Origin of the sequence: Salmonella sp. 32070601201500089SM, assembly GCF_017573605.1 — a bacterium.
GTDB lineage: Bacteria > Pseudomonadota > Gammaproteobacteria > Enterobacterales > Enterobacteriaceae > Salmonella > Salmonella enterica.
On sequence record NZ_JAGETK010000001.1, the window covers coordinates 115,343 to 346,028 of the forward strand.

A 230,686-nucleotide genomic window follows, 5' to 3' on the forward strand; every position below is an offset into this window, starting at 1 on the left:
CACCGGGGATTTAATGCGCCTCCGGTTCCTGCGCGGCGCAAGCTTCTCAACGAGTCTCTCTGCGCTTAATGCATTCATTGCCTTGCAGGGCGTAAAACGACTGAGACAGGATGGGTGTGCGCTGAAGGCAAGTTTTGATCGCAATGTCACGCCTTTGGCGTGAGAGCCTGAATGCACTGGGTTTTGATACCGGGCAATCGTCTACCGCTATTGTCCCTATCCTGTGTACCGACTCAGCGGCAGTTACGGCGTTGTTCCAGCGAGTCCTCGATCTTGGTGTTTATGCACTGCCAGTCTCACCCTTGTGGTCGAAACGGGTGCATGCAGTGAGAACTTCCGTGACGTCAGCTCATGAGCCTGAACGCTTGCGGGATGTTGTCGTGCGCTTCACCGTTGACATTTAATATGTTCTCAAGAGAATACAGGACGTTGCAATGTTCTGCGGCTGTTTAAAACCTTAGCCGCTTTGCTAATAAAGCCTTGTCGGGCGTCCATGTCCGGCAGATATTATCAGAAGTGAATACGATCCTGGCGCTGAATATGGAAGGCAAAAAAGAACTCCCGGGCCTTTATCTGTCTGAGAGTGAAGGCGCAAACTTCTGGTTATCTGTATTAAGCGACCTGCAAAATCGTGGTGTGGAAGATAGTCTGATCGCCCTGAATGTCGGGGCTTGTCGCGCACTGGATCAAAACACCATAAAGCGTTCATGGCTGAGCTGAAGTCCGTATATCATGCGGTGTCAAAAGAGGCGGCAGAAACAGCTCGGGATGAGCTGGAGGAGAAATGGGCCAGCAGTATCCTGTGGTGCTTCAGTTGTGGCGACGCAAGTGGAAAAATCTGTCAGTATACTTCCGTTATTCAGCGAATATCCGCAAAGTCATTTACACCACGAATGCTATCGAATCGATACATCGCCAGTTCAGGAAGCTGACGGAAACCAAAGGAGCTTTCCCGACCGAATAAAAACAGCCACCTGAAACTGCTATATCTGGGGCTGATGAATGCACAGGATAAATATCAAATTCCAGCTCCAGAGCTGGAATTTGATATTGTCGCAGTTAGCCATTTATTTTGAAGGGCGACCGAATAATGTGATGACGCTGTAGAATTTTTAACGTGAGTCGGATAAGAGAGCCGCATTTCTGCGACTCCCTCTCCTCAGAACCGTGCATGCACGTTTCCCCGCACACGGCTCAGGCCTTCACAAAGCCAGATAAATTCCTGACCCGGCAACCTCCTGCTGTGGAGGATATTTCCGCATTCGCTCTTTAAAGTAATCGACGTATTCCACATCGTAAGGATTGGCGGCTGAACGGATTTGTCTGTGACACCTGATTGGTGTCGCAGAAGCCCGTTGCAGGCTGATATCCCTGACTTCGCCATTTTTCGTGCACCAGATGGCGTGAAAGATCCAGCGACGCAGCCCTCTATTACCGTAGTACTTTCGGTAAAGCCAACGTTTTGATTTCTTGCCGTGTTTCCGCCTTATCATACGGTAAAGAGCCCAGAAGATGGCGGTGTCGATTTTACTGAAGACAGCTTTTGCCACAACATGCCGGTAATAGTTTACCCAACCCGTTATTTTACGATTGAGCAGAACTATTAATGCTGCTGTGGGCAGAGTTATACCGACCTTGATCTCTTTTCGAATAACGTCCAGGAAAGATTTGATACTGCTTTTCGCTGGTTTTATCAGCAGTTTCCTGCCGTATTTACGAATACTAAAACCAAGAAAGTCAAATCCCTGTGATATCGAAACGATCGCGGTTTTTTCTTCAGATAGTGTCAGCCCTCTTTCCCGCAAGAATATCGTTACCGCGGGTTTGATTCTGTTTTCCAGTAGCTCTTTCGAACTGCCGGTTATCACAAAATCATCGGCGTACCTGACCATGTGAACCTTGTCGGCAGGTCTCGTCATGCTTTTCAGCATTGATTCCATTCCGTCCAGAACTCCGTTAGCCAGACCGGGGGAGATAATTCCTCCCTGCGGCGTTCCTGCTACGGTGGAGAAAAGCTGTCTTTTCTCAAGAAAGCCCGCCTTCAGCCACTGTGCGAGTATCTTACGCTCGATGCAGAGATGCCTTAACATCCAGTCGTGGCTGATGTTATCGAAACAGCCTTTAATATCCCCTTCGAGGATCCATTGTGCCGATGACCTTTGCGCCAGCACCACAAAACACCGTTCTATTGCATCTGCGGCTGAGCGTTTTGGCCGAAAACCATACGAATGGTGATCGGCTGTGCTTTCAGTCATGGGTTCTGTTGCTAACAGAAAGAGTGCCTGCATGGCGCGATCGTGCATAGTAGGGATCCCCAACGGCCTTGTTTTGCCGTTCTTTTTGGGAATATGTATACGTCGTAAAGGTTGTGCCCGATAGCCCCGACAGGACAGAGACATAGCGGCATGCCACTTTTGTTGCGGATTTATCCATCGCGTTCCGTCGATGCCCGGCGTGTTACGTCCCCGGTTCGATGTCTCGCGCCTTACAGCCAGCAACTTCGCCTGATGGGATCGGGTGAGAAGTCGCTGGAGCACATGCACTTTATTCCAGCGCTGTGCTTTGGTTGCCTTAGCGATACGCATCTGGAAGCGAAATACATCATCTTCAACCTGTTGCCAATTAATTGATGACCACAGAGATGATGCTGAAGGCGCACCGCACTGGTTACTGGCCTGTTGCGTCATTTGCGTTCCCTCATAATGTCGATTTACCAGACTTTCTCGCCAGAGAAGACCCACCGGACGTCAGCCCCTTTTCAGGCCGGTAAAAAAAACCGTATATCGTTCATTACAACCGATCATTCGCTTCTTCCGGCGTCCCGCTCCCGCACAACCATTGTTTGTCCTCACGAACTCACTATCTTGCGGAGTTGTACGGGGTTACCACGTTCCGTTCCTGTGACTCAAGGGGACAGGTCCCCCGTTAACACCGGCGATACAACACTCACGATGCCCCATCTGTGAGAGGACATACCTGCTCGCGTGCCTTTTGGCTGAAGCCTGACAGCCGTTTTGGCTTCTTACATATTACGATGCTTACCGGGATTTGCTTGTGCTGACCATACCCTCATCCCTTGCGCCTTCACCGCCTTCGGCTGGCAGTTTCGGATTGAGCCTCACGGCTCGCTCTTACGGATAATCCGTGGCTACGTTGTCCCCGACGCTTTGCACCCTGAAATTACTCTCAACGCACAGTCGGGTAGGGAACTGCTGGTGAGACAGCAGGTTTCTTCGCACTTCTTACTACATACTGGCTGAAACAATCACAGGAACAGCCTCGTGTCGCACCACAAATTTCTATACAGATCCAATCCTATCCATGTACTTCCATATATCTCCTGTAGATTTCATATGCAAAAGAACTAACTTTTATTGTCCCTGCAGGGACAATCCATTAACGAAGGCTCGTGTGATATTTTGTGGCCGCGTTATAGCTCCACCGACAACAATGGAGTGAGCCCCGCAGCGCAGCGCACAGGCCGCCTGTTCCGGTGTATTTATTCCCCCCTCAGCCAGTATCGGCAAAGCAACGGCATGACATAATGCTTTCAGATGTGCGTAATTATCATCAATGAGGTGCTTCCCTTTACTCTCCGGAGTATAGCCATACGCCGCAGTAGTGATGCCATCATAACCCAGATCTTGTGCCAGAAGAGCCTCTTCAAGCGTAGCCACTGCCGCTAACAGTAATACCCTGGGGTAATGCGTGCGGATTTCCAGAAGCACATCTTCCAGTCGTTCACCACCAGGCCGGTGCCGAAAGCCGGTTTCGATGGAAATGAGGTCCGGCTCCGCAACCATTAATCCGTGAATATCTGCCACCGTCGGTGTCAGGCATACCGTGGAGTCGCTATAATGGCGATTCAGAACACCAATCACCGGTAAGGTAACCTGTGCCTTGATGGCCACGATATCCTGCGCACCGTTGGCAACTATCCCACCCGCTCCGCCAAGGTATGCCGCATTTGCCATTTTCGCCATCACCGAAGCACCATGTAACGGTTCATCGGGTAACGCCTGGCAGGAGACGATTAGCTTGCCTGCCAACAAATTTAACAGACCCATTATACCTCCGGTTTTGGTACAACCAATTGGGCAAGGGCGACGGAAACTCGCCGATCCTCTTTGGTCTGCAGCCAGCTTTCTATATCCAGCAACCACCAGTCATTGATAAGAAGTTCGTAAAAACGCCGCGGGCCATCACCATAAAACTCGTGTAGCGGCAACTGCCAGCGAGAACGTTCTAAGGCATCGGGAAAATTGAGTCGATAATAATCCTGATGGATACGTTCACACTCACTCTGTGGTATTTCCCGCGCGTTGCCGGTAAATTGCGCACCATCCAGCCCTAACGGAGACGTCTCCTGCATGTCATAACGAAACAGAGAACCGCTGACCTCGGTGCGATGACAAATATTCCTAGAATGTCTGGCAATTCTCATCGAATACCACACCAGCCTTAAGGGTTCGAACAACGGCACATAATTGACAGTAGAAGCCCAGGGTAAGCCATCTCCCTGTTGACTGGCAAGAGTAAAAAAACGTGCGCTGTTGAGTAAATACAGACTCCTCTGCACCAAATTCATGTTATCTTCCTGAAGAGATAAAAGGCGCATCGTTCAACAGGCTCGAATCAAGAATATCCCACCACAATTCTTGTTCGGAGCGGATCTTTTCCCATTCGGGTATTTGGCTGAGTGCTGATACGGCTCTACGGTACTGTCCCCAGGCAGACTCATCGGCGAAAGTAACATAATGTTCCAGACAATGGACGTTATTGCCAATAGTTCGAACATACCAGCGTCGTTCTCCTGCCATTTCCAGTGTGCGATAGAACCATTCATCGCGTTTCTCGACCCAATGCCAAAATGCGGGCATATCCTGATGGGCTTTATGAGTCGGTTTTAATAAATACATCAGATGTAGCATAACATTTCCTTTAATTAAGTTGTGTCCAGTGAGCGGACAGGTGGGCACCATACTGTTGCTGGTATTCATGATAAAAGAGACGGTTATAGTTTTTACATTCGTGGGTTGACGGAATGGCCGTGTTTTCATTGTCGAATAACAGCAGTGCTGCCAGCGGCTCTATTTCAGCACCACGCAATGACTTGGCCCGGAGAGAAGAAACAGAAAATCGATATTCGCGGATACTATTTCTCACCGCATAATCTAATGAGTGGTAATAACTCAGCACAAAATAACGGAAATCGTTATCATCAATCAGATAATTTGAGCCGTAATAGCGAAAATGTAACGTATCACCAAATCGATAGAAGATAGTTATAGCCAGAATTGTATTGCCACGTATGGCTATAACAGCAACGGCGGAGTCAATAACCGCAGATTTTTTTTGTCCATCAAACATACGCCGCATCCAGTCAATACTTTGATGGTTACCGTATTTTGTCCTGTTGTTAGTTATTAGCTCTGCGGCGAGTTCCAGCAGGTGATCATCCAATCGGCGCCATTCCACTCTGTTGCCAAAGCGGGAAAAAGCAGCTAACTCCACTTTAGTTCTTCTTCTGCGTTGATAGTCCATGCGTTGTAATTGCGAAATCAGTCCACCTTCAGGGATGGTCATCGCTGCCTCCGCTGAGTGCATCAGAACACGAGCATTGGGACAATAACGAGCAACTTCCAGTGCCTGACACAGTGGCATAAAAGGGACTATGGTAGCGTAACGTTTTCTGGTCCTGGCCAACTGCGCCAACATGTTACCCATCGCTGACAAGGCTTCACCGCGTCTCAGCCCACGTACACAGGGGATTTCATTGTGTGTAGAGCGACGAGCGCCAACCCACAGAAAAGGCTGTTGCCACGGGCCTTTCAACCCGGGGAAGTAGTCTGGCAGGTAGAACAATCCAGGTTTATTTTCTCCATCCCAAAGAGCACAACCACCTAACAACCCACTACTGCCACGCAGAGTAAAAATATCCGCTTTACCCAAGGCGTGATCCAGTGCGGCTAACCAACCATGGCTATGAAAAAAATCATGATCAGTAACCAGCCCATCCCACTGATGCTGGTCAATATGTTCAATACCAGACACAAAGGGAATCACAGACCGGTTCGGGAAAGGGGATAACATAATTATTCCTTGATGCATTCAATGATTGCGGAATGGGGACATTGGAGATAGAGGGAAAGTTCGAGTGATAAGGGTTTTGAGGGAACACTTAATGATTTCCAGTTTACTATCTGAAATCCCACCTGATATAGCACACTTTCCAGTGTCTGACGTGACCAATAGTAGGCCTGTATATTGACATCGTAAGGAGGCTGACAGATATGAAGCCGAACTTGGCTACCATCCGCGCGGGGTTGTTCTTCAATCAGGCGAAGACCAACAGACCGATAATATTCGGGATCTAAATTGAATTCAGGGTGCATAGGCAGTGTGATTAGCCGCCCTCCAGGCTTTAACATCTTGATCATCGTCTGACTCATTGTCAGTAGATCTTCACTGTGGGATATATAGGGCATAACATAGACTGCAAGGACAATATCGAAATGTTCCTCATATTTTTCATTAATCTCAGTAAAGTAATCAATACCGAGTTGTTCTTTTTCCTCACGTCGGCGAGCATAATTAATCATACCTTCAGAAATATCATAACCGACAATAGATTTTGCTCCCAGGGCGTTCAACCATCGCGAAATATTACCTGGCCCGCAGCCAAAATCCAGTACATTAAGACCAGATAGATCACCCAGTAACAGTTCTAATGTAGGAAGTTCTAACTCTTTACGATAGGGCCAGGACAACATTTCCTCATAGAGACCCGCGTATTCATCAAAGGTCGCAGAATCAAACTGGGATAACTTAGCCAGGTTTTCCCTAGCAGATGATGAGTCTGAACATTGTGTAGAAAGCATAACGTATCACCACCTAATCACAATAACATAATGAATTAAAAATTTAATTTTTCTGTTTGCCTTACTTTTTAGACAAGGCAGACAGAAAAGAAAAACTGTTATCACTTCCCGAAAAAATAAATAAAAGAGAAGCTAAGTTACTTTTTAATGATGTGCCAGTTATATGACTATCCACTGTATACTAAGCTAGTATATGATATTAATATTTTCAATGGATGAATTAAAATATAAAAATATCATTTATTTATTAATTAGTTATATCCTATCCCAATAGTATTTTATTCCAGACAATGACACCACAGACAAAATGCAGCATCGCTTCATAATTTTCGAATTTCTTCTCCCGGCGCGTCAAAACTCGACGGTAGCGGTTCATCTTTCTACAACCCAGCCGCGAGCTCAGCCTGTATGAATCGCAGCTCTATAACTGGCGTAGTAAACGGCAACAACCGCTATCATCCTCTGACCGCGAAAATGCCCCGCCCACGCTGAACGCATTATCTCCTGACCCATACATAAAAATGGGTGTTATATGAATTTACGTGCAGGCATGCTTGTGCGGCTTTATCTGAAAACCATCAGCAGACATACAGTGTTGAGCTGGGTGCTTCCCGTATTATTTATCGGCTTAATGGCAAAACTCCGCCGTCTGGGCTGTAAACAATCAGGATTACCCCGTTCTTGTTAAAAGTCAGGTTCTGCTTGCAGGTGTGCATTGAGGAAATACGGCCTGTTCCAAATTTATGCAGATGATAGCAGGAGTTGCGTGGCTATCAGCGAGATGTGCAGGAAAGGTTGAGTGGATAATCAATACAACGGTCAATGTTGATTATTTGCCTGCGGGATTATTCATACTTACATTGACAGAATGAGCTAAATCGATGGTTTGCATAAAAGCGCGAAGGTAAACGGAAGAGAACGGTAAGTACGAAAAGTATTCAACCTGGAGGTTGCGTACTGGTGCAAAACAGTCCTAAACTGTCCGAAGCAGGGCGATACTGTCCTGTGAAAGCCGGATGGTATTGGCATACCCGATGGCATACTCCGGATTGCAGATAAAGAAAAAGCGCATGTAACTCAGTAACATGCGTTCAGAATATGGCGGTGAGGGGGGGATTCGAACCCTCGATACGTTGCCGTATACACACTTTCCAGGCGTGCTCCTTCAGCCACTCGGACACCTCACCATATTGTATTGCTGCCTGACCACTTGGGGGGCAACGGGGCGCTACTATAGGGAGTTGCGCTAAAACGGTCAAGCAGAATTTACATATTCACTGTCGTTTGCTCATGCAATAGACATAATCCCCGCCCAAACTGGCGCGGGGAGGCAAATTAGCGCTGTGAATCCAACATTTCGTTGTTTTTCACCACATCCTGCGCTTTGCTGTAGCTTTCGATCAGCAGTTGATAGGCCGGGAATACCTGAGTATAAACGTCGGCCCACGCGGCGGCGTCTTCACGGTTCCAGGTGCCTTGCAGCTCAGAGGCGACTGCGGCAGTATCCATCGGTACGACGCCAGCCTGTACGATACGCGCCAGGGTGATCTCCTGCGCCATCTTACTGTAGGTGCCGGATGCGTCGATCACGGCAAATACCTTATAACCTTCCGCTACCGCGCTAATGGCCGGGAATGCCATACACACGCTGGTAATCGTCCCGGCAATGATCAGCGTCTTACGACCCGTCGCTTTTACCGCCTTAACGAAATCTTCGTTATCCCAGGCGTTAATTTCACCTTTGCGCGCAATGTACTGCGCATGTGGCGCATTAGCGTGGATCTCCGGGATCAGCGGGCCGTTCGGACCTTGCGGTACGGATGCCGTGGTAATGACCGGCATTTTCGCTAACGTCGCCATCTTCGCCAACGCCGCGGCGCGAGCGCGTAATTCCGGCATTGGCATATCGCCTACGGTCTGGAAAAGACCGCTTTGATGATCGATTAAAAGCATCACGGAATCGTTAACATCAATTACCGGGCGCAAACCATTAAAATTAGCAGGACTTGACATCGTGTTCTCCTTCATGTTTTCAGATTTGGCCAAAACGGCCGGAGTTGAAATCGCGGACTGCTTCTGCGATCTCTTGTTTCGTGTTCATAACAAATGGGCCGTAACCCACAATCGGTTCATTCAGCGGCTCGCCTGATAACAGCAATACGCTGGCGTCGCTGCTGGCCTCAAGGTGCAGCGTTTTCCCTTGCTGGCTCAATACCACCAGTTGCGCTTCGTTGACCGGCGTCGTGCCGTTCACCGTGATATTGCCTTTCAGTACCACCAGCGCGGTGCTCCATCCTTCCGGCTGTGCTAATGTAAGCTGGCGATTGCGTTGCAGGCGCATATCCCAGACATTGAGCGGCGAGAAAGTGTGCGCCGGGCCTTTTGTCTCTTCATAACGCCCTGCGATGACCCGCACGACTCCGGCGTCATCCGGCAACGTAACGGTCGGGATAACATCGTGGGTAATGCTTTGATAACCCGGAGTGGTCATTTTGTCCTTCATGGGAAGGTTAACCCACAACTGCACCATTTCCAGTTCGCCGCCCCGACGGGTAAACGCGTCGGAGTGGAACTCTTCATGCAAAATGCCTGCGCCTGCGGTCATCCACTGAACGTCGCCCGGGCCGATAACGCCGCCGCGACCGGTAGAGTCCCGGTGCTCGACTTCGCCACTATAAACAATCGTCACGGTCTCGAAACCGCGGTGTGGATGCTCTCCAACGCCGCGTTTTTCATTACCCGGCGTAAAGGTGTGTGGCCCGGCATAATCCAGCAGCAGGAATGGACTCAACTGCTGCGCATGTGACTGATAAGAAAAGAGTGAACGAACCGGAAATCCATCGCCAACCCAGTGCGGGCGAGGTGCGGTATAGACGCCTGTAATCTGTTTCATGGTGTTCTCCTCAGTGGCGTTGTCTTGATGTGAATAAGCTTATATTCATGACAAAAGGTTCGGTAGTGGCTAAAATGGCTCATACCGTTCCATTAATAGGACAATGTAATGATAAAAACGGATCTCAATGATTTTGCGTGGTTTGTGCATGTGGTCGAAGAGGGTGGGTTTGCCGCGGCGGGGCGTGCGCTTGATGAACCAAAATCAAAACTGAGCCGGCGTATTGCGCAACTGGAGGAACGGCTGGGCGTGCGATTGATTCAGCGAACCACCCGGCAGTTTAACGTTACCGAAGTGGGACAAACATTCTATGAGCACTGTAAAGCGATGCTGGTGGAAGCTCAGGCGGCGCAGGATGCCATTGCCGCATTGCAGGTAGAACCTCGCGGTATCGTGAAGCTGACCTGCCCGGTGACGCTGCTGCATGTACACATCGGCCCAATGCTGGCGAAGTTTATGGCGCGTTATCCTGATGTTTCGCTACAGCTTGAAGCGACCAATCGTCGGGTGGACGTCGTAGGGGAGGGGGTGGATGTGGCGATTCGCGTCAGGCCGCGCCCGTTTGAAGATAGCGACCTGGTGATGCGCGTCCTGGCTGACAGAGGGCATCGCCTGTTTGCCAGCCCGGATCTTATCGCACGGATGGGAATCCCTTCCGCGCCGGCGGAGTTGAGCCATTGGCCAGGGCTAAGTCTTGCATCCGGCAAGCATATCCACCGCTGGGAACTTTACGGCCCGCAGGGCGCGCGTGCGGAAGTCCATTTTACCCCGCGTATGATTACCACCGACATGTTGGCGCTACGCGAGGCGGCGATGGCGGGCGTGGGGCTTGTGCAGCTACCTGTCTTAATGGTGAAAGAACAACTGGCCGCCGGTGAACTGGTCGCGGTGCTGGAAGAGTGGGAGCCCCGGCGGGAGGTTATTCATGCTGTGTTCCCATCCCGGCGAGGATTATTACCTTCCGTACGTGCGTTGGTCGATTTTTTGACGGAAGAGTATGCGCGAATGGTGGAAGAGTAACCTGCTCGTCATTCATCAACTTAATGGACGCAAAAAAGGCCGGTTAAACCGACCTTTTATCCAGCCGCCCTTCAGGGCGTGAGGAGACAATTAGCGACTACGGAAGACAATGCGGCCTTTGCTCAGGTCGTACGGGGTCAGCTCAACGGTCACTTTGTCGCCCGTCAGGATGCGGATGTAGTTCTTACGCATTTTACCGGAGATGTGTGCAGTAACCACGTGACCGTTTTCTAACTCTACGCGGAACATGGTATTAGGTAACGTTTCGAGAACGGTACCTTGCATTTCAATATTGTCTTCTTTGGCCATCTAATCCTCTGGGGTATCACTACCATAATTTGAACCGGCAAGATAATGCCGAACTTCTTTTGATAAGTAAAGATTTGTGCGTTTAAAACACAGCAAACCAGGTTTAGCACATGATTCCGCGACACACGACAACGCCGCGTTATACACCTTTTCCCTGATACTACCGCCTGATGTATCGACATAAGCGCAACATATAAGGGAACGGTGAAATAAACGATGGGCGTTACCTGACAACGGGCTGCGGGATAATGAGCTAAACCAATTCTGCGGCAGCAATTATAACACCCCAATAAAAAATGTGCCGAAAACATTCACTTCCGGGGCAAAAATAATGTCCGCGGCACCCAAAAACGGGAGGCCAGCGGCTGTTGGCGTAAGGCCGCGAGGTGATCGAGGTAGTCACGACGTGGAATTTCAATGGCGCCGAGCGAGGCGGTATGACTATTAAGTACCTGACAATCAATAAGTTTACCGCCGTGACGGGTAAATTCAGCGCAAAAAACCAGCAGTGCGGTTTTAGAGGCATTCTCCTGACGGCTAAACATCGATTCGCCGCAAAACAGCGCCCCCTGCGAGACGCCATACATCCCGCCGACCAGTTCCCGATCGCGCCACACTTCAATGGAGTGCGCGTGGCCCAATTCATGTAATCGGCGATAGGCTTCCTCAATACCACGCGTTATCCAGGTGCCTTCGTCACGGTGATTGGCGCATCCATCAATGACCCGATCGAAAGCGTAATTGAGCGTCACGCGGTAAGGGGATGCGTTGTGAAAGCGCTTCATACTGCGACTGAGGTGAAACTTTTCAGGCCACAGCACGGCGCGAGGATCGGGCGACCACCACAGAATCGGGTCGCCCGGCGAAAACCACGGAAAAATCCCGTGCTGGTAGGCCATTAACAACCGGGCAGGGCTGAGATCGCCGCCCAGCGCCAGTAAACCGTTAGGCTCGCGTAAAGCGCCTTCCGGCGAAGGGAAGGCGATAGAATGTCGGGAAAGCTGAACCAGACGCATGACGGCGAAACTCCAGTACGCAAGTCGGATCGTTCAATAATAGCTTACAGACGTTGTTTAAACTGATAATAGCGCCCTTGTCCGGCTAACAATTCTGCATGAGTGCCTCGCTCAATGATGTGCCCGTCGTCCATTACGATGATTTGATCAAAACGGGCCAGGCCGCGCAAACGGTGAGTCACCATCAGGACGGTTTTCTCGCGCATCACATCGGCAAGTAATTCCAGCATTTCGCTCTCGGTGGTCGCATCCAGCCCCTCAGTAGGCTCATCCAACAGCATCAACGGGGCATCGTGCAACAGCGCGCGGGCGATGGCCAGACGACGAAGTTCGCCGCCGGATAGCAGACGACCGCCTTCGCCGAGCCAGCTATTAAGCCCACTATCTTCGAGCAGATTTTCGAGGCCGACGCGACGCAGCATGTCGGAAAGGGCTTCGTCGCTGGCATTGGGCGCCGCCAGTAATAAATTATCACGCAGCGTGGCGCTGAACAGGTGGACACGCTGCGGCACCACGCTGATAGTCCGGCGTAAGGCGGATTCGCTCAGCGAGGATAGCGGAAGATCGTTGAGCAGAATTTCGCCTTGTTGCGGGTCCCAGGCGCGGGTGAGTAGCTGCAACAGCGTTGATTTTCCGCAGCCGGTACGCCCCAGAATAGCGACATGCTCGCCAGGATTAGCCTGTAATGAGAGGGCATTGAGCGCATTAATCGGCTGGTCGGGATAACGAAACGAAACGTCCCGCAGGGTGAGTGTGACCTTTTCCGGCGCGGGAGTTTCTGCTTGCGGAAAGGTCACCTCCGGTTTTTGCTCCGTTAATTCAGTGATACGAAGCGCAGAGGCGATAACCTGCCCCAGATGCTGGAATGCGCCGGTAACGGGCGCAAGCGCCTCGAAAGCCGCCAGCGCGCAGAAGACAAACAGCGCGATGAGCGCGCCGGGCTGCGTATTGCCGCCAACGCCGCCGGAGGCCATCCACAACATTAACATCACCGCCAGCGCACCAATCAGCAGCATTAACGCCTGCGATAAGGCGGTGAGTTCAGACTGTCGGCGTTGGGCCTCATGCCATTGTAATTCGGTGGCTTCCATTTGCGCCCGATAGCGTTTGCTGGCGCCAAAAATGGTGAGTTCCGCCTGGCCCTGTAACCATGACGTGAGCTGCTGGCGATACTGACCGCGTAGATGCGTCAGATTTTGGCCGGTATTTTTGCCGGCGCGATAAAACACCGGCGGCATAATAAACAGCGTCAACAGCATAATGCCGCCCAGCGTGATCGCCAGCGTCACGTCGAGAACGCTAAGCCCCAGGGTGACAATCATAATCACTACAAAAGCGCCGACCAGCGGGGAGATGACGCGCAAATAGAGATGGTCCAGCGTGTCGACGTCGGCAACGATGCGGTTCAGCAGTTCACCTTGCTGATAACGCGCCAGACCCGCGGGGGAGAGTGGTAGAAGTTTGCTAAAGGTATAAATACGCAGATGTTGCAGTACGCGGAACGTGGCGTCATGACTTACCAGACGTTCAAAATAACGACCAGCGGTACGGGTAATGGCCGCGCCGCGCACGCCGGCTGCCGGGAGCATATAGTTAAAACTGTAAATTCCCGCGAAGCCTGCGATAGCGGACGCGGACAGGAACCAGCCGGAAAGCGTCAGCAGCCCGATACTGGCAAGCAGGGTCAGGATTGCCAGCGCAATTCCCAGCGTTAGCATCCATTTATGGCGTTTATAAAGCGTCAGATAAGGGAGTAGCGCGCGCATTTAAATATCCTCCTGACGATGAGCCAATAACGTCGCAAAAGCGCCGTTGGCGGCGCTGAGTTCGGCATAACTGCCTTGTTCGACAATCGCGCCATCTTGCATAACCCAGATAGCGTCCCAGTCGGCGAGATCTTCCAACTGATGCGTCACCATTAATGTGGTCTGGCGTTTTGACGCCGCTTTTAACGCCTGCATGACGCGTTGCTCGCTGTGAGCGTCCAGGCTTGCCGCCGGTTCATCCAGCAGTAGCAGTTGACAGGGATTAAGTAGCGCACGGGCGACCGCTACACGCTGTGCCTGGCCGACGGAAAGTCTGCTGGCATGATTGCCGAGCGGGGTGTCTACTCCCTGCGGCAGCAGCGGTAAAAACTCGCTTACCCATGCGGCGTCAAGCGCGGCATAAAGTTCCTGCTCGCTGGCGTCCGGGCGCGCCAGTAATACATTTTCGCGTAGCGTCGCCGCAGGTAATTGCGGGTTTTGCCCAACCCAGGAGAGATGCTGGCGCCAGGATTCCGGCGAGAGATCGCGAAGCTCGACACCGTTAATACGCAAAGATCCCTGATAGGAGAGAAAACCGGATAATACATTCAACAGAGTGCTTTTACCGGAACCGCTGCGTCCTACCAGGACGGCGCGTTCTCCTGCCGCTAATGAGAAATTCAGCGGCCCGGCAAGCGTTTTGCCTTCTGGCGAGGTGATAATAAGATTGACTGCGTCAATGGTTACAGGTTCGTTTTCCGCCAGCTCAACTTCGCCGCGCGCCGGGTGGGCGAGGGGCGTTTCCAGAAACGTCTTCAGACTATCCGCCGCGCCAACCGCCTGCGCCTTAGCATGGTAAAACGTGCCGAGGTCGCGTAACGGCTGGAAAAACTCCGGCGCGAGGATCAAGGCGAGGAACCCGGCGGCGAGCGTCACACCGGTACCGTAATGACCAAAGTTCAGCTCGCCCAGGTAAGAGAAGCCAAAATAAACGGCGACCAGCGCAATAGAAAGCGAGGTGAAAAACTCCAGCACGCCGGAAGATAAAAAGGCGAGGCGCAGTACTTCCATCGTGCGCTGACGAAAATCCTGCGATGCTGCGCGAATGCTCTCGGTTTCCGCTTCTCCACGACCGAAAATTCGCAGCGTTTCCATCCCGCGCAGACGGTCAAGAAAATGGCCGCTTAGCCGGGCAAGCGCCAGGAAATTGCGGCGGTTGGCGTCAGCCGCGCCCATTCCTACCATCGCCATAAATAGGGGAATGAGCGGGGCGGTGCCCAGCAGAATCAGCGCCGCCGCCCAATTTGACGGGAAAATCGCCGCCACGATTAAGAGCGGTACGCAAACGGCAAGCGCCATTTGCGGCAGATAGCGCGCATAATAGTCATGCATATCGTCAATCTGTTCCAATACCAGCGTCGCCCAGCTACCGGCGGGCTTGCCCTGAATCCAGGCTGGGCCGGCTTGCTGCAGACGATCCAACACCTGACGGCGGATCTCAAAGCGAATATGTTGTCCGGCATGAAAACCGACGCGCTCGCGCAACCACACCACCCAGGCGCGGAGGACAAAGACCAGTATCAGCAGGATAAAAGGGAGCAACAGCGCTTCCCGTGGAATGTTCTCCATGATCATATGTTGCAGGATACGCGCCATGATCCAGGCCTGAGCGACAATTAATACGCCACTCATGAACCCCAACAGGCGGGAAATATTCAACCACCGTTGGGAGATTACGCTTTGCTGTTTTAACCAGCGGGTCAGCTCTTTTTGACGGGTTTTATTCATTGCACGCTTAGCAGGTGAGTTATTGGAATTTCAGGCAGGGCAATGTTACAACGACGCAAAAATAAAGGCGACTTATAGTCGCCTTTTTTACTTTTGTTACTGATTTGTAAAAACTATTTACTCGCGTCGGCCAGACCATCGAGATAGCGTTCAGCATCCAGCGCCGCCATACAGCCCGTACCTGCAGAGGTGATCGCCTGACGGTAAATATGATCCATGACGTCACCCGCCGCGAATACGCCAGGGATGCTGGTTTGTGTGGCGTTGCCATGGGTGCCGGACTGAACTTTGATATAACCATTTTCCAGCTCAAGCTGGCCTTCGAAGAGCGCCGTGTTTGGGCTATGACCGATGGCTACGAAAAGTCCGGCGATGTCCAGCGTCTCGATATTATCGCTCTGCTGCGTGTCGCGAAGACGCAGACCAGTAACGCCCATCTGATCGCCGGTCACTTCTTCCAGCGTCCGGTTGGTGTGCAGGATGATATTGCCATTTTCGACTTTATCCATCAGGCGCTTAATGAGAATTTTTTCAGCGCGGAAACCGTCACGGCGATGGATAAGGTGCACTTCCGAAGCGATGTTGGACAGATAAAGCGCTTCTTCAACTGCGGTGTTGCCGCCGCCGATCACCGCCACTTTCTGATTGCGGTAGAAGAAACCGTCGCAGGTTGCGCAGGCGGAAACGCCGCGCCCTTTAAAGGCTTCTTCCGATGGCAGCCCCAGATAGCGCGCGGAAGCGCCGGTCGCAATGATCAACGCATCACAAGTGTACTCTGCGCTGTCACCTGTCAGACGGAACGGACGATTTTGCAGATCCACTTTGTTGATGTGATCAAAAATTATCTCGGTTTCAAATTTTGCCGCATGTTCATGCATGCGTTCCATCAGCAGCGGGCCGGTCAAATCGTTTGGATCGCCGGGCCAGTTTTCCACTTCCGTCGTGGTAGTCAGTTGACCGCCTTTTTCCATACCGGTAATAAGTACTGGCTGTAAATTTGCGCGCGCGGCATACACCGCCGCGGTATATCCCGCCGGTCCTGAGCCCAGAATAAGCAGCTTACTGTGTTTGGTCGTGCCCATGAGATCCCCATAGTTGTTGGCAGACAATGAGCAGAATTGTAGGGAATTTACAGACGTAAAAAAAGAGCATAACGATTTTGTTAACAATATGTGTAATAGCATGAACCGATGAACGACCGCGACAGCGACATTATCATCACAAATTTTACTTAAAATCGGTAACTTATAAGGTGACGAAATGACAGTTTACCGCCCTCTCTAATGAATAACTGGCATGTTGTACTAAAAATCGATGTTTTGCTTTGACAATCACCTGCTGTTTTGCGAAAACATTCGAGGAAGAAAAAAACTGTGTTATGTATGTGCTGCATAATCATGCATGTAAATACCATGTTTACCGGGCTAGTGAAATCTACGCATGGCGTGGACAGACGCCATTCGTGATGTCGATAGCTGCCGCGAGGCAACGGTCTTCTCACCATAGACCAGGCATTGCGCGCCGTTAATCCCTCTGGGTTTCGGTCTATTGTGATGGGCAGCGACTCTGAACAGTGATGTGAGTAGAGTCAGGCAGGAGTAGGGAAGGAATACAGAGAGACAATAATAATGGTAGATAGCAAGAAGCGCCCTGGCAAAGATCTCGACCGTATCGATCGTAACATTCTTAATGAACTGCAAAAGGATGGGCGTATTTCCAACGTCGAGCTTTCTAAACGAGTAGGACTTTCGCCGACACCTTGCCTTGAGCGTGTGCGTCGGCTGGAGCGACAGGGGTTTATCCAGGGCTATACGGCGCTGCTGAACCCACATTATCTGGATGCGTCACTTCTGGTATTCGTTGAGATTACCTTAAATCGCGGCGCGCCGGATGTGTTTGAACAGTTTAATGCCGCCGTGCAAAAGCTTGAAGAGATTCAGGAGTGTCATTTGGTTTCCGGCGATTTCGACTACCTGTTGAAAACCCGTGTACCGGATATGTCAGCGTATCGAAAACTATTGGGAGAGACGTTGCTGCGCTTGCCAGGTGTGAACGACACCCGAACTTACGTAGTGATGGAAGAGGTAAAACAGAGTAATCGTCTGGTTATTAAGACACGCTAACACGGAACAGGTGCAAAATCGCTGTAGTTTGATTACACTCCTGTTAATCCATACAGCAACAGTGCCGGGGCAACCCGGTGCTGTTGTTCGTTTTAGCATCGGGCGGGAAAAGCCTGGAACCTGGAGAGCCTTTTTTGAGCCAGGAATATACTGAAGACAAAGACGTCACATTGACGAAGTTAAGCAGCGGGCGCCGACTTCTGGAAGCGTTGTTGATACTTATTGCCCTTTTTGCCGTCTGGTTGATGGCGGCCTTGTTGAGCTTTAACCCTTCGGACCCCAGTTGGTCGCAAACCGCCTGGCATGAACCCATCCATAATTTAGGCGGCGCGCCGGGCGCGTGGCTGGCCGATACACTGTTCTTTATTTTTGGCGTAATGGCCTACACTATCCCTGTCATTATTGTCGGCGGGTGCTGGTTTGCGTGGCGTCATCAGTCTACGGATGATTACATCGACTATTTTGCTGTGTCGCTACGCCTTATCGGCGTGCTGGCGCTGATTCTCACTTCCTGCGGTCTGGCGGCCATTAATGCCGACGATATCTGGTATTTCGCCTCCGGCGGCGTAATTGGTAGCCTGTTAAGCACCACGCTGCAGCCGTTGTTGCATAGTAGCGGCGGAACGATAATGCTTCTCTGTATTTGGGCTGCCGGGCTGACGCTCTTTACCGGCTGGTCCTGGGTCAGTATCGCCGAAAAATTAGGCGGCTGGCTGCTTAATATACTGACCTTCGCCAGCAACCGTACCCGGCGTGATGATACGTGGGTTGACGACGAAGAGTATGATGACGAATACGATGAAGAAACCGACGGCGTGCAGCGTGAATCTCGCCGGGCGCGTATTTTGCGCGGCGCGTTGGCGCGTCGTAAGCGACTGGCTGAAAAATTCAGCAATCCACGGGGCCGTCAGACCGATGCCGCGCTCTTTTCCGGCAAACGGATGGATGATGACGAGGACATTCAGTATAGCGCGCGCGGCGTCGCTGCCGATCCCGACGACGTTCTGTTTTCGGGCAACCGTGCGACGCAGCCGGAATATGATGAATATGATCCGCTGTTAAACGGCCATTCTGTCACCGAACCGGTCGCCGCCGCTGCGGCTGCAACTGCCGTCACCCAGACGTGGGCAGCGTCCGCCGATCCCATAATGCAAACGCCGCCCATGCCTGGGGCTGAGCCGGTTGTCGCGCAACCGACCGTGGAGTGGCAGCCCGTACCGGGGCCGCAAACCGGCGAACCGGTTATCGCGCCTGCGCCGGAGGGGTATCAGCCGCATCCGCAATATGCTCAACCGCAGGAGGCGCAAAGTGCGCCGTGGCAGCAACCTGTGCCTGTCGCTTCCGCGCCGCAATACGCCGCGACGCCAGCGACCGCAGCAGAATATGACTCTCTTGCGCCGCAGGAAACACAGCCGCAATGGCAGCCGGAGCCGACCCATCAGCCGACGCCGGTTTATCAGCCGGAGCCGATAGCGGCTGAACCTTCCCACATGCCGCCGCCGGTTATCGAACAGCCGGTTACCACCGAGCCTGAACCTGACACAGAAGAGACCAGACCCGCCCGTCCTCCGCTTTACTATTTTGAAGAGGTGGAAGAGAAACGCGCCCGTGAGCGTGAACAATTGGCGGCATGGTATCAACCGATTCCGGAGCCGGTAAAAGAGAACGTGCCGGTCAAACCTACGGTATCTGTCGCGCCGTCCATACCGCCAGTGGAAGCGGTAGCCGCCGCCGCGTCGCTTGACGCAGGTATTAAGAGTGGAGCCCTGGCAGCAGGCGCCGCGGCCGCGGCGCCTGCATTTGGTCTGGCTACCGGCGGCGCGCCGCGTCCGCAGGTGAAAGAGGGAATTGGTCCACAACTGCCGCGTCCGAACCGCGTTCGCGTGCCGACCCGACGGGAACTGGCATCGTACGGTATTAAGCTGCCGTCACAGAGGATTGCAGAAGAAAAAGCCCGCGAGGCGGAGCGCAATCAGTACGAGACGGGCGCGCAGCTAACCGATGAAGAAATAGATGCAATGCATCAGGACGAGTTAGCCCGTCAGTTCGCGCAGTCGCAGCAGCATCGTTATGGTGAGACGTATCAGCACGATACTCAACAGGCAGAAGATGACGATACCGCTGCGGAAGCTGAATTAGCCCGCCAGTTTGCCGCTTCGCAACAGCAGCGCTATTCCGGCGAGCAACCCGCTGGCGCGCAGCCGTTCTCACTGGACGATCTGGATTTCTCGCCAATGAAAGTATTGGTTGATGAAGGTCCGCACGAACCGCTGTTCACGCCGGGTGTCATGCCCGAGTCAACGCCTGTTCAGCAACCGGTAGCGCCGCAACCGCAGTATCAGCAGCCGCAGCAGCCGGTAGCGCCTCAGCCGCAGTATCAGCAGCCGCAACAGCCGGTAGCGCCGCAGCCGCAGTATCAGCAGCCGCAACAGCCGGTAGCGCCGCAGCCGCAGTATCAACAGCCGCAGCAGCCGGTAGCGCCGCAGCCACAGTATCAGCAGCCGCAGCAGTCGGTAGCGCCTCAGCCGCAGTATCAGCAGCCGCAGCAACCGACAGCGCCGCAGCCGCAGTATCAGCAGCCGCAACAGCCGGTAGCGCCGCAGCCGCAGTATCAGCAGCCGCAGCAACCGACAGCGCCGCAAGACAGCCTGATCCACCCGCTGTTGATGCGTAACGGCGACAGTCGTCCATTACAGCGTCCGACGACGCCGCTGCCTTCGTTAGATCTTTTGACGCCGCCGCCGAGCGAAGTTGAACCGGTAGATACCTTTGCGCTGGAACAAATGGCGCGTCTGGTTGAAGCGCGCCTGGCGGATTTCCGCATTAAAGCTGATGTGGTGAACTATTCGCCAGGCCCGGTCATTACTCGTTTTGAACTGAATCTGGCCCCGGGCGTTAAAGCAGCGCGTATCTCCAACCTTTCCCGGGATCTGGCGCGCTCATTGTCAACGGTAGCCGTACGCGTTGTGGAAGTCATTCCAGGCAAACCTTACGTAGGGTTGGAATTGCCGAACAAGAAACGGCAAACCGTTTATCTGCGCGAAGTGTTGGATAACGCCAAATTCCGCGAGAATCCGTCGCCGCTTACCGTGGTGTTAGGTAAGGATATCGCGGGCGATCCGGTAGTGGCGGATCTGGCGAAAATGCCTCACCTGCTGGTGGCCGGTACGACCGGTTCCGGTAAGTCGGTCGGGGTTAACGCCATGATCCTCAGTATGCTGTATAAAGCGCAGCCGGAAGACGTTCGCTTTATCATGATCGACCCGAAAATGTTAGAACTTTCGGTCTATGAAGGTATACCGCATCTGCTGACGGAAGTTGTTACCGACATGAAAGACGCGGCTAACGCGTTACGCTGGAGCGTCAATGAGATGGAGCGTCGCTATAAGCTGATGTCCGCGCTCGGCGTGCGTAATCTGGCTGGGTATAACGAGAAAATCGCCGAAGCGGCCCGCATGGGGCGTCCGATTCCGGACCCGTACTGGAAGCCGGGCGACAGTATGGATGTTGAGCATCCGGTTCTGGAAAAACTGCCGTATATCGTGGTACTGGTTGATGAATTTGCCGACCTGATGATGACCGTCGGTAAAAAAGTTGAAGAGCTGATCGCGCGTCTGGCGCAGAAAGCGCGCGCCGCGGGGATTCACCTGGTACTGGCGACGCAGCGTCCGTCGGTCGATGTGATTACTGGTTTAATTAAAGCCAACATTCCAACCCGTATCGCTTTTACCGTATCCAGTAAGATCGACTCCCGCACCATTCTTGATCAGGGTGGCGCTGAGTCGCTATTGGGAATGGGGGACATGCTCTATTCCGGACCAAACTCCACCATGCCGGTACGTGTCCATGGGGCGTTTGTGCGTGACCAGGAAGTCCATGCGGTGGTGCAGGACTGGAAAGCGCGCGGTCGTCCGCAATATGTGGATGGCATTACCTCCGACAGCGAAAGCGAAGGTGGCGGTGGCGGTTTTGACGGCGGCGAAGAATTAGATGCGCTATTCGATCAGGCCGTTAATTTCGTCACCCAGAAGCGTAAAGCGTCCATTTCCGGCGTTCAGCGTCAGTTCCGCATCGGCTATAACCGTGCGGCGCGTATTATCGAACAGATGGAAGCGCAGGGTATTGTCAGCGCTCAGGGGCATAACGGTAATCGTGAAGTGCTGGCTCCGCCGCCTTTTGAGTAAACCTGTAAGCCGGATGGCGCTGTGCAGGCTGCCATCCGGCAACAAAATTCAGTATTTTCTTCTTTCCTCATGCTGATTTTTGGCCTGGAATAGAAAGCAAAAGGAGCTCCTGGTCGGGAGTGTCGAAACCTGAGGAATAATGATGAAAAAAATGGCAATCGCCTGTGCATTACTTTCAAGCGTTGTAGCCAGCAGCGTATGGGCTGACGCCGCCAGCTCTCTGAAAAGCCGTCTGGATAAAGTGAGCAGCTTTCATGCCACCTTTACTCAAAAAGTCACCGATGGCAGCGGTGCCGCGGTGCAGGAGGGACAGGGTGATTTATGGGTTAAGCGGCCAAATCTATTCAACTGGCATATGACGCAACCTGACGAGAGTATTCTGGTTTCTGACGGCAAAACGTTATGGTTCTATAACCCGTTTGTAGAACAGGCTACCGCCACGTGGTTGAAAGATGCCACCGGAAATACACCGTTTATGCTGATTGCCCGCAACCAGGCCAGCGACTGGCAGCAGTATAATATTAAGCAGGATGGCGATAATTTTGTGCTGACGCCGAAAGCCAGCAACGGCAATCTGAAACAGTTCACCATCAATGTGGGACGCGACGGGACTATCCACCAGTTTAGCGCCGTAGAACAAGACGATCAGCGTAGCGCCTATCAGCTAAAATCCCAGCAAAACGGCGCTGTTGATCCGTCAAAATTTACGTTTACTCCGCCGCAAGGGGTAACGATAGACGACCAACGTAAGTAGAGGCGATGAGTGAGCAATCTGTCGCTCGATTTTTCTGATAATACGTTTCAACCGCTGGCCGCGCGAATGCGGCCGGAAAATTTAGCGCAGTATATCGGCCAGCAGCATTTGCTGGCCGCAGGTAAGCCGTTGCCTCGCGCTATTGAGGCCGGGCATCTGCACTCCATGATTTTATGGGGGCCGCCAGGGACGGGGAAAACCACGCTCGCTGAAGTGATCGCCCGCTACGCCAGCGCCGATGTCGAGCGTATTTCCGCCGTCACTTCTGGGGTAAAAGAGATTCGCGAAGCTATCGAGCGCGCCCGCCAGAATCGTAATGCCGGTCGCCGTACCATCCTGTTTGTCGATGAAGTGCATCGCTTTAACAAAAGCCAGCAGGACGCCTTTTTACCGCATATCGAAGATGGCACTATCACCTTTATCGGCGCGACCACGGAAAATCCCTCTTTTGAGCTGAACTCAGCGCTCTTGTCGCGAGCGCGGGTCTATCTGCTGAAATCGTTGACCACTGACGATATTGAGCAAGTACTGGACCAGGCGATGCAGGACAAAACGCGTGGTTACGGCGATCAGGATATCGTGTTACCGGATGAGACACGGCGAGCGATTGCTGAGCTGGTCAATGGCGACGCGCGGCGCGCCTTAAATACGCTGGAAATGATGGCTGATATGGCGGAGGCGGATGACAGCGGCAAACGCGTTTTATTGCCCGCCTTGTTGACCGAGATCGCCGGCGAGCGCTGCGCGCGTTTTGATAACAAAGGCGATCGCTTCTACGATCTTATTTCCGCCTTACATAAATCAGTGCGCGGCAGCGCGCCGGATGCCGCCCTCTATTGGTATGCCCGTATCATTACCGCGGGAGGCGATCCGCTGTACGTGGCGCGTCGCTGCCTGGCGATTGCCTCGGAAGATGTGGGTAATGCCGATCCGCGCGCGATGCAGGTCGCCATTGCCGCATGGGATTGTTTCACCCGCGTCGGCCCGGCTGAAGGCGAAAGGGCGATCGCGCAGGCTATCGTTTATCTCGCCTGCGCGCCGAAGAGCAACGCCGTCTATACCGCCTTTAAGGCTGCGCTGGCCGACGCGCGCGAACGTCCTGATTATGACGTTCCTGTCCATCTGCGTAATGCGCCAACCAAACTGATGAAAGAGATGGGCTATGGCCAGGAATACCGCTATGCCCACGATGAGCCCAATGCCTATGCTGCGGGTGAAGTGTACTTCCCGCCGGAAATCGCGCAAACGCGCTATTATCATCCGACAAATCGTGGTCTGGAAGGTAAGATTGGCGAAAAGCTCGCCTGGCTGGCTGAACAGGATCAAAATAGCCCCACAAAACGCTACCGCTAGTGTAAACGTTGCGGTAAGGTTATCTCTAAATATGATGCTCCAGGTATCATGGCGTTGATGATGAACCTCGTTATGCCTGATAGCACGTTGCTTATGAGATCCGCGGGTATAGCGCAATGGATGCGTTGTTGCTGTCGTCGGTCAGGTAAGGCGAAAACGTCGCTATTACGTAAACGCGGTTTACGTTCATCAATACAATCAGAGGCGATCATCAATTGATCGCGTTTCCTTTTATTATTCGATAAGCACAGGATAAGCATGCTCGATCCCAATCTGCTGCGTAATGAGCCAGACGCAGTCGCTGAAAAACTGGCACGCCGGGGCTTTAAGCTGGATGTAGATAAGCTGCGCGCTCTTGAAGAGCGTCGTAAAGTTTTGCAGGTCAACACGGAAAACCTGCAGGCGGAGCGTAATTCTCGATCGAAATCCATCGGCCAGGCGAAAGCGCGCGGGGAAGATATTGAGCCTTTACGCCTGGAAGTGAATAAACTGGGCGAAGAGCTGGATGCGGCGAAAGCCGAGCTGGATACCTTGCTGGCGGAGATCCGCGATATCGCGCTGACCATCCCAAACCTGCCTGCGGATGAAGTGCCGGTAGGTAAAGATGAAAACGACAACGTTGAAGTCAGCCGCTGGGGTACCCCGCGTGAGTTTGATTTTGAAATCCGCGATCACGTCACCTTAGGGGAAATGCACTCCGGCCTCGACTTTGCCGCCGCGGTTAAGCTGACCGGCTCCCGTTTTGTGGTGATGAAAGGACAGATTGCGCGTATGCATCGCGCATTGTCGCAGTTCATGTTGGATCTGCATACGGAACAGCACGGCTATAGCGAAAACTACGTGCCGTATCTGGTTAACCACGACACGCTGTATGGCACCGGTCAACTGCCGAAATTCGCAGGCGACTTGTTCCATACCCGTCCGCTGGAAGAAGAAGCAGACAGCAGCAACTATGCTTTGATCCCGACGGCGGAGGTTCCGCTGACCAATCTGGTACGCGATGAAATCATCGACGAAGATCAGCTGCCGATTAAAATGACGGCGCATACGCCTTGTTTCCGTTCTGAAGCAGGTTCTTATGGTCGTGATACCCGTGGCCTGATTCGTATGCATCAGTTTGACAAAGTGGAAATGGTGCAGATCGTTCGCCCGGAAGATTCTATGGCTGCGTTGGAAGAGATGACCGGCCACGCGGAAAAAGTGCTCCAGCTACTGGGACTGCCGTACCGTAAAATCATTCTGTGCACTGGCGATATGGGCTTCGGCGCCTGCAAAACCTATGACCTCGAAGTCTGGGTTCCGGCGCAGAATACCTACCGCGAGATCTCTTCCTGCTCTAACGTCTGGGACTTCCAGGCGCGTCGTATGCAGGCGCGCTGTCGCAGCAAGTCCGACAAAAAGACCCGTCTGGTCCATACCCTTAATGGTTCTGGTCTGGCGGTAGGTCGTACCTTGGTGGCCGTGATGGAAAACTATCAGCAGGCTGATGGCCGCATTGAAGTGCCGGAAGTATTACGTCCGTACATGAACGGACTGGAATATATCGGCTAATCCTCGCTTTCTCCTCTTCTAAAAAGCGCCTTCGGGCGCTTTTTTTATGCCAGTTTGATACCGGACAATAATCCCTACCCTATTAGGGGTAATACTGATTTCGAATGAAGGTCAGTTTTTAACACTATTTTTCTACTTTTTCGATATATATCAGACTTTATAGCGATGCTATCGCTATATAAAATTCTATACATCGTTTTATTGTTTTTTTTATTGTGAGCAGCAGAGTGAGCCCTTATGAAAACTAAGATCCCTGATGCCGTGCTGGCAGCCGAGGTGAGCCGTCGTGGTTTAGTCAAAACCACCGCGATAGGCGGCCTGGCGATGGCCAGTAGCGCATTTACCCTGCCATTTACCCGCATCGCTAACGCCGCAGAGGCGATAAGCCCGACGAAAACCGGCGAGAAAGTCGTCTGGAGCGCCTGTACGGTAAACTGTGGCAGCCGTTGTCCGCTACGTATGCATGTTGTGGATGGCGAAATCAAATATGTAGAAACGGATAATACCGGAAACGATGATTACGATGGCCTGCACCAGGTTCGCGCCTGCCTGCGCGGTCGTTCTATGCGTCGTCGCGTCTATAACCCGGATCGGCTCAAGTATCCGATGAAGCGCGTCGGCGCGCGCGGCGAAGGTAAATTTGAGCGTATTAGCTGGGACGAAGCCTACGATATCATTGCCACCAATATGCAGCGTCTTATCAAAGAGTATGGCAACGAGTCCATTTATCTGAACTATGGCACGGGTACGCTGGGCGGCACTTTGACACGTTCATGGCCGCCAGGAAAAACGCTGGTCGCTCGTCTGATGAACTGCTGCGGCGGTTATCTTAACCACTACGGTGATTACTCTTCCGCGCAAATCGCAGCGGGTCTGAACTACACCTATGGCGGCTGGGCGGATGGCAATAGTCCATCCGACATTGAAAACAGTAAGCTGGTGGTGTTGTTTGGTAATAACCCTGGCGAAACCCGCATGAGCGGGGGCGGTGTAACCTATTACCTTGAACAGGCGCGGCAGAAATCAAACGCGCGGATGATCATTATCGATCCTCGTTACACCGACACCGGCGCCGGTCGCGAAGATGAGTGGATTCCGATTCGTCCAGGTACCGATGCGGCGCTGGTCAATGGTCTGGCATATGTCTTAATCACCGAGAACATGGTCGATCAGCCGTTCCTGGATAAATATTGCGTTGGTTATGACGAAAAAACCTTGCCTGCCAGCGCGCCGAAAAACGGTCACTACAAAGCCTATATTCTGGGCCAGGGTAAAGACGGTATCGCGAAGACGCCGGAGTGGGCGGCGCAAATTACCGGTATCCCGGCGGATCGCATTATTAAGCTGGCGCGAGAAATCGGCAGCGCTAAACCCGCCTATATTTGCCAGGGATGGGGACCACAACGTCATGCTAATGGAGAAATCGCCACGCGCGCCATCTCGATGCTGGCGATCCTGATGGGTAATGTTGGGATTAACGGAGGTAACAGCGGCGCGCGCGAAGGGTCTTATGCCCTGCCATTTGAACGTATGCCCACGTTAGAAAACCCGGTTGAAACCAGCATCTCCATGTTTATGTGGACCGATGCCATTGAACGCGGCCCGGAAATGACGGCGCTGCGTGATGGCGTGCGGGGGAAAGATAAGCTGGACGTGCCGATTAAAATGATCTGGAACTATGCTGGCAACTGTTTGATTAACCAGCACTCTGAGATTAACCGCACCCACGAAATCCTGCAGGATGACAAGAAATGCGAAATGATCGTCGTTATCGACTGTCATATGACCTCGTCGGCAAAATACGCCGATATTCTGTTGCCGGATTGCACTGCTTCTGAGCAGATGGACTTTGCGCTGGATGCCTCCTGCGGGAACATGTCTTACGTTATCTTCACTGACCAGGCAATTAAACCGCGCTTCGAGTGTAAGACGATTTATGAGATGACCAGCGAACTGGCGAAACGTCTTGGCGTGGAGCAACAGTTTACCGAAGGACGGACGCAAGAAGAGTGGATGCGTCATCTGTACGAACAGTCGCGTAAATCCATTCCGAATCTGCCCACCTTTGAGGAGTTCCGTAAGCAAGGCATCTTCAAACAGCGCGACCCCGAAGGCCACCATGTCGCCTATAAAGACTTCCGCGAAGATCCGCAAGCGAATCCACTTACAACGCCATCGGGCAAGATTGAAATCTATTCACAGGCGTTGGCGGATATCGCCGCTACCTGGGAGCTGCCGGAAGGCGACGTGATCGATCCATTACCGATCTACACGCCAGGTTTTGAAAACTATAACGATCCGCTAACGGATAAATTCCCGCTGCAGTTGACGGGTTTCCACTATAAAGCGCGTGTGCATTCCACTTATGGCAACGTAGACGTACTGAAAGCCGCCTGTCGCCAGGAAATGTGGATTAACCCAATGGATGCGCAGAAACGCGGTATCAACAATGGCGATAAAGTCCGCATCTTCAACGATCGCGGCGAAGTTCATATCGAGGCTAAAGTGACGCCGCGCATGATGCCGGGTGTGGTCGCCCTGGGAGAAGGCGCATGGTATGACCCGGATGCAAAACGCGTGGATCAGGGCGGATGTATTAACGTACTGACGACCCAACGTCCTTCTCCGCTGGCGAAGGGGAACCCGTCACATACGAACCTCGTTCAGGTTGAAAAGGCGTAAGGAGTAACCGATGACAACCCAGTATGGATTTTTTATTGATTCCAGCCGTTGCACCGGTTGCAAAACCTGCGAACTGGCCTGCAAGGACTACAAAGATTTGACCCCGGATGTCAGCTTCCGCCGCATTTATGAGTATGCGGGTGGCGACTGGCAGGAAGATAACGGCGTCTGGCACCAGAACGTCTTTGCCTACTATCTCTCCATTTCATGCAACCACTGCGAAGACCCGGCCTGTACCAAAGTCTGCCCGAGCGGCGCGATGCACAAGCGCGATGACGGTTTTGTGGTGGTGAATGAAGAGGTCTGTATCGGCTGCCGCTACTGCCACATGGCCTGCCCTTACGGCGCGCCGCAGTACAACGCGGCCAAAGGTCATATGACCAAGTGCGACGGCTGTTATGACCGGGTGGCGGAAGGCAAGAAACCGATTTGCGTGGAATCCTGCCCGCTGCGGGCGCTGGATTTTGGCCCGATAGACGAACTGCGCAAAAAACACGGTGAGCTGGCTGCCGTCGCGCCGTTGCCGCGCGCGCATTTCACGAAGCCGAATATTGTGATTAAACCCAACGCCAACAGCCGCCCGACCGGGGACACCACCGGTTATCTGGCTAATCCGAAGGAGGTATAAGATGGGAAGTGGATGGCATGAATGGCCGTTGATGATCTTCACGGTCTTTGGTCAGTGCGTGGTCGGTGGTTTTATTGTTCTGGCTTTGGCGCTGATGAAGGGCGACCTGCGCGCGGAAACGCAGCAGCGGGTGATCGCCTGTATGTTTGGTCTGTGGGTGCTGATGGGGATTGGCTTTATCGCCTCGATGCTGCATCTGGGCTCGCCGATGCGCGCGTTTAACTCGCTTAACCGCGTAGGTGCTTCCGCACTGAGCAATGAAATTGCCAGCGGCTCGGTGTTTTTTGCGGTCGGCGGGATTGGCTGGCTGCTGGCGGTACTGAAAAAGCTGCCGCCGGCACTGCGCACACTCTGGCTGATTATCACGATGGTACTGGGCGTCGTCTTCGTCTGGATGATGGTACGCGTCTATAACAGCATCGATACAGTACCGACCTGGTATAGCGTCTGGACGCCGCTGGGCTTCTTCCTGACGCTCTTTATGGGTGGCCCGCTACTGGGTTATCTGCTGCTGCGCATCGCGGGCGTGAACGGTTGGGCGATGCGTTTGTTGCCTGCGGTTTCGGTGCTGGCGCTGGTGGTTATTGCCATTATGGTGGCCATGCAGGGCGCGGAACTGGCGACGATTCATAGTTCCATTCAGCAGGCGTCTGCTCTGGTGCCGGATTATGGTTCGCTGATGGCCTGGCGTATGGTGCTGCTTGCGGCGGCGTTGTGCTGCTGGATTGTGCCACAGTTAAAAGGGTATCAACCTGCGGTACCGTTGCTCTCTGTCGCCTTCATTCTGATGCTGGCGGGGGAATTGATTGGCCGCGGCGTATTCTATGGGCTGCATATGACCGTGGGCATGGCGGTAGCCAGCTAACGCGTTGACGCGCATTCGGCCTGCAGAACGTGCAGGCCGAATTCGCCTTTAGCCGCCATCAATCTAAGGAATATAACCGGGGCGGAGAAGGCGCATATAAATCTATAGAGAAGAAAACGAAGCTAAAGGAACCATGAAATTTTTCGACTGAACAAAACGCCGATTTTGCAGGTCAGATCAATAAAAACAAGGGGATGAATTTTTAGCCTTTCAATATATTCACGTGCATAATAAGTAAATCAAATCGATAGTCTCAAAACTTGCGGATCGCCCATGCGGAGCCGATTGACAATGTTTTTGGCGATGGCATGATGCGCATGAAATTTGAACTTCCTCACGGTTTTTATTCATGTCCACCTATACCCGTCCCGTCATGCTTTTGCTGTGCGGGCTACTTTTGTTGACTCTGGCCATTGCGGTACTGAATACGCTTGTGCCGCTGTGGCTTGCTCAGGCAAACCTTCCGACCTGGCAGGTGGGGATGGTCAGCTCGTCTTATTTTACCGGCAATCTGGTCGGGACGTTATTTACCGGGTATTTAATTAAACGCATTGGGTTTAACCATAGCTATTATCTTGCCTCGCTGATCTTCGCCGCGGGTTGTGTCGGGTTGGGGGTGATGGTGGGGTTCTGGAGCTGGATGAGCTGGCGTTTTATTGCCGGCATCGGCTGCGCCATGATTTGGGTGGTTGTCGAAAGCGCGTTGATGTGCAGCGGAACCTCGCATAATCGCGGGCGCCTGCTGGCTGCCTATATGATGGTCTATTACATGGGGACCTTCCTTGGACAATTATTGGTCAGTAAAGTATCTGGTGAATTGCTGCACGTCCTTCCCTGGGTGACCGGAATGATTCTGGCGGGAATTCTGCCGCTACTCTTTACCCGAATTGTAAATCAGCAAACGCAGGCACGTCATTCCTCTTCTATTAGCGCCATGCTGAAGCTACGCCAGGCGCGTCTTGGCGTGAATGGTTGTATTATTTCCGGCATTGTTCTTGGTTCATTATATGGCCTGATGCCGTTATATCTGAAGCATCAGGGGATGGCTAACGCCAGCATCGGTTTCTGGATGGCGGTGCTGGTGAGCGCCGGCATTTTGGGGCAATGGCCAATGGGACGTCTGGCGGACAAATTTGGTCGCTTGCTGGTGTTACGCGTACAGGTATTCGTTGTCATACTCGGTAGTATTGCCATGTTAACCCAGGCGGCGATGGCGCCAGCTCTGTTTATTCTGGGGGCGGCGGGTTTTACGCTTTATCCCGTTGCAATGGCCTGGGCCTGTGAAAAAGTCGAACACCACCAGCTTGTGGCAATGAACCAGGCGCTGTTGTTAAGTTATACGGTAGGGAGCCTGTTGGGGCCGTCTTTTGCTGCGATGTTAATGCAGAATTATTCAGATAATCTGCTGTTTATTATGATCGCCAGCGTATCGTTTATTTATCTGCTGATGCTGTTACGTAACGCCGGCCAGACGCCTAATCCTGTCGCCCACATCTAACTGTTCTCTGAATCGTATGCAGGACGTGAGTCTTGCATACTCTTTGTTTATGTTTTACGTAAAATAATTGACCTGCATAATTTTCTTGCTTTACTGAAAAATAAAATGTGCCGAAGGTTATAATTTTGCGCTCCTCTATTTTCTCTCTTCGTCTTTACCGCGCATAATCCCCCGCTTCATTTATAGTAATAGCATTGTGTTCACGAAGGATCGCGTTATGCCGAATGTGCAGGAAAAACAGTTGCGATGGTACAACATCGCCCTGATGTCGTTTATTACCGTTTGGGGATTCGGCAATGTTGTCAATAACTATGCTAACCAGGGGTTAGTGGTTGTCTTCTCCTGGGTGTTTATTTTTGCGCTCTATTTCATTCCTTATGCCTTAATCGTGGGGCAACTGGGCTCAACCTTCAAAGAGGGAAAAGGGGGCGTCAGTACCTGGATTAAGCATACGATGGGGCCGGGGTTGGCTTACCTTGCGGCATGGACCTATTGGGTCGTGCATATTCCCTACCTGGCGCAAAAGCCGCAGGCGATACTCATTGCATTGGGATGGGCTTTAAAAGGCGACGGCTCGTTGATAAAAGAATATACCGTCGTTGCCTTGCAGGGGCTGACGCTGGCATTGTTTGTTTTCTTTATGTGGGTTGCTTCCAGGGGGATGAAATCGCTAAAGGTTGTTGGGTCTGTGGCCGGGATTGCCATGTTTATCATGTCAATTTTATATGTTGTGATGGCAGTGACCGCGCCAGCAATTACAAACGTTGAAATTGCGACCACTAACATCACCTGGCAGTCATTTATTCCTCATATCGATTTTACCTATATCACCACCATCTCTATGTTGGTCTTTGCGGTTGGTGGGGCAGAGAAGATCTCGCCTTATGTCAACCAGACGCGGAATCCAGGAAAAGAATTTCCGAAGGGGATGCTCTTTTTAGCCGTCATGGTTGCGGTCTGCGCTATCCTCGGTTCGTTGGCGATGGGAATGATGTTTGATTCCCGGCATATACCTGACGATTTAATGACCAATGGGCAATATTATGCATTCCAGAAATTGGGTGAGTATTACCATATGGGTAATTCATTAATGGTGATTTATGCCATTGCCAATACTCTGGGGCAAATCGCCGCGCTGGTGTTTTCTATTGATGCGCCACTGAAAGTTTTACTGGGTGATGCAGACACTAAATATATCCCGCAGCGCTTATGTCGTACTAACGCTTCAGGTACGCCTGTTAACGGTTATTTGCTGACATTAGTGTTGGTCGCTATCTTGATTATGTTGCCAACGCTTGGCATCGGCGATATGAACAACCTGTACAAATGGCTGCTTAATCTCAATTCAGTCGTTATGCCGCTGCGCTATCTGTGGGTATTTGTCGCCTTTATTGCCGTCATTCGACTGGCGCAAAAGTACAAACCCGAATATGTGTTTATTCGCAACCGGGCGTTGGCGTTAACTGTGGGAATATGGTGTTTTGCCTTCACCGCGTTTGCCTGCCTTACCGGTATTTTCCCCAAAATGGAGGCGTTCACGCCGGAGTGGACATTCCAGCTGACGTTGAACATCGTGACGCCTTTTGTCCTGGTCGGGTTGGGATTAATTTTCCCACTGCTGGCGCGTAGAAACACATAACGACGCTCTTTTCCACGGCGCTCCTGTCAGGCGAGCGCCTTTTAAGGTTACAGGTGCCTGGGTTCCAGGCGGAGACCACGGTATTAACAGGCGCCGGGGGCAGCAATAGTTGTCAGACCTTCAACCCAGCAGCAGATAAGCGACTCTGTATTTAATACCTGGTTAGCGCAATATTGTTAACCATGCCTGTCTGATGGCGGGGTCGGGTATTTTAGCGGTAAGAGCGTTATCCAGACAGCAAAACGGCTACCGTCATGGGTAGCCGTTTAAAAGCGGGTAAGATAGCAGGCGATTAATACATCACTTTATGACCATACTGCTCAAGAATACCCTTTACACGCTCCATGGTCTCTTTTTTAGGCGGCTTCACGCCATCCAGTTTATATTCTTCGCCCATTGCCACCCATTTATGTTTGCCCAGCTCATGATAGGGCAACAGTTCGATTTTTTCGACATTACCCATATCGCGGGTAAACTCGCCCAGGCGATGCGCGGAATCATCGTCGTCAGACCAGCCGGGAACGACAACGTAACGGATCCAGACCTTCACATTTTTCTTTGATAAATACTGCGCGAATTCCAGCGTCCGGTGATTAGAGACACCGACCAGATTCTGGTGGATCTCATCATTCATCTGCTTGAGATCGAGCATCACCAGATCGGTAACGTCCAACAGTTCATCAATCACCGGGTCATAACGGCGCACAAAGCCGTTGGTGTCGAGACAGGTGTGGATACCTTCTTTTTTACAGGCGCGAAACCAGTCGCGTACAAATTCTGCCTGCAAAATGGCCTCGCCGCCGGATGCCGTCACGCCGCCGCCAGAAGCATTCATAAAATGCCGATAGGTCACCACCTCTTTCATTAAGTCTTCAACGGTGATTTCTTTACCGCCATGCGTATCCCATGTGTCGCGGTTATGGCAATACAGGCAGCGCATCAGGCAGCCCTGAAAAAAGGTAATAAAGCGGATGCCTGGGCCATCAACGGTGCCACAGGACTCAAAGGAGTGAATGCGACCAATAACCGGCTTTTTATCAGCAGTTACTGCAACACTTTCATTTGTAATACAATCGGTTAAGTTACTCATATCGCTTCGGCTAGCTCTAAATAACATGGGGTTTATGGACACATTCCGGGCATGTTGAGCACCCTGGTAAGGGGGTTGCATCCTGTAAAAAAGCGGTACTGCGAGCGTAAATTTTGGACTACAGAATGTGTGGCTGTTCCAGAATGTGCTGCAATGGAGCTATTTTACCTCTATTCAGTATAAAATATACGGCAAATCTATGCTGCATAACTCGCACCGCCAGAAATTCTGGCTCATTCATCAGCCCGGTACCTCTGTTTAACGCCCAAACCGCAATACATACTGCAAGTGTATCATCCATAGCGTCCTGGTTTTGCTGTTTATGATCCGCCTCTTTTTTCGAATGGTTGGCGCCGTTTTGTTGTGGTCAGAACGAAAATAATTCTCAACATAATTCAGATGTGTCCAAAGAACGTTATGCGCTGTCCAGCGCCTGGCGTCGCATTCAACGCGCAATCAGGTGTAAATCTGATGTCATTTCTAAACCCAGGCTGATTCAATCTCTTAAATAGAGTGTGGTTTTAATCAAAAAATGAGAGCAACGGATTGGATCTTGCTTTCGCGGTAAATAATCAAGGGAGTTATTATGCCAGTTACGTTAAGTTTTGGTAATCGTCATAACTATGAAATTAATCATTCACGGCTAGCCCGTTTGATGAGTCCTGATAAAGAAGAAGCGCTATACATGGGGGTATGGGATAGATTTAAGGACTGCTTCAGAACACACAAAAAACAAGAGGTGCTGGAGGTATTATATACACTCATCCATGGATGTGAACGTGAAAATCAAGCTGAACTTAATGTTGATATAACCGGCATGGAGAAGATACATGCCTTTACACAATTAAAACAATATGCTAATCCATCTCAACAAGACCGCTTTGTTATGCGTTTTGATATGAATCAGACACAAGTTTTATTTGAGATTGATGGCAAGGTTATTGATAAATGTAATTTGCATCGTCTCCTCAATGTTTCAGAAAACTGTATTTTTAAAGTGATGGAAGAAGATGAAGAAGAGTTGTTTCTTAAAATATGTATTAAGTATGGAGAAAAAATTTCTCGCTATCCAGAATTATTAGAAGGATTTGCTAATAAACTTAAAGATGCAGTTAATGAGGATGATGACGTTAAGGATGAACTTTATAAGCTTATGCGATCTGGAGAAGATCGAAAAATGGAATGTGTTGAATGGAATGGTACTCTTACTGAAGAGGAGAAGAATAAACTACGCTGTCTTCAAATGGGGTCTTTTAATATTACTACCCAATTTTTTAAAATAGGTTACTGGGAATTAGAGGGGGAAGTCCTGTTTGATATGGTTCATCCAACACTTAGCTATCTGCTACAAGCATATAAACCGTCATTGTCATCTGATTTAATAGAAACTAACACCATGCTGTTTTCTGATGTATTAAATAAGGATTATGATGATTATCAAAATAATAAAAGAGAAATTGATGCTATTCTAAGAAGAATATATAGATCACATAATAACACTTTATTTATAAGTGAAAAGTCGAGTTGTCGCAATATGCTTATATAAAAAGTCATTAAAAAGGCCCCACTGATATGGAGCCTTTTTTGTACGCTTTTTATGGCGTAATTTCAGTCAAACCCATTACATGGTCTGCGTGAAGGTACGAGTAATAACGTCCTGCTGCTGTTCTTTCGTCAGGGAGTTAAAACGTACTGCGTAACCAGATACACGGATGGTCAGCTGCGGATATTTTTCCGGATGTTCCATCGCGTCCAGCAGCATTTCACGGTTCATGACGTTGACGTTCAGGTGCTGACCGCCTTCGATGGACGCTTCGTGGTGGAAGTAACCATCCATCAGACCTGCCAGGTTAGTCTTACGAACTTCGTCGTCTTTACCCAGTGCGTTCGGAACGATAGAGAAGGTATAAGAAATACCATCTTTCGCGTAAGCAAATGGCAGTTTAGCAACGGAGGTCAGAGAAGCGACAGCGCCTTTCTGGTCACGACCGTGCATCGGGTTAGCACCTGGTCCGAACGGCGCGCCAGCGCGACGACCATCCGGGGTGTTACCGGTTTTCTTACCATACACAACGTTAGAAGTAATGGTCAGAACAGACTGCGTCGGGATAGCGCCACGGTAGGTGGTCAGTTTCTGAATTTTCTTCATGAAACGTTCTACCAAGTCAACCGCCATGTCATCTACACGAGCGTCGTTGTTACCAAACTGCGGGTATTCGCCTTCGATTTCGAAGTCGATAGCCAGACCATCTTCGTCACGAATCGGTTTAACTTTCGCATATTTGATGGCAGACAGGGAGTCAGCAGCAACGGACAGACCTGCGATACCACACGCCATGGTGCGGATAACGTCACGGTCGTGCAGCGCCATCAGAGAGGCTTCGTAGCTGTACTTGTCGTGCATGTAGTGGATAACGTTCAGCGCGGTGACATACTGTTTAGCCAGCCAGTCCATGAAGTGATCCATGCGGTCCATCACTTCGTCGAAGTTCAGAACATCGCCTTTGATCGGTTCGGATTTCGGACCAACCTGCATTTTCAGTTTTTCATCAACGCCGCCGTTGATAGCGTACAGCATGGTTTTCGCCAGGTTTGCACGCGCGCCGAAGAACTGCATTTGTTTACCAACGATCATCGGGCTTACGCAGCATGCGATAGCGTAGTCATCGTTGTTGAAGTCCGGACGCATCAGGTCATCGTTCTCGTACTGCAGAGAAGAGGTGTCGATGGAGACTTTAGCGGCGAATTTCTTGAAGTTCAGCGGCAGTTTTTCAGACCACAGAACGGTGATGTTCGGCTCCGGAGACGGCCCCATGGTGTACAGGGTGTTCAGGAAACGGAAGCTGTTTTTGGTGACCAGAGTACGGCCATCAACGCCCATACCGCCGATAGATTCGGTTGCCCAAATCGGGTCGCCGGAGAACAGTTCATCATATTCAGGAGTACGCAGGAAGCGAACCATACGCAGTTTCATGACCAGGTGGTCAATCATTTCCTGTGCGTCTTGCTCGGTGATTTTGCCTGCTTTCAGGTCACGTTCGATGTACGCATCCAGGAAGGTGGATACACGACCGAAGGACATTGCTGCGCCGTTCTGAGATTTAACCGCAGCCAGGTAACCGAAGTAAGTCCACTGGATTGCTTCCTGAGCGTTAGTCGCCGGACCAGAGATATCGCAGCCGTATTTAGCTGCCATTTCTTTGATCTGACCCAGAGCGCGGTGCTGTTCAGCGATTTCTTCACGCAGACGGATAGTCGCTTCCAGATTTACGCCGTTTTCCAGATCGGATTGCAGAGACGTAAACTGTGCGAATTTGTCTTTCATCAGGTAGTCGATACCGTACAGCGCTACGCGACGGTAGTCACCGATGATACGGCCACGGCCATACGCATCCGGCAGACCGGTCAGAACGCCGGATTTACGGCAACGCAGGATGTCCGGAGTATAAACGTCGAACACGCCCTGGTTGTGAGTCTTACGGTATTCGGTGAAGATTTTTTTGATCATTGGGTCCAGCTCGCGATTGTACGCTTTGCAGGAACCTTCAACCATTTTGATGCCGCCGAACGGGATAATCGCACGCTTCAGCGGAGCTTCAGTCTGCAGACCAACAATTTTCTCAAGCGCTTTGTTGATGTAGCCAGCGTCGTGAGAAGTGATGGTGGAAGCAACGGAGGTGTCAAAGTCAACAGGCGCGTGAGTGCGGTTTTCCTGTTTAACGCCTTCCATTACGCTGTCCCACAGCTTGGTGGTCGCGTCAGTAGCGCCAGCCAGGAAGGACTCGTCACCCTCATACGGAGTGTAGTTTTTCTGAATGAAGTCACGGACGTTTACTTCATTCTGCCAGTCACCTTTGGTAAAACCTTCCCAGGCTGTGGCTAACTTTTCATTAAGCTCGGACATGTAACACCTACCTTCTTAAGTGGATTTTTTATTTACTGCGTGTAATGGGCATCAACAGATTAATGATGCTCGTTACCACGCAGGTAAATGACCCAGTATGTCAACCCGACCAACAAACCGCCGCCGATAATATTACCGATCGTGACCGGAATCAGGTTATCAGTGATGAAGCTCATCACGGTCAGGTGAGAAAAACTTTCCGGAGACGAACCAACCGCGGTCCAAAACTCCGGTGTAGCAAAATCGCGTATTACAATACCCATAGGAATCATAAACATGTTTGCGATACTGTGCTCAAAACCGCTGGCGACAAACATGGCGACGGGCAGTACCATGATGAACGCTTTGTCCATCAGGCTACGACCTGAGTAGCTCATCCACACGGCCAGACAAACCATCAGGTTCGCCAGAATACCGAGGCAGACAGCTTCAATAAAAGTGTGGTGCATTTTGTGGTCGGCGGTTTGCAGGACGTTAAGTCCCCATTGACCGTTGGCAGTCATATACTCGCCGGAAAGCCACATCAGTAACACGAAAAGCAGAGCGCCAATCAGGTTACCAAAATAGACGTTTAACCAGTTTTTAGCCAGTTGCCCCCAGGTGATGCGACCGCTAGCTTTAGCTACAACGATCAGAACAGTAGAGGTAAAGAGATCAGCGCCGCAAATAACACAGAGAATCAGTCCCAAAGAGAAACAGATACCCCCGATAAGTTTCGCCATGCCATAAGGCATCGCGCCAGTACCGGTTGTCGCAGTAATATAAAAAACAAAGGCAATTGAAATGAATACGCCGGCGGTAATCGCCAGATAGAAAGTCTTAAGCGGATGTTTCGTTGCTTTATAGACGCCTGCTTCTTCAGCCACTTTGGCCATTGCTGCAGGGAGTAAAAGGTCAAAAGGGTTGTCAGCTTTCACACTAACTCTCTCTTTATTAAGTCGGCGACGAGATACTAACAAAGCATTATAGATGAGAATTTGATATAGATCATATCTCGCCTGGCTTATAGGCCCGTAAGTCGCATGGCTTTTATGCAATTGCGGTGTAACTTTTTGATTATCCTAATAAAAATAAATTTTAAAAATTATAAATAGAGTTGAATTTTTTCCTGACTCCTCCTGCTGCACGGTTAATTAATATGGAGTAATCAACAAATAAAGTAACATCACTATGTCAATTAATTTAATATCAACAACCAATATTTAACCTTGTTATTACATTTTTCGCCGTTTAGCGAAAATAAATAAAACGGGGCCGCAAAGGCGCCCCGTAATATAACGCAGCCGAGAGGGTAAACCTACCCTAAGTCACTCATATGGCCTTATTTTGACCAGTATGCCGCTTTCGCGCGCTGTAATTTATCATACGCTTTTAACAAGGACTGATGCGCCGGGAACGCTTGTAGATCGTGGTCGACAGCCGGTAGTCCATAAAAAGCCGCTTCACCGCTAAGCGCGGCGCTGGCGGCCTCTACAGCCTCTGCGCCATACATTTTTATAAAAGCATTGAGATATTGCAGTGGCTGACGCGCATCTTCTTGCGACAGGAGCAGCAGAGTTTGCAGGCAACGGTAATAGTTTGCGCGTGCCGGACTAAAGACCGACGAATTGAACTCCATCGTCCATTCTGTCCAGATTAGCGCCTGCTCCAAATCGCCGCCCGCTAACGCTAACATTGCTTTTAATTCGCCGACGCGCAGTGTATACCAACCATTGTCCGCTCCGGTCGCCAGACCCAACAGTTCACGCACGCGGGTGAAATCGTCAAAACCTTCTTCATCCAATTGTTCAATCAGATTGAGATAATCTTCTTTATTCCAGGCGCTACCGGGCAGCGAAAGCAGAGTCTCACGAAGATGGCTACCCATATTGTTGTTGGCCAGCCACAGATCTTCGGCAGGATAAATATCAGACATTCCCGGTACGATAATACGACAGGCGTATACGCCGAGATGCTCGTAATCGGCAATGTAAACTTCTTTATCTTCAGCAGCAAAGATGGCCATCAGCGTGGCGAACTCTTCTTCGGTAGTGCCGGAAAAACTCCAGTCCGTGAACGGATAATCGGCGTCCTGTTTGAACAGATCCCAGGAAATCAGGCCGCTGGAGTCGATGAAGTGGGTCTCCAGATTAGTGTGCTCCGCGACTTCTTCATCATCGAACGTTGGTGGCGTGAAGACATCAAGATCTTTCAGACCGCGTCCCTGGAGTAGCTCGGTCACTGTACGCTCCAGCGCAACGCCAAAGTCAGGATGGGCGCCAAAAGAAGCAAAGCAGGTACCGTTAGCCGGGTTGAACAGCACGACGCAGATAACCGGATACTTACCGCCCAGCGAGCCGTCATAGGCGAAAATCGGGAAACCCTCGGCTTCCAGCGTGGCGATTGACTCCATTACCGCCGGATAACGCGCCATCACCTCTGCGGGAATCTCCGGCAGACTGATACTTTCCGCAATGATGCGATTTTTCACATAACGCTCGAAGACTTCCGACAGTCCCTGAACGCGGGCTTCATTACGCGTATTGCCGGCGGACATTCCGTTAGAGACGTACAGGTTGCCGATGATATTCATCGGAATATACACGGTCTGGTTATCGGACTGACGGGTAAATGGCAGGCCGCAGACGCCGCGAGCTTCATTGCCGGACTGAAGATCAATTAACTGGCTTCCGGTGAGTTCATGTTCCGGATCGTAAAACGCGCGCAGACGGGCATCAAGCAAGCCTTCCGGTACGTCGTCATTTTCAGTCAGCGGGAACCACTTTTCGTTCGGGTAATGCACGAATGGCCCATTGGCGACCGTTTCGCCCAGCCAGAAATCAGCAAAGAAGTAGTTGGTTGACAGACGCTCGAAGTATTCGCCCAGCGCCGAGGCCAGCGCCGCTTTTTTGGTCGCGCCTTTTCCGTTGGTAAAGCATAACGCGCACTCTTTATCGCGAATATGCACTGACCAGACGTTTGGCACCGGGTTCAGCCAGGAGGCCTCTTCGATGTGAAAGCCGAGGTCGAGTAACTTTTGCTGGAAGCGGGCGATGGAGTCTTCCAGCGCGGCGTCTTTGCCGGGAATAAATGTTTGCGTCATGAAAATCACTTTTGTCGTACGGAAAGCGCGCAATGATACGGGTTTTATGTGACGGGCGCTATCTCGCCGGGACATCGGCGGAAATAAAAGTATTGGCTATGCTTTTACACTGGCATTCACAGGAAGAGCATAAAAAATGAAAGCATTTGATTTGCAACGAATGGCGCTGGATAACGTGCCGGTAGCGTTTTTGGGGGAAGTGGCGCTGCGTAGCTTTTACACCTTTGTTCTGGTGTTTCTTTTCTTAAAGGTGACAGGACGACGCGGCGTACGGCAAATGTCGCTTTTTGAAGTGCTGATCATTTTGACATTGGGGTCGGCGGCAGGCGACGTCGCGTTTTATGATGACGTTCCGATGCTCCCTGTTCTGGTGGTATTCATCACCCTGGCGCTGCTCTATCGCCTGGTCATGTGGCTGATGGCGCATAGTGAAAAGTTGGAAGATCTGCTGGAAGGCAAGTCGGTGGTCATTGTTGAAGACGGCGAACTGGCGTGGGAAAAACTGCAGCGCTCGAACATGACGGAGTTTGAGTTTTTTATGGAGCTTCGCTTGAATGGCGTTGAGCAACTGGGGCAGGTCAGACTGGCCATCCTGGAGACAAACGGACAAATCAGCGTCTATTTCTTTGAAAATAAAGACGTTAAGCCGGGGTTAAGCATTCTTCCTGAGCACTGTACGCCACGCTTTATCGTGGCGCCGGAGGCTGGCGACTATGCCTGCGTACGTTGCAGTGAAGTGATACGCATGAATATCGGGGAAAAGCAATTATGTCCGCGCTGCGCAAATCCAGAATGGACGAAGGCAAGCCGGGCTAAACGCGTTGTTTAACAGCGAAAATATCGGATTTATACGGTTAATCCGGAAGATTCTGTTGTGTGACGCATGCCGCATTTTCTCCTCGCATTGTTTTACCCATTGCGGCGCGTGTCACTGAATGATAAAACCGATATTCACATGAATAACGTTTGCCTGATGTCTGTCAGGCAGGAAACAATGCAGCGTGGTGAGGGGAAATGGCTCAGGTCTTTAATTTTAGTTCAGGTCCGGCGATGCTACCGGCGGAAGTACTTAAACTGGCGCAACAGGAACTGCGTGACTGGCACGGTCTTGGTACGTCGGTAATGGAAATTAGCCATCGAGGCAAAGAGTTTATCCAGGTCGCTGAAGAGGCGGAGCAGGATTTTCGCGATCTCCTTAATATCCCCTCCAACTATAAAGTCTTATTTTGTCACGGCGGCGGTCGCGGGCAGTTTGCTGGCGTGCCGCTCAATCTGCTGGGCGATAAAACCACGGCGGATTATGTCGATGCTGGTTACTGGGCGGCGAGCGCCATCAAAGAAGCCAAAAAATACTGTGCGCCGCAGATTATCGACGCCAAAATCACCGTGGACGGCAAACGTGCCGTAAAACCGATGCGCGAGTGGCAGCTTTCCGATAATGCCGCTTATTTGCACTATTGCCCGAATGAGACCATTGACGGCATCGCCATCGATGAAACGCCGGATTTTGGCCCGGAGGTGGTCGTCACGGCGGACTTTTCTTCTACCATCCTGTCTGCGCCGCTGGACGTCTCTCGCTATGGCGTAATTTATGCTGGCGCGCAGAAGAATATCGGTCCGGCAGGACTGACGCTGGTTATCGTCCGGGAGGATCTGTTAGGCAAGGCGCATGAGAGCTGCCCGTCCATCCTCGACTACACCGTCCTGAATGATAACGACTCGATGTTTAATACGCCGCCGACTTTCGCCTGGTATCTTTCCGGTCTGGTGTTCAAATGGTTGAAAGCGCAGGGCGGCGTGGCGGCGATGCACAAAATCAATCAGCAAAAAGCGGAGTTGCTGTACGGTGTGATTGATAACAGCGATTTCTACCGTAACGATGTCGCACAGGCCAACCGTTCGCGGATGAATGTTCCGTTCCAGTTAGCGGACAATACGCTGGACAAGGTCTTTCTGGAAGAGTCTTTCGCCGCCGGTCTGCACGCCTTAAAAGGGCACCGTGTTGTTGGCGGTATGCGCGCCTCTATCTATAACGCCATGCCGATTGAAGGGGTAAAAGCGCTGACCGATTTCATGATCGATTTTGAGCGTCGCCACGGCTAATACGTTTCTTTTTTCATCCCCACGGCCAGTCTGTGGGGTTTTTATTTCTGTTTTTTGAGAGTTGAGTTTCATGGAATCCCTGACGTTACAACCCATCGCGCGGGTCGATGGCGCCATTAATTTACCTGGCTCCAAAAGTGTTTCAAACCGTGCTTTGCTCCTGGCGGCTTTAGCTTGTGGTAAAACCGTTCTGACGAATCTGCTGGATAGCGATGACGTCCGCCATATGCTCAATGCCTTGAGCGCGTTGGGGATCAATTACACCCTTTCTGCCGATCGCACCCGCTGTGATATCACGGGTAATGGCGGCGCATTACGCGCGTCAGGCGCTCTGGAACTGTTTCTCGGTAATGCCGGAACCGCGATGCGTCCGTTAGCGGCAGCGCTATGTCTGGGGCAAAATGAGATAGTGTTAACCGGCGAACCGCGTATGAAAGAGCGTCCGATAGGCCATCTGGTTGATTCGCTGCGTCAGGGCGGGGCGAATATTGATTACCTGGAGCAGGAAAATTATCCGCCCCTGCGTCTGCGCGGCGGTTTTATCGGCGGCGACATTGAGGTTGATGGTAGCGTTTCCAGCCAGTTCCTGACCGCTCTGCTGATGACGGCACCGCTGGCGCCTGAAGACACAATTATTCGCGTTAAAGGCGAACTGGTATCAAAACCTTACATCGATATCACGCTAAATTTAATGAAAACCTTTGGCGTGGAGATAGCGAACCATCACTACCAACAATTTGTCGTGAAGGGCGGTCAACAGTATCACTCTCCAGGTCGCTATCTGGTCGAGGGCGATGCCTCGTCAGGGTCCTATTTTCTCGCCGCCGGGGCGATAAAAGGCGGCACGGTAAAAGTGACCGGGATTGGCCGCAAAAGTATGCAGGGCGATATTCGTTTTGCCGATGTGCTGGAGAAAATGGGCGCGACCATTACCTGGGGCGATGATTTTATTGCCTGCACGCGCGGTGAATTGCACGCCATAGATATGGATATGAACCATATTCCGGATGCGGCGATGACGATTGCCACCACGGCGCTGTTTGCGAAAGGAACCACGACGTTGCGCAATATTTATAACTGGCGAGTGAAAGAAACCGATCGCCTGTTCGCGATGGCGACCGAGCTACGTAAAGTGGGCGCTGAAGTCGAAGAAGGGCACGACTATATTCGTATCACGCCGCCGGCGAAGCTCCAACACGCGGATATTGGCACGTACAACGACCACCGTATGGCGATGTGCTTCTCACTGGTCGCACTGTCCGATACGCCAGTTACGATCCTGGACCCTAAATGTACCGCAAAAACGTTCCCTGATTATTTCGAACAACTGGCGCGAATGAGTACGCCTGCCTAAGTCTTCTGTTGCGCCAGTCGACGGGCTGGCGCGCCGAGTCCGTATTCGCACTATTTTTATAATTATGACTAATGCTAATTTGTTGATGATTTAACACATTGATTTATGTGTTTTTTATAATAGTTATCAACGGAAGATTAGTATGAAAAATAAATCATTACTACTGGCGGTGGCGATTTCCGCCACGCTACTGGCAGGATGTAAAAATGGCGTGAATGGCAATTTAATCGCCAGTTCAGGCATGTCAGCCTACAAAGCCGCCACACTGTCCGATGCGGATGTTAAGGCATTATCTAATAATGCCTGTAAACAAATGGACAGCGAGAATCAACTGGCAGGTTCGAAAAGCAAATACACCAAACGTCTGAGCAAAATCGCCAAAGCGCTGGGTAACAACATTGACGGTACGCCGGTTAGCTATAAAGTCTATATGACCAGCGATATCAACGCATGGGCGATGGCGAACGGTTGCGTTCGCGTATACTCCGGCCTGATGGATCTGATGACCGATAATGAAATTGAAGGCGTACTGGGCCATGAACTGGGCCATGTCTCTTTAGGGCACTCTCGCAAGGCAATGCAGACCGCTTATGCCACGCTGGCGGCTCGCGATGCGATTTCCGCCACCAGCGGCGTCGCAGCGCAGCTTTCCCAGTCTCAATTGGGCGATCTGGCGGAAGGCGTCATCAATTCGGCGTTTTCTCGCAGTCAGGAGTCGGATGCGGATGACTTCTCTTACGATCTGCTGAAAAAACGCGGGATTAACACCCAGGGCTTAGTCACGGCATTCGATAAATTCGCCACAATGGACGCAGGTCATGCAAAATCATTGATGGACTCCCACCCGGCTTCAGCCGATCGCGCGCAGCATATGCGCGACAGAATTGCCGAAGATAAAAAGTAAATCATTGTCATCTTTCGGGCTGGTTTCTCGCCGGCCCGCTATAATTGCGCAATTATTCCGCATCTGATTACAGACAAAACTGGTTTTTGCACGCAACGTTAACGGTCGCGAGCGTTGGCGCGTATAATGCGCGGCGTTTACGTTAACGGTACGCCTGTTTAAGGAGATAAAGATGACGGCAATTGCCCCGGTAATAACCATTGATGGCCCAAGCGGTGCAGGTAAAGGCACCTTGTGCAAAGCAATGGCGGAAGCATTGCAATGGCATCTGCTGGATTCCGGCGCGATATACCGCGTACTGGCGCTGGCGGCATTGCATCACCATGTCGATCTCGCCTCTGAAGATGCGCTGGTGCCGCTGGCGTCCCATCTGGACGTGCGTTTCGTCTCAACGGACGGCAACCTGGAAGTTATCCTGGAAGGCGAGGACGTTAGCGGCGAAATTCGTACGCAGGAAGTCGCGAACGCGGCATCCCAGGTGGCGGCATTCCCACGCGTGCGTGAAGCGCTTCTTCGCCGCCAACGTGCATTCCGCGAAGCGCCTGGTTTAATCGCCGATGGACGCGATATGGGGACCGTGGTCTTCCCGGATGCGCCGGTAAAAATTTTCCTTGACGCCTCCTCGGAGGAACGTGCGCATCGACGTATGCTACAGTTGCAGGAGAATGGCTTTAGTGTTAACTTTGAACGCCTTTTGGCCGAGATCAAGGAACGCGACGATCGCGATCGTAATCGCGCTGTAGCGCCGTTAGTTCCTGCTGCTGATGCATTAGTTTTGGATTCTACCCGATTAAGCATTGAGCAAGTGATTGAAAAAGCGTTACAATATGCGCGCCAAAAATTGGCTCTCGCTTAAATGCGACCGAATTTGTAGTACCCCCGTTGCAAAGGATTGACAGCGGGTATGTTAAACAACCCCATCCGGCACGGAGCCAGGTGGACGTTAAATATGAAACCTGAAGATTAAACATGACTGAATCTTTTGCTCAACTCTTTGAAGAATCCTTAAAAGAAATCGAAACCCGCCCGGGTTCCATCGTTCGTGGTGTTGTTGTTGCTATCGACAAAGACGTAGTACTGGTTGACGCCGGTCTGAAATCTGAGTCTGCCATTCCGGCTGAGCAGTTCAAAAACGCCCAGGGCGAACTGGAAATCCAGGTTGGTGACGAAGTTGACGTTGCTCTGGATGCAGTAGAAGACGGCTTCGGTGAAACTCTGCTCTCTCGTGAGAAAGCTAAACGTCACGAAGCATGGATCACGCTGGAAAAAGCTTACGAAGATGCTGAAACTGTTACCGGTGTTATCAACGGCAAAGTTAAGGGTGGCTTCACTGTTGAGCTGAACGGTATTCGCGCGTTCCTGCCAGGTTCTCTGGTAGACGTTCGTCCGGTGCGTGACACTCTGCACCTGGAAGGCAAAGAGCTTGAATTCAAAGTAATCAAGCTGGACCAGAAACGTAACAACGTTGTGGTTTCTCGTCGTGCCGTTATCGAATCCGAAAACAGCGCAGAACGCGATCAGCTGCTGGAAAACCTGCAGGAAGGCATGGAAGTTAAAGGTATCGTTAAGAACCTCACTGACTACGGTGCATTCGTTGATCTGGGCGGCGTTGACGGCCTGCTGCACATCACTGATATGGCCTGGAAACGCGTTAAGCATCCGAGCGAAATCGTGAACGTTGGCGACGAAATCAACGTGAAAGTGCTGAAATTCGACCGCGAGCGTACCCGTGTATCTCTGGGCCTGAAACAGCTGGGCGAAGATCCGTGGGTTGCTATCGCTAAACGTTATCCGGAAGGTACCAAACTGACCGGTCGCGTGACCAACCTGACCGACTACGGCTGCTTCGTTGAAATCGAAGAAGGCGTTGAAGGCCTGGTTCACGTTTCCGAAATGGACTGGACCAACAAAAACATCCACCCGTCCAAAGTGGTTAACGTTGGCGACGTAGTGGAAGTGATGGTTCTGGATATCGACGAAGAACGTCGTCGTATCTCCCTGGGTCTGAAGCAGTGCAAATCTAACCCGTGGCAGCAGTTCGCAGAAACCCACAACAAGGGCGACCGCGTTGAAGGTAAAATCAAGTCTATCACTGACTTCGGTATCTTCATCGGCCTGGACGGCGGCATCGACGGCCTGGTTCACCTGTCTGACATCTCCTGGAACGTTGCAGGCGAAGAAGCAGTTCGTGAATACAAAAAAGGCGACGAAATCGCTGCAGTTGTTCTGCAGGTTGACGCAGAACGTGAACGTATCTCCCTGGGCGTTAAACAGCTCGCAGAAGATCCGTTCAACAACTGGGTTGCTCTGAACAAGAAAGGCGCTATCGTAACCGGTAAAGTCACTGCAGTTGACGCGAAAGGCGCAACCGTAGAACTGGCTGACGGCGTTGAAGGTTACCTGCGTGCTTCTGAAGCATCCCGTGACCGCGTTGAAGATGCGACTCTGGTTCTGAGCGTTGGCGACGACGTTGAAGCTAAATTCACAGGCGTTGATCGTAAAAACCGCGCAATCAGCCTGTCTGTTCGTGCGAAAGACGAAGCTGACGAGAAAGATGCCATCGCAACTGTTAACAAACAGGAAGATGCAAACTTCTCTAACAACGCAATGGCTGAAGCATTCAAAGCAGCTAAAGGCGAGTAATCCTCTGAAACTTCGGGTCTTTTAGTCCGAAGTATAACGAGATTACTTGACAGATTGCAGGTTTCGGCCTGTAATCAAGCACTAAGGGCGGCTACGGCCGCCCTTAATCAATCTCACGGCTGCAGCCAATTTGCCTTTAAGGAACCGGAGGAATTATGACCAAGTCAGAATTGATTGAAAGACTTGCAACCCAGCAATCTCACATTCCCGCTAAGGCGGTTGAAGACGCGGTAAAAGAGATGCTGGAGCATATGGCCTCGACTCTTGCGCAGGGCGAGCGTATTGAAATCCGCGGTTTCGGCAGTTTTTCTTTGCATTACCGCGCGCCTCGTACCGGACGTAACCCCAAGACCGGCGATAAAGTGGAACTGGAAGGAAAATACGTTCCTCACTTTAAACCGGGTAAAGAACTGCGCGATCGCGCCAATATTTACGGTTAAGTTTTAACGCAAAACTTGAACCCGAAAAAAGCACCGTCAGGGTGCTTTTTTCATTTATACGCCGTCAGGCGCAAACGCTATTCGACCGAAAACTGGAAAACGTTTCGCATTTTTTGCTGCGTCTTACATTTATCAGGTAAAAAACCTGGAATCCGCGCCGTATAGCACAAAATCCCCTCCAGACAATGGCGTCCTGAACCTGCACACTTTCCCGCACAGGGAGGTGTCTATGAAGATAACGACGGTCAGCGTATGCGTAGTATGCGGCATACTTCCGCTCATGATATTGCCAGTATTACCTGATACGTGGATTCTCGCGGTGCTGTTTTGTCTGGCATGTTTGCTTTGCCTCATACCCCATCACTATGCGCGCTACGCGGCATTAACCTTGCTCTTTTTCATGTGGGGGATATTTGCCGCCAGGCAGGCCATCTGGGCGGGAAACGTCCTGCCTGCCGCGACGCAGGAGGCGACAGTCGTCATTACTGCCACCGATCATATGACCACTCATTATGGGCGAATCACCCATTTGCGCGGAAAGCCGCTCTTTCCTGCTGTAGGGATTGTCCTGCATGGCCAGTACTTACCCACGGAAGTGTGTGCCGGGCAACAGTGGGCGATGACGCTGAAGGTCAGAGCGGTACACGGACAGCTTAACGAAGGCGGTTTTGATAGCCAGCGTTACGCGCTAGCGCAGCACCAACCGTTGACCGGGCGTTTTCTACAGGCTAAAGCGATTAACCCTGAGTGTAGCTTGCGTGGGCGCTATCTTGCTTCGCTTCGCGCTACGCTTGCGCCTTATCCGTGGCAGCAGGTTATTCTGGCGTTGGGAATGGGGGAGCGGGGAGCGGTGTCGCAGGAGGTGAAGGCCGTTATGCGCGACACGGGAACTGCCCATTTGATGGCGATTTCCGGCCTGCATATCGCTTTTGCTGCGTTATTGGCTGCCGGATTAATCCGTGGCGGACAATTCTTTTTGCCGGTCAGATGGATTCGTTGGCAGACGCCATTGCTGGGCGGCATTCTTTGCGCGATATGTTATGCCTGGCTTACCGGCTTACAACCGCCTGCGCTGCGCACGGTGGCGGCACTGAGCGTCTGGGGAGGATTAAAATTAAGCGGACGACAGTGGAGCGGCTGGCAAGTCTGGTGCTGCTGTCTGGCCGCGATTATTTTCGCCGATCCTGTGGCGGTTATATCACAAAGTCTTTGGCTGTCAGCATTTGCGGTTGCCGGCCTGTTATTCTGGTATCAGTGGTTTCCTGCGCCAAACGGAAATTTTCCACGAGGCTTACGCTGGTTGCTTAACCTGCTTCACCTACAGGCAGGCATTACACTTCTGCTTTTGCCTCTCCAGGTGGCGCTTTTTCATGGCATAAGCGTTACCGCAATGCTGGCGAATCTTTTTGCCGTACCCTGGGTCACATTTGTGATGGTTCCGCTCATCCTGGCGGGAATGATTCTGCATTTAACCGGGCCGTTTTTTCTTGAAGAGTGGGTATGGTACCTGACCGATCGCGCGTTAGCCGCGCTATTTTACCTGTTGAATGCTTTACCGCAGGGCTGGGTGAATATTGATAACCGTTGGCAGTGGCTGACGTTTTTGCCCTGGCTAATGCTTATCGCGTGGCGATTAAACGTCTGGCGTACCTGGCCGGCGGCCTGTTTATGCGGGTTATTGTTGATGAGCTGGCCACTCTGGCGGCCGATAAACGCCAGTGGATGGCAGGTGCATATGCTGGATGTTGGTCAGGGGCTGGCGATAGCGATCGTCAGGGGCGATAAAGTAATACTCTACGATACCGGTCGGGCATGGCCGGAGGGCGACAGCGGGCAACAGGTTATTATTCCCTGGTTGCGCTGGCATAATCTGACGCCGGAGGGCGTTATTTTGAGTCATGAGCATCTGGATCATCGGGGCGGGCTGCGTTCGCTACAGCAGGTCTGGCCGTCAATGTGGATTCGCAGCCCGTTAGGCTGGCAGGGACATTTGCCCTGTTTTCGCGGTGAGCAGTGGCAATGGCAGGGGCTAACGTTTCAGGCGCACTGGCCGTTACGCGAAAGTGCCGATCGAGGAAATAACCGCTCCTGTGTGGTCAAAGTGGATGACGGCGTACATAGCATCCTGCTCACGGGCGATATTGAAGCGGGCGCTGAACAAAAAATGCTAAGTCGTTACTGGCGACATCTTGCGGCGACGTTTATCCAGGTGCCGCATCATGGTAGTAATACGTCGTCGTCGCTACCATTTATTCAGCGCGTACATGGTGAAGCGGCGCTGGCGTCCGCATCGCGCTATAACGCATGGCGGCTGCCGTCCCGCAAGGTAAAACAGCGCTACCGACAGCAGGCGTATCAGTGGTTTGATACACCCCACCAGGGGCAAATTTCACTGCGGTTTTCTCCGCAGGGCTGGCGCATACAAGGCTTACGGGATCAAATTTTACCTCGCTGGTATCATCAGTGGTTTGGCGTGTCCGAGGATAACGGGTAGAATATGCGGCTATTTCAACAAATGCTGGTTTTTTGAATGCATAACGATAAAGATCTCTCTACGTGGCAGACCTTCCGCCGACTGTGGCCAACCATAGCGCCTTTTAAAGCAGGTCTGATCGTGGCGGGCATAGCGTTAATTCTCAACGCAGCCAGCGATACCTTCATGCTATCGCTCCTCAAGCCATTACTGGATGATGGTTTCGGTAAAACGGATCGCTCAGTGTTGCTGTGGATGCCGCTGGTGGTTATTGGGCTGATGATATTACGAGGCATCACTAGCTATATCTCCAGCTACTGTATTTCATGGGTGTCAGGCAAGGTGGTAATGACCATGCGCCGTCGCCTGTTTGGCCATATGATGGGAATGCCCGTCGCCTTCTTTGATAAACAGTCTACCGGTACGCTGCTGTCGCGTATTACTTACGATTCAGAACAGGTTGCCTCTTCTTCATCTGGCGCGCTGATTACCGTGGTGCGTGAAGGGGCATCGATCATCGGATTGTTTATCATGATGTTCTATTACAGCTGGCAGCTGTCGATCATCCTGGTTGTTTTAGCGCCGATTGTGTCGATTGCGATTCGCGTTGTCTCAAAGCGGTTCCGCAGCATCAGTAAAAATATGCAGAACACGATGGGACAAGTGACTACCAGCGCTGAACAAATGCTGAAAGGACACAAAGAGGTACTGATTTTTGGCGGTCAGGAAGTCGAAACTAAACGCTTTGATAAAGTCAGCAATAAGATGCGACTGCAAGGCATGAAAATGGTCTCTGCCTCGTCAATTTCCGATCCTATCATTCAGCTCATTGCCTCGCTGGCGCTGGCGTTTGTCCTCTATGCTGCGAGCTTCCCAAGCGTAATGGATAGCCTGACGGCAGGGACCATCACCGTGGTGTTCTCCTCCATGATCGCGCTGATGCGTCCATTAAAATCGCTGACAAACGTTAACGCGCAGTTCCAGCGTGGGATGGCGGCTTGTCAGACGTTGTTTGCGATTCTGGACAGCGAACAGGAGAAAGATGAAGGTAAACGTGTCATTGACCGCGCGACCGGCGATCTCGAATTCCGCAATGTGACGTTTACTTACCCGGGCCGTGAAGTGCCGGCATTGCGTAACATCAATTTGAAAATTCCTGCCGGGAAAACCGTGGCGCTGGTGGGGCGTTCCGGATCGGGTAAATCAACTATCGCCAGTCTGATCACCCGTTTCTACGATATTGATGAAGGACACATCCTGATGGATGGTCACGATCTACGCGAATACACTCTGGCCTCTCTACGTAATCAGGTGGCGCTGGTTTCGCAAAGCGTGCATCTGTTTAACGACACGGTCGCTAATAACATTGCTTATGCCCGGACGGAAGAATACAGCCGCGAGCAGATTGAAGAGGCGGCGCGCATGGCCTATGCCATGGACTTTATCAACAAGATGGATAATGGCCTGGATACCATTATCGGCGAAAACGGCGTACTGCTTTCCGGCGGTCAACGCCAGCGTATCGCGATTGCCCGCGCCTTACTGCGCGACAGCCCGATTCTGATCCTTGATGAAGCTACGTCCGCGCTGGATACCGAATCTGAACGTGCGATTCAGGCGGCGTTAGATGAGTTGCAGAAAAACCGTACCTCTCTGGTGATTGCGCACCGTCTCTCCACCATCGAACAGGCGGATGAGATCGTTGTGGTCGAAGACGGTATTATCGTTGAGCGCGGCACTCATAGCGAGCTGCTGGCGCAACACGGCGTTTACGCCCAGCTACATAAGATGCAATTTGGCCAATGATTGCGCGTATCTGGTCGGGTGAATCCCCGCTATGGCGGTTACTGCTGCCGCTCTCCTGGCTGTATGGCCTGGTGAGCGGGGCGATTCGTCTGAGCTATAAGCTTGGTTTTAAACGCGCCTGGCGAGCGCCGGTACCGGTGGTTGTGGTAGGGAATCTTACGGCTGGCGGTAACGGTAAAACCCCCGTAGTCATTTGGCTGGTGGAAAAGCTGCAACAGCGTGGCGTGCGCGTGGGGGTCGTTTCCCGCGGCTACGGCGGGAAAGCTGCCGCTTATCCGCTACTTCTGACGCCGGAGACGACAACCGCAGAAGCGGGAGATGAACCGGTATTGATTTACCAACGGACCGGCGCGCCTGTCGCGGTGGCGCCTGAACGCGCCGCGGCGGTGAAAGCGATTCTGGCGGCGCATAATGTGCAGATTATTATCACCGACGATGGGTTGCAGCATTACCGACTAGCGCGAGATATTGAAATTGTGGTGATTGACGGGGTGCGCCGTTTTGGCAACGGCTGGTGGCTTCCTGCCGGCCCTATGCGCGAACGCGCCAGTCGCCTGAAAACCGTGGACGCCGCTATCGTGAATGGCGGCGTCGCCCGGGCGGGTGAAATCCCCATGCAGCTAGCGCCTGGACTGGCGGTGAACTTACGTACGGGAGCGCGTTGCGATGTGGCGCAACTGAGCAATATTGTGGCGATGGCGGGCATCGGTCATCCGCCGCGCTTTTTCGCGACGCTGGAAGCCTGTGGCGCGCATCCGCAAAAGTGCGTCCCGCTGGCCGATCATCAAACGCTCGCCCCTGCTGACGTTCAGGCGTTGGTCGGTGAAGGACAGACCCTGGTAATGACGGAAAAAGACGCGGTGAAATGCCGTGCTTTTGCCGAAGATAACTGGTGGTTCTTACCGGTTGATGCGCGTTTGTCCGGTGAGCAGCCTGATAAGTTGCTTGAACATATCACCTCGCTGGTTCGCTAGCGTCCCCCAATGCAGCGGCAGTGATGAATTTATGGAGTCATGAATGTCATTGCCGTACCTTTCTCTTTCCCAGGCCCGGTGTCTTCACCTTGCTGCGCAGGGGCTATTGAAAAAGCCACGCCGTAACGTGCTGCCTGGCGATGTTCTTGCCGCCATCTCACGCATGGCGTTGCTGCAAATTGATACCATCAATGTTGTCGCACGTAGCCCCTATCTGGTGCTGTTTAGCCGTCTCGGTTCGTACCCGCAGGCCTGGATGGATGAGGCGCTGCGACGCGGCGAGTTAATGGAATACTGGGCGCATGAGGCCTGTTTCTTACCACGCCGCGACTTTAAACTTATCCGCCATCGTATGCTGTCGCCGGAAAAAATGGGCTGGAAATATCGCGCGGCATGGATGCATGAGCACGCGGAAGAAATAGAACAGCTGGTGCGGCATATTCAGGAGCACGGTCCGGTGCGTTCTGCCGATTTTGAACATGCGCAGAAAGGCGTCAGCGGCTGGTGGGAATGGAAACCACATAAACGCCACCTTGAGGGTTTATTTACCGCCGGAAAAGTCATGGTTGTTGAGCGGCGTAATTTTCAACGCGTATATGATTTAACGCCCCGTGTGATGCCGCACTGGGATGATGAACGCGATGGACTGTCACAGCCGCAGGCGGAAAGCCTGATGCTGGATAATAGCGCGCGCAGTCTGGGGATTTTCCGTGAACAGTGGCTGGCGGATTACTACCGCCTGAAACGTCCTGACCTGAAGGGATGGCGGGAGAGCCGGGCGGAACAGCAGCAGATTATTCCGGTCGAGGTGGAAACGTTGGGGCGGATGTGGCTTCATGCCGATCTTCTTTCGCAGCTGGAACCGGCGCTGAATAACGCCTTAAAGGCGACCCATAGCGCAGTACTGTCGCCTTTCGATCCTGTGGTATGGGATCGCAAGCGGGCAGCGCAGCTCTTCGGATTTAGCTATCGGCTGGAATGTTATACGCCCGCGGCGAAGCGCCAGTACGGTTATTTTGTGCTGCCGCTATTATACCAGGGCCGTTTAGTCGGGCGAATGGATGCCAAAATGCATCGTAAAACAGGGGTGCTTGAGGTTATCTCGCTGTATCTGGAGGACGATATCCGCCCTGGCGTTAGTCTGCAAAAAGGAATCTGGCAGGCTATTAGCGCGTTTGCTGCCTGGCAACGGGCATCGCGCGTGACGCTGGGACAATGTCCGCCAGGCCTGTTTAGCGCCATGCGTCATGGCTGGGAAATAGACCCTGCACCATAACCGATTATGTTAATATTGAAGGATTCACAATCCGGTCCATCTGGAGGAACTATGGATCATCGTCTGCTTGAAATCATCGCCTGCCCGGTATGTAACGGCAAACTCTGGTATAACCAGGAACAGCAAGAATTAATTTGCAAACTGGACAATCTCGCTTTCCCGTTACGCGACGGCATTCCTGTATTGCTGGAAAATGAAGCTCGCGCCCTGACATCTGATGAGAGTAAATCATGAGTTTCGTTGTCATCATTCCGGCCCGTTTTTCATCTACCCGACTGCCAGGCAAACCATTAGTGGATATTAATGGTAAACCCATGATTGTTCATGTCCTGGAGCGGGCGCGCGAATCTGGCGCGGAACGCATTATTGTCGCGACCGATCATGAAGACGTGGCTCGTGCGGTAGAAGCGGCTGGCGGCGAAGTGTGCATGACGCGCGCCGATCACCAGTCCGGCACCGAACGGTTGGCGGAAGTGGTAGAGAAGTGCGGATTCAGCGACGATACCGTTATTGTGAACGTTCAGGGCGATGAGCCGATGATCCCGGCGGTTATTATTCGCCAGGTCGCGGAAAATCTGGCGCAGCGCCAGGTTGGCATGGCGACGCTGGCGGTGCCGATTCACAGCGCCGAAGAAGCGTTTAACCCGAATGCGGTAAAAGTCGTGCTGGATGCTGAAGGCTATGCGCTTTACTTTTCCCGGGCGACGATTCCCTGGGATCGCGACCGCTTTGCAAAAAGTCTGGAAACGGTAGGGGATACTTGCCTTCGTCACCTGGGCATTTATGGCTATCGCGCGGGATTTATCCGCCGTTACGTGAGCTGGCAACCCAGCCCGCTGGAACATATTGAAATGCTGGAGCAACTCCGTGTGCTGTGGTACGGCGAAAAAATTCATGTCGCCGTCGCCAAAGCGGTGCCCGGCACGGGCGTAGACACCGCCGACGACCTGGAGCGCGTACGCGCTGAAATGCGTTAACATGATCCTGTTCATGATCGTCTTAGACGGTCATGAACAGCGCGGTATGATAGCGCAAAGATGAATACTCACGTCTGCTCATCAGTGGCGGCTTTCTCGTACCGTTACGATTTTCCTCATTTTTCTTTTCTTCCCTTGATCTGATACGGGTGACATCTGTCCATACGACGCTCATTATTAAAGCAGTAGCACTAATGGGGGTAATCTGGAATGGAGCAGTTGCGGGCCGAACTCAGTCATTTGTTGGGTGAAAAACTTAGTCGTATAGAGTGCGTGAATGAGAAAGCGGATTCCGCATTGTGGTCATTATATGACAGCCAGGGCATTCCGATGCCGCTGATGGCGCGAAGTTTTACCACTCCCGGCGTTGCGCAGCAACTGGCATGGAAAACCTCAATGCTGGCGCGTAGCGGTACGGTGAGGATGCCGGTAATCTATGGCGTATTGACGCATGAAGAGCATCCTGGTCCGGATGTGCTGCTACTGGAACGACTGCGCGGCGTGCCGGTCGAGGCGCCGGCGCGCACTCCGGAACGCTGGGAACAGCTAAAAGATCAGATTGTCGAAGGATTGTTAGCCTGGCATCGGCAGGATAGCCGCGGTTGCGTTGGCGCCGTAGACCATACTCAGGAGAATATCTGGCCTTCCTGGTATCGTCAGCGGGTGGAGGTGCTGTGGACGACGCTAAATCAGTTCAGCAATACCGGTCTGACGATGCAGGACAGACGCATTCTGTTTCGTACCAGAGAATGTCTTCCTTCGTTATTTGAAGGGTTTAACGACAACTGCGTACTGGTGCATGGCAACTTCTGCCTGCGCAGTATGCTTAAAGACGCCCGTAGCGATCAGCTTCTGGCGATGGTCGGCCCCGGGCTGATGATGTGGGCGCCGAGAGAGTTCGAACTGTTTCGCCTGATGGATAATCCATTGGCGGAGGGATTGCTTTGGCATTATCTGCAACGCGCGCCAGTGGCGGAGTCCTTCATCTGGCGGCGTTGGCTCTATGTGCTGTGGGACGAGGTTGCGCAATTGGTCAATACCGGACGTTTTAACCGTACCAATTTTGATCTGGCGGCGAAATCATTACTCCCCTGGCTTGCCTGATATGCCTTTCAGCCATTGCCAAAGTCTCCCTAATGTTTCATACCCAGCGCGATCGCTGTGCATCAGCCAGACCGGGGACGGAATTGCCCGCTCCCAGGGATTGAGCGGCGAATCGATCGCCAACTGATTCGCCGGCGCGGGAAGCGGATTCAGCCCGGCATGCTGAAAGAAAATCATCGCACGCGGCAAATGCGAGGCGGAGGTTACCAACAGGAAAGGGGCGTCGCCGATGGCCTGTTTAACGGCGGCGGCTTCTTCTTCCGTATCTTTTGGTTTATCCAGCGTAATAATATCGCTACGTGGTACGCCCAGCGACTGCGCCACCCGTGCACCGACTTCCGCCGTGCTTACCGTATTGGTTTTTGCTACGCCGCCGGTAAAAATCAGCCTGGCTCCCGGATTCGCGCGCCACAGCCGGATGCCTTCGGCCAGCCGCGGCAAGCTGTTGTTAATTAAATTAGAGCTCGGCGCCCACTGCGGGTTCCAGGTATAACCGCCGCCGAGAACCACAATATATTCCACCTTTTGCGGACCCTGCCAGGTAGGGTAGCGGTTTTCTATCGGACGCAGCAGATGGTCAGAGACGGGTTGCAGGCTTAAAAGCAATAGCGCCAGCCAACCTACGCTGATAAATACTTTTCCGGTCTTCTGAAAGCGGCTAAACCAGAGCAGCGCCAGGCCGACGCCAATGATCAGCAACATCAGCGGAAGCGGCAATAACATACCGCCAATCACTTTCTTTAGCGTAAAAAGCATCCTTTTTGGTTCCTTTTTTAACCATATAGCGGAGGATTAACGGTGATATTACACCAGACAGGTTCATTCTGGCCGCGGCTGTGACAAAATAGCGGTTTTATCAGATAACGCCTGAGCCAGCCTGTGGAGAGTCCGATGCAGGATCGCAATTTTGATGACATTGCTGAAAAGTTTTCCCGTAACATTTACGGCACGACCAAAGGACAACTGCGGCAAGCCATTCTGTGGCAAGACCTGGATCGCGTGCTGGAGGAGATTGGCGGGCGAAAACTGCGGGTACTGGATGCCGGCGGCGGCGAAGGGCAAACGGCGATTAAGATGGCGGAACGCGGCCATCAGGTAACATTATGCGATCTGTCTGGCGAAATGATCGCCCGCGCGCGGCAGGCGGCCGAGGCAAAAGGTGTGAGCAAAGACATGCATTTTATACAATGCCCGGCTCAGGACGTCGCTTCGCATTTGGAAAGCCCGGTTGATCTGATATTGTTTCATGCTGTGCTGGAGTGGGTAGCCGATCCTGTCGGCGTATTAGAAACGCTCTGGTCAGTATTGCGCCCTGGCGGCGTGCTGTCGTTGATGTTCTATAACGCTAACGGTTTGCTGATGCACAATATGGTGGCGGGTAATTTTGACTACGTGCAGGCGGGGATGCCTAAACGCAAGAAGCGCACGCTGTCGCCTGACTACCCGCGCGACCCCGCGCAGGTGTACCAGTGGCTGGAGGCGATTGGCTGGCAGATTACCGGTAAAACCGGCGTGCGTGTGTTTCATGATTATCTGCGTGAAAAACACCAGCAGCGTGACTGTTATGAGACCCTGGTCGAACTGGAAACGCGTTATTGCCGCCAGGAGCCGTATATTAGCCTTGGGCGCTACATTCATGTCACCGCGATTAAAAGCCCGGCGCTAGCCGCAGATGCAAGGATAACCTATGAGTGAATTTTCCCAGACAGTCCCCGAACTGGTTGCCTGGGCCAGAAAAAACGACTTTTCCATCTCGCTGCCGGTAGACAGACTTTCCTTTCTGCTGGCGGTCGCCACGTTGAACGGCGAACGCCTTGACGGCGAGATGAGTGAAGGCGAGCTGGTGGATGCATTCCGCCATGTGAGTGATGCGTTTGAGCAAACCAGCGAAACCATCGGCGTGCGCGCGAACAACGCGATTAACGATATGGTGCGTCAACGTCTGCTGAACCGCTTTACCAGCGAGCAGGCTGAAGGCAATGCGATTTACCGATTAACCCCGCTCGGGATTGGCATCACCGATTACTACATTCGTCAACGCGAATTCTCTACGCTGCGTCTTTCTATGCAGTTGTCGATTGTGGCCGGCGAATTGAAGCGCGCGGCGGATGCGGCAGCGGAGGGTGGCGATGAGTTCCACTGGCATCGCAACGTTTACGCGCCATTGAAATATTCGGTGGCGGAGATTTTCGACAGTATCGATCTCACCCAGCGCATCATGGATGAACAGCAGCAGCAGGTGAAAGACGATATCGCACAACTGCTGAATAAAGACTGGCGGGCGGCGATTTCCAGCTGTGAACTGCTGCTTTCTGAAACGTCCGGTACGCTGCGCGAGTTGCAGGATACGCTGGAGGCGGCGGGCGATAAGCTGCAGGCTAACCTGCTGCGCATTCAGGATGCCACGATGATGCACGACGATCTGCATTTTGTCGACAGGCTGGTGTTTGACTTACAAAGTAAACTCGACCGCATTATCAGTTGGGGTCAGCAGTCTATTGATTTATGGATCGGCTACGATCGTCACGTGCATAAATTTATCCGTACCGCGATCGATATGGATAAAAACCGTGTCTTCGCCCAGCGGTTGCGCCAGTCCGTGCAGACTTATTTTGACGATCCGTGGGCGCTAACCTACGCGAATGCCGATCGTCTGCTGGATATGCGCGATGAAGAGATGGCGTTGCGTGACGATGAAGTCACCGGGGAGTTGCCGCCGGATCTGGAATATGAAGAGTTTAACGAGATCCGCGAGCAGTTAGCGGCCATCATTGAGGAACAGCTGGCTATCTACAAAACCAGACAAACGCCACTGGATCTTGGGCTGGTGGTGCGCGAGTATCTGGCGCAATACCCGCGCGCGCGTCATTTCGACGTGGCGCGTATTGTTATCGATCAAGCGGTACGTCTTGGCGTAGCGCAAGCAGATTTCACCGGACTGCCAGCCAAATGGCAGCCGATTAATGATTACGGAGCCAAGGTACAGGCGCATGTCATTGACAAATATTGAACAAGTGATGCCGGTTAAGCTGGCGCAGGCGCTGGCGAATCCGTTATTTCCGGCGCTGGATAGCGCATTACGTTCGGGCCGCCACATCGGGCTGGACGAACTGGATAATCATGCCTTTCTGATGGATTTTCAGGAATACCTGGAAGAGTTTTACGCGCGTTATAACGTGGAGCTGATTCGCGCGCCGGAGGGGTTCTTCTACCTGCGTCCGCGTTCTACCACGCTTATCCCGCGCTCGGTGTTATCCGAACTGGATATGATGGTCGGTAAAATTCTCTGCTACCTCTATCTTAGCCCGGAGCGTCTGGCCAACGAAGGGATCTTTACTCAGCAAGAGTTGTACGACGAGCTGCTTACCCTTGCGGACGAAGCCAAACTGCTAAAGCTGGTGAATAACCGCTCGACGGGATCTGACGTTGATCGTCAGAAACTGCAGGAAAAGGTGCGTTCTTCTTTAAACCGCCTGCGTCGTTTGGGCATGGTATGGTTTATGGGCCACGACAGTAGCAAATTCCGCATTACCGAATCGGTCTTCCGCTTTGGCGCGGATGTCCGCGCCGGCGACGATCCTCGCGAGGCGCAGCGTCGTCTCATCCGCGACGGGGAAGCGATGCCCATTGAAAACCATCTGCAACTTAATGATGAGACCGAAGAGAGTCAGCCGGACAGTGGAGAGGAAGAATAATGATTGAACGCGGTAAATTTCGCTCGCTAACGCTGATTAACTGGAACGGTTTTTTTGCCCGCACTTTTGACCTGGATGAACTGGTCACGACGTTATCCGGGGGCAACGGCGCCGGGAAATCCACGACGATGGCGGCGTTCGTCACGGCGCTGATCCCGGATCTTACATTACTGCACTTTCGTAACACCACGGAAGCCGGCGCCACCAGCGGTTCGCGCGATAAAGGTCTGCACGGTAAGCTGAAGGCGGGCGTCTGTTACTCCATGCTCGACACCATTAATTCCCGCCATCAGCGGGTGGTGGTCGGCGTGCGTCTGCAGCAGGTCGCTGGGCGCGATCGCAAAGTGGACATCAAACCGTTCGCTATCCAGGGGCTGCCGATGTCGGTACAGCCGACACAACTGGTGACGGAGACATTAAACGAACGTCAGGCGCGCGTACTGTCGCTTGCTGAGCTGAAAGACAAGCTTGACGAGATGGAAGGCGTGCAGTTTAAGCAGTTTAACTCCATCACCGATTATCATTCGCTGATGTTTGACTTAGGGATTATCGCCCGTCGTCTGCGCTCCGCTTCCGATCGTAGTAAATTCTATCGTTTGATAGAGGCCTCGCTGTACGGCGGGATCTCCAGCGCCATTACCCGATCGCTACGCGATTATTTATTGCCGGAAAACAGCGGCGTGCGCAAGGCGTTCCAGGATATGGAAGCGGCGCTGCGCGAGAACCGACTCACGCTGGAAGCGATTCGTGTTACCCAATCCGATCGCGATCTGTTTAAGCATTTGATCAGCGAAGCCACCGATTATGTGGCGGCGGATTATATGCGCCACGCCAATGAGCGTCGGGTTCACCTTGATCAGGCGTTGGCGTTTCGACGCGAACTGTACACATCGCGCAAACAACTGGCGGCGGAGCAGTACAAGCACGTCGATATGGCCCGTGAGTTGGGCGAACATAACGGCGCCGAAGGTTCTCTTGAAGCGGATTACCAGGCGGCGAGCGATCACCTGAATCTGGTGCAAACCGCGCTGCGCCAGCAGGAAAAAATTGAACGCTACGAAGCGGATCTTGAAGAGCTGCAGATTCGACTCGAAGAGCAAAACGAAGTGGTGGCGGAAGCCGCCGAAATGCAGGACGAAAATGAAGCGCGTGCCGAAGCCGCCGAGCTGGAAGTCGATGAACTCAAAAGCCAGCTTGCGGATTACCAGCAGGCGCTGGATGTACAGCAAACGCGCGCGATTCAGTATAACCAGGCGATATCAGCGCTCGCCCGCGCTAAAGAACTTTGCCATCTGCCGGATCTAACGCCGGAAAGCGCCGCCGAATGGCTGGATACTTTCCAGGCAAAAGAGCAGGAAGCTACGGAAAAACTGCTGTCGTTGGAACAAAAAATGAGCGTGGCGCAAACCGCGCACAGCCAGTTTGAGCAGGCTTACCAGCTAGTAGCGGCGATCAACGGCCCGCTGGCGCGTAGCGAAGCCTGGGACGTGGCGCGCGAGCTGTTACGGGACGGCGTGAACCAGCGTCATCTGGCGGAACAGGTACAGCCGTTGCGGATGCGCCTGAGCGAACTGGAACAGCGGCTGCGCGAGCAGCAAGAGGCGGAACGTCTGCTGGCTGAGTTCTGTAAGCGACAGGGCAAAAATTTTGATATTGACGAACTGGAAGCGCTGCATCAGGAGCTGGAAGCCCGCATAGCGTCCTTGTCTGATAGCGTGTCGTCAGCCAGCGAACAGCGTATGGCCTTGCGTCAGGAGCAGGAGCAGCTTCAGTCGCGTATTCAACATCTGATGCAACGCGCTCCTGTCTGGCTGGCGGCGCAGAATAGCCTGAACCAGCTTAGCGAACAGTGCGGCGAGGAGTTTACGTCCAGCCAGGAAGTGACCGAATACCTGCAACAGCTACTGGAGCGTGAGCGCGAAGCCATTGTCGAACGCGACGAAGTGGGCGCGCGTAAAAATGCGGTTGATGAAGAGATCGAACGTTTAAGCCAGCCGGGCGGCGCGGAAGACCAGCGTTTGAATGCGCTGGCGGAGCGTTTTGGCGGGGTACTGCTGTCGGAAATCTACGACGATGTCAGTCTTGAAGATGCGCCGTACTTTTCCGCACTGTATGGCCCGTCGCGCCATGCGATCGTCGTACCGGATTTATCGCAAATAGCCGAACAGCTTGAAGGTCTGACCGACTGCCCGGAAGATCTGTACCTGATCGAAGGCGATCCGCAGTCTTTTGATGACAGCGTATTCAGCGTTGACGAGCTGGAAAAGGCGGTGGTCGTGAAAATTGCCGACCGTCAGTGGCGTTATTCGCGTTTCCCGTCGCTGCCTATTTTTGGCCGCGCGGCGCGCGAGAACCGTATTGAGAGTCTCCATGCGGAACGGGAAGTGCTTTCCGAGCGCTTTGCCACGCTCTCGTTTGACGTGCAGAAAACCCAGCGTTTGCACCAGGCGTTCAGCCGTTTTATCGGTAGCCACCTTTCCGTTGCCTTTGAGGACGATCCGGAAGCGGAAATTCGCCGACTGAACGGGCGTCGCGTCGAACTGGAGCGCGCGCTGGCGACGCATGAAAGCGACAACCAGCAGCAGCGCCTTCAGTTTGAGCAGGCCAAAGAGGGCGTTTCCGCGCTTAACCGTTTGCTGCCGCGGCTGAATTTATTGGCCGATGAAACGCTGGCCGATCGGGTCGATGAAATTCAGGAGCGGTTGGATGAGGCGCAGGAAGCGGCGCGATTTGTGCAGCAATATGGAAACCAGTTAGCCAAACTGGAGCCAGTAGTTTCCGTTCTGCAAAGCGATCCGGAACAGTTTGAGCAATTAAAAGAAGACTATGCATGGTCGCAGCAAATGCAGCGCGACGCGCGCCAGCAGGCTTTTGCTCTGGCTGAAGTTGTCGAACGTCGGGCGCATTTCAGCTATTCCGACTCGGCGGAAATGCTGAGCGGCAACAGCGATCTCAACGAAAAGCTGCGCCAGCGGCTGGAGCAGGCGGAAGCCGAGCGTACCCGCGCCCGCGAAGCGCTGCGCAGCCATGCCGCGCAGTTAAGTCAGTACAGCCAGGTTCTGGCCTCGCTAAAAAGCTCTTACGACACGAAAAAAGAGCTGCTTAACGATTTGCAGCGCGAATTACAGGATATTGGCGTTCGCGCCGACAGCGGGGCGGAAGAGCGCGCCCGCCAGCGTCGGGATGAACTGCACGCTCAGTTGAGCAATAACCGTTCGCGTCGCAATCAGCTTGAGAAAGCGCTCACCTTCTGCGAAGCGGAGATGGAGAACCTGACCCGTAAGCTGCGCAAGCTGGAGCGTGATTATCATGAAATGCGCGAGCAGGTCGTGACCGCGAAAGCTGGCTGGTGCGCAGTCATGCGGATGGTGAAAGACAATGGCGTGGAACGCCGTCTGCACCGTCGTGAGCTGGCTTATCTGTCGGCGGATGAACTGCGCTCCATGTCGGATAAGGCGTTGGGCGCGCTGCGCCTGGCCGTCGCGGATAACGAACATCTGCGCGACGTATTGCGTCTGTCGGAAGATCCGAAACGCCCGGAACGTAAAATCCAGTTCTTTGTGGCCGTTTACCAGCATCTGCGCGAGCGTATTCGTCAGGATATTATTCGTACCGACGATCCGGTTGAAGCCATTGAACAAATGGAGATTGAACTGAGCCGTCTGACGGAAGAGCTGACATCGCGTGAGCAAAAGCTGGCGATCAGTTCCCGCAGCGTGGCAAACATTATCCGCAAGACTATCCAGCGTGAGCAGAACCGTATCCGTATGCTGAACCAGGGGTTGCAAAGCGTCTCGTTTGGCCAGGTGAATAGCGTGCGGTTAAACGTCAACGTGCGTGAAACGCATGCCACCTTGCTGGATGTGCTTTCAGAACAGCAGGAGCAGCACCAGGATCTGTTTAACAGCAATCGTCTGACCTTCTCCGAAGCGCTGGCGAAACTGTACCAGCGTCTGAATCCGCAGATCGATATGGGGCAACGCACGCCGCAGACCATCGGCGAGGAGCTGCTGGACTACCGTAACTATCTGGAAATGGAAGTTGAAGTTAACCGTGGGTCCGACGGCTGGCTGCGTGCGGAATCCGGCGCGCTATCAACGGGGGAAGCTATCGGGACCGGGATGTCAATTCTGGTGATGGTGGTGCAAAGCTGGGAAGACGAAGCGCGCAGACTGCGCGGGAAAGATATTTCGCCATGTCGCCTGCTGTTCCTCGATGAAGCGGCGCGTCTGGATGCGCGCTCTATCGCCACGCTGTTTGAACTATGCGAACGTTTGCAGATGCAGCTCATCATCGCTGCGCCGGAAAACATCAGTCCGGAGAAGGGCACGACGTATAAACTGGTGCGTAAAGTGTTTCAGAATACTGAGCATGTTCATGTTGTCGGGCTGCGTGGCTTTGCGCCGCAGCTTCCGGAAACGCTTCCCGGTACGCAGACGGAAGATACGCCTTCAGAAGCGAGTTAAACACGGCAGAAACGATGAAGTGCCCGATGGCGCCTCGCTTATCAGGCAAGGCCGGATAAATCGGTTACGCCGCCATCCGGTACAACAAGTTCTGTTTTATCATTAGCCTGGGGCGGCGAAAGCCGCCTTTTTCTTTATCTGAAAAATCTCTCCGGGTAGTGCATTTTCTTTAAACTTCTTTACATTAGGTTAGGCAAAAACGTAACGAACTTTATATACTGGAGTTAAGCCTGACGAGTGAGCAGGCTGACTCGTCATACTAAACAAAAGCATTGGTTGCGGTTGACCCGCGCTGCGGGCAGCGCAGTCATGCGGAGTATGATAACGAAAACAGGGGGCAAGGGATGTTGCTTAATAAGATGTGTGGTCGTTGTCTGTCGGCAATCAGTTTATGCCTGGCCGTAACATTCGCTCCACTGTTCAATGCGCAGGCCGATGAGCCTGAAATGATACCTGGCGATAGCGCCGTTGCCGCGACGGATCAGGCTGGGCCGCAGAAACAATCAGCCGCGACGGCGATTATGGCCGGGATTCAGCCGCTGCCGGAGGGCGTTTCAGCCGAGAAAGTCCGGGCTGATTTACAGTCGCAGCTTCCTTCCGGCTATACGCCGGTCTATATGAGCCAGCTGACATTGCTGTATGCCGCGCGCGACATGAAGCCCATGTGGGATAATCGCGATGCGGTGAAAGCCTTCCAGCAACAGTTGGCGGAGGTGGCGATTGCCGGATTCCAGCCGCAGTTTACCGCCTGGGTGGCATTGTTGACCGATCCCGCCGTAAACGGTATGGCGCGCGATGTTGTGTTGTCAGACGCCATGATGGGCTATCTCCATTTCATTGCGAATATCCCCGTCAAAGGCCAGCGCTGGTTATATAGCAACAAACCTTACGCATTGGCGACGCCGCCAGTCTCGGTGATTAACCAGTGGCAAATCGCGCTGGAAGAGGGCCAGTTGCCGATGTTTGTCGCCAGCCTGGCGCCGCAGCATCCACAGTATGCGCCCATGCATGACGCGCTACTGAAGCTGGTGGCAGACTCTCGCCCATGGCCGCAGTTGGCCAATACCGCAACGCTGCGCCCGGGGCAATGGAGTAACGATGTGCCTGCGCTGCGCGAAATATTACAGCGTACGGGGATGCTGGATGGCGGTCCAAAGATAGCCTTACCCGGCGATAACACTGCTGATAGCGCCGTCGTCAGCCCCTCCGCCGTGGTCGACGAAACATCGGTGGCGCAGCCGGTCGACGAACCAACGGCCCGCCGTAGTAAGCCGGCTCCGGCGATACGCGCCGCCTACGATAATGAACTGGTCGAGGCGGTAAAGCGTTTTCAGGCATGGCAAGGGCTGGGGGCGGATGGCGTTATTGGCCCGGCGACGCGTAACTGGCTTAATATGACCCCCGCGCAACGCGCAGGCGTACTGGCACTGAATATCCAACGTTTACGCCTGCTGCCGGCGGAACTCTCTACCGGTATTATGGTAAACATTCCCGCTTATTCGCTGGTCTACTATCAGAATGGCAACCAGGTGCTGGCTTCAAGGGTGATCGTCGGGCGTCCCGATCGTAAAACGCCGATGATGAGCAGCGCGCTGAATAATGTGGTGGTGAACCCGCCGTGGAACGTTCCGCCCACGCTTGCGCGTAAAGACATTTTACCGAAGGTGTGGAATGACCCAGGCTATCTGGAGCGCCATGGCTACACCGTGATGCGCGGCTGGAACAGCAAAGAAGCGATCGATCCGTGGCAGGTTGACTGGGCCACCATTACGCCATCGAATCTTCCGTTCCGTTTCCAGCAGGCGCCAGGCGCGCACAATTCGCTGGGGCGTTATAAATTTAATATGCCGAGTTCAGATGCTATCTATCTGCACGATACGCCTAACCATACTCTCTTTCAGCGTGACGCCAGGGCGTTAAGTTCCGGCTGCGTGCGGGTCAATAAGGCCTCTGAGCTGGCGAATATGCTCTTGCAGGATGCTGGCTGGAACGATGCGCGGATCTCAGGCGCCCTGAAGCAAGGCGACACGCGGTATGTCAATATCCGGCAGAACATTCCAGTAAATCTTTACTATCTGACCGCATTTGTCGGCGCAGATGGACGTATGCAATATCGTACAGATATTTACAATTACGATCTCACAGCGCGATCCAGCGCACAAATTGTGCCAAAGGTTGAACAATTAATCAGGTAAATGAAGAAGTTCTGGTAAATATGTTGTCCTAATGTTTGGCTTCAACGGGGCGTTTCGCTGTAGACCCCCGTTGTGGCTGGGGGAGGGCCATCTTGACGCGGGCTTTATCGGCAGTTAAGGTGCCTTTCGTGCGCCAGAAGTGCATATACAACAACCTTTAAGTCGACCGGGCCGTTCAGAAGTCTGTGCCAGCCGGTATCATGTCTGCTTAAAGGTAGAAGTGTATTAACGATAACATTGACCTGTAGACCTGATTATCATGGACAAATTTGACGCTAATCGCCGCAAGCTGCTGGCGCTTGGTGGTGTCGCTCTCGGCGCCGCCATCCTGCCCGCGCCAGCGTTTGCCACACTCTCGACCCCACGCCCGCGCATTTTGACGTTAAACAATCTCCATACCGGAGAGTCAATCAAGGCGGAGTTTTTCGATGGAAGAGCCTACATTCAGGATGAATTAGCAAAGTTAAACCATTTTTTCCGTGACTATCGCGCGAATAAAGTCCGAACAATCGATCCCCGCCTGTTTGACCAACTTTACCGACTCCAGGGTCTGTTAGGGACGCGTAAACCTGTGCAGCTCATCTCAGGCTACCGTTCTCTTGATACCAATAATGAATTACGCGCCCGTAGCAGCGGCGTAGCGAAAAAAAGCTACCATACAAAAGGGCAGGCGATGGATTTTCATATTGAGGGCGTGGCGCTGAGCAATATTCGCAAAGCGGCGTTATCTATGCGCGCAGGTGGTGTAGGATATTACCCACGTAGTAACTTTGTGCATATTGATACCGGGCCGGCGCGGCACTGGTAATCAGCGAGGCTTAATCAAAGGAGCAGTATGAACTATCGTATTATTCCGGTCACCGCGTTCTCCCAGAACTGTTCATTAATCTGGTGCGAACAAACCCGGCTGGCGGCGCTGGTCGATCCGGGCGGCGACGCGGAAAAAATTAAACAGGAAGTGGACGCCAGCGGCGTGACGTTGATGCAAATTTTACTCACGCATGGGCATCTCGATCACGTCGGCGCGGCGAGTGAACTGGCGCAGCATTACGGCGTTCCTGTTATCGGTCCGGAAAAAGAAGATGAGTTCTGGCTGCAAGGACTGCCGGCGCAAAGCCGCATGTTTGGTCTGGATGAGTGTCAGCCGCTGACGCCTGATCGCTGGCTGAACGACGGCGATCGCGTCAGCGTGGGGAATGTGACGTTACAGGTGTTACATTGTCCGGGACACACGCCGGGACACGTGGTTTTCTTTGATGAACAGTCGCAACTGCTGATCTCCGGCGATGTGATTTTCAAAGGTGGCGTCGGGCGCAGCGATTTTCCTCGCGGCGATCACACCCAGTTGATTGACGCCATTAAGCGTAAATTATTGCCGCTTGGCGATGATGTGACCTTTATTCCTGGCCACGGCCCGCTCTCTACGCTCGGGTACGAGCGTCTGCATAATCCCTTCTTGCAAGATGAGATGCCGGTCTGGTAAGCAGAATGAAAAAGCCTGCACATTGCAGGCTTTTTTATCGGTCACGCCAGTCGGCAGCTTTTTACAGTACCGCGACAATGGCTTCGCACAGTGGCGCCATATTATCCGGGGTCATGCCCGCCACGTTCACGCGACCAGAAGCCACGGCATAAACGCCGAACTCTTCACGCAGACGCAGCACCTGATCTTTGGTCAGACCGCTGAATGAGAACATCCCGTTCTGCTTGATAATAAAGCTGAAGTCACGGTTCGCGCCTTTTTCCTGCAAGGTATTCACGAACAGTTGACGCATACGCTGGATACGCTGGCGCATGTCCGTCAGTTCCTGTTCCCAGATAGCGCGCAGGGCGTCATTACTCAGGATAGTCGCGACGATGGACGCGCCGTGCGCTGGCGGGTTGGAGTAGTTAGCGCGAATGGCGGATTTCATCTGGCTAAAAGCGCGATCCACGGTTTCCGCATCGGCGGCAACGAGGGTGCAGGCGCCGACGCGCTCATTATATAAGCCGAAGTTTTTGGAGTAGGAGCTGGCGACAATAAGCTCTTTATGCAGCGCGGCAAAGGCGCGCAGACCTTCCGCATCTTCTTCCAGGCCGCGGGCAAAGCCCTGGTAAGCGAAATCGAATAGCGGCAGCCACCCTTTTTCAACGGAAAGCTCAGCCAGAACCTGCCACTGTTCCAGAGTAGGGTCAATGCCGGTTGGGTTATGACAGCAACCGTGGAACAGAACCACATCGCCGGCCTGTGCTTCGCTCAGGCTGGCTTGTAGCGCTTCAAAATCCAGCGTGTGATTTTCCGCATCGTAGTAAGCGTACTCCCGAACTTCCAGGCCGGCAGCGTTAAACACGCTTTTGTGGTTCGGCCAGCTGGGGTTGCTCACCCACACCCGTTTTACCGGAGTATTTTTTGCCAAAAAGTCGGCGGCAATGCGTAACGCGCCGGTACCGCCCGGCGTTTGCGCCGTGCGTGCACGCTTATCGTTAATCAGCGCGCTGCCTTTGCCGAACAGCAGTTCCTGAGTGCAGCGAGCAAATTCCGGAATCCCGTCAATGCCGAGATAGTTTTTCGTCGTTTCATTTTCCAGTAAATACTGCTCGGCTTTTTTAACGCTGGTGAGCACCGGTGTTTTGCCGGTTTCATCTTTATATACGCCAATGCCAAGGTTAATTTTCCCTGGACGGTCATCGGCGCGAAACAGATCGGCCAGGCCCAAAATCGGGTCGGCAGGAGCGGCGGTTATGTTCTCAAACATGACGAGGTTCCATTATAGTTACAGAAGGGAAATCCGCTATCAGGTTAACGGCAGATTTACAAAATGCCAACCGTTAGCGCTAAAAAGCCCGCCTGTTTTTGAAAGACGCACATTTTCTCTAAGAGAGATAAAAAAACAGGACCGAAGTCCTGTTTTTGAGGCATAAAACAAAGGGGTCTGCTGATCAGAACTGGTAAGTAATACCGACAGCCGCCTGATCGTCGGTGCCAACGTAGCTGGAGCTGTAGTCGTTTTCGTCCAGCAGGTTGAAACGGTAGTCAACCCATACGTTCATGTTTTTGTTGAAGTAGTAAGTCGCGCCCGCCTGAATATATTTCGCCAGATCGGCCGAGCCGTCGGCGCCGTTCAACTGCTTACCTTTACTCTGCACATACGAGATTGCCGGACGCAGGCCGAAGTCAAACTGGTACTGAGCGACCACTTCCAGGTTCTGCGTTTTGTTTGCCATTTCCACGGTATCGGTAACCGTATTTTCAACAATGCTCATATTGCGGGTTTCAGCATATACGGCAGCCAGGTAGACGTTGTTTGCATCATATTTCGCGCCAACGGCCCATGACTCTGCGCGATCGCCATTACCATCGCGATCCTGCTGATCGTTAGTACGCTTGCTGTTGCTGTACGCTGCGGTGACGCCAAAGCCGTCGAACTCATATGCCATGGTGTAACCTACGCCATCGCCATTCTGAGAGTTAATGCTGTGGTTGTCCTGATTTTTACCCTGATACTGGATACCGAAAGAGAGACCGTCCACCAGACCAAAGAAGTCAGAGTTACGGTAGGTCAACAAACCGCCAGCACGGCTGGTCATGTAGTTATCAGTATAGGCGCCGCCCCAGGTTTCGCCGGAGAAGTAGGGGGCCATATCGGTATAGGATTCAACATCGTAAACGATACCGTAGTTACGACCATAATCGATTGAACCCACTTCCGCGTATTTCAAACCCGCGAAAGCCAGACGTACCAGATTCGAGTTCTGCTGTTCGCCTTCAGCGCGGTCTGCTTTAGTACGGTATTCCCACTGACCGAAACCGGTCAGATCGGTGTTAATCTGCGTTTCCCCTTTAAAACCAATCTGGGCATAAGTCTGGTCGGCATTTTTACTATCGCCGGTCGTTGTCCATACGTGACGACCCACGGCTTTACCGTACAGATCCAGCTTATTACCATCTTTATTATAAATTTCTGCTGCGTTTGCGGTTGCAGCAGCCAGCAGGGCAGGGATCACCGCTGCCAGGATTTTGCGCTTCATCATTATTTATTACCCTCATTGGTTTTTTTATATGACACCTGCCACTGCCGTCAATAAATTCCGTCAATAAAACTTTACAGAAATATTGATGAGAGTTTGGTGTCTTTATGTGTCTGACAGGCATCTTTCCATTCAAACTAACGTTTCGCTACCGTGAAAGTGCTACAAATATAAATATTTGGTTTCAAAATAAAAAAATATGTAAACAAATGTTATTTTTGCGGAACTTTGTGAACAACGTCAAACTTCCCCTGAGTTCTCGCTTTGATTTGATCGTTTTTCTTTTATCACTATGATTTTATTGTAATTATTGGCTTGTAGCACCGTTGTGCCTGAAAAAGCAGCAGACGAGCTATTTCATAAAAATAGCCATTTAGAAGTCTTGATGTCCGAAATTGTGGTGAAAAATTGTGCTATTAGAGCAGAAAAATCTAATCCGCAATAAAATTAAGGATTAATTTTTATGTGTAAATATTTTCGTGAAATATACAGTAACAAGATGTGGTAATTCAGATGGTTGTAATTAAATTTATTTACTTATTGATAATAAAACTGACATTCAGGCGAAAAAAAGGCCAGCATAGCTGGCCTTGAGTGTGACGTAAAAATCAGAAGCTGGCGTTGCGTGGGGTCCGTGGGAACGGAATAACATCACGCACGTTTTGCACACCCGTGACGTAAGCGATAAGGCGTTCAAAGCCCAGGCCAAAGCCGGAATGCGGTACAGTACCGTAGCGACGCAAGTCGCGATACCACCAGTAATCCTCTTTATTCAGCCCCATTTCGGCCATACGGGCATCCAGCACATCCAGACGCTCTTCACGCTGGGAACCACCGATGATTTCGCCGATTCCCGGCGCCAGCACATCCATGGCCGCCACGGTTTTGCCATCTTCGTTAAGGCGCATGTAAAACGCTTTAATTTCTTTCGGATAGTTTTTCACCACTACCGGCGCTTTGAAATGCTCTTCCGCCAGATAACGTTCGTGTTCGGAAGAGAGGTCGACGCCCCAGAACACCGGGTTTTCAAATGTCTTACCACAGCGTTCCAGAATGGCGACCGCATCGGTGTAATCCACCTGAGCGAAGTCGGTGGAGACAAAACGCTCCAGACGAGCGATAGCGTCTTTATCCACGCGTTCGGCAAAGAACTTCATGTCATCCGCACGCTCTTCCAGAACCGCCTTGAAGACATATTTCAGCATGGCTTCCGCCAGACGGGCGTTGTCTTCCAGATCGGCGAACGCCACTTCCGGCTCCAGCATCCAGAACTCCGCCAGGTGGCGGCTGGTGTTGGAATTTTCCGCGCGGAAGGTCGGCCCAAAAGTATAGATTTTGGACAGCGCACAGGCATACGTTTCACCGTTGAGCTGGCCGGAGACGGTCAGGAATGATTCTTTGCCAAAAAAGTCTTTGTCAAAATCTACTCTGCCCTGGTCGTTACGCGGCAGGTTTTCCAGATCCAGCGTTGAAACGCGGAACATTTCGCCAGCGCCTTCGGTATCGGAAGCGGTAATCAGCGGGGTAGAGACCCAAAAGAAACCCTGCTCATCGAAGAAGCGATGCAGCGCCTGCGCCAGAGTATGGCGGACGCGCGCTACCGCGCCAATCAGGTTGGTGCGCGGGCGCAGATGCGCGACTTCACGCAGATACTCAATGCTATGGCGTTTTGCCGCCATCGGGTAGGTATCCGGATCTTCCACCCAGCCTGCGACCTCTACTTTCGTGGTCTGGATTTCGAAACTTTGCCCCTGTCCCGGCGACGCGACAACCTTACCTGTTACTACCACGGAGCAGCCTGTCGTCAGGTGTAATACTTCTTCATTATAATTGGGCAGAGAATTATTAATGACAGCCTGTACAGGATCAAAGCAGGAGCCGTCATAAACGGCGAGGAAGGAGATGCCAGCTTTTGAATCTCGGCGGGTACGCACCCATCCGCGCACGGTGACTTCTTGGTCAACGGCTACGCGGCCCTGGAGTACGTCGGCTACAGGCACAACGCTCATAATATTCTCTCTAGTTAATAGTCGGAAAAAATAAACACTTGTCCACCCGAAATGGGGGTATTCCTATGTTACCTGGCATCTGCAATCAGACAAGCAGAAATCGCATCTGGAAGCAGGTTTTCAGAAAGAAACCTGTAAAAAGTTCGCACCTGCTCGCGAACCATTGAGAATTTAGGCTGGTTTTGCAAGCTTTGCGCACGTTACTCGATCAGGACGCGCATCTCTTGCTTGGCGTTTTGCATCACGACAATCGTTTTAAAAGACTTTATATTGCCTGAGGAAAAGAAAAGCTCACGGGTAAGCGCTTCATATTCCGCCATGTCACGAACATTGAGCACCAGTAAAAAGTCGAAATCGCCCGTTACGTAGTAGACCTGCTGCACCTGCGGGCAACTGACAAACCGTTGACGAGCCTCTTCCAGTAAATTGAATCGCTCGTTTTCGATCACCACCTGCACCACAATCGTGACCGGGCGTCCCACTTTGCCAGCATCAATAAGGCTGACATTGCCTTTAATTATGCCCGCCTCCTCCAGTGCCGCGATACGACGATTCACTGCCGAAGGTGAAAGATTGACCTGTTCGGCGATTTCCCGCTGAGAAAGACGATTATCGCGCTGCAATAATGTCAGAATGTTTTTATCCCAGGCGTCAAGCTTCATATCGCAAATAACCTCTTTAATGTGATGACTATCACTGTGCGCAATTTTGCCGCGTCCAGGTCGTTAAAAAAAGGTGAAAATTGCACGACGATGGGCATTTTCGCGCCATTTAACAGCAATAAGCATAGTACTATCATAATCAGTGGAATAAAGAAAAGGACGTAATAGATATTGTGCGACTCTTTTATCAGTACGGTTTATTAAAGTGAGGATAACCACTACTACAGCCACAAAACGCGAGTTCTTTACTTGTTTCTACTCAATAATTGCCAAAAACATATTATTTCAATAAATAAACTTTAACAAAAGGTATCATTATGCATGAACTTATTAAATACCAGTTTAATACACGTCGGAAAAAATATGGTACAGGAGCGGCCTTAAGTTTGCTTAACGGAAATGTTGGGCGTGAGGTGTTAGCATTTCATAAAAAATTACCCAATTATGCCGTCACGCCGTTACATAATCTGGCGCATCTAAGCCGGCGGCTTGGACTAGGGTCCATCCATATTAAAGATGAATCCTGGCGTTTTGGTCTGAATGCTTTTAAAGGTCTGGGCGGCTCTTATGCTGTAGGAAAATATCTCGCTGATAAATTGCAATGTGATATTAACTCGTTAAGTTTTGCTGCCCTTAACACTCCTGAGATTAAAGAAAAAATTAAGGATTGTGTTTTTGTTACCGCGACGGATGGCAATCATGGCCGTGGTGTGGCGTGGGCGGCGGAGCAATTAGGTCTAAAAGCCGTCGTTTATATGCCTAAAGGATCATCGTTAATCCGGGCAGAGAATATTCGCCATCATGGAGCTGAATGCACCATCACCGATCTGAACTACGATGATGCAGTGCGACTGGCCCATAGAATGGCGCAAACAAAAGGCTGGGTGCTTTTGCAGGATACAGCCTGGACAGGGTATGAAGAGATCCCAACGTGGATTATGCAAGGCTATATGACACTAGCGGTTGAAGCTTATGAGCAGCTCGCAGAAACAAACAGTCCGTTGCCAACCCACCTTATTTTACAAGCGGGGGTGGGATCATTTGCTGGCAGTGTTATGGGTTATTTTGTTGAAAAAATGCAGGAAAATATCCCTAATATTATTGTGGTTGAGCCGCATCAGGCCAACTGTCTTTATCAATCCGCAGTTATGGATGATGGTCAACCTCACTGCGTCACTGGCGATATGGCGACGATAATGGCCGGGCTTGCGTGTGGGGAGCCGAATATTATCAGTTGGCCTATTATTCGGGACAACACCAGTTGTTTTATTTCCGCTGATGACTGTCTGGCGGCTAAAGGTATGCGCATTTCTGCCGCGCCGCGTCCAGGCACTGATACGCCTTTTATTTCCGGCGAGTCCGGAGCTATTGGCGTAGGATTACTTTATGAGTTGATGAACAATATGCATTATCAGGATCTTGCTAATCGCTTACAGCTTGATGCCAGTGCTCATGTTCTGCTTATTAGCACCGAAGGCGATACGTCCCCAGATATTTATGAAGATATAGTCTGGAACGGACGCAGTGCTTAAACATTACGACTAAAAAATTAGATAATAAAGGCAGCATGTAAAAAACGCGTTTTTTATACGCATAATAAACCTAATGCAGGAAGCAAAACTTCATAACAATATACCATTAAAACGGCATTTAGTGAGTAAGGGATGCTCCTACCCGCTGACTTTCCAGTTTAGTGTTGTTGGCAAAATTCAGGATTACGCTGAACTGGAAAGATTATTACTGAGACTGAACGAATTAATTTAAATCCGAGGTCATTATGTTAGAGCAACTTTCACAACTCTTTGAATTTCTATGGGGTGGCCCATTATTTTTGTGTGTCATCGGCATTGGCTTTTATTTTACAGTACGCCTCAAATTTTTCCAGATTATCAATTTAAAAGAAATTTACCGTAATACAATTGGTACACTTGCCGGAAAAAATAAACAAAACACTACTGGCGAGGCAGCGTCTAAAAAATCCTTAAAATCAATAGAGGTGGCTGCCACTGTGCTATCCGGCTCATTAGGCGCGGGAACGATCGCAGGTGTTGCTGCGGCTATTGCGGTTGGCGGACCTGGGGCAATTTTCTGGATGTGGATCATTGCGGTCGTGGGTATGATGACCAAAATGGTTGAAGTGACGCTGGCGGTGAAATACCGAAGTAAAGGTGAGAATGGCGAATATTATGGCGGCCCAATGCATTATATTAAGAAAGGGCTCAATAAAAAATGGCATCCCCTGGCAGGATTATATGCGTTTGCATTAATGATTCTGGTTATTACGGATGCCTGTTTTGTGCAAACTAATACGATGGCGGCGGTCATTCACTATACGTTTGACATCCCAACAAGCGTCATTGGGGGATTTATTGTCATCGTAGGCGCGTTGGTTATTTTAAAAGGACTCGCCAGTCTTGGTAAATTCTGTACGATTGCACTTCCACCGATCACCATTGCCTATTTCATTGGTGCCGCTGGTGTAGTGGTATTGAATATCGAGGCTATCCCACAGGTTATAAAAAGTATTTTCTATTATGCCTTTGCCCCTGCGCCAGCAGCCGGTGGCTTTGTCGGGTCAACCATCATGATGGCCATCAGTAAAGGAGCCAGTCGCGGAATATTCACTAACGAAGCCGGCATGGGTACCTCGGCCACAGTACATGCTACTGCCAACGTGGATTATGCTTTCCGTCAGGGAATGTGGGGGGCAGTGGAAGTTTTTTTTGTCTCAATGATTACCTGTAACTTTACTGCATTTGCTGTACTTGCTTCTGGTATGTGGACAGACGCCAGTTATCAAGGTATTCAGATTATCTTTGCCGCCTTAAAAGAAACATGGCATCCGATTATTGTTCAGGTTCTCTGTCTCGGTGTGGCGTTGATTCTGTTTACTTCTTATCTTGGCTCATATATTAAATTTCGCACTTCGATAAACTATATCTTTGGCGATAAGCTAGAACGCATCATTAAATGGCTATATTTTTTGCCGCCACTGATTGCCGTTAATATGGAAATCCCGGTAATCTGGTTAATGGCTGATATTGCTGTCGGTTTTCTGGTTATCCCCAACGTAATTGCTCTGTTCTTGCTGCGTAAAGAATTTATTAGCGAATTCAATTTATTCAGAACGCGTACACAGCGGGACACTAATTCTGAAAAAACAACGCAAATTACGCACGTAAATATGTCGAAGAGTGAAGGGGAAGAATAGTCACCATCGCGGCCAGAACAGGTAAGATGGTCAGGAGAGTAACAAAGCGCCCACTTTCCGGGCGCTTCGCACAGGCATGGTTAACTTGCTTTACGCACCTGCGGGAGATCGAACGCTTTACGCAGCGCGCGCACAAACGCTTTATCATGACAGATCGTTTTACCGGGGCTGTCGGAAAGTTTAGCCACCGGCTTTCCGTTACATTCCACGAGTTTAATCACGATATTGAGCGGTTTTACCTGAGGGATATCGCAGGTCAGGCGGGTACCGATGCCGAAGCTTAACTGCACGCGAGAGGCGAAATGGCGATAGAGCTCGACCGCCTTTGGCAGATCAAGGTTATCTGAAAAGACCAGCGTTTTTGTCAGCGGATCAATCCCCAGCTTTTCATAATGGGCAATCGCCTTTTCGCCCCATGCGACAGGGTCTCCTGAGTCGTGGCGTAACCCCTGATAACGGCTGGCGAATTCAATGCCGAAATCGCGTAAAAACGCATCCATTGTAATGCAATCTGTCAAGGCGATACCAAGCTGGTCCGGATATTCGTTAAGCCAGGCGGCCAACGCGGCACGCTGGCTGGTCGCCAGGTCCGGACTGATTTGTTGATGCGCCTGGAACCATTCGTGCGCCTGAGTGCCCATCGGCGTCAGCGCCAGGCGACGCGCGAGATCATAGTTGCTGGTGCCGACGAACCATGACTCCTGCTGGAGACGTTTAACTATCGCCTGCTGCACTTCACGAGAGAAACGGCGGCGGGTGCCGAAGTCCATCAGGTGGAAGCGGGACATATCGAGATTGGCGGTTAACGCAGTGAAATCAACCAGCTTACTTTCCAGCGCGTCGAGCGCCTGATCAACGCCCGCGTTTGGCGAGCGGTAGTGATGAACCAGCTCACTGATCACGGCCAGCAGCGGCACTTCCCACATAATGACTTCACGCCACGGGCCGGTTAAGCGAATATTCAGCTTGCCGTTATCGTTGGTGACACAGACTTGAGCTGGGTTATAGCGAAACTCGCGTAACCAGTTCAGATAATCCGGTTTAAAAAAGGGCAGGCCGGAGAGCCACTGGAACTCGTCCTCCTGGAGGCGCAGGTGCTGCATCGCGTCCACCTGCTCGCGAATAGCATCGGCATAAATACCCAGCAGGTCGTCGCCACGGCAACGAAACTCAGCCGCTACCTGCACATCATAGTAGTGGTGAAAAACGGCTTGCTGCATATGCAACTTATAAGCATCTGTATCCAGCAACGAGTGCAGAACAGGAGAAGCGAATTGTGTCATAGGTGCGCTGTTGCGTCCTCTCACGGGAGCGTTTAGTACAATAAACAACTAAGAAAACCGCTGGAGTATACCTTGTTTAGCGATTTATTGAACCCCGATCACACCATAAGCTGTCTTTAGGGTCGAGCGCATTTCGTGCCCCATGTTATAAAAATGTAGCGATGCGACTGCTAACCCCTTGAATTTAAGGATTTCTACTGCGCTGCTACCATGCTTTGGGGCAGTGATGGGGCATAGCGGGAAAGTGCCTGGTTGAGCAGAGAAACCTGTTCTGCGCTCTTCTCTGACATCCACTTTCCATACACCTTGTAAACCATCTGTGCATCGGTATGCCCCATCTGCGTTGCTATAAAGTTTGGGTTAGCACCAGCTGATAATGACCAGCATGCATAGGTATGTCGTGACTGATACGCGTTACGGTAACGAATGCCGGCACGCTTGATTATCGGGCCCCAAATTTTATTAATGGAATTAACCGCGTAGTGATATCCTGTGCGAGGTCCACGTTTGACGCATTGAGGGCTGAATACGAACGTGCAGGGCTGAATGACAGATTGTCCATATTCCCGCAACTTCACTTCAACCTCAAACTGCCGGCCAAGGCGTGTCAACTGGGCCTGATTCCTCAGGGCATCAATAGCTGGTTGAATGAGATATATCACCCTGTCAGTACCTGCGTCGGTTTTTGGCAGGGTGAACTCATCCGTCTGGGTAAGGTTGCGCTTCACAATGATCGTCCCGGCATGCAGATCGATATCTTCCCAGGCCAGACCGCACAACTCCCCATGCCTCATTCCGGTATAGACTGCCAGTGACCAGAGATTTCTCATCTGCTGGTGGCCGCATGCCTGGATAAACCTGATGAACTCGTCTGTCGTGAGTGGATCTGGTTCCCCTTTCGCTTTCTTGAGACGGTTAATTCCGCTAAACGGGTTTTCCTTTGCATAGCCGTTATCTGTTCCAAACTGGAAGATCTCGGTCATCAGCATCATGTAATTATTCACTGTGGACGATTTCCGGCCTTTAACCTGAGTCCGGTGATCCTTCTTCATTACCTGAAAGCCCGTCAGCAACTCCTTCCTGACATACAGCAAATCCTCAGTAGTCACCGCAGAAACCATTTTGTTTTCGCCGATGAGTGGAAGCATGTTTTTTATGATAGATTCGTACCTACTCATGGTATTAGAGCTGATCTCCATTCTCTTCAGCTCGGACCATCTTTCGGTAAGCTCCAGCACAGTAATTTCCTTTCTATCCTGACCGAACCGGGCAAGGTTCGGTGAGTTTGGGAATTTTTCCACATAGTTAAAATTCCCCATCCTTATCGCAAAACAAACCGAAGAACGCAGTTCGCCAGCTATCTTGCGATTTTTTGCAGTGTCAGGGACACCAAGGTTTTCCCTGACACGTTTACCTTTATACAGAAACCAGATGCGGAGCGAACCGCCGTGGTTTTCGACGCCTGTCGGGTATGATGCATTAGCCATTAATCCCTCCTGACGTCCAGGAGCATTGACGAGTGTACTGCTTTTCATGTTGTCTTCGCACCTGGTTGATTTTTTTTCTGCGCCTCGATCCACTGATCAACGGCTTCTCTGTTGTATATGCATTCGCTCGAAGGCTTCGGATTTCCGTCTGGTGAAATGTGCAGGTACTCGCGGCCCAGCATCCAGGATTCTTTTCTGGCGCGGGTAATGGTTCCGGGCTTAAGCCCGGTAACCGCAATCAGAACTTTTTCGCTAACCCACTTGTTTGGCGTCAGTTGGATAATGTTGCTCATCGTTTTCTCCAGTGGCCCCGCAGTGGTTTCACCCGATACGCGAGGGGCAGATCGTTTGCTCGTACCAGTGCGCCAGCGCCGTCGGCAAAGAACAGACCAGAAAAGCTCGCGAAGCCGCGCAACGTAAGGCGCAATCCCTTCAGCGCGCCGTTGAGAAAAAAGAACGCGCCGCCTGGCGCCAGCGGAAAGCCGCGGTTAAGCCGCTGAAGCACTGGATTGACTTGACGCAGCGCGCCGTAAATGACATTTGCCGCGAAGGCGGTTTATGATCTGGGTAAAAAGGCGGCGGCTGATTTCGTGCAGCAGCAGGGGCGTGACGGCGGCAGGCTGAGCGGGGCATATCGATGATGAAAACCTTTCACTGGAAAGTTGACCCGGACATGGGGGTGGATTCGGAACCACAGGTGTCGGTGGTGAGGTTCGGTGATGGCTACGAGCAGCGGCGTGCATCCGGGATCAATAATGACCTAAAAAAATACAGTGTGACTATCCGCGTTGACCGGGAGGATGGTCCGGCACTGGAGGGCTTTTTGTCACAGCATAACGGTGTGAAGGCGTTTTTGTGGACTCCGCCTTACGGATACCGGCAGATTAAGGTTGTCTGCCGGAAATGGAGTGTGAAAGCGGGATTGCTGAAAACAACATTCACCGCGACATTTGAGCAGGTTATTTCTTAGTATTTTTGATCGAAACGATCGATAAATATGATTGAACTTTCTAACCTGCTGCTGTTTCACTGAGCCCGCACAGTCAATAATCAAAAAAAGAAATGTTATGAAAAAGATTGTCGTGGCGGTTTTAGTTGGTCTGGCGTTAGGTAGCATCGGCGTGGCTAACGCAGCAGGGTATAAAAATACCGTTTCAATTGGATATGCCTACACAGATTTAAGCGGCTGGCTTTCCGGTAATGCGAACGGTGCCAACATCAAATATAACTGGGAAGATCTGGACAGTGGATTCGGGGCGATGGGTTCAGTTACATACACCTCGGCTGATGTTAATAACTATGGGTATAAGGTAGGTGATGCTGATTATACCTCCCTTCTTGTTGGTCCTTCATACCGTTTTAACGACTATCTGAATGCTTACGTGATGATTGGTGCAGCAAACGGACATATTAAGGATAACTGGGGAAATTCTGACAATAAAACCGCCTTTGCTTATGGGGCAGGTATTCAGCTTAACCCGGTTGAAAATATTGCCGTTAATGCGTCTTATGAGCATACAAGTTTTTCCACTGATGCTGACAGTGACGTCAAAGCTGGAACCTAGGTGCTTGGCGTAGGTTACAGCTTCTGACCTTTAACATCGATACAGATTTAATGCCCTCCAGTGAGAGGGCTTTTTTATGGGTAAAACGAAATTATGACGATATGGCTATGTTGCTGTTATTTCTCAATGACACCACAGGCAAAACGTGCACCGCCACCACCCAGTGGAGCAGGTTTATCGGAGTAATTGTCACCGCCTTTATGGATCATCAATGAGTGACCTTTCAGTTCTGACAGTGATTTAAGGCGTGGTGCCAGTAACGGATACGTGGCTGTACCATCTGCATTGACAACCAGTCCAGGCAGATCCCCCAAATGCCCTTTGTCATTATATGGGCCAAGATGTTTCCCGGTTTTTTCGGGGTCAAGATGTCCTCCGGCCATGAGCGCCGGAACCTCTTTACCGTCTTTCATTCCCGGCATACAGCTTGGGTTTGTGTGGACATGGAAGCCGTGAATTCCTGGCGTAAGACCATTTAGGTGAGGAGTGAAAAGCAGACCGTAAGGTGTCTCTGAAACTGTGATTTCACCTATGTTTTCTCCTGTTCCGCTGGACAGGGCATCGTTCATCTTTACAGTCAGGGTATTCTCTGCCATTGCTGAACAACTGATGAGCGCACCAGCTACCAGCGACAATATTGTGTATTTCATTAGTTACCTCGTTTTTTGGTTGTATCGTAAATACCATTAATAAAAGCAGGTATATTTTTGCAAGATAAATAATAAAGGATCTCTCATATATGCAGGATATACCACAGGAAACCCTGAGCGAGACCACCAAAGCGGAGCAGTCCGCGAAGGTGGATTTGTGGGAATTTGATTTAACCGCGATTGGCGGTGAGCGCTTTTTCTTCTGTAACGAACCGAACGAAAAAGGCGAGCCGTTAACCTGGCAGGGGAGGCAGTACGAACCGTACCCGATACAGGTACAGGATTTTGAGATGAACGGGAAAGGCGCATCTCCCCGCCCGAACCTCGTTGTTGCCAATCTCTTTGGTCTGGTCACGGGGATGGCGGAGGATTTGCAAAGTCTCGTCGGCGCGTCAGTGGTAAGGCATCAGGTTTACAGCAAGTTTCTTGATGCGGTGAATTTCAGTAACGGCAATCCGGGCGCTGACCCGGAGCAGGAGGCGGTAGCGCGCTATAACGTGGAGCAGTTGTCAGAACTGGATTCATCAACTGCTACCATTATTCTGGCATCACCGGCAGAAACCGACGGTTCTGTGGTGCCGGGGCGTACCATGCTGGCGGACTCCTGTCCGTGGGATTACCGGGATGAAAACTGCGGATACGACGGCCCGCCCGTGGCCGATGAGTTCGATAAGCCCACCTCAGACCCGAAAAAGGATAAATGCAGCCACTGCATGAAAGGCTGTGAAATGCGTAACAATCTGGTGAATGCCGGATTTTTCGCTTCCATCAACAAACTGTCTTAACAGGTTCCCATGATTAACGATGACATTCTGGCACATGCCCGACAGTGTGCGCCTGCGGAATCGTGCGGTTATGTGGTCAGAACGGCACAGGGAGAGCGGTATTTTCCGTGTGAAAATCTGTCTGCTGAACCCACGATGTATTTTCGTATATCCCCGGAGGATTACCTGAATGCCCGGAACCGCGGCGACATCGTGGCGCTGGTACACAGCCATCCTGACGGTAAGCCCTGTCTCAGCAGTGCGGATCGTACCCTCCAGATACAAAGCGGGCTGGACTGGTGGCTGGTCTGTGATAACAGGATACATAAATTCCGCTGCGTGCCACACCTGACCGGGCGGCAGTTTGAGCATGGCGTGACGGACTGCTACACGCTGTTTCGTGATGCCTACCATCTGGCCCGGATTGATATGCCGGATTTCGATAGGGAAGATGACTGGTGGAGTCAGGGTAAAAGCCTCTATCTGGATCACCTGGAGGCGGCGGGATTTTACCGGGTGAATCCGGAGGATGCGCAGCCCGGCGACGTGCTGATTTGCTGTTTTGGTTCACCGACGCCCAATCATGCGGCGATTTACTGCGGCAACGGTGAACTGTTGCACCATATTCCGGAGCAGTTGAGTAAACGAGAGGGGTATAACGACAAATGGCAACGACGGACACACTCAATATGGCGGCACCGGCAATGGTGCGAATCTGCCTTTACGGGGATTTACAACGATTTGGAAAGCGCATCAGCCTCAGCATAAAGACAGCGGCGGAAGGCATACATGCGCTGGCGATACAACTCCCCGGATTCCGGCAGCGAATGAATGAGGGCTGGTATCAGGTCCGGATTGCCGGGAGCGATATGGCGCCGGATACCCTTACTGCCAGACTGAACGAATCGTTACCGCCGGGGGCAGTGGTTCATATTGTACCGCGTATGGCGGGAGCGAAAAACGGTATCTGGCAGGTGGTAGCCGGGGCAGCGCTGATTGGCGCGTCATTTATTCCCGGTCTGAATGCTGTAGCGGCGGCAGTATTGTTTTCCGCAGGAACCAGTATGGCGCTGGGTGGTGTGGCGCAGATGCTGACACCTGTACGGGAACGCCGGTACAGAACTGCACCATTCAGCTGAAGGCCAGCCGGACCAGTACGACGGTGGTCGTGAATACGGTGGCATCGGAAAATCCGGATGACGCCGGGCGCTACAGCATGGAGGTGGAGCAGGGGCAGTACACTGTCACGCTCCTGGTGGAAGGATATCCCCCGTCACATGCCGGAGTTATTACGGTCTACGATGATTCAAAGCCGGGCACCCTGAATGATTTTCTGGGGGCCATGACGGAAGACGACGTCCGCCCGGAGGCGCTGCGGCGTTTTGAGGCGATGGTGGAAGAAGTTGCCCGCCAGGCATCGGAGGCATCGCGGAATGCCACCGCCGCAGGGCAGGCATCTGAACAGGCGCAGACATCAGCAGGTCAGGCAGCGGAAAGCGCCACGGCAGCAGTGAATGCAGACGGAGCGGCAGAAGCATCAGCCACACAGGCAGCCTCATCCGCAGCATCTGCGGAGAGCAGCGCAGGTACGGCGACCACAAAAGCCGGGGAGGCATCAGCCAGCGCGGCGTCGGCTGACACAGCCAGAACGGCAGCAGCCGCATCGGCAGCCGCAGCGAAAACATCTGAAGCGAATGCAGATGCCTCCCGTACTGCCGCCGGCGATTCAGCTGCTGCCGCAGCCGCCAGCGCGACGGCGGCGCAAACATCAGCAGCGCGCGCCGGAGCATCCGAAACCGCCGCGAAGACGTCAGAAACGCAGGCGGCTTCCAGTGCCGGTGATGCAGGTGCGTCAGCCACTGCGGCGGCAGCGTCGGAAAAGGCGGCAGCCGCATCGGCAGCCGCAGCAAAAATATCTGAGACAAACGCAGCAACGTCAGCAAGTACAGCAGCGGCCAGCGCAACAGCCGCCTCGTCATCAGCATCGGAGGCATCCAATCACGCCGCCGCATCTGATACCAGCGCATCACTGGCGGCGCAAAGCAGTACTGCTGCCGGAGCAGCAGCCACCAGAGCAGAAGATGCCGCAAAACGGGCAGAAGACATCGCGGACGTGATTTCCCTGGAAGATGCCAGCCTGACGAAAAAAGGTATCGTTAAGTTAAGCAGCGCCACGGACAGTGACAGCGAAGCGCTGGCAGCCACGCCAAAGGCGGTCCATGCTGTCATGGACGAGGTACAGACCAAAGCGCCGCTGGACAGTCCGGTATTCACTGGAACGCCGACCACACCGACGCCGCCAGATGACGCTAAGGGACTTCAGACTGCAAACGCTGAGTTTGTTCGTAAACTGATTGCTGCACTGGTCGGTTCCGTACCTGAGTCGCTGGATACGCTGCAGGAACTGGCGGACGCGCTGGGTAACGATCCGAACTTTGCCACCACTGTACTGAATAAACTGGCGGGCAAGCAGCCGCTGGACGATACACTGACGGCGCTGTCAGGAAAAAGCATTGAAGGTCTTATCGAATACGTTGGTTTACGGGAAACGATAAATCACGCCGCCGATGCGTTACAAAAATCACAGAACGGCGGCGATATTCCGGACAAAAAACAATTTGCGAGAACTATCAGCGCGGTAACGTCGACTACCATTACACTTGGTGAATCGGGATGGTTCAAAATCGCCACGGTTTTCATGCCGCAGGCCACATCGACAGCAGTAATTAAGCTTTACGGAGGTTCGGGGTATAACGTTGGATCATTTGAGCAAGCGGCTATCAGTGAACTGGTTCTGCGTGCCGGTAATGGTTCGCCTGTTGGAATAACCGCCACATTATGGATGCGTTCACCTTCTTCTGCTAACGAGGTCGCATGGGTTAATACATCAGGCGACACCTACGATATTTATATTAATATCGGCCAGTATGCGTACTGGTTAATTGCGCAATATGATTACACCGGTAATGCAAATGTCACATTATATAGCGCTCCAGAATATTCAGAAACAAAGCCTGCCAACGCTACGAACGGTCAGACATATACGCTGTATAACAGCATGATGAAACCCACAGCCGGTGACGTTGAGGCACTGTCAGTTAATGGAGGACGGCTAAACGGTGCGTTAGGCATTGGTACTGATAATGTGCTGGGTGGAAGCTCAATTGTATTTGGCGATAACGATACCGGGTTTAAACAGAATGGCGACGGGATACTGGATACGTTTGCGAATAGCCAGCACACCGTTCGTGTCGCTCCCGGTGAAATGCAGGTTCTGGGGGCCATTCGCGCAGGCAATGCCAAACGAATGACCATGACTAGCTCAAATAACTCCGTGCTGAATGCTCAATTTAATTTGTGGGGTGACGGAAATCGACCAACGGTTATTGAGCTGGATGACGACCAGGGATGGCATTTATACAGCCAGCGTAATACCGATGGCAGTATTCAGTTTGTTGTTAATGGACAAGTTATTCCGGATAATTACGGTAATTTCGACGCCCGTTATTTAACATCAGGAAACGTATATACAAAAGGCGAATCAGATAATCGTTATGTCCAGAATATCCAGCGTGGCGCCCCAGTATGGCCGGGCAAAGTAGATGAATATGGACCTGCAGAAGCGCCTGCTGGTTGCTTTTTAACACAAGCCAGACATGACCCAACAACAGCATACGGTGTGACATTTGCGTATCGACCGTTGCAAATGTGGGTGGGTAATGGCTGGCGTACAATTAATGGATGATTAAGGAAACTATAATGGAATTAAAAAACGTAACCAGATACACTCCTGATGACCCGGATTATGATAACAACTTTCTGTATTTTCGTAGTGAAGATGGTCAGGATTTTTATGAGTCGCTGAGTAAATTCACGAAAAAATATAAGTTGTGTATTGACTCCGAAAATATAATCCGTTCCGTATCAGAAGATGTCTCTCGTCTTTATCCGGCTGGTTTTTCAGTTGTTGAGGTTAACAAGTTACCTGCAGGATTTAATATCTATGGCGACTGGAAATATTCGAACGGCGCTGTTGTCGCTGTTCCCGTTGATTATCATGCAAAAGCCGAAACCACACGTCAGAAGCTACTTACCGATGCTAACAGCACCATTGTCGACTGGCGAACCGAACTGGCGTTGGGGGATATCAGCGACGATGATAGGGCAAGCCTGACTAAATGGATGGTCTATATCAGGGCGCTGAAAATGCTGGATTTGAGCGATGTGAAAGATGAGGCCACCTTCACAGCAATCAGGTGGCCTGCATTACCACAGTAATAACTACTGGCTGGCTGGTTTCTCAGGAGGCATGGGCCAGTAAGTCAGTAATATGACGTTGTGAAAAAACAGGCTGGCGTTAATAAAATACACCAGCCTGAAGTAATATTCAGTTCAGGAGGAACTGATGAAGCATAATAACCAGATATACCATCAGTACTGATATGGTTGTTACAGCCTTCTGTAAAAATTAACAACCACAAATCTGACACCACTCCGGTGGTTTTTCTATATCTGGTGGCCAGTTGTCACACCAGGGGGGACGAATAAATGGGGCGGGTATTGGCGGCAGTCCACTGGAGGCGGATTTTGTATTATCTGGTGGGGGGTTTTGTATCACTAGCGGCCATCGCCGATGCCGAAAAGGCTGTAGCCGACAACACCAGAAGCAATGGGGAAAATATACGATGTCTCATAATATCACCCGTGAATATTCAGACTATCCTTACTGTTGACTTCCTTCATTTCCAGCATAGTTCATACTTCATTGTCATTGAATAAACAACTAAGTTTATTGAGCGAAAATTTACTTAAAGAAAAAATAATAAACATTAATATTTTTGCAATATTTCAACTCAGCCAGAATGAATGTGTGTAGATGACCTAAAAATGATGAACAGGAATATCGATAGCCAGTAAATCACTCCTGTGGTAATGCAGGCCACCTGATTGCTGTGAAGGTGGCCTCATCTGAAACACCTGTTAAGTCCAGCGATTTAAGAACATTGATATAATTCATCCACAGAATTAAAGCCGCTTTATTTTCATCACTGATAATCCCCAGCGTTAATTCTATGCGCCAGTCCTTAATGGCATTATCTGAATCGTTAAGTAATTTCTGCCGGGTGACTTCTGCCTGCCAAAATTGAACGCCGGGCGTTGATACCGGATGATCTGGTCATCGTGGAAAGCGACCCTGAAAAAATCGACACTTTAGCTGTAAAATGACAGCCCCGCCATCCGGTCATCATAACGGATTTTTCTTCTGCACCTTCTGAAGCCCGCCATGGCAGGACGACCATGAATCCGCCGATAACCTTATTGTAAAATTAAGACCAGGAAGAGATGATGTCTGTCGGACAGATACTATATGTAAATTTATAAAGGTTTTTTGTTATGCCCTTTCATATTGGAAGCGGATGTCTTCCCGCCATCATCAGTAACCGCCGCATTTATCGTATTGCCTGGTCTGATACCCCCCCTGAAATGAGTTCCTGGGAAAAAATGAAGGAATTTTTTTGCTCAACGCACCAGACTGAAGCGCTGGAGTGCATCTGGACGATTTGTCACCCGCCGGCTGGAACGACGCGGGAGGATGTGGTCAGCAGATTTGAACTGCTCAGGACGCTCGCGTATGACGGATGGGAGGAAAACATTCATTCCGGCCTGCACGGGGAAAACTACTTCTGTATTCTGGATGAAGACAGTCAGGAGATATTATCAGTCACCCTGGATGACGTCGGGAACTATACCGTAAATTGCCAGGGGTACAGTGAAACACATCACTTAACCATGGCAACAGAACCGGGAGTGGAACGCACAGATATAACTTACAACCTAACCAGTGATATTGATGCTGCGGCCTATCTGGAGGAATTGAAACAGAATCCAATTATAAATAATAAAATAATGAATCCGGTAGGGCAGTGTGAGTCATTAATGACTCCTGTAAGCAATTTTATGAATGAAAAAGGGTTCGATAATATTCGTTATCGAGGTATATTTATCTGGGATAAACCAACAGAGGAAATACCAATAAATCATTTTGCAGTGGTTGGAAATAAAGAAGGAAAAGACTATGTGTTTGATGTTTCAGCCCATCAGTTTGAAAATAGAGGTATGAGTAATCTGAATGGCCCATTAATTCTTTCAGCAGATGAATGGGTGTGTAAATATAGAATGGCAACAAGAAGTAAACTTATTTATTATACTGATTTTAGTAATTCAAGTATAGCAGCTAATGCCTATGATGCATTACCACGAGAATTAGAATCAGAATCTATGGCAGGGAAAGTTTTTGTTACATCACCGAGATGGTTTAATACCTTTAAAAAGCAAAAATATTCCTTAATAGGTAAAATGTAAGCGCACCGTGGAGGACGTCTGTCAGAACCCTGTCAATCCGGCGATGATAGTGTCCACTTAAATTTTGATGGACACTATCACAGATGACAGAGTCCACAGCCCGGCGCAAACACGGCTGTCGGTCAGGAAAGAGAAAAGCCAGTCGCTGTACGACTGGATACAGGCGCAGTTGAAAACGTTGTCGGTGCATGCGGAGATGGCGAAGGAGTTCGGTTACATGCTGAAGCAGTGTGATGCGTTGAGCGTGTCCTCTGCAGCGACGGTCGGGTGGAGATCGACAACAACATCTGTGAAAACGCCTTACGGTGCGTGGCGCTGGGCCGACGTAACTATCTGTTCTTCGGCTCAGACAGGAGCGGCGAGGCAGCGGCGATCATCTATAGCCTGCTGGGTACGTGCAAACTAAACGACGTGGAGTCCGAGGCATGGTTACGCGACGTGCTGTGGAAAATCAGCGACTGGTCATCGAACCGGGTGCACGAACTGCTGCCCTGGAACCTCGAAACCGTAAAATAATCCTTACGCTACGTCCTAAACGGGACGCTTACTGAGTTATGAGGGTGAGGTGGTTTTCTTGATGAGCATCTGAACGCCGGTTTGTGGGATAGGGCAGGTGGGACGGATTCGGGACAGTCATCCGTTTTTAACTATTGGCATGGATTGGTATCTTTTCGCATCATGGGACGTGTGAGCGCAGGTATGACGCGGTATGTTATTGACTTAGAATGTGGTTCCAGGAACTGGCGCATCCATACCCGAGCAGTTTCCGGTGTCAGTGCCAGCGGGCGACGATCGTGAATGTCTACCAGGCCTTTATCGGCTGCGGAGGTAACAATCAGAAATCCCTCTGCTTCATCACCGCGCTCAAACGGCGTACTGCCAATGGCAGCCATGAATATCGGCTTCCCGTCCTTTCTGTGAATGAAATACGGCTGTTTTTTGTCGCCTTCCTTCTTCCACTCGAACCATCTATCGGCAAAACAGATAGCCCGGCCATGCTGCCATAGTGGCTTAAACATTCTGCTGGAGGCCGCTGTCGCGACACGGGCGTTAATAAGTGGAGCTTTATCCCACCATCCGGGAGCGTAACCCCAAATCACCGGGTCGAGATGTAATTGCTCGTCGCGTTCGCTCAATAGCAGGACTTTAGTCCCGGGCGCCACGTTATACCGGCCTATAGGCTGAGGGTCATAAGCAATATTACGATCGGCTTCGTCGGCCAGATATGCCAGATATTCTTCACGGGTCTGTGCTTGTGCAAAGCGTCCACACATATGAAACCTCCAGTCGTCAGGCTGAAAGTATAGGGCAGGGGGAAAATGTGGCGCGCTCCGGTAATGATTTACAGGGAATTTATACAGTAATTCGAAATGAAAATTTGTGTATTGATGAATTCCGAAACTGAGCAGTGAGCAAACTGATGAATCAATCGCAAATTGCGTCGAATCTCGACGGCTTTATTCCCCAGTTTCACCCCATAGCTTCCCCGTAGGAAATTGAGCCATAAAAAAAACAGCCCTGACAGGCTGGTTTTTAAGGGGAATTTTGGTCGGCACGAGAGGATTTGAACCTCCGACCCCCGACACCCCATGTTGGCGGTAGCCTGAATAATTATCTTGGTAAAGGTTAACTATCATAAAATGGTACACCAGTCTTTCCAGGAGGAGGAGTGTAAAGGTTTTGGCTCATAAACACCGTCATAGTAAAGACCACAAATACTGCAATCTTCATTTTTATATTTATCATTGAATGCTAAGGTAAGCTTGTCATAGACATCAATATTTGATTGCCATTCAGGTGAGGTATTCATTGAATCATAAATTAATACTTTTTTCACTTCACTATCATAGCCTACAATGCACTCTGCATGTAGACATTCCGAGCCAAGTGAAGGCCTGATCAACATCAGTGGTCCATGGTTTTGTAATTCGTAAGAAATAAAACTCTCAAAGTCATCTTCTACAGTACTATTGAAAACTTCTGCCTGTAAAGCTTCTTTAATGTTTGTAAAAAGAGAGGATTCAGGTATTTTTTGCACATTCATTTCTTTTAATAAATTCTCACATTCTATTATATCAATACCCTCTAATATATTATTAAACGCTTGATTATCAGAAGTGATGTCCTCTAATGCACTATAATTATTGCCATCTCTGGATTTGATAACATTTAATGAGCAAACCCAGCAATTATTGTAGAGGGTGTTGCCTGTGGTATCAAACTGGCTTTGAAAGTTACGATGGTGAATAATCTGACCCTGAGGAGTTGCTGTATTACTTCTGTAAACGCTGCCTAAACTATTTTGAATGTGTCTTAACATAATATACTCGCCGAATAGTAATTTTGTTAATGTAATTATATACTACAGTGTGGATATTAATACAATTCTTTTGTTGTTAATTATTATTTATGAAATTAATTGAAAGTGAATAAGTTAGAGGTGTTTGTTGGCCTTAAAATTACATTTGTTGAGGGGGCTTATATGATATGTTTTTATTGTATTGTCGCATTTTTCTTAAGCTGAATCCGGATTTTGGGGAGGTGGCTAAATGTAAATGACGTGGTTTAAGATAAATCTATTTTTAATAAGCTATCTGTTCAAATTTTCGCGATCGCTTTTGTTGGTATCACTATTCAAGCAGTTTGCCTGCATCGGCTTCACCCTCACTTCGGCATCAGGGAAAATCTGGTGCACCTGCTTCGTCAGTTCGGCCAGAATGATCTCGCTGGCCCCTTCGAGTCCTTCAACATTACGCTTGTCATAAACCAGTTCTACGAACATACGTGTTTCGCTAATAACTGTTTGTATATACAGTATTTTTGCTTTGGCGGTTTTGTCTGTCAAGGCATGAACCACTTGTTTTTAAATTTTGGGGAACATACTGCGGGCGTGTTTGTTATCGATTTTCCCTGAAGGGCTGATGGGGTCTGGCGTTGACTAAAATTATGTGTGGGGCATGGATGGGGCAAAAGTGGTCTGTGAAGTTCGTTAAAGTTCGTTAATCAAGCTTCATCTCGATCTCGCTCATCCCTTGTTTAAAGCGCTCCTGGACGATCTTTATCGATTTTAAAAACTATGAGTACATATTATAAAAATGTAGCAAATAGGCCGTTTGTGCCTGAAAAGATGAACATTCTGCGTAGCGCGATTTGCGCAACAGGAATAGACTGGAGTCGACACTCTACACAAAGATGCGAAAGGTTTTTTATGACACAACAGCCACAAGCCAAATACCGCCATGACTATCGCGCGCCGGATTACCAGATTACTGATATTGACTTGACCTTTGACCTCGATGCCGAAAAAACCGTGGTCACCGCAATAAGCCAGGCTGTTCGTCATGGCGCGCCTGATGCGCCTCTTCGCCTTGATGGGGAAGATTTAACGCTGGTATCTATCCACGTCAACGATGCGCCGTGGACAGCATATAAGGAAGAAGAGGGCGCGCTTATCATCAGCGACCTGCCAGAGCGTTTTACGTTACGCATTGTCAACGAGATAAGTCCGGCGGCGAATACGGCGCTGGAAGGATTGTACCAGTCCGGCGATGCGCTCTGTACCCAGTGTGAAGCGGAGGGCTTCCGCCATATTACCTGGTATCTTGACCGCCCGGACGTACTGGCGCGATTTACCACCAAAATTATTGCCGATAAAAGCAAATATCCGTTCCTGCTTTCCAATGGCAACCGTGTTGCGCAGGGTGAACTGGAGAATGGCCGTCACTGGGTTCAGTGGCAAGATCCGTTCCCGAAACCGTGTTATCTGTTTGCGCTGGTGGCCGGTGATTTTGACGTGCTGCGCGATACCTTTACCACCCGCTCCGGGCGTGAAGTCGCATTAGAACTGTACGTTGACCGTGGCAATCTGGATCGCGCGCCGTGGGCAATGACCTCGCTGAAAAATTCCATGAAATGGGATGAAACGCGTTTTGGGCTCGAATATGACCTCGACATCTATATGATTGTCGCGGTGGATTTCTTTAATATGGGCGCGATGGAGAATAAAGGTCTCAATATCTTTAACTCCAAATACGTGCTGGCGCGAACCGATACCGCGACGGATAAAGATTATCTCGATATTGAGCGCGTGATAGGTCATGAGTATTTCCACAACTGGACCGGCAACCGCGTCACCTGCCGCGACTGGTTCCAGTTGAGCCTGAAAGAGGGGCTAACCGTGTTCCGCGATCAGGAGTTTAGCTCTGATTTGGGGTCACGCGCGGTGAACCGCATCAGTAACGTGCGTACCATGCGCGGTTTACAATTCGCGGAAGACGCCAGCCCGATGGCGCATCCTATCCGCCCGGATAAAGTAATCGAAATGAATAACTTCTACACCCTCACCGTTTATGAAAAGGGTGCGGAAGTCATTCGCATGATCCACACGTTGCTGGGTGAGGAAAATTTCCAGAAGGGGATGCTGCTTTATTTTGAGCGCCATGACGGCAGCGCCGCGACGTGTGATGACTTCGTACAGGCGATGGAAGATGCTTCTAATGTCGATTTGTCCCATTTCCGCCGCTGGTACAGTCAGTCCGGCACGCCGATTGTAACGGTAAAAGATGATTATAATCCGGAAACCGAGCAGTACACGTTGACCATCAGCCAGCGTACTCCGGCGACGGCGGATCAGGCGGAGAAGCTGCCGCTGCATATTCCATTCGCCATTGAACTGTACGATAACGAAGGCAACGTCATTCCGTTGCAAAAAGGCGGTCACCCAGTCAACGCCGTGCTGAACGTCACGCAGGCGGAGCAGACATTTACCTTTGATAATGTCTATTTCCAGCCTGTTCCGGCCTTGCTGTGCGAGTTTTCAGCGCCGGTGAAACTGGAATATAAATGGAGCGATCAGCAGTTGACGTTCCTGATGCGCCATGCGCGCAATGATTTCTCCCGTTGGGATGCGGCGCAAAGCCTGCTGGCCACATACATTAAACTGAATGTGGCGCGTCATCAGCAGGGGCAACCGCTATCGCTTCCGGTGCATGTCGCTGATGCGTTCCGTGCAGTACTGTTGGATGAGAAAATCGATCCGGCGTTGGCCGCAGAAATTTTAACGCTGCCTTCGGCCAATGAAATTGCGGAGCTGTTTGAGGTCATTGACCCGATCGCCATTGCGCAAGTTCGTGAAGCGCTAACGCGTACGCTGGCGGCAGAACTGGCGGATGAGTTCTTAGCTATCTATAACGCCAATCATCTGGATGAGTATCGTGTTGATCACGGCGATATCGGTAAGCGCACGCTGCGCAATGCTTGCCTGCGCTTCCTGGCGTTCGGCGAGACGGAGCTGGCTAATACGCTGGTCAGCAAACAGTATCGCGACGCCAATAATATGACCGATGCGCTGGCGGCCCTGTCTGCTGCGGTGGCGGCGCAGTTGCCGTGCCGCGATATGCTGATGAAGGAGTATGACGATAAGTGGCATCAGGACGGCCTGGTGATGGATAAATGGTTTATCCTGCAATCCACAAGCCCGGCGGAAAATGTACTGGAAACCGTACGCGGCCTGCTCAAACACCGTTCTTTCAGTATGAGCAACCCGAACCGCATCCGTTCATTAATTGGCGCGTTTGCTGGCAGCAACCCGGCGGCGTTCCATGCGCAAGACGGTAGCGGATACCAGTTCCTGGTCGAAATGCTGACCGATCTGAATAGCCGTAACCCGCAGGTAGCATCTCGCCTCATTGAACCGCTGATTCGTCTGAAACGTTATGATGATAAGCGTCAGGAGAAAATGCGCGCGGCGCTGGAGCAGTTAAAAGGGCTGGAGAATCTTTCCGGCGATCTGTACGAGAAGATAACTAAAGCGTTAGCCTGACAGTATCCGTTATAAAGAGGTAAGACATGCCCGGTAAGCGTTAGCGCTGCCGGGTATTTTTTTGCCGGACGATGACGCTCGCTGGCGAAACGTGAAGTGAGAATGAAGGAAAACGATTGCTATTTATTGCCGTAGGTCAATTCCCTTTTGCCTTGTTATCGCCCATAATACGCCCCCGGTTTGCACACCGGGAATCCAGGAGAGTTCATGTACTATCCCTTCGTTCGTAAAGCCCTTTTCCAGCTCGATCCAGAGCGCGCTCATGAATTTACATTTCAACAATTACGCCGCATTACAGGTACGCCGCTGGAAGCGCTGGTGCGCCAGAAAGTACCGACAAAGCCGGTTACCTGCATGGGACTTACCTTTAAAAATCCACTGGGGTTGGCTGCCGGTCTGGATAAAGACGGGGAGTGCATCGACGCGTTAGGCGCGATGGGGTTTGGCTCCCTGGAAATCGGCACCGTGACGCCGCGCCCACAGCCGGGTAACGATAAGCCGCGTCTTTTTCGTCTGGTGGATGCTGAAGGTCTGATCAATCGGATGGGCTTTAATAATCTGGGCGTCGATAACCTGGTCGAGAATGTTAAAAAAGCCCATTTTGATGGTATTCTGGGAATTAACATCGGTAAAAATAAAGATACGCCTGTCGAAAATGGCAAAGATGACTACCTGATTTGTATGGAAAAAGTCTATGCTTATGCGGGTTATATCGCCATTAATATTTCTTCGCCGAATACGCCAGGGCTACGTACGCTCCAGTATGGCGATGCGCTGGACGATCTGTTAACTGCCATTAAAAATAAGCAAAACGATCTTCAGGCGATCCACCATAAATATGTGCCGGTGGCAGTAAAGATCGCGCCGGATCTTTGTGAAGAAGAATTGATCCAAGTTGCCGATAGCCTGCTTCGTCATAATATTGATGGGGTGATTGCGACAAATACCACCCTCGATCGTTCTCTGGTACAAGGAATGAAAAATTGCCAGCAAACGGGGGGATTAAGTGGCCGGCCATTACAATTAAAAAGCACAGAAATTATTCGCCGTTTATCCCAGGAGTTAAAAGGACAATTGCCTATTATCGGCGTCGGCGGCATTGACTCAGTTATCGCCGCGCGCGAGAAGATAGCGGCAGGAGCTACGCTGGTACAAATTTATTCCGGCTTTATTTTTAAAGGCCCGCCATTGATTAAAGAAATCGTAACGCACATCTAAACTTTACCCTTTATCAGACAACCAGGGCTTTATTTCCGGCGCTGGTTGTTTTATATTTCTCCACTGTTGCTTATTTAGACATTTTAGGCTTTTATTATTGGGGTAATAAACGAAGCGGCAAAAGGACAATGCTGTTACGAGTTGCTTAAAAGCGGGAGAGAGGTAATGCGAATTAAACCTGACGATAACTGGCGCTGGTATTATGATGAAGAGCACGATCGTATGATGCTCGATCTCGCCAATGGTATGCTTTTTCGCTCGCGCTTCTCTCGTAAAATGCTTACGCCGGACGCGTTTTGCCCGACCGGTTTTTGTGTGGATGACGCTGCGCTCTATTTTTCCTTTGAAGAAAAATGCCGGGATTTCGAATTAACCAAAGAGCAACGCGCGGAGCTGGTGTTGAATGCGCTGGTGGCGATTCGCTATCTCAAACCGCAGATGCCAAAAAGCTGGCATTTTGTGGCGCATGGCGAAATGTGGACCCCAGGAACGGGCGATGCCGCAAGCGTCTGGTTAAGCGATACGGCGGAACAGGTTAATTTGCTGGTCGTTGAGCCGGGAGAAAATGCCGCGTTGTGTCTGCTGGCCCAGCCGGGCGTGGTGATAGCAGGCCGAACCATGCAGCTTGGCGATGCGATTAAAATTATGAACGACAGGCTGAAACCGCAGGTTCACTGTCACAGTTTCAGCCTTGAACAAGCGGTTTAATTCTCCAGTCGTAACGCGGTCTTAGGCACGCAGCTACAGCTCAGAATCGTACCATCGTCACCCATAGCCGATTTTTTCAGCGGACTTACTTCGCCTTCCAGCAAACGTATCCGGCAGCAACCACAGATACCAGCCCGGCAAGAATACGGAATACGAATTCCCTGATTCTCCAACTGTTCCAGTAGCACCTGTTGATTATTCCCGCAGAAGGTTTGCCCCTGCCAGTCGATGGTTACACTCCCGTCCGGATGTTTCTCTGGCGTAACGCTGTCGTCGAGCGTTGTGGCGCCATAAGCTTTTGCCGGCGCTGTCGCCAGTATCTCCACCTCATCGCCGACGCGAATGACGCCGCTATTGCGGGCAATCAAATTCTGACCGAAATCCACATCGCCATTGTCCTGGGCGGTACGAAAAGCTTGCAGTGTCGCCAGCGGTTCGCCGGAAGGATGTTTTTGCCCCTTTTCAGGGCTGACGGTCGTAAAAATACAGCGGCTACAGGGCTTCACGACGTCAAAAATCACATCGCCAATGCGAAGCACTTTCCAGCTATCTTCCTCCCAGGCCGCTACGCCGGAAACCACTAAGTTTGGGCGAAATTGTTCCATTTGTACGCCTGCCGGACAACGCTGTTGCAGATCGCGCAGCGAGGCTTCGTTGGTCAATAAATACGGGTAGCCATCGGCAAATCCCAGCGGCACCGCGTTATGTCGTTTGACCCGGCGTGTCAACTGCGGCCCAACCCAGCGCAACTGGACATCGCGGGAGAAAAAGCCGCTCAACCATTGATTAATCGCCGTCGGGGCGACGCGAGCGGTAAAATGGTTTCCCCAGACCTCGGTCGGCGCATCCTGCGGGGTGAAATCCGTAAAGCGAACCAGCGCGCTACTGCCGTCTGGCGCGGTCAAATGGAGGCCGTCGTGTAAGGGAGAGGGGGTAAAACGTACCATTTGTGGAAACTGGCGGGCGGTAATAAATGTGCCGTCAGGCTCGGTCACCATGAAGATGCGATCAAAAGCCAGGCCGCTGATATCTGCCAGCGCATGAGTCAGGCCAATGCCGCGCATGGATTTGACCGGATGAATAAAGAGCCGTGATAACGTCGCCACCGTACAGTCCCTCAAATGAAAATAAGCCTTCAACTTTATGACATGGGCGTGAGATTAGCTATAATGCGCAACAATTTTCTTAGCGTAAAAGTGACAATATGAATTCTCTGTTTGCCAGTACGGCCCGCGGGCTGGAAGAGCTGTTAAAAACTGAACTGGAAAAACTGGGCGCCGTAGGGTGTCAGGTTGTTCAGGGTGGGGTCCATTTTCAGGGCGACACGCGGCTTATTTACCAGAGCCTGATGTGGAGCCGCCTGGCCTCGCGTATTATCCTGCCGATGGGTGAGTGCAAGGTCTACAGCGATCTCGATCTTTACCTCGGCGTTCAGGCGATAAACTGGACAGAGATTTTTAATCCTGGCGCGACGTTTGCGGTGCATTTCAGCGGCCTGAACGACACCATCCGTAATAGTCAGTATGGCGCGATGAAAGTTAAAGACGCGATTGTCGATGCGTTTACGCGGAAAAATCTTCCGCGTCCAAATGTGGACCGCGAATCGCCGGACCTCCGTATTAACGTCTGGCTGAATAAAGAAACTGCCAGCATTGCGCTGGATCTCAGTGGTGATGGCCTGCACCTGCGCGGTTATCGCGATCGCACCGGGCTGGCGCCAATTAAAGAGACGCTGGCGGCAGCGATTGTTATGCGTTCCGGCTGGCAACCAGGTACGCCGCTGCTCGACCCTATGTGTGGTTCGGGGACACTGTTGATTGAGGCCGCGATGTGGGCGACCGATCGCGCGCCGGGACTGCACCGTGGTCACTGGGGATTTAGCGGCTGGGCGCAGCATGACGAAACTATCTGGCAGGAAGTGAAAGCCGAAGCGCAGACCCGGGCGCGTAAGGGACTGGCGGAGTATTCCTCTCATTTCTACGGTTCCGACAGCGATGCGCGCGTCATTGAGCGGGCGCGCAGCAACGCCCGTCGCGCCGGTATCGGCGAGCTTATCACCTTTGAAGTGAAAGATGTGGCGCAACTGAGTAATCCATTGCCGAAAGGCCCGTATGGTACGGTGATCAGTAACCCGCCTTACGGCGAACGTCTGGACAGCGAACCGGCGCTGATTGCGTTGCACAGCCTGCTGGGCCGTACCATGAAAAATCAGTTTGGCGGCTGGAACCTGTCGCTGTTCAGCGCTTCGCCCGATTTGCTGGGCAGCCTGCAATTACGTGCCGACAAACAGTTTAAAGCCAAGAATGGCCCGCTGGACTGCGTGCAGAAAAACTATCATATTGCGGAAACCACGGCGGACAGTAAGCCGGCGACGGTGGCGGAAGATTACGCTAATCGCCTGCGTAAAAATCTTAAAAAGCTGGAGAAATGGGCGCGACAGGAAGGGATTGAATGCTATCGCTTGTATGATGCCGACCTGCCGGAATATAACGTGGCGGTAGACCGTTACGGCGACTGGGCGGTGATTCAGGAATATGCGCCGCCGAAAACGGTGGATGCGCAAAAAGCGCGGCAACGTCTGTTCGATATTATTGCGGCAACCTTGTCAGTGCTCGGTATTCCGCCGAATAAACTGGTGTTAAAAACCCGCGAACGGCAAAAAGGAAAAAACCAGTATCAGAAAATGAGCGAGAAGGGCGAGTTCCTTGAGGTCAGCGAATATAATGCGCGCTTATGGGTAAATCTGACGGATTATCTCGACACCGGTCTGTTCCTCGATCACCGTATTGCCCGCAGAATGCTGGGAGAAATGAGCAAAGGCAAAGATTTCCTGAATCTCTTTTCTTATACCGGCAGCGCCAGCGTACATGCGGGTCTGGGCGGCGCGCGCAGCACCACAACGGTGGATATGTCCCGCACCTATCTGGAGTGGGCCGAACGTAATTTGCGTCTGAACGGACTGAGCGGCCGCGCGCATCGCCTGATTCAGGCCGACTGCCTGGGCTGGCTGCGCGAGGCGAATGAACAGTTCGATTTGATCTTTATCGATCCGCCGACGTTCTCTAACTCAAAACGTATGGAAGAGTCGTTTGATGTTCAGCGCGATCATGTCGCGTTAATGAAAGATTTAAAACGTCTGCTGCGTAAAGGCGGCACCATCATGTTCTCAAATAATAAGCGCGGATTCCGTATGGATCTGGAAGGGCTGGCTGAGCTGGGGCTTACTGCACAAGAAATTACGCAAAAAACGCTCTCCCCGGATTTTGCCCGTAACCGTCAGATTCATAACTGCTGGCTGATCCGCGCCGCGTGAAAGGAAAAGTAAATGTCATTAATCAGTATGCATGGCGCATGGCTGTCGTTCAGCGACGCGCCGCTTCTCGATAACGCAGAGTTGCATATCGAAGATAACGAACGCGTCTGTCTGGTGGGGCGTAACGGCGCCGGGAAATCCACCTTGATGAAGATCCTCAACCGCGAACAGGGTCTGGACGATGGGCGTATTATTTATGAGCAGGATCTGATCGTCGCGCGTCTGCAACAGGACCCGCCCCGTAATATTGCGGGTAGCGTCTATGACTTTGTCGCCGAAGGTATCGAAGAACAAGCGGAATACCTCAAGCGCTATCATGAGATTTCCCGTCTGGTGATGACCGATCCCAGCGAGAAAAACCTCAATGAAATGGCGCGCGTACAGGAACAGCTCGATCATCATAATCTGTGGCAGCTGGAAAACCGTATTAATGAAGTGCTGGCGCAGCTTGGACTCGATCCTAACGCCGCGCTGTCGTCGCTCTCCGGCGGCTGGTTGCGTAAAGCCGCGCTGGGTCGGGCGCTGGTCAGCAATCCGCGCGTATTGTTACTGGATGAACCGACTAACCATCTGGATATCGAAACTATCGACTGGCTGGAAGGGTTTCTGAAAACCTTTAACGGAACGATTATTTTTATCTCTCACGATCGTTCGTTTATTCGCAATATGGCGACCCGCATTGTCGATCTCGATCGTGGCAAACTGGTTACTTATCCGGGAAATTACGATCAATACCTGCTGGAGAAAGAAGAAGCGCTGCGCGTAGAAGAATTACAAAACGCGGAATTTGATCGCAAACTGGCGCAGGAAGAAGTCTGGATTCGCCAGGGTATCAAGGCGCGCCGCACCCGTAATGAAGGGCGCGTGCGGGCGTTAAAAGCGATGCGTCGTGAACGCAGCGAGCGCCGGGAAGTGATGGGCACGGCGAAGATGCAGGTCGAAGAGGCGACGCGCTCCGGTAAAATCGTTTTTGAGATGGAGAATGTCGATTACCAGGTAGAAGGAAAACAACTGGTAAAAGATTTCTCCGCTCAGGTACAGCGCGGCGACAAGATTGCGTTAATTGGCCCGAACGGCTGCGGTAAAACCACGCTACTGAAACTGATGCTGGGACAGCTTCAGGCTGACAGCGGGCGCATCCACGTAGGAACGAAGCTGGAAGTCGCCTACTTCGATCAGCATCGCGCCGAACTGGATCCGGAAAAAACCGTGATGGATAACCTGGCGGAAGGCAAGCAAGAGGTGATGGTAAACGGTAAGCCGCGCCATGTACTGGGCTATTTGCAGGACTTCCTGTTTCACCCCAAACGGGCGATGACACCCGTCCGCGCGCTTTCCGGCGGCGAACGTAACCGTCTGTTGCTGGCGCGACTGTTCCTCAAGCCGAGCAATCTTTTAATTCTCGATGAACCAACGAACGATCTTGACGTCGAAACGCTGGAACTATTAGAAGAATTAATTGATGGCTATCAGGGCACGGTACTACTGGTCAGCCACGATCGGCAATTTGTCGATAATACCGTGACGGAATGCTGGATTTTCGAGGGCGGCGGCAAAATCGGACGTTATATTGGCGGCTACCATGATGCGCGTGCGCAGCAAGAGCAGCATCTGGCGACGAAACAGCCGATGGCGAAAAAAAATGAGGAAGTTATTGCCCCTAAAGCAGAAATTGTAAAACGTGGCAGTAGCAAACTAAGCTATAAACTGCAGCGCGAGCTGGAGCAGTTACCCGGTCAGCTTGAAGACCTGGAAGCGAAGCTGGAAGCGCTACAGGCGCAGGTTGCGGATGCGGCCTTTTTTAGCCAACCCCATGAGCAAACGCAGAAAGTTCTGGCCGATTTAAGTCAGGCGGAGCAAGAACTTGAGCAAGCCTTCGAACGTTGGGAGTATCTTGAAGGCCTGAAAAACGGGGCATAACGAAAGGAGCGCCTATGTGTGAACATCACCATGCTGCGAAGCACATATTGTGCCCGCAATGTGACATGCTGGTGGCTTTACCCCGCCTCTCGCATGGGCAAAAAGCAGCATGTCCACGATGCGGCGCAACGTTAACGACCGAGTGGGACGCGCCCCGGCAGCGTCCTACCGCCTATGCGTTAGCGGCACTATTTATGTTGCTGCTTTCTAACCTTTTTCCCTTCGTGAATATGAATGTCGCGGGCGTCACCAGCGAAGTCACGCTTCTGGAAATCCCCGGCGTCATGTTTTCTGAAGATTACGCCAGCCTCGGCACGTTCTTTTTATTATTTGTCCAACTGGTGCCGGCATTTTGCCTGGTGACTATTCTATTACTTGTCAACCGCGCCAGTCTGCCGTTGTCGGTAAAAAAAACGCTGGCAAGGATCTTTTTCCTCCTCAAATCGTGGGGAATGGCGGAAATATTTCTCGCCGGGGTGTTGGTCAGTTTTGTTAAGCTGATGGCCTACGGCGATATCGGCATCGGCAGCAGCTTTATTCCCTGGTGCTTATTTTGTCTCGTTCAACTGCGGGCGTTCCAGTGTGTCGATCGCCGCTGGCTGTGGGATGATATCGCCCCGCAGCCTGCACTGGCGCAGCCGTTAACGCCGGGGATTACCGGTATCCGGCAGTCTTTGCGTTCTTGCGCCTGCTGTACGGCGATCCTGCCTGCGGAGAGTCTCGTCTGTCCGCGTTGCCATACGAAAGGCTATGTCCGGCGTAAAAACAGTTTGCAGTGGACGCTGGCGTTATTATTTACCTCGATCATGCTTTATCTGCCCGCCAATATTTTGCCGATTATGATTACCGACTTACTGGGCTCGAAAATGCCGTCGACCATTCTGGCTGGCGTGATTTTGCTGTGGAGCGAGGGGTCTTATCCGGTGGCGGCGGTTATCTTTCTCGCCAGTATTATGGTGCCGACGCTAAAAATGATCGCCATTGCTTGGCTTTGTTGGGATGCGAAAGGCCACGGTAAGCGCGACAGTGAACGGATGCATTTTATTTATGAAGTAGTGGAGTTTGTGGGGCGCTGGTCAATGATTGATGCCTTTGTCATTGCCGTACTCTCTGCGCTGGTGCGTATGGGAGGGTTAATGAATATTTATCCTGCGATGGGTGCGTTGATGTTTGCTTTAGTCGTCATAATGACAATGTTTTCTGCGATGACCTTTGATCCGCGTCTGTCGTGGGATCGTGAATACGAACCAGGCCATGAGGAGTCCTGATAGCATGGAACCTAAAAAAGGGGAAGCCAAAGTACAAAAGGTGAAAAATTGGTCGCCTGTCTGGATATTCCCGATTGTTACTGCGCTTATTGGAGCCTGGATTCTGTTTTATCACTACAGCCACCAGGGACCGGAAGTTACCTTAATTACCACCAATGCGGAAGGCATTGAAGGCGGAAAAACGACGATCAAAAGTCGCAGCGTGGATGTCGGCGTGGTTGAAAGCGCGACGCTGACTGACGATCTGACCCATGTACAAATCAAGGCGCGGCTTCATTCCGGTATGGAAAAGTTGCTGCATAAAGACTCGGTATTTTGGGTCGTAAAACCGCAGGTAGGGCGTGAAGGCATCAGCGGGCTTGGGACGTTGTTATCAGGCGCGTATATTGAACTACAACCAGGAAGTAAGGGCAGTCAGCCGGAAAGCTATCAGCTTCTTGACTCACCGCCGTTGGCGCCGCCCGATGCCAAAGGTATTCGTGTGATTCTGGACAGCAAAAAGGCCGGTCAGCTCAGTCCTGGCGATCCCGTTCTGTTCCGGGGCTATCGGGTAGGATCCGTTGAAACCAGCTCTTTCGATCCGCAAAAACGGACAATGAGTTATCAGTTATTCATTAAGGCGCCAAACGATCGATTGGTCACCAGTAATGTCCGATTCTGGAAAGATAGCGGTATCGCTGTGGATCTGACATCGGCGGGAATGCGCGTGGAAATGGGATCGTTGACGACGTTGTTTGGCGGCGGCGTGAGTTTTGATGTGCCGGAAGGACTTGAGCAGGGGCAACCCGTCGCCGAAAAAACGGCGTTTAATCTCTACGACGATCAAAAAAGTATTCAGGATTCGCTGTATACCGATCATATCGATTACCTGATGTTCTTTAAAGATTCGGTGCGCGGATTACAACCCGGCGCGCCGCTGGAGTTCCGCGGTATTCGTCTGGGGACGGTAAGCAAAGTGCCTTTCTTTGCGTCTAAAATGCGCCAGGTATTTAACGACGATTACCGTATTCCTGTGCTGGTGCGCATTGAACCGGAGCGTCTGAAAGCGCAATTGGGAGAAAATGCGGATGTTGGCGCGCATTTGACGGAACTGCTTAAGCGCGGTTTACGCGCTTCGCTTAAAACCGGTAACCTGGTGACCGGGGCGCTGTATGTCGATCTGGACTTTTATCCTAAGGAGCCGCCGATTACCGGGCTACGCGAATTTGATGGTTATGAAATTATTCCCACCGTCAGCAGCGGCCTGGCGCAAATTCAACAGCGACTGGTGGAAACGTTGGATAAGATCAACAACCTGCCGCTGAATCCGATGATTGAACAAGCGACCAATACGCTGTCTGAAAGCCAGCGTACTATGCGTCGGCTGCAAACCACGCTGGATAATATGAACAAGATTACCTCCAGTCAGTCGATGCAGCAGCTTCCGGCGGATATGCAAACGACGTTACGCGAACTTAACCGCAGTATGCAGGGCTTCCAGCCTGGATCGGCGGCGTATAACAAAATGGTGGCGGATATGCAGCGTCTCGATCAGGTGCTTCGTGAGTTACAACCGGTGTTGAAAACTCTGAACGAGAAGAGCAACGCGCTGGTATTTGAAGCGAAGGATAAAAAAGATCCTGAGCCTAAGAGGGCGAAACAATGAAAAAATGGCTAGTCGTGATAATGGCGTTCTGGCTGGCGTCATGTAGCTCCGGCGGAGAGAATAAAAGCTATTATCAGCTCCCGATAGCGCAAAGCGGTGTGCAAAGCACCGCAAGCCAGGGCAACCGTCTCTTATGGGTAGAGCAGGTTTCCGTACCTGACTATCTGGCAGGTAACGGCGTGGTGTATCAAACCAGTGATGTTCAGTATGTGATTGCCAATAACAATCTGTGGGCCAGCCCGCTGGACCAGCAATTACGTAACACGCTGGTGGCGAATCTTAGCGCCCGGCTTCCTGGCTGGGTCGTCGCTTCCCAGCCGTTGGGAACCACCCAGGATACGTTAAACGTTACCGTAACCGGATTCCATGGACGCTACGATGGTAAGGTTATCGTCAGCGGGGAGTGGTTATTAAACCACAATGGACAGCTGATTAAGCGGCCTTTCCATATCGAAGCCAGTCAGCAGAAAGATGGCTATGATGAGATGGTCAAAGTACTGGCAAGCGCATGGAGTCAGGAAGCAGCCGCTATCGCAGATGAGATAAAGCGCCTTCCCTGAGATAAAAGTAATGTAAATTTAACCGCTTCAGGTCGTGCGCCTGAGGCGGTTTTTTTATTTTTGACGCCGGAAAAATAGTTGTTATGGCTCACATTTTTTGTACAAATGATTTACCGTATAGCTCACAAATATGACATTGGTGTGAATTTTGCGCATTGACGGGCGATCCATTTAGAGGTATTCGTGTAGTGTGATTGCACATTTTGTAATCACTGTTTTCTTTTCCACCAGATACAAATATGAGGGAAACGAGGCATGAAGAGACAAAAACGAGATCGCCTGGAACGGGCACATCAACGTGGATATCAGGCCGGCATCGCCGGACGATCAAAAGAAATGTGTCCCTATCAGACGCTGAATCAACGGTCATACTGGTTGGGAGGTTGGCGACAAGCCATGGAGGACAGGGCGGTAATGGCCTGATTCTGTCTCTTTAGAAAAAGAAACCTCCGCAGTGCGGAGGTTTCGCCTTTATGGGCTTTGCAAGCATGATACCGATAGCGCGGAATATCAATTCAACACTTAGAACGCGGAAGTATCCTGGAACAAACCGACTTTCAAATCGTGTGCGGTATAGATCAGACGACCATCCACCAGAACCTCACCGTCCGCCAGGCCCATGATCAGGCGACGGTTTACGATACGTTTGAAATGAATACGATAGGTGACTTTCCTGGCTGTCGGCAGAACCTGGCCGGTAAATTTCACTTCGCCCACGCCCAGAGCGCGGCCTTTGCCTTCGCCGCCCAACCAGCCCAGGTAGAATCCCACCAATTGCCACATAGCATCCAGACCCAGACAACCGGGCATCACCGGATCGCCGATAAAGTGGCATCCGAAGAACCATAGATCCGGATTGATATCCAGCTCGGCTTCGACATAGCCTTTGTCGAAATTGCCGCCCGTTTCGGTCATCTTAACGACGCGGTCCATCATCAGCATGTTCGGTGCAGGGAGTTGCGGCCCTTTAGCGCCAAACAGTTCACCACGACCAGAGGCAAGAAGGTCTTCTTTTGTATAGGATTCGCGTTTATCTACCATGTTTTATGTAAACCTTATTTTATTGAAGCACGCAGGATAGCTAACACGTGTACGCTGAACAAGTCCGATCAGTTCGGAATAAAAGCGTTCAGCCAACGTAATGGCCACGGGAAACGATGACGGCCTTCCTGTTGCGTCGCCTGCGCGATACGCTCCTGGATAGTCTGCATCAACGTCGTTTGACCTTCGCCATCCCACACCAGATTTAACAGTAGCGGTAAGGCGTCGGTCACGTCGTCTACCGCCCAGATAGTGAACTTCTCTTCTTTAACCGCTTGCAGCAGTTCAGATTTAAGACTGAGATGGCGGACATTGGCGGCAGGGATAATCACGCCCTGTTTACCGTTTAATTCCCGCTGCTCGCAGATGGCGAAGAAACCTTCAATTTTTTCGTTTAGCCCGCCCACCGGTTGCGCGCGACCAAACTGATCGACCGAGCCGGTAATCGCAATATTTTGATTCACTGGCACATTGGCCAGCGCGCTGATGAGCGCACATAATTCCGCCATTGAGGCGCTATCGCCATCCACTTCGCTGTAGGACTGCTCAAAGGTTAACGAGGCAGAGAAGGGAATTTGTTGCTCCAGCTGCAACTCCGACATCAGGAAGGCCTGCATAATCATCATTCCCTTAGCGTGGATATTCCCGCCAAGTTCGGCCTTGCGCTCAATATCGTTAAATTCGCCATCGCCGATATGCACAACACAGCTAATTCGCGACGGTTCGCCAAAGGCGCGCGGATGCCCGGGAAATTCAATGACGGAAAGCGCATTGATTTGTCCAACGCGTTCGCCTTCGGTTTCAATCAGGATCTGCTCTTGCAGAATCTCATCCTGCATCCGTTCCGCCAGAAAGCCTTCTCGCCATTCGCGTCGGGCAAGCATCAGGCTGAGCGCTTCTGCGCCGCAGGTATCGCCTTCGCATAAAGGCGATGCCTCCTTAAACTGGCGGGCTATCCACAGTGGGCAAAGAGGCAGCGTATCCTGTTCGCCGGTATAGCGCACAGCCTCGCGTATCAGAACGGGCCAGGCATCCGGTGCCGGGGGCGGCAAATTATCGCGTAAAGCGATACGCGTCACCCATTGACACCACAGGGTCATAGCTTCTGCGTCCGCTATCTGTAAATTGTCTTCAAATTCACTGTAGATAGCCTGTTCCGCGAGCTCCGGTTCCATCTCCTGAAAATCAGCCAGTGATTCACGTTCGCCAACCAGAATCACCTTCAGTTTGAGCGGCATTGATGGCACGGAGACCGGTAATGGACGCGACTCGTCAAAGGCCACCCAGTCAAAACGCTCGCGGCTAACGATGGCTTTCAGACGCATCCACAGTAACGGCTGCGCCAGAAGGGTTCGTAAGGAAATAATCAGCACGCCGCCGTTCGCCTGATGAACCAGTCCCGGCTGCAGGGTAATGTCGCCGTTATACTGCCGCAGGCAACCAAAGAGCTGCTCGGCTTCGACCCAGTCCGCGCTGACGACTTGTGTGACGGTGGCAAAGTTGTCTTGCGCATTCTGCGCGGCGCGGTAATGAACAGTATGCCCGGAAACGTCATAATGTCCGCCGGTTAATTGTCCGGCATCGGTTTGCAGAGCGCGGACGGCATCTGAAAGTAAAGTGAGATACTCTTGCTCTTCAGGCGCTTTAGTCAGCATAAAAGAGGATGATGCCCACGGCTGTATAAGTTGCTCAAGCGCAAATTGCAGTCGTGGCTGAGTATCACTGAGTAAGGTGTCGTTTTCGTCAGTCGCGTGTGGCTGTGCAAATATCTCCTGATAGCTTTCGCTATCCGGAACCAGATCACGCCATGCAAGTTTCGTAATGGTCAAAGTTGAGGTTTTTTAGTCTGTTGTAAAAGGGGGGATTATAGCCTAACCCGTCACGCTGCACACGCGGAAAGCGAATGCAAAGTAATATGAAGACGTGTAACCATTCACAGGTTCGAGATTCTTTTCTTCAGATGGCTAAAAAACTGATATTCTGATAACAGTTACACGGTAACGTTGGGATCGCAATGAAATATCAACAACTTGAAAATCTTGAAAGCGGTTGGAAATGGAAATATCTGGTGAAAAAGCACCGCGAAGGGGAGCTGATCACCCGCTACGTGGAAGCCAGTGCTGCCCAGGAAGCCGTCAATTTGTTGTTGGCCCTCGAAAATGAACCGGTGCGGGTAAATGTCTGGATAGACAGGCATATGAATCCTGCCTTGCTTAATCGGATGAAACAAACCATTCGGGCAAGACGCAAACGACACTTCAATGCGGAACATCAGCATACGCGCAAAAAATCTATCGATTTAGAGTTTATGGTCTGGCAGCGTCTGGCGGGCCTTGCGCAGCGACGCGGTAAAACATTATCCGAAACGATAGTGCAACTGATAGAAGACGCGGAGCATAAAGAGAAATATGCCACGCAAATGACCACGTTAAAGCAGGATTTACAGGCGTTATTAGGCAAGAAGTAACGCTGAAAGGCGTTGTCACCCAGACCAGAGCAAAAAACCCCGCGACGCGGGGTTTTTTATCAGACGGAAACTTAAGCCTGCGGCTGAGTTACCACGTCTTTAACGCCTTTAACTTCGATCTCTACGCGACGATCCGGAGCCAGGCAATCGATCAGGGCAGCGCGAGGTTTCACGTTGTCACAGGTGTTGCCGGTAACCGGGTTAGATTCGCCCATACCACGTGCGGAGATTTTGTCAGACGGAATACCTTTGGAGATCAGGTAATCAACAACAGACTGAGCACGTTTCTCGGACAGACCCTGGTTGTAAGCGTCAGAACCGATACGGTCAGTGAAGCCCAGAACGACAACGGAACCGTCTTTCGGATCCAGGTTGCTCAGCTGGCTGTACAGCTGATCCAGAGCCTGCTGGCCTTCCGGCTTCAGGGTAGATTTGTTGAAGTTGAACAGTACGTCAGACTTCAGAGTGAAGTGCTTGGTCTGTACTTCCGGAGCCGGAGCCGGTGCCGGAGCTACTACCGGAGCAGCTTCTTGCTGGCCGAAACGGTAGGAAACACCTACGCTCAGCAGGCCGTTGTCCGGACGGGTGCCGATGGTGTTGGCATCACCGATGTTGTTAGTCCACTGGTATTCCAGACGGGTTGCGATTTCAGGGGTGATGGCATACTCGATACCGCCCGCGAATACCGGGGAAACGCCGGTGTCGTGGTCTTTAGTAGACGGGCCGCCAGGGACGTTAGACTTGGTGTCTGCACGCCATACCATACCACCCAGACGGGTATAAACGTCCAGATCGTCAGTGATTGGATAACCCAGTTTAGCGGTCAACTGAACGCCCTGAGCTTTATAAGCGCCATTGATGTTGTCGCCTTTGTACGGCATACGGCCTAACCAGTCGTAGCCCATTTCAAAGCCAACGTACGGGTTAACCTGGTAACCACCAAAAGCACCTGCGCCCAGTTGGTTTTCATGAGTCGGGCCATCATTGTTAATGAAGCCGGTGTCATGGTACTGAGACCAGCCCAGTTTAGCACCAGCGTACCAGGTGTTATCTTTCGGAGCGGCCTGCGCTACGGTAGCGAAACCAGCCAGTGCCACTGCAATCGCGATAGCTGTCTTTTTCATTTTTTGCGCCTCGTTATCATCCAAAATACGCCATGAATATCTCCAACGAGATAACACGGTTAAATCCTTCACCGGGGGATCTGCTCAATAGTTACTCTACCGATATCTACGGCTTATGCTGAGCACCCCTGGCGATGTAAAGTCTACAACGTAGTTGGAAACTTACAAGTGTGAACTCCGTCAGACATGTGAAAAAAACATGACGGATATACACATCATTTAACAGTTTCAGATGATAAATCGTACAGCAAAAATTGCGGAAACCGCTTCTGGCAAGCGTTCTCGCAAAAAAAACGTTAGCACTCAAAGGAGATACGTTCGCGTAAAAAAAAGTCCAGGATAAATCCTAATTTTACTTAATGATACAAATTAGAGTGAATTTTTAGCCCGGAATGCTGTCTCCTGGGTAAAGCGTGCGCACGTACAGGGCGCATGATAAACCCTACCGCATTACCTACCTTCGCTGCTTCAACCAGGCTGGCATGTTCTTCTTCTGTCAGTTCTTCAGTCATCCAACCAATTACCACGCTGTAATTTCCTGTACGCAAAGCGCGGATCATCGACTCCAGCGTATGACGAGGCGCAAGCTGGCTAATTTGCATCACTTTCGTTAATGGCAAACCTGAAGACTGTACCCATTCACGGCTGAGCTTTTGCTGCGGCGTGAGCCAGAGCTGCCAGCGTGATTGTTGGCCTAACTGACGGAGTAAAGGCAAAAGCAGGAGTTGCGCCATCATGGGCTGGTCTTCGTGGTAGACAACTTCACTGACCAGTCCTGCCGCGGCATTTTCCGTAGCGGTGCGCGCAGCGTTGTGGGTAGTGGTAGGAAATGACGAAGAACGATTTGCATAACCTGAAGTGTACATAATCAATCCAGCCCTGTGAGTTACTGTATATTCATACAGTACCCCTGTGGCGATGAAAGATCAACTCTATTTTCGGAAACTGTCTCGCAATTTTTATTCTTAGTGGCGTCAAAAATAAAAATCATCTTGCTCGCGGAGTATAAGTTGCCTATTTTCGTCATTAACGGATCCGTTACTGCAAATCATTCTTTTACTTTATGATTTAAAAGGAATTTTATGAGAGCACTCTCTTATGACAGGATCTATAAATCGCAAGAATATTTGGCCTCTTTGGGGACGATCCAGTATCGATCTTTATTCGGTAGCTATAGTCTGACCGTGGAGGATACCGTCTTTGCGATGGTGGCTAATGGCGAGCTTTATCTCCGCGCCTGTGAAGAAAGCGTACCCTACTGTGTGAAGCATCCCCCCGCCTGGCTCATGTTCATGAAATGTGGACGTCCCGTTATGCTCAACTATTACCGGGTGGATGAAAGCCTGTGGCGCGATCAGCAGCAGCTGGTACGTTTATCGAAGTATTCGCTTGACGCGGCAATGAAGGAAAAACACAGCCGTATTTTACAGCACAGACTCAAAGATCTCCCCAATATGACCTTCCATCTGGAAACATTGCTCAATGAGTCAGGGATAAAGGACGAAAATATGTTACGCATACTGGGCGCTAAAATGTGCTGGCTAAGGTTGCGACAAAGCAATCCCTTGCTGACGGTGAAAGTTTTGTATGCCCTGGAAGGCGCAATTGTCGGCGTACATGAAGCGGCGCTCCCGGCGAGTCGTCGCCAGGAGCTTGCCGACTGGGCTCATTCGCTTACGGCTGGGTAATTAATGTAGAAGTCGGCGGTGAAATTTGCCGTTGCAAGCGTCCAATCTCGGGCAGTAAGGCAATGAGCAAACCAATTTGTTGAACAACTAGAGGTTCTTTGCTGTCCGGACGTGTTTCCAGCGACTGAACTCGCTGCTTTAAACCCTCCAGCGCCTGGTGTACGCGCTGTTCGTCTTCAGGCTGATGATGAAGCGCATCATCAACGTAGCAGACCGCGTCATCCAGAAGCCCCAACACGTCCGGATTACTGAGCTTTTCGCGGTGCGCGCCGAGGGCGGAGATATAGCTGGTAAAAGTGTGATTGAGGCAAAGCAGCCTGAACGCCGCCTCCCGGGTTTCAGCCGTGACGTCGGGTTCGCTCGACATATTAGAAACCACGGATGCCAGTTCTGCATCGCGGTTGTGCGCGTCGCGTCTGGCAATGCGATAGGCCAGGCGGTTATCCCGTCCCTGGTGATATTGCTCAAGGATCGCGTCAAGGTAGCGGCAATTAGCATCGGTGGCGCGCTGGAGTACCCGGGGAAGGTTGCGAAAGCGCCAGTCCGGCCAAATAAAGCTGACCGCAGCCCAGGCGATAGCGCAGCCAATTAACGTGTCGATGACGCGCGGTAACGCAACCTCAAAGCCTTCGCCCAGGAGGTTAAAGCAGAGTAATACCAGCAGGGTGATGAACATCGTCGCATGGGCATACTGCACATTACGGAATGCGAAGAAAAGCACGCCGGTAATCACCAGCAGAACTAACTGTCCTTCAAGCGAAGGGACAAACCATAAAATCGGCAGGCCGATCGCAACGCCTACCAACGTACCGATAATCCTGAGCGCAAGGCGATGGCGGGTCGCGTTATAGTTAGGCTGGCAAACGAACAGGCTGGTGAGCAATATCCAGTACCCGTGGCGCATCCCGGTAATTTGGATGAGAGCATAACCGATGCACAATACCAGTGACATGCGTACCGCATGGCGAAAGAGAGCGGACTCCGGGGTAAAATTACGGCTCAGACGCAGCCAGATGTCGCTAAACCCGTGCAGGCTATCATCAGCCAACTGGTTTTCTGACTCATTGCGCGGCATTGCCTGGGCCTGCTCCGACTCGATCGTCGCCAGTTGCGCATCAATAGCGCGTAGGTTGGTTAATAAGAACCCAAGCGTATTTAACAGCTCTAAAGAAGCGCCGCTGGCGCGCATACGTTCAAGCGCGGCGTCAATGTGGGTAAAGACGCGTTCAAAACGCGGATCATGCTGGTACGGCGTACGCAGTAAGATACAGCGCGCCAGCTGCGTACAGGCCTGCGCCTGCATCGACATCAGACGCTGAAAGCGGAACATGACGTCGCTATGGCGAAAATAATCGCGCAGCGTCTGGTATTGAATATGCGAAGAACTGGCGCGTTCATGAATATCCTGCGCCACAAAATAGTAATGGAGGGTGCGGCGCGTACCGCGTTGACCGCGATCGCCGCGCAGGCGACTCAATAACGACACTTTCGTTTGGTTCAGCGTCGCCATTAACTGCCCGTTCGCTAACGCTAAATCATAGAGCGGCGCCTGGCTTTCATCTTCAATATCAGGATCAAACAGACGTGATTTCAGTTCCAGATAGTGCGCTAACTGTTCGTAACTGCGTGCCAGATTATCCTGCAACGGACGGATCGGAAATAGCAGATGCCCGGTTAGCGTCAGTAGGTTATACCATACTGCGCCTGCCAGCAGGAGCAGTGGTTGCTGATACCAGTGATCGTATAAAGAGGTACCCAGCATCGTATAGATGGCAATGAGTAACGCGCCGAACGCGATGGTGGCATAGCGTTGCCCCAGTCCTCCCAACAGAATAAACCCGCTGGTGGATAACGTTAAGCCCAACGCAAATAGCCACGGCCAGGGAAAGAGCAGCTCCACAGAAGCCGACGCGATAAAAAAGCAAATTAAGGTAATGATTAAATTACGCAAGCGTCCGGCAAGGCGATCGTCGAGATCGGTTAGCGCCGCGGCAACCATACCGAGCGTGAGCGGGATGGTCAGTTTGACGTCGCCCAGCCACCAGGGCAGGGCGGTGGTGCCGCACAGAGCGATAAAAATGCGGATGTAATACAGCCAGGTACTGTTCCAGGTATAACGGCGAATCAACGGACTTAACATAAAGGCTATTTGTCCCGATCATTCAAAACGGCGGCGCGCGTTAGCTTCTCGCGCGGCGCGAGCGGTTTCTACAGAGACGACGCGGCGACCGACAGGCCAAAGCGCAATCGCGGCAATTTTAAAGTTCGCAATACCGACAGGTATCCCGATGATAGTGACACACTGAGCGATACCGGAGGCAATGTGCATCAGGCATAGCCACCAGCCGAAAAAAAGTAACCAGAAAATATTCAGCAAGGTACCGCCAGTATTCATTAATACGCTTTTCGCCGCCGGATTAAGTTCGTCAACGTGAATGGCTTCATTACCGTAAGGGAACAGGGACAGTTTGGTTATCTCCCAGCAGGAGCGGGTCAACGGCAGGGTAAAAATAAGCACAATACTGACAAGCGTCGCCAGCAGCCAGGCCAGCGTAGTGGCAAAGCCGCCCAGTACAAAGTTTAAAATATTCAGAACGGTACGCATAAACCCTCAGTTCATTCCGGTTTTCTATCACTGCGGGCAATTGTAACGTTTTTTTAGACTGGAGCACGTTTTCTCTGGCGGTTACACTGATAAGCACATCTTTACGTCTGGATTCGCTGAGTCATGGAACTGAAAGCTACTTCTCTTGGAAAACGTCTGGCGCAACACCCGTATGATCGTGCCGTGATCCTCAACGCTGGGGTGAAAGTGTCTGGCGACAGGCATGAATATCTTATTCCATTCAATCAGTTATTGGCGATTCACTGTAAGCGTGGGCTGGTATGGGGCGAGCTGGAGTTTGTCCTGCCGGAGGATAAAGTCGTGCGTTTGCACGGTACCGAGTGGTCGGAAACCCAGCAATTCCATCGCTATCTGGACGCGCACTGGCGTCGCTGGAGCCAGGAGATGAGTGATGTCGCCGCGCAGGCATTACAGGAGCAATGGGCGCGTATTAGTGAGCGAACGGGCGAAAACCAATGGCTTACCCGTGAACGCGTTCGGGGGCTGGAACACGAAATTCGCCAGACGTTTGCCGCCTTACCGCTGCCGGTCTCACGTCTGGAGGAGTTTGCTCACTGTCGCGAGATATGGCGTAAGTGTCTGGCATGGTTACAGGATAGCGAGGGAAGTCGGCAGCAGCATAATCAGGCGTATGCCGATGCCATGCTGGAAGCGCATGCCGACTTTTTTACGCAGATAGAATCCTCTCCGCTTAATCCTTCCCAGGCCAGGGCGGTGGTTAACGGCGAATCATCGTTACTGGTACTGGCGGGCGCGGGAAGCGGTAAGACCTCGGTGCTGGTGGCGCGCGCGGGTTGGCTGTTGGCGCGCGGACAAGCCGATGCGGGGCAAATTCTTTTACTGGCGTTTGGTCGCAAGGCGGCAGAGGAGATGGATGAGCGTATCCGCGAGCGCTTACATACGGAAGAGATTACTGCCCGTACGTTCCATTCGCTGGCGCTGTATATTATTCAGCAAGGCAGTAAAAAAGCGCCGGTTGTCAGTAAGCTGGAAAGTGACGCCACCGCGCGGCATCAGCTATTTCTGCACACCTGGCGTCAGCAGTGTAGCGAGAAAAAAGCGCAGGCCAAAGGCTGGCGTCAGTGGCTGGAAGAGGAGATGCAGTGGGTAGTGCCGGAAGGTAATTTCTGGGACGATGAGACATTACAGCGGCGTCTGGCCCCTCGCCTGGATCGTTGGGTCAGTTTGATGCGTATGCACGGCGGCGCGCAGGCAGAAATGATCGCTGGCGCGCCAGAGGAGTGCCGCGAGCTGTTTGGCAAACGCATTAAGCTGATGGCGCCGCTGCTAAAGGCCTGGAAAAGCGCGTTGAAAGCGGAAAATGCCGTTGATTTCTCCGGGCTGATCCATCAGGCAATGGTGATCCTCGAAAAAGGGCGTTTTATCAGCCCGTGGAAGCATATTCTGGTCGATGAATTTCAGGATATTTCCCCGCAACGGGCGGCGCTGTTAGAGGCGCTGCGCAAGCAGAATAGCCAGACTACGCTGTTTGCCGTTGGCGATGACTGGCAGGCGATTTACCGTTTTAGCGGGGCGCAGCTCTCCTTAACGACGGCGTTTCATCAGACGTTCGGCGAGGGCGAGCATTGCCACCTGGACACCACGTACCGCTTTAACAGTCGGATTGGCGATATTGCCAATCGCTTTGTACAGCAGAATCCGCACCAACTTAAAAAACCGTTAAATAGTCTGACCCCAGGCGATAAAAAAGCGGTGACGTTATTGGATGAAAGCCAGTTGGACGCGTTACTGGATAAATTATCCGGCTATGCGAAGGAAGATGAACGTATCCTGGTGCTGGCGCGCTATCATCATCTGAAACCCGCGAGTCTACAAAAAGCGGCGACTCGCTGGCCGAAGTTACAGATAGACTTCATGACTATCCATGCCAGCAAAGGCCAACAGGCCGATTACGTGATTCTTGTCGGATTGCAGGAGGGTAACGACGGTTTTCCCGCCCCGGCGCGAGAATCCATTATGGAAAGTGCGCTTCTTCCTCAGGTTGAGGATTTTCCGGACGCTGAAGAGCGGCGTTTGTTATATGTGGCGTTGACGCGCGCGCGTGCGCGGGTCTGGCTGCTTTTCAATAAAGATAATCCCTCGCGCTTTGTGGAGGCGCTTAAACAGCTGGATGTGCCAGTGGCGAGGAAGCCCTAAAGCGCGGGCGGTACAGCATCCCGCCCGCGTAGCGGTTATTTCAGGCGCTCGGCCAGATAACGCGCATAATCCGGAATAAGAATATCTACAGCGTCATTAAAATGCGGGGACTGGATGATAAAGTCCGCCGTTGAGACGTTAGTGGCGACAGGGATATTCCATACGGTGGCCAGACGCAGTAGCGCTTTGACATCGGGGTCGTGCGGTACCGCGTTAAGCGGGTCCCAGAAGAAAATCAACACGTCGATTTTCCCTTCTGAAATGAGTGCGCCAACCTGCTGGTCGCCGCCCATCGGGCCGCTCAGCATCGCATTAACGTCCATACCGGTTGCGCGCTGGATCAGATTCCCCGTCGTGCCGGTTGCATAAAGAACGTGTTTTTCCAGCAACGGCTGATGGCGTTCCACCCAGTTCATTAACATCTGTTTGCAGTGGTCGTGAGCAACCAACGCGATATGTTTGCGCGTCGGCAAGGTGCGAGTCGTCAGTTCCATAATTCGATTCCGTAGTTAACCTGTCTACAGATTACTGGAAGCGCTTGATGCTGCAAGAGAAAGACAAAAAAATTGCGCGCTGGGACAACTCATATCAAGAGGGCGGCTGTTTTTCCGCCCATTGCAGAAAATGATGGCGTGTCTGCGGGTCGGCCAGTCGGAACCAATATTTCAGCCGCTGTTCTGTCAGGGTTTGTGATTGCGGCGGTACGGTATCAAGCTCTGAGACGTCGGAAAGTAATGTGCTGTCGTCTGCCATCATCGTGGCGAACTGAGGAAGCGAGGCGCGTTTCGCCGATTTATTATAACGCTCGGTCTCTATTTCATAATCGACCACTTTAGCCGTAGAAGTAATGGCCAGAATATCGAGTTTTACCGGAATGGGCATGGCGTCGCCGTCCAAAAGCGCCAGACGCGGCGCCGCGTTAAAATGCGAGGCTTCGCGCTCGTTTTCCAGCCGCGGGAGCTGGAAATTGACCTGACTTATCAGTTGGGTATCGAAACTTATCACCAGCGGCGGAGAAATATAAAGCCGCTCTTCATTACCGGGTAGGCGGATGGTTTTTTCCACCCGGAAAACGAGTTGATGCGGCCCGTTTTCCAGTTCAATGCTCTCTGCACCGCGTAATAAAGAGCTGGATACCTTTTTGCCGTCCAGCACCAGCAGATCAACCTCATTAGACAGACGGAGCGTTGTGGCAAAAACAGTCACCGGCAAACAGAGAGCAAGGAAGGTGGTTAGCGCGCCGGTTTTCATAAGGTTCTCCTGTCCAAAGGCCGTCTGGCTAATAATGTATCGAAATTTTTCTTAGATCATGTTTACTAACATATAGACATATTTTGGCGTTTTGCTCTCATACATCGGTATGGGATGAATGGTTGCTATGTCAGGTTTGTCGTACACTTTGCAAAACAGCCAGGAGAAAGATGATGAAAGAGACCGATATTGCTGATGTTTTGACGTCCACTCGCACTATCGCGCTGGTAGGAGCGAGCGATAAACCCGATCGTCCAAGTTATCGGGTAATGAAATACCTGCTTGAACAGGGCTACCATGTGATTCCGGTTGCGCCAAAAGTCGCGGGTAAGACATTGCTGGGGCAACAGGGGTATGCCACGCTGGCTGACATTCCCGAAAAAGTCGATATGGTGGATGTTTTTCGCAACTCTGAAGCTGCATGGGGCGTCGCGCAGGAAGCTATCGCCATCGGCGCAAAAACGCTGTGGCTACAGCTTGGCGTGATCAACGAACAGGCGGCGGTGCTGGCGCGGGATGCAGGCATGACCGTGGTGATGGATCGCTGCCCGGCGATTGAGATCCCTCGCCTGGGGCTGGCGAAATAAAAGTTTAAATGGCCGGATATCGCTTTCCGGCCTTTTAAATACAATCAGTTACGTAGTCGCGGCGCCTGAAGCTGCTTGCGAATGGTACGCGCCAGTTCATCCATCGATGGCTGTTCTGGATGCTCGTCCCGCATTTCGCTTCGCAACTGGGCCTCGGCCAGATAAGTATGCACTGGCTGACCATCATCATCTTCCATTACCACGTGGTACCACGGAGCGGCGCGAAGTTCGTCGTTAACCGCCAGTTCATCAGGCGACGGCTCATCAAGCGAATATTCCGGGTCGATATCGACGACCACTCCGAGGTAACCTAACAGGGAATGGCGGACCTGTTGGCCGATACCGAATTTGCTGGCTATCATAGTCACCTCCCGGGAAATAGATACCCTTTATATGAGGATACTATTCCACTTTTCAAGTTACATGACGCGACAGGCAAACCCTTTCAGATACAGCCCTTCCGGGTAGGTGGCGATCACCGGGTGATCGGCGGCCTGACGGAACTGCTCTATAAATTGTACATCACGACCGGCATCTATTGCGGCATCGGCAATGATTTTCTGAAATAAATCGCTGGTCATCAGTCCGGAGCAAGAGAATGTCAGCAGTATGCCGCCCGGATTGAGCAGTTGAATCGCTAACATGTTAATGTCTTTATAGCCCCGGCAGGCACCCATTAACTGGCTTTTATTTTCGACGAATTTGGGCGGGTCCATGATGATGACGTCGAATTTTTCGCCGTGTTCACGGTAAGCGCGCAGCAACTTAAACACGTCATCGCGCACGAATTCGGCTTTGCTCAAGTCCAGTTGGTTCAGTTCAACGTTTTGCCTGGCGATATCCAGCGCATCCTGTGAGGTATCCACGCTGACAACCTGGCGACAACCGCCCATTAATGCCGACACGGCAAAACCGCCGGTATAAGAGAAGCAGTTCAGTACCCGCTGATTTTCCACGTAGCGGCGCGTCGCCAGACGACTGTCGCGCTGATCAAGATAATAACCGGTTTTGTGGCCGCCCTGGATATCGACCAGTAATTTCATACCGTGTTCTTCAATTGGCAGAAGCGCAGGCGGCAGTTCGCCAGTGACCGGACCTTGCGTCAGCGCCATCCCTTCTTTTTTCCGCACGGCGACGTCGCTGCGATCGTAAATAGCGCAATCCGGATAGCATGTTTGCAGAGCGCTAATTAATGCGGCACGTTGATATTCGGCCCCGGCGCTGAGCAGTTGCAGCACCAAAAAATGACCAAAACGATCGATAGTGACGCCAGGCAGGCCATCGGACTCACCGGCGATCAGACGATAGCTATCCAGGCCGTCTTTTTTCGCCAGCCAGTCGCGCCACTGCTGCGCCTGGCGCAGGCGGCGGGTGAAAAACGCAATATCAATGGATTCTGCTTTATCAAATGTCCAGACGCGCGCGCGGATCTGGGAGGCTGGTGACCAGGCGCCGCGTGCTAACCACTTTCCCTGATGGTCGACGATATCGATAGTTTCACCGAGGTTGGCTTTGCCTTCCAGACGGGATACGGCGCCGGAAAAGACCCATGGGTGGCGGCGGAGTAAAGATTTTTCTCGCCCTTTGCTGAGGACTAAACGGGGATATTGCGGAAATGTAGATTCAGTCATGCGGAGTAACCTCTCACAAACAGTGACGCGGGCCGGATGATAGTTCCAGCCTGGGACCGTGAAAACGAAATGGCGCGTAGGGTAGCACAGATGAGAGGGGCAATCACCAGCGTATGGTGGTGAGCGTTTCTGCACAAAATAGAATCGTAAAGGCACAGTTTCTTCAGCGGACGCTTTTTATAGTGTTATTTCTTTACATGAAGAAGGAAATACAATGAAAACAGTCTTCTCTTTGACCGCAGCCGCAATGATGGCATTGAGTGGCGGCGTATCTGCCGCGTCGGCGTTTAGCCTCAGTAGCGCGGATATTCCGGCGGATTTTCGTTTAACGCAACAGCACGTCTTTAAAGGATTTGGTTGTAGCGGAGAAAATATTTCGCCGCAGCTGAGCTGGCGCAATCCGCCTGCCGGAACCAAAAGCTACGCTATTACCGTCTTCGATCCTGATGCGCCCACCGGAAGCGGCTGGTGGCACTGGACGATGGTGAATATTCCTGCGCAGATTCACGACCTGCCCACGGGGGCTGATAAAAAAACGTTACCCGCCGGAGTGGTGCAGGGACGTAATGATTTCGGTTATGCTGGCTTTGGCGGCGCCTGTCCGCCGCCGGGCGATAAGCCTCATCGCTATCAGTTTACTGTGTGGGCGCTGAATACGGCAACACTGCCGCTCGACAGTGAGTCGAGTGGCGCGTTGGTAGGGTTTATGCTGAACGCGCATGCGATTGCGAAAGCACAATTCACGGCCACATACGGAAGATAAAACAGAGGACGGCACGGTGCAGGAGATGCATATTCGACATCAGGATCTTACGACGGCAGAGGTGCGTTCCAGTCATCTGCACCGTTTGCATCGTGTTACGCTTTTTTCCGCCGCTATCTGCCATATTACGCAGGGCAGTAAAGTCATCATTCAGGATGATAGCCGCCTTGTCGCCGGGTCGGGCGAGTTGATTATTATTCCGGCGAACACGCCGCTGGAGATTATTAATCAGCCTGCGCAGAACGGTTTTCGCTCCGACCTGTTGTTACTTTCACCGGAGATTATTGCTCGCTTTAAAACGATGTACGTTCAGGATTATCCACCGGCAAACCTGACATCGCTGTGTACCCCGATGAGCCGTAGCCTGACATTTATGTGGGAGAACGTGTTGGATGCTGTGCGCCAGGGCTTACCTGTCGGGCTACAGGAACATCAGGCGATGGGGTTACTGTTAGCGCTTTTGCATGATGGCGCGGCGGGACCGCTGCTTATTGAACGGCGTTACACCCTCACGGAGCAGGTGCGGCAACTGATTATGCTCTCGCCTGCTAAGCTATGGACAGCCCAGGAGATAGCCCGCCGTCTTGCTATGGGAACATCGACGCTGCGTCGGCGTTTGCAGCGCGAATCGCAGAGTTATCGACAAATTGTTGAAGAGGTGCGCATGTCCTGCGCGCTTTCTCAACTGCAATCGACGACGCTGCCGATCGGCGAAATAGCGCTACGGTGCGGCTACCTGTCGGGGTCGCGGTTTACGGCCAGATTCCGCCAACATTATGGGTGTCTGCCCAGTCAGGTACGTTAAGTATGTCCTGTATGAGCCTCCACCACTGATTATGAAAGGAGAACCATCATGTCGAACGTCTGCATTATCGCCTGGGTTTATGGTCGCGTTCAGGGCGTCGGGTTTCGCTATACCACGCAGCATGAGGCGCAGCGGCTGGGGTTAACCGGCTATGCGAAGAATATGGATGACGGAAGCGTAGAAGTGGTGGCCTGTGGCGACGCGGCGCAGGTGGAAAAGCTCATCAAGTGGCTGAAAGAAGGCGGACCGCGCTCTGCTCGTGTGGACAAAATCCTCACTGAACCGCACAGCCCTCGCGAGACGTTAACAGGCTTCAGTATTCGGTATTAAATACATTTTACCGGCTTGGGCAGACCGGCGATTTTGGTCGCTTGCTTTGCCGGGCCTTTCGGGAACAGACGATACAGATAGCGGCTGTTGCCTTTTTCTTCGCCGAACTTATTCGCCATCGCTTTTACCAGCATTCGGATGGCGGGAGAGGTATTAAACTCCAGGTAAAATTCGCGCACGAAGCGCACGACTTCCCAGTGTTCCGCAGAGAGCTCAATGCCTTCATTGGCGGCGATAGCGACTGCCAGCGCTTCACTCCACTGCGTCGTCTCTTTCAGATAGCCTTCGCTATCAGTACTGATTTCTTTACCTTCAAAGATCAACATAACGTTTCACTGCGTAATCAACACGGACGGCAGTGTAGCAAAAAATAAAGCCCTGCATAAGCAGGGCTGGAAGAGGGGAATGTCGATTAGTCGCGGCTGGTGAAGCCCAGAATGCTGAGCAGGCTGACAAAGATGTTGTACAGCGAAACGTACAGACTGACGGTCGCACGAATATAGTTGGTTTCACCGCCGTGAATGATGTTACTGGTTTCATACAGGATAGCGCCCGAGGAAATCAGGATAAACACCGCGCTAATCGCCAGGTGCAATGCAGGCAGTTGCAGGAAAATATTCGCCACCATACCAATCAGCACGACGACGATCCCGGCCATTAACATACCGCCCAGGAAAGACATATCCTTACGGGTGGTCAGAACGTAAGCGGAGCAGCAGAAAAATACTAACGCGGTACCACCCAGCGCCAGGCCAATGACATCGCCCATGCCTGCTGACAGATAGGCGTTAAGAATCGGGCCCAGGATATACCCGAGGAAGCCGGTAAACGCAAAAGCAGACAGGATACCGACCGGCTTATTGGCGGTTTTATAGGTCAGGAACATCAGCCCATACATACCGACCAGCGTCAGAATCAGGCCGGGGGAGGGCAGCATTAGTACCGTACTGGCTGTCGCGGTAATTGCGGAGAAAGCCAGCGTCAGGCTCAACAGAAAATAGGTGTTGCGCAGTACTTTGTGCGTACTCAGTAGCGAGCTACGATCACGCGATGATGTAATGATACGATCCATTAGTCACTCTCTTATGACAGATGTAATTAATAAAGGAGAATAATAAAAACAGTCACTGTCACCCAGTGGTTTTACCCATCTTTACGCATTCGTTTACGTTTAGTTTCCTTTAGAGATTTCAGGTGATTACCGTCGTTAAAACGGTCTGCTCATGCCTGGCGCTACGCCATAAAACAGGCGGCAGCGCCTACCACGCGTTACCGATAAAAAAATCGCTAATCACAGCGGTGAAACAGTGGAGGCGATCAATACGTATTCAGCCAGTTTTGTGTTGAAGAAATGGTCAATGTGCCGCTATTTCAGGCAATTAACGAAATTTTGCCTGTTTTTCACGCAAACGAACACATTCGGTCTTTACATGACGCACCGGGATGTTTATAGTGCGCCTCATTCCGGAAGTGTGGCCGAGCGGTTGAAGGCACCGGTCTTGAAAACCGGCGACCCGAAAGGGTTCCAGAGTTCGAATCTCTGCGCTTCCGCCAGATTAAACAAGGGGTTAGCAATAAGCTAGCCCCTTCGTTTTTGAGGCGAAGAATAAAAAAAGAATATTCTCAGAGAATATCGTATCTTTCCATTTGAATAAAAATTCACTTTTCCCCAATAACCGGACGATCCAGTGTCGGGCTGATTTGTACCTTCCTGTCGTAGATAAGCACCTGGCTTTCTGTTTTGTGGCCGCTGAAAATCTGCTTATCCCTGCTACTACCCTCAAAATCTGAAATAGCTTTTGCCTTGATATCGTGGAATGTGTAATCCAGTTGTCGGCCCAGTTCACTTTGTGCGGCGCGTACAGCTTTTAACCAGCGATTATTGAACGTCTTGCGGATGAACTGACCACGATCGTTGTTGTAGAGAACCAGCGCGTCAGGTGACAGTTTTGGACATTCTGTCTGTGCTGTTTTCAGCGCTTGCTGAAGGCGAGGTGTCCAGACCTTAATCTGTTTTTTTCCGGTCTTTCCTTGCTGGATAAAAATCCCCTTATCAGAAACTTGCATCCAGCGCAGAGCGAGTACGTCAGCTTGCCTGGCGGCGCACAGGTAAGAAATTTCCATTGCTGCCCTGACAACGTGATCAGCATGCTTATAAATAGCCAGGTAGTCTTCGTCAGTGATGTATTGCTCGCGAGCCTTGAGAGAGAATTTACTGACGCCGGCACACGGATTTCCCTTAACGTAACCGCGTTCATACCCCCAGCGGTAAACACGTGACATGCTGCTCATCTCCTGGTTAGCCTGGTTTTTACTTTGCAGTCCACGACGATCCATAAACTGACGCACATCTTCTGGCTTTATTACATCAGCTTTAACTTTACCAAACACGGCAAGCAATTTTTTCTGATGTTGCAAATAATCCCGCTGGGTTCGTATTGCAAGCTCGGTGTAGTAGGCGCTTTTAAGAAACATTCCCCAGAGCTTTTCGAACGTCATTACATCCGAGTAATTGCGCCGTTCTTCCTCGTACCGTTTCCATAATGCCGACATAGTGAGAGTGATTGGCCCCAGTGTCACAGTTTCCCGCGACGTGGGTTTGTAGTAGTAACGGGTTCTGGTTTTTGATACGCGTGGGGGGAGCTTGACATCGCCCAGATCTTTTCTTCTGCGCCCCATTTAAATTGCTCCGAAATCGGGTTTTGTTTCTGTAGATTGCTGCACGATGATCTGTCCGTTCAGTACAGCGTTGATATGAGTCCAGGTTACCATGGGGCGCCCCTCCCGATCGGGAATGTAAGAAACGCCGCCACGGTCCAGTATTTCCCGTTGTTTGGATGGTTTCTGATAACCGGTAAATTCAATAAGTTCAGCGTCTGTTAGCAGATCGTTTTCTCTGGTCATGTTGGTCTTTCCTCATCATCCGGTACACGGCGTCGTCAGCATCACTGCAGGCGCGTTCGATGTCTGACTGGGTCAGTGTCTTCTTTCGTACGCTTGCCGATAACCGGCCAATCTTTATATCGAAATCTGTGAGTAGGGTAGCTCCGGGTTGCCATCGCAGCATTGCGGTCTCCTGTAAATAGTGAGACCACAATGCTAGCGGTGCCGGCGGTTTATTTCTGATTACGCTTAATCAGGTTTTCGGGGAGGAATGCGCCTTTCTCGCGCGTAACCTTTACATTTTTTGGCAGGTGCATACCCAGTTCACAACGGCTGCGTGCTTCAATAATCCCGTTACTACCGTCCGCGAATACGACGTGGACGGCATCGCCGCGTTTAAGTGATAGTTTCAGCATTGTTAGCGTACCTGTAGTGAGCGTTCGCCGATCTCAAGATGGGCGCCCGGTACCGGATTTAACAGTTCGGCAGGTACTTCTCCACCGTCAGCAGTGATTTGCGCTGCGGCAGCTTCCGCAGCTTCGATCGCTTCTTTGATGGCTTTTTTGTCCGGGGCGATAATCGTCTGAACAGTAACCAGTTCGTCTGGCAGTAGCTTCTCGTTATCGATGACAACACTGATGCTACCTTTTCTGACGGAAAAGGTATTTTTAGACGTCTTGAGCTTATCCAGATTAGCGGTCATCAGGCACGACAGAATATATTTACGTAATGCTTTATCTTTATTTTCGAAATGCTTTTTACGTTCCGCCAGGCGCTTTATTTCTTCATCGCAGGTTTTAGCATGACCGAGATTATTGCGGGCGATTACCATGATGGCATCCAGCTTATCATCGAGTTCACCCTTAATGCTTTCCAGCGTATCGGCGATCATTTCCGGAGTCAGTTCATCAGAGCTTTCCAGCAATTGCAGCAGACTGGTATAGTCGGCAGCTAACGCGATTGCAGTAGTCATTCTGCTTTCTCCTGCGCTTTGTTCAGTTCGGCGATACGTTCATCTTTAATGGTTGTCAGCCGCCGCAGACGCCCACCTAAGTAACGCGCGTGCTGTGTATCACCTTTCGCCTCTGCATCCTTGCGATGCACTTCCGCTTCGCGGGCAATCGAAGAATAAACCTTGTTGATCTCGTTCTCTGACACAGCTGATGCAAGGGTGTTTGCGACTCGGGTCAGTTTGTCGTCCAGTTCCTGACGAACGCGGGCTGCATCTTCCGCGTTTTCGCTGGCGTTTTTGAGCGCGAATTCAGCTTTATTTTTCTGGCGATACTCCTGGTTGTCGTACAGGCCCATGAAAATATCAGCGCAGAAACCAAGCGCAGACAGCGCTTTTTTGGTTGCGTCAGTCAGTGATTTTTTTGTCGCTTCACCATCACAAATAAGGCCATGTTTGCTGCTGTAGATATATGGGGTACACCCGAAAGAAATCTCCTCACCGCGTACACCGTTGCGGATGTACCAAAGTCTGATTTTGATAATGTGATGTTTTTCTGTCAGGATGCCGCCGACACCGTCGGGGATGAGTTCCCACGTGTTGTTACCGTCAGTGCCTTTGACTGTGCGAGTAATTGGCGCGCCATTGTCAAAGCGCTCTTCCAGAATATCGACACCCCAGCCGATACCTTTTGGACCAAATTCGCGTGTAGCGATCATGGTCATGTAGGTACCATTGATTGAGGTTCCGCCTCCGTTCACAGAGAACGCAGTAGTAAAACGCTCGTCTGTTTTGAACACGTCTTTCCACAATTCCAGGTTGTCGCTTTCTCCAGCCTGCATTTCATTAATGCTCTTAACCAGTTCTGACGCCTGAGGGAGCTGTTCTTCACGCTTAACGCGATCGACGAGCTGATCCGCATCCTGAACAATTTTTTCCACTTTATCGCTCAGATTTTCATTCTGTTGGTCAGTTGTGTCTTGGCTGGTTGCATATACTCCGTAACCCATATTATTTAGCGTTTCACGAGCCTGCTCCGCCTGGTCTTCTGTAACTGTTTCCTGTTCTGCCACTTCCGTTTTTTCACCTTCATTTGAGGCGGTTTCAGACATCAGATTATCAACGGAGAACATTCCATTGCCGAGGTTTGATACCTGTGGTTGGGTATCGGTTTTAACCCATTTCGGATCGTTAGGGTCACTGAGCAGCTTACCGGTCCTCTCCGCATCGGATTCAGGACATTCGAACTGACCATGCTCAGTCAGCCATGAATCAATATGGCGCCGAAGAGACTCAGGGAAATGGTAAGTATCTTTGGCTGGCGTGTTCTGTATAACGCCAAAAATACTCGGTCGGTCATATCTGAGGATCTTCTCAGTGGTACGCAGGGCCATTGACCAGCGTTTAAAATCCTCCCGGTCTTCTGCAATGATTTTTTCCGCATCGCGAAGATTTCCTGAAAGCACAGGTGTGTCAGGAGATATAGGTAGCAGGGCGACGGCGATCTCCTGGTCCAGTGTTGCGTAGGTGTGCTTATAACCGCGTAGGGGGGCTACTTTAGGACCCTTTATATGATCGCTGGTGTTAAGTGAAGATGTCTTGCTAGGTACCATTTCTTCACGCTTACCCGGATTCTCCAGCCAGCGTTTGATAAATTGCGAAATAGCAGCCTTGCCCGGTGTCTGGTCTTCAAATTTAGCGAAGATGGCCTGAATAAGATTGTTTAACCCTTCAACATGCATATGACGAACGGGCTCGTTATTGTGCAGTGCATGAAGGATATTTGAATTAATCCGATCGTCATCATCAAAGGGTTCAGTGTTATTTTCCAGATTATCGAGATAGTCCAGAACCTGAGAATAAAGCACACCATCTATGGGAGAATCGCTGAACATGAGGACGGTAGCGAACCGTTCCCGGGCTGGCAGCTTCATCAGATCGATGATTTCATCACTGCTTGGTAAACCTGGAACGCTGGTGTCTGGTTTGTTGGCGATCCATTTTTCCCCGTCAAAAGTATTCGCCTGAGCAAATTGTTCATCAAATTTTCCAACTTCCGGACGAGGCTGGCCCTCCGAGTCTTCCCAGATTTTTGGCCTAAAATAGTTGTCGCCGTTTGCCGGGAAGTGTTCCCAGAGTTTGCCAATGACGATACTTTCAGCGACTTTTTTATTTGGTGCTTCGATGCTGATTGCCAGAGCAACAGCACCATCTTTAATAGCCGATTTCTTCGGCTCGAACAGACAGTTGTAAATTGTCATGGTCTTTCCTCTTTGGTTCCTGGCGCTGGTCAGGCGCCTGATTTTGCAAGTCGGATAGCTATTTTGATTCCTGCTTTCTTCTGCTTAAAAACCGGGTACTTACCTTTTACGGCGTTAGCGTACACAGTTCCGGTTGTTGGATAGAATTCAACGCGGCGAACACCACCGACAATTGTTAGATGCATAACGCCATTTCCGAAATCGCCGTTGTTCTCATGTTCAAGTACAGACAAGCCAGCACTCATTACCTTGTCGATGATAATTTCAGTCTGCATGGTTACCTCAGGACGGAATATCGCTTTCCTGGACAGGAGAGTGATCAATACACAGCAGTTGCTGTATTTTGTCGTCAACCTGGGCTATCTGATGTTTTGCCAGCGTTGCTATCTTCTCTTTCTGACCACGCAACTGGTCGACCTGAAGAGCAATGATGTCGAAAGGTTCTGGCTGGTTTACATCGATGGATATATCGCGAGTCTCCAGCAGGACGTATTGATCTGGAAAGGTGCGTGACATGTCACAGGTAGATACGATGACTTTTTCCTGAGCAAACGTGTTGGCGTTGTAATGGATGTACAGCTTTACTGGGATGGCAAGCGCTTCCATAGCGGCTCCTTACTAGTGTATAATCCGAGCCGATCAGCGGCTCATGTCGTTGGTCTTTCCTCGGTGCAGGGTTGGTCCCCTGTACCACCTCCGGAGTGGTTTGGTCGCCGTTCCGGGTAAAGAAACCCACTTCGGTGGGTTTTTTTACATCTGTTGCCCGTCTTTCCGGGCTGTCAGGGCTGGTCATACCCGCCAGGTCTTTCCTCGGTACTGGTTGCTGTGTAAAAAATTGCCCCTCATTGAGACGAGGCAAAGACTACACACAGCAATGGATATTTGATGATCCGTAACGTGGATCATACGGCCTGTTTTTAAGCCTCACGGGGCGTTCTTTACGCGGGCGGACGGCTCAACCGCGTTCACTGCCGTGACAGGGGGCTTGTGTGGCGTTACGCACCCATTGCTCTTACCTTCCACCACTGCAACGAATCGAATCCAGTTGCGGTCTTTCCCGCATGTCATCGTACTGGCGGCGACCCGCGAATTTGTGCCTGTCTTTCCAGACTGTCAGAACGTTTTTCTGAACAACTGCCGCGTGGTTAGTGCGTCGTTGATGTGGTTTATATTAGTTATGCGCATATTTGCGGTCAAGATTAAAATAATCGTAATGCGAATAAAATTTGTATGTTATTGATAAAAAAGAATAAAAAAAATCCCGACGATGCGGGATTATTTGGGAGGGGAATTTACTGTTTTCTTGTGGCTAGAAGTTCTTCAAAAAGGCGGTCAAACTCGCTAACTTTTTCTTTTAATTCAGATAGATGCCTTTCTTTTTCACTGTGAGGAAGTCTTTCATAAAGTGCTATCAACTCGGCGTCCTCTGGTTTCAGGAGTCGCCAGCCAGCAGCTGAATAATCTTGAACGTGGGCTCCTGATTTCCGGACATAATTCATTAATTCGGCAAGGTCAGGTCTAATGTCTTCAGGTTTTACACCGAGAAGAGCTGAAAATTTTAATGTCGCATCTGTGTTTAACGGAATACTTCCATTCAAATACTGACTGACTGTAGCCTGGGTACTAAAGCCGAGAGCATCCGCCGCCTTTTCCTGAGTAAGACGTAAAGATACTTTTTTCTCGTTCCATATGTCACGCAGCCTTTGGGCTGCATCAGCTTCAGCTGCATCAAGCGTTTTCTTTCTCATGGCACCCATATTATTCGTAAAATTAATTTCCTCCCAATCGTGTAACTATTGACATGTGTGTATTCGCAATACTAATATTCATGTGTCACATACATTTATGGAGGACAAATGGATCTCAAAACCTATCTAAAGACCTCTGGCGTTCGCCAGCAGGATTTCGCTCAAGTGGTCGGTGAGACGCAGGGCTATGTCAGTCGTGTTGCATCTGGAAAATGCCTTCTTGGTGCTGCAACTGCATTGAAATGGGCCGCAGCAACTGGCTACCAAGTTACACCGCATGATCTACTCCCCAATATTTATCGAAAACCAACTGACGGACTGCCGGAACAGAATGCAGCTTAACAAAGGGCGTATTTGAAATCTGATTACGCTTAATCAGGTTTTCAGCGACAGGAGACGCGAAGAAGTGGAAAACCTCGACGAATTGAAAAGAGAAATCTTCAACTGGGCTGCTGAGCGTGGGCAGGAGCATGTTGCTATTGAGATCACTCGCATGTGGTTTCGAATGGGCGGCAATACCAACTGCGTAAAACTGCACCCGATGGAGGATTCGAAAGGTAATGCTGACTGGCGGGCAATCAACAACAACCGTCAGCAGATTTTTCGCTGGCTACGTGGTGAGACGAAAGCGGCAAGAATCAAAACTAAAGCGCTGGCCATGGCGATGGAAGCTGCATTGCCTGCGGAACGATATGCACAGCTGGGAATGACCACTCAGCAGTTAATTTGCATTGCGATTCGTGATTTTGCCGCAGCGATTATTGCTCTGTTGCTTGATGCAAGGGATCGACCCCAGCGGATAGCACAGGCATTACAAGCCATACAGGAAACACAGCGCCTGACCAGCGTTTAACTTGTATCGAGGAAAGACCAATATGCAGACATCAACAGACCGCATCACCTGGCGGAACGGCTGGCGTTTAAATGGCGAACCGTCCTGTGCGCATGATGTACGGGGAATATTTGAAGAACGCCTCGCCGCGAAAAAATGGGAAATATACGAACAGCGTAAAGCTGAGATGATCGAGACGTGCGTTTTCCTCACACCGAAAGACTACGAATTAGCCTGTCGTGAACTGGCTGAGTTGCTGGGGATCTGACTATGAGCATGACCCTAATGGCCCGGGCGATGGCAATAAAAACCGGAAACCCAATTCGTAAACTGGTGCTGATTAAACTTGCTGATAACGCCAATGATAATGGCGAATGCTGGCCATCTTATCAGCATATTGCTGATCATTGTGAATGCAGCAGGAGTGCTGTTCGCTCGCACATTGACGCGCTTATTGGCATGGGCGTTTTAACAAAAGAAAACCGCATGGGTATAAACAATGGTAAGGGCAATACGTCGAATGTGTATTACCTGAATCTTGATAACCCTATGCCACCAAAAAGCACAGCCCCTGTGCCGTCAAAAATCACAGGTATGCCGTTAGAAAACACACCCCCTATGCCATGTGGTGGCACCAGAACCAGTCACTCTTTTGAACCAGTCAATGAACCTAATGATCCCCCTAACCCCCAGAAGGGGGAGGGCGACGAATGGCTCCTTGCTGACGCTAAAAAAGCCCTGGAATTCTACAACGAACAAACCGGAACCCGTTGCCGTGATATTAAGCCGTTCGTATTAAGGGGCTTGTATCTTCAAACCTTGTATCAATGATTGATATTCAGGTTGGAATAAACGGAAAAATTGTCCCACCTGCAACCGACTCCAGCCTGGTTTATGGTGATACTTACGCCTATTTTTCCACTTCATCTTCACAAATTCAGGTTAAGCAATATGGCAGCTCTTCTTGAAAGCATTATTCCGGCCTACCCCTATACGCAATATAATGACGATCCGGATATAGTTGCCTTTTTTGATGCTTATAACAAACTGGCACAGGGGTATCTTGATTACTTTAACAACCTGAATTTACCTTGCTGGACCTCACCGGCAATTACCGGTGAGTTGCTGGACTGGATTGCGGCGGGTATTTATGGGGAATCACGCCCCCTGCTTCAGATCTCCGAGGATGCCATTGCACGTGGAGCGTATAACACTATTGAGTACAATAATGTCGCGTATGCAAAACTGAGAAATTATGTTCCCGGCTCAGCGTCATATGTTCCGGACGACTATTTTAAACGGATACTGACATGGAATTTTTATAAAGGCGATGGTTCGCACTTCTGCATCAACTGGTTCAAACGACGGCTTGCACGCTTTATACATGGAGCTAACGGAATAGACCCACCTGTACAGTCCACTTTTGATATTAGTGTAATGCCCGATAAGGGCATTTTTTTTGTCTCCATTCCTGACTATGGCGATGGTGTCGGGCACTTTCTTAAAGATGCAATTGACCAGTCGCTGGTGAAACTCCCATTTATTTATACCTATTCGGTAACGGTGGTTGAGCAATGATTATTGGATTCGGAAATAATGTCGTCTCCTCACTGGCGGCTGATATTACCGCCAGCCAGACGACCATTCAGGTGATGCCTGGTGCGGGAGCGATGTTTGCTAATTTGCTTACCAGCGATTATGCGAACAGCTCAAACCCTCTTAAAACTTACGCCAAAATTACACTGACAGACGCAAAAGAAACAGTTTTTGAGGTATGCCATCTGACAGCAATTAATAATGACATGCTGACGGTTATTCGCGGTCAGGAAGGTACAACAGCGAAGGGATGGTCACTGAATGACGTTATAGCGAATTTTGCGACGCGAGGATCTGAAAATCAGTTTGTACAAATTGAAGAGCTCCAGAGTGGGCATTATGTCGCTGGTGTGGCCGGAGGTACAGAGAATAATCTGACGCTGGAGTTACCAGCAACTTATTTCGTCAATGGTGGAGTTGACTGGACATTGCGCACTCCACTTGTGGTTATTCCGGCGCTAAACAATACCGGAGCCAGCACTCTGCAACTGACGATGGGAGGACGTGTGCTTGGCATATTCCCACTATACAAGGGGAATAAAACAGAGTTATCGGCCAATGATATTATTAAAGATGTTCCTGTCTTATGCGTTCTGGATAATACAAAAACCTATTTTTCTGTGCTTAATCCCCTGGAGATTTATTTGGGATCACGGTATTTGCAGAAGGACCAGAATCTGTCCGACGTACCGGATAAGGCCAAAGGTCGGTCCAGTCTTGAGGTCTACAGCAAAACCGAAAGTGATGAAAACTACATGGCTAAAAGCCAGTGTGGTGCGGATATCCCGAATAAGCCGCTGTTTGTACAAAATATCGGAGCGCTTCCTGCCAACGGTACGGCTGTTGCAGCGAACAGACTGGCATCACGCGGCGCGCTTCCGGCACTGACTGGTACGACAAGAGGCAGCGATAGCGGCCTGATAATGGGCGAGGTCTACAACAATGGCTATCCGACGCAATACGGAAATATTTTACGTCTGACCGGAACCGGTGATGGGGAAATCCTCATTGGCTGGAGCGGGACAAACGGTGCGCCAGCGCCCGCATATATTCGCAGTCATCGAGATACCGCCGATGCTGAGTGGTCAGAATGGGCAATGCTCTACACCACACTAAACCCACCTCCGGATTCGCATCCAGTAGGGGCGGCGATAGCATGGCCGTCTGATACTACTCCGGCAGGTTACGCTCTGATGCAGGGGCAGTCCTTCGATAAATCTGCTTACCCGTTACTGGGTATAGCGTATCCGTCCGGCGTTATTCCTGACATGCGAGGCTGGACAATAAAGGGTAAGCCCATCAGTGGACGTGCTGTACTGTCGCAAGAAATGGACGGCAACAAATCGCACAGTCACAGCGCCAGAGCGCAGGATACCGACTTAGGGACAAAAACTACCTCATCCTTTGATTACGGCACGAAATCGACCAATACAACGGGCAACCATACTCACCAGTTCGGCGGTTATATCAATTCATACTGGGGAGATTCCAATCACACCTCATTTCAGCCTGGAGGTGGTGCATGGACACAGGCCGCTGGCGACCATGCACATACAGTTTATATCGGAGGACATGAGCACACCATGTATATCGGTCCACACGGACACGTCGTTATTGTGGACGCAGACGGTAATGCGGAAACCACGGTTAAAAATATTGCATTTAACTACATAGTGAGGCTGGCATGATTAAATTAATTCTTTCGGCACCTGTTCCAGCAATGGCCGCGGCTTTTGAACATTCTTTTCAGAATACCGAAAATGTGGAAATTATCCCCGGACCGTTTGAAACCATACCGGAATTTGACTGCATGGTCATTGCGGCCAACAGTTTTGGTCTTATGGATGGTAGTGTGGATGCTGCTATTACGGCATATTTCGGGCCGCAATTACAGGAACGGGTACAGCAAAATATCATCCGTGAATACCTGGGAGAGCAGCCCGTCGGCACCGCCTTTGTTATTGAAACGGGTAACAGTCAGCATCCGTGGCTGGTTCATGCCCCGACGATGCGCGTTCCGCTGATAATCGACGGCACCGATGCGGTTTATAACGCAACACGGGCAGCGTTACTGGCAATATTTCAGCACAATAAAAGCGCCGGGGAAGACAGGAAAATTAAATCAGTTGTATTCCCTGCGATGGGGGCCGGGTGTGGTCAGGTATCCCCGGGCAGTGTCGCCCGGCAAATGAAGCTGGCGTGGGATGGTTTTATTAACTGCGCCACGAAAATTAACTGGCAATACGCCAGCGCCCGCCAGGATGCTGTATTCAGCACAACGGCATACTGTCCGTCAAAGACGCTTTGCCCGAACGCCAGAACGGAATATATCGGTTTTGGTGATTACAGAACGTATTGCAAAAAATCAGGTAACACCTGCATCAGTCCCCGTCATCAGGTTGATGATATTTATATTGGTGCGCATAGCCATGCTGTTTCCCCCGGTACTTATCCCCACAGCCATCACCTGAATACAGAATATTTATCCGGAGTAAAAAATGACGTTTAAAATGAGTGAGCAGGCACAGACAATTAAAATTTATAATCTGCGTTCAGATACAAACGAATTTATTGGCGCAGGTGATGCATATATCCCGCCGCACACGGGATTACCGGCAAACTGTACGGATATTGCCCCTCCTGATATTCCCGCCAGTCATATTGCTGTATTTGACGCTGAAACCGAAACGTGGAGTCTGCATGAGGATCACCGTGGCGAGACGGTTTACGACACAACAACCGGCAATCAGGTTTATATCTCCGAACCCGGCCCGTTGCCCGAAAATGTCACATCAGTTTCACCAGACGGTGAATACCAGAAATGGGATGGTAAGGCGTGGGTGAAGGATGAAGCTGCGGAAACAGCGGCCAGACTTCGTGAAGCTGAAGGGACCAAAAGCCGTCTTTTGAAAATGGCATCTGAAAAAATCGCGCCGCTTCAGGATGCAGTAGATCTGGACGAAGCAACCGATAAAGAAAAAGCTTCTCTTCTGGCATGGAGAAAATACAGGGTGCTGGTAAACCGGGTGGATACATCTGCGCCTGACTGGCCGGATATACCACGCTAAATATTCAGGTGGGTTTATTACCCGCCTTTTCTTTTTCCTGTCGTTGTGCCATCAACCTGACAGCCGGTACAAATAGCCCCCTCTTGTGTACTGACCTGAAAATATACTCACCCCTTAACCACGGAGTTAACCGGATGAGTGATTTTCACCACGGCACGCAGGTCATCCAATTTAATGGAGGTACGCGCATCACATCCACGATATCGATCGAAATCGTCAGTATGGTCTTTACGTTTAGCTTTGCCGAAACATTGCTCGCGTTTATATCATACGTTTGCAAATAATTATCTCCAGGAGCTGATAGTCAAATTGCTGGTATCCATAAAAATATGTTCATGCTTAAATTCTATAAAATTACAAAACTCTTCATAATTGTGCCGTATAGAACAATTAAAATAATGCCTTAGCCCACCGCAGACACCATCAATGTATGGATCGCCATAAGGTTTACTGTGCATAATTTCAAGTCCTTTTTTCAATGCCGGATGCTCGCTGCGGTTAACGGCGATAATCCCATTTTCAAGACTCATGCTATTACCTTTACGACTTACATGAACAGCAATACCATCAGGTAAATACAAAGTGCCGAGCTTACCTGTAAGTAACATATCAGCATCAAGATATATGCAGCCACCTCCAGGTTGCAGGTGATGGCAGCCATGTTTGCCCGCCTCCAGAAAAGCATTACTTCCTTTTAATAAAAAAAGAGTTCTGTAAAAATCAAACCGTACATGTCCCAAGCGTTTATCATGGGACGAGACAAGGGACTCCTCTGGATTGTTCTTTAAAACTTCATTTAAATTCTTTTTTATCTCACCAAGCAGATATTCATCTCTGACATTTGCTGGTTGAGCTTCAATTTTAGCGATGTTTTCTAAATAAATATCTGATAGTTTCTTGTCATACATGCTATAATCCAGGTCGGAATTATAGATAACCTTTATATTTTCATGTTGTTTTTCCAGCTTTGCTAATGCTTTCTTTTGTCCAGCACTAAAATTCCCATCAACTAAAATCCCGATAGTTCTCTCTTTTTCTATTATAGCGGCGTTGATAATATTATTGAGATAGGGGTTTTGTTGAGTATTAATAATTGGGACCTGGTTTTCCCCAAACCTGCTTGGGTTTCGTTCAAACCATTGAAAAAGTAGGGGGGTGTGCTGATCTAATGGCAATAAAGGATATTCAACTCCGGCAAAGTTTGCACTACCTGATGAAGGCAGAGTAATAGCTGGAGTTGCAGTATGAGAATAGTTCTGGCATGAAAGAAAACCTCTGACTCGAGAAAACATTTTTCAACCCTTACGCTATTAATATAACATACCATGATTTGAGATTGATAAGATATCGGGTTTTAACCTTAGTTTAATAAATTGGAAGATTTTTGTATGAAGATTTTCTACCGTATTTTCGTGCCATAGCTATCTGAAACGGTAGTTTTTACTTGGTTAGGGGGCTTAAAATTACATTTTTGAATAAGTATTTTATACTTCTTATACGATATGTTTTTATTGTATTGCAGGGGTACAGGGGAGATTGGTGGACGACGACCGAAACTAACATCGGAACAGTGGGCGCAGGCCGGGCGCCTGATTAGGGCAGGAGTACCGCGACAGCAGGTAGCGATTATTTATGATGTGGGGTTGTCGACGCTGTACAGAAAGTTTCCTGCAGGAGAAAATGAAACCGCAGACATACCGTATGCAACGTGCTGCGGCTAGCTGATAAGCTTGTAAAAATCTTGATCAGGGAGTGGAGCCTTTCTATGAAGCTAATTTGTTTAATTTCATTTGTAGTGACTTTATTTCTTGGTCAATAATGTTAAATCCCTTATTGACTGCATCTCTAAGTTCTGCATCAATATTTTTTATCCCTTGAGCATAATCTACCATTACATCTATTTTTGCATCATGTAATCTCTTATACATGGTTTTATCATTGTTATTGTCAGCCATACCAATAAGGATTTTTTCATAATCCTCAATGAGCTTGTTGTTTCCTTTAAATGATTGTATTAATGAACGTGAATATGTGTAAATATTAATTATTGAGTCTCTTGCAGAATCATTTAGTTTTGCAATAATATTCGCATTTTGCTCATAGAATGTGAAATTATCATCCCCTACAGGGAACGTGAGAATTAACATCTGTCCGGGTTTGATATTATCAACGTGTGTTTTCATCCTTTTGTTATATAAATTGATTAGGGTGAAAACTTCTCCCTTAACTCCTTTTAATACCGAAAGCTGCAATTCAAGGGATTCTCTTTCTGTCTCTACTTTAGAAAGCTTAGCTTGTTGGGTAACTCCTTTTAGGGTAAACCATCCGCCAATAAGAGTGCCAACTAGGGCTGTGAGGGAGGAGGATAACCATCCAGGGATGCTATTTAAAAGATTACTAAATTCACCCATTATAAATACTCACTAATGTTGAACGATATATATCAAATTATTATAAAACGCGTCAGCTACTGGAGAAGACTACCTGAACTTCAATCTATTCCTGCATCCATATAGTTGATGGCCTTCTGGAGTTCTTCGATTAGGGCAACAGCTTTTGCTCGAGAGATGCATATTAGTTGATCCGGAAATTCTTGTAAGGGTCAGTTTGGTATACAGTCCATGTTATCTGTAAATGAGGTGGATAGATAGACCTCGTTCGTGAGAAGTGAATAGCTCACTTCAAAATCTGTCAGTTCAGGAACGCTGCTGACGTTGGAATCTTTACTGGTCATATAGTTATCCGATACTGTTTTTTTGTACAGTTTATTGTTCGATGGTTGTGTAAGTGTAGTCAAGTGGATATGCCTAACTGGAAAGAATATTGTTTGTTTGATAGGAGCTAACTTTTTGTTTTTGCTGAATGTTGAAATAAAGTAGTATTCTTTCTATTTATTATAACCAAATGATAATAAATGAATTTTTTCCGGTCTTGAAAACCGGCGACCCGAAAGGGTTCCAGAGTTCGAATCTCTGCGCTTCCGCCAGATTAAACAAGGGGTTACCGAAAGGTAGCCCCTTTGTTTTTTAGGCGCTTAGAATATAGTTAGAAAATACTGTTAGAATATTTCCCGAAAAAACGGACTACGCGAGTCTTTAGTTTCTTTTCGTTTCCCGATGTGTCTATTTATTGAAGATGTAGGCCATTCTGGGAGGTGAAGAATGCCCCATCTCTTTCAGAATAATGTTGGTATATTCGACAACAGGGCCTCTTGGATGATTTTCTTCTTTATCCTGAAGATGGGTCAGTGCATGTACAACTTCATGAATAAATGAACGTTTTGTGTCAAAAAGTTGTCTTCCTTCGTTACTTTCATAATGTTCGGTATATGAATCATCAGAATCGTCCAGATTGAGACAAATAACTTTCCTGCCTTCTGAAAGTTTGAAGTGTTCCTGAGCCACGGTAGTTTCAAAGGCTTCGCCTGCCCCCAGTAGCCAGCGCTGCTCCACATCATGTAGTTCTTTTTCATATGCGTAATTCATCAGTCTGCGGAATGTTTCGCTTTGGGTATACGCATTTTGAAGTACGGAGGATAGTTCATCGTAGCATTCGTCATAAGTGTCGTCATCAATTTCTGTATCAGGGTCTATTCCACCCGCGCCTGAGATAAGGTACTCCACCACACACTCTGGCTCCAGACGGAATTCACTGTTTATGGCAAGGCTGTCATGAGCAAGGCGTAGCCATGAGGGGTTTGGTGCATGTTCGGGAATATCGGGGAAAACAGGTGTATCTGCGGTATTTAATCCATATGTGGATACTCCGCTTTGAGGTATTAATCTGTAGGTGACCGGAAGCATAACTTCTTATTTCCTGACTACAATTATGAATTATTTAAATTAAACAATAATAGTGTTTTTAGTTAATGTGCCACATACAGATAACGCTATGATTCAGACAAAGCCAACAAGTAATACGCTGAAAATGTTATTTATAATGAAACTTAGGGGCGGGGTTTATTTAATAAAACAAGGGGGCCTCTGTTTGAATACTTCTTGTTTATAAAATCCCTTTATCTTGACTAAAATATCGGATGGGGGAAAAGAGTTCTATCATTGTAATCCGGGAGTGGAGTAGGGGTATGTTGACTACCTGTCAGATCGGCTCCTGTTAATGCTTTCGCTAAAGTTAGAGCTATCTTATCTAATTTCGCACCATTTAGTTTGGTGTCAGTTAAGTCTGAGCCGAATAGAATTGCAGCGGTTAAGTTTACACCGGACATGTTAGCGCAAGTCAGGTCTGCGTGAGTCAGGTTTGCTTTAGTCATGTTTGAACCCATTAGATTTACAGCGTGTAGATTTGCACAACACAAATTTGCACCGACTAAATTTACATTAGATAGATTTGTTTCACGGAAATCTGCATCAGAAGCATCTATGTCTGACAAATCTTCCCCCTGGAAATCTTTATGAGCCAGGTTTACTCCGCGCAGGTTCAGAAAACCATCCTCGGTTATAAGTGAATCAGGCTGTTGTATATTATGTTGACTCATCAGTTTTAACATTCGACATACATTCCAAAATCTCTCGCTATCAACTTTATCCGTTACAGTTTTTCCATTTTTGTTCACTTCAATAATGACCATGGGAGCCGTATTTTCGGATGCTGCTCCACATGACAGACATATAGTACACCCGTTGACATCCTCCAGAAATATTTTATTACCATCGAAGAAAGCATTTTTATTTACATATAATAATGATGTGGTCAGTTTTCCAATTACCTCCCGAAAGCATCTTTCATTGCTTCTTCTTACTCCACCACAGGTAAAAAAATTGACAAACCATTCCAGTATACCGCGTGGTGAAGTTGCACTTTTCATTGCTTCTTTCGTACCGGTACCGGCCGCATGCAAATATCTTAATATATTTTCTGGGGACGCGTTAGTTATTGGCATTTTGATTCCTTCTTATGGAAGTGAGTCGACTCCTTATAGGTGTGAGTCAAGTCACATTTATACAAGGAATAATAAAAAAAGATATAAGGTGATTTTTGTATTTAGAGCTTTGGTTGAGTATGAGTAGGTGTCTGGCATCTGACAAGAGGCGATGATATCTGCCATAACGGTGAAGCAGAAGTAATATCATCCGTGAATAATAAGATTATCCTTGCTATTGACTTCCTTCATTTCCAGCATAGCTTACGCTTCATCATCATTGAATAAACAATTAAGTTTGTTGAGCGAAAATTTACTTAAAGAAAAAATAATAAGCACTAATATTTTTTGCAGTATTTCAACTTATACCAGAATAAATGCGCGTAGATGGCGTAAAAACCTGATGAGCAGGAATACTTACACACTAAAAATGCTCCCGCAAACAGAGCAAAATGAGAGAGATGAACGTTTGCCCCTTACATTTCCACCAAAGATTCTGGTCTTGTCTCTTGTAAAGGGCATACGTATCGCGTTTTATCTCATTAAGAAAGTATGTTGACGTATTAAATTATGCATAATGCTCTTTCAATTGCTTCACGTTTGAAATGAATAATTCAAAACCAGTGAGCGCCTCTTCTTCGGTACTGGTTTGCGGCAAGCGATAAAGCGCCACTAAAGCAGTATTGTCTGCGTCAGCGCCGATAGTGACGGCGCTGGCGTAGTTCAGACGTAAAAAATGCTGCAAAGTCAGGATGTCGTCAGGCAATGGCATAAAGGGACAGCACATTTCCAGTGTATGATCGGATTCATTAAAATAAACCTGTATCCCATCATCAATGATGAGAAGTGGCTCATCTTCTGGTGCATCCAGGCCTAACGCGGCATATAAACGATTTAATAGACTTTCCATATAGTTACCTCAAGACTCAAGATGTGATTAATGAAGAAATGCCTTTTACTGACTGCCAAATATTTTCATCCCCAACTCGTTTTTGATAGGAAAGATTGAGCACCTCTGGCGATAAATTTTTCATTACTTTGTTTCCCGCCCCGCCCGTATTTTGTTTCTGAATCTCCAGGTTACCGCTATTCAGTAATACTTTTTGGAAAATTTTCTGTCCACCGCTATCCGGAAGACTACCAGGCGCACTTAACATATGGGTCTGATGTAAGGAAATGATCTCTCGCTTGATTTCTGAATCCATCATCCCTGTACGATCTTTGCCGCTTTTACAATTCCAGGCGGGTACCGCGTCAATTTCATGGGCTAACATGGCAAGGCGTTGTGCGAGTTTATAGGGTTCGCCGCCATCTTTATGATGTTGGTTATTTTTCCATATATCCTTAATCTGGCGCGCTAATGTATTGACGACCTCATAATTATCCGGGTATTGCGCCAGCCATTCGCCAACCCAGCCACCTGGTCTGGCTTCAGGGCGTAAATCATTGCCTAATAACTGATGTAGCGCCTCGGCATTATAGCTATCCGATGCCTTAAGGCCAAAGCCGAGCTTGAGCGCCAGCTCATTAACACCCACATTAAATGCGGCGACGTCCGGTTTTATTTTTACCGTCTGTAGATCGCCATCTTTATTGCGGATTTTTAAATGAATCATTTTTCCCGGCTGGGTCAACGATTGCCATGCGCGCATTTGATCCTCGACCATCGTTCCCTCTTTGCCGAAAATATTCGACGCGGTGAGTAACCCGACGGATACCAGTTTCAGGCTTACCGCCTCGCCCGCTAAGGCTTTGTTAAGCAACTCAGGTTTACTAAAAAGTGCCGCAGTTAATACTTCTTTGGCTTTGTTTTCAGCGCCGACGTGACGCAGAAGCGGATCTTTTTCATGATAGGGGGAAAGCACGCCATGACGTATCCCGCAAAAAAGCGTTTTATCTTTACCGTCCTCATGCACACTCACCGTGGACATCCACAAATTATTGGCGTGATGAATATTCTTGGTATCCCAACTGCATACGCCCTTTCCCTCATAAGCACTGGGAAAGATATCTTTTGCGCCGATTTTCATCTCTGCTGCAGGGAGCTGCGTGTTGGTATAGTGATGCCCGTTATGCGTGAGTGTATTTTTTATGGTTTGCCAGGGCTGGTTATTAAGCTGCTTGACCTGAGCATCTCTAAACGCTACTGCCGCAAAGCGATGAGCTTCTTTTGCAGGTAAGCCATCCTGCTGCTGAGTGCGTGCTGCAATAAGTTCGATAAGATTTTTCTTCAATGCTTTTGCCGCGGCTTCTTCTTGTTTTGTTGCTGGCCGGTCCGCTTTAACTTTGGCTAACTCCATTTGGTTTGCCATTGACGTTAGAACCGGGTCTTGTTTACCCAGAACGGTTGCCGCGACGGTAAGAAGATCGCGCTGTAAGTTATAGAGGTTATGCAGCGAGTGGTTAGACGTCTTCTGATGCTGTAGATAATTCCCCCATGTCGCGCCGGGTTCTCGCAGGACAATAATTTCCGGGCGAGCGTCGGGCGCTTTAGCCGGCGCTTTGCCCTGGCCTGAGAGAATCTGCATTCCGTTGTATAAGGTTTTTTGTAGGCTTTTAAAAGCCTCCTGGGTTTTTAGTGAAGCTGAGTGATAGAAGCTCTGTATTTGCATAGCGTTTTTAATATTCCTGAATAGGGGAGTGGGAACATTCAACAGGGTTAACAACCCTTTAAAAGGATGTGACTTTTATGCACTAGGAACTTTAAAAAAATGTCCTTTTTAATGAGGAAACGCTTCTGATCAGGCGGGGAGGTATCCTGACGTCCATACGTAGTGGCGATCATGGGGGAGATCGGTACATCAAATGTTCATAAAATCTACAAACTTCACAATTTATGGCACAACTTTTATTGAAAACCCACCTTCTTGACTCAGATCAAATTCACCGATTTACTCCTGCGTAAAGTAACGGCGTTACATCAAATGTTATACAGGTGTGTGTATGCCAGCAAAGCCCCGGACAAGTAAGACCGTGACGAAGAATATTCGTTTTTCCTATTCCATGCTTGAACAGATAGAATTCGCGTTGAAATCTGAAAAGACGCGGAATTTTTCAGCATGGGTAAAAGAGGCCTGTCGGGAAAAGTTATGTAACACGGGACATAAGCTGTAGTTATCGTCTTATGTAAGAGGGGGCGGCCATTTTGAAAAGAACAACGTGCTTATATACCTCCTGGGTTTTTGCCGCTTTTGTCTCTCTGCTGATATTTGCCTGGAGTGTCATAAACTATCCTCTCTATGAATCCATAATAATTATTGTCTTTTATATCTGGCTAATTCTGGTACCGCTTTATCTTATTGTGTATGAGTGGCTAATAGATTGTCATTAAATTTATGGTTGCGTACTTGAAAAGTGATATTTCATATCTGTACGGTAAGTCATTGTCGTAATAATATTATTGGTCAGGCGACGGGCGAGCGTCTGCGCATTTTGCATCGTTTTATCTTCAAAATTTTGCAGTAAGCGTTGCGCTTCTTTCGGATGCGACGCATATAATCTCAGATAGCTCTGCTCCATCTTATACTGCTGTTTAGCTGTTTGCTGTTCAAATGTTTTCCAGGCGTGTTGCACATCTGGCGCAAACGCATTGTAGTCCTGCATAACCAGCGTTTGCAGCGTGCGGAATGTCCAGTAGGTAGAGTCGTTGCTCGCCCGATCGGTTCCTTTATCATCTCCGGGTTGATAATGACGCATCCCCTGATAATAGGGGAGATAGACGCTAAGAGATGGCATTCCATAGGCGATGTATTCTACGTTGCCGATAGCCTGCGGTAATTTCGGTCTGACCTGTAAAATATGTGACTCCTGGGTACGAAAAACGGATATAGGTCGCCATGGTTCTTGTGGATTATGACTGGCATAAGGGTCGTGCGACGTTCCCTGATAGTGATTGCGTAACGCGTTTTTTACTGCCGCCACGCTGATCTTCGTTATTGGCGTTAAAAAAACAGGAAATGTTTCCCCTTCGCTAACGACCGTATCCAGATGCGGATTAAACTGGTGTTGTAGCGTCCAGACGCGCGGATAATTATAGGTGGTATCGTTTTTGTTATCCTGCGAATAGGCTTGATGAAAGTCGAATTCGCCGCGGGCCGGATCATATAATCCCTGCTTTTTCGCAAAGCTTACTAACGTTGGTGACGCCATATAATTCGCGTTATCATTCGGATCGTAATGGCGTAAACGTCCCTGATTGGCGGAAACGAAATAGCTATCTGCCGGAAGTCGTACTGCCAGCCATTGATGACCGCTTCCCGTCTCCAGATACCATATCTCTTTGCTATCAATAAACGCGACGCCGAAACCTTCGCCCGCGCCTTTTTGTTCAATAATGTCGCCCAGTAATTTGGCGCCCTGACGCGCCGATTGCGCCACTGGCAGGATCACGGACTCAATGGCGTCTTCCGTGATTCCCGTTTTTGTCACGTAAGGATCGGCAGCCAGCGCCGCTCTGCCGTTGTAAATGGTTTCCGTTGCGCTCATTCCGACGCCCGCCGAATTGAAACCGGCTTCACCCATGGCGTTATCGTTAGTATCAAAGTCATGAATTGCCGTATAGCGCATCGCTGTCTCCGGAAGCGGCCAGCTAAAATTGTTCCGATGTGCTTTATACTCGCCTTGTTGATGAAACGCGACGGGATGAATAACCTTATGCTTGGCGTTATTTGCCGAGCCATCCTCGTTGCGCGCGATAATGAAGGAGCCATCAGCCGAAGCCTGATTGCCTACCAAAAGGGTAGTACAGGCGATGACTTTACCCATACCCAGCAGCGTAACGGCGAATGCAAGATACTTTTTCATAAAGGTTCCCACTGAATAACGCGTTATGGGATGAATTGACCCTGGATTGGAAACCGAGAAAGTGATCGAGCCAGCAATATTCTTTGCCGGCATCCTTTATTTTCTTTTTATTGAGGTTGTATTGATAACCACAGACCTGTGGCAGGGAAGGGAAACAGAACCTGTCCTGACCTTAGCTATCACCGCTATCAGGCAGACGAACCGAAAAGATATTATGTTCATCGGCATAGCGGTAAGATGCCGAGCCACCGTGTAATAGAGCAATCGCGTTAACCAACGATAGCCCCAGGCCGAAACCGGCAGTGTGGCGGGCATTATCTCCTCGCCAAAAACGCCGGAAAAGCTTATCCGCATCGGCGGGGTGGCTGCCCGGATTAGCGACCCGAATTTCTGCAACGTTATCATCATAAGCGCTTTCAATACGTATCACGGCGTTTTCATCAGAATAACGGATGGCATTCGTCAGCAGGTTTGAGAGCACTCTTTGTAATAATATTTCGTCAGCCCATACCGTTCCCTGACATTGATTTATAAAACAGATGCGCTTCTCCTCGGCAAGGGGGCTAAGATAATCCAGCATATTTTCGACTAGCGCATTGAGCGAAACAGGCTGTTTTTTTACCGCTATATTCTGGTGCTCCGCGCGTGCCAGAAAGAGAATATTTTCTGTCAGTCGCGACAGTCCCTCCAGCTCTTCAATATTATCGACAAGGGCTTGTTGATACTCTTCGGCGCTGCGTTCCTGACTCAGCATCACCTGGTTTTTCCCCAGTAAAATATTAACCGGCGTGCGCAGCTCATGCGCCAGATCGTCGGCAAATTGGTTCAGGCGTTCAAAATCGTCGGAAAGCTTCTGGCGCATGGTATTTAGCGCTTGTCCAAGCGGCCTGAGCTCAACGGGTAACGCCTGTTCCGCCAACGGCTGGCGAAGTGTGCCGCTGTCTGTCGCCGCGGTAAGTCGGCTGAGCGACGTAATGGCCCGCAGCCCGTTTCTGATGACTAATGGACTGAGCGCCGAACAGACGAGGATCGCGATAAGGCTCATCAGCAAACTGTTGCGGCGATATTGCGTCAGCATTTGCCGCCTTTCCGTCGCCAGCCTGGCAATAGTAAGGGTCAGCGGGTCATCGCCGCTTCTGGCGTTTACTCGTACCGCGGTCAGCTCCGTGCCTTGCACCGCCTGGCGAAATAAGGTTTCGCGGGTGATGTTTTTAGTCAGCGGAATCTCGTTAAAGCGTTGGTCGGGGATGCCGCTATGATTAATCGCAACATTGTGGCCTGTTGCTGAATGGATCAATAAGATGTCCTGCTTCGTATCCACCATCCGATTGAAATAGAGCGGCAGATTTTCCGGCCTGGCGCCATCCAGTAACAGTTGCTGCATTTGCGCCGCCCGATTTATTAGCGTCATATCATCCCGATACGTTAATTCTTTGCTCAGCGCGTTATAGAGCGTCCAGCTAATGCCGGTACAGGCGAGGATAAGTATGGCGATAAAAGAAATTGTCAGGCGCAGCGTCATTGATAACTTAACCATTCTGCGACGCTTCCGCCTGTAATCGATAACCCATCCCCCGGACGGTCATAATGAGCTTATTTTCAAATGGATCGTCTACTTTGGCGCGCAGCCGACGAATCGCGACATCAACGGTGTTGGTTTCACTATCAAAGTTAATTCCCCAAACTTCGCTGGCGATCGCGGTTCGGGGCACGATTTCTCCTGCCCGGGACGCCAGTAACCAGAGGAGCAGGAATTCTTTGCGGGTCAGGGAAATCGGTTTGCCATTTCGTAACACCGATTGCTTTGTGGCATCCATGTCCAGACCATTGATCGTCAGTCGGGTAAAGACCGGGACATGCTGTCTGAGTTGAGCTCTCACCCGGGCCAGCAGTTCGGCGAAGGAAAAAGGCTTAACAAGGTAATCATTAGCGCCCGCCTCAAGACCTTTGACGCGATCCTCAACCGAGTCGCGCGCCGTCAGGCAAATAACAGGGGGCTGATATGCAGTGCGCAACGCGCGTAAAACCTGCCATCCATCAAGCCCCGGCAGCATAATATCAAGAATAATCAATGAATAATGTTCCTGAAGGGCCAGGTGTAATCCGTCTCGTCCATCACAGGCATAATCAACCACATAGCCTGCCTCCGTGAGTCCCTGACGTACCCACTCAATGGTTTTCTGGTTATCTTCAATCAATAAAATCTTCATCAACGCAGTATGCCATAGGCTTGGTAGTGAATCCGTAAATCTCCAACAAGATGACATAATTGTCATGTCCGTGTAAGGTTAATCCTGGACGCGCCAGATATATTTTCCTGCATCAATACCGTAAAGGAGTGAAGCATGAAACGATATATACTGGCTACCGCGATAGCATCTCTTGTTGCAGCCCCGGCAATGGCGCTGGCCGCTGGCAACAATATTCTCAGCGTACATATTCTCGATCAGCAAACAGGCAAACCAGCGCCCGGCGTGGAGGTGGTACTGGAGCAGAAAAAGGATAACGGATGGACGCAATTAAACACCGGGCATACCGACCAGGATGGACGTATTAAAGCACTGTGGCCCGAAAAAGCTGCCGCGCCGGGGGATTATCGCGTTATTTTTAAAACCGGCCAGTATTTTGAAAGTAAAAAACTAGATACGTTTTTCCCGGAGATTCCCGTCGAGTTTCATATCAGCAAAACGAATGAGCACTATCATGTGCCGCTGTTATTAAGTCAGTATGGTTATTCAACCTATCGCGGGAGCTAATTTAGAGCCTATCCCATTAGGGCTATTTTACTTGCCATTTTGGACCTGGGCAGTGCTCGCCAAAACGCGTTAGCGTTTTGAACGCCGCTAGCGGCGGCCCGAAGGGCGAGCGTAGCGAGTCAAACCTCACGTACTACGTGTACGCTCCGGTTTTTGCGCGCTGTCCGTGTCCAAACTGGCTGCGCCAATAACGCCTGGTGGGATAGGCTCTCAGATTTTATTAATCGCCGCGATTTATGGCGAGCAAACATCGCGGCGGGAATAAAAATCTTCAGCGTATCGACTCTTCTCCCACAAGCGGTGGTTATCCCGCTTGTGGGCATGAGTGACGGTTAAACAGGCGCTTCCATCTCAAGTCTGACCGGATGAAAACGGCGTTTGAAATAAATCAGGCCATGCCCATCCTGGCTAAGAATAATATTTTTGATCGCCACCAGATACACCAGATGCGTGCCAATGGTTTGTACCTCGCTGATCTCGCCTTCAAGACCGGCCAGCGCGCCGTTAAGTACCGGCTGGCCCAGCGGCCCGTTTTGCCAACATGGCTGGTGAAAACGCTCTTCCATCGCCATCCCCGTCATACCGGCAAAGTGGCGCGCCATCAGCTCCTGCTCATGGTTAAGTACATTAATGCACAGCCTGCCGTTGCCCTGAAAGACGGGGTTCATGGCGCTATTGGCATTAATACATACCATCACGGAGGGCGGCGTATCGGTGACGGAACAGACCGCTGTTGCGGTGATACCGCAGCGTCCGGCGTGACCCGCCGTGGTTACGATGTTGACCGCTGCCGCCAGACTTGCCATCGCATCGCGAAAACGCAGACGTTGTTCATCTACTTGCATGAGAACCTCCTGCCGCGTTATTTCAGCAGCTTATCCAGTTGATTGATGTCGTCGTTATTGTGCAAATGCGAAACCGTCCAGCCATTCTGATCGTATTCGGAGAGGCAGCGATCGACCATTGCCATCATCTTATCCATATTGCCGGAGCTCTGGGCCTGACGCAGGCACTGCAGACGAATTTCATCCTGGCTGCCCGAGTAGTTAATCTCGTACAGCTCATGGCGACCGCCAAACTCGCTGCCGATGGCATCCCACATCAATTTAAGAATTTTGATACGTTCAACATGGTCCATTCCGTTAGAGCCGCGTACGTATTTCGCCAGGTACTGGTCGATTTGCGGATTATTCAGATCGCGGGCGCTGGAAGGCAGGTAAATCAGGCCGCTGGTAACGTTACGTTCAATAATATTTTTAATTTTCGCGTAGGCCATTGGGGCCATCACACGATAGGTTTGCAGCGCGGCGTGGTCCGGTAGCCAGGCGCCGTTTACCCACGGGGTTGCTTCGGAACACATAGAATCGCTCAATGCCCAGAACATATTGCGCCAGGCCACGACTTCGCCGAGATCGGCCTGCACGCCCCGGAACTCTACGGTACCCGTACATTCGAGCGATTTTTTCAGCAGCGCGGTAATGAAATCAAGTTTAACCGCCAGACGAACACAGGCTTGCAGTGGATACATACGGGCAAAGCCGCCTTCCATCGTCCAGCGACGGCAACGATCGAAATCACGGTAAATTAATACGTTTTCCCACGGGATCAGCACCTTGTCCATCACCAGAATGGCATCGTTTTCATCAAAGCGGCTGGAGAGTGGATAATCAAACGGCGAGCCCGTCGCGCCCGCGACCATTTCATACGAGGCGCGCGAAATAAGTTTTACGCCTTCGGCATCCATTGGCGCGACAAACATCAGAGCAAAATCCGGGTTTTCGCCCATCACCTGGGCTGAGCCGAAACCAATCATGTTGTAGTGAGTCAGGGCGGAGTTAGTGGCGACGACTTTCGCCCCGCTGACAATAATCCCGGCGTCCGTCTCTTTCTCCAGCTTGATATAGACGTCTTTCACTTCGTCGGCAGGTTTGTGGCGGTCAATGGGCGGGTTGACGATTGCATGGTTAAAGTACAGGCCGGTCTCCTGAATACGGGTGTACCAGTTGCGGGCGTTCTGCTCAAACTGGCCGTAGAAGGCTGGGTTAGCGCCCAGGGCGCAACCAAAGGCGGCTTTGTAATCCGGTGTGCGTCCCATCCAGCCGTAACTCAGGCGTGACCACTCGGCGATAGCATCACGCTGTTGGCGCAGATCGTCTGCGCTTTTCGCAACGCGGAAAAATTTATGCGTATAACCGCCGCTGCCGGTATCGGTATTCCAGCATAGGGTATCTTGCATCGACGGTTTATGTAATGCGTCATACAGTTGTGCGACAGAGGCTGCGGCATTGCGGAATGCCGGATGTGTCGTAACATCTTTAACGCGTTCGCCGTAAATATAAATTTCCCGCCCGTCCTGCAGGCTTTTTAAATACTCTTCGCCCGTTAACGGACGCTTGTTATCAGTACGAAAATCTTCAGGTTTCATTGCGGCCTCTTCCTCATTAATCGGAATGTTTTGTTAATAATATGTTTCTTATTTGTTGTTTAATTGAATAGGCAGAAGCGTAAACTGTGAAGAGACTTTCAGGACAACGGCGGGTACTTTTCAGATGAACGTCGAAGAAGAAGAGTAAAATGCGATCGCCGTCAACGTTGTAAGCGGGAGGGGATTCCCGTGTCGGCGGCGTGGGAAGGTAAGAATACTATGCTTCCGCTTCGCTATCAGGATGCTGGCGTCCAAGGGCAATAAGATCGTCCAGCAGCAGCATCAATTGCTGTGTTTTTTCGGGCGTGAAATCGGCCTCAATTTTTCGATAAGCCTCTTCTACCTGGCTTCGGGCACGGGCGTACAACGTTTGTCCCTGCTCCGTCAACATGACATATAACTTACGCTGATCGTTAACCGGCTTGAGTCGCAACACCAGTCCGTCTCGCTCCATGCGCGTCAATATTCCGGTCAGACTTGGACGCAAAATGCAGGTACGAAAGGCCAGCTCGTGAAAATCCATAGAGGGGCTATCGGCCAGGATTCGCACAATGCGCCATTGCTGGTCGGTCAGATTGTGGCTTTTAACGATGGGGCGGAAATAGGTCATTGCCGCTTCGCGCGCCTGAAGCAAGGCGATGGTTAATGAATCATGCATAAGCGTTTCTCTTTTGCAGAATTATTAATACCTGAATAATCGTGTTTACCGATGTGAGCTATGACATCTGTTTTATGTCCAAAGTTTAACAGAAACAAGGGGTTTTATTTAACTCTTTGATATGTATGCATTTAATAATAAATTTGTGAAAATATTGTTAATCACATCACAAATACTTTACTTCAGCTTGCTAAATGTACAGCGAAAGCATAAATCTAATCATTAATATATTAATGAAATCACAGCCCGTTGAATCGGCCTGAGGAGTTTATGTATGAAGGGTACTGTTTTCGCCGTTGCGTTAAACCATCGCAGTCAGCTTGATGCCTGGCAAGAGGCTTTCTCTCAGCCTCCCTATAATGCGCCGCCTAAAACCGCAGTGTGGTTCATCAAACCGCGTAATACGGTGATTCGTCACGGCGAACCCATTCCTTATCCGCAGGGAGAAAAGGTACTGAGCGGCGCGACAGTGGCGCTCATTGTGGGGAAAACCGCCAGCCGGATACGCCCTGAAGCGGCGGCGGACTATATCGCCGGGTATGCGCTGGCTAACGAGGTCAGCCTGCCGGAAGAGAGCTTTTATCGCCCGGCGATTAAAGCGAAATGTCGCGATGGCTTTTGCCCGCTGGGTGAAATGGCACCGCTGAGTGATGTGGATAACCTCACCATTATCACGGAAATCAACGGACGAGAAGCGGACCACTGGAATACTGCCGATTTACAGCGTAGCGCCGCACAACTACTTAGCGCGTTAAGTGAGTTCGCTACGCTTAACCCTGGCGATGCGATCTTACTCGGTACGCCGCAGAATCGCGTTGCGCTGCGTCCCGGCGATCGGGTGCGTATTCTGGCGAAAGGTTTACCCGCGCTGGAAAATCCGGTTGTCGCAGAAGATGAATTCGCCCGCCACCAGACGTTTACGTGGCCGCTGTCAGCGACGGGTACGTTATTTGCGCTGGGGTTGAACTACGCCGATCACGCCAGCGAGCTGGCATTTACGCCGCCGAAAGAGCCGCTGGTATTTATCAAAGCGCCAAACACCTTTACCGAACATCACCAAACGTCGGTGCGCCCGAACAACGTCGAATATATGCACTACGAAGCCGAGCTGGTCGTGGTGATTGGCAAAACGGCGCGTAAGGTGAGCGAAGCCGAAGCCATGGAGTATGTGGCCGGTTACACCGTCTGTAACGACTACGCGATCCGCGACTATCTGGAAAACTACTACCGTCCGAATCTGCGGGTAAAAAGCCGCGACGGCCTGACGCCGATAGGCCCGTGGATTGTGGATAAAGAGGCGGTTTCTGATCCGCACAACTTGACGTTACGCACCTTTGTTAACGGTGAGCTGCGCCAGGAAGGGACGACCGCCGATCTGATCTTCAGCATCCCGTTCCTGATTTCTTATCTGAGCGAATTTATGACGTTGCAACCGGGCGACATGATTGCCACCGGTACGCCGAAAGGGCTTTCCGATGTGGTGCCGGGGGATGAAGTTGTCGTGGAAGTAGAAGGCGTGGGCCGCCTGGTTAACCGAATCGTCAGTGAGGAGAGCGCAAAATGAAGAAAATAAATCATTGGATTAACGGCAAAAATGTTGCAGGTAACGACTACTTCCAGACCACTAACCCGGCGACCGGTGACGTGCTGGCGGAAGTGGCCTCCGGCGGTGAAGCAGAGGTGAACCAGGCTGTCGCGGCGGCAAAAGAGGCGTTCCCGAAATGGGCCAACCTGCCGATGAAAGAGCGCGCGCGCCTGATGCGTCGTCTGGGTGACCTGATTGACCAGAACGTACCGGAAATCGCGGCGATGGAAACCGCCGACACCGGTCTGCCTATTCACCAGACTAAAAACGTGCTGATCCCGCGCGCCTCGCATAACTTCGAATTCTTCGCCGAAGTGTGCCAGCAGATGAACGGCAAGACCTACCCAGTTGACGATAAAATGCTCAATTATACGCTGGTGCAGCCCGTCGGCGTCTGCGCGCTGGTGTCGCCGTGGAACGTGCCGTTTATGACCGCGACCTGGAAAGTCGCGCCGTGCCTGGCGCTGGGTAACACCGCGGTGCTCAAAATGTCCGAGCTGTCGCCGCTGACTGCTGACAGGCTGGGCGAGCTGGCGCTGGAGGCAGGAATTCCGGCAGGGGTGCTGAACGTGGTGCAGGGCTATGGCGCGACGGCGGGCGATGCGCTGGTACGCCACCATGACGTGCGTGCGGTGTCGTTTACCGGCGGTACTGCCACCGGTCGCAATATCATGAAAAATGCCGGCCTGAAAAAATACTCGATGGAGCTGGGCGGTAAATCGCCGGTGCTGATTTTTGAAGATGCCGACATTGAGCGCGCGCTGGACGCCGCGCTGTTCACCATCTTCTCAATCAACGGCGAACGCTGCACCGCCGGGTCGCGCATCTTTATCCAGCAGAGCATTTACCCTGAGTTCGTGAAGCGCTTTGCCGAACGCGCGAATCGCCTGCGTGTCGGCGATCCGACCGACCCGAACACTCAGGTCGGCGCGCTGATTAGCCAACAGCACTGGGAAAAAGTCTCCGGTTATATCCGCCTCGGCATTGAAGAGGGCGCAACGCTGCTGGCGGGCGGTGCGGAAAAACCCACTGACCTGCCTGCGCATCTGAAAGGCGGTAACTTCCTGCGCCCAACCGTGCTGGCCGATGTCGATAACCGTATGCGCGTCGCGCAGGAAGAGATCTTTGGGCCGGTCGCCTGCCTGCTGCCATTCAAAGACGAAGCGGAAGGGTTACGCCTGGCGAACGACGTGGAATACGGTTTGGCCTCTTATATCTGGACCCAGGACGTGAGCAAAGTGTTGCGCCTGGCGCGTGGGATTGAAGCCGGCATGGTCTTCGTCAACACCCAGAACGTCCGCGACCTGCGCCAGCCGTTCGGCGGCGTGAAAGCCTCCGGTACCGGGCGCGAAGGCGGCGAATATAGCTTCGAAGTGTTTGCGGAAATGAAAAACGTCTGCATCTCAATGGGCGACCATCCTATCCCAAAATGGGGAGTTTGATATGGGCAAGTTAGCGTTAGCAGCAAAAATTACCCACGTGCCGTCGATGTATCTTTCTGAACTGCCAGGAAAAAATCACGGTTGTCGTCAGGCAGCCATTGATGGGCATATTGAAATTGGCAAGCGTTGCCGCGAAATGGGCGTTGACACCATTATCGTATTCGACACCCACTGGCTGGTGAATAGCGCTTACCACATTAATTGTGCCGACCATTTCCAGGGCGTCTATACCAGCAACGAATTGCCGCACTTTATTCGCGACATGACCTATGACTATGACGGTAATCCGGAGCTCGGCCATCTGATCGCCGACGAGGCGGTCAAACTGGGCGTGCGCGCTAAAGCGCACAACATCCCGAGCCTGAAGCTGGAGTATGGCACGCTGGTGCCGATGCGCTACATGAACAGCGACAAGCACTTCAAAGTGGTCTCCATCTCGGCGTTCTGTACTGTTCATGACTTTGCCGACAGTCGCAGACTGGGCGAAGCCATTCTCAAGGCGATTGAGAAATATGACGGTACCGTAGCGGTATTCGCCAGTGGTTCTCTGTCGCACCGTTTTATTGACGACCAACGGGCGGAAGAGGGGATGAACAGCTACACCCGCGAGTTCGATCATCAAATGGACGAGCGCGTGGTCAAGCTGTGGCGCGAAGGCAAATTCAAGGAGTTTTGCACCATGTTGCCGGAGTACGCCGACTACTGCTACGGCGAAGGCAACATGCACGACACGGTCATGCTGCTGGGAATGCTGGGTTGGGACAAATACGACGGCAAGGTGGAGTTCATCACCGACCTGTTCGCCAGCTCCGGTACCGGCCAGGTAAACGCTGTTTTCCCGCTGCCTGCGTAAGGGGTGTTTATGCCGCACTTTATTGCTGAATGTACTGAAAATATTCGCGAGCAGGCTGATTTACCAAGCCTGTTCAGCAAAGTAAACGAGGCGCTGGCCGCCAGCGGGATTTTCCCCATCGGTGGTATCCGCAGTCGCGCCCACTGGCTGGGTACCTGGCAGATGGCTGACGGTAAGCATGATTACGCGTTTGTGCATATGACGCTGAAAATCGGCGCCGGGCGCAGCCTGGAGAGCCGTCAGGAAGTCGGCGAAATGCTGTTTGGGCTGATTAAAGCCCACTTCGCCGACCTGATGGAGAACCGCTATCTGGCGCTGTCGTTTGAGATTGCCGAGTTACATCCGACGCTCAATTACAAACAAAACAACGTACACGCGTTATTTAAATAGCACACTCTTTCGCCCGGTGGCGCTGCGCTTACCGGGCCTACAAAAAAAACGATGCACGAAGCAATACCGAACCGTAGGCCGGGTAAGACGCACCCGCGTCGCCACTCGGCGCAGCAGCACCGAATGACGTAACAGGAAGCAACTATGCTCGATAAACAGACCCATACCCTGATCGCCCAGCGACTTAATCAGGCTGAAAAACAGCGTGAACAGATTCGCGCAGTGTCGCTGGATTATCCCAACATCACTATTGAAGATGCCTATGCCGTACAGCGTGAATGGGTCAATATCAAGATCGCCGAAGGGCGCACGCTCAAAGGCCACAAAATCGGCCTGACCTCAAAAGCGATGCAGGCCAGCTCGCAAATCAGCGAACCGGATTACGGCGCGCTGCTTGACGATATGTTCTTCCATGACGGCGGCGATATCCCCACCGACCGTTTTATCGTCCCGCGTATTGAAGTGGAGCTGGCGTTTGTGCTGGCGAAACCGCTGCGCGGCCCTCACTGCACGCTGTTCGACGTCTACAACGCCACGGATTATGTGATTCCGGCGCTGGAACTGATTGACGCCCGCAGCCACAACATCGACCCGGAAACCCAGCGTCCGCGCAAAGTGTTCGACACCATTTCCGACAACGCCGCCAACGCCGGGGTGATCCTCGGTGGTCGCCCCATCAAACCAGACGAGCTGGATCTGCGCTGGATCTCCGCGCTGCTCTATCGCAACGGCGTGATCGAAGAAACCGGCGTCGCCGCAGGCGTGCTGAATCATCCGGCCAACGGCGTGGCGTGGCTGGCGAACAAGCTTGCCCCCTACGATGTCCAGCTTGAAGCCGGGCAGATCATCCTCGGCGGCTCGTTCACCCGCCCGGTGCCGGCGCGCAAGGGCGACACCTTCCATGTCGATTACGGCAACATGGGCGCGATCAGTTGCCGGTTTGTGTAAGGAAAAAACGATGAAAAATGCTTTCAAAGACGCGTTAAAAGCGGGGCGCCCGCAAATCGGTTTGTGGCTGGGGCTTGCCAACAGTTACAGCGCTGAACTGTTAGCGGGCGCCGGCTTCGACTGGCTACTGATTGACGGTGAACACGCGCCAAACAACGTGCAGACGGTGTTGACCCAGTTGCAGGCGATTGCGCCTTATCCCAGCCAGCCGGTGGTGCGTCCGTCATGGAACGATCCGGTACAGATTAAGCAACTGCTCGACGTCGGCGCGCAAACGCTGCTGATACCGATGGTGCAGAATGCTGATGAAGCGCGAAACGCCGTGGCGGCTACGCGTTATCCGCCTGCTGGTATTCGCGGCGTGGGCAGCGCGCTGGCGCGGGCATCGCGCTGGAATCGCATTCCGGACTATCTCCACCAGGCCAACGACGCCATGTGCGTACTGGTGCAGATTGAAACGCGTGAGGCGATGAGCAATCTGGCGTCAATTCTCGACGTGGATGGCATTGGCGGCGTGTTTATCGGCCCGGCGGACCTCAGCGCCGATATGGGCTTTGCCGGCAATCCGCAGCACCCGGAAGTGCAGGCGGCGATTGAGAACGCCATCGTGCAGATACGCGCGGCGGGGAAAGCGCCGGGGATTCTGATGGCCAATGAAGCACTGGCGAAACGTTATCTGGAACTGGGGGCGCTATTTGTCGCCGTCGGCGTTGACACCACGCTGCTGGCGCGCGGAGCGGAGGCGCTGGCGGCGCGCTTTGGCGCAGAAAAAAAGCTGTCCGGTGCGTCCGGCGTCTATTAAGCCTGGCCCGGTAAGCGCAGCGCTACCGGGCAACCGTAGTACCCTACAAAATTCCCATCAGAGGAAAAAAAATGAGCGACACATCATCTGCACTTCCGGAAAGCCCCGAGTCTGTCGGTTCGCACAACGCGCTCAGCACGGGTCAACAAACCGTCATAAATAAACTGTTCCGCCGACTGATCGTATTTTTATTCGTGTTGTTTATCTTCTCGTTTTTAGACCGTATCAACATCGGTTTTGCCGGGTTGACGATGGGGCAGGATCTGGGGTTAAGCGCCACCATGTTTGGCCTTGCCACGACGCTGTTTTACGCCACCTACGTCATTTTCGGCATTCCCAGCAACGTGATGTTGAGCATCGTCGGCGCCCGCCGCTGGATTGCGACCATTATGGTGCTATGGGGCATTGCATCTACCGCCACGATGTTCGCGGTGGGACCGAAAAGCCTGTATGTGCTGCGAATGCTGGTGGGCATTACCGAAGCGGGCTTTTTGCCAGGAATATTGCTCTATTTAACCTACTGGTTCCCGGCATTTTTCCGCGCCCGCGCCAACGCATTATTTATGATTGCCATGCCGGCCACTACCGCGTTGGGGTCGATTGTCTCCGGCTATATTTTATCGCTGGACGGCATATTCAATCTGCATGGATGGCAGTGGTTATTCCTGTTGGAAGGATTTCCGTCAGTTTTGTTAGGCATTATGGTCTGGTTTTACCTGGATGATACCCCGGCAAAAGCCAAATGGCTGACGGCAGAGGATAAAAAATGTTTGCAGGAGATGATGGATAATGACCGCCTGACGCTGGTTCAGCCGGAGGGGGCCATCAGCCATAACGCCATGCAGCAGCGTAGTCTGTGGCGCGAAGTATTCACGCCAATTGTACTGATGTATACGCTGGCCTATTTTTGCCTTACCAATACGCTTAGCGCCATTAGTATCTGGACGCCGCAAATCCTGAAAAGTTTTAATGAAGGCAGTAGCAATATCACCATCGGCCTGCTGGCGGCGATCCCGCAGATTTGTACTATTCTGGGCATGATTTACTGGAGCCGCCATTCGGACAAACATCAGGAGCGTAAACATCACACGGCGTTGCCGTTCCTGTTTGCCGCCGCGGGCTGGCTGCTGGCGTCGGCGACCGACCATAACCTGATCCAGCTCCTGGGGATCGTGATGGCATCCACGGGTTCCTTTAGCGCGATGGCGATCTTCTGGACCACGCCGGATCAGTCGATCAGTTTACGCGCCAGGGCGATAGGCATTGCGGTCATCAATGCCACCGGCAATATTGGCTCCGCGCTTAGCCCGTTTATGATTGGCTGGCTAAAAGATATCACCGGTAGCTTCAATAGCGGACTCTGGTTTGTCGCTTCTCTGTTAGTCATCGGCGCCGCCATTATCTGGCTCATTCCCATGAAAGCATCGCGTCCGCGCGCCACCCCTTGAGGAGAAACTATGTGCCAACGTGCGATCGCCAATATTGATATCAGCAAAGAGTATGACGAAAGCATGGGCAGTAACGATGTGCATTATCAGTCGTTTGCTCGTATGGCGGATTTCTTTGGTCGTGATATGCAGGCGCATCGCCACGACCAGTTTTTTCAAATGCACTTTCTTGATACCGGGCAGATTGAGCTACAGCTCGACGATCATCGCTATTCGGTGCAGGCGCCGCTATTTGTGCTTACGCCGCCCTCGGTGCCGCATGCTTTTATTACCGAATCGGATAGCGATGGCCATGTTCTGACGGTACGCGAAGAGCTGGTTTGGCCGCTGCTGGAAGTGCTTTATCCCGGCACCAGAGAGGCCTTCGGCCTGCCGGGAATCTGTCTGTCGCTGGCGGATAAACCCAACGAGCTGGCGGCGCTCAAACATTACTGGCAGCTAATTGAGCGGGAGTCCACGGAACAACTGGCTGGCTGCGAACATACCCTGGTGCTACTGGCGCAGGCGGTATTTACCTTGCTGTTGCGTAATGCGAAGCTGGACGATCACGCCGCAACCGGGATGCGCGGTGAACTGAAACTTTTTCAGCGCTTTACCCTGTTAATTGACAACCACTTCCATCAGCACTGGACGGTGCCCGATTATGCCTGCGAGCTGCATATTACCGAATCTCGTTTGACCGATATTTGCCGACGTTTTGCTAATCGCCCGCCTAAACGCCTGATTTTTGATCGGCAATTACGCGAGGCGAAACGACTGCTGCTTTTTTCCGACAATGCTGTCAACGAGATCGCCTGGCAATTAGGTTTTAAAGATCCGGCTTATTTCGCCCGTTTCTTTAATCGCCTTGCTGGCTGTTCTCCTTCGCAGTTTCGCCAACGTGAAGTTCCCTCTTTTCTCAACTAAGAAGAGTAAAAACATGATGAAAAAAAGCGTCGCTATGCTGGCGGTTTGTATGCTGGCGCAAAGCCAACTTGCCATTGCTGCCGGTACTCCTGCGCCTCAAGAGATCAACATTGTTTTACTGGGCACCAAAGGCGGGCCTTCTTTGCTCAATACAGCCAGACTACCGCAAGCGACGGCGCTCACTATCGGCGATAAAATATGGCTGATAGATGCCGGCTACGGCGCCAGTCTGCAACTGGTGAAAAACGGCATTCCACTGCGCAACATCAATACTATTTTGCTCACCCATCTGCACAGCGACCACATACTGGATTATCCTTCCTTGCTGATGAATGCCTGGGCAAGTGGTCTGAAAGACCATACCATACAGGTGTATGGCCCGCCGGGAACCCAGGCGATGACGAAGGCTAGCTGGAAGGTCTTTGACAGGGATATCACGCTACGCATGGAGGAAGAGGGGAAACCCGATCCGCGCAACCTGGTTAAGGCGACCGATATTGGCCAGGGCGTCATCTATAAAGATGAACTGGTCACAATAAGCGCGCTAAAAGTGCCTCATTCCCCTTTCCCGGACGGTGAAGCGTTTGCTTACCGTTTTGATACCCAGGGTAAGCGAATCGTCTTCTCTGGCGATACGTCCTGGTTTCCGCCGCTTGCAACGTTTGCCCAAGGGGCGGATATCCTGGTACATGAGGCGGTACATGTCCCTTCGGTAGCAAAACTGGCTAATAGTATTGGCAACGGAAAAACGCTGGCTGAAGCGATTGCGTCGCATCACACCACGATTGAAGATGTCGGTAAGATTGCTCGCGAGGCCCACGTGAAAAAACTGGTGTTAAGTCATCTGGTGCCTGCGACGGTTGCGGATGACGTCTGGCAACAGGAAGCCATGAAAAATTACCCGGGCCCTGTCATTGTCGGTCATGACAATATGACGATAAGCGTACCGTAAGTATCAGGGCAGGGGTAAACCCACGGGCTGACATGATGTCAGCCCGTTATGCTTTTGGCGATCAGCATGACGCGCAGAGCTTTTGTCTAAAACATTATTTTTTCTAAACACTACTTGCTGATTTTTATGCACAATAAAGGTAAGATGATTGCTCTGGTGAAATATTACTAAATAAGAATGTCACGGATGGAATTTATACAGTGTTAAAAGCAATGCGTTTCTTTGTCTGCCGGCCATCAGTAATATCCTCTGTACCGGCTCCTCGTTGCCAAAGTGAAGGTTAGATTAAACGAATCAAAAAATATCCGAACTGTACAATTTTTATATCAAACATATTTAACTGCAAAATACTGCAAACGTGCGCGAATACACTTAATCAGTAGTATGGCTAATGCATACTTTATTTCCTAAACTTTCTTATTATCTATTTGAATATTTCTGGTTAAACCAAATGGACAAACGGATACCAGACACTCGAAAGGATAACTGCAGGCTTCTGGTTTAGGATTGCAGTTACCAGGACAGTGGCTATTTTCTTTAAGCGATTTCCATAGAACAGGATTAAACCTGGTAACGTTGTAAACAGTAACGGGATAAAGTTTATCGTTTATTAAGACCCCCTTATTAAAGGGGATGATAATGCTACCTGGAGGCATGTAAACATCTGCCTGATACCATAAGGTCAATCTAAGATTTTTTAGGCTATGTATGCATGAGAACGACACTCCGGTAGAGGGACTTATAACTGTATCAACGACCTTCCATTCCATTACAGAAACCTTTTAAGTGAAATAGTCAATGGTGTAAATTACATTTTCCGTAAGCCTATTCAGGATAGATGAAAATCTGAGAAACATAACTCGTTGAAAACGATCGTTTTTTATTGACCACTCTATTTATATTGATTTTTTAATAAGTTATTTATTTTATGCTCTTATTTTGTTTACATTCTATTACATTTTTGTATTTTAGGCGTGGTGTAAATATTGGGCGGTAGTGGATGTTATAACGCTCAATTATTAAACTGTAAGTGACTGTTGTATTTCTTATTTATAAATACCGCAACCTGTAAGCGCAGCGGTACATTTTACCCGGCATTGACAGGGAGAAGGTACGTATCAACCAGAGAGTACAAAACAGTGAAAGAATATATTCTTCAGGCAATAAATGATCGCTAACGTGTAAAAATAACCGACGTATCTAAAAAATGTGAACGTGTGGCTGGTCTTTATTTAAACGATGATCTTCGCAATGGCGCATTAATGGCTGACATTGGCGGTTCGTTGATCGGGTTGTGCGCGGTGAAAGGCTATATTTCTTCCGTTGGGGGAAGTATGTCAGAGGCATTCTGGTATTATACCGGGTGCATGTAAATCCGGGGTGGGCAGAAAGCCCACCCTCAGTTTATTGCCTTTATCGTGGATTAGGGATGCGAGATAAAGCGAGAAAGGCGTTGCAGCAGTAACCGGTTTTCTTCGCGCAGCCGCGAATTCTCTTCCAGCAGCGTTAACGCGACCGCGATCCCTGGCCAGTCGAGCGCCAGCTCCTCGCGTAAGCGTAGCGCGCGTTGTACCACGCTCGCTGCGCGATCGTCGAATTGCCAGTCGGCGTTATCGTCTTCGTAAGGCTCAATTACGCCAAGTCCGACGATTTCGTTTAGCTCCTCTTCCGTCACGCCGGTGTGCAAACAAAATTCGGTGATGGTAAAGGTGACAGTGATGTTAGCCATTATGCTTTCCCCCATTGCTGGCGTGGGTCAAAGGACGACTGCGCGTCCGCCAGTTGTTGCCACAGGGCAGCTGTTTTCTCGTCAGGTTTCGGCGGCATAACGATTTTGATGATGGCATAGAGATCGCCAGTGTGCTTTTTACTGGCTAATCCTTTTCCTTTGATACGCAGCCGCTGACCTGCCTGGCTACCGGGGGGAATGGTCAGCAAAATACGCTCTTTAAGCGTTGGCACAGACACCTTAGCGCCGAGCGCCGCCTCCCATGGGGCAAGCGGAAGGACGACTTCCAGATCCTGATTGACAATATCAAAGAGCGGATGCGGGGCAATATGGATAACGAGCCATAAATCGCCATTAGGTCCGCCGTTTTCCCCCGGCGTGCCCTGGCCTTTCAGTCTGATTCGTTGCCCGTTGCTGACGCCAGCCGGGATTTTCACATTCAATGTTTTGGGAATTTCCCGCTCCACCAGGCCGAACGCGTTATAAACGGGGACGGAATAGCTAATCGTACGCTGGTGCTCTTCCAGCGTTTCTTCCAGGAATACCGCCACTTCAATTTCGATATCATGACCGCGTGCGGCGTGGCGGTGGTGCGAATGGCGACCGTGCTGACCAAAAATAGACGAGAAAATATCATCAAAATCTTCGGCGTTATACGGCTGGCCTTCGTGTTGCTGGAACTGGCGATTAAATTGTGGATCGTTACGGTGTTGCCATAACTGGTCATACTCGGCACGCCGTTGCTCATCACTCAGCACTTCCCATGCTTCAGCAACCTCTTTGAAACGGGCTTCGGCATCGGGTTCTTTGCTGACATCTGGATGGTACTTGCGGGCCAGTCGGCGATAGGCGGTCTTAATCGTCTTGAGATCGTCCGTCGGTTTCACGCCCATAATGGCGTAATAATCCTTAAGTTCCATAGCATCATCTCGCTAAATCAATACATACAGAAGGGACCCCAAAAAGGTTTCTCCACTAAGTGTAGGGTAAACCTGAAAAGTGCGTATGAAAACACCAGTTATATCATTAGTAAGAATAAATTACGTTGTTCGACTATCAGAAGGTTGCGCAGCGCGCCGACATAACTTTACAGGGGAAAGGTTGCCAAAACCGCGCCAGTGGCTAAGATAACTCGCGTTAAACAGTGAGGGCGCAATGGCGAAACAACAACGGATGGGCTGGTGGTTTCTTTGCCTTGCATGTGTCGTGGTAATGGTTTGTACCGCGCAACGCATGGCGGGCCTGCACGCCTTGCAGATGCAGTCGACGGCCTCTGCTGCGGTGGTCAGCGCTCCCTCCTCGACAGATGACGGCTCGCCGGTCACTCCCTGCGAATTAAGCGCCAAGTCGCTGCTGGCGGCGCCTCCGGTACTCTTTGAAGGCGCTATCCTTGCGCTTTGTCTACTGCTTTCCTTACTGGCGCCTGTCCGGATCATGCGCCTGCCGTTTTCGCCTCCACGGGCTATTTCGCCGCCCACATTACGGGTACATCTACGATTTTGTGTCTTCCGTGAATGACAGACCGGTTATTGCTAACGGTTAATTACTCATTCACGGAGAAAAAATATGATGATTTTGTTCAGGCAGATACTGTTCTGCCTGTTATGGCTTTGGCTGCCCGTCTCCTGGGCGGCGGAAAGCGGCTGGCTGCGTTCGCCCGATAACGACCATGCCAGCATACGGCTACGTGCCGATACGTCCGCTAACGGTGAGACCCGGCTGTTGCTGGATGTCAAACTGGAAAACGGCTGGAAAACCTACTGGCGCGCGCCGGGGGAAGGGGGCGTGGCGCCCTCTATCGCCTGGAAAGGCGACATGCCTGAGGTAAGCTGGTTCTGGCCAACCCCCTCGCGCTTTGATGTGGCGAATATCACCACCCAGGGATATCACGACGAGGTGACCTTTCCGATGATCGTGCGCGGTACGCCGCCGGCGACCTTGCGCGGTGTGTTGACGTTATCAACCTGCAGCAATGTTTGTCTGTTGACCGATTACCCCTTTTCCGTGACGCCCACTGTGCAGAATGCCGATTTTGCCCATGACTATGCGCGGGCGATGGGTAAAGTTCCGCTCCGCAGTGGACTAACGGACTCGCTTGACGTCGGCTATCGCCCGGGAGAACTGGTGGTCACTGCTACGCGAGCGGCGGGCTGGTCATCGCCCGGGCTCTATCTTGACACCATAGATGACGTCGATTTTGCGAAGCCTCGCCTGCGCGTAGAGGGCGACAGGTTACAGGCGACGGTGCCGGTGACGGACAGTTGGGGCGAAAAGGCGCCCGATTTGCGCAACAAATCGCTGACCCTCGTGTTAGCCGATGGCGCTATCGCCCAGGAGAGCACGCAAACCATTGGCGCTGCGCCAGCGCAAACGCCGGACAATGCGGCGCTACCTTTCTGGCAAGTTGTAATGATGGCGCTGATCGGCGGGCTGATTCTTAATTTAATGCCTTGCGTACTGCCGGTTCTGGGCATGAAACTTGGCTCTATTTTATTGGTAGAGGAAAAAAGCCGCTCTCACATCAGGCGACAATTTTTGGCTTCGGTCGCCGGTATCATTGCGTCATTTATGGCGCTGGCGGCGTTTATGACCCTCCTTCGCCTGTCAAACCATGCGCTGGCCTGGGGAGTTCAGTTCCAGAATGCATGGTTTATTGGTTTTATGGCGCTGGTGATGTTGTTGTTTAGCGCCAGCCTGTTCGGGCTTTTTGAGTTCAGGCTTCCCTCATCTATGACCACGAAACTGGCCACTTACGGCGGTAACGGTATGTCGGGACATTTCTGGCAGGGGGCATTCGCCACGCTGCTGGCGACGCCTTGTAGCGCGCCGTTTCTGGGCACGGCGGTCGCGGTGGCGCTCACGGCGTCGCTGCCGACGCTGTGGGGGCTGTTCCTTGCGCTTGGCCTGGGAATGAGCGCGCCGTGGCTACTGGTCGCGATACGACCAGGGCTTGCGCTACGTTTACCGCGCCCCGGGCGTTGGATGAATGTCCTGCGCAGGATCCTCGGTCTGATGATGCTGGGGTCGGCTATCTGGCTGGCGACGTTACTCCTGCCGCATTTCGGCTTCACTGCGTCAAAGAGCGCGCAAGACACGGTTCAGTGGCAACCGTTGAGTGAACAGGCAATCCAGTCGGCGCTGGCGCAGCATAAGCGGGTATTTGTCGATGTCACTGCGGACTGGTGTATTACCTGTAAAGTGAATAAATACAACGTCCTGCAAAAAGAGGATGTGCAGGCTGCCTTGCAACAGCCGGATGTTGTGGCGCTGCGGGGAGACTGGACGCTGCCGTCCGATGCCATTACAGATTTTCTGAAAACGCGCGGCCAGGTCGCCGTGCCGTTTAATCAGGTATATGGCCCCGGCTTGCCGGAAGGGGAGGCACTGCCCACTTTGCTGACCCGCGATGCGGTATTACAAACGTTGAAAAAAGCGAAAGGAATAACCCAATGAAATACATGATTGTTTTACTGCTGGCGCTGTTTTCGACGCTGAGCATCGCGCAAGAAACCGCTCCTTTTACGCCGGATCAGGAAAAGCAGATTGAAAATCTGATCCATGCGGCGTTGTTTAACGATCCTGCCAGCCCGCGGATAGGCGCTAAACACCCTAAGCTGACGCTGGTGAACTTTACGGATTACAACTGCCCGTACTGCAAACAGCTCGATCCGATGCTGGAAAAGATTGTGCAGAAATATCCTGACGTTGCGGTCATTATTAAACCGCTGCCATTCAAAGGAGAGAGCTCCGTACTGGCGGCGCGTATTGCGCTGACCACCTGGCGCGATCATCCGCAACAGTTCCTCGCGCTACATGAAAAACTCATGCAAAAGCGCGGTTACCATACGGATGACAGTATTAAACAGGCCCAGCAGAAAGCAGGGGCTACGCCAGTGACTCTGGATGAAAAAAGCATGGAAACGATACGCACTAATTTGCAGTTGGCAAGGCTGGTCGGCGTGCAAGGAACGCCAGCGACGATCATTGGCGACGAGCTGATTCCGGGCGCAGTGCCCTGGGATACGCTGGAAGCGGTGGTGAAAGAAAAACTGGCGGCTGCCAATGGCGGGTAAACTGCGGCGTTGGCTGCGTGAAGCCGCGGTTTTTCTGGCGCTCCTCATCGCGATAATGGTGGTCATGGACGTCTGGCGCGCGCCGCAGGCGCCTCCGGCGTTTGCCACGACACCATTACGTACGCTGACGGGAGAGTCGACAACTCTGGCGACATTGAGCGAAGAACGCCCCGTACTGCTCTATTTTTGGGCCAGCTGGTGCGGGGTATGCCGCTTTACTACGCCTGCGGTCGCTCGCCTGGCGGCGGAAGGGGAAAACGTCATGACCGTTGCGCTCCGCTCCGGCGATGACGCTGAGGCTGCCCGCTGGCTGGCGCGCAAGGGCGTTGACTTCCCGGTCGTCAATGATGCTAACGGCGCCTTATCCGCTGGCTGGGAAATCAGCGTGACGCCAACGCTGGTGGTGGTTTCACAAGGTCGGGTTGTGTTCACCACCAGCGGCTGGACCAGCTACTGGGGCATGAAGCTTCGGCTATGGTGGGCAAAAACGTTCTGAATATGCGCCGGGGTTTCCCGGCGCTAACGCGTTTACTGTAAGAAAAACCCCCGTTTTGCGAAATCGTTCCCGGAAAAATGATCCATTTCTGTCACACTCAGAACGATTTGATAACAACAAGAGGTCATAGGGATGAAAAAATCATTACTCGCTGTTGCTGTGGCAGGGGCTGTTTTGTTGTCATCCGCCGTACAGGCGCAGACAACGCCGGAGGGTTATCAATTACAACAGGTGCTGATGATGAGCCGCCATAATCTGCGGGCGCCGCTGGCGAATAATGGCAGCGTACTGGCGCAGTCGACGCCGAACGCCTGGCCGGCGTGGGACGTTCCCGGCGGGGAACTGACGACGAAAGGCGGCGTGCTGGAAGTCTATATGGGACACTACACACGTGAATGGCTGGTCGCGCAGGGGCTGATACCGTCGGGAGAATGTCCGGCGCCCGACACGGTATATGCCTATGCGAATAGTTTGCAGCGCACCGTCGCCACCGCGCAATTTTTCATTACCGGCGCTTTCCCCGGCTGTGATATTCCTGTTCATCATCAGGAAAAAATGGGCACTATGGACCCTACCTTCAATCCGGTAATTACCGATGATTCTGCCGCGTTCCGGCAACAAGCCGTACAGGCGATGGAAAAGGCGCGTAGTCAGCTACATCTTGATGAGAGTTATAAACTGCTTGAGCAGATAACGCATTATCAGGACTCGCCGTCCTGCAAAGAGAAGCATCAGTGTTCGCTAATCGATGCGAAAGATACCTTCAGCGCGAACTATCAGCAAGAGCCTGGCGTGCAGGGGCCGCTTAAAGTAGGGAACTCGCTGGTGGATGCGTTTACCCTGCAATATTACGAAGGGTTTCCGATGGATCAGGTCGCCTGGGGCAAGATTAACACCGATCGGCAGTGGAAGGTGCTGTCAAAACTGAAAAACGGCTACCAGGACAGCCTGTTTACCTCACCTACGGTGGCGCGCAATGTCGCTGCGCCGCTGGTGAAATATATCGATAAGGTGCTGGTTGCCGATCGCGTTAGCGCGCCGAAGGTTACCGTGCTGGTGGGGCATGATTCCAATATCGCGTCGCTGCTGACGGCGCTGGATTTTAAACCCTATCAGCTCCATGACCAGTATGAGAGAACGCCGATTGGCGGTCAGCTTGTCTTCCAACGCTGGCATGACGGCAACGCTAACCGGGATTTGATGAAAATCGAGTATGTCTACCAGAGCGCCCGGCAGTTACGCAATGCGGAAGCGTTAACGCTCAAATCGCCCGCGCAAAGGGTAACCCTGGAACTGAAAGGATGTCCGGTGGATGCGAACGGCTTCTGTCCGCTGGATAAGTTCGATAACGTCATGAACACTGCTGCAAAATAGCCATATGCCCCCGCGCAGGCGGGGGCGTTTGTGTTATACGTTTTTACGTTCGATGATTTGTTCGCCCCAGAAGAGCGAGTCTTTGTCCGTTTTCTCAAAGGCTTTGATCAGCACCTCATCGCTACCTTCTTCCCATATTTTTTCTGCCAGTTTCTCGTCATAGTGAGCGACTTCAAAAATGGCTTCGGCAATTTCCGGCGACGTATTACGCAGGCTTGCCCATTCGCCGACGCGGTGCGCTTTTGCTTCTTGAGTTGGCATTCGAATCCTCCTGTTGAAGATTAGCCGTTGAGTTTGACTGCCAGACCGGCGACGTATTCCCCCTGATAGCGAGCGATAGAGAGTTCCTCCTGGCTTGGTTGACGTGAACCGTCGCCTCCGGCGATAGTCGTTGCGCCGTAAGGCGTGCCGCCGCGAACCTGGGAGACGTCAAACAGTTCCTGTGCGGCATAGCCTATCGGGACAATCACCATCCCATGATGGGCAAGCGTAGTCCAGGTCGAGGTGATGGTCTGCTCCTGGCCGCCGCCCGTTCCGGTAGAACTGAACACGCTGCCGAGCTTGCCGTATAGCGCGCCGGATGCCCACAGTCCACCGGTTTGATCCAGGAAGGTACGCATCTGGCCTGACATATTGCCAAACCGGGTTGGCGTACCAAAAATAATGGCATCGTAATCCGCCAGCTCCTGTGGGGTGGCAACCGGTGCGTTTTGCGTTTTACCGCCAGCTTTTGCGAAGATTTCAGGCGGCATTGTTTCTGGCACACGCTTTATAATGACCTCTGCGCCGTCGACTTTCTTTGCCCCTTCCGCCACCGCGTGCGCCATGGTTTCAATGTGTCCGTACATGGAATAATAGAGCACCAGAATCTTTGCCATTTGTACTACTCCTCAGATTAATCAGGTGTGTAGCGATTCGCTACGTCTATTTAAAGATATGCCCTCCTGTGAAGAGTGCAAATTTCAGCGCCATTTCTTTGATTTATAACAATAATTAATTTGGCGACCTTTGTTGCAAAATGATACATTTTTAAGCGCTTTGATTTTTCCAAGTATAAGAATAACTTATTTATTTCTCATGGTTATTATTCTGCATATTCGGCTTCTGATGTTGCAGAATATTTCGGTAAGCGGCCTACCACGGCGTTTTTCACTATGCTTAATTTTACGCGGCGTTACTGATGATATCGTTCATACGCGGCGCGAGGAGATACTCCTCATTACCTATGCAATATGATGTCTAATCTATGACGGAGGTCAGTAATGGCAAACCATCGTGGCGGTTCCGGTAATTTTGCGGAAGACCGCGAAAGAGCATCAGAAGCAGGTCGTAAAGGTGGTCAGCACAGCGGGGGCAATTTTAAGAATGACCCGCAGCGTGCATCCGAAGCAGGCAAAAAAGGGGGCAAAAGCAGTAACCGTAATAGCTAGCCTGCGTCACAACAGCAAGACGCTGAGCGTTTCGCGCTAAAAAGCGTCATGCGCCACCGCCGCCGGATTTCCGGCGGTTTTTTTGTTTATAAGCCGGATTTGGTATGCTTGCGTCCTGACAAAAAGGAGAGGGCGCATGTCGCAACGCACAGAGAAAAAAATCGGGAAACGCTCGCAGGCCACCGGTGCAAAACGGCAGCTTATCTTAACTGCCGCGCTTGCTGTTTTTTCCCAGTATGGCATTCATGGCGCGCGTCTTGAGCAGGTCGCCGAGCGGGCAGGCGTCTCCAAAACCAATCTGCTTTATTATTATCCCTCGAAAGAGGCGCTGTATGTCGCGGTAATGCGACAGATTCTGGATGTCTGGTTGGCGCCGCTCAAGGCGTTTCGCGCAGAATTTTCCCCTCTGGAGGCCATCAAAGAGTATATCCGTCTCAAGCTGGAGGTTTCGCGTGATTATCCGCAGGCGTCGCGGCTCTTCTGCATGGAGATGCTGGCGGGCGCGCCGCTCTTAATGGAGGAACTGACCGGCGATCTAAAAGCGTTGATAGATGAAAAATCCGCGCTGATTGCCGGATGGGTGCACAGCGGGAAACTGGCGCCCATTTCCCCGCACCATTTGATCTTCATGATTTGGGCCGCCACGCAACATTACGCCGATTTTGCCCCTCAGGTTGAGGCGGTAACCGGCGCGACGCTTCGCGATGAAGCCTTTTTTAACCAAACGGTCGAAAGCGTTCAGCGCATTATTATTGAAGGGATTCGCGTGCGTTAACCGGCTGGCGGCAGTGGGCAGCTCAAATCACCCTCTTCACATTGCAGCAGCGAGGCTAAAAACGCTTCGCGTTCGTTCGTTTTATCGGTCAGGCACTGGCTGGCGATCATGGGTTGCACGCTGCCGCCCTCCGTACCTGAGCGAATCAGAGCGCAATCGGCGTCCCGCAGTGCAATCCATGCCACCTGCGCTTTTTGCAACAGCTCGCGCTGCGGCGGTTGCGCACGCTTAATCGCGCTTTGATAGGTTTCGTTCAGCTTTTTATCTGCCGCCTGGTATTGCGCGGCGGCGCAGCGATTCATTTCCAGCTGCGTACTGGCGCTGGCACACTCATCGGCCAACGCCTGACTGCTGAACAACAACGCCGCGCAGGTAAGGAAAATTCGTTTCATACGCTCCTCTGACGCGAGTAAAAAGGCTCCATTGACGGAGCCTTAATTAACCACAGTATTAGCCAATTGTCATCAGGCTGGCATTACCGCCAGCGGCGGCAGTGTTTACGCTCAGCGAACGTTCAATATAGAGCCGTTCCAGCAGTATATTGCTTTCGCCGCGGGCGAACCCCTGTACCGACACTATCGCGCCTTCGCGGGCGGCGACGGCTTCGCACACGGTTCGCAGCTTGTCGGAGTCGCCGTGGAAAATCACCGCGTCAAACGGCTGCGCCATCAGCGTTTCCGCTTTCGCAAACTGGACACGCGCCGCGACGGCGGCGGGGAGACGTTTCGCCAGATCGCGGTGGAAGGCGTCGTCTGACCATAGCGCCTGACTGCCGACGGCGAGAACGGCGGCAAGCTGCGTCAACGCGTCCTGTTCGTCATCAGCCAGGCATAATACCCGTTCACGCGGCAACAGCGTCCAGGTATTACGCTCGCCGGTCGGCCCCGGTAGCAGGCGCTGCGTGCCGGCCTGCGCCAGATCGGCGAATTGTCGGCAGAGCGTCTGTAGCGCCGGGCGATCCGCCGCCCATTGCGTCAGAGCGGTCAACGGCGCGAGTAGCGTGGTTTTAAGCTGCGCATCCACCGGGTAACGCGCATCCTGACGAGTCAGCGTCGTATTGAGCGCATTGGGCGGGCGGTGTGCCAGCAGGCGGTAGAGATAGAGCGGCCCTCCCGCTTTTGGCCCGGTACCGGACAGTCCTTCACCGCCAAACGGCTGGACGCCGACGACCGCGCCCACCATATTACGGTTAACGTACAGGTTGCCGACATGGGCGGAACCGGTGACTTGCGCAATGGTTTCATCAATACGGGTATGTACGCCCAGCGTTAGCCCGTAGCCGGAAGCGTTAATCTGTTCGATAAGCTCCGCCAGTTGGTTACGGTTATAACGCACGACGTGCAGCACGGGCCCGAAGACCTCTTTTTCCAGTTCTGCGAAGTTTTCCAGCTCAATAAGCGTGGGCATAACAAACGTACCGGTCTGCCATTCCTGCGCGTCATCGCTGTTTTCACGCGCGGCCTGGAAAACCGGGCGGCCTTTGGCGCGCATCGTCTGGATATGACGTTCAATGTTGGCTTTGGCCTCGCTATCGATCACCGGCCCGATATCGGTCGTCAGACGGCCTGGATTCCCCATCCGACACTCCGCCATCGCGCCGCGTAACATTTTCAGCGTATGTTCGGCGATATCCTCCTGCAAACACAGCACGCGGAGCGCGGAACAGCGTTGTCCGGCGCTGTCGAAAGCGGAAGCCAGCACATCCACGACCACCTGCTCGGTGAGCGCAGAAGAGTCGACAATCATAGCGTTCATACCGCCGGTTTCCGCAATCAACGGAATAGGGCGGCCCTGGGCGTCAAGACGCGTGGCGATGTTGCGCTGCAACAACGTCGCGACCTCCGTGGAGCCGGTAAACATCACGCCGCGTACACGCGCATCGGCGGTAAGCTGGGCGCCGACGGTTTCTCCCCGTCCCGGCAACAGTTGCACGACGCCCGGCGGTACGCCCGCTTCCAGCAAAATGGCAATGCCCTGGGCGGCAATCAGCGATGTCTGCTCTGCCGGTTTCGCCAGAACGCTGTTACCTGCCGCCAGCGCGGCGGCGATTTGGCCGGTGAAAATGGCCAGCGGGAAGTTCCACGGACTGATGCAGACCACCGGCCCTAACGGGCGATGCGTTTCGTTATCGAAATCGTCACGCACTTGGCCGGCATAATAATGGAGGAAGTCTACCGCTTCGCGCACTTCGGCAATGGCGTTGCTGAACGTTTTCCCCGCTTCGCGCACCAACAGGCCAATCAACTGCTGCATTTGGTCTTCCATCAATACCGCCGCCCGCTGCAAAATGGCGGCGCGTTCTTGCGGCGGCGTCGCAAACCAAACCGGCGCCTGATTGACCGCGTTTTGCAATGCCTGTTCAACCTCGCTTTCTGTCGCTTCGCGTCCCCAGCCGACAATATCTTTCGGTTCCGCCGGGTTGATAACCGGCGTCATCTCACCGTCGGCCACCGGTTGTTCCAGCACAGGTTTTGCCTGCCATTTCTGCATGGCGTTGCTTAACAGGGCAGAAGAAAGCGAGGCGAGGCGATGTTCATTCGCTAAATCAAGTCCGGCGGAGTTTATCCGACCTTCGCCGTACAGATCGCGCGGCAGCGGAATTTTCGGATGCGGTATGCCAGCCTGACCTTCCTGCTGCGCCAGTTTTTCCACGGCCTCGACCGGGTCCGCCACCAGTTCATCGAGCGGTAGGGTGGCATCGGCGATACGGTTGACAAAAGAGGTGTTGGCGCCGTTTTCCAGCAGGCGTCGTACCAGATAGGCCAGCAGGGTTTCGTGTGTTCCCACCGGCGCGTAAATACGGCAGGGACGGTTAAGTTTTCCGTCCGCCACTTTACCGGTGACCTGTTCATACAGCGGTTCTCCCATGCCGTGCAGGCACTGGAATTCGTACTGACCCGGATAGTAATTTTGCCCGGCCAGATGATAAATCGCCGCCAGTGTGTGGGCGTTATGGGTCGCGAACTGCGGGTAGATCAGATTAGGTACGGCGAGCAGTTTTTTCGCGCAGGCCAGATAAGAGACATCGGTATACACTTTGCGGGTATAAACCGGATAGCCCTCCAGCCCTTCCATTTGCGCGCGTTTGATCTCGCTATCCCAGTAGGCGCCTTTCACCAGACGAATCATCAGCCGACGGCGGCTACGGGAGGCCAGATCGACTAAATAATCAATGACCAGCGGGCAGCGTTTCTGGTAAGCCTGAATCACAAAGCCAATGCCGTTCCAGCCCGCCAGTTCGGGTTCGAAGCAGAGTTTTTCCAGCAGATCGAGCGAGATCTCCAGACGATCCGCCTCTTCGGCGTCGATATTGAGACCAATGTCGTACTGGCGCGCCAGCAGCGTCAGGGATTTCAGGCGTGGATAAAGCTCCTCCATTACCCGATCGTATTGCGCGCGACTATAGCGTGGATGCAGGGCGGACAGCTTAATCGAGATGCCTGGCCCTTCGTAAATACCGCGACCGTTAGACGCTTTGCCGATGGCATGAATCGCTTGCTGGTAAGAAACCATATAGGCCTGCGCATCGGCGGCGGTTAACGCGGCTTCGCCCAGCATATCGTAAGAATAGCGGAACCCTTTCTCTTCCAGTTTTCGGGCATTCGCCAGCGCCTGAGCAATGGTTTCGCCAGTCACGAACTGCTCGCCCATTAAACGCATCGCCATGTCGACGCCTTTGCGGATTAACGGTTCGCCGCTCTTGCCGATAATGCGGTTCAGCGAGCGCGATAGATTGGCTTCGTTATGCGTTGAGACCAGTCGGCCGGTAAAGAGCAGCCCCCAGGTGGCGGCGTTTACAAACAGCGACGGGCTACGGCCAATATGCGACTGCCAGTTGCCATTACTGATTTTGTCGCGAATTAACGCATCGCGCGTAGCTTTGTCGGGAATACGCAGCAGCGCTTCCGCCAGACACATCAGCGCAACGCCTTCTTGCGAAGAGAGGGAAAACTCCTGCAACAGGCCTTGCACCATACCCGCGCGACCGCTGGCGGATTTTTGATTGCGCAATTTCTCCGCCAGTTGATACGCAAGTTTATGCGCCTGCTCAGCGACAGGCGGCGACAGGCGCGCCTGTTCCATTAGCATTGACACCGCATCGGTTTCCGGGCGGCGCCAGGCGGCGGTGATGGCGGCGCGAGAGACGGATTGGGGAAGAATCTGTTCGGCAAACTCCAGAAAGGGCTGATGCGGCTCATCCTGCGGCGCGACCGGCTCCTCGCTTTCATTTGCCGCGCCGGCAAACAGCGCAGGTAGCTCCGGTAGCGTATCGCTATTTTCCAGCTTGTCCAGATAGCTAAAGATTGCCTGTTTTATTAACCAGTGCGGCGTGCGATCGATACGCGACGCGGCCATTTTGATCCGTTCGCGCGTGGCGTCGTCCAGCTTAACCCCCATCGTGGTGGTTCCCATACCCTCTACTCCTGTTATTTGCTCTATCTGCTAACCAATAGTTAGCGGAAAATATCCACCATGTTGCAACTTTGTGCAACCGCGTTAAATGTGACCTGCGTTGCAAGCTTAAAAATGAATAAATTGTTAAAAAAAGAAAGGGGGAGTCTGACGGGGAAAACCATCTGGATTTATTTTCTCTGCGGTAGTTAACACTTTTAAAAGGTGCAACCGCAAAAAATGTGAGAGAGTGCAACCTGGAGAAAAATAGTATCCCTCTGCAATCAAATTTGATGTAAATGGTGTGTTAAATCGATTGTGAATAACCACCGCTTCCGGCAGGATACGGTCGCCTTGGTAAACATAACACCCTTGCCACGTTCCGGCAGGGTACAAAACGGCACGCTACGGTAGTGCCAATAAATAAATTTGGAGAACCTTGATGGCTATTAGCACACCGATGTTGGTGACATTCTGTGTCTATATTTTTGGCATGATATTGATTGGGTTTATCGCCTGGCGCTCAACCAAAAACTTTGATGACTATATTCTTGGCGGTCGCAGCCTGGGGCCGTTTGTTACGGCTTTATCAGCCGGCGCGTCGGATATGAGCGGCTGGCTGTTAATGGGGCTGCCTGGCGCTATCTTTCTGTCGGGGATCTCTGAAAGCTGGATCGCCATTGGCCTGACGTTAGGCGCATGGATTAACTGGAAGCTGGTGGCCGGGCGCCTGCGCGTGCATACCGAATTTAACAATAACGCGCTCACGCTACCGGACTATTTTACCGGTCGGTTTGAAGATAAGAGCCGAGTCCTGCGTATTATTTCCGCGCTGGTCATTCTGCTGTTTTTCACTATCTATTGCGCATCAGGTATTGTCGCTGGGGCACGACTGTTCGAAAGCACCTTCGGTATGAGCTATGAAACCGCACTGTGGGCGGGGGCCGCGGCAACCATTATTTATACCTTTATCGGCGGGTTTCTTGCCGTTAGCTGGACGGATACCGTTCAGGCCAGCCTGATGATTTTTGCGTTAATCCTGACGCCGGTGATGGTTATTGTCGGCGTAGGCGGTTTTAGCGAGTCGCTGGAGGTGATCAAGCAAAAGAGCATCGAGAATGTCGACATGCTCAAGGGGCTGAATTTTGTCGCTATTATTTCTCTGATGGGCTGGGGACTGGGTTACTTCGGTCAGCCGCATATCCTGGCGCGCTTTATGGCGGCGGACTCCCATCACAGCATTGTTCATGCGCGTCGTATCAGTATGACCTGGATGATTCTGTGTCTGGCGGGCGCGGTGGCGGTGGGCTTCTTTGGCATTGCGTACTTTAACAATAACCCCGCGCTGGCCGGGGCGGTGAACCAAAACTCAGAACGCGTATTTATTGAACTGGCGCAGATCCTGTTTAACCCGTGGATTGCCGGTGTTCTGCTGTCTGCTATCCTGGCGGCGGTGATGTCGACGTTGAGCTGTCAGTTGCTGGTATGCTCCAGCGCGATTACGGAAGATTTATATAAGGCTTTTCTGCGTAAAAGCGCCAGCCAGCAAGAGCTGGTATGGGTAGGGCGAGTGATGGTGCTGGTGGTAGCGCTGATCGCCATTGCGCTGGCGGCGAATCCTGATAACCGTGTGCTGGGGCTGGTGAGCTACGCCTGGGCTGGATTCGGCGCGGCATTTGGACCTGTTGTCCTGTTTTCTGTGATGTGGTCGCGTATGACACGTAACGGCGCGCTGGCGGGAATGATTATTGGCGCGGTGACGGTTATCGTCTGGAAACAATATGGCTGGCTGGATCTGTATGAGATTATCCCTGGCTTCATTTTCGGCAGCCTGGGGATCGTAATCTTTAGCCTGCTTGGCAAAGCGCCGACAGCAACGATGCAGGAACGCTTTGCAAAAGCGGACGCGCATTATCATTCCGCGCCGCCGTCGAAGCTACAGGCGGAATAACCGACATGTCCGATAGCATTATTGCCATCGGATATATTTTACCAGGCGGCGTTATACGCCTGCCTGGTCCTCTGATAAGTCCCGGACCGATTGACTGAAGGTGTTCAGGTAAATGAGGACGCTCTCTCAAACTATTTTTAGCCCTTGAGCGCCGTTAACGCGGCCGTAATACGTCTCGAGTAATCACTAACTGACCATATATGAAATCGCCTGTTAATGGTACCAATAGCCTTGACGCAATAGAGTAATGACAAAAATTAAAACGAGTCAGCGTTACTGGCGTAAGTATGCCGCACAAAATTTTGCATAAATAATGCCGTTTTAGCGATGGGAGAGAGGACACGTTAATTACTCCGTTTTAATCTTTTATATGTTGAATATTCAATGGGTTATGGGTGTTTTCACCATTAATACCCATAGTAGCTAATGATTATCTTTTTTAGTCTCCTGCCAATGAAATAATTGTGTAATCTTTCTGTAAGAGACTGACAATGACGCAATAATGTTTGGTTAATGTTTGGTGAATATATTGTTGCATTATTGATGTTTTGTGTTGTACTTAGTAGTAATAGCGGTAGTTCCCCGGCAGTGATGGTCACTCACTATGGAGATCGCGAATGGTAATGTCCGCACCAGGACACATTGTTTACAGTAGTTACAACACCCTGTACGGACATTCTCTCTCCGGTGGTGGTCTTGTCACCTTAAAAGCTCTCATCATTTCTCTTACTGTCCATACCCATGACGTCATATGTGGTGCGCGTAGCCGTGTGTGGCGTCGTTTCAAAAAGCAAGCTAAGGCTTACAAGGAAGCCAACCCTCAGATGTGTGTGCGCATAATCGCGTTCAAGAGAACGCGGGTGATGTATACCTACAACTCAAGGTGCTATCCATGGGAAGACAAAAAGCAGTGATCAAAGCTCGTCGTGAAGCAAAGCGTGTGTTGAGACGAGATTCGCGTAGTCATAAGCAACGTGAAGAAGAATCGGTCACGTCACTGGTACAGATGGGCGGAGTAGAAGCCATTGGCATGGCGCGCGATAGTCGCGATACCTCTCCTGTTAAGGCGCGAAATGAAGCACAGGCGCATTATCTGAACGCTATTGACAGTAAACAGCTTATTTTTGCGACCGGCGAAGCCGGCTGCGGGAAAACATGGATCAGTGCGGCAAAGGCGGCAGAAGCATTGATTCATAAGGACGTTGAGAGGATCATTGTGACGCGTCCGGTATTGCAGGCTGATGAAGATCTTGGTTTTTTGCCCGGTGATATCGCTGAAAAATTCGCGCCTTATTTTCGGCCCGTCTACGATGTCCTGCTTAAACGGTTGGGCGCGTCCTTTATGCAATATTGTTTGCGCCCGGAAATCGGTAAGGTAGAAATTGCCCCGTTCGCCTATATGCGTGGGCGTACTTTTGAAAATGCGGTCGTGATCCTCGACGAGGCGCAAAATGTGACTGCGGCGCAAATGAAAATGTTTTTGACGCGACTAGGCGAAAATGTCACGGTCATTGTCAATGGCGATATTACGCAATGCGACCTGCCGCGCGGCGTGCGTTCCGGGTTGAGCGATGCGTTGGAACGCTTTGAAGAAGATGAAATGGTAGGGATTGTGCATTTCAACAAAGACGACTGCGTGCGCTCGGCGCTTTGTCAGCGAACGCTTCACGCATACAGCTAATATAGCATTGACTTTCAGAGCCCGGGAGACCGGGCTTTGTTGTCTATAAAGCGTCCAGCAGACTCATGGACAAAAAAGGAAAATGACGCCTGTACGTGAAGGGAATTATTTTGTCATGTCCAGGGCATTCATTGTCCGTAATTTGCTTTCTCGGGCCTGTTCCGGCGAGGACTGTACAAGAAGGGTATAGAGCAGGTCAAAGACGAAAAGCTGCGCGGCTTTCGTACCGATCGAGTCACCCTGCAACATTCCTTGCCGATTACCATTGATCAGGCAAAAATCGGCCTCTTCACATAATGGAGAACCCAGATTATGGGTAATGGCGACTGTGGTGGCGCCAGCCTGTCGGGCCAATCGGAGTGAATGCACTGTTTCTGGCGATGTGCCCGAGTGACTGACACCCATCGCGACATCGCCTGCTTTTAATAGCGTAGCCTGCATGTACATAAAATGGTTATTGCTTACCGCATCGCCCCGTAAACCAATACGCATTAGCTTGTGTTTCATATCCAGCGCCGTGATCCCCGATGAGCCCACACCAAAGATATAAACTGAGTGACAGTGACGTAGGGCGTCCACGACACCGAGAACCTGTTGCATATCAAGCAGATTTAGCGTTTCAGATAATACATTACTAATGGTGTTCTGCAATTTTAAACCAATGGCGTGGGCATCGTCGGATTCGCTAACTTCGGCATCCAGTAGAGGACTACTGTCATCAGACTCAGTAGTGGCAAGTTCAATGGCCAGGTCCATTTTAAAATCCTGAAAACCTTTATAGCCCAGGGTGCGACAAAAGCGAATAACCGTGGCTTCTCCGGCCTGTGTTTCGCGCGACAAATCGGCAATAGATGACTGTGTCACCTGTCTGGGGAAGGCTAAAATATATTGCGCAATACGCTGGGAGGCACGTGTCAGGCTTTTTTGCATAGCACCCAGAGTGTCAAGGATTTTTCCGGGTTTAAGACGTGGGGGTTGAGGCTCCATATAGTTCCTGCTCTTGAGGGCTGATTGCGGCACAAAGCCTGCAATATCGAACAGAGCAGAGCCTATCAAGTCTGCGGCATGAAAAAAAGCGCGATGTAAGTAAAGGAGGGGGAATATTTACATCGCGTTGCCAACTTATGACAGAACATCACTGGAGAGTAATCTGTTTGCTCTTACGGTGTTTATAGCGCGCCATCTGTCGGATGGTTTATATCTGGCCCGGTATTGTCGCCCCGGGCGTTGGCGTCACCGTGTGCTGTGTCGGTATAGCGTGGTATCATGAAATCATAATGTCACCTTTGGTTCAGGTTTTTCATCCAGCGTCAATGGCGGTGCCGGGGCAAATAACGGGGCGAAAATAACGCCGCTGATCACCACGCTTAGCGAGCCAATGACCCCATAAAAGAAGAAGTTAAGGTCAGTGGCATAGCGTGCGCCCAGCACGGTAATGACGCTGATAATAATTCCTAAAACCGCACTCCCGGCATTTGCTCGTTTAAAGAAAATGCCCAGCATGAACAGACCGGTCATTGGCCCTCCCATCAGACCTATCAGACTATTAAATGCATCCCAGATTTCTGATTCATCGGCCATGACCAGCCATACCGAGGCCGCGCTACTTATCAGGCCCGCGACCAGAATAACTAACTTAGCTATTTTCATACGGTTTTCTGGCGTTCTTTTTTTATGACTCAAACGCTGATAGATATCGGAATTAAAACAACTGGAAATGCTGTTTAAGCTGCTGGAGATGCTGGACTGCGCGGCAGCGAAAATAGCGGCGATTATCAACCCTGCAATGCCGACTGGCATTTCGGTGACCACGAATAAGGGTAAAATGCCGCCAGTGTTGAATCCCGCCGGTAATAATTGTGGATGTTGCTGATAGTAGACAAACAATGCCGAGCCGATAGCAAAAAAGAAAACAGGGATCACAGCAACCAGTTTGGCATTTGTAAGTAATGTTTTCTTCGTTTCCTCTATGGAGTCAGTCACGATATAGCGTTGGACCACATCCTGACTGGCAGTAAATTGCTGAATATTGGCAAACAGAAAACCAATCATCAATACAGGTACTGTGCTTTCCGTCCAGCTCCAGTGGAACTGCGTAGCCGGAAAGAATTTATCCGCCTGCTGCGTCACCGTAAAAATTTCACCAATGCCGCCCTGGACTTTGAGACATATCACTATAAAAATCAGTATCGCGCTGCCAGAAAGTAAGAGGCCTTGAATAACATCAGTCCATATTACTCCTTCAATTCCACCCATCCAGGTATAAATGATACACATCACGCTAATCAACAGTACCAAAATCACCGGGTCTATAGCGATGAAGGGGCGCAAGGCCAGCACGGTGAGGAAAGTGATAATGGCGATACGTCCGATATGAAACAACATAAATGACATGCTGGCGAATAGACGGCAGCGCACATCGAACCGTGCTTCGAGATATTCATAGGCTGATGTGACTTTCAATTTCCGAAAAAACGGAATATAGAAATAAAAAACCAGCGGTAAAATTGCGATAGCCAGATACTGACCAATGATAAACGTCCAGTCGGAAGTAAACGCTTTGGCAGGAATTGACATAAATGTAATTGAGCTTAACGTAGTAGCAAATACACTGACCCCAGCCGCCCAACCAGGAACCCGGCCACCACCGCGAAAATAATCGTCTGCTGTTTTTTGCCGTCTGGAAAAATAGACACCGACTAACATCATGGCCAGGAGGTAGCCAAATAATACAAGATAATTAACGATGCCGAAAGAATGTGTAATCATAGTTCTTTCCTGCTTATGGTTTTGAGTAGAGTTGCGGTCATCGTCTGTGTATTTTTATCTTCCCATCATTCAGACGATACGATATTCAGATCAAGTAATAGTTTTTGTTACTCTCAATGACGGTAATCATGAGATGTAAAAGGCAGAGCATTTATGCTCCACCAATGGTGATGCCCAGACGTATGTCCTGCCGGATACCTGAAATAGCAGATATCCGATATTGCGTTCAAACAGGCTTCAGGCCTGGGGATCGTATTTGCCGATAGCATTATTAACGTCGGATTATTCTCTGAGACATACATATCAATAGTAAGCGTGTTCATTTTTTTCCCTGTTCAGCGTTTTACTGCGTGACTGAACCACTGACAGATATGCTCGATACGGGTGATAGCGGAACCAACGGTAACTGCCCAGGCACCATGCTCAATAGCATTGGCCGCCAGTGCAGGCGTGTTATAGCGCCCCTCGGCAATCACACGACAACCTGCATGGCTCAGTTGTGTCACCATTGCCAAATCTGGCTCAACCGGCGTGATGGGGCCGGTATAGCCAGACAGTGTTGTACCAATGAATTCGATTCCTTTCTGATGGCAACTTATGCCTTCATTCACGGTTGAACAGTCTGCCATCGCCAGTAATCCATGCAGGCGAATACGTGTCAGTAAACTATCAATATCAACCGGGCGAGAGCGGAATGAGGCATCAAAAGCGATAATATCGGCACCTGCCTGCGCCAGGGCGTCAACATCCTGTAAATAGGGAGTGATACGGACTGGCGACCCTGTAAGGTCACGTTTAATTATCCCAATAATAGGAACAGAAAGATGGGGACGAACAGTCCGCAGATTCTCAATGCCTTCAATGCGCACAGCGACCGCACCCGCCGAAGCCGCTGCCTGTGCCATTGCAGCCACAATTTCAGGTTTATCCATAGGGCTGCCTGGTACCGGTTGGCATGAGACAATCAGCCCACCGTTTTCGTGTACACTTTGTTCCAGCTTGGCTAATAGTGACATCCAGTTCCGCCTTATATATTTTGAAGTTTTACTCCGTTTTATATTATGTTGTGGAGCGTTGCTGCATCAAGCAAAAAGATAGAAAAATGTGAACACAGTCATAAGGTATGTTTGTCATTCAATTACTGCGCCAGCGGATTTGAGGCTATAACCTGAAGCTACAAGACAAATACAATTCATTCTGACGGTAGCATGCTGTATTTTATTAACTGCTTCCGGCATAAAGATAAAATGCTCAGAAGGAGGTTATACGCCACGGGATAGCCAGTATGAAATGCATCACATAATTCTTGTTGTATTTATTCAGAATGCTATCACTAATGAGTTTGACCATAACAGGTCACCCATAATCACTTCTAACATCACCATGGTGTGCTTTTACCTCGCACATGGTAACCCCATGTAATTATTTTTAGGGCTTGGTCACATTTTGTCATTGTCATTGTTGAAATTACGCACCATAAGATCACTAATGATGAAGCTTTACTCCAATTGTATTTCTTCGCATGGGGATGCAGATGAAAAATTTTAAGAAAATGATGACGCTAATGGCGCTATGTTTATCAGTCGCTATCACCACATCAGGATATGCAACGACGCTTCCTGATATACCAGAACCACTGAAAAATGGTACTGGCGCTATTGATAATAATGGCGTGATTTATGTCGGCTTAGGTACCGCAGGGACATCCTGGTATAAAATTGATCTTAAAAAGCAACATAAAGACTGGGAGCGTATAAAGTCGTTTCCTGGTGGAGCTCGTGAGCAATCCGTGTCGGTATTTTTAAATGATGAGCTTTATGTTTTTGGTGGCGTAGGGAAAAAAAACAGTGAATCACCGTTGCAGGTTTATAGCGATGTGTACAAATACTCACCAGTGAAAAATACATGGCAAAAAGTTGACACTATATCTCCAGTTGGATTAACAGGGCATACGGGAGTAAAATTAAACGAAACGATGGTACTTATTACCGGAGGGGTTAATGAGCATATCTTTGATAAGTATTTTATTGATATAGCGGCTGCGGCTGCGGCTGCGGCTGCGGCTGCGGATGAAAGTGAAAAAAATAAAGTCATCTATAATTATTTTAATAAACCTGCCAAAGATTATTTTTTTAATAAAATCGTATTTATCTACAATGCTAAAGAGAACACATGGAAGAATGCCGGTGAGCTGCCAGACGCGGGGACGGCAGGATCGTCATCGGTAATGGAAAATAATTTCCTGATGCTGATTAATGGTGAGCTCAAACCGGGTTTACGTACCGATGTGATTTACCGCGCCATGTGGGATAACGACAAGCTAACATGGTTGAAGAACAGCCAGTTACCGCCATCGCCTGGAGAACAACAGCAAGAAGGGTTGGCCGGAGCATTTTCGGGCTATAGTCACGGTGTCCTGCTTGTCGGTGGTGGCGCGAATTTTCCGGGAGCAAAACAAAATTATACCAATGGAAAGTTTTATTCCCACGAAGGAATAAATAAAAAATGGCGAGATGAAGTCTATGGTTTGGTTAATGGCCATTGGCAATATATGGGTAAAATGAAACAACCTCTCGGCTATGGTGTATCAGTAAGTTATGGTGATGAAGTTTTCCTTATTGGTGGTGAAAATGCTAAAGGGAAACCTGTTTCGTCTGTAACCTCCTTTACCATGCGTGATGGTAATTTATTAATAAAATAATTTTTTAAATACAAAAATAAAGTTAATTGATGAGCGGAGTATTTTATGAAAATCAACAAATATCTTCTGGGTATGGTTTCGTTTATAGCATTTTCATCATATCTACAAGCGGCAACCCTTGATTATCGGCATGAATATGCTGATAGAACCAGAATTAATAAAGATCGTATTGCTATAATTGAAAAGCTTCCTAACGGCATTGGTTTTTATGTCGATGCCAGCGTTAAATCGGGAGGAGTAGATGGCGAGCAGGATAAGCATTTAAGCGATCTCGTCGCAAACGCTATAGAACTGGGCGTAAGTTATAATTATAAAGTTACGGACAATTTTGTTTTGCAGCCTGGATTTATATTTGAAAGCGGTCCAGATACTTCAATTTATAAGCCTTATTTAAGGGTGCAATATAATTTTGATTCTGGTGTTTATATGGCTGGTCGTTACCGTTATGACTATGCAAGGAAGACAGCTAACTATAGTGATGATGAGAAAACGAATAGATTTGATACTTATATAGGTTATGTTTTTGATGAGTTGAAATTAGAATATAACTTTACCTGGATGGATAGCGATCAAATTAAATTTGATAACAAAAAAACAAACTATGAACATAATGTGGCTTTAGCCTGGAAACTGAATAAGTCATTTACACCATACGTTGAGGTCGGAAATGTAGCGGTGAGAAATAATACCGATGAGAGACAGACCCGTTATCGCGTTGGATTACAATACCACTTTTGAGAAAGGTTAAAGAGTTACTGTACTAATCTTTGCTTAGTATTCATATCGATAATCTTATAGCCCGTAGCTACGTTACAGAACGTTAGACTTTGTCTTGAGTATTCACGTCCTTAACGTAGCTACGAACAAGGATGATAAACAATGAATATACGCCTTACATAGCTACGATCTCAGGCGGTTGTCGGAAAGTGCCGATTGATAGTGTCTTATTCGGCAATTGATATGACTTAAAAATTAATTCCGTAAGCATTTCAGACGGTAACAGCAAATAAGGGTTTTATTGTGATAGCAAAATTCTTCCCGTGGTATAGCGAGATAACACGTCCACAAAAAAATGCTTTATTTTCAGCATGGCTGGGTTACGTTTTTGATGGCTTCGACTTTATGCTGATTTTCTACATTATGTATCTGATCAAGGCTGACTTAGGATTGACAGATATGGAGGGCGCATTCCTTGCCACAGCGGCCTTTATTGGGCGACCATTTGGCGGGGCGCTATTTGGTCTGCTGGCAGACAAATTTGGCCGTAAGCCGTTAATGATGTGGTCGATAGTTGCCTATTCTGTAGGTACAGGGTTAAGTGGCCTGGCTTCCGGTGTAATTATGCTGACGCTTAGTCGCTTCATTGTCGGTATGGGGATGGCGGGGGAGTATGCTTGCGCTTCTACTTATGCCGTGGAAAGTTGGCCAAAGCATTTAAAATCTAAAGCGAGCGCATTTCTGGTTTCAGGTTTCGGTATTGGTAACATCATAGCAGCCTATTTTATGCCGTCATTTGCCGAAGCGTATGGTTGGCGTGCTGCTTTTTTTGTCGGTTTGCTACCCGTTCTTTTAGTAATCTACATCCGGGCCAGGGCTCCTGAATCTAAAGAGTGGGAAGAAGCTAAACTCAGTGGTCCCGGAAAGCATTCACAAAGTGCCTGGTCAGTTTTCTCTTTGTCAATGAAAGGGCTATTTAATCGAGCTCAATTTCCACTGACATTATGTGTATTTATTGTTCTGTTCTCTATTTTCGGCGCAAACTGGCCGATCTTTGGTCTACTGCCTACATATTTGGCGGGAGAGGGCTTTGATACGGGCGTGGTCTCTAATTTAATGACGGCGGCGGCATTCGGCACTGTATTGGGAAATATCGTTTGGGGTCTGTGCGCAGATAGAATTGGTTTGAAGAAAACGTTCAGCATTGGTCTTCTCATGTCCTTTTTATTCATTTTCCCGTTATTCAGAATTCCGCAAGATAATTATTTACTGCTGGGCGCATGTTTATTCGGTTTAATGGCGACTAACGTAGGTGTTGGCGGGTTGGTTCCCAAATTTCTCTACGACTACTTTCCTCTTGAGGTTCGTGGTTTGGGTACCGGGCTTATTTATAATCTTGCTGCGACATCAGGCACATTCAATTCAATGGCGGCGACCTGGCTTGGAATAACAATGGGGCTAGGCGCTGCGCTAACGTTCATTGTTGCTTTCTGGACCGCAACAATTCTACTCATTATTGGCCTATCCATTCCGGATAGACTAAAAGCACGTCGTGAAAGTTTTCAATCAACAAAAGAATTTTAATAGAGGATAAATGATGACGAAATACGGTGTTGTAGGTACAGGTTATTTTGGCGCTGAACTGGCGCGATTTATGTCTAAGGTTGAAGGGGCGAAAATCACTGCGATTTACGATCCGGTAAATGCGGCTCCGATAGCGAAAGAGTTGAACTGTGTCGCCACTGCAACGATGGAGGCGCTTTGTTCCCATCCTGATGTGGATTGCGTAATTATTGCTTCACCAAATTACTTACATAAAGCGCCAGTCATTGCGGCGGCTAAAGCGGGTAAACACGTGTTTTGTGAAAAACCTATCGCCTTAAATTACCAGGATTGTAAGGATATGGTTGATGCCTGCAAAGAAGCTGGTGTTACCTTTATGGCGGGTCACGTTATGAACTTTTTTCACGGGGTTCGCCACGCTAAAGCGCTCATCAAAGCTGGTGAAATTGGTGAAGTTACACAAGTTCACACTAAACGTAATGGTTTTGAAGACGTGCAGGATGAGATCTCATGGAAGAAGATTCGCGCAAAGTCAGGTGGGCATCTGTACCATCACATTCACGAGCTAGATTGTACACTGTTCATCATGGATGAAACCCCATCCCTGGTTTCAATGGCGGCGGGGAATGTTGCGCACAAAGGTGAAAAATTTGGTGATGAAGATGATGTTGTCCTAATCACCCTTGAGTTTGAAAGCGGTCGTTTCGCGACACTTCAGTGGGGATCATCGTTCCACTACCCTGAGCACTATGTATTAATTGAGGGCACGACAGGTGCAATTCTCATTGATATGCAAAACACGGCTGGTTATCTAATAAAAGCGGGCAAAAAAACACACTTTCTTGTGCATGAAAGCCAGGCGGAGGATGATGATCGTCGCAACGGTAACATATCCAGCGAGATGGATGGCGCAATCGCTTATGGTAAACCCGGTAAACGTACGCCGATGTGGCTCTCATCAATTATGAAACTGGAGATGCAGTACTTGCATGATGTGATAAACGGTCTGGAGCCAGGCGAGGAGTTTGCTAAATTGCTAACGGGAGAAGCGGCGACAAATGCCATTGCTACCGCTGATGCTGCGACGCTTTCCTCAAACGAGGGGCGCAAAGTAAAACTCACTGAAATTCTTGGCTAAAATGGGAAGCCGGATGGTGGTGTTATTACCCGGTGGCGCTGCGCTTATGTAGACCGGATAAGGCGCCCGTGAACTGTGCCGCCATCCGGCAATGGACGGGTCACATATAAGCAAAAAGCCCGTACTTCTGTACAGGCTCTCAACTTAAATATGGCGGTGAGGGGGGGATTCGAACCCCCGATACGTTGCCGTATACACACTTTCCAGGCGTGCTCCTTCAGCCACTCGGACACCTCACCAAATTGTCGCTCCAGCATTACTGGAACGGGCGCTAATGTAGGGAAATATCTTTTCTACGTCAATCAACTTTTTTAAAAAAAAGCGCGTTTATACAAACTTCCACCAATCTGTGGTTTTAATAAGCGAAAACTGCTTTTTTTGCCCGCGCCGGGAAATTTGCTATGCTGCACATCCCGTTGAAAACGCTGATAACAGGCGCAATCACATTCCGCACCATACTGCTCAGGAGATAACATGGAGATAATTTTTTATCACCCGACATTTAACGCCGCCTGGTGGGTAAATGCGCTGGAGAAGGCTCTCCCACATGCGCGCGTTCGTGAATGGAAGGTCGGTGATAACAACCCCGCAGACTATGCGCTTGTATGGCAGCCCCCGGTTGAAATGCTGGCCGGAAGACGCTTAAAAGCCGTCTTTGCGCTGGGCGCGGGGGTGGATGCAATTCTGAGTAAATTAAATGCGCATCCGGAAATGCTGGACGCCTCCATTCCTCTATTCCGTCTGGAAGATACCGGAATGGGCCTGCAAATGCAGGAGTATGCCGTCAGCCAGGTATTACACTGGTTCCGTCGTTTCGATGATTATCAGGCGCTGAAAAATCAGGCGCTATGGAAACCGTTGCCGGAATATACCCGCGAAGAATTTAGCGTCGGTATCATGGGCGCAGGGGTACTGGGCGCAAAAGTGGCAGAAAGTCTACAGGCGTGGGGGTTCCCGTTACGTTGCTGGAGTCGTAGCCGCAAATCCTGGCCTGGCGTGGAAAGTTATGTAGGGCGTGAAGAGCTGCGCGCTTTCCTGAACCAGACGCGGGTGCTGATTAATCTGCTGCCGAATACGGCCCAAACGGTAGGAATTATTAATAGCGAATTGTTGGATCAATTGCCGGATGGCGCTTACGTGCTGAACCTCGCGCGCGGCGTGCATGTTCAGGAGGCGGATCTGCTGGCTGCACTTGATAGCGGTAAGCTAAAAGGCGCGATGTTGGATGTCTTTAGCCAGGAACCGTTACCGCAGGAAAGTCCATTATGGCGCCATCCGCGAGTCGCCATGACGCCGCACATTGCGGCAGTCACCCGTCCGGCGGAAGCCATCGATTATATTAGCCGCACCATTACCCAGCTGGAGAAGGGAGAGCCGGTGACGGGGCAGGTGGATCGGGCGAGAGGATATTGATATCAACCCGGCGCGGGCCGGGTTTCGCTAAAAAACGCTGGCGATACCTGCTATCCTTGTCGGAAATGACTACAGGAGAGAGCAATGTATCCCGTTGACCTGCATATGCATACCGTCGCCAGCACTCATGCCTACAGTACTCTGAGCGATTATATCGCGGAAGCCAAACGCAAAGGCATTAAACTTTTTGCGATTACCGATCATGGTCCGGACATGGAAGATGCGCCGCATCACTGGCATTTTATTAACATGCGCATCTGGCCGCGTCTGGTTGACGGCGTGGGGATACTGCGTGGCATTGAGGCGAATATCAAGAATATTAACGGTGAAATTGATTGTTCCGGAAAGATGTTCGACTCGCTGGATCTGATTATCGCAGGCTTTCATGAGCCCGTTTTTGCGCCGCATGATAAAGAAACCAATACTCAGGCGATGATCGCGACCATCGCCAGCGGCAAGGTGCATATAATTAGTCACCCCGGAAATCCAAAGTATCCAGTGGAGGTTAAAGCCATCGCGCAGGCGGCGGCGAAACACCATGTAGCGCTGGAAATCAACAACTCTTCTTTTCTGCATTCGCGTAAAGGAAGCGAAGATAATTGCCGCGCGGTCGCTGCCGCCGTACGCGATGCGGGAGGCTGGGTAGCGTTAGGCTCTGATTCCCATACGGCCTTTACGCTTGGCGATTTCACCGAATGCCGGAAAATTCTGGATGCGGTGAATTTTCCGGAAGATCGAATCCTGAACGTCTCTCCGCAGCGCTTACTGGCCTTTCTCGAATCACGCGGTATGGCGCCTGTACCGGAATTTGCCGAACTTTAATCGTTATTTACGGGAAGATATCAATGAATGAGTTTTCAATCCTGTGCCGTGTGCTGGGATCGTTGTATTACCGCCAACCGCAAGATCCTTTACTGGTTCCGCTGTTTACGTTAATCCGTGAAGGTAAACTGGCGGCAAACTGGCCGCTGGAGCAGGATGACATGCTGGCGCGTTTACAGAAAAGCTGCGATATCACGCAGATTTCCACTGATTACAATGCGTTATTTGTTGGGGAAGAGTGCGCGGTAGCGCCATACCGCAGTGCGTGGGTCGAAGGCGCGGAAGAGTCTGAGGTGCGCGCTTTTTTAACGTCGCGAGGGATGCCGCTGGCCGATACGCCTGCCGATCACATTGGCACTTTATTGCTCGCGGCCTCCTGGCTGGAAGATCAGTCTGCCGAAGATGAAAGTGAAGCGCTGGAAATCTTATTTGCCGATTATCTTCTTCCCTGGTGCAATACTTTCCTCGGTAAAGTTGAAGCCCATGCCGTTACGCCATTCTGGCGCACTCTGGCGCCGCTAACGCGTGATGCGATAGGGGCCATGTGGGATGAACTTCAGGAAGAAGATGAAGAATAATGTGATGTAAATCACCATTAACTGCAACGAGTTTTACATCATTGCATAAAATGTGTGCGCGATCTCATTAATGTGCCGCTTTTCTGTTATGATGCGCGCCATGAACATACTTCTTTCTATTGCTATCACGACGGGCATCCTTTCTGGAATATGGGGATGGGTGGCCGTCTCCCTGGGGTTACTAAGCTGGGCCGGTTTTTTAGGCTGTACGGCTTATTTCGCCTGTCCGCAGGGCGGCTTTAAGGGATTGTTGATTTCCGCCTGTACGCTGTTAAGCGGTATGGTGTGGGCGCTGGTCATTATTCACGGTAGCGCGTTGGCGCCGCATCTGGAAATTGTCAGTTACGTGTTGACGGGGATCGTGGCATTCCTGATGTGTATCCAGGCAAAGCAGCTATTGCTTTCTTTTGTTCCGGGAACATTTATCGGCGCCTGCGCGACATTTGCAGGGCAGGGTGACTGGCGGTTGGTATTACCGTCGCTGGCGCTGGGGCTAATCTTTGGCTATGCCATGAAAAATAGTGGGCTATGGCTGGCATCACGCCGCGAGCAACATTCAGCGAATACGGCGGTCACAAAATAAAAAAGCGTGGGGTTCTTCCCCACGCTTTGTCGTATTCATCAGGATTCTGGCGGTACTGACAGCTCACGGTATTTCACCAGAATATCATTTTGCCTGTCCGCTTTATTCTGCAAATCCCACAGTCCGCGATCGATACCATCATTAATGAGGAAGATAACGCCGGTTTCAATGGCTGACATCAGACACAGCATCACCGGTTCGTTCGAGGTATAGCCGATTTCGCCTTCCAGCAAGCGCTGGTAATCAATAAAACGGAACACGCCTGCCTGTACTTCATAGGAAAGGATCGTTTTACTGGTGTTCACCGAAGAAAGGATCTCGCCTGTACTGACGTTAACCACGCGCAGGTTGACAGCAATCTGATCCAGCTGATACTGCGTATCGGCGCCAATACCGAAATATCTTGCGCCGACCCCGCCGGATTTGACGTTACTTTCATAACCAATAATAGAACCTTCCACCATAATATTTGCCGCCGTCAGCGACTGAAGCGGGATACGGTTATTCATCGCCACGGTGCCGTTTTCCTGGGCTGCGCGAATAATTTTCCGTTCATTCAAAAGATTCTGTAAGCCTTGTCGTTCCAGCGGGATAAACCAGCGCGAATCTTTCAGCGCGGTGACCAACATAGCGGTGGCGCTCTGTGGCACAGCCGTAGAAAAGTTACTTGCCGGGTAAGGTTTAAATTGGCCCGTTTCATCCTGAATGTTATATACCGAAACAAAGATCTTACCGGTGGGAGCAGGTAAGTGCGTCAAATCTTTGTAACTTTGTGCGCGGGGCATTAATGTCGGTTTCGCAGCTTGTTTCGGCGGGGCAGTTAAGCATCCGCTCAACAATAAAACGGCAACCAAAATAAGTAAGCGCGGCATGATTTATATCCTTTAGTTACTGTAGCTTAAAAATCGGTTGACTGAGTTTGTAAACCTGACACTTCGATGGTCGAGGTTCTTCCCGTTTTTCTGTCCGTGACGTTGAGCTGGAGCTGTCCGTCGCGATTAGCGATATCGATAATAAAATCGTTGGTCACCATACGTCCTGGTTTCCCGGTATTAATATTGGTCAACAAGCCGCCCAGAATTTGCGATTGAATAGCCTGCGTAAAGTTATCCAACGCTGAGGGGGTTTCGATGCCAAAATCATTATCATAAGCGGGGTCTTTATATGAATTTTGCGCCTGGGCGCTATTCAATAAAAAGGAGCCGTTATTGGGGTTTCCGCCAAAGTTAGGATTACGGAACTGGAACGTCATATTTCCAGCCCAGGTTAATGGCGAAAAAAGCATGAGCAGCACTACTGCATGTTTAACACGCATGACAGCCTCCGGATAAAAATCATGTTTTAAAATTCATCACGCGCTAAATCACTCGTACTTAATAGCGTTTGATCTATTTGTCGGCGATTTAATGCTTCTTCTGTTTGCGCTAATGCGAAGACGACGGTTTTCTCGAAGTCTCTTTTCATTGGAAATAAAAAGGTCTGGAAAATAACGTCCTGATTTACCGTTATGGTGATCCAGCTTCCCCAACGCGCACTGGGTCTTTCATTAATGGTCAGATTGCCGGTGTATTCGCTTTCCCATTTGTCGCTGAATGCACGATAGAATTCATGTCCTATCGAAGAGACGGTATGGTCGGTTAACAATCCGGGAACCTCGACTTCAACTTCATTGGCATGCAGGTTTCCGGTAGCGAACAGTAACTCTGCTGCTACAATCCAGGTCAGATAGCGTTTCATGGCCTTACCGCCTGAGATTATCGTTTGCCCATGAAACTGCCTGGGTGCGATTTTTGACAGCTATCTTTTTGAAAAGATTATAAAGATGTGTCTTAACCGTATTCTCGCTGATAAATAGCGACCTCGCGATTTCATTATTAGAGGCACCAATACGTAACTTATTGAGGATCTCTTTTTCGCGATGAGTGAGTAATGCGGACTCGGTGCTGTTGTAGCGGTAATTTCCTGAGTGCGTAATCAGGTAACTGGCTAATTTTTGTGAAAAATAGCATTCGCCACGCAGAATACCCTGTAATCCGCTGACCACGTGTTCCTGGTCTTCAGTGGCGTAAAACACGCCGTTAATATGAGGCCAGTTTTCAATTTCACGGTAGGGATAATCGTCAGGGGTATTTAACAATAATGTTTTTATATTATTGTTTTTGCGGCTTAAATTATCCTGCCAATAGTGGATAAGCTTCTTATCCGCTTCCATCATATCCATTAAAACAATGCAACCGGATGAGATATCTTCCAGAGAACGTTGAATATTATGCAGTTTTCCGGTTATGGCCAGCGATTGCTTTAAATGTTGCAATAATGCCGTAGCTTGCAGAGATGGCTTTGTGATCAACAATAGTGTGTGACCATGACTACTATGGACTTCATTAAACATGATGAAACTCCACTTTTTTTAATCGCACATCTGACAGCTGCCCTCATAAAATAAAGGCACCAGAAGTACTGACAGATGTTGCACTGCTGTGGGTTGAAATAGCCCATTATCCAGAAAGAGAAAAATATTTATGAAAATACTTTTAACTGTTTTCAATCTAGCCATTACAAATCTTAAAGCAAGTGTTAAACTTGTAACAATATGTAAAAATATATATTAAAATGTTGTTTTTGGGTTTTTTTGAAGTTTAGATTTGATAGTAAAGTTGTACATTTCGCTGTTATTGCATAGATTTAAAAAATCATACAAATTATAATAATTCCTTGATTTCTAATCATTTTAATTATTGTATGTCATGTTTTGATTTTATTTTTTCTTAAAATTTGAGACGTGGCATTAACCTGGACAGCACAAAGACAAAAAAAACGAAGTGTGTCACGTCTTGTGCGTATTGCCCGCCATGGGAAGCATAAGAACATCCCCATGGCGGCATAACACACACCAACACTTCATTTTTTAGGTGCGCGATACACTATCTTCTGTGGCCAAAAATCAATTATAAAAAATCACATGGCTATCGTTTTATTAGCACTTTGGTATGAGCTTAAATAACAAAATACCACGCGTGGGTGAGTTATTAAAAATGTTTCCACGGACATACTCTTCATCGTAACGACGCGTTAACAAAAAACGCATGTCGCTAACAAGGTAATAGATAATTTTCGCTATGTACGACCAGGTCCAGGGTGACAGCATGAAAAACAAATTGTTATTTATGATGTTGACAATACTGGGTGCGCCTGGGATTGCAACCGCGACAAATTATGATCTGGCTCGTTCAGAGTATAATTTTGCGGTAAATGAATTAAGCAAGTCTTCATTTAATCAGGCGGCCATTATTGGTCAAGTCGGCACGGATAATAGTGCCAGAGTACGCCAGGAAGGATCAAAACTATTGTCCGTTATTTCACAAGAAGGAGGAAATAATCGGGCGAAAGTCGACCAGGCAGGGAATTATAACTTTGCGTATATTGAGCAAACGGGCAATGCCAACGATGCCAGTATATCGCAAAGCGCTTACGGTAATAGTGCGGCTATTATACAGAAAGGTTCTGGAAATAAGGCCAATATTACCCAGTACGGTACGCAGAAAACAGCAGTTGTAGTGCAGAAACAGTCGCATATGGCTATTCGCGTCACCCAACGCTAATACCGTTACGACTTTTAAATCAATCCGATGGGGGTTTTACCATGAAACTTTTAAAAGTGGCAGCATTCGCAGCAATCGTAGTTTCTGGCAGTGCTCTGGCTGGCGTCGTTCCACAATGGGGCGGCGGCGGTAATCATAACGGCGGCGGCAATAGTTCCGGTCCGGACTCAACGTTGAGCATTTATCAGTACGGTTCCGCTAACGCTGCGCTTGCTCTGCAAAGCGATGCCCGTAAATCTGAAACGACCATTACCCAGAGCGGTTATGGTAACGGCGCCGATGTAGGCCAGGGTGCGGATAACAGTACTATTGAACTGACTCAGAATGGTTTCAGAAACAATGCCACCATCGACCAGTGGAACGCTAAAAACTCCGATATTACTGTCGGCCAATACGGCGGTAATAACGCCGCGCTGGTTAATCAGACCGCATCTGATTCCAGCGTAATGGTGCGTCAGGTTGGTTTTGGCAACAACGCCACGGCTAACCAGTATTAATTTAGCGTCTGCGCTAATAAAAAAACAGGGCATAAGCCCTGTTTTTTTTCGGGAGGAAATTATGCATACTTTATTGCTCCTTGCCGCACTTTCAAATCAGATTACGTTTACCACGACTCAGCAAGGCGATATTTACACGGTGATCCCTCAGGTCACATTAAACGAACCCTGCGTCTGTCAGGTGCAAATTCTCTCTGTGCGCGACGGCGTCGGGGGACAAAGCCATACACAGCAAAAACAAACGCTATCTTTACCTGCTAATCAACCGATTGAGTTGTCTCGTCTTAGTGTAAATATATCTTCAGAGGACTCGGTTAAAATTATTGTTACTGTTTCGGACGGACAATCACTGCATTTATCACAACAATGGCCGCCTTCTGCACAGTAGTTTTTGATGGTGGCGGAAATGGATTGGCTGACCTGGGTATTAAAGAGGCGATAAAAGCGTCTCATCGTCTCGGCATGTCGCTAAAAGGTAACGCCGAACCCTCGAGGATGACTAATCATTGAGGAGTTAACATGTCCGTAATCAAGAAAAATATCCCTGCCATAGGCCTGTGTATCTGCGCTTTTTTTATCCATTCTGCGGTAGGGCAACAAACGGTACAGGGCGGCGTTATCCATTTTCGCGGCGCGATTGTTGAGCCACTGTGCGATATTTCTACTCATGCCGAAAATATTGATTTAACCTGCCTACGCGAAGGTAAAAAGCAAATGCACCGGATTGACCTTCGGCAGACATCTGGATTACCGCAGGATATTCAGTCCATTGCGACGGTGCGGCTGCATTATCTCGATGCGCAAAAAAGCCTGGCGGTGATGAATATTGAGTACCGTTAACTGCGGTGTCATAGATATAAAAAGAGCGACTCTGTTGAAAGCCCTGCTGTACACTTTGCAGATAAGGTGAGACAAAGGGGGGGGTTATGACATCACGTCTTCAGGTCATACAGGGTGATATCACTCAACTTAGCGTCGATGCGATTGTGAATGCCGCTAACGCATCATTAATGGGCGGCGGTGGCGTAGACGGCGCGATTCATCGCGCGGCGGGGCCGGCATTGCTGGACGCCTGTAAACTCATCCGTCAGCAACAGGGCGAATGTCAGACGGGACATGCGGTTATCACGCCTGCTGGCAAGCTTTCGGCAAAGGCGGTTATTCACACAGTGGGGCCCGTCTGGCGAGGCGGCGAACACCAGGAAGCTGAGCTACTCGAAGAGGCATACCGGAATTGTTTGCTGCTTGCCGAGGCGAATCACTTCCGTTCCATCGCTTTTCCGGCAATCAGTACCGGCGTTTATGGCTATCCACGCGCCCAGGCCGCTGAGATCGCCGTCAGGACGGTTTCAGATTTTATTACCCGTTACGCTCTGCCTGAACAGGTATACTTTGTCTGTTATGATGAAGAAACTGCCCGGCTTTACGCAAGATTACTTACTCAGCAAGGCGACGACCCTGCCTGATAAAACACGCCTGGAGCGTGCCGTTGAACCGCTATGCGCGCGCCATCCCGGAGAGTGCGGCATTCTGGCGCTGGATAACAGTCTGGACGCTTTTGCCGCCCGCTATCGCCTGACCGAAATGGCGGCGCGGACGCTGGATGTGCAGTATTATATTTGGGAAGACGATATGTCCGGGCGGCTGCTCTTTTCGGTACTGCTGTCGGCGGCGAAGCGCGGCGTTCATGTTCGTCTGCTGCTGGATGATAACAATACGCCTGGTCTGGATGATACGTTGCGCTTGCTGGATAGCCATCCTAATATCGAAGTTCGTCTGTTTAATCCTTTCTCTTTTCGTACGCTACGCGCGCTGGGATATTTGACGGATTTTGCGCGGCTGAATCGGCGGATGCACAATAAAAGTTACACTGCCGACGGCGTAGTGACGCTGGTCGGTGGGCGCAACATCGGCGATGCCTATTTCGGCGCTGGCGAGGAGCCGTTATTTTCCGATCTGGACGTGATGGCCATTGGCCCGGTGGTCAATGATGTCGCCAATGATTTTGAACGTTACTGGCGCTGTAGTTCAGTGTCGACATTGCAGCAAGTATTATCCCTTTCTGAGCAGGAACTGACGCAGCGTATCGAACTTCCCGAATCCTGGTATAACGATGAGATCACCCGCCGTTATCTGCATAAGCTGGAAACCAGTCAGTTTATGGCGGATCTCGATCGCGGAACGTTGCCGCTGATTTGGGCAAAAACACGCTTGCTTAGCGATGACCCTTCTAAAGGCGAGGGGAAGGCGCAGCGCCATTCGCTTCTTCCGCAGCGATTATTTGACGTGATGGGGTCGCCGACGGAGCGTATCGACATTATTTCCGCTTACTTTGTCCCTACGCGCGCAGGCGTGGCGCAGTTGCTTAATCTGGTCAGGAAAGGCGTGAAGATCGCCATCTTAACTAACTCCCTGGCGGCCAACGATGTGGCGGTCGTTCACGCAGGGTACGCGCGCTGGCGAAAGAAGTTACTGCGCTATGGCGTGGAGCTCTACGAACTGAAACCGACCCGCGAACATGAAACCGCCGTACATGATCGCGGACTTACCGGGAACTCAGGTTCCAGCTTACATGCTAAAACGTTCAGTATTGATGGTAGTAAGGTGTTTATCGGGTCGCTTAATTTTGATCCCCGTTCAACGCTTTTAAATACCGAAATGGGCTTTGTCATTGAAAGTGAAACGCTGGCGACGCTTATCCATAAGCGTTTTACACAGAGCCAACGCGATGCGGCCTGGCAACTGCGGCTGGATCGCTGGGGACGAATTAACTGGATCGATCGTCAGCAAGAAGAGGAAAAGGTGTTAAAGAAAGAACCCGCTACACGTTTCTGGCAGCGAGTTCTGGTACGGTTGGCGGCAATTTTACCTGTTGAATGGCTGCTTTGAACCCACGCGCGGAAAACTACCCGATCGTGGCGCGACTTTCTCGTTTTACCGGTGGTTTACCTGAAAAGAGAAATTTCAGGAGCGGGATGCGTAAATGAATTTCATACAGAATTAACGCAATACCCATAACAAATATCAGCCCGCACAAGAACCCGATCAGGTTGGAGGAGATATGCGGCGTAATATACGCGCCAAAGAAAAGCGTTAAGGGATGATGCACCAGATAGATAAACAGCGAAGCATTCACGAAATAGGTGACACGCGCGGACTGGAAGTTTAACAAGCGATGCCCCAGTGAGAATACCACGTTCACCATCCACAGCCCCATTACCATCGTAATCACGGATTCGGTTTCGTACATCCAGGCGTCGCCGCTCCCATAACGTTGATTCAGCAGATACGCGATAAAAGCAACGGCAGCGCCTAAAGTGCATCCGCGTGAGGGCGTGGTGAAACGCGCTTTCAGATCGGGGTGAATGAAGGCCAACGCGCCGAGAATAAAAAACGGCACATAAAATAGCGTTTGCATCACAATAAAATTGAACATGCCGTCACTAAGGATTGCCGGATATACGATGAAAATAATGCGCCTGATAGCGGCGTAAGCGATCCCCAGCAGGAAAAAAATAAGCGAAAGCCTGACCAGTGAAATAGCGGCGGGACGAGGCTTGCTTGTTTCCTGCCTTTTTTGGAACCAGGTAAAAATCCCGATGCTGACTGTGGTTAATATCACCAGCACCAGTAAAAACCACAGATGTGAAATGAGTTCCCACGCTAACGTATTATATTTTTCATAGGCAGAGAGTGTAGGCCAGTTCTCTGTTTTCTCTTTGACATATTGCAACAGGATAAATTGCGGCAAGGTAAGCAAAGGGATTGCGGTAAGCATGGGAATACCCACACGTTCTACCCGTACTTTCCACCAGCGTTTTAACGGATAACGTAAAAACAACATGTACGAAAAATAACCAGAAATAACAAAAAATACCTGCATACGAAAAGCGTGGATAAAATCGTTAAACAGGGTTAGCCACCACGATGGCGTGGCGCTATTGACATGCCAACTGTGAGTGGAATAGATCAACGAGATATGAAAGGGAATCCCTAACAACATCAACCATGCGCGGATAGAGTCAAGAAAATATTCACGCGGCGCGGGTACAGAGCTCATATAAGGTCACGTATTCTCAGATTTTTCACCTTATCCATAAGGCGAATTATAGTTACATTCGGTAGCAACCCTACACCAACTCCGACAACCTGTCTCCAGGATAAGCACGCAAAGTGAAAACAGGCGCGGGAGGTGCTTAATCCATGAGCCAGCGCGCTGAACAAAGCCTGGATTCAGTTGTCGTAATGCCTGATTATCCATTAAAATGGATCGGATCGATATAAGCACACAAAGGGGGAAGTGCTTACTTATTATGAAACATAAACGACAAATGATGAAAATGCGTTGGTTGGGCGCAGCTATTATGTTAACGCTCTACGCATCATCGAGCTGGGCGTTCAGTATTGATGACGTGGCAAAACAAGCTCAATCTTTAGCCGGGAAAGGCTATGAGGCGCCTAAAAGCAACTTGCCCTCCGTTTTCCGCGACATGAAATATGCGGATTATCAGCAGATCCAGTTTAACAGCGATAAAGCCTACTGGAACAACTTAAAGACCCCTTTTAAGCTCGAATTTTACCATCAGGGGATGTACTTCGATACGCCGGTCAAGATTAACGAAGTGACGGCGACGACGGTCAAAAGAATCAAATACAGCCCGGATTACTTCAATTTTGGCAATGTTCAGCACGATAAAGACACGGTAAAAGATTTAGGCTTCGCCGGGTTCAAAGTTCTGTACCCCATCAACAGTAAAGATAAGAACGACGAAATCGTCAGTATGCTTGGCGCCAGCTATTTCCGCGTTATCGGCGCAGGCCAGGTATATGGCTTATCTGCGCGCGGCCTGGCGATTGATACCGCCTTACCATCTGGTGAAGAGTTTCCCCGCTTTCGCGAGTTCTGGATTGAGCGTCCAAAACCCACCGATAAGCGTTTGACCGTCTATGCATTACTGGATTCTCCGCGCGCGACCGGCGCTTACCGTTTTGTGATCATTCCTGGCCGCGATACCGTGGTGGACGTGCAGTCAAAAGTCTATCTGCGCGATAAAGTGGGCAAGCTGGGCGTTGCGCCATTAACCAGTATGTTCCTGTTTGGGCCAAACCAGCCGTCGCCGACGACCAACTATCGTCCGGAACTGCATGACTCGAACGGCTTATCCATTCATGCGGGTAATGGCGAGTGGATTTGGCGTCCGCTGAACAATCCAAAACACCTCGCTGTGAGCAGCTATGCAATGGAAAACCCTCAGGGATTCGGCCTGTTGCAGCGTGGTCGCGAGTTCTCGCGCTTTGAAGATTTAGACGATCGCTACGACCTGCGTCCAAGCGCCTGGATTACCCCGAAAGGCGACTGGGGCAAAGGTAAGGTTGAACTGGTTGAAATTCCGACCAATGATGAAACCAACGATAACATCGTCGCTTACTGGACTCCGGATCAACTGCCGGAACCGGGTAAAGAGATGAACTTCAAGTACACTCTGACCTTCAGCCGCGATGAAGATAAACTTCATGCGCCGGATAATGCCTGGGTGCTGCAAACACGCCGCTCAACGGGCGACGTTAAACAGTCGAATCTGATTCGCCAGCCCGACGGCACTATTGCCTTTGTGGTGGATTTCGTTGGCGCCGACATGAAAAAACTGCCGCCGGATACGCCTGTCGCTGCGCAAACCAGCATTGGCGATAACGGTGAAATCGTTGACAGTAATGTACGCTATAACCCAGTCACTAAAGGCTGGCGTTTAATGCTGCGCGTGAAAGTCAAAGACGCGAAGAAAACCACGGAAATGCGTGCCGCATTGGTGAATGCCGATCAGACGCTAAGTGAAACCTGGAGCTACCAGTTACCTGCCAATGAATAAAACAACTGAGTATATTGACGCACTGCTGCTTTCTGAACGTGAGAAAGCGGCATTGCCGAAAACTGACATCCGCGCCGTGCATCAGGCGCTGGATGCCGAGCATCGGACTTACTCGCGAGAAGACGATTCACCGCAGGGTTCCGTAAAAGCCCGCCTTGAACACGCCTGGCCGGATTCATTGGCGAAGGGGCAGTTAATTAAAGATGATGAAGGGCGCGATCAGTTGCAGGCTATGCCAAAAGCGACGCGCTCTTCGATGTTTCCCGATCCCTGGCGAACCAACCCGGTTGGCCGTTTCTGGGATCGTCTGCGTGGGCGGGATGTAACGCCGCGCTATGTTTCTCGTCTGACAAAAGAAGAGCAGGCGAGCGAGCAAAAATGGCGTACCGTCGGCACTATACGCCGCTATATTTTGTTAATTTTGACTCTGGCGCAAACCGTCGTCGCGACCTGGTATATGAAGACCATTCTGCCTTATCAGGGATGGGCGCTCATCAATCCTATGGATATGGTGGGGCAGGATATTTGGGTCTCTTTTATGCAGCTCCTGCCCTACATGCTGCAAACCGGTATCCTGATTTTGTTTGCCGTGCTGTTCTGCTGGGTGTCAGCCGGATTCTGGACGGCGCTGATGGGCTTCCTGCAACTGCTTATCGGGCGCGATAAGTACAGCATCTCCGCGTCTACGGTTGGCGATGAGCCCCTCAATCCGGAACACCGGACGGCGCTGATCATGCCTATCTGTAATGAAGACGTTAGCCGCGTTTTCGCCGGTCTGCGCGCGACCTGGGAGTCCGTTAAAGCCACAGGCAACGCCGCGCATTTTGACGTCTATATCCTTAGCGACAGTTATAACCCGGATATCTGCGTGGCGGAGCAAAAGGCGTGGATGGAGCTTATTGCGGAAGTGCAGGGCGAAGGCCAAATTTTTTACCGTCGCCGCCGCCGCCGTATGAAACGCAAAAGCGGCAATATTGACGATTTTTGCCGCCGCTGGGGCAATCAGTACAGCTATATGGTGGTGCTGGACGCGGACTCAGTGATGAGCGGCGAGTGTCTGAGCGGTCTGGTGCGCCTGATGGAAGCGAACCCAAACGCCGGGATTATCCAGTCTTCGCCGAAAGCGTCGGGAATGGATACTCTGTATGCCCGCTGCCAACAGTTCGCGACCCGTGTTTATGGGCCGCTGTTTACCGCCGGGCTGCACTTCTGGCAGTTGGGGGAGTCGCACTACTGGGGGCACAATGCCATTATCCGCGTGAAGCCGTTTATCGAGCACTGCGCTCTGGCGCCGCTGCCGGGAGAAGGTTCGTTCGCCGGATCGATTCTTTCCCACGACTTTGTGGAGGCGGCGCTAATGCGTCGGGCAGGGTGGGGCGTCTGGATTGCCTACGATCTCCCCGGTTCCTATGAAGAGCTGCCGCCAAACCTGCTGGATGAGCTTAAACGCGACCGCCGCTGGTGTCACGGCAACCTGATGAACTTTCGTCTGTTCCTGGTGAAAGGAATGCACCCGGTGCATCGCGCCGTGTTCCTGACCGGGGTAATGTCATATCTGTCCGCGCCGTTATGGTTTATGTTCCTCGCGCTTTCTACCGCGCTGCAGGTCGTTCATGCGTTAACAGAGCCGCAATATTTCCTTCAGCCGCGCCAGCTTTTTCCGGTCTGGCCGCAGTGGCGTCCGGAACTGGCAATCGCGCTGTTTGCGTCAACGATGGTGCTGCTGTTCCTGCCGAAGCTGCTCAGTATTATGCTGATCTGGTGTAAAGGCACCAAAGAGTATGGCGGTTTCTGGCGCGTTACGCTGTCGCTGTTGCTGGAAGTGCTGTTCTCCGTGTTGCTGGCGCCGGTACGTATGCTGTTTCATACCGTATTTGTGGTCAGCGCGTTTCTCGGCTGGGAAGTGGTCTGGAACTCACCGCAACGCGACGATGATTCTACGCCGTGGGGAGAAGCCTTTATGCGTCACGGCTCTCAACTGCTGCTGGGGCTGGTCTGGGCGGTGGGTATGGCGTGGCTGGATTTACGCTTTCTGTTCTGGCTGGCGCCGATTGTCTTTTCGCTGATTCTGTCGCCATTTGTTTCGGTGATCTCCAGTCGTTCAACGGTAGGATTACGCACCAAACGCTGGAAGCTGTTCCTGATCCCGGAAGAGTATTCGCCGCCTCAGGTGTTGGTCGATACCGATAAATATCTGGAGATGAATCGCCGCCGTATTCTGGACGATGGCTTTATGCATGCGGTATTTAACCCGTCGCTTAATGCGCTGGCGACCGCGATGGCCACCGCGCGTCACCGCGCCAGTAAGGTGCTGGAAATAGCCCGCGATCGTCATGTGGAGCAGGCGCTAAACGAAACGCCGGAGAAACTGAACCGCGATCGGCGTCTGGTTTTGCTCAGCGATCCGGTGACGATGGCGCGTTTACACTATCGGGTCTGGAATGCGCCAGAGAGATACTCTTCCTGGGTAAACCATTATCAGTCTCTCGTCCTGAATCCGCAGGCGTTGCAGGGACGAGCATCGTCAGCGGGATAAGGTCTTCAGGTCTGGAGTGAGGTGAAAAATACCGGCGTGATGCCGGTATTTTTATAGTGAAATGAGGTATCAGGTGCGTATATTCGCGGTGAGCATAATGGTAATTACCCTGAGCGGCTGCGGCAGTATTATCAGCAGAACGATCCCCGGACAAGGACACGGCAACCAGTATTACCCTGGCGTGCAGTGGGATATGCGTGATTCCGCATGGCGCTATATCACTATCCTCGATCTGCCCTTCTCACTGATCTTCGATACACTGCTACTGCCGCTCGATATTCACCACGGGCCTTATGAGTAATTAACGCTCATCCCATTCGTCTGCCGCAGTACGGCCTTCCTCGGTATCAAGCGGGGGTTCAAGCTGGAATTCCCCTTCATCCCATTCATGCAAAGTATTCTCTTCCTGCCATTCCTGGCGGATCTCTATCTCATCATAATCGCCGTCAAACACGCTCTGCGCGGCTTCACCACTCAGCATCGGCAGACATTCGCCATCTTCACCTTCATCGGCGAAAAATTCGACCTGCCACATGATGTCCCCATCCTGCAGTACATATTTCTGAACGTTGAACTGCTGCACATTCGCTTCGTCTTGTTCGAGGCCTGGATGGTCAGCCAGAAATTCTTCCCGGGCTGCATCGATAGCTTCTTCCAGCGTGGCATACATGGTCATCAGTGTCTCCCTTTGATTTGATGAGGTATTTAGGGAAAGAATAGCTGATTCTGTAATATTGCAAGTATGAAAGCGCAAAAATTATTCTATTGCCAGTCTGCGCCGTCGTAAGCTGTTCCATGAATAGATAGCATTGAACAACACCACGCCTGCCGTGACGCAGAATACGGCGCGGAAGCCATAGCTCGCGGAAATTGCGGCGCCCATGAGAGGGCCGGTGACGTTGCCGATATCGCGGAAAGATTGGTTGTAACTGAATATGCGCCCGGCTATCTGGTTGGTAGAGTTGTAAACCAGCAGAGTTTGAACGGCTGGCAGCAGCGCGCCATCCGCCGCGCCAAGCAGAAACCGCAATAGCGCGAGCTGCCACGGCGTTTGCACAAAAGACATTGGAATCAGCAGCAGTACGGAAATAATCAGCGCGACGATAAGAATCTTTTCCGGGCCAATTCTGTCGCCAAGCTTGCCGAGCCGGGGGGCGCTAAGTAATGCCGCCACGCCGGGAACGGACGCTATCATCCCGCTAATGAACGCAATATTACTGACATTTCCCGCCAGTTCGCGCACATAGAGCGTCAGGATGGGCGCAATAGACCCCGTCGCCACCTGAATAATCAGCGTGGTGACAAACAGGCTTAATACCAGGCGGGGATTTTTTAACGAGGCGACCACTTCCCGAACGTGAAGCATCTCTTTTTTGCTCACCGGCAGGAAATTCTCGCGAATGAAAAAGAAGGTGAGCAGAAAACAGATAAACAAAACGCTGGCGGTAATAAAAAAGACCGGACGAAGGCCGTAATGGTCGGCGAGCAGACCGCCCGCAAGTGGGCCAAGCAGAGCGCCGCTGACGCCGCCAGTAGAGAGCGTCCCTAACGCCCAGCCGCTTTTGTGGCGCGGCACCTGAGTGGCGATGAGCGCATTGGCGTTGGGAATAAATCCGCCCAGCAGGCCTAATAACGCGCGGAGGATCAGAAATTGCCAGATATTTTGCGCCATGCCCATTAACAGCATCACAATGGCCATGCCGAGAGCGGAACGCAACAGCATGATCTTACGCCCTTTACGATCCGCCAGACCGCCCCAAAAAGGGGACGCGATAGCTGAAAAGAGGAACGTAATACTAAAGACCAGCCCGGACCACATGTTGAGTGCGCTATGGCCTGTTACGCCGAGTTGCTCAACGTAGAGAGGGAGAAAAGGCATGACCAGGCTGAATGCCGCGCCGGTTAAAAAACAGCCCAGCCAGGTAACGGTTAGATTGCGTTTCCAGTTTATGGGGACATCAGAGGGTGACATAGCGTTCCACAGTATGATGCGCGGTTTGCGCTATCATCAATTTAATTATGAGCGTACTAATTATAATTATGCGCCGACCTTACCAGCCTCGCAATGTGGGGAGCTTTTAAAGCTAAAAGAGGGGAAAAATTGCAGCCTGACGGCTGCAATCCTGTCAATAGCGCGACGGTACGCCTTCAGGGCGAGTTTTAAAGCGGCGATGCAGCCACATATACTGCTCTGGCGCCATCATAATGCACTGCTCAACAATCTTATTCATCCATGCGGCAGTCGCTTCTGCGCTCTCCAGCGGAGGCGAATATTCCGCAGGAAGAATGATCAGTTCGTAGCCTTTCCCATCGGGTTTACGGCGAGGAACGAAGGGGATAATACAGGCTTTAGACATGCGCGCGAGCATCCAGGTACCGGAGGTCGTAGCGGCCTGGTCGACGGCGAATAATGGTACAAAAACGCTGGCGCGCGGGCCATAATCGTGATCCGGCGCATACCAGATCAATTCGCCGCTTTTCAATGCCTTAACCATGCCTTTCAGATCTTTGCGATCCAACATCGATTTATTGGAGCGTAAGCGTCCCCAGGTCTGTAACCAGTCGAGCAACGGATTATCATTCGGGCGATAAACTCCGATCCCTGGGTTATGCATACCAAACATGCGGGCGCCAAACTCAAGGGTAAGGAAATGTATTCCTACCAGAATGAACCCCAGCCCCTGCGCTTTAACTTCACGGATATGCTCCAGACCGCTCGCTTCCATCCAGCGGTTCACTCGCCGATCGGGCCAGAACCAGGCCATGCCGGTTTCCATCACGCCCATACCGACGGATTCAAAGTTTTTGACCACCATGGTGTGGCGTTCCTGCGCGCTCATTTCCGGAAAGCATAATTCAAGGTTGCGATAGGCGATTTTCGCGCGGCGTTTCATTACGCGTCGCGCCAGGTGGCCCAATGCGCAACCCAACTTATAGATGACCGGGTAGGGGAGTTGCACGACCAACCAAAGCGCGCCTATACCCAACCAGGTTAACCAATAGCGCGGGTGCAGTAAGGCCACGGAGAACTTAGGCAACTTCGTCATTTCTATCCTGTCTTTCAACGAACAATTCCCCGTATTCTCGCATCTTTTTGCGTTGAGCAAAAATATGTAGCAGGAGAGTGGCGATTAAATCGACAATTGTTGTTAATTATTTAGTGTAAAGCAGGAAATGTAGCGCAAAATGTGTGGATGTAAATTGGCGAGACTTGCCTTATCATGCCTGCCCACTTTATTTTTTGCTGATTGCAGGATACGTACACCATGCCAGTGTTACACAACCGCATCTCTAATGACGAGCTGAAAGCCAAAATGCTGGCGGAAAGCGAGCCGCGTACGACAATTTCTTTTTATAAATATTTCACAATCGCCTCGCCGCAACAGACGCGGGACGCGTTGTATCAGGTGTTTACGGCGTTGGACGTTTTTGGTCGCGTTTACCTGGCACATGAAGGCATCAATGCGCAAATCAGCGTGCCGCAAAGCAAGCTCGAGACGTTTCGTCAACAGCTTTATACGTTCGATCCCGCGCTGGACGGGCTGCGTTTAAATATCGCGCTGGAGGATGACGGAAAGTCATTTTGGGTGCTGCGTATGAAAGTTCGCGACCGTATCGTCGCTGACGGTATTGACGATCCGAGTTTTGACGCCAGTAATGTCGGCGATTATCTGAAGGCGGCAGATGTGAATGCGATGCTGGACGATCCTGACGCGGTCTTTATTGATATGCGCAACCACTATGAGTATGAAGTCGGCCATTTCGAAAATGCTCTGGAAATCCCGGCGGATACGTTTCGTGAACAGTTGCCAAAAGCGGTTGAAATGCTGCGGGAACATGCAGATAAAAAGATAGTGATGTACTGTACCGGCGGTATTCGTTGTGAGAAAGCCAGCGCCTGGATGAAACACAACGGTTTCAATAAAGTCTGGCATATTGAGGGTGGCATCATTGAGTACGCCCGTCGCGCGCGCGAGCAGGGGCTTCCCGTTCGCTTTATCGGCAAAAACTTTGTATTTGATGAGCGAATGGGCGAACGAATCTCGGATGAGGTTATCGCGCATTGCCATCAGTGCGGCGCGCCCTGCGATAGCCATACCAACTGCAAAAATGACGGTTGCCATCTGCTGTTTATCCAGTGTCCGCAGTGCGCCAGTAAATTTAACGGCTGCTGTAGTGAACAATGCTGTGAAGAGTTGGCCTTGCCGGAGGAAGAACAGCGCCGACGTCGCGCGGGTCGTGAGAACGGCAACAAAATTTTTAATAAATCGCGTGGTCGGCTTAATAGCAAACTGAGCATTCCCGATCCGGCTGAGTAATATTTTTCCGGATAGCGGCGTAAAGGCCGCTATCCGGCATTTCGCCAGGCGTTACTTCTGCTGAACGCCTTCTACTGAGATGATAAGCTCAACCTCTTGTGAGGCCGGGCCGAGATCGGTAGTTATATTGAAATCCTTCAGCTTAATTTTTCCTTCGGCCTCAAAGCCCGCGCGCTTACCGCCCCACGGATCGTCGCCCTGGCCCATCAGCTTCGCTTCCAGCGTCACCGGTTTAGTCACGCCATTGAGCGTCAGATTGCCGGTAATATCCAGTTCATCGCCCTCTTTTTTCACGCTGGTAGAGGTGAAGGTTGCCTGAGGGAATTTCGCAACATTAAGAAATTCCGCGCTACGCAGGTGTTTGTCACGTTCGGCATGGTTAGTGTCGACGCTATTGGTGTTAATGGTCACGTTCACTTTGTCTGCCGACGGATTTTTTTCGTCAAAAGTGAACGTGCCGTCGAAATCTTTAAAGGTGCCGTATAGCCAGCTGTAGCCCAGATGCTGGATGCGGAAATTGACGAACGCATGTTGGCCTTCTTTATCAATTTTATACTCCGCCGCCACGGCGGAACCGGTCGTGAATAACAAGGATGCGAGGGTGAATCCCAGCAGGTTTTTTTTCATTTTTGAGCTCCATAGTCAGATGACGACATTCCTGTCATACGTTTCAGAGTGTCGTCTTTATCGATGAAATGGTGTTTTAGCGCCATAACCCCATGCGAGAGCGAGATAATGACCAGCGACCAGGCAAACCACAGATGCAGTGTTCCGGCGATGTCAGCCTGCGCGCCCGCGTCCGTAAGCGTGGCCGGAATCTCAAACCAGCCAAAGACGCTAATCGGTTTACCGTCGGCGGTGGAAATCAGGTAGCCGCTAATGATTATCGCAAAGAGCAGGAGATAAAGGAGGAGATGACCTGCGGCGGCGCCAATGCGCGTTAAACGGGAATAGCTGGTCAACGCAACGGGCGGCGGCGAATAAAGCCGCCAGATAATACGCACGATCAGCGCCATCATCAGTAACATGCCAATACTTTTATGTAATTCCGGCGCCTGGTGATACCAGCCGTCGTAATAACTGAGCGTGACCATCCATAAACCCAACGCAAACATGCCATAGACCACCAGGGCGGTCAGCCAGTGGAGCGCGGCGGAAACTACGCCATAACGTTGTGGAGTATTTTTAAATTGCATAAACACACCAATGAATATTTCACGAGAGAATGAAAATGGCGTGGAAAAGCGCCGAATGCAACTTATAAATAAGAATTTGAATGATATTTATTTTTATTTCAATAATTTTGATGTTGTTTGCGGTTCAGCTTCAGAAGTTTCGAGATATTTCCCCCTGATAACCGCACAACGGCAGGAGTTGGCATTATTGCCGTGCTTCAACATTATGAAATAAAAAGTGAGGAACTTTCAGGAAGTGTCAGTTAACGTCAATGAAAAGCAATCAGAAGAAAAGGAGATAAACAATATCCATCACCGCCAGCAGCGACCAAAGAATAACGTAAAGCATGAAATGTTCGCGAATATTATTCATCAGAAAATGAAAGAGACGACGCATAGCTTACCTTAATAAACAGCCCCTTTACGGGGCCGACAAATTATTGGCTAAAATGGGACAGCCGGAACGGCGTCAGATCAAAGGAGGGCGTTTTTCCCAACGCAAAATCTGCAGCGATTTCTCCTAACACCGGGGCGAATTTAAAACCATGTCCGCTGAGTCCAGTGATGACAAGCGTATTCTCATGGCCAGGCAGCGTATCGATAATAAAATCCTCGTCCGGCGAATTATCATAGGTACATGCCGCCCCATGTAAACAACCGCCGATACCCGGCAGTACGTTACGCAGGAAAGGAAATGCTTCCGCGCCATCGCTGGCAACGGCGGCAAAGGGCTTGCGCTCTTCCTGAGCCTGTATTCGCTGTCCGCCATTGTGTTTGCCGATTTTTAACTCGTCGTTCTCCGCCGGGAAGCCGTAATATTGATCGCCGTTGGGCATTTCGCCGGTAAAGGCCGGAAAGCGGTTTTTAGTGCTGTAACGTCCATCCGCCTTAAACCAGGCAAAAACTTTACGTACGGGCTGAACGGGCAGCTCCGGTACCAGCGCTTTGACCCAGGTGCCCGCGCTAATCAGCGCCTTGCTGGCGTGGTAGCTGCCTTCACTCGTCTCTATCGTCACACCGTTATCATCATGGTGAATATGGCTTACCGGGCTGTTGAATAGCTGTGCGCAGCCTGCTTCTCGGGCCAGACGAAGCCATGTGGTAATGGCTAATTCGCTGCGCAGGAAACCGGAGTCAGCTTCAAACAGCCCGATATAATTATCGGGCACGCGAATTTCCGGCCAGCGCGTCATGAGGGCCGTCGCGTCCAGGCGCTCGACGTTCAATTGCCACTGTTGCGCGCTTCGTGCGACGTTGGCTAAGAAAGCGGAATCGGCCGGGCCGAGGTTGACGACGCCGGAGCGGACAAAAATAGGCTTTTCATTGTGTGTGGAGAGTTCATCCCAAAGCGTCTGGGCGCGAAGCACCAGCGGGACATATTTTTCGCCTTCACCATAAGCGTGGCGGATAAGACGGGTATCGCCGTGGTGGCTGCCCTGTTGATGAGGCGGTATATGCGCATCGGTCATCAGGACCTTTAGCCCGGCGCGGGTGGCGTAATAACCAGCGGCGGCGCCAACCGAACCGCTGCCGATAATAATAAGGTCGTATTTCATCAGCTTCTCTCTGCTATCGCGATGATTTCAGGGTAAATAACTGCGCTGAGATATACAAGCCAGAAATAAGTGAGGCACCTTACGGTGCCTGAGAGAGGGGGAGCGCGTCACGCTAATGGCGACGATACTCGTTTTCCTGGTAATCACCTGATTCTATTTTGGCGATGCCGGCTTCTAATATTGAAATAAATTGCCTGGCTACATCTGTCGTTAACCAGAGCGTTTGACCAACTTCAGTCCCTTCCGGTTCCGGACGATTTGGGGTCTGGTAGTGTAAACGCAGCATCAGCGCATCATAGCTATCGACGGTGCTGATGTCCCATCCTACAAGCGGATGGGTCTGAATGACTTCATTATTCTTTTCCATCATGCCCCCCTGGTACGTGTTATAAGACAACGGTTCTCGAGGTTCAATGCGTGTTTTTCTTCTGAAGCAACTTCAGTATACCAATTAATAAGGCTATTCACTGCGTTTTTAAAGAGACCGGAGGATAAATTTCTCTTTTTAAGAATTATATGAACAATAAAGCGGCAGTTCATTCATATTTTTTTAGGATGTTGTGCAATTATTTTGACGGTCAGGCGAAATATTCATCAGTTGCGCAAATAAAAAAGCCGGGGCGACCCGGCAAACATACATCACTGCATATCATTTTTTATTCATTGATGAACCAGTCATCAGCGCTCTCCCAGGTCTCCTGGAGAATCTCGCTAATGCGTTCTTTGTCCTCTTTTGATGCGCCAATGACGGACAAGTTGTTGGCGGTAGCGTAACGCACGGTGACGTTACCCAAGTTCTCAGGAAAATGATGGCTAATACGACGGGAGAGTTCGCCCGCCAGCGCATCAATCGCACCGGCAGGCAGAGGTGACGTTTTGGCTATAGTGACTTCAATACGCATAATGGCCCCCTGTTGAATATACTGGATATATATACAGTTAAATCTAATATATAGCAACAGGTAAGCGCATTTTTTATTTTTTTACTGACCAGCGTACTGTTTCACCCGCTAAAAAAGGCACCAGCGAATCATCAGCCAGCGCGATATTTTCCGGTACCTGTTGTTCATCGCGAACCAGTTCCACCCACCCCGCATTCACCGGCAGGCCATAGAATTGCGGGCCATTCAGTGAACAGAACGCTTCAAAGTGCGCCAGCGCGTTCATTTCCTCAAACACGGCGGCATAACTGCCAAGGGCGGAGGGGGCGTTGAAACAACCAGCGCAGCCGCAACTAGTCTCTTTACGATGACGTGAATGCGGCGCTGAATCCGTCCCCAGGAAGGCGCGCGTAAAACCACTGGCAACCAGTTCGCGTAACGCCTGCTGGTGAATATTGCGTTTCAGAATCGGCAGACAGTACAGGTGAGGACGAATGCCGCCGACCAGCATATCATTACGGTTAAACATTAAATGTTGAGGCGTAATGGTAGCCGCCAGGTAGTCGTTGCCGTCACGTACATACTGCGCGGCATCTTTGGTCGTGATGTGCTCAAAGACCACTTTAAGCGCGGTCAGACGCTGGCGTAGCGGTTCCATTACGGTGTCGATAAAACGCGCTTCGCGATCGAAGATATCAACCTCCGCATGGGTCACCTCACCGTGGACCAGCAATGGCATTCCGAGTTTTTCCATCCGCTCCAGTACCGGCATGATAGCGTCGACTGACGTTACGCCATGACTGGAGTTAGTGGTGGCATTGGCCGGGTAAAGCTTAGCCGCAGTAAATACGCCTTCATGGAAACCACGCTCCAGTTCATCGGCATCGAGCGAATCCGTTAAATAGCAGGTCATTAACGGCGTGAAATCATGCCCGGCGGGCACCGCATCGAGAATACGCTGGCGGTAGGCGATCGCTGCATCAACGGTCGTGATGGGGGACGCCAGGTTCGGCATCACGATAGCGCGACCATAAATTTCGCTGGTATAGGGTACGACCGTTTTTAACATGTCGCCATCGCGAAGGTGAACGTGCCAGTCGTCCGGGCGGCGGATCTTTAAAACCTGGGATGGTGCAGTCATTAATAAGCTCCGGCTGAGGAATAGTCTTTTTGCCGGAAACAAAGGATAAGCGGAAACGTTTTCGTTTGCACGTAAAAAAAGGGCGCGAGCGCGCCCTCCGAAATCAATTGGTGAAAGGAATAACGATTTCACCAGGTTTAACTTCAATGCCTTTCGCGAGTTTCTTCGCTAACGCTTCGCCTTTACTACTGTCCTCACGCAACACGTAAGCTGGCCGCTGGTTAAAGTAGCTACGTAAAGACTGATTTAAATAGGGCAGGAGCGTTTGTAGCACCGATTGCATTTTCTCCGGCGTCACGGTGGCGTCTACTACTTCCATCTCCTGAAGATAGATGGCGCCTTTTTCTTTATCAAAGACCGGCAGGGCTTTTAGCTTGAGTTTCATCGTCGCTTTTTGACTGCCAAACAGGGAATTCATATCCAGCCTGGCATCGCCAGTAAGGGTGACTTTATTAGGCTCTTCCCGACCAATCTGGCTGGCAAGGTTAGTCAATACGATATGCGCGTCGGCAATGCCGGGCAGACCAATATCTTTTGAGAAATTATTCCGTTTTTCAAGCGCTTGATTGATTTCTTGTTCGCTAATGGTGTATTGCGTAAGTTGATTACAACCCACTAACAGGCCGCTAACTACCAGCGCAGCGGCAAAAAAAAACTTTTTCATGGCGTTCCTTAGCATGTTGCCTGTGCCCTAATCTTGACACAAAGCAGCATGTCGCGCCAGCGGACATGGCGTCACTAGAAAAAGCTGAAAAAGGCGGCAAGAAAGGGTTGCCGCCTGGCGGGCGTTAGATAGCCATTGAGGAGAGTAAATTAATTTGCGTCTGCTTCGCCATATTATCGCGATAGTCCGCGACTTTTGTCGGCCAGTGGATACCGGCGACCAGCGTCAGATTACGCAGAAGCGGAAACAGATGAATATCATCTTCCGATAATTCGCCGTTAACGGCGTTAGGCTGTACGATGAGTTTATCCAGCAAACGTAAATCATCGCCGATCTTTTTAATCAGTCCGGCAGAGTGCGCAAGATGGTTGTCAAAACTGCCAGATGAGGCTTCTTTTTTGCGGATAAAATACTGGCGCGCCGCAGGGGTAGAAAATTCATCGAAAGCGGATTTTGCAAATCGCGGCAGCAGTAGCTGATTAACGTAACCGTTAACTTTGCGCAACCACTCTTCAATGGCTGGATTGCGTTTCCCGGTTAACAGTGGTTTGCCGTCGAGGTTGTCGACATAATGTACAATATCCATACTTTCAGGAAGGTAGCGACTATCATCTTTTTGCAGGATGGGCACCATCTTTTGACCAATCATCCGGGTGGGTGTCGCCTCGTCGTCATTTTGTAACACGTTAAGTTCAACGGGGATGTTCTTCAGGCCGAAAATCATGCGGGCTTTAACGCAGAAAGGGCAATGATCGTAAATATAAAGCTTCACGTTTCTCCTCCATTTGACTGTCGGTATCTGACCAGTATGGAGGAGATAGCGACAGGTATCAAATCAGGCGCCGGGTTCCAGCATCCGGCGCGGCGTGCGTTTATGACTAAATTGCCAGCCTAAAGCCAAAAAGGTGATGAAACCGATAATACCGAGCATCATCCACGGTAGTTCAGGCTGCGCAAGCGCTTTACCCATATCAAACAACCAGCCGCCGCCGATATAACCAATCGCGCCGCCAATGGCTAATCCCAGACGGCTAAAGCCCATATAGCTTCCCCGCGCCCTCGCGTCCGCGAGCGACGCGCTGAGCGTTTCGCGCGCCGGTTCGGCGATAACCGAGCCGATGTAGAAAGCGCAAATAAGCGTAAAAAGCTGCTGTAAATTGCCCACCATCCCGATGGGGAGCATGCTCAGCGACATGACGAGCAAACCGGCCATCAGCCGATGCTCCAGCCGAAAACGCTTTTCGCTCCAGCGGGCAATCGGGTAGAGCAACGTCAGCGAGAGACACGCCTCAATAGCGTACATCCATTTCACGGCAGCAGGCGAACCGGCGATATCGTTTACCATAATCGGCAGCATTAACATGACCTGTACCGCCAGCATATAGTAGCCCGCCAGCGTCAGCACGTAGGTGACAAACCTTTTATCGCTCATGACGCGGCGCATTCCTTCACGCACCGGCGTTCTGACCGTTGATAGCTTCCAGGCCGGAAGCAGCCATGCGTTGAAAAGGGCGCATAATATGAACAAAATAGCGCCTGTCGCGCAGACCAGGCGAAAATCGTATTGTAGCAACCAGCTTCCCAGCAGCGCGCCAATCACCGCGCCCGCGCTGTCCTGCATCATCAACAGAGAGAAGAAGCGGCCCCGTTGCTCCGGACGAATTAATTTGACCACCAGCGCTGAACGCGGCGGGTCAAAAAGCGTACCGCCGAGACCGGAAAGAAAGCAGGAAAACCACAAGAGCCAGGGCTCATGCGCGATACCCATGGTGGCAAAGCCTGCGGCGCGCATCAGCATACCGGTGACAATCATCGGTTTCGCGCCAAAGCGATCGGCGATGGCGCCGCCAAAAATGCCCAGACCTTGTTGAATAAACTGGCGCAGGCCGAGCGCGATCCCTACCATTACGGCAGCCCACCCCATTTGATCGACAAAGCGAATAGAGATGAGCGGGAAGACGACGAAAAAACCCAGCACCACTAACATGTTATCGATGAGAAGAAAATATTTACCCAGGTTCCTCGCCTGCGAGACGCGCGACATTTCCCCTCCCGGGAAATAAAAGATGAGCGTCTTCTATTCTGCGGCGGCGTTTCGTTTTTTCCTACCGTTAGCGGGACAATATTTTTTTATCAAAAGTCCTTTTTAATCGAGAGTTTTCATCAAAATGTGGCAGCAATTCAAAAAATGACGATTTGCGCTTTTCACAGAGCCTGGTTGCGCAGGTATAGTAATGTTACTGGCGTGCTGAAGACGTTACAGGAAGGAGTAGGTATAGAATGTTTGGCTATCGTAGTAACGTGCCAAAAGTGCGCTTAACCACCGATCGTCTGGTGGTACGTTTAGTGCATGAGCGTGATGCCTGGCGTCTGGCCGATTATTACGCGGAAAATCGTCATTTTTTAAAACCCTGGGAACCGGTCCGTGATGAAAGTCATTGTTATCCTTCAGGATGGCAGGCGCGTCTGGGAATGATCGGTGAATTTCACAAACAGGGCTCCGCCTTCTATTTCGCGCTACTTGATCCGGAAGAAAAAGAAATTATCGGCGTGGCGAATTTTTCCAATGTGGTGCGCGGTTCTTTTCATGCCTGTTATCTGGGCTATTCCATTGCGCAAAAGTGGCAGGGGCAAGGGCTGATGTTTGAAGCCTTAACCGCTGCGATTCGCTATATGCAGCGCACTCAGCATATCCACCGTATCATGGCGAACTATATGCCGCACAACAAACGTAGCGGCGCGTTGCTGGCGCGGCTTGGCTTTGAAAAAGAAGGCTATGCGAAAGATTATCTGTTGATTGATGGACAATGGCGCGACCATGTCCTGACGGCGTTAACCACGCCGTTATGGACGCCGGGGCGTTGAGCGGCTTACGGAATGAGAGGCAAAGGGAGAAAACGATGAAATATGAATTAACCGCCACTGAAGCGCGAGTGATTGGTTGTCTGCTGGAAAAGCAGGTGACAACGCCGGAACAGTATCCGCTTTCCGTCAACGGGGTGGTGACAGCCTGTAATCAGAAAACCAACCGTGAACCGGTGATGAACCTGACGGAACAAGAGGTGCAGGAACAGCTCGATAACCTGGTGAAACGCCACTTTTTGCGTACGGTCAGCGGGTTTGGCAACCGCGTCACCAAATATGAACAGCGCTTCTGTAATTCCGAATTTGGCGATCTGAAACTTAGCGCGGCGGAAGTGGCGCTCGTCACTACGCTGCTGCTGCGCGGCGCGCAAACGCCCGGCGAGTTGCGTAGCCGGGCGTCGCGGATGCATGAATTCAGCGATATGACGGAAGTTGAATCCACGCTGGAACGGCTTGCCAGTCGTGAGGACGGCCCGTATGTCGTCCGTCTGGCGCGTGAACCGGGTAAGCGCGAAAGCCGTTATATGCACCTTTTTTGCGGCGACGTCGATGAACTGTCTCTCCAGACGTCTGCGCCGGAAAGTGCGTCGGGCGATCTTCAGTCGCGCGTCGAAGCGCTGGAAAGCGAAGTGGCGGAGTTAAAGCAGCGGCTGGATTCTTTGTTAGCTCACCTGGGGGAGTAATGTGAGAACATTACGGATTGGCATTGTCGGATTAGGCGGTATTGCGCAGAAGGCCTGGCTGCCGGTATTAACCAACACCGCCGGATGGACGTTACAGGGCGCCTGGTCTCCTTCGCGGGATAAAGCCTTACGTATCTGCGAAAGCTGGCGCATACCGTATGTGGATTCGCTGGCGAATTTAGCGTCCGGCTGCGATGCGGTCTTCGTCCACTCCAGTACCGCAAGCCATTATGCCGTGGTCAGCGAACTTCTCAATGCCGGCGTCCATGTTTGCGTGGATAAACCGCTGGCGGAAAATCTACGTGATGCCGAACGGCTGGTGGCGCTGGCGGCGCAAAAAAAATTGACGCTGATGGTTGGCTTTAATCGCCGTTTCGCGCCGCTGTACCGCGAACTGAAGACGCGCCTCGGCACTGCGGCGTCACTACGTATGGATAAACATCGTACCGATAGCGTCGGGCCGCACGACTTACGTTTTACTTTGCTCGATGACTATCTGCATGTCGTGGATACCGCTCTGTGGCTGGCGGGCGGCGAGGCGCGCCTTGCCAGCGGCACGTTGCTCACCAGCGAGTCCGGCGAAATGTGCTATGCGGAACATCATTTTTCCGCCGACAAACTACAAATTACCACCAGTATGCACCGGCGCGCCGGAAGTCAGCGTGAATCGGTCCAGGCCGTCACCGACGGCGGGCTATATGACGTGACGGATATGCGTGAATGGCGCGAAGAGCGCGGGCAGGGTATTCTCATCAAACCCATTCCTAGTTGGCAAACGACGCTTGAACAGCGTGGTTTTGTCGGATGCGCGCGGCATTTCATTGACTGCGTACAAAATCAGACGGTTCCGGAAACGGCGGGGGAGCAGGCGATTTTGGCCCAGCGCGTCGTGGAGGCGCTGTGGCGGGACGCCATCAGCGAATAACCCTCTGTAACATCTGGCGGTAGTAATTCATCGTAATCCAGGTACTATACCCTCAATAATTCGAGTTGCAGAAAAGCTAACGCACATGCAGCTCGAAGTATGGCGGGTATATATGCCCACTCTACACAATACCTCTTTTCACAGTGAATAATGGCAAACCGTGGGGAGTCTGTAAGGCCTGATAAGACGTTTTAACGTCGCCGTCAGGCGCGGTGATACAGCCGGATACGGCAGAAGTTGCGTTATCCGGTCGATGGATCAGCCATGCAGGAGTTTTACGCCAGGGTCTGGAATACAAAAGAAATGAATTTATTGAAATCGCTGGCTGCCGTCAGCTCGATGACTATGTTTTCACGCGTGTTGGGCTTTGCCCGTGATGCGATTGTCGCCAGAATTTTTGGCGCAGGGATGGCGACCGACGCCTTTTTTGTGGCGTTTAAACTCCCTAATTTACTACGCCGGATCTTTGCCGAAGGCGCTTTTTCTCAGGCCTTTGTGCCTATCCTGGCGGAATATAAGAGCAAGCAGGGTGAAGAAGCGACGCGGATCTTTGTCGCTTACGTTTCCGGCCTGTTGACGCTGGCATTGGCCGTCGTGACGGTGGCCGGTATGCTGGCCGCCCCGTGGGTGATTATGGTAACCGCGCCGGGTTTTGCCGATACTGCGGATAAATTCGCGCTGACGACGCAACTGCTGCGGATTACGTTTCCCTATATTCTGCTGATCTCGCTGGCTTCACTGGTTGGCGCCATTCTCAACACCTGGAATCGCTTCTCTATTCCCGCTTTTGCGCCGACATTTCTTAATATCAGCATGATCGGTTTTGCATTATTCGCCGCGCCATACTTTAATCCGCCGGTGCTGGCGTTAGCCTGGGCAGTCACCGTCGGCGGCGTGCTGCAACTGGTGTATCAACTTCCGTATTTGAAAAAGATCGGTATGCTGGTGCTGCCGCGCATTAACTTTCGCGACACCGGGGCGATGCGGGTGGTCAAACAGATGGGGCCGGCGATTTTGGGCGTTTCCGTCAGTCAGATCTCCCTTATCATCAATACCATTTTCGCCTCGTTTCTGGCCTCCGGCTCGGTCTCATGGATGTACTATGCCGATCGGTTGATGGAGTTCCCGTCCGGCGTGCTGGGCGTGGCGTTGGGGACCATCCTGTTGCCGTCATTGTCGAAAAGCTTTGCCAGCGGCAATCATGATGAGTACTGCCGCCTGATGGACTGGGGGCTGCGTTTGTGCTTTTTACTGGCGTTGCCGAGCGCGGTAGCGTTAGGCATTCTGGCGAAGCCGCTGACGGTCTCGCTGTTTCAGTACGGTAAATTCACCGCCTTTGATGCGGCGATGACGCAGCGGGCGTTAATCGCCTATTCGGTGGGGCTGATTGGCTTGATCGTCGTAAAAGTGTTGGCCCCGGGCTTCTATTCTCGCCAGGATATTAAAACGCCGGTGAAAATCGCCATAGTGACGTTAATCATGACTCAGTTAATGAACCTGGCGTTTATTGGACCGCTGAAACACGCCGGGCTGTCGCTCTCTATTGGTCTGGCGGCATGTCTCAATGCGTCGCTGCTGTACTGGCAACTGCGCAAACAGAATATCTTTACGCCACAACCGGGTTGGATGTGGTTCCTGATGCGTCTGATCATTTCCGTACTGGTGATGGCCGCCGTATTGTTCGGCGTGTTGCATATTATGCCGGAGTGGTCGCAAGGGGCGATGTTATGGCGTTTGCTGCGTTTGATGGCGGTAGTGATCGCGGGTATCGCGGCCTATTTCGCCGCGCTTGCCGTGCTGGGCTTTAAAGTGAAAGAGTTTGTTCGCCGGACGGCGTAAATTCAGTGCCTGATAGCGCTGTGCTATCAGGCCTACAAGGCATTCAGGCCGGAAAGGCGCAACGTCGCCATCCGGCAATGATTAGATAGAAATTTTTTTACCGCCGCGGTGAGAGACGGAAGTCTGACCGTCAGCCCCGTACAAGGTCGGCTCCTGGTGAGGTTTCAGCACCTCCAGCGCCTGTTGATTACGCTCGATTTGCCCTTCCAGCAGCCAGCCGTTGTGCTGGTTGAGGTCGCGAAGATGCTGCGTTTTTTCGGTAATCGCCTGCCAGCGCTCTGCAATGTCATCGTTTGCGCTACGCTGCGCATTCTGCTCCAGACGGCGCTGTTGTTCCAGATAATCCAGCGTCGCCAGCAACGAGCTTTTTTCTTCTGTAATACGCTGTAGCTGGCTGCCGTTAATCTGGCCTACGGAAAGCTGTTGTTGCTCGGCGTCCATCACCGTCTTCAGGTCATTCAGGACGGTGGTCATCTGGTCAAGTATTTCTGACAAACGAGTCATACGCTTATTTACTCTGTAAGTAGCTCTGCGCCTCGCGAATGAGCGAGTCTGCTATTTTTCCCGTATCCATTTTTAACTCACCGTTACGGATAGCCGTTTTTAATGCTTCGACGCGTTCCATATTAATGTCGCTGACGCCTGGCTGCATGAGCTTCGCTTGCGCGTCGCTTAACGTTACGCTGGCGCTCGTCGCGGCGGACGTTTTTTCCTGACGCGTTTTTTGTACCGGCGTGTCGCTGGTTTCGCGCGTCTGGACAGTGCTAACGGGTTTCAAAGGTGAGGTACGGTCAATGCTCATTTATTTATCCTCATCGAGGGTTACGTTGTAGCGGCCAGCTACCATCATGGTTGAATATCTCATCGGCAGCCGCGACAAAATCTTTACACAATTATAGGTTAATAAGAATATTCCCATCAGAATCGACGGTTCCACTCACGATTTGACCCGATGTCATGCGTACGCGCGCATTTTGCGCGACGGCGGCATTATTCATCGCCTGACCTTCCGCATTGACGCTAAACCCCTCGCCATTGGCGATGACCTGTACTCGTTGACCCGCTTTGACGCGCCAGGCCTGACGTATCATCGTAAGCTGTACCGGCTGCCCGGGAGCGAGATCGCGCAAACTGACGGCATCCTGAATCTGACGGATATCCAGTACCGTCCGCGGCGGTAACTGATCCAGCCTGCCACGTTTTAGCGTGACGTTGGCCGGCGTCAATTTTCCGCCGCGCGCGACGGGCGCGGCAACGGCGACATAATTGCCGGTCGCTTGCACATTCACCTGCAAATAACGTTTTTCATTGGCGCAGCGCGCCACCACATTGACGTTGCCCCACAGCTTCGCGCTGCCCGTCATGCTGAAGGCTGGCTGTTCGCAGCTCGGTAGCAGATTGGGCGATGAACGGAGCGTGACAACCACCTCGTCGCTGAAGCCAGCCAGACGCTGGGAAAACCACGTGGTCAGCTGGGCGTTGATGTCCTGCGCCATTGTCAGGGGGCTGAACAGCAAAGCCGCCACGGCGAATCCTCGTTTTAACGTTTGCATGGTACTTCCCCCTGGTTGATGTCATGACAGGATTCTACCCGTGTGAAGCAGGCATCAACGCAATAAATAGCGACGCATTTTGCGTTTATTCCGGCGATAACGCGCGCGTGAAGGCATTTAAGCTGTCGGCTGAATTTTGCCATTTGCGGAGGAGATATGCTCGACAGGCTCGATGCCGCCTTACGATTTCAGCAGGAAGCGCTAAATCTGCGCGCGCAACGTCAGGAAATATTAGCGGCGAATATCGCCAATGCCGATACGCCGGGGTATCAGGCGCGCGATATTGATTTTGCCAGTGAGTTAAAAAAAGTGATGGTGCGTGGACGGGAAGAAACCGGCGGCGTCGCGTTAACGTTGACTTCCTCTCACCATATTCCCGCCCAGGCGGTCTCTTCTCCCGCAGTGGATCTGCTTTACCGCGTACCCGATCAGCCTTCTTTGGATGGTAACACCGTAGATATGGACAGGGAACGTACGCAGTTTGCGGATAACAGTCTCAAATATCAGATGGGGCTTACCGTTCTGGGTAGCCAACTCAAAGGCATGATGAATGTGCTACAGGGAGGAAACTAATTCGTGGCGCTGTTAAACATTTTTGATATTGCCGGATCGGCGCTTGCCGCGCAGTCCAAGCGGTTGAACGTTGCGGCCAGTAACCTGGCGAATGCGGATAGCGTCACCGGCCCGGACGGACAGCCTTATCGCGCCAAACAGGTGGTTTTTCAGGTGGACGCCGCGCCGGGTCAAGCCACTGGCGGGGTAAAGGTCGCCAGCGTGATTGAAAGTCAGGCACCGGAAAAGCTGGTTTATGAGCCAGGCAATCCGCTGGCGGACGCTAATGGTTACGTCAAAATGCCCAACGTCGATGTGGTCGGCGAAATGGTCAACACGATGTCAGCCTCGCGCAGCTATCAGGCAAATATCGAAGTCCTGAATACCGTAAAAAGCATGATGCTTAAAACGCTGACATTAGGCCAGTAAAGGAGGCGCGTATGTCTATTGCCGTAAATATGAATGACCCGACCAACACGGGCGTCAAAACGACGACCGGCAGCGGGTCGATGACCGGAAGCAACGCTGCCGATCTGCAAAGCAGTTTCCTGACCTTACTGGTCGCGCAATTGAAGAACCAGGACCCGACTAACCCATTACAAAATAATGAGTTAACGACACAGTTGGCGCAAATCAGTACCGTGAGCGGCATTGAAAAACTGAATACGACGCTGGGGGCTATTTCCGGGCAAATCGATAATAGTCAGTCCCTACAGGCGACCACGCTGATTGGACATGGCGTTATGGTGCCTGGCACCACAATTCTGGCGGGTAAAGGCGCGGAAGAAGGGGCCGTGACGTCCACGACGCCGTTTGGCGTGGAATTGCAACAGCCTGCGGACAAAGTGACGGCAACCATTACCGATAAAGATGGCCGGGTGGTACGGACGCTGGAGATCGGTGAGTTGCGAGCCGGGGTACACACCTTTACCTGGGATGGTAAGCAAACGGACGGAACAACGGTACCGAATGGTTCTTACAACATTGCGATTACCGCCAGCAATGGCGGGACGCAACTGGTGGCGCAGCCGCTGCAATTCGCTCTGGTACAGGGCGTGACGAAGGGCAGTAACGGCAACCTGTTGGATCTGGGTACCTACGGCACCACCACACTCGACGAAGTTCGGCAAATAATCTAAGCCCTTACACTTATCAGGAGTCAGTCATGTCTTTTTCTCAAGCGGTTAGCGGCCTGAACGCTGCGGCCACCAACCTTGATGTTATCGGTAATAACATCGCCAACTCCGCCACCTATGGCTTTAAGTCCGGTACGGCATCATTTGCCGATATGTTCGCCGGTTCCAAAGTGGGGCTGGGCGTAAAAGTGGCGGGGATTACCCAGGATTTTACCGACGGTACGACAACGAACACCGGGCGCGGGCTGGATGTCGCGATTAGCCAGAACGGTTTTTTCCGCCTGGTAGACAGCAACGGTTCCGTGTTCTATAGCCGCAACGGCCAGTTCAAACTGGACGAGAACCGTAACCTGGTCAATATGCAGGGGATGCAGTTGACCGGCTATCCGGCCACCGGTACGCCGCCGACCATTCAGCAGGGGGCGAATCCTGCGCCGATCACCATTCCGAACACGCTGATGGCGGCGAAATCGACCACCACCGCGTCAATGCAGATCAACCTGAACTCAACGGACCCTGTACCGTCTAAAACGCCCTTTAGCGTGAGTGATGCGGATTCGTATAACAAAAAAGGCACCGTCACCGTTTATGACAGCCAGGGTAATGCCCATGACATGAACGTCTATTTTGTGAAAACCAAAGATAATGAATGGGCCGTGTACACCCATGACAGCAGCGATCCTGCAGCCACAGCGCCGGCGGCACCATCAACCACTCTGGTATTTAACGCAAACGGGACACTGCAATCCGGCGGTACGGTGAACATCACCACCGGTACGATTAATGGCGCGACAGCGGCCACCTTCTCCCTCAGCTTCCTTAACTCCATGCAGCAGAACACCGGGGCTAACAACATCGTCGCCACCAATCAGAACGGCTATAAGCCGGGCGACCTGGTGAGCTACCAGATTAACAACGACGGCACCGTGGTTGGCAACTACTCCAACGAGCAGGAGCAGGTGCTGGGGCAGATTGTGCTGGCTAACTTCGCCAATAACGAAGGTCTGGCATCCCAGGGCGATAACGTCTGGGCGGCGACGCAGGCCTCCGGGGTTGCGCTGCTGGGGACTGCCGGTTCCGGCAACTTCGGTAAGCTGACGAACGGCGCGCTGGAAGCCTCTAACGTGGATTTGAGTAAAGAGCTGGTGAATATGATCGTCGCGCAGCGTAACTACCAGTCGAATGCGCAGACCATCAAAACTCAGGACCAGATCCTCAATACGCTGGTTAACCTGCGCTAAGCGCCTGACGGGATAGCTTAATGGATCACGCAATTTATACCGCTATGGGGGCGGCCAGCCAGACGCTTAACCAGCAGGCGGTAACGGCCAGCAACCTGGCTAATGCCTCAACGCCGGGCTTTCGCGCGCAGCTTAACGCGTTACGCGCGGTGCCTGTTGATGGCCTCTCTTTAGCAACGCGCACGCTGGTTACGGCGTCGACGCCGGGGGCGGATATGACCCCGGGTCAGTTGGACTACACCTCCCGTCCGCTGGATGTTGCGTTACAGCAGGGCGGCTGGCTGGTAGTGCAAGCGGCGGATGGCGCTGAAGGATATACCCGTAACGGGAATATCCAGGTGGGTCCGACCGGGCAGTTAACCATTCAGGGACATCCGGTTATCGGCGAAGGCGGCCCGATTACCGTTCCTGAAGGGTCGGAAATCACCATTGCGGCAGACGGCACGATCTCCGCGCTCAATCCCGGCGACCCGCCAAACACGGTGGCGCCCGTTGGGCGGCTGAAGCTGGTCAAAGCGGAAGGCAATGAAGTGCAGCGGAGCGATGACGGTTTATTCCGCCTTACCGCCGAGGCACAGGCTGAACGCGGGGCGGTACTGGCCGCCGACCCGTCAATTCGCATTATGTCGGGCGTGCTGGAGGGCAGTAACGTCAAGCCGGTTGAAGCCATGACCGACATGATCGCCAACGCACGTCGTTTTGAAATGCAGATGAAGGTTATCACCAGCGTAGATGAGAACGAAGGGCGAGCTAACCAACTGCTGTCGATGAGTTAATACAGGACATTTTATGATCAGTTCATTATGGATCGCCAAAACCGGTCTGGACGCGCAGCAAACCAATATGGATGTGATTGCCAATAACCTGGCAAACGTCAGCACCAATGGTTTTAAGCGTCAGCGCGCGGTATTTGAAGATCTGTTGTATCAGACCATCCGCCAGCCGGGTGCGCAGTCGTCCGAGCAGACGACGCTGCCTTCCGGGCTGCAAATCGGTACCGGCGTGCGTCCGGTCGCCACGGAGCGCCTGCACAGTCAGGGGAACCTGTCGCAGACCAACAACAGTAAAGATGTGGCGATTAAAGGGCAGGGCTTTTTCCAGGTCATGCTGCCGGACGGTACGTCTGCCTATACCCGCGACGGCTCTTTCCAGGTGGATCAGAATGGTCAACTGGTGACGGCGGGCGGTTTTCAGGTGCAGCCGGCAATCACCATTCCGGCCAACGCGTTAAGCATCACGATTGGCCGCGACGGCGTGGTCAGCGTGACCCAGCAGGGGCAGGCCGCGCCGGTTCAGGTCGGGCAGCTTAACCTGACCACCTTTATGAACGACACCGGGCTGGAAAGCATCGGCGAGAACCTCTATATCGAAACGCAATCGTCCGGCGCGCCGAACGAAAGCACGCCGGGGCTCAACGGCGCGGGGTTGTTGTATCAAGGGTATGTCGAAACGTCGAACGTTAACGTGGCGGAAGAGCTGGTGAACATGATTCAGGTTCAACGCGCCTATGAAATTAACAGTAAAGCAGTATCGACGACCGATCAGATGCTGCAGAAACTGACGCAACTCTAAGGGGCCGCCGGTGGGGGATACGCCACCGGCTCCCTGATTTTGAAGATGAAGGTAATGCAAAAATACGCGCTTCACGCTTACCCAGTTATGGCCCTGATGGTCGCGACGCTGACAGGATGCGCCTGGATACCCGCTAAACCGCTCGTGCAGGGGGCGACCACGGCGCAGCCGATACCTGGCCCGGTACCGGTGGCGAATGGCTCCATATTTCAGTCTGCGCAGCCGATTAATTATGGCTATCAGCCGCTTTTTGAAGATCGTCGACCGCGTAATATCGGCGATACGCTCACGATTGTGTTACAGGAAAACGTCAGCGCCAGTAAAAGCTCGTCGGCAAATGCCAGTCGCGACGGCAAAACCAGTTTTGGTTTTGATACGGTACCGCGTTATCTGCAGGGATTATTCGGTAATTCCCGCGCGGATATGGAGGCCTCCGGCGGCAACTCTTTTAACGGCAAAGGCGGCGCGAATGCCAGCAATACCTTTAGCGGCACGCTGACCGTGACCGTCGATCAGGTTCTGGCCAATGGCAATTTACACGTCGTGGGGGAAAAACAGATCGCGATTAATCAGGGAACGGAATTCATCCGCTTCTCCGGCGTGGTAAATCCACGCACCATCAGCGGCAGCAACTCTGTTCCCTCGACACAGGTGGCGGATGCGCGGATTGAATATGTCGGGAACGGCTATATTAACGAAGCGCAAAATATGGGCTGGCTGCAACGTTTCTTCCTTAATTTGTCGCCGATGTAAGCGAGGTGTATGTGTTTAAAGCTCTTGCAGGAATCGTTCTGGCACTGGTCGCCACTCTGGCGCACGCCGAGCGTATCCGGGATCTGACCAGTGTCCAGGGAGTACGGGAAAACTCGCTGATCGGCTACGGGCTGGTGGTCGGGCTGGACGGTACGGGCGACCAGACGACCCAGACGCCATTTACCACCCAGACGCTGAATAACATGCTGTCACAACTGGGGATTACGGTCCCCACCGGCACCAATATGCAGTTGAAAAACGTGGCGGCGGTGATGGTGACGGCGTCGTATCCGCCTTTTGCGCGACAGGGACAAACGATCGATGTCGTCGTTTCCTCAATGGGGAACGCTAAAAGTCTGCGTGGCGGGACGTTATTAATGACGCCGTTAAAAGGGGTGGACAGCCAGGTGTATGCTCTGGCGCAGGGCAATATTCTGGTCGGCGGCGCGGGCGCTTCCGCAGGCGGCAGTAGCGTGCAGGTTAACCAGCTTAATGGCGGGCGCATCACTAATGGCGCGATTATCGAACGCGAGTTGCCGACTCAGTTCGGCGCTGGCAACACCATTAATCTGCAATTGAACGACGAAGATTTTACGATGGCGCAGCAAATTACCGACGCCATCAACCGCGCCCGCGGTTACGGCAGCGCCACTGCGCTTGATGCGCGAACGGTACAGGTACGCGTGCCCAGCGGCAACAGCTCGCAGGTGCGTTTTCTGGCGGACATTCAAAATATGGAAGTCAACGTGACGCCGCAGGATGCAAAAGTCGTGATCAACTCGCGTACCGGTTCGGTGGTCATGAATCGGGAAGTCACGCTGGATAGCTGCGCTGTGGCGCAGGGCAATTTGTCAGTGACAGTCAATCGCCAGCTCAACGTCAACCAGCCGAATACGCCATTTGGCGGCGGGCAGACCGTGGTGACGCCACAGACTCAGATAGATTTGCGTCAGAGCGGCGGATCGCTACAGAGCGTGCGTTCCAGCGCCAATCTGAACAGCGTAGTGCGTGCGCTGAATGCGCTTGGCGCGACGCCGATGGACCTGATGTCGATTTTGCAGTCCATGCAGAGCGCGGGCTGTCTACGCGCCAAACTGGAAATCATCTGATGATCGGAGACGGTAAATTGCTGGCCAGCGCGGCCTGGGATGCGCAATCTCTGAACGAACTGAAAGCGAAAGCGGGCCAGGACCCGGCGGCGAATATCCGTCCTGTGGCCCGTCAGGTGGAAGGGATGTTTGTGCAGATGATGCTGAAAAGTATGCGCGAGGCTTTACCCAAAGATGGTTTATTCAGCAGCGATCAGACGCGTCTGTATACCAGCATGTATGACCAGCAGATCGCCCAGCAGATGACCGCCGGTAAGGGATTGGGGCTGGCGGATATGATGGTTAAACAGATGACGGGCGGGCAGACGATGCCTGCGGATGACGCGCCGCAAGTACCGCTTAAATTCTCCCTGGAGACGGTAAACAGCTATCAAAATCAGGCGCTGACCCAACTGGTGCGCAAAGCCATACCGAAAACGCCGGACAGCAGCGATGCGCCGCTCTCCGGCGACAGTAAAGACTTTCTGGCCCGGCTTTCGCTCCCGGCGAGACTGGCCAGCGAACAAAGCGGGGTGCCGCATCATCTGATTCTGGCGCAGGCGGCGCTGGAGTCCGGCTGGGGGCAGCGGCAAATCCTGCGGGAGAATGGCGAACCCAGCTATAACGTATTTGGCGTGAAAGCGACCGCCAGTTGGAAAGGGCCGGTGACGGAAATCACCACCACTGAATACGAAAATGGCGAAGCGAAAAAAGTGAAAGCGAAATTCCGCGTCTATAGCTCGTATCTGGAGGCATTATCGGATTATGTCGCGCTGTTAACGCGTAACCCACGCTACGCTGCCGTGACCACTGCCGCCACGGCAGAGCAGGGCGCAGTGGCTCTGCAAAACGCCGGATACGCCACTGACCCGAATTACGCGCGTAAATTGACCAGCATGATTCAGCAGTTGAAAGCGATGAGTGAAAAGGTCAGCAAAACCTACAGCGCGAATCTCGACAATCTCTTTTAAATTGCTCAAGTCCACGTAGTCGCTGCCGATAACAACGAGTATTGAAGGATTAAAAGGAACCATCATGTCCAGCTTGATTAATCACGCCATGAGCGGACTTAACGCCGCGCAGGCCGCGTTAAATACGGTCAGTAATAACATCAACAATTATAACGTTGCGGGTTATACCCGGCAGACAACTATTCTGGCGCAGGCAAACAGTACGTTAGGGGCTGGCGGCTGGATAGGTAATGGCGTTTACGTTTCAGGCGTACAGCGCGAATATGATGCGTTTATCACTAATCAGCTACGCGGCGCGCAAAACCAGAGCAGCGGCTTGACCACGCGCTATGAACAGATGTCGAAAATCGACAACCTGCTGGCCGATAAATCCAGCTCACTGTCTGGTTCGTTGCAGAGTTTTTTTACCAGCCTGCAAACGTTAGTCAGTAATGCGGAAGATCCTGCGGCGCGTCAGGCGCTGATTGGTAAAGCGGAAGGGCTGGTAAACCAGTTCAAAACCACCGATCAGTATCTGCGCGATCAGGATAAACAGGTCAATATCGCGATTGGCTCCAGCGTGGCGCAAATCAACAATTACGCGAAGCAGATAGCTAACCTGAACGATCAAATCTCCCGTATGACGGGCGTAGGCGCGGGCGCATCGCCGAACGACCTGCTCGATCAGCGTGATCAGTTGGTCAGCGAGCTTAACAAGATCGTTGGCGTCGAGGTGAGTGTACAGGACGGCGGCACCTATAACCTGACGATGGCCAATGGCTATACGCTGGTGCAGGGGTCGACGGCGCGTCAGTTGGCGGCGGTTCCCTCCAGCGCCGACCCGACGCGAACGACTGTCGCTTATGTCGATGAGGCCGCCGGTAACATCGAAATTCCGGAAAAGTTGCTGAACACCGGTTCGCTCGGCGGGCTACTGACGTTCCGTTCTCGGGATCTGGATCAGACTCGTAATACGCTGGGCCAGTTGGCGTTGGCGTTTGCCGATGCGTTTAACGCGCAGCATACCAAAGGTTATGACGCCGACGGCAATAAAGGGAAAGACTTCTTTAGCATTGGCTCGCCGGTGGTATATAGCAACAGTAATAATGCCGATAAAACGGTATCGCTAACCGCTAAGGTGGTCGATAGCACGAAGGTTCAGGCGACGGATTATAAGATTGTTTTTGACGGTACAGACTGGCAGGTTACTCGCACTGCGGATAACACCACCTTCACGGCGACAAAAGATGCTGACGGAAAACTGGAGATTGACGGTCTGAAAGTGACGGTAGGAACCGGCGCACAGAAAAACGACAGTTTTCTTCTCAAGCCGGTCAGCAATGCTATCGTCGACATGAACGTTAAAGTGACGAATGAAGCCGAGATTGCGATGGCGTCTGAGTCAAAACTCGATCCTGACGTGGATACCGGCGACAGCGATAACCGCAATGGTCAGGCATTGCTGGACTTACAAAATAGCAACGTAGTGGGCGGCAACAAAACCTTTAACGATGCTTACGCCACGTTGGTCAGCGATGTGGGTAACAAAACGTCAACGCTGAAAACCAGCAGCACCACGCAAGCGAATGTGGTTAAACAGCTTTATAAACAGCAACAGTCGGTTTCCGGCGTTAACCTCGACGAAGAGTACGGCAATTTGCAGCGTTATCAGCAGTATTATCTGGCGAATGCGCAAGTATTGCAGACCGCGAATGCGCTGTTTGATGCGTTACTGAATATTCGCTAAAGGAGAAGGATGACATGCGTATCAGTACCCAGATGATGTACGAACAAAATATGAGCGGCATCACTAATTCTCAGGCCGAATGGATGAAGCTGGGCGAGCAGATGTCTACCGGTAAGCGCGTTACCAACCCATCTGACGATCCGATCGCCGCATCGCAGGCGGTAGTACTCTCTCAGGCGCAGGCGCAGAATAGCCAGTACGCCCTGGCGCGTACGTTTGCCACCCAAAAAGTGTCGCTGGAAGAAAGCGTACTCAGTCAGGTGACGACGGCGATTCAAACCGCGCAGGAAAAAATCGTCTATGCCGGAAACGGCACGTTAAGCGACGATGACCGCGCGTCGCTGGCGACGGATTTACAGGGGATCCGCGATCAGCTGATGAACCTGGCAAACAGCACTGACGGCAATGGTCGCTATATCTTTGCCGGGTATAAAACGGAAGCGGCGCCATTCGACCAGGCGACAGGTGGTTATCATGGCGGCGAGAAAAGTGTTACCCAGCAGGTGGATTCCGCACGCACGATGGTAATTGGCCATACGGGAGCGCAAATTTTTAATAGCATCACCAGCAATGCGGTGCCGGAACCGGATGGCTCGGACTCCGAAAAGAATCTGTTTGTCATGCTCGATACGGCAATTGCCGCACTCAAGACCCCGGTGGAAGGCAATGACGTGGAAAAAGAAAAGGCCGCTGCCGCCATTGATAAAACCAATCGCGGCTTAAAAAATTCGCTCAATAACGTCCTGACCGTTCGTGCGGAACTGGGAACGCAACTGAGCGAACTCAGTACGCTGGATTCACTGGGAAGCGACCGTGCGCTGGGACAGAAGTTGCA

The 230,686-nt window shown here is 51.1% G+C and carries 215 protein-coding genes, 3 tRNA genes and 14 pseudogenes (1 of these 232 only partly in view); 129 read left to right on the forward strand and 103 right to left on the reverse strand.

All coding sequences use genetic code 11. The annotated features are described in order from the left end of the window. The first annotated feature begins 134 nt into the window (after window positions 1-134). On the forward strand, window positions 135-404 hold the full coding sequence (locus tag J4728_RS24235) for an aminotransferase class I/II-fold pyridoxal phosphate-dependent enzyme (RefSeq protein ID WP_409587749.1): 270 nt from the start codon (window positions 135-137) through the stop codon (window positions 402-404). A 112-nt stretch (window positions 405-516) separates the two neighbouring features. Then, window positions 517-1,107: pseudogene (locus J4728_RS00540) on the forward strand (transposase); the annotation flags it as partial. A 95-nt stretch (window positions 1,108-1,202) separates the two neighbouring features. On the opposite strand, the gene ltrA reads toward J4728_RS00540, so the two are convergent. The 10 genes and pseudogenes from ltrA to J4728_RS00590 all read right to left on the reverse strand — a co-directional run bounded on the left by ltrA (window position 1,203) and on the right by J4728_RS00590 (window position 9,774). Beyond that, a complete protein-coding gene (ltrA, locus tag J4728_RS00545; RefSeq protein WP_208210883.1) occupies window positions 1,203-2,687 on the reverse strand; it encodes a group II intron reverse transcriptase/maturase in 1,485 nt (494 codons plus the stop codon). A 684-nt stretch (window positions 2,688-3,371) separates the two neighbouring features. After that, complete coding sequence (locus J4728_RS00550; protein WP_208210885.1) at window positions 3,372-4,067, reverse strand: N-acetylmannosamine-6-phosphate 2-epimerase; 696 nt, start codon at window positions 4,065-4,067, stop codon at window positions 3,372-3,374. Next, window positions 4,067-4,588 (reverse strand): pyridoxamine 5'-phosphate oxidase family protein, encoded by a 522-nt coding sequence (locus tag J4728_RS00555; protein WP_208210887.1) that lies wholly within the window; start codon window positions 4,586-4,588, stop codon window positions 4,067-4,069. Before J4728_RS00555 ends, J4728_RS00550 begins: the two co-directional genes overlap by 1 nt. A gap of 1 nt (window position 4,589) precedes the next feature. Beyond that, window positions 4,590-4,931 carry a hypothetical protein gene (locus J4728_RS00560; protein ID WP_208210891.1) on the reverse strand — a complete coding sequence of 114 codons (342 nt, stop codon included), beginning with the start codon at window positions 4,929-4,931 and terminating at the stop codon, window positions 4,590-4,592. A 10-nt stretch (window positions 4,932-4,941) separates the two neighbouring features. Beyond that, the gene (locus J4728_RS00565; protein ID WP_208210894.1) at window positions 4,942-6,093 is read right to left on the reverse strand and encodes a peptidogalycan biosysnthesis protein; all 1,152 of its coding nucleotides are present in this window, start codon (window positions 6,091-6,093) and stop codon (window positions 4,942-4,944) included. Between the two features lie 2 nt (window positions 6,094-6,095). Then, the gene (locus J4728_RS00570; RefSeq protein ID WP_208210896.1) at window positions 6,096-6,881 is read right to left on the reverse strand and encodes a class I SAM-dependent DNA methyltransferase; all 786 of its coding nucleotides are present in this window, start codon (window positions 6,879-6,881) and stop codon (window positions 6,096-6,098) included. Between the two features lie 262 nt (window positions 6,882-7,143). Beyond that, a pseudogene (locus J4728_RS00575) lies at window positions 7,144-7,257 on the reverse strand (IS5/IS1182 family transposase); the annotation flags it as partial. Window positions 7,258-7,980: 723 nt separating this feature from the next. Continuing rightward, window positions 7,981-8,068: transfer RNA gene (locus J4728_RS00580), tRNA-Ser, on the reverse strand. 148 nt (window positions 8,069-8,216) lie between these two features. Then, entirely contained in the window at window positions 8,217-8,894 is a 678-nt protein-coding gene (locus J4728_RS00585; RefSeq protein ID WP_000097893.1) for a hydrolase, read from the reverse strand. Between the two features lie 19 nt (window positions 8,895-8,913). Further along, the gene (locus J4728_RS00590; RefSeq protein WP_000809969.1) at window positions 8,914-9,774 is read right to left on the reverse strand and encodes a pirin family protein; all 861 of its coding nucleotides are present in this window, start codon (window positions 9,772-9,774) and stop codon (window positions 8,914-8,916) included. 108 nt (window positions 9,775-9,882) lie between these two features. Between J4728_RS00590 and J4728_RS00595 the strand changes: the two genes are divergently transcribed. Continuing rightward, entirely contained in the window at window positions 9,883-10,794 is a 912-nt protein-coding gene (locus tag J4728_RS00595) for a LysR family transcriptional regulator (protein WP_000597928.1), read from the forward strand. A gap of 90 nt (window positions 10,795-10,884) precedes the next feature. On the opposite strand, the gene infA is transcribed toward J4728_RS00595, so the two are convergent. The 6 genes from infA to trxB all read right to left on the reverse strand — a co-directional run bounded on the left by infA (window position 10,885) and on the right by trxB (window position 16,734). Next, window positions 10,885-11,103, reverse strand: coding sequence for a translation initiation factor IF-1 (gene infA, locus J4728_RS00600; RefSeq protein WP_001040187.1), 219 nt, complete (start codon window positions 11,101-11,103; stop codon window positions 10,885-10,887). Continuing rightward, entirely contained in the window at window positions 11,031-11,414 is a 384-nt protein-coding gene (locus tag J4728_RS00605; protein ID WP_001539595.1) for a membrane protein, read from the reverse strand. The genes infA and J4728_RS00605 overlap by 73 nt, the downstream gene beginning before the upstream one ends. Then, the gene (aat, locus tag J4728_RS00610) at window positions 11,415-12,119 is read right to left on the reverse strand and encodes a leucyl/phenylalanyl-tRNA--protein transferase (RefSeq protein ID WP_001241650.1); all 705 of its coding nucleotides are present in this window, start codon (window positions 12,117-12,119) and stop codon (window positions 11,415-11,417) included. A 44-nt stretch (window positions 12,120-12,163) separates the two neighbouring features. Continuing rightward, entirely contained in the window at window positions 12,164-13,885 is a 1,722-nt protein-coding gene (gene cydC, locus J4728_RS00615; protein WP_001202255.1) for a heme ABC transporter ATP-binding protein/permease CydC, read from the reverse strand. Beyond that, complete coding sequence (gene cydD, locus J4728_RS00620; protein WP_001044545.1) at window positions 13,886-15,652, reverse strand: heme ABC transporter permease/ATP-binding protein CydD; 1,767 nt, start codon at window positions 15,650-15,652, stop codon at window positions 13,886-13,888. A gap of 113 nt (window positions 15,653-15,765) precedes the next feature. Next, window positions 15,766-16,734 (reverse strand): thioredoxin-disulfide reductase, encoded by a 969-nt coding sequence (gene trxB, locus J4728_RS00625; RefSeq protein WP_000537406.1) that lies wholly within the window; start codon window positions 16,732-16,734, stop codon window positions 15,766-15,768. 546 nt (window positions 16,735-17,280) lie between these two features. On the opposite strand from trxB, the gene lrp reads away from it, so the two are divergent. The 10 genes from lrp (at window position 17,281) to J4728_RS00675 (ending at window position 32,929) form a co-directional block, all read left to right on the forward strand. Further along, complete coding sequence (gene lrp, locus J4728_RS00630) at window positions 17,281-17,775, forward strand: leucine-responsive transcriptional regulator Lrp (protein ID WP_000228469.1); 495 nt, start codon at window positions 17,281-17,283, stop codon at window positions 17,773-17,775. A 134-nt stretch (window positions 17,776-17,909) separates the two neighbouring features. Continuing rightward, a complete protein-coding gene (ftsK, locus tag J4728_RS00635; protein WP_208210899.1) occupies window positions 17,910-21,959 on the forward strand; it encodes a DNA translocase FtsK in 4,050 nt (1,349 codons plus the stop codon). Window positions 21,960-22,101: 142 nt separating this feature from the next. Further along, window positions 22,102-22,713 (forward strand): outer membrane lipoprotein chaperone LolA, encoded by a 612-nt coding sequence (gene lolA, locus J4728_RS00640; protein WP_001519746.1) that lies wholly within the window; start codon window positions 22,102-22,104, stop codon window positions 22,711-22,713. Between the two features lie 9 nt (window positions 22,714-22,722). Beyond that, the gene (rarA, locus tag J4728_RS00645; protein WP_208210904.1) at window positions 22,723-24,066 is read left to right on the forward strand and encodes a replication-associated recombination protein RarA; all 1,344 of its coding nucleotides are present in this window, start codon (window positions 22,723-22,725) and stop codon (window positions 24,064-24,066) included. Window positions 24,067-24,324: 258 nt separating this feature from the next. Further along, window positions 24,325-25,617, forward strand: coding sequence for a serine--tRNA ligase (serS, locus tag J4728_RS00650; RefSeq protein ID WP_000886697.1), 1,293 nt, complete (start codon window positions 24,325-24,327; stop codon window positions 25,615-25,617). Between the two features lie 237 nt (window positions 25,618-25,854). After that, window positions 25,855-28,299 carry a dimethylsulfoxide reductase subunit A gene (gene dmsA / locus J4728_RS00655; RefSeq protein WP_208210906.1) on the forward strand — a complete coding sequence of 815 codons (2,445 nt, stop codon included), beginning with the start codon at window positions 25,855-25,857 and terminating at the stop codon, window positions 28,297-28,299. Between the two features lie 10 nt (window positions 28,300-28,309). Further along, complete coding sequence (gene dmsB / locus J4728_RS00660) at window positions 28,310-28,927, forward strand: dimethylsulfoxide reductase iron-sulfur subunit DmsB (RefSeq protein WP_000213069.1); 618 nt, start codon at window positions 28,310-28,312, stop codon at window positions 28,925-28,927. Between the two features lies 1 nt (window position 28,928). Beyond that, window positions 28,929-29,792 carry a dimethyl sulfoxide reductase anchor subunit family protein gene (locus tag J4728_RS00665; RefSeq protein ID WP_000534715.1) on the forward strand — a complete coding sequence of 288 codons (864 nt, stop codon included), beginning with the start codon at window positions 28,929-28,931 and terminating at the stop codon, window positions 29,790-29,792. A 349-nt stretch (window positions 29,793-30,141) separates the two neighbouring features. Continuing rightward, on the forward strand, window positions 30,142-31,290 hold the full coding sequence (locus J4728_RS00670) for an MFS transporter (protein WP_000109264.1): 1,149 nt from the start codon (window positions 30,142-30,144) through the stop codon (window positions 31,288-31,290). A 217-nt stretch (window positions 31,291-31,507) separates the two neighbouring features. Then, the gene (locus tag J4728_RS00675) at window positions 31,508-32,929 is read left to right on the forward strand and encodes an APC family permease (RefSeq protein WP_001134268.1); all 1,422 of its coding nucleotides are present in this window, start codon (window positions 31,508-31,510) and stop codon (window positions 32,927-32,929) included. 292 nt (window positions 32,930-33,221) lie between these two features. On the opposite strand, the gene pflA is transcribed toward J4728_RS00675, so the two are convergent. Both pflA and J4728_RS23765 read right to left on the reverse strand, forming a co-directional pair. Next, window positions 33,222-34,019: a pyruvate formate lyase 1-activating protein gene (pflA, locus tag J4728_RS00680; RefSeq protein ID WP_000067928.1), complete on the reverse strand. Its 798-nt coding sequence runs from the start codon at window positions 34,017-34,019 to the stop codon at window positions 33,222-33,224. 118 nt (window positions 34,020-34,137) lie between these two features. Further along, a pseudogene (locus tag J4728_RS23765) lies at window positions 34,138-34,475 on the reverse strand (cytoplasmic protein). A gap of 130 nt (window positions 34,476-34,605) precedes the next feature. Here J4728_RS23765 and sopD2 point away from each other — a divergent pair. After that, window positions 34,606-35,565, forward strand: a complete 960-nt coding sequence (gene sopD2 / locus J4728_RS00685; RefSeq protein ID WP_208210907.1) for an SPI-2 type III secretion system effector SopD2 — start codon at window positions 34,606-34,608, stop codon at window positions 35,563-35,565. A 75-nt stretch (window positions 35,566-35,640) separates the two neighbouring features. Here sopD2 and pflB read toward each other — a convergent pair whose 3' ends face one another. The 3 genes from pflB to ycaO form a co-directional block, all read right to left on the reverse strand. Then, window positions 35,641-37,923 (reverse strand): formate C-acetyltransferase, encoded by a 2,283-nt coding sequence (pflB, locus tag J4728_RS00690; RefSeq protein ID WP_001292799.1) that lies wholly within the window; start codon window positions 37,921-37,923, stop codon window positions 35,641-35,643. A 59-nt stretch (window positions 37,924-37,982) separates the two neighbouring features. After that, the gene (focA, locus tag J4728_RS00695) at window positions 37,983-38,840 is read right to left on the reverse strand and encodes a formate transporter FocA (RefSeq protein WP_000642539.1); all 858 of its coding nucleotides are present in this window, start codon (window positions 38,838-38,840) and stop codon (window positions 37,983-37,985) included. A 404-nt stretch (window positions 38,841-39,244) separates the two neighbouring features. Beyond that, complete coding sequence (gene ycaO, locus J4728_RS00700; protein ID WP_001748319.1) at window positions 39,245-41,005, reverse strand: 30S ribosomal protein S12 methylthiotransferase accessory factor YcaO; 1,761 nt, start codon at window positions 41,003-41,005, stop codon at window positions 39,245-39,247. A gap of 136 nt (window positions 41,006-41,141) precedes the next feature. Here ycaO and J4728_RS00705 point away from each other — a divergent pair, with 136 nt between their 5' ends. The 14 genes from J4728_RS00705 to J4728_RS00770 all read left to right on the forward strand — a co-directional run bounded on the left by J4728_RS00705 (window position 41,142) and on the right by J4728_RS00770 (window position 57,059). Continuing rightward, window positions 41,142-41,834 carry a DUF421 domain-containing protein gene (locus J4728_RS00705; protein WP_000642867.1) on the forward strand — a complete coding sequence of 231 codons (693 nt, stop codon included), beginning with the start codon at window positions 41,142-41,144 and terminating at the stop codon, window positions 41,832-41,834. 185 nt (window positions 41,835-42,019) lie between these two features. Further along, on the forward strand, window positions 42,020-43,108 hold the full coding sequence (gene serC, locus J4728_RS00710) for a 3-phosphoserine/phosphohydroxythreonine transaminase (protein WP_000079591.1): 1,089 nt from the start codon (window positions 42,020-42,022) through the stop codon (window positions 43,106-43,108). 70 nt (window positions 43,109-43,178) lie between these two features. Continuing rightward, window positions 43,179-44,462: a 3-phosphoshikimate 1-carboxyvinyltransferase gene (aroA, locus tag J4728_RS00715; protein ID WP_208210909.1), complete on the forward strand. Its 1,284-nt coding sequence runs from the start codon at window positions 43,179-43,181 to the stop codon at window positions 44,460-44,462. A gap of 142 nt (window positions 44,463-44,604) precedes the next feature. Next, window positions 44,605-45,366, forward strand: a complete 762-nt coding sequence (locus J4728_RS00720) for a M48 family metallopeptidase (RefSeq protein ID WP_000792301.1) — start codon at window positions 44,605-44,607, stop codon at window positions 45,364-45,366. Between the two features lie 172 nt (window positions 45,367-45,538). Beyond that, on the forward strand, window positions 45,539-46,222 hold the full coding sequence (cmk, locus tag J4728_RS00725; RefSeq protein ID WP_000125007.1) for a (d)CMP kinase: 684 nt from the start codon (window positions 45,539-45,541) through the stop codon (window positions 46,220-46,222). A gap of 113 nt (window positions 46,223-46,335) precedes the next feature. Continuing rightward, the gene (rpsA, locus tag J4728_RS00730) at window positions 46,336-48,009 is read left to right on the forward strand and encodes a 30S ribosomal protein S1 (protein ID WP_000140324.1); all 1,674 of its coding nucleotides are present in this window, start codon (window positions 46,336-46,338) and stop codon (window positions 48,007-48,009) included. A 155-nt stretch (window positions 48,010-48,164) separates the two neighbouring features. Continuing rightward, window positions 48,165-48,449, forward strand: coding sequence for an integration host factor subunit beta (gene ihfB, locus J4728_RS00735; RefSeq protein ID WP_000167332.1), 285 nt, complete (start codon window positions 48,165-48,167; stop codon window positions 48,447-48,449). A 229-nt stretch (window positions 48,450-48,678) separates the two neighbouring features. After that, window positions 48,679-50,943, forward strand: a complete 2,265-nt coding sequence (locus tag J4728_RS00740) for a ComEC family protein (protein WP_208210911.1) — start codon at window positions 48,679-48,681, stop codon at window positions 50,941-50,943. A gap of 36 nt (window positions 50,944-50,979) precedes the next feature. Continuing rightward, a complete protein-coding gene (gene msbA, locus J4728_RS00745; RefSeq protein WP_208210913.1) occupies window positions 50,980-52,728 on the forward strand; it encodes a lipid A ABC transporter ATP-binding protein/permease MsbA in 1,749 nt (582 codons plus the stop codon). Beyond that, window positions 52,725-53,702: a tetraacyldisaccharide 4'-kinase gene (gene lpxK, locus J4728_RS00750; RefSeq protein WP_000561679.1), complete on the forward strand. Its 978-nt coding sequence runs from the start codon at window positions 52,725-52,727 to the stop codon at window positions 53,700-53,702. Before msbA ends, lpxK begins: the two co-directional genes overlap by 4 nt. Window positions 53,703-53,745: 43 nt before the next feature. Then, window positions 53,746-54,978 (forward strand): winged helix-turn-helix domain-containing protein, encoded by a 1,233-nt coding sequence (locus tag J4728_RS00755; RefSeq protein ID WP_208210915.1) that lies wholly within the window; start codon window positions 53,746-53,748, stop codon window positions 54,976-54,978. 51 nt (window positions 54,979-55,029) lie between these two features. Then, window positions 55,030-55,212 (forward strand): protein YcaR, encoded by a 183-nt coding sequence (gene ycaR / locus J4728_RS00760; protein WP_000350061.1) that lies wholly within the window; start codon window positions 55,030-55,032, stop codon window positions 55,210-55,212. Next, on the forward strand, window positions 55,209-55,955 hold the full coding sequence (gene kdsB, locus J4728_RS00765; protein ID WP_000011576.1) for a 3-deoxy-manno-octulosonate cytidylyltransferase: 747 nt from the start codon (window positions 55,209-55,211) through the stop codon (window positions 55,953-55,955). The genes ycaR and kdsB overlap by 4 nt, the downstream gene beginning before the upstream one ends. Window positions 55,956-56,165: 210 nt before the next feature. After that, entirely contained in the window at window positions 56,166-57,059 is an 894-nt protein-coding gene (locus tag J4728_RS00770; protein ID WP_208210919.1) for a YcbJ family phosphotransferase, read from the forward strand. On the opposite strand, the gene elyC is transcribed toward J4728_RS00770, so the two are convergent. Next, window positions 57,039-57,815 (reverse strand): envelope biogenesis factor ElyC, encoded by a 777-nt coding sequence (elyC, locus tag J4728_RS00775; RefSeq protein WP_000899554.1) that lies wholly within the window; start codon window positions 57,813-57,815, stop codon window positions 57,039-57,041. The two genes, J4728_RS00770 and elyC, sit on opposite strands and share 21 nt — an antisense overlap. Before the next feature lie 135 nt (window positions 57,816-57,950). Between elyC and cmoM the strand changes: the two genes are divergently transcribed. The 7 genes from cmoM to J4728_RS00810 all read left to right on the forward strand — a co-directional run bounded on the left by cmoM (window position 57,951) and on the right by J4728_RS00810 (window position 68,898). Then, window positions 57,951-58,754 carry a tRNA uridine 5-oxyacetic acid(34) methyltransferase CmoM gene (cmoM, locus tag J4728_RS00780; RefSeq protein WP_001154028.1) on the forward strand — a complete coding sequence of 268 codons (804 nt, stop codon included), beginning with the start codon at window positions 57,951-57,953 and terminating at the stop codon, window positions 58,752-58,754. Further along, entirely contained in the window at window positions 58,747-60,069 is a 1,323-nt protein-coding gene (gene mukF, locus J4728_RS00785; RefSeq protein WP_023204240.1) for a chromosome partition protein MukF, read from the forward strand. Before cmoM ends, mukF begins: the two co-directional genes overlap by 8 nt. Then, window positions 60,050-60,754: a chromosome partition protein MukE gene (mukE, locus tag J4728_RS00790; RefSeq protein WP_000060025.1), complete on the forward strand. Its 705-nt coding sequence runs from the start codon at window positions 60,050-60,052 to the stop codon at window positions 60,752-60,754. Before mukF ends, mukE begins: the two co-directional genes overlap by 20 nt. Then, window positions 60,754-65,220, forward strand: a complete 4,467-nt coding sequence (gene mukB / locus J4728_RS00795; RefSeq protein ID WP_000572738.1) for a chromosome partition protein MukB — start codon at window positions 60,754-60,756, stop codon at window positions 65,218-65,220. The genes mukE and mukB overlap by 1 nt, the downstream gene beginning before the upstream one ends. Window positions 65,221-65,564: 344 nt before the next feature. Beyond that, window positions 65,565-67,415 carry a L,D-transpeptidase gene (ldtD, locus tag J4728_RS00800; protein WP_208210921.1) on the forward strand — a complete coding sequence of 617 codons (1,851 nt, stop codon included), beginning with the start codon at window positions 65,565-65,567 and terminating at the stop codon, window positions 67,413-67,415. A gap of 259 nt (window positions 67,416-67,674) precedes the next feature. After that, window positions 67,675-68,223 (forward strand): YcbK family protein, encoded by a 549-nt coding sequence (locus J4728_RS00805; RefSeq protein ID WP_001748323.1) that lies wholly within the window; start codon window positions 67,675-67,677, stop codon window positions 68,221-68,223. 27 nt (window positions 68,224-68,250) lie between these two features. Beyond that, entirely contained in the window at window positions 68,251-68,898 is a 648-nt protein-coding gene (locus J4728_RS00810) for an MBL fold metallo-hydrolase (RefSeq protein WP_001109471.1), read from the forward strand. Between the two features lie 61 nt (window positions 68,899-68,959). On the opposite strand, the gene aspC is transcribed toward J4728_RS00810, so the two are convergent. From aspC to J4728_RS00830, 4 genes are all read right to left on the reverse strand, one after another. Further along, window positions 68,960-70,150, reverse strand: coding sequence for an aspartate transaminase (gene aspC, locus J4728_RS00815; protein WP_000462653.1), 1,191 nt, complete (start codon window positions 70,148-70,150; stop codon window positions 68,960-68,962). Between the two features lie 184 nt (window positions 70,151-70,334). Then, the gene (gene ompF, locus J4728_RS00820; protein ID WP_000977709.1) at window positions 70,335-71,426 is read right to left on the reverse strand and encodes a porin OmpF; all 1,092 of its coding nucleotides are present in this window, start codon (window positions 71,424-71,426) and stop codon (window positions 70,335-70,337) included. 605 nt (window positions 71,427-72,031) lie between these two features. Next, window positions 72,032-73,432 (reverse strand): asparagine--tRNA ligase, encoded by a 1,401-nt coding sequence (gene asnS / locus J4728_RS00825; protein ID WP_023253820.1) that lies wholly within the window; start codon window positions 73,430-73,432, stop codon window positions 72,032-72,034. 200 nt (window positions 73,433-73,632) lie between these two features. Further along, window positions 73,633-74,094, reverse strand: coding sequence for an Lrp/AsnC family transcriptional regulator (locus J4728_RS00830; protein ID WP_000762342.1), 462 nt, complete (start codon window positions 74,092-74,094; stop codon window positions 73,633-73,635). A 317-nt stretch (window positions 74,095-74,411) separates the two neighbouring features. Between J4728_RS00830 and dpaL the strand changes: the two genes are divergently transcribed. Together dpaL and J4728_RS00840 are read left to right on the forward strand one after the other, a co-directional pair. Further along, window positions 74,412-75,626 carry a diaminopropionate ammonia-lyase gene (gene dpaL, locus J4728_RS00835; RefSeq protein ID WP_000544857.1) on the forward strand — a complete coding sequence of 405 codons (1,215 nt, stop codon included), beginning with the start codon at window positions 74,412-74,414 and terminating at the stop codon, window positions 75,624-75,626. Window positions 75,627-75,871: 245 nt separating this feature from the next. Beyond that, a complete protein-coding gene (locus J4728_RS00840) occupies window positions 75,872-77,305 on the forward strand; it encodes an alanine/glycine:cation symporter family protein (RefSeq protein ID WP_023244780.1) in 1,434 nt (477 codons plus the stop codon). 80 nt (window positions 77,306-77,385) lie between these two features. Here J4728_RS00840 and pncB read toward each other — a convergent pair whose 3' ends face one another. The 3 genes from pncB to xis form a co-directional block, all read right to left on the reverse strand. Further along, a complete protein-coding gene (gene pncB / locus J4728_RS00845) occupies window positions 77,386-78,588 on the reverse strand; it encodes a nicotinate phosphoribosyltransferase (RefSeq protein ID WP_000191404.1) in 1,203 nt (400 codons plus the stop codon). Between the two features lie 194 nt (window positions 78,589-78,782). Beyond that, window positions 78,783-80,075: a tyrosine-type recombinase/integrase gene (locus tag J4728_RS00850; protein ID WP_198879758.1), complete on the reverse strand. Its 1,293-nt coding sequence runs from the start codon at window positions 80,073-80,075 to the stop codon at window positions 78,783-78,785. A gap of 44 nt (window positions 80,076-80,119) precedes the next feature. Then, the gene (xis, locus tag J4728_RS00855; protein ID WP_000065276.1) at window positions 80,120-80,368 is read right to left on the reverse strand and encodes an excisionase Xis; all 249 of its coding nucleotides are present in this window, start codon (window positions 80,366-80,368) and stop codon (window positions 80,120-80,122) included. 11 nt (window positions 80,369-80,379) lie between these two features. Here xis and J4728_RS00860 point away from each other — a divergent pair. From J4728_RS00860 to J4728_RS00870, 4 genes and pseudogenes are all read left to right on the forward strand, one after another. Then, window positions 80,380-80,625: pseudogene (locus tag J4728_RS00860) on the forward strand (recombination protein NinG); the annotation flags it as partial. Then, window positions 80,618-80,716, forward strand: a pseudogene (locus J4728_RS24240) (hypothetical protein); the annotation flags it as partial. The pseudogenes J4728_RS00860 and J4728_RS24240, both read left to right, overlap by 8 nt. Beyond that, window positions 80,713-81,045, forward strand: a complete 333-nt coding sequence (locus J4728_RS00865; RefSeq protein ID WP_000978295.1) for a phage tail protein — start codon at window positions 80,713-80,715, stop codon at window positions 81,043-81,045. The pseudogene J4728_RS24240 and the gene J4728_RS00865, both read left to right, overlap by 4 nt. A gap of 97 nt (window positions 81,046-81,142) precedes the next feature. Continuing rightward, window positions 81,143-81,640, forward strand: coding sequence for an Ail/Lom family outer membrane beta-barrel protein (locus J4728_RS00870; protein WP_000725267.1), 498 nt, complete (start codon window positions 81,143-81,145; stop codon window positions 81,638-81,640). A 116-nt stretch (window positions 81,641-81,756) separates the two neighbouring features. On the opposite strand, the gene sodC1 is transcribed toward J4728_RS00870, so the two are convergent. Next, window positions 81,757-82,290, reverse strand: a complete 534-nt coding sequence (gene sodC1 / locus J4728_RS00875) for a superoxide dismutase [Cu-Zn] SodC1 (protein ID WP_000877926.1) — start codon at window positions 82,288-82,290, stop codon at window positions 81,757-81,759. 89 nt (window positions 82,291-82,379) lie between these two features. Between sodC1 and J4728_RS00880 the strand changes: the two genes are divergently transcribed. The 5 genes and pseudogenes from J4728_RS00880 to J4728_RS00900 all read left to right on the forward strand — a co-directional run bounded on the left by J4728_RS00880 (window position 82,380) and on the right by J4728_RS00900 (window position 87,332). Further along, on the forward strand, window positions 82,380-83,075 hold the full coding sequence (locus tag J4728_RS00880; RefSeq protein WP_001152416.1) for a phage minor tail protein L: 696 nt from the start codon (window positions 82,380-82,382) through the stop codon (window positions 83,073-83,075). Between the two features lie 9 nt (window positions 83,076-83,084). Continuing rightward, window positions 83,085-83,822 (forward strand): C40 family peptidase, encoded by a 738-nt coding sequence (locus tag J4728_RS00885; protein ID WP_000606353.1) that lies wholly within the window; start codon window positions 83,085-83,087, stop codon window positions 83,820-83,822. After that, window positions 83,720-84,157, forward strand: a pseudogene (locus tag J4728_RS00890) (tail assembly protein); the annotation flags it as partial. The gene J4728_RS00885 and the pseudogene J4728_RS00890, both read left to right, overlap by 103 nt. Next, the gene (locus J4728_RS00895) at window positions 84,097-86,799 is read left to right on the forward strand and encodes a prophage tail fiber N-terminal domain-containing protein (protein ID WP_208211183.1); all 2,703 of its coding nucleotides are present in this window, start codon (window positions 84,097-84,099) and stop codon (window positions 86,797-86,799) included. The pseudogene J4728_RS00890 and the gene J4728_RS00895, both read left to right, overlap by 61 nt. A gap of 14 nt (window positions 86,800-86,813) precedes the next feature. Next, window positions 86,814-87,332: a tail fiber assembly protein gene (locus J4728_RS00900; protein ID WP_000421115.1), complete on the forward strand. Its 519-nt coding sequence runs from the start codon at window positions 86,814-86,816 to the stop codon at window positions 87,330-87,332. A gap of 314 nt (window positions 87,333-87,646) precedes the next feature. Here J4728_RS00900 and J4728_RS24245 read toward each other — a convergent pair whose 3' ends face one another. Further along, entirely contained in the window at window positions 87,647-87,748 is a 102-nt protein-coding gene (locus J4728_RS24245) for a PagK family vesicle-borne virulence factor (protein WP_223230078.1), read from the reverse strand. A 35-nt stretch (window positions 87,749-87,783) separates the two neighbouring features. On the opposite strand from J4728_RS24245, the pseudogene J4728_RS23770 reads away from it, so the two are divergent. Continuing rightward, window positions 87,784-87,894 (forward strand): annotated as a pseudogene (locus J4728_RS23770) (hypothetical protein); the annotation flags it as partial. 78 nt (window positions 87,895-87,972) lie between these two features. Here J4728_RS23770 and J4728_RS00910 read toward each other — a convergent pair. Then, a pseudogene (locus tag J4728_RS00910) lies at window positions 87,973-88,191 on the reverse strand (tail fiber assembly protein); the annotation flags it as partial. 257 nt (window positions 88,192-88,448) lie between these two features. On the opposite strand from J4728_RS00910, the gene sseI reads away from it, so the two are divergent. Further along, window positions 88,449-89,417 (forward strand): SPI-2 type III secretion system effector SseI, encoded by a 969-nt coding sequence (gene sseI, locus J4728_RS00920; protein ID WP_208210924.1) that lies wholly within the window; start codon window positions 88,449-88,451, stop codon window positions 89,415-89,417. Between the two features lie 97 nt (window positions 89,418-89,514). Then, window positions 89,515-89,933: pseudogene (locus J4728_RS00925) on the forward strand (transposase); the annotation flags it as partial. A 131-nt stretch (window positions 89,934-90,064) separates the two neighbouring features. On the opposite strand, the gene J4728_RS00930 reads toward J4728_RS00925, so the two are convergent. From J4728_RS00930 to J4728_RS00945, 4 genes and pseudogenes are all read right to left on the reverse strand, one after another. Continuing rightward, complete coding sequence (locus J4728_RS00930) at window positions 90,065-90,691, reverse strand: SOS response-associated peptidase (RefSeq protein WP_000334547.1); 627 nt, start codon at window positions 90,689-90,691, stop codon at window positions 90,065-90,067. A gap of 68 nt (window positions 90,692-90,759) precedes the next feature. Continuing rightward, window positions 90,760-91,066, reverse strand: a pseudogene (locus tag J4728_RS00935) (hypothetical protein). Next, on the reverse strand, window positions 91,051-91,737 hold the full coding sequence (gene gtgE, locus J4728_RS00940) for a virulence effector protease GtgE (protein ID WP_001525490.1): 687 nt from the start codon (window positions 91,735-91,737) through the stop codon (window positions 91,051-91,053). The pseudogene J4728_RS00935 and the gene gtgE overlap by 16 nt, the downstream one beginning before the upstream one ends. A gap of 270 nt (window positions 91,738-92,007) precedes the next feature. After that, window positions 92,008-92,199, reverse strand: coding sequence for a DinI-like family protein (locus tag J4728_RS00945; protein ID WP_000497441.1), 192 nt, complete (start codon window positions 92,197-92,199; stop codon window positions 92,008-92,010). A gap of 426 nt (window positions 92,200-92,625) precedes the next feature. Here J4728_RS00945 and pepN point away from each other — a divergent pair, with 426 nt between their 5' ends. The 3 genes from pepN to zapC all read left to right on the forward strand — a co-directional run bounded on the left by pepN (window position 92,626) and on the right by zapC (window position 97,164). Further along, window positions 92,626-95,238 carry an aminopeptidase N gene (gene pepN, locus J4728_RS00950; protein WP_208210927.1) on the forward strand — a complete coding sequence of 871 codons (2,613 nt, stop codon included), beginning with the start codon at window positions 92,626-92,628 and terminating at the stop codon, window positions 95,236-95,238. Between the two features lie 207 nt (window positions 95,239-95,445). Further along, complete coding sequence (pyrD, locus tag J4728_RS00955; protein ID WP_000291723.1) at window positions 95,446-96,456, forward strand: quinone-dependent dihydroorotate dehydrogenase; 1,011 nt, start codon at window positions 95,446-95,448, stop codon at window positions 96,454-96,456. 165 nt (window positions 96,457-96,621) lie between these two features. After that, window positions 96,622-97,164: a cell division protein ZapC gene (gene zapC, locus J4728_RS00960; protein ID WP_001220671.1), complete on the forward strand. Its 543-nt coding sequence runs from the start codon at window positions 96,622-96,624 to the stop codon at window positions 97,162-97,164. Here the strand turns inward: zapC and J4728_RS00965 are convergent. Further along, entirely contained in the window at window positions 97,161-98,270 is a 1,110-nt protein-coding gene (locus J4728_RS00965) for a YcbX family protein (protein WP_000224072.1), read from the reverse strand. The two genes, zapC and J4728_RS00965, sit on opposite strands and share 4 nt — an antisense overlap. Window positions 98,271-98,368: 98 nt before the next feature. Here J4728_RS00965 and rlmKL point away from each other — a divergent pair, with 98 nt between their 5' ends. The 6 genes from rlmKL to rmf all read left to right on the forward strand — a co-directional run bounded on the left by rlmKL (window position 98,369) and on the right by rmf (window position 106,293). Continuing rightward, window positions 98,369-100,477 carry a bifunctional 23S rRNA (guanine(2069)-N(7))-methyltransferase RlmK/23S rRNA (guanine(2445)-N(2))-methyltransferase RlmL gene (rlmKL, locus tag J4728_RS00970; RefSeq protein WP_001086485.1) on the forward strand — a complete coding sequence of 703 codons (2,109 nt, stop codon included), beginning with the start codon at window positions 98,369-98,371 and terminating at the stop codon, window positions 100,475-100,477. A gap of 12 nt (window positions 100,478-100,489) precedes the next feature. Further along, window positions 100,490-102,397, forward strand: a complete 1,908-nt coding sequence (locus J4728_RS00975; RefSeq protein ID WP_000053044.1) for an ABC transporter ATP-binding protein — start codon at window positions 100,490-100,492, stop codon at window positions 102,395-102,397. Window positions 102,398-102,411: 14 nt separating this feature from the next. Next, entirely contained in the window at window positions 102,412-103,665 is a 1,254-nt protein-coding gene (gene pqiA / locus J4728_RS00980; protein ID WP_208210930.1) for a membrane integrity-associated transporter subunit PqiA, read from the forward strand. A 4-nt stretch (window positions 103,666-103,669) separates the two neighbouring features. Then, window positions 103,670-105,310 (forward strand): intermembrane transport protein PqiB, encoded by a 1,641-nt coding sequence (gene pqiB / locus J4728_RS00985; protein WP_000433414.1) that lies wholly within the window; start codon window positions 103,670-103,672, stop codon window positions 105,308-105,310. Further along, window positions 105,307-105,870: a membrane integrity-associated transporter subunit PqiC gene (pqiC, locus tag J4728_RS00990; protein WP_000759136.1), complete on the forward strand. Its 564-nt coding sequence runs from the start codon at window positions 105,307-105,309 to the stop codon at window positions 105,868-105,870. The genes pqiB and pqiC overlap by 4 nt, the downstream gene beginning before the upstream one ends. Window positions 105,871-106,125: 255 nt before the next feature. Further along, a complete protein-coding gene (gene rmf, locus J4728_RS00995; RefSeq protein ID WP_001537784.1) occupies window positions 106,126-106,293 on the forward strand; it encodes a ribosome modulation factor in 168 nt (55 codons plus the stop codon). Between the two features lie 99 nt (window positions 106,294-106,392). Here the strand turns inward: rmf and fabA are convergent, their stop codons facing one another. After that, a complete protein-coding gene (gene fabA / locus J4728_RS01000; protein WP_000227928.1) occupies window positions 106,393-106,911 on the reverse strand; it encodes a bifunctional 3-hydroxydecanoyl-ACP dehydratase/trans-2-decenoyl-ACP isomerase in 519 nt (172 codons plus the stop codon). A 68-nt stretch (window positions 106,912-106,979) separates the two neighbouring features. Continuing rightward, window positions 106,980-108,740: a Lon protease family protein gene (locus tag J4728_RS01005; RefSeq protein ID WP_000156454.1), complete on the reverse strand. Its 1,761-nt coding sequence runs from the start codon at window positions 108,738-108,740 to the stop codon at window positions 106,980-106,982. A gap of 185 nt (window positions 108,741-108,925) precedes the next feature. Here J4728_RS01005 and matP point away from each other — a divergent pair, with 185 nt between their 5' ends. After that, on the forward strand, window positions 108,926-109,378 hold the full coding sequence (gene matP, locus J4728_RS01010; RefSeq protein ID WP_000877172.1) for a macrodomain Ter protein MatP: 453 nt from the start codon (window positions 108,926-108,928) through the stop codon (window positions 109,376-109,378). A 71-nt stretch (window positions 109,379-109,449) separates the two neighbouring features. On the opposite strand, the gene ompA is transcribed toward matP, so the two are convergent. Next, the gene (gene ompA, locus J4728_RS01015) at window positions 109,450-110,502 is read right to left on the reverse strand and encodes a porin OmpA (RefSeq protein ID WP_001670727.1); all 1,053 of its coding nucleotides are present in this window, start codon (window positions 110,500-110,502) and stop codon (window positions 109,450-109,452) included. Window positions 110,503-110,858: 356 nt separating this feature from the next. Continuing rightward, window positions 110,859-111,368, reverse strand: coding sequence for an SOS-induced cell division inhibitor SulA (gene sulA / locus J4728_RS01020; RefSeq protein ID WP_000288732.1), 510 nt, complete (start codon window positions 111,366-111,368; stop codon window positions 110,859-110,861). A 216-nt stretch (window positions 111,369-111,584) separates the two neighbouring features. Between sulA and J4728_RS01025 the strand changes: the two genes are divergently transcribed. Next, a complete protein-coding gene (locus J4728_RS01025) occupies window positions 111,585-112,190 on the forward strand; it encodes a TfoX/Sxy family DNA transformation protein (protein WP_001202375.1) in 606 nt (201 codons plus the stop codon). Here the strand turns inward: J4728_RS01025 and yccS are convergent. Next, window positions 112,177-114,330, reverse strand: a complete 2,154-nt coding sequence (gene yccS / locus J4728_RS01030; protein WP_071055260.1) for a YccS family putative transporter — start codon at window positions 114,328-114,330, stop codon at window positions 112,177-112,179. The two genes, J4728_RS01025 and yccS, sit on opposite strands and share 14 nt — an antisense overlap. 18 nt (window positions 114,331-114,348) lie before the next feature. Further along, window positions 114,349-114,795: a YccF domain-containing protein gene (locus J4728_RS01035; protein ID WP_001261222.1), complete on the reverse strand. Its 447-nt coding sequence runs from the start codon at window positions 114,793-114,795 to the stop codon at window positions 114,349-114,351. 123 nt (window positions 114,796-114,918) lie between these two features. Here J4728_RS01035 and helD point away from each other — a divergent pair, with 123 nt between their 5' ends. Continuing rightward, window positions 114,919-116,973: a DNA helicase IV gene (gene helD, locus J4728_RS01040; protein ID WP_000420515.1), complete on the forward strand. Its 2,055-nt coding sequence runs from the start codon at window positions 114,919-114,921 to the stop codon at window positions 116,971-116,973. Between the two features lie 35 nt (window positions 116,974-117,008). On the opposite strand, the gene mgsA is transcribed toward helD, so the two are convergent. Continuing rightward, on the reverse strand, window positions 117,009-117,467 hold the full coding sequence (gene mgsA, locus J4728_RS01045) for a methylglyoxal synthase (RefSeq protein ID WP_000424187.1): 459 nt from the start codon (window positions 117,465-117,467) through the stop codon (window positions 117,009-117,011). 94 nt (window positions 117,468-117,561) lie between these two features. Beyond that, window positions 117,562-118,224, reverse strand: a complete 663-nt coding sequence (locus tag J4728_RS01050; RefSeq protein ID WP_000847732.1) for a DUF2057 family protein — start codon at window positions 118,222-118,224, stop codon at window positions 117,562-117,564. A gap of 173 nt (window positions 118,225-118,397) precedes the next feature. On the opposite strand from J4728_RS01050, the gene J4728_RS01055 reads away from it, so the two are divergent. After that, complete coding sequence (locus J4728_RS01055) at window positions 118,398-118,811, forward strand: CoA-binding protein (RefSeq protein WP_001537782.1); 414 nt, start codon at window positions 118,398-118,400, stop codon at window positions 118,809-118,811. A 44-nt stretch (window positions 118,812-118,855) separates the two neighbouring features. On the opposite strand, the gene hspQ is transcribed toward J4728_RS01055, so the two are convergent. Continuing rightward, window positions 118,856-119,173, reverse strand: coding sequence for a heat shock protein HspQ (gene hspQ, locus J4728_RS01060; RefSeq protein WP_000561983.1), 318 nt, complete (start codon window positions 119,171-119,173; stop codon window positions 118,856-118,858). 57 nt (window positions 119,174-119,230) lie between these two features. Next, window positions 119,231-120,442, reverse strand: a complete 1,212-nt coding sequence (gene rlmI / locus J4728_RS01065) for a 23S rRNA (cytosine(1962)-C(5))-methyltransferase RlmI (RefSeq protein WP_000140480.1) — start codon at window positions 120,440-120,442, stop codon at window positions 119,231-119,233. 214 nt (window positions 120,443-120,656) lie between these two features. Here rlmI and J4728_RS01070 point away from each other — a divergent pair, with 214 nt between their 5' ends. From J4728_RS01070 to yccX, 3 genes are read left to right on the forward strand one after another with little or no spacing between them, the layout of a single operon-like run. Then, complete coding sequence (locus tag J4728_RS01070) at window positions 120,657-121,205, forward strand: YbhB/YbcL family Raf kinase inhibitor-like protein (RefSeq protein ID WP_000859414.1); 549 nt, start codon at window positions 120,657-120,659, stop codon at window positions 121,203-121,205. 25 nt (window positions 121,206-121,230) lie between these two features. Beyond that, the gene (locus tag J4728_RS01075; RefSeq protein WP_023215819.1) at window positions 121,231-122,010 is read left to right on the forward strand and encodes an AraC family transcriptional regulator; all 780 of its coding nucleotides are present in this window, start codon (window positions 121,231-121,233) and stop codon (window positions 122,008-122,010) included. 48 nt (window positions 122,011-122,058) lie between these two features. Further along, window positions 122,059-122,340 carry an acylphosphatase gene (gene yccX, locus J4728_RS01080; protein ID WP_000072884.1) on the forward strand — a complete coding sequence of 94 codons (282 nt, stop codon included), beginning with the start codon at window positions 122,059-122,061 and terminating at the stop codon, window positions 122,338-122,340. Here the strand turns inward: yccX and tusE are convergent. Further along, entirely contained in the window at window positions 122,337-122,666 is a 330-nt protein-coding gene (gene tusE / locus J4728_RS01085; protein ID WP_000904446.1) for a sulfurtransferase TusE, read from the reverse strand. The genes yccX and tusE overlap by 4 nt on opposite strands. Before the next feature lie 86 nt (window positions 122,667-122,752). Further along, the gene (gene yccA, locus J4728_RS01090) at window positions 122,753-123,412 is read right to left on the reverse strand and encodes an FtsH protease modulator YccA (protein WP_208210932.1); all 660 of its coding nucleotides are present in this window, start codon (window positions 123,410-123,412) and stop codon (window positions 122,753-122,755) included. Between the two features lie 394 nt (window positions 123,413-123,806). Between yccA and J4728_RS01095 the strand changes: the two genes are divergently transcribed. Beyond that, a tRNA-Ser gene (locus J4728_RS01095) sits at window positions 123,807-123,894 on the forward strand. 105 nt (window positions 123,895-123,999) lie between these two features. Here the strand turns inward: J4728_RS01095 and J4728_RS01100 are convergent. The 8 genes from J4728_RS01100 to J4728_RS01135 form a co-directional block, all read right to left on the reverse strand. Beyond that, on the reverse strand, window positions 124,000-125,019 hold the full coding sequence (locus J4728_RS01100) for a tyrosine-type recombinase/integrase (protein ID WP_042827218.1): 1,020 nt from the start codon (window positions 125,017-125,019) through the stop codon (window positions 124,000-124,002). Next, window positions 125,020-125,244 carry a DUF4224 domain-containing protein gene (locus tag J4728_RS01105; RefSeq protein ID WP_000196401.1) on the reverse strand — a complete coding sequence of 75 codons (225 nt, stop codon included), beginning with the start codon at window positions 125,242-125,244 and terminating at the stop codon, window positions 125,020-125,022. Window positions 125,245-125,456: 212 nt separating this feature from the next. Next, window positions 125,457-125,639: a hypothetical protein gene (locus tag J4728_RS01110; protein WP_000916251.1), complete on the reverse strand. Its 183-nt coding sequence runs from the start codon at window positions 125,637-125,639 to the stop codon at window positions 125,457-125,459. Window positions 125,640-125,641: 2 nt separating this feature from the next. After that, window positions 125,642-126,196: a siphovirus Gp157 family protein gene (locus J4728_RS01115; RefSeq protein WP_046595089.1), complete on the reverse strand. Its 555-nt coding sequence runs from the start codon at window positions 126,194-126,196 to the stop codon at window positions 125,642-125,644. Then, window positions 126,193-128,433, reverse strand: a complete 2,241-nt coding sequence (locus J4728_RS01120; protein ID WP_042827221.1) for a hypothetical protein — start codon at window positions 128,431-128,433, stop codon at window positions 126,193-126,195. Before J4728_RS01120 ends, J4728_RS01115 begins: the two co-directional genes overlap by 4 nt. Window positions 128,434-128,462: 29 nt before the next feature. Continuing rightward, window positions 128,463-128,708: a hypothetical protein gene (locus J4728_RS01125; protein ID WP_042827223.1), complete on the reverse strand. Its 246-nt coding sequence runs from the start codon at window positions 128,706-128,708 to the stop codon at window positions 128,463-128,465. Window positions 128,709-128,715: 7 nt separating this feature from the next. Further along, window positions 128,716-129,039 carry a hypothetical protein gene (locus tag J4728_RS01130; RefSeq protein ID WP_046595087.1) on the reverse strand — a complete coding sequence of 108 codons (324 nt, stop codon included), beginning with the start codon at window positions 129,037-129,039 and terminating at the stop codon, window positions 128,716-128,718. A 686-nt stretch (window positions 129,040-129,725) separates the two neighbouring features. Next, a complete protein-coding gene (locus tag J4728_RS01135) occupies window positions 129,726-130,181 on the reverse strand; it encodes a helix-turn-helix domain-containing protein (protein ID WP_024136813.1) in 456 nt (151 codons plus the stop codon). A gap of 108 nt (window positions 130,182-130,289) precedes the next feature. On the opposite strand from J4728_RS01135, the gene J4728_RS01140 reads away from it, so the two are divergent. From J4728_RS01140 to J4728_RS01175, 8 genes and pseudogenes are all read left to right on the forward strand, one after another. Beyond that, entirely contained in the window at window positions 130,290-130,523 is a 234-nt protein-coding gene (locus tag J4728_RS01140) for a helix-turn-helix domain-containing protein (RefSeq protein ID WP_000364674.1), read from the forward strand. 64 nt (window positions 130,524-130,587) lie between these two features. Then, on the forward strand, window positions 130,588-131,034 hold the full coding sequence (locus tag J4728_RS01145) for a toxin YdaT family protein (RefSeq protein WP_000429172.1): 447 nt from the start codon (window positions 130,588-130,590) through the stop codon (window positions 131,032-131,034). Between the two features lie 22 nt (window positions 131,035-131,056). After that, on the forward strand, window positions 131,057-131,281 hold the full coding sequence (locus J4728_RS01150; protein ID WP_001195066.1) for a hypothetical protein: 225 nt from the start codon (window positions 131,057-131,059) through the stop codon (window positions 131,279-131,281). A 2-nt stretch (window positions 131,282-131,283) separates the two neighbouring features. Further along, window positions 131,284-131,811: pseudogene (locus tag J4728_RS01155) on the forward strand (helix-turn-helix domain-containing protein); the annotation flags it as partial. Between the two features lie 153 nt (window positions 131,812-131,964). Next, entirely contained in the window at window positions 131,965-132,591 is a 627-nt protein-coding gene (locus J4728_RS01160) for a hypothetical protein (RefSeq protein WP_000729406.1), read from the forward strand. A gap of 833 nt (window positions 132,592-133,424) precedes the next feature. Continuing rightward, window positions 133,425-134,297 (forward strand): annotated as a pseudogene (locus tag J4728_RS23775) (phage tail protein); the annotation flags it as partial. Beyond that, window positions 134,294-135,118: a macro domain-containing protein gene (locus J4728_RS01170; RefSeq protein ID WP_208210937.1), complete on the forward strand. Its 825-nt coding sequence runs from the start codon at window positions 134,294-134,296 to the stop codon at window positions 135,116-135,118. The pseudogene J4728_RS23775 and the gene J4728_RS01170, both read left to right, overlap by 4 nt. Continuing rightward, entirely contained in the window at window positions 135,108-135,677 is a 570-nt protein-coding gene (locus J4728_RS01175) for a tail fiber assembly protein (protein ID WP_208210940.1), read from the forward strand. The genes J4728_RS01170 and J4728_RS01175 overlap by 11 nt, the downstream gene beginning before the upstream one ends. Before the next feature lie 284 nt (window positions 135,678-135,961). On the opposite strand, the gene sseK3 is transcribed toward J4728_RS01175, so the two are convergent. Then, entirely contained in the window at window positions 135,962-136,969 is a 1,008-nt protein-coding gene (sseK3, locus tag J4728_RS01180) for a type III secretion system effector arginine glycosyltransferase SseK3 (RefSeq protein ID WP_208210945.1), read from the reverse strand. Between the two features lie 228 nt (window positions 136,970-137,197). Here sseK3 and J4728_RS01185 point away from each other — a divergent pair. Beyond that, window positions 137,198-137,398: pseudogene (locus J4728_RS01185) on the forward strand (helix-turn-helix domain-containing protein); the annotation flags it as partial. Between the two features lie 42 nt (window positions 137,399-137,440). On the opposite strand, the gene J4728_RS01190 reads toward J4728_RS01185, so the two are convergent. The 4 genes and pseudogenes from J4728_RS01190 to pipB form a co-directional block, all read right to left on the reverse strand. Next, window positions 137,441-138,088, reverse strand: a complete 648-nt coding sequence (locus tag J4728_RS01190) for a hypothetical protein (RefSeq protein ID WP_208210947.1) — start codon at window positions 138,086-138,088, stop codon at window positions 137,441-137,443. An 80-nt stretch (window positions 138,089-138,168) separates the two neighbouring features. Beyond that, a pseudogene (locus J4728_RS23780) lies at window positions 138,169-138,411 on the reverse strand (hypothetical protein). A 388-nt stretch (window positions 138,412-138,799) separates the two neighbouring features. After that, complete coding sequence (pipA, locus tag J4728_RS01195; protein WP_023250578.1) at window positions 138,800-139,480, reverse strand: type III secretion system effector protease PipA; 681 nt, start codon at window positions 139,478-139,480, stop codon at window positions 138,800-138,802. Between the two features lie 221 nt (window positions 139,481-139,701). After that, window positions 139,702-140,577 carry an SPI-2 type III secretion system effector PipB gene (gene pipB / locus J4728_RS01200; RefSeq protein WP_208210951.1) on the reverse strand — a complete coding sequence of 292 codons (876 nt, stop codon included), beginning with the start codon at window positions 140,575-140,577 and terminating at the stop codon, window positions 139,702-139,704. Window positions 140,578-140,794: 217 nt separating this feature from the next. On the opposite strand from pipB, the gene J4728_RS01205 reads away from it, so the two are divergent. Then, the gene (locus J4728_RS01205) at window positions 140,795-141,115 is read left to right on the forward strand and encodes a membrane protein (RefSeq protein WP_010989012.1); all 321 of its coding nucleotides are present in this window, start codon (window positions 140,795-140,797) and stop codon (window positions 141,113-141,115) included. A gap of 9 nt (window positions 141,116-141,124) precedes the next feature. Here the strand turns inward: J4728_RS01205 and sigE are convergent, their stop codons facing one another. Both sigE and sopB read right to left on the reverse strand, forming a co-directional pair. After that, window positions 141,125-141,466, reverse strand: coding sequence for a type III secretion system chaperone SigE (sigE, locus tag J4728_RS01210; protein WP_000444720.1), 342 nt, complete (start codon window positions 141,464-141,466; stop codon window positions 141,125-141,127). A gap of 16 nt (window positions 141,467-141,482) precedes the next feature. Then, entirely contained in the window at window positions 141,483-143,168 is a 1,686-nt protein-coding gene (gene sopB, locus J4728_RS01215; RefSeq protein WP_001166950.1) for an SPI-1 type III secretion system effector inositol phosphate phosphatase SopB, read from the reverse strand. A gap of 331 nt (window positions 143,169-143,499) precedes the next feature. Here sopB and J4728_RS01220 point away from each other — a divergent pair, with 331 nt between their 5' ends. Continuing rightward, window positions 143,500-143,670: a YlcI/YnfO family protein gene (locus J4728_RS01220; protein WP_001111006.1), complete on the forward strand. Its 171-nt coding sequence runs from the start codon at window positions 143,500-143,502 to the stop codon at window positions 143,668-143,670. On the opposite strand, the gene J4728_RS01225 is transcribed toward J4728_RS01220, so the two are convergent. The 4 genes from J4728_RS01225 to hprR all read right to left on the reverse strand — a co-directional run bounded on the left by J4728_RS01225 (window position 143,671) and on the right by hprR (window position 147,569). Next, window positions 143,671-143,781, reverse strand: a complete 111-nt coding sequence (locus J4728_RS01225) for a hypothetical protein (protein WP_000174813.1) — start codon at window positions 143,779-143,781, stop codon at window positions 143,671-143,673. A 108-nt stretch (window positions 143,782-143,889) separates the two neighbouring features. Then, window positions 143,890-145,359 (reverse strand): C69 family dipeptidase, encoded by a 1,470-nt coding sequence (locus J4728_RS01230; protein ID WP_000760235.1) that lies wholly within the window; start codon window positions 145,357-145,359, stop codon window positions 143,890-143,892. A gap of 172 nt (window positions 145,360-145,531) precedes the next feature. Next, a complete protein-coding gene (locus J4728_RS01235; RefSeq protein ID WP_000240045.1) occupies window positions 145,532-146,896 on the reverse strand; it encodes a heavy metal sensor histidine kinase in 1,365 nt (454 codons plus the stop codon). Continuing rightward, entirely contained in the window at window positions 146,889-147,569 is a 681-nt protein-coding gene (hprR, locus tag J4728_RS01240; RefSeq protein ID WP_001529126.1) for a response regulator transcription factor HprR, read from the reverse strand. The genes J4728_RS01235 and hprR overlap by 8 nt, the downstream gene beginning before the upstream one ends. Before the next feature lie 135 nt (window positions 147,570-147,704). Between hprR and hiuH the strand changes: the two genes are divergently transcribed. Next, complete coding sequence (gene hiuH, locus J4728_RS01245; protein ID WP_000833182.1) at window positions 147,705-148,115, forward strand: hydroxyisourate hydrolase; 411 nt, start codon at window positions 147,705-147,707, stop codon at window positions 148,113-148,115. A gap of 332 nt (window positions 148,116-148,447) precedes the next feature. On the opposite strand, the gene J4728_RS01250 is transcribed toward hiuH, so the two are convergent. The 3 genes from J4728_RS01250 to hpaR all read right to left on the reverse strand — a co-directional run bounded on the left by J4728_RS01250 (window position 148,448) and on the right by hpaR (window position 151,198). Then, window positions 148,448-148,960 (reverse strand): 4-hydroxyphenylacetate 3-monooxygenase reductase subunit, encoded by a 513-nt coding sequence (locus J4728_RS01250; protein ID WP_001195556.1) that lies wholly within the window; start codon window positions 148,958-148,960, stop codon window positions 148,448-148,450. A gap of 17 nt (window positions 148,961-148,977) precedes the next feature. Further along, entirely contained in the window at window positions 148,978-150,540 is a 1,563-nt protein-coding gene (gene hpaB, locus J4728_RS01255; RefSeq protein ID WP_000801496.1) for a 4-hydroxyphenylacetate 3-monooxygenase, oxygenase component, read from the reverse strand. 217 nt (window positions 150,541-150,757) lie between these two features. Beyond that, window positions 150,758-151,198: a homoprotocatechuate degradation operon regulator HpaR gene (gene hpaR / locus J4728_RS01260; protein ID WP_000543922.1), complete on the reverse strand. Its 441-nt coding sequence runs from the start codon at window positions 151,196-151,198 to the stop codon at window positions 150,758-150,760. A 274-nt stretch (window positions 151,199-151,472) separates the two neighbouring features. Between hpaR and hpaG the strand changes: the two genes are divergently transcribed. From hpaG to J4728_RS01305, 9 genes are all read left to right on the forward strand, one after another. Continuing rightward, window positions 151,473-152,762: a 4-hydroxyphenylacetate degradation bifunctional isomerase/decarboxylase gene (gene hpaG, locus J4728_RS01265; protein ID WP_000679210.1), complete on the forward strand. Its 1,290-nt coding sequence runs from the start codon at window positions 151,473-151,475 to the stop codon at window positions 152,760-152,762. Next, a complete protein-coding gene (gene hpaE / locus J4728_RS01270) occupies window positions 152,759-154,225 on the forward strand; it encodes a 5-carboxymethyl-2-hydroxymuconate semialdehyde dehydrogenase (protein ID WP_000723529.1) in 1,467 nt (488 codons plus the stop codon). The genes hpaG and hpaE overlap by 4 nt, the downstream gene beginning before the upstream one ends. A 1-nt stretch (window position 154,226) precedes the next feature. After that, window positions 154,227-155,078 carry a 3,4-dihydroxyphenylacetate 2,3-dioxygenase gene (hpaD, locus tag J4728_RS01275; protein WP_000516978.1) on the forward strand — a complete coding sequence of 284 codons (852 nt, stop codon included), beginning with the start codon at window positions 154,227-154,229 and terminating at the stop codon, window positions 155,076-155,078. A 9-nt stretch (window positions 155,079-155,087) separates the two neighbouring features. After that, on the forward strand, window positions 155,088-155,468 hold the full coding sequence (locus J4728_RS01280) for a 5-carboxymethyl-2-hydroxymuconate Delta-isomerase (RefSeq protein WP_023204324.1): 381 nt from the start codon (window positions 155,088-155,090) through the stop codon (window positions 155,466-155,468). Window positions 155,469-155,612: 144 nt separating this feature from the next. After that, on the forward strand, window positions 155,613-156,416 hold the full coding sequence (hpaH, locus tag J4728_RS01285) for a 2-oxo-hept-4-ene-1,7-dioate hydratase (RefSeq protein WP_000884795.1): 804 nt from the start codon (window positions 155,613-155,615) through the stop codon (window positions 156,414-156,416). Window positions 156,417-156,426: 10 nt separating this feature from the next. Beyond that, on the forward strand, window positions 156,427-157,218 hold the full coding sequence (gene hpaI / locus J4728_RS01290) for a 4-hydroxy-2-oxoheptanedioate aldolase (RefSeq protein WP_208210954.1): 792 nt from the start codon (window positions 156,427-156,429) through the stop codon (window positions 157,216-157,218). Between the two features lie 71 nt (window positions 157,219-157,289). Next, a complete protein-coding gene (hpaX, locus tag J4728_RS01295) occupies window positions 157,290-158,666 on the forward strand; it encodes a 4-hydroxyphenylacetate permease (RefSeq protein WP_208210959.1) in 1,377 nt (458 codons plus the stop codon). A gap of 9 nt (window positions 158,667-158,675) precedes the next feature. Continuing rightward, window positions 158,676-159,572: a 4-hydroxyphenylacetate catabolism regulatory protein HpaA gene (hpaA, locus tag J4728_RS01300; protein WP_000336602.1), complete on the forward strand. Its 897-nt coding sequence runs from the start codon at window positions 158,676-158,678 to the stop codon at window positions 159,570-159,572. Window positions 159,573-159,585: 13 nt separating this feature from the next. Then, window positions 159,586-160,524 carry an MBL fold metallo-hydrolase gene (locus J4728_RS01305; RefSeq protein ID WP_001524477.1) on the forward strand — a complete coding sequence of 313 codons (939 nt, stop codon included), beginning with the start codon at window positions 159,586-159,588 and terminating at the stop codon, window positions 160,522-160,524. A 407-nt stretch (window positions 160,525-160,931) separates the two neighbouring features. Here the strand turns inward: J4728_RS01305 and J4728_RS01310 are convergent, their stop codons facing one another. The 3 genes from J4728_RS01310 to cbpA all read right to left on the reverse strand — a co-directional run bounded on the left by J4728_RS01310 (window position 160,932) and on the right by cbpA (window position 163,173). After that, window positions 160,932-161,294: an anti-adapter protein IraM gene (locus J4728_RS01310; RefSeq protein ID WP_001537781.1), complete on the reverse strand. Its 363-nt coding sequence runs from the start codon at window positions 161,292-161,294 to the stop codon at window positions 160,932-160,934. Between the two features lie 653 nt (window positions 161,295-161,947). Further along, the gene (cbpM, locus tag J4728_RS01315; protein ID WP_001284251.1) at window positions 161,948-162,253 is read right to left on the reverse strand and encodes a chaperone modulator CbpM; all 306 of its coding nucleotides are present in this window, start codon (window positions 162,251-162,253) and stop codon (window positions 161,948-161,950) included. Beyond that, window positions 162,253-163,173, reverse strand: a complete 921-nt coding sequence (cbpA, locus tag J4728_RS01320; protein ID WP_000420603.1) for a curved DNA-binding protein — start codon at window positions 163,171-163,173, stop codon at window positions 162,253-162,255. The genes cbpM and cbpA overlap by 1 nt, the downstream gene beginning before the upstream one ends. A 235-nt stretch (window positions 163,174-163,408) precedes the next feature. Here cbpA and J4728_RS01325 point away from each other — a divergent pair, with 235 nt between their 5' ends. The 5 genes from J4728_RS01325 (at window position 163,409) to agp (ending at window position 168,196) form a co-directional block, all read left to right on the forward strand. Further along, on the forward strand, window positions 163,409-163,771 hold the full coding sequence (locus tag J4728_RS01325) for a copper resistance protein (RefSeq protein ID WP_079947860.1): 363 nt from the start codon (window positions 163,409-163,411) through the stop codon (window positions 163,769-163,771). A gap of 48 nt (window positions 163,772-163,819) precedes the next feature. Continuing rightward, window positions 163,820-165,706 carry a protein-disulfide reductase DsbD family protein gene (locus J4728_RS01330; protein ID WP_208210961.1) on the forward strand — a complete coding sequence of 629 codons (1,887 nt, stop codon included), beginning with the start codon at window positions 163,820-163,822 and terminating at the stop codon, window positions 165,704-165,706. Continuing rightward, a complete protein-coding gene (locus J4728_RS01335; RefSeq protein WP_000876687.1) occupies window positions 165,703-166,326 on the forward strand; it encodes a DsbA family protein in 624 nt (207 codons plus the stop codon). Before J4728_RS01330 ends, J4728_RS01335 begins: the two co-directional genes overlap by 4 nt. After that, window positions 166,316-166,822 carry a protein disulfide oxidoreductase gene (locus J4728_RS01340; RefSeq protein ID WP_208210964.1) on the forward strand — a complete coding sequence of 169 codons (507 nt, stop codon included), beginning with the start codon at window positions 166,316-166,318 and terminating at the stop codon, window positions 166,820-166,822. Before J4728_RS01335 ends, J4728_RS01340 begins: the two co-directional genes overlap by 11 nt. Window positions 166,823-166,954: 132 nt before the next feature. Next, window positions 166,955-168,196, forward strand: coding sequence for a bifunctional glucose-1-phosphatase/inositol phosphatase (gene agp, locus J4728_RS01345; RefSeq protein WP_000749194.1), 1,242 nt, complete (start codon window positions 166,955-166,957; stop codon window positions 168,194-168,196). Window positions 168,197-168,229: 33 nt separating this feature from the next. On the opposite strand, the gene J4728_RS01350 is transcribed toward agp, so the two are convergent. Continuing rightward, window positions 168,230-168,457, reverse strand: a complete 228-nt coding sequence (locus tag J4728_RS01350; RefSeq protein ID WP_001143125.1) for a YccJ family protein — start codon at window positions 168,455-168,457, stop codon at window positions 168,230-168,232. Window positions 168,458-168,477: 20 nt separating this feature from the next. After that, complete coding sequence (wrbA, locus tag J4728_RS01355) at window positions 168,478-169,074, reverse strand: NAD(P)H:quinone oxidoreductase (RefSeq protein ID WP_001062898.1); 597 nt, start codon at window positions 169,072-169,074, stop codon at window positions 168,478-168,480. 384 nt (window positions 169,075-169,458) lie between these two features. Between wrbA and J4728_RS01360 the strand changes: the two genes are divergently transcribed. Together J4728_RS01360 and rutR are read left to right on the forward strand one after the other, a co-directional pair. Further along, complete coding sequence (locus tag J4728_RS01360) at window positions 169,459-169,626, forward strand: general stress protein (RefSeq protein WP_001273663.1); 168 nt, start codon at window positions 169,459-169,461, stop codon at window positions 169,624-169,626. A 136-nt stretch (window positions 169,627-169,762) separates the two neighbouring features. Then, window positions 169,763-170,401 carry an HTH-type transcriptional regulator RutR gene (gene rutR / locus J4728_RS01365; RefSeq protein WP_000083126.1) on the forward strand — a complete coding sequence of 213 codons (639 nt, stop codon included), beginning with the start codon at window positions 169,763-169,765 and terminating at the stop codon, window positions 170,399-170,401. Here the strand turns inward: rutR and J4728_RS01370 are convergent. Further along, window positions 170,398-170,793 (reverse strand): lysozyme inhibitor LprI family protein, encoded by a 396-nt coding sequence (locus J4728_RS01370; protein ID WP_000821059.1) that lies wholly within the window; start codon window positions 170,791-170,793, stop codon window positions 170,398-170,400. The two genes, rutR and J4728_RS01370, sit on opposite strands and share 4 nt — an antisense overlap. Before the next feature lie 58 nt (window positions 170,794-170,851). Further along, window positions 170,852-174,814 (reverse strand): trifunctional transcriptional regulator/proline dehydrogenase/L-glutamate gamma-semialdehyde dehydrogenase, encoded by a 3,963-nt coding sequence (gene putA, locus J4728_RS01375; RefSeq protein WP_023253945.1) that lies wholly within the window; start codon window positions 174,812-174,814, stop codon window positions 170,852-170,854. A 421-nt stretch (window positions 174,815-175,235) separates the two neighbouring features. Here putA and putP point away from each other — a divergent pair, with 421 nt between their 5' ends. Continuing rightward, window positions 175,236-176,744 carry a sodium/proline symporter PutP gene (gene putP / locus J4728_RS01380; protein ID WP_001018468.1) on the forward strand — a complete coding sequence of 503 codons (1,509 nt, stop codon included), beginning with the start codon at window positions 175,236-175,238 and terminating at the stop codon, window positions 176,742-176,744. Window positions 176,745-177,636: 892 nt separating this feature from the next. Further along, complete coding sequence (gene phoH / locus J4728_RS01385) at window positions 177,637-178,425, forward strand: phosphate starvation-inducible protein PhoH (protein WP_000533527.1); 789 nt, start codon at window positions 177,637-177,639, stop codon at window positions 178,423-178,425. Between the two features lie 105 nt (window positions 178,426-178,530). Here phoH and J4728_RS01390 read toward each other — a convergent pair whose 3' ends face one another. From J4728_RS01390 to J4728_RS01400, 3 genes are all read right to left on the reverse strand, one after another. Next, the gene (locus J4728_RS01390) at window positions 178,531-179,412 is read right to left on the reverse strand and encodes a MurR/RpiR family transcriptional regulator (RefSeq protein ID WP_000433674.1); all 882 of its coding nucleotides are present in this window, start codon (window positions 179,410-179,412) and stop codon (window positions 178,531-178,533) included. Window positions 179,413-179,697: 285 nt separating this feature from the next. Beyond that, window positions 179,698-181,194, reverse strand: a complete 1,497-nt coding sequence (locus J4728_RS01395) for a sodium:solute symporter (RefSeq protein ID WP_000628085.1) — start codon at window positions 181,192-181,194, stop codon at window positions 179,698-179,700. A gap of 335 nt (window positions 181,195-181,529) precedes the next feature. Further along, window positions 181,530-182,210 carry an N-acetylmannosamine-6-phosphate 2-epimerase gene (locus tag J4728_RS01400; RefSeq protein WP_208210966.1) on the reverse strand — a complete coding sequence of 227 codons (681 nt, stop codon included), beginning with the start codon at window positions 182,208-182,210 and terminating at the stop codon, window positions 181,530-181,532. 506 nt (window positions 182,211-182,716) lie between these two features. Between J4728_RS01400 and J4728_RS01405 the strand changes: the two genes are divergently transcribed. From J4728_RS01405 to J4728_RS01420, 4 genes are all read left to right on the forward strand, one after another. After that, window positions 182,717-183,895: an N-acetylneuraminate epimerase gene (locus J4728_RS01405; protein ID WP_208210968.1), complete on the forward strand. Its 1,179-nt coding sequence runs from the start codon at window positions 182,717-182,719 to the stop codon at window positions 183,893-183,895. 45 nt (window positions 183,896-183,940) lie between these two features. Then, on the forward strand, window positions 183,941-184,633 hold the full coding sequence (locus J4728_RS01410) for an oligogalacturonate-specific porin KdgM family protein (protein WP_086813707.1): 693 nt from the start codon (window positions 183,941-183,943) through the stop codon (window positions 184,631-184,633). 282 nt (window positions 184,634-184,915) lie between these two features. Then, window positions 184,916-186,196 (forward strand): MFS transporter, encoded by a 1,281-nt coding sequence (locus J4728_RS01415; protein ID WP_000560758.1) that lies wholly within the window; start codon window positions 184,916-184,918, stop codon window positions 186,194-186,196. Window positions 186,197-186,206: 10 nt separating this feature from the next. Beyond that, the gene (locus J4728_RS01420) at window positions 186,207-187,313 is read left to right on the forward strand and encodes a Gfo/Idh/MocA family protein (RefSeq protein WP_000988585.1); all 1,107 of its coding nucleotides are present in this window, start codon (window positions 186,207-186,209) and stop codon (window positions 187,311-187,313) included. Window positions 187,314-187,464: 151 nt separating this feature from the next. On the opposite strand, the gene J4728_RS01425 is transcribed toward J4728_RS01420, so the two are convergent. Next, window positions 187,465-187,552: transfer RNA gene (locus tag J4728_RS01425), tRNA-Ser, on the reverse strand. Between the two features lie 235 nt (window positions 187,553-187,787). On the opposite strand from J4728_RS01425, the gene ghrA reads away from it, so the two are divergent. The 4 genes from ghrA (at window position 187,788) to J4728_RS01445 (ending at window position 190,709) form a co-directional block, all read left to right on the forward strand. Continuing rightward, entirely contained in the window at window positions 187,788-188,726 is a 939-nt protein-coding gene (gene ghrA / locus J4728_RS01430) for a glyoxylate/hydroxypyruvate reductase GhrA (protein WP_000402552.1), read from the forward strand. A gap of 84 nt (window positions 188,727-188,810) precedes the next feature. Beyond that, window positions 188,811-189,548, forward strand: coding sequence for a phosphatase (locus J4728_RS01435; protein ID WP_000283643.1), 738 nt, complete (start codon window positions 188,811-188,813; stop codon window positions 189,546-189,548). Window positions 189,549-189,571: 23 nt separating this feature from the next. After that, window positions 189,572-190,126: a molecular chaperone gene (locus J4728_RS01440; RefSeq protein ID WP_021000171.1), complete on the forward strand. Its 555-nt coding sequence runs from the start codon at window positions 189,572-189,574 to the stop codon at window positions 190,124-190,126. Between the two features lie 100 nt (window positions 190,127-190,226). Beyond that, window positions 190,227-190,709: a DUF1097 domain-containing protein gene (locus tag J4728_RS01445; protein ID WP_001546652.1), complete on the forward strand. Its 483-nt coding sequence runs from the start codon at window positions 190,227-190,229 to the stop codon at window positions 190,707-190,709. Between the two features lie 38 nt (window positions 190,710-190,747). On the opposite strand, the gene csgG is transcribed toward J4728_RS01445, so the two are convergent. Genes csgG through csgD form a run of 4 tightly spaced genes read right to left on the reverse strand, consistent with a single transcriptional unit; the run spans window position 190,748 to window position 193,101 of the window. After that, window positions 190,748-191,581, reverse strand: coding sequence for a curli production assembly/transport protein CsgG (csgG, locus tag J4728_RS01450; protein ID WP_001137620.1), 834 nt, complete (start codon window positions 191,579-191,581; stop codon window positions 190,748-190,750). A 26-nt stretch (window positions 191,582-191,607) separates the two neighbouring features. Further along, window positions 191,608-192,024, reverse strand: a complete 417-nt coding sequence (csgF, locus tag J4728_RS01455; protein WP_001264073.1) for a curli production assembly/transport protein CsgF — start codon at window positions 192,022-192,024, stop codon at window positions 191,608-191,610. A gap of 26 nt (window positions 192,025-192,050) precedes the next feature. Then, a complete protein-coding gene (csgE, locus tag J4728_RS01460) occupies window positions 192,051-192,446 on the reverse strand; it encodes a curli production assembly/transport protein CsgE (protein ID WP_000833307.1) in 396 nt (131 codons plus the stop codon). A 4-nt stretch (window positions 192,447-192,450) separates the two neighbouring features. Continuing rightward, window positions 192,451-193,101 carry a biofilm master transcriptional regulator CsgD gene (csgD, locus tag J4728_RS01465; protein ID WP_023993496.1) on the reverse strand — a complete coding sequence of 217 codons (651 nt, stop codon included), beginning with the start codon at window positions 193,099-193,101 and terminating at the stop codon, window positions 192,451-192,453. Between the two features lie 754 nt (window positions 193,102-193,855). On the opposite strand from csgD, the gene csgB reads away from it, so the two are divergent. The 6 genes from csgB to J4728_RS01495 all read left to right on the forward strand — a co-directional run bounded on the left by csgB (window position 193,856) and on the right by J4728_RS01495 (window position 197,697). Beyond that, window positions 193,856-194,311, forward strand: coding sequence for a curli minor subunit CsgB (csgB, locus tag J4728_RS01470; RefSeq protein WP_000791655.1), 456 nt, complete (start codon window positions 193,856-193,858; stop codon window positions 194,309-194,311). Window positions 194,312-194,352: 41 nt separating this feature from the next. Continuing rightward, the gene (csgA, locus tag J4728_RS01475; protein WP_000771416.1) at window positions 194,353-194,808 is read left to right on the forward strand and encodes a curli major subunit CsgA; all 456 of its coding nucleotides are present in this window, start codon (window positions 194,353-194,355) and stop codon (window positions 194,806-194,808) included. Between the two features lie 61 nt (window positions 194,809-194,869). Next, window positions 194,870-195,196, forward strand: coding sequence for a curli assembly chaperone CsgC (gene csgC / locus J4728_RS01480; RefSeq protein ID WP_000557256.1), 327 nt, complete (start codon window positions 194,870-194,872; stop codon window positions 195,194-195,196). Window positions 195,197-195,327: 131 nt separating this feature from the next. Further along, a complete protein-coding gene (locus tag J4728_RS01485) occupies window positions 195,328-195,648 on the forward strand; it encodes a type 1 fimbrial protein (protein ID WP_094913496.1) in 321 nt (106 codons plus the stop codon). 86 nt (window positions 195,649-195,734) lie between these two features. Continuing rightward, complete coding sequence (ymdB, locus tag J4728_RS01490; RefSeq protein WP_000203941.1) at window positions 195,735-196,274, forward strand: O-acetyl-ADP-ribose deacetylase; 540 nt, start codon at window positions 195,735-195,737, stop codon at window positions 196,272-196,274. Next, window positions 196,210-197,697 (forward strand): phospholipase D family protein, encoded by a 1,488-nt coding sequence (locus J4728_RS01495; RefSeq protein WP_000976323.1) that lies wholly within the window; start codon window positions 196,210-196,212, stop codon window positions 197,695-197,697. The genes ymdB and J4728_RS01495 overlap by 65 nt, the downstream gene beginning before the upstream one ends. A gap of 16 nt (window positions 197,698-197,713) precedes the next feature. On the opposite strand, the gene mdoC is transcribed toward J4728_RS01495, so the two are convergent. Further along, window positions 197,714-198,868: a glucans biosynthesis protein MdoC gene (gene mdoC, locus J4728_RS01500; RefSeq protein ID WP_093998283.1), complete on the reverse strand. Its 1,155-nt coding sequence runs from the start codon at window positions 198,866-198,868 to the stop codon at window positions 197,714-197,716. Between the two features lie 271 nt (window positions 198,869-199,139). Here mdoC and mdoG point away from each other — a divergent pair, with 271 nt between their 5' ends. The 3 genes from mdoG to J4728_RS01515 all read left to right on the forward strand — a co-directional run bounded on the left by mdoG (window position 199,140) and on the right by J4728_RS01515 (window position 203,512). Further along, window positions 199,140-200,675 (forward strand): glucans biosynthesis protein MdoG, encoded by a 1,536-nt coding sequence (gene mdoG / locus J4728_RS01505; RefSeq protein WP_001562609.1) that lies wholly within the window; start codon window positions 199,140-199,142, stop codon window positions 200,673-200,675. Further along, window positions 200,668-203,211 carry a glucans biosynthesis glucosyltransferase MdoH gene (gene mdoH / locus J4728_RS01510; RefSeq protein WP_001044607.1) on the forward strand — a complete coding sequence of 848 codons (2,544 nt, stop codon included), beginning with the start codon at window positions 200,668-200,670 and terminating at the stop codon, window positions 203,209-203,211. The genes mdoG and mdoH overlap by 8 nt, the downstream gene beginning before the upstream one ends. A gap of 73 nt (window positions 203,212-203,284) precedes the next feature. Beyond that, window positions 203,285-203,512, forward strand: a complete 228-nt coding sequence (locus tag J4728_RS01515) for a YceK/YidQ family lipoprotein (RefSeq protein WP_001217832.1) — start codon at window positions 203,285-203,287, stop codon at window positions 203,510-203,512. Here the strand turns inward: J4728_RS01515 and J4728_RS01520 are convergent, their stop codons facing one another. The 3 genes from J4728_RS01520 to J4728_RS01530 form a co-directional block, all read right to left on the reverse strand. Further along, window positions 203,513-203,887, reverse strand: coding sequence for a MysB family protein (locus tag J4728_RS01520; RefSeq protein ID WP_000180050.1), 375 nt, complete (start codon window positions 203,885-203,887; stop codon window positions 203,513-203,515). It lies immediately after the preceding gene. Between the two features lie 81 nt (window positions 203,888-203,968). Beyond that, a complete protein-coding gene (mdtG, locus tag J4728_RS01525; protein WP_000075053.1) occupies window positions 203,969-205,183 on the reverse strand; it encodes a multidrug efflux MFS transporter MdtG in 1,215 nt (404 codons plus the stop codon). A 154-nt stretch (window positions 205,184-205,337) separates the two neighbouring features. After that, entirely contained in the window at window positions 205,338-206,258 is a 921-nt protein-coding gene (locus J4728_RS01530; protein WP_000163973.1) for a Kdo(2)-lipid IV(A) acyltransferase, read from the reverse strand. A gap of 219 nt (window positions 206,259-206,477) precedes the next feature. Between J4728_RS01530 and J4728_RS01535 the strand changes: the two genes are divergently transcribed. Then, window positions 206,478-207,530: a rhodanese-related sulfurtransferase gene (locus J4728_RS01535; RefSeq protein WP_001144623.1), complete on the forward strand. Its 1,053-nt coding sequence runs from the start codon at window positions 206,478-206,480 to the stop codon at window positions 207,528-207,530. A gap of 51 nt (window positions 207,531-207,581) precedes the next feature. On the opposite strand, the gene J4728_RS01540 is transcribed toward J4728_RS01535, so the two are convergent. From J4728_RS01540 to mdtH, 10 genes are all read right to left on the reverse strand, one after another. After that, entirely contained in the window at window positions 207,582-208,157 is a 576-nt protein-coding gene (locus J4728_RS01540) for a YceI family protein (RefSeq protein ID WP_000739886.1), read from the reverse strand. Then, window positions 208,154-208,726, reverse strand: a complete 573-nt coding sequence (locus tag J4728_RS01545) for a cytochrome b (protein WP_001159796.1) — start codon at window positions 208,724-208,726, stop codon at window positions 208,154-208,156. The genes J4728_RS01540 and J4728_RS01545 overlap by 4 nt, the downstream gene beginning before the upstream one ends. A gap of 262 nt (window positions 208,727-208,988) precedes the next feature. After that, window positions 208,989-209,102 carry a YceO family protein gene (locus J4728_RS01550; RefSeq protein WP_001253282.1) on the reverse strand — a complete coding sequence of 38 codons (114 nt, stop codon included), beginning with the start codon at window positions 209,100-209,102 and terminating at the stop codon, window positions 208,989-208,991. 40 nt (window positions 209,103-209,142) lie between these two features. Beyond that, window positions 209,143-210,261, reverse strand: a complete 1,119-nt coding sequence (gene solA, locus J4728_RS01555; protein ID WP_208210970.1) for an N-methyl-L-tryptophan oxidase — start codon at window positions 210,259-210,261, stop codon at window positions 209,143-209,145. A gap of 112 nt (window positions 210,262-210,373) precedes the next feature. Continuing rightward, complete coding sequence (bssS, locus tag J4728_RS01560) at window positions 210,374-210,628, reverse strand: biofilm formation regulator BssS (RefSeq protein WP_000414441.1); 255 nt, start codon at window positions 210,626-210,628, stop codon at window positions 210,374-210,376. A gap of 289 nt (window positions 210,629-210,917) precedes the next feature. Further along, on the reverse strand, window positions 210,918-211,163 hold the full coding sequence (gene dinI / locus J4728_RS01565) for a DNA damage-inducible protein I (protein ID WP_001217763.1): 246 nt from the start codon (window positions 211,161-211,163) through the stop codon (window positions 210,918-210,920). 73 nt (window positions 211,164-211,236) lie between these two features. Continuing rightward, on the reverse strand, window positions 211,237-212,283 hold the full coding sequence (pyrC, locus tag J4728_RS01570; RefSeq protein WP_000126602.1) for a dihydroorotase: 1,047 nt from the start codon (window positions 212,281-212,283) through the stop codon (window positions 211,237-211,239). Between the two features lie 103 nt (window positions 212,284-212,386). Next, window positions 212,387-212,947 (reverse strand): lipoprotein, encoded by a 561-nt coding sequence (locus J4728_RS01575; RefSeq protein WP_000713054.1) that lies wholly within the window; start codon window positions 212,945-212,947, stop codon window positions 212,387-212,389. A gap of 124 nt (window positions 212,948-213,071) precedes the next feature. Next, window positions 213,072-213,719, reverse strand: coding sequence for a glutaredoxin 2 (grxB, locus tag J4728_RS01580; RefSeq protein WP_000780893.1), 648 nt, complete (start codon window positions 213,717-213,719; stop codon window positions 213,072-213,074). A gap of 63 nt (window positions 213,720-213,782) precedes the next feature. Beyond that, complete coding sequence (mdtH, locus tag J4728_RS01585; protein WP_000092178.1) at window positions 213,783-214,991, reverse strand: multidrug efflux MFS transporter MdtH; 1,209 nt, start codon at window positions 214,989-214,991, stop codon at window positions 213,783-213,785. 236 nt (window positions 214,992-215,227) lie between these two features. Here mdtH and rimJ point away from each other — a divergent pair, with 236 nt between their 5' ends. The 4 genes from rimJ (at window position 215,228) to murJ (ending at window position 219,259) form a co-directional block, all read left to right on the forward strand. Beyond that, complete coding sequence (gene rimJ, locus J4728_RS01590; RefSeq protein ID WP_000468204.1) at window positions 215,228-215,812, forward strand: ribosomal protein S5-alanine N-acetyltransferase; 585 nt, start codon at window positions 215,228-215,230, stop codon at window positions 215,810-215,812. A 35-nt stretch (window positions 215,813-215,847) separates the two neighbouring features. After that, the gene (locus tag J4728_RS01595) at window positions 215,848-216,495 is read left to right on the forward strand and encodes a YceH family protein (RefSeq protein ID WP_000873048.1); all 648 of its coding nucleotides are present in this window, start codon (window positions 215,848-215,850) and stop codon (window positions 216,493-216,495) included. Between the two features lies 1 nt (window position 216,496). Next, window positions 216,497-217,420 (forward strand): Gfo/Idh/MocA family protein, encoded by a 924-nt coding sequence (locus J4728_RS01600; RefSeq protein WP_001259729.1) that lies wholly within the window; start codon window positions 216,497-216,499, stop codon window positions 217,418-217,420. 303 nt (window positions 217,421-217,723) lie between these two features. Further along, window positions 217,724-219,259, forward strand: a complete 1,536-nt coding sequence (gene murJ / locus J4728_RS01605; protein WP_023207968.1) for a murein biosynthesis integral membrane protein MurJ — start codon at window positions 217,724-217,726, stop codon at window positions 219,257-219,259. Between the two features lie 81 nt (window positions 219,260-219,340). Here murJ and flgN read toward each other — a convergent pair whose 3' ends face one another. The 3 genes from flgN to flgA all read right to left on the reverse strand — a co-directional run bounded on the left by flgN (window position 219,341) and on the right by flgA (window position 220,812). Next, a complete protein-coding gene (flgN, locus tag J4728_RS01610) occupies window positions 219,341-219,763 on the reverse strand; it encodes a flagella biosynthesis chaperone FlgN (protein WP_000197547.1) in 423 nt (140 codons plus the stop codon). 4 nt (window positions 219,764-219,767) lie between these two features. After that, complete coding sequence (flgM, locus tag J4728_RS01615; protein WP_000020893.1) at window positions 219,768-220,061, reverse strand: flagellar biosynthesis anti-sigma factor FlgM; 294 nt, start codon at window positions 220,059-220,061, stop codon at window positions 219,768-219,770. A 91-nt stretch (window positions 220,062-220,152) separates the two neighbouring features. Next, window positions 220,153-220,812, reverse strand: coding sequence for a flagellar basal body P-ring formation chaperone FlgA (flgA, locus tag J4728_RS01620; protein WP_001194086.1), 660 nt, complete (start codon window positions 220,810-220,812; stop codon window positions 220,153-220,155). Between the two features lie 156 nt (window positions 220,813-220,968). Between flgA and flgB the strand changes: the two genes are divergently transcribed. The 11 genes from flgB to flgL form a co-directional block, all read left to right on the forward strand. Next, window positions 220,969-221,385 (forward strand): flagellar basal body rod protein FlgB, encoded by a 417-nt coding sequence (flgB, locus tag J4728_RS01625; protein WP_000887043.1) that lies wholly within the window; start codon window positions 220,969-220,971, stop codon window positions 221,383-221,385. A gap of 3 nt (window positions 221,386-221,388) precedes the next feature. Further along, complete coding sequence (flgC, locus tag J4728_RS01630; RefSeq protein ID WP_001196448.1) at window positions 221,389-221,793, forward strand: flagellar basal body rod protein FlgC; 405 nt, start codon at window positions 221,389-221,391, stop codon at window positions 221,791-221,793. Between the two features lie 11 nt (window positions 221,794-221,804). Further along, a complete protein-coding gene (gene flgD, locus J4728_RS01635; protein ID WP_000020450.1) occupies window positions 221,805-222,503 on the forward strand; it encodes a flagellar hook assembly protein FlgD in 699 nt (232 codons plus the stop codon). A gap of 26 nt (window positions 222,504-222,529) precedes the next feature. Beyond that, window positions 222,530-223,741 carry a flagellar hook protein FlgE gene (gene flgE / locus J4728_RS01640; RefSeq protein ID WP_000010562.1) on the forward strand — a complete coding sequence of 404 codons (1,212 nt, stop codon included), beginning with the start codon at window positions 222,530-222,532 and terminating at the stop codon, window positions 223,739-223,741. Window positions 223,742-223,761: 20 nt separating this feature from the next. Continuing rightward, window positions 223,762-224,517, forward strand: a complete 756-nt coding sequence (locus tag J4728_RS01645; protein WP_208210972.1) for a flagellar basal body rod protein FlgF — start codon at window positions 223,762-223,764, stop codon at window positions 224,515-224,517. Between the two features lie 13 nt (window positions 224,518-224,530). Then, window positions 224,531-225,313: a flagellar basal-body rod protein FlgG gene (flgG, locus tag J4728_RS01650; RefSeq protein ID WP_000625851.1), complete on the forward strand. Its 783-nt coding sequence runs from the start codon at window positions 224,531-224,533 to the stop codon at window positions 225,311-225,313. A 54-nt stretch (window positions 225,314-225,367) separates the two neighbouring features. Beyond that, window positions 225,368-226,066, forward strand: a complete 699-nt coding sequence (flgH, locus tag J4728_RS01655) for a flagellar basal body L-ring protein FlgH (RefSeq protein ID WP_001174897.1) — start codon at window positions 225,368-225,370, stop codon at window positions 226,064-226,066. A gap of 11 nt (window positions 226,067-226,077) precedes the next feature. Next, complete coding sequence (locus J4728_RS01660; RefSeq protein ID WP_001518955.1) at window positions 226,078-227,175, forward strand: flagellar basal body P-ring protein FlgI; 1,098 nt, start codon at window positions 226,078-226,080, stop codon at window positions 227,173-227,175. Next, entirely contained in the window at window positions 227,175-228,125 is a 951-nt protein-coding gene (gene flgJ / locus J4728_RS01665) for a flagellar assembly peptidoglycan hydrolase FlgJ (protein ID WP_000578685.1), read from the forward strand. Before J4728_RS01660 ends, flgJ begins: the two co-directional genes overlap by 1 nt. 64 nt (window positions 228,126-228,189) lie before the next feature. Then, window positions 228,190-229,851: a flagellar hook-associated protein FlgK gene (flgK, locus tag J4728_RS01670; RefSeq protein ID WP_208210974.1), complete on the forward strand. Its 1,662-nt coding sequence runs from the start codon at window positions 228,190-228,192 to the stop codon at window positions 229,849-229,851. A gap of 14 nt (window positions 229,852-229,865) precedes the next feature. Continuing rightward, a protein-coding gene (gene flgL, locus J4728_RS01675) for a flagellar hook-associated protein FlgL (protein WP_001223032.1) crosses the window boundary here: on the forward strand, window positions 229,866-230,686 show its 5' portion. It continues 133 nt past the right edge of the window; 821 of the gene's 954 nt are visible here — the first part of the coding sequence; its start codon is at window positions 229,866-229,868; the stop codon falls past the right edge of the window.

What these genes read in the sequence shown, in the direction of transcription:
- ltrA (WP_208210883.1), bottom strand. Translation starts at nt 2,687, where the DNA reads ATGACGCAACAGGCCAGTAACCAGTGCGGTGCGCCTTCAGCATCATCT.
- J4728_RS00550 (WP_208210885.1), bottom strand. Translation starts at nt 4,067, where the DNA reads ATGGGTCTGTTAAATTTGTTGGCAGGCAAGCTAATCGTCTCCTGCCAG.
- J4728_RS00555 (WP_208210887.1), bottom strand. Translation starts at nt 4,588, where the DNA reads ATGAATTTGGTGCAGAGGAGTCTGTATTTACTCAACAGCGCACGTTTT.
- J4728_RS00560 (WP_208210891.1), bottom strand. Translation starts at nt 4,931, where the DNA reads ATGCTACATCTGATGTATTTATTAAAACCGACTCATAAAGCCCATCAG.
- J4728_RS00565 (WP_208210894.1), bottom strand. Translation starts at nt 6,093, where the DNA reads ATGTTATCCCCTTTCCCGAACCGGTCTGTGATTCCCTTTGTGTCTGGT.
- J4728_RS00570 (WP_208210896.1), bottom strand. Translation starts at nt 6,881, where the DNA reads ATGCTTTCTACACAATGTTCAGACTCATCATCTGCTAGGGAAAACCTG.
- J4728_RS00585 (WP_000097893.1), bottom strand. Translation starts at nt 8,894, where the DNA reads ATGTCAAGTCCTGCTAATTTTAATGGTTTGCGCCCGGTAATTGATGTT.
- J4728_RS00590 (WP_000809969.1), bottom strand. Translation starts at nt 9,774, where the DNA reads ATGAAACAGATTACAGGCGTCTATACCGCACCTCGCCCGCACTGGGTT.
- J4728_RS00595 (WP_000597928.1), top strand. Translation starts at nt 9,883, where the DNA reads ATGATAAAAACGGATCTCAATGATTTTGCGTGGTTTGTGCATGTGGTC.
- infA (WP_001040187.1), bottom strand. Translation starts at nt 11,103, where the DNA reads ATGGCCAAAGAAGACAATATTGAAATGCAAGGTACCGTTCTCGAAACG.
- J4728_RS00605 (WP_001539595.1), bottom strand. Translation starts at nt 11,414, where the DNA reads ATGTTTTCGGCACATTTTTTATTGGGGTGTTATAATTGCTGCCGCAGA.
- aat (WP_001241650.1), bottom strand. Translation starts at nt 12,119, where the DNA reads ATGCGTCTGGTTCAGCTTTCCCGACATTCTATCGCCTTCCCTTCGCCG.
- cydC (WP_001202255.1), bottom strand. Translation starts at nt 13,885, where the DNA reads ATGCGCGCGCTACTCCCTTATCTGACGCTTTATAAACGCCATAAATGG.
- cydD (WP_001044545.1), bottom strand. Translation starts at nt 15,652, where the DNA reads ATGAATAAAACCCGTCAAAAAGAGCTGACCCGCTGGTTAAAACAGCAA.
- trxB (WP_000537406.1), bottom strand. Translation starts at nt 16,734, where the DNA reads ATGGGCACGACCAAACACAGTAAGCTGCTTATTCTGGGCTCAGGACCG.
- lrp (WP_000228469.1), top strand. Translation starts at nt 17,281, where the DNA reads ATGGTAGATAGCAAGAAGCGCCCTGGCAAAGATCTCGACCGTATCGAT.
- lolA (WP_001519746.1), top strand. Translation starts at nt 22,102, where the DNA reads ATGAAAAAAATGGCAATCGCCTGTGCATTACTTTCAAGCGTTGTAGCC.
- serS (WP_000886697.1), top strand. Translation starts at nt 24,325, where the DNA reads ATGCTCGATCCCAATCTGCTGCGTAATGAGCCAGACGCAGTCGCTGAA.
- dmsA (WP_208210906.1), top strand. Translation starts at nt 25,855, where the DNA reads ATGAAAACTAAGATCCCTGATGCCGTGCTGGCAGCCGAGGTGAGCCGT.
- dmsB (WP_000213069.1), top strand. Translation starts at nt 28,310, where the DNA reads ATGACAACCCAGTATGGATTTTTTATTGATTCCAGCCGTTGCACCGGT.
- J4728_RS00665 (WP_000534715.1), top strand. Translation starts at nt 28,929, where the DNA reads ATGGGAAGTGGATGGCATGAATGGCCGTTGATGATCTTCACGGTCTTT.
- J4728_RS00670 (WP_000109264.1), top strand. Translation starts at nt 30,142, where the DNA reads ATGTCCACCTATACCCGTCCCGTCATGCTTTTGCTGTGCGGGCTACTT.
- J4728_RS00675 (WP_001134268.1), top strand. Translation starts at nt 31,508, where the DNA reads ATGCCGAATGTGCAGGAAAAACAGTTGCGATGGTACAACATCGCCCTG.
- pflA (WP_000067928.1), bottom strand. Translation starts at nt 34,019, where the DNA reads ATGAGTAACTTAACCGATTGTATTACAAATGAAAGTGTTGCAGTAACT.
- sopD2 (WP_208210907.1), top strand. Translation starts at nt 34,606, where the DNA reads ATGCCAGTTACGTTAAGTTTTGGTAATCGTCATAACTATGAAATTAAT.
- pflB (WP_001292799.1), bottom strand. Translation starts at nt 37,923, where the DNA reads ATGTCCGAGCTTAATGAAAAGTTAGCCACAGCCTGGGAAGGTTTTACC.
- ycaO (WP_001748319.1), bottom strand. Translation starts at nt 41,005, where the DNA reads ATGACGCAAACATTTATTCCCGGCAAAGACGCCGCGCTGGAAGACTCC.
- J4728_RS00705 (WP_000642867.1), top strand. Translation starts at nt 41,142, where the DNA reads ATGAAAGCATTTGATTTGCAACGAATGGCGCTGGATAACGTGCCGGTA.
- serC (WP_000079591.1), top strand. Translation starts at nt 42,020, where the DNA reads ATGGCTCAGGTCTTTAATTTTAGTTCAGGTCCGGCGATGCTACCGGCG.
- aroA (WP_208210909.1), top strand. Translation starts at nt 43,179, where the DNA reads ATGGAATCCCTGACGTTACAACCCATCGCGCGGGTCGATGGCGCCATT.
- J4728_RS00720 (WP_000792301.1), top strand. Translation starts at nt 44,605, where the DNA reads ATGAAAAATAAATCATTACTACTGGCGGTGGCGATTTCCGCCACGCTA.
- cmk (WP_000125007.1), top strand. Translation starts at nt 45,539, where the DNA reads ATGACGGCAATTGCCCCGGTAATAACCATTGATGGCCCAAGCGGTGCA.
- rpsA (WP_000140324.1), top strand. Translation starts at nt 46,336, where the DNA reads ATGACTGAATCTTTTGCTCAACTCTTTGAAGAATCCTTAAAAGAAATC.
- ihfB (WP_000167332.1), top strand. Translation starts at nt 48,165, where the DNA reads ATGACCAAGTCAGAATTGATTGAAAGACTTGCAACCCAGCAATCTCAC.
- J4728_RS00740 (WP_208210911.1), top strand. Translation starts at nt 48,679, where the DNA reads ATGAAGATAACGACGGTCAGCGTATGCGTAGTATGCGGCATACTTCCG.
- msbA (WP_208210913.1), top strand. Translation starts at nt 50,980, where the DNA reads ATGCATAACGATAAAGATCTCTCTACGTGGCAGACCTTCCGCCGACTG.
- lpxK (WP_000561679.1), top strand. Translation starts at nt 52,725, where the DNA reads ATGATTGCGCGTATCTGGTCGGGTGAATCCCCGCTATGGCGGTTACTG.
- J4728_RS00755 (WP_208210915.1), top strand. Translation starts at nt 53,746, where the DNA reads ATGTCATTGCCGTACCTTTCTCTTTCCCAGGCCCGGTGTCTTCACCTT.
- ycaR (WP_000350061.1), top strand. Translation starts at nt 55,030, where the DNA reads ATGGATCATCGTCTGCTTGAAATCATCGCCTGCCCGGTATGTAACGGC.
- kdsB (WP_000011576.1), top strand. Translation starts at nt 55,209, where the DNA reads ATGAGTTTCGTTGTCATCATTCCGGCCCGTTTTTCATCTACCCGACTG.
- J4728_RS00770 (WP_208210919.1), top strand. Translation starts at nt 56,166, where the DNA reads ATGGAGCAGTTGCGGGCCGAACTCAGTCATTTGTTGGGTGAAAAACTT.
- elyC (WP_000899554.1), bottom strand. Translation starts at nt 57,815, where the DNA reads ATGCTTTTTACGCTAAAGAAAGTGATTGGCGGTATGTTATTGCCGCTT.
- cmoM (WP_001154028.1), top strand. Translation starts at nt 57,951, where the DNA reads ATGCAGGATCGCAATTTTGATGACATTGCTGAAAAGTTTTCCCGTAAC.
- mukF (WP_023204240.1), top strand. Translation starts at nt 58,747, where the DNA reads ATGAGTGAATTTTCCCAGACAGTCCCCGAACTGGTTGCCTGGGCCAGA.
- mukE (WP_000060025.1), top strand. Translation starts at nt 60,050, where the DNA reads ATGTCATTGACAAATATTGAACAAGTGATGCCGGTTAAGCTGGCGCAG.
- mukB (WP_000572738.1), top strand. Translation starts at nt 60,754, where the DNA reads ATGATTGAACGCGGTAAATTTCGCTCGCTAACGCTGATTAACTGGAAC.
- ldtD (WP_208210921.1), top strand. Translation starts at nt 65,565, where the DNA reads ATGTTGCTTAATAAGATGTGTGGTCGTTGTCTGTCGGCAATCAGTTTA.
- J4728_RS00805 (WP_001748323.1), top strand. Translation starts at nt 67,675, where the DNA reads ATGGACAAATTTGACGCTAATCGCCGCAAGCTGCTGGCGCTTGGTGGT.
- J4728_RS00810 (WP_001109471.1), top strand. Translation starts at nt 68,251, where the DNA reads ATGAACTATCGTATTATTCCGGTCACCGCGTTCTCCCAGAACTGTTCA.
- aspC (WP_000462653.1), bottom strand. Translation starts at nt 70,150, where the DNA reads ATGTTTGAGAACATAACCGCCGCTCCTGCCGACCCGATTTTGGGCCTG.
- ompF (WP_000977709.1), bottom strand. Translation starts at nt 71,426, where the DNA reads ATGATGAAGCGCAAAATCCTGGCAGCGGTGATCCCTGCCCTGCTGGCT.
- asnS (WP_023253820.1), bottom strand. Translation starts at nt 73,432, where the DNA reads ATGAGCGTTGTGCCTGTAGCCGACGTACTCCAGGGCCGCGTAGCCGTT.
- J4728_RS00830 (WP_000762342.1), bottom strand. Translation starts at nt 74,094, where the DNA reads ATGAAGCTTGACGCCTGGGATAAAAACATTCTGACATTATTGCAGCGC.
- dpaL (WP_000544857.1), top strand. Translation starts at nt 74,412, where the DNA reads ATGCATGAACTTATTAAATACCAGTTTAATACACGTCGGAAAAAATAT.
- J4728_RS00840 (WP_023244780.1), top strand. Translation starts at nt 75,872, where the DNA reads ATGTTAGAGCAACTTTCACAACTCTTTGAATTTCTATGGGGTGGCCCA.
- pncB (WP_000191404.1), bottom strand. Translation starts at nt 78,588, where the DNA reads ATGACACAATTCGCTTCTCCTGTTCTGCACTCGTTGCTGGATACAGAT.
- J4728_RS00850 (WP_198879758.1), bottom strand. Translation starts at nt 80,075, where the DNA reads ATGGCTAATGCATCATACCCGACAGGCGTCGAAAACCACGGCGGTTCG.
- xis (WP_000065276.1), bottom strand. Translation starts at nt 80,368, where the DNA reads ATGAGCAACATTATCCAACTGACGCCAAACAAGTGGGTTAGCGAAAAA.
- J4728_RS00865 (WP_000978295.1), top strand. Translation starts at nt 80,713, where the DNA reads ATGATGAAAACCTTTCACTGGAAAGTTGACCCGGACATGGGGGTGGAT.
- J4728_RS00870 (WP_000725267.1), top strand. Translation starts at nt 81,143, where the DNA reads ATGAAAAAGATTGTCGTGGCGGTTTTAGTTGGTCTGGCGTTAGGTAGC.
- sodC1 (WP_000877926.1), bottom strand. Translation starts at nt 82,290, where the DNA reads ATGAAATACACAATATTGTCGCTGGTAGCTGGTGCGCTCATCAGTTGT.
- J4728_RS00880 (WP_001152416.1), top strand. Translation starts at nt 82,380, where the DNA reads ATGCAGGATATACCACAGGAAACCCTGAGCGAGACCACCAAAGCGGAG.
- J4728_RS00885 (WP_000606353.1), top strand. Translation starts at nt 83,085, where the DNA reads ATGATTAACGATGACATTCTGGCACATGCCCGACAGTGTGCGCCTGCG.
- J4728_RS00900 (WP_000421115.1), top strand. Translation starts at nt 86,814, where the DNA reads ATGGAATTAAAAAACGTAACCAGATACACTCCTGATGACCCGGATTAT.
- J4728_RS24245 (WP_223230078.1), bottom strand. Translation starts at nt 87,748, where the DNA reads ATGAGACATCGTATATTTTCCCCATTGCTTCTGGTGTTGTCGGCTACA.
- sseI (WP_208210924.1), top strand. Translation starts at nt 88,449, where the DNA reads ATGCCCTTTCATATTGGAAGCGGATGTCTTCCCGCCATCATCAGTAAC.
- J4728_RS00930 (WP_000334547.1), bottom strand. Translation starts at nt 90,691, where the DNA reads ATGTGTGGACGCTTTGCACAAGCACAGACCCGTGAAGAATATCTGGCA.
- gtgE (WP_001525490.1), bottom strand. Translation starts at nt 91,737, where the DNA reads ATGTTAAGACACATTCAAAATAGTTTAGGCAGCGTTTACAGAAGTAAT.
- J4728_RS00945 (WP_000497441.1), bottom strand. Translation starts at nt 92,199, where the DNA reads ATGTTCGTAGAACTGGTTTATGACAAGCGTAATGTTGAAGGACTCGAA.
- pepN (WP_208210927.1), top strand. Translation starts at nt 92,626, where the DNA reads ATGACACAACAGCCACAAGCCAAATACCGCCATGACTATCGCGCGCCG.
- pyrD (WP_000291723.1), top strand. Translation starts at nt 95,446, where the DNA reads ATGTACTATCCCTTCGTTCGTAAAGCCCTTTTCCAGCTCGATCCAGAG.
- zapC (WP_001220671.1), top strand. Translation starts at nt 96,622, where the DNA reads ATGCGAATTAAACCTGACGATAACTGGCGCTGGTATTATGATGAAGAG.
- rlmKL (WP_001086485.1), top strand. Translation starts at nt 98,369, where the DNA reads ATGAATTCTCTGTTTGCCAGTACGGCCCGCGGGCTGGAAGAGCTGTTA.
- J4728_RS00975 (WP_000053044.1), top strand. Translation starts at nt 100,490, where the DNA reads ATGTCATTAATCAGTATGCATGGCGCATGGCTGTCGTTCAGCGACGCG.
- pqiA (WP_208210930.1), top strand. Translation starts at nt 102,412, where the DNA reads ATGTGTGAACATCACCATGCTGCGAAGCACATATTGTGCCCGCAATGT.
- pqiB (WP_000433414.1), top strand. Translation starts at nt 103,670, where the DNA reads ATGGAACCTAAAAAAGGGGAAGCCAAAGTACAAAAGGTGAAAAATTGG.
- pqiC (WP_000759136.1), top strand. Translation starts at nt 105,307, where the DNA reads ATGAAAAAATGGCTAGTCGTGATAATGGCGTTCTGGCTGGCGTCATGT.
- rmf (WP_001537784.1), top strand. Translation starts at nt 106,126, where the DNA reads ATGAAGAGACAAAAACGAGATCGCCTGGAACGGGCACATCAACGTGGA.
- fabA (WP_000227928.1), bottom strand. Translation starts at nt 106,911, where the DNA reads ATGGTAGATAAACGCGAATCCTATACAAAAGAAGACCTTCTTGCCTCT.
- matP (WP_000877172.1), top strand. Translation starts at nt 108,926, where the DNA reads ATGAAATATCAACAACTTGAAAATCTTGAAAGCGGTTGGAAATGGAAA.
- ompA (WP_001670727.1), bottom strand. Translation starts at nt 110,502, where the DNA reads ATGAAAAAGACAGCTATCGCGATTGCAGTGGCACTGGCTGGTTTCGCT.
- sulA (WP_000288732.1), bottom strand. Translation starts at nt 111,368, where the DNA reads ATGTACACTTCAGGTTATGCAAATCGTTCTTCGTCATTTCCTACCACT.
- J4728_RS01025 (WP_001202375.1), top strand. Translation starts at nt 111,585, where the DNA reads ATGAGAGCACTCTCTTATGACAGGATCTATAAATCGCAAGAATATTTG.
- yccS (WP_071055260.1), bottom strand. Translation starts at nt 114,330, where the DNA reads ATGTTAAGTCCGTTGATTCGCCGTTATACCTGGAACAGTACCTGGCTG.
- J4728_RS01035 (WP_001261222.1), bottom strand. Translation starts at nt 114,795, where the DNA reads ATGCGTACCGTTCTGAATATTTTAAACTTTGTACTGGGCGGCTTTGCC.
- helD (WP_000420515.1), top strand. Translation starts at nt 114,919, where the DNA reads ATGGAACTGAAAGCTACTTCTCTTGGAAAACGTCTGGCGCAACACCCG.
- mgsA (WP_000424187.1), bottom strand. Translation starts at nt 117,467, where the DNA reads ATGGAACTGACGACTCGCACCTTGCCGACGCGCAAACATATCGCGTTG.
- J4728_RS01050 (WP_000847732.1), bottom strand. Translation starts at nt 118,224, where the DNA reads ATGAAAACCGGCGCGCTAACCACCTTCCTTGCTCTCTGTTTGCCGGTG.
- J4728_RS01055 (WP_001537782.1), top strand. Translation starts at nt 118,398, where the DNA reads ATGAAAGAGACCGATATTGCTGATGTTTTGACGTCCACTCGCACTATC.
- hspQ (WP_000561983.1), bottom strand. Translation starts at nt 119,173, where the DNA reads ATGATAGCCAGCAAATTCGGTATCGGCCAACAGGTCCGCCATTCCCTG.
- rlmI (WP_000140480.1), bottom strand. Translation starts at nt 120,442, where the DNA reads ATGACTGAATCTACATTTCCGCAATATCCCCGTTTAGTCCTCAGCAAA.
- J4728_RS01070 (WP_000859414.1), top strand. Translation starts at nt 120,657, where the DNA reads ATGAAAACAGTCTTCTCTTTGACCGCAGCCGCAATGATGGCATTGAGT.
- J4728_RS01075 (WP_023215819.1), top strand. Translation starts at nt 121,231, where the DNA reads ATGCATATTCGACATCAGGATCTTACGACGGCAGAGGTGCGTTCCAGT.
- yccX (WP_000072884.1), top strand. Translation starts at nt 122,059, where the DNA reads ATGTCGAACGTCTGCATTATCGCCTGGGTTTATGGTCGCGTTCAGGGC.
- tusE (WP_000904446.1), bottom strand. Translation starts at nt 122,666, where the DNA reads ATGTTGATCTTTGAAGGTAAAGAAATCAGTACTGATAGCGAAGGCTAT.
- yccA (WP_208210932.1), bottom strand. Translation starts at nt 123,412, where the DNA reads ATGGATCGTATCATTACATCATCGCGTGATCGTAGCTCGCTACTGAGT.
- J4728_RS01100 (WP_042827218.1), bottom strand. Translation starts at nt 125,019, where the DNA reads ATGGGGCGCAGAAGAAAAGATCTGGGCGATGTCAAGCTCCCCCCACGC.
- J4728_RS01105 (WP_000196401.1), bottom strand. Translation starts at nt 125,244, where the DNA reads ATGACCAGAGAAAACGATCTGCTAACAGACGCTGAACTTATTGAATTT.
- J4728_RS01110 (WP_000916251.1), bottom strand. Translation starts at nt 125,639, where the DNA reads ATGCTGAAACTATCACTTAAACGCGGCGATGCCGTCCACGTCGTATTC.
- J4728_RS01115 (WP_046595089.1), bottom strand. Translation starts at nt 126,196, where the DNA reads ATGACTACTGCAATCGCGTTAGCTGCCGACTATACCAGTCTGCTGCAA.
- J4728_RS01120 (WP_042827221.1), bottom strand. Translation starts at nt 128,433, where the DNA reads ATGACAATTTACAACTGTCTGTTCGAGCCGAAGAAATCGGCTATTAAA.
- J4728_RS01125 (WP_042827223.1), bottom strand. Translation starts at nt 128,708, where the DNA reads ATGCAGACTGAAATTATCATCGACAAGGTAATGAGTGCTGGCTTGTCT.
- J4728_RS01130 (WP_046595087.1), bottom strand. Translation starts at nt 129,039, where the DNA reads ATGGAAGCGCTTGCCATCCCAGTAAAGCTGTACATCCATTACAACGCC.
- J4728_RS01135 (WP_024136813.1), bottom strand. Translation starts at nt 130,181, where the DNA reads ATGAGAAAGAAAACGCTTGATGCAGCTGAAGCTGATGCAGCCCAAAGG.
- J4728_RS01140 (WP_000364674.1), top strand. Translation starts at nt 130,290, where the DNA reads ATGGATCTCAAAACCTATCTAAAGACCTCTGGCGTTCGCCAGCAGGAT.
- J4728_RS01150 (WP_001195066.1), top strand. Translation starts at nt 131,057, where the DNA reads ATGCAGACATCAACAGACCGCATCACCTGGCGGAACGGCTGGCGTTTA.
- J4728_RS01160 (WP_000729406.1), top strand. Translation starts at nt 131,965, where the DNA reads ATGGCAGCTCTTCTTGAAAGCATTATTCCGGCCTACCCCTATACGCAA.
- J4728_RS01170 (WP_208210937.1), top strand. Translation starts at nt 134,294, where the DNA reads ATGATTAAATTAATTCTTTCGGCACCTGTTCCAGCAATGGCCGCGGCT.
- J4728_RS01175 (WP_208210940.1), top strand. Translation starts at nt 135,108, where the DNA reads ATGACGTTTAAAATGAGTGAGCAGGCACAGACAATTAAAATTTATAAT.
- sseK3 (WP_208210945.1), bottom strand. Translation starts at nt 136,969, where the DNA reads ATGTTTTCTCGAGTCAGAGGTTTTCTTTCATGCCAGAACTATTCTCAT.
- J4728_RS01190 (WP_208210947.1), bottom strand. Translation starts at nt 138,088, where the DNA reads ATGGGTGAATTTAGTAATCTTTTAAATAGCATCCCTGGATGGTTATCC.
- pipA (WP_023250578.1), bottom strand. Translation starts at nt 139,480, where the DNA reads ATGCTTCCGGTCACCTACAGATTAATACCTCAAAGCGGAGTATCCACA.
- pipB (WP_208210951.1), bottom strand. Translation starts at nt 140,577, where the DNA reads ATGCCAATAACTAACGCGTCCCCAGAAAATATATTAAGATATTTGCAT.
- sigE (WP_000444720.1), bottom strand. Translation starts at nt 141,466, where the DNA reads ATGGAAAGTCTATTAAATCGTTTATATGCCGCGTTAGGCCTGGATGCA.
- sopB (WP_001166950.1), bottom strand. Translation starts at nt 143,168, where the DNA reads ATGCAAATACAGAGCTTCTATCACTCAGCTTCACTAAAAACCCAGGAG.
- J4728_RS01220 (WP_001111006.1), top strand. Translation starts at nt 143,500, where the DNA reads ATGCCAGCAAAGCCCCGGACAAGTAAGACCGTGACGAAGAATATTCGT.
- J4728_RS01225 (WP_000174813.1), bottom strand. Translation starts at nt 143,781, where the DNA reads ATGACACTCCAGGCAAATATCAGCAGAGAGACAAAAGCGGCAAAAACC.
- J4728_RS01230 (WP_000760235.1), bottom strand. Translation starts at nt 145,359, where the DNA reads ATGAAAAAGTATCTTGCATTCGCCGTTACGCTGCTGGGTATGGGTAAA.
- J4728_RS01235 (WP_000240045.1), bottom strand. Translation starts at nt 146,896, where the DNA reads ATGGTTAAGTTATCAATGACGCTGCGCCTGACAATTTCTTTTATCGCC.
- hprR (WP_001529126.1), bottom strand. Translation starts at nt 147,569, where the DNA reads ATGAAGATTTTATTGATTGAAGATAACCAGAAAACCATTGAGTGGGTA.
- hiuH (WP_000833182.1), top strand. Translation starts at nt 147,705, where the DNA reads ATGAAACGATATATACTGGCTACCGCGATAGCATCTCTTGTTGCAGCC.
- J4728_RS01250 (WP_001195556.1), bottom strand. Translation starts at nt 148,960, where the DNA reads ATGCAAGTAGATGAACAACGTCTGCGTTTTCGCGATGCGATGGCAAGT.
- hpaB (WP_000801496.1), bottom strand. Translation starts at nt 150,540, where the DNA reads ATGAAACCTGAAGATTTTCGTACTGATAACAAGCGTCCGTTAACGGGC.
- hpaR (WP_000543922.1), bottom strand. Translation starts at nt 151,198, where the DNA reads ATGCATGATTCATTAACCATCGCCTTGCTTCAGGCGCGCGAAGCGGCA.
- hpaG (WP_000679210.1), top strand. Translation starts at nt 151,473, where the DNA reads ATGAAGGGTACTGTTTTCGCCGTTGCGTTAAACCATCGCAGTCAGCTT.
- hpaE (WP_000723529.1), top strand. Translation starts at nt 152,759, where the DNA reads ATGAAGAAAATAAATCATTGGATTAACGGCAAAAATGTTGCAGGTAAC.
- hpaD (WP_000516978.1), top strand. Translation starts at nt 154,227, where the DNA reads ATGGGCAAGTTAGCGTTAGCAGCAAAAATTACCCACGTGCCGTCGATG.
- J4728_RS01280 (WP_023204324.1), top strand. Translation starts at nt 155,088, where the DNA reads ATGCCGCACTTTATTGCTGAATGTACTGAAAATATTCGCGAGCAGGCT.
- hpaH (WP_000884795.1), top strand. Translation starts at nt 155,613, where the DNA reads ATGCTCGATAAACAGACCCATACCCTGATCGCCCAGCGACTTAATCAG.
- hpaI (WP_208210954.1), top strand. Translation starts at nt 156,427, where the DNA reads ATGAAAAATGCTTTCAAAGACGCGTTAAAAGCGGGGCGCCCGCAAATC.
- hpaX (WP_208210959.1), top strand. Translation starts at nt 157,290, where the DNA reads ATGAGCGACACATCATCTGCACTTCCGGAAAGCCCCGAGTCTGTCGGT.
- hpaA (WP_000336602.1), top strand. Translation starts at nt 158,676, where the DNA reads ATGTGCCAACGTGCGATCGCCAATATTGATATCAGCAAAGAGTATGAC.
- J4728_RS01305 (WP_001524477.1), top strand. Translation starts at nt 159,586, where the DNA reads ATGATGAAAAAAAGCGTCGCTATGCTGGCGGTTTGTATGCTGGCGCAA.
- J4728_RS01310 (WP_001537781.1), bottom strand. Translation starts at nt 161,294, where the DNA reads ATGGAATGGAAGGTCGTTGATACAGTTATAAGTCCCTCTACCGGAGTG.
- cbpM (WP_001284251.1), bottom strand. Translation starts at nt 162,253, where the DNA reads ATGGCTAACATCACTGTCACCTTTACCATCACCGAATTTTGTTTGCAC.
- cbpA (WP_000420603.1), bottom strand. Translation starts at nt 163,173, where the DNA reads ATGGAACTTAAGGATTATTACGCCATTATGGGCGTGAAACCGACGGAC.
- J4728_RS01325 (WP_079947860.1), top strand. Translation starts at nt 163,409, where the DNA reads ATGGCGAAACAACAACGGATGGGCTGGTGGTTTCTTTGCCTTGCATGT.
- J4728_RS01330 (WP_208210961.1), top strand. Translation starts at nt 163,820, where the DNA reads ATGATGATTTTGTTCAGGCAGATACTGTTCTGCCTGTTATGGCTTTGG.
- J4728_RS01335 (WP_000876687.1), top strand. Translation starts at nt 165,703, where the DNA reads ATGAAATACATGATTGTTTTACTGCTGGCGCTGTTTTCGACGCTGAGC.
- J4728_RS01340 (WP_208210964.1), top strand. Translation starts at nt 166,316, where the DNA reads ATGGCGGGTAAACTGCGGCGTTGGCTGCGTGAAGCCGCGGTTTTTCTG.
- agp (WP_000749194.1), top strand. Translation starts at nt 166,955, where the DNA reads ATGAAAAAATCATTACTCGCTGTTGCTGTGGCAGGGGCTGTTTTGTTG.
- J4728_RS01350 (WP_001143125.1), bottom strand. Translation starts at nt 168,457, where the DNA reads ATGCCAACTCAAGAAGCAAAAGCGCACCGCGTCGGCGAATGGGCAAGC.
- wrbA (WP_001062898.1), bottom strand. Translation starts at nt 169,074, where the DNA reads ATGGCAAAGATTCTGGTGCTCTATTATTCCATGTACGGACACATTGAA.
- J4728_RS01360 (WP_001273663.1), top strand. Translation starts at nt 169,459, where the DNA reads ATGGCAAACCATCGTGGCGGTTCCGGTAATTTTGCGGAAGACCGCGAA.
- rutR (WP_000083126.1), top strand. Translation starts at nt 169,763, where the DNA reads ATGTCGCAACGCACAGAGAAAAAAATCGGGAAACGCTCGCAGGCCACC.
- J4728_RS01370 (WP_000821059.1), bottom strand. Translation starts at nt 170,793, where the DNA reads ATGAAACGAATTTTCCTTACCTGCGCGGCGTTGTTGTTCAGCAGTCAG.
- putA (WP_023253945.1), bottom strand. Translation starts at nt 174,814, where the DNA reads ATGGGAACCACCACGATGGGGGTTAAGCTGGACGACGCCACGCGCGAA.
- putP (WP_001018468.1), top strand. Translation starts at nt 175,236, where the DNA reads ATGGCTATTAGCACACCGATGTTGGTGACATTCTGTGTCTATATTTTT.
- phoH (WP_000533527.1), top strand. Translation starts at nt 177,637, where the DNA reads ATGGGAAGACAAAAAGCAGTGATCAAAGCTCGTCGTGAAGCAAAGCGT.
- J4728_RS01390 (WP_000433674.1), bottom strand. Translation starts at nt 179,412, where the DNA reads ATGGAGCCTCAACCCCCACGTCTTAAACCCGGAAAAATCCTTGACACT.
- J4728_RS01395 (WP_000628085.1), bottom strand. Translation starts at nt 181,194, where the DNA reads ATGATTACACATTCTTTCGGCATCGTTAATTATCTTGTATTATTTGGC.
- J4728_RS01400 (WP_208210966.1), bottom strand. Translation starts at nt 182,210, where the DNA reads ATGTCACTATTAGCCAAGCTGGAACAAAGTGTACACGAAAACGGTGGG.
- J4728_RS01405 (WP_208210968.1), top strand. Translation starts at nt 182,717, where the DNA reads ATGGGGATGCAGATGAAAAATTTTAAGAAAATGATGACGCTAATGGCG.
- J4728_RS01410 (WP_086813707.1), top strand. Translation starts at nt 183,941, where the DNA reads ATGAAAATCAACAAATATCTTCTGGGTATGGTTTCGTTTATAGCATTT.
- J4728_RS01420 (WP_000988585.1), top strand. Translation starts at nt 186,207, where the DNA reads ATGATGACGAAATACGGTGTTGTAGGTACAGGTTATTTTGGCGCTGAA.
- ghrA (WP_000402552.1), top strand. Translation starts at nt 187,788, where the DNA reads ATGGAGATAATTTTTTATCACCCGACATTTAACGCCGCCTGGTGGGTA.
- J4728_RS01435 (WP_000283643.1), top strand. Translation starts at nt 188,811, where the DNA reads ATGTATCCCGTTGACCTGCATATGCATACCGTCGCCAGCACTCATGCC.
- J4728_RS01440 (WP_021000171.1), top strand. Translation starts at nt 189,572, where the DNA reads ATGAATGAGTTTTCAATCCTGTGCCGTGTGCTGGGATCGTTGTATTAC.
- J4728_RS01445 (WP_001546652.1), top strand. Translation starts at nt 190,227, where the DNA reads ATGAACATACTTCTTTCTATTGCTATCACGACGGGCATCCTTTCTGGA.
- csgG (WP_001137620.1), bottom strand. Translation starts at nt 191,581, where the DNA reads ATGCCGCGCTTACTTATTTTGGTTGCCGTTTTATTGTTGAGCGGATGC.
- csgF (WP_001264073.1), bottom strand. Translation starts at nt 192,024, where the DNA reads ATGCGTGTTAAACATGCAGTAGTGCTGCTCATGCTTTTTTCGCCATTA.
- csgE (WP_000833307.1), bottom strand. Translation starts at nt 192,446, where the DNA reads ATGAAACGCTATCTGACCTGGATTGTAGCAGCAGAGTTACTGTTCGCT.
- csgD (WP_023993496.1), bottom strand. Translation starts at nt 193,101, where the DNA reads ATGTTTAATGAAGTCCATAGTAGTCATGGTCACACACTATTGTTGATC.
- csgB (WP_000791655.1), top strand. Translation starts at nt 193,856, where the DNA reads ATGAAAAACAAATTGTTATTTATGATGTTGACAATACTGGGTGCGCCT.
- csgA (WP_000771416.1), top strand. Translation starts at nt 194,353, where the DNA reads ATGAAACTTTTAAAAGTGGCAGCATTCGCAGCAATCGTAGTTTCTGGC.
- csgC (WP_000557256.1), top strand. Translation starts at nt 194,870, where the DNA reads ATGCATACTTTATTGCTCCTTGCCGCACTTTCAAATCAGATTACGTTT.
- J4728_RS01485 (WP_094913496.1), top strand. Translation starts at nt 195,328, where the DNA reads ATGTCCGTAATCAAGAAAAATATCCCTGCCATAGGCCTGTGTATCTGC.
- ymdB (WP_000203941.1), top strand. Translation starts at nt 195,735, where the DNA reads ATGACATCACGTCTTCAGGTCATACAGGGTGATATCACTCAACTTAGC.
- J4728_RS01495 (WP_000976323.1), top strand. Translation starts at nt 196,210, where the DNA reads ATGATGAAGAAACTGCCCGGCTTTACGCAAGATTACTTACTCAGCAAG.
- mdoC (WP_093998283.1), bottom strand. Translation starts at nt 198,868, where the DNA reads ATGAGCTCTGTACCCGCGCCGCGTGAATATTTTCTTGACTCTATCCGC.
- mdoG (WP_001562609.1), top strand. Translation starts at nt 199,140, where the DNA reads ATGATGAAAATGCGTTGGTTGGGCGCAGCTATTATGTTAACGCTCTAC.
- mdoH (WP_001044607.1), top strand. Translation starts at nt 200,668, where the DNA reads ATGAATAAAACAACTGAGTATATTGACGCACTGCTGCTTTCTGAACGT.
- J4728_RS01520 (WP_000180050.1), bottom strand. Translation starts at nt 203,887, where the DNA reads ATGACCATGTATGCCACGCTGGAAGAAGCTATCGATGCAGCCCGGGAA.
- mdtG (WP_000075053.1), bottom strand. Translation starts at nt 205,183, where the DNA reads ATGTCACCCTCTGATGTCCCCATAAACTGGAAACGCAATCTAACCGTT.
- J4728_RS01530 (WP_000163973.1), bottom strand. Translation starts at nt 206,258, where the DNA reads ATGACGAAGTTGCCTAAGTTCTCCGTGGCCTTACTGCACCCGCGCTAT.
- J4728_RS01535 (WP_001144623.1), top strand. Translation starts at nt 206,478, where the DNA reads ATGCCAGTGTTACACAACCGCATCTCTAATGACGAGCTGAAAGCCAAA.
- J4728_RS01540 (WP_000739886.1), bottom strand. Translation starts at nt 208,157, where the DNA reads ATGAAAAAAAACCTGCTGGGATTCACCCTCGCATCCTTGTTATTCACG.
- J4728_RS01545 (WP_001159796.1), bottom strand. Translation starts at nt 208,726, where the DNA reads ATGCAATTTAAAAATACTCCACAACGTTATGGCGTAGTTTCCGCCGCG.
- J4728_RS01550 (WP_001253282.1), bottom strand. Translation starts at nt 209,102, where the DNA reads ATGCGTCGTCTCTTTCATTTTCTGATGAATAATATTCGCGAACATTTC.
- solA (WP_208210970.1), bottom strand. Translation starts at nt 210,261, where the DNA reads ATGAAATACGACCTTATTATTATCGGCAGCGGTTCGGTTGGCGCCGCC.
- bssS (WP_000414441.1), bottom strand. Translation starts at nt 210,628, where the DNA reads ATGGAAAAGAATAATGAAGTCATTCAGACCCATCCGCTTGTAGGATGG.
- dinI (WP_001217763.1), bottom strand. Translation starts at nt 211,163, where the DNA reads ATGCGTATTGAAGTCACTATAGCCAAAACGTCACCTCTGCCTGCCGGT.
- pyrC (WP_000126602.1), bottom strand. Translation starts at nt 212,283, where the DNA reads ATGACTGCACCATCCCAGGTTTTAAAGATCCGCCGCCCGGACGACTGG.
- J4728_RS01575 (WP_000713054.1), bottom strand. Translation starts at nt 212,947, where the DNA reads ATGAAAAAGTTTTTTTTTGCCGCTGCGCTGGTAGTTAGCGGCCTGTTA.
- mdtH (WP_000092178.1), bottom strand. Translation starts at nt 214,991, where the DNA reads ATGTCGCGCGTCTCGCAGGCGAGGAACCTGGGTAAATATTTTCTTCTC.
- rimJ (WP_000468204.1), top strand. Translation starts at nt 215,228, where the DNA reads ATGTTTGGCTATCGTAGTAACGTGCCAAAAGTGCGCTTAACCACCGAT.
- J4728_RS01595 (WP_000873048.1), top strand. Translation starts at nt 215,848, where the DNA reads ATGAAATATGAATTAACCGCCACTGAAGCGCGAGTGATTGGTTGTCTG.
- murJ (WP_023207968.1), top strand. Translation starts at nt 217,724, where the DNA reads ATGAATTTATTGAAATCGCTGGCTGCCGTCAGCTCGATGACTATGTTT.
- flgN (WP_000197547.1), bottom strand. Translation starts at nt 219,763, where the DNA reads ATGACTCGTTTGTCAGAAATACTTGACCAGATGACCACCGTCCTGAAT.
- flgM (WP_000020893.1), bottom strand. Translation starts at nt 220,061, where the DNA reads ATGAGCATTGACCGTACCTCACCTTTGAAACCCGTTAGCACTGTCCAG.
- flgA (WP_001194086.1), bottom strand. Translation starts at nt 220,812, where the DNA reads ATGCAAACGTTAAAACGAGGATTCGCCGTGGCGGCTTTGCTGTTCAGC.
- flgB (WP_000887043.1), top strand. Translation starts at nt 220,969, where the DNA reads ATGCTCGACAGGCTCGATGCCGCCTTACGATTTCAGCAGGAAGCGCTA.
- flgD (WP_000020450.1), top strand. Translation starts at nt 221,805, where the DNA reads ATGTCTATTGCCGTAAATATGAATGACCCGACCAACACGGGCGTCAAA.
- flgE (WP_000010562.1), top strand. Translation starts at nt 222,530, where the DNA reads ATGTCTTTTTCTCAAGCGGTTAGCGGCCTGAACGCTGCGGCCACCAAC.
- J4728_RS01645 (WP_208210972.1), top strand. Translation starts at nt 223,762, where the DNA reads ATGGATCACGCAATTTATACCGCTATGGGGGCGGCCAGCCAGACGCTT.
- flgG (WP_000625851.1), top strand. Translation starts at nt 224,531, where the DNA reads ATGATCAGTTCATTATGGATCGCCAAAACCGGTCTGGACGCGCAGCAA.
- flgH (WP_001174897.1), top strand. Translation starts at nt 225,368, where the DNA reads ATGCAAAAATACGCGCTTCACGCTTACCCAGTTATGGCCCTGATGGTC.
- flgJ (WP_000578685.1), top strand. Translation starts at nt 227,175, where the DNA reads ATGATCGGAGACGGTAAATTGCTGGCCAGCGCGGCCTGGGATGCGCAA.
- flgK (WP_208210974.1), top strand. Translation starts at nt 228,190, where the DNA reads ATGTCCAGCTTGATTAATCACGCCATGAGCGGACTTAACGCCGCGCAG.